Source organism: Lysobacter sp. Hz25, assembly GCF_046097045.1.
Taxonomy (GTDB): domain Bacteria; phylum Pseudomonadota; class Gammaproteobacteria; order Xanthomonadales; family Xanthomonadaceae; genus Lysobacter; species Lysobacter antibioticus_B.
The window spans coordinates 5,289,629-5,520,314 of record NZ_CP175666.1; the positions used below are offsets into that span (position 1 = coordinate 5,289,629).

A 230,686-nucleotide genomic window follows, 5' to 3' on the forward strand; every position below is an offset into this window, starting at 1 on the left:
GCGGGCCGCGCATCTTACAGCAATGTTTCAGACCGTCAACACCTGTCGAAACCGCTCTTTCTGCGCGTCCCCGCCGTGCGATGCATCTGCTCAGCGGGGCCGCGCATTATGCATACATGAACAGGGCTTGGGAAGCGATTTCGAAAAAAATGAACAGGGAATTTCGCGGCCGCGGTGGAAAGCCTTATGCGACGGGCTTAACGGGTGGTTTGCGACCTGGGTCGGCCCTCACCCCGCCCCTCTCCCGCAACTGGGAGAGGGAGAAGGACACCGCTCGAGGGATGCATTTCGCCTGTCGCGTGGCGTATCGCAGGCCGGAGGCCCATCCGGCGCTGGCATCCGCAAGCGTCGCAATGCAGCCAGCCGGCTCTCTGCTCAGGCGCCGACGGCTCAGGCAGCGACCAGGCGAACCCGGGCGAAATTGCGCTTGCCCACGGCCAGCACGCCCTCGAACCCCGGGGTGAACACCTGCTGCGGGTCTTCGATGACGTTGCCGTCGACCTTGACCGCCCGCTCCTTGAGCTTGCGGTTGCCTTCGGCATTGCTCGGCATCAGCCCGGCAGCCACCAATAAGGCGGCGATACGCAGCCCCTCGGCCGGCACACCGACGTCGGTCAATGGCAGCGAGGCGATATCGCCCTCGCCGCGCACCGCGGCATTCCAGCCCGCCATGGCCTGTTCGGCGGCCTGGGCCCCATGGAAGCGGGCAGCCAGTTCGCGCGCCAGGCGCATCTTGAGGTCGCGCGGGTTCAGCTGGCCGGCAGCGATCTCGTCTTTAAGACGAGCCGCCTCGGCGATGCCGATCTCGAAGCTCAGCAGGTCGATCCAGCGCCACATCAGCACGTCGTCGATCTTCATCGTCTTGGTGACGATGTCGATGGCCGGCTCGTTGATGCCTATGTAGTTGCCGAGCGACTTGGACATCTTGTTGACGCCGTCCAGCCCCTCCAGCAGCGGCATGGTCAGGACGATCTGGGCCGGCTGGCCGTGATGCTCCTGCAGGCCGCGCCCCATCAACAGATTGAATTTCTGGTCGGTGCCGCCGAGTTCGACGTCGCATTGCAGGGCCACCGAGTCGTAGCCCTGCACCAGCGGATACAGGAATTCGTGGATCGCGATCGGCTGCTGGGCGGCATAGCGCTTGGCGAAATCGTCGCGCTCGAGCATGCGCGCGACCGTGTGCTGGGCGGCGAGCTTGATCATGTCGGCCGAACTCATCTGGCCGAACCATTCGGAATTGAAGCGGACCTCGGTGCGCTCCTTGTCCAGCACCTTGAACACCTGGTCGGCGTAGGTCTGGGCGTTGGCGAGCACGTCTTCGCGGGTCAGCGGCTTGCGGGTGACGTTCTTGCCGGTCGGGTCGCCGATCATTCCGGTGAAGTCGCCGATCAGGAAGATCACCTGATGGCCCAGGTCCTGGAACTGCCGCATCTTGTTGAGCAGGACGGTGTGGCCGATGTGCAGGTCGGGCGCGGTCGGGTCGAAACCGGCCTTGATCCGCAGCGGGCGGCCCCCGGCCTTCATGGATGCGGTGAGGCGGGCTTCGAGCTCCTCGCGCTTGAGGATTTCGTCGGCGCCGCGGGCGATCAGGTCGAGGGCTTCTTGTACGGATGAGGACACGTGGGGACTCGCTCGGCGGCCACGCCCCGGAGTGCGAACGCGGTCACGGATTCAGGTTAATTGGGAGTTAAACGAAACTGGGCCGGCTGGAGACAAAAACCCCATTCAGCTCAAGGGTTTGACGCGTACTACTCGTGTGACTATGGTAACGCCGCTACGCGGCCTTCACACCTCACGCGAGGGATTCAACCAATGACAGTACCCGAGCAGGCTTCCAGTGTAGGCGCGCAACGCCGCGAACGACTGAAAGCACTGCGTGAAGCCGCCTTGCGCCGCCCCGTGTTGGCGCGTCATCTTTCCGATGGATTCAACGGCCGCTGGTCGGGCCGCCAGTGGGTGCAGGCCGGTCTGTTCGCGACCCTGGGCATGATGGTCGCGGCCATCGTGCCGGGCTTCAGCCAGTCGACCGCCTCGGTGCGCGTGCACGAGCCGCGCCAATCCCTGGCGCTCGCCCTGCCACCGCTGCCGATCGCCCGCGTCCGCGGCGAACACGGCGACAGCTGGCAGCTGGTGCGGATCAATCGCGGCGAGACCCTGGGTTCGGTGTTCAAGGACCTCGACATTCCAGCCTCGACGATGCACAAGATCCTCGAACAGCCCGGTGCCAAGGAAACCTTGAAGCGCATGAAACCGGGCACCGAGCTCGGTTTCGACATGCCGGTCAACGGCAGCCTGCGCACCTTCCGCTACGACCGCGACGACAGTCACCGCATCGAGCTGAGCCTCGCCGGCGACAAGATCACCCAGAAGATCATCACCCGCCCGACCGAGAGCCGCACCGTGGTCCTCAGCGGCAAGGTCGGCAAGTCGCTGTTCCGCTCGGCGCGCAAGGTCGGGCTGACGCCGGCCAACATCAATACGCTGACCGACGACATCTTCAAGTACGACATCGACTTCAACGAAGACGTAGGCGCCGAAGACCGTTTCAGCGTCGTGGTCGAGCAGACCTGGCGCGAAGGCGAACTGCTCAGCACCGGCCCGGTGCTGGCGGCGACCTTCACCAGCGAAGGCCGCCTGCATACGGGCTTCCGCTTCGAGCGCGGCGGCAAGGCCGAGTACTTCACCGGCGACGGCCGCCCGCTCAAGAAGAGCTTCATCCGTATGCCGATTCCGTATGCGCGCCTGACCTCGGGCTTCGGTTCGCGCCGCCATCCGGTGCTGGGCCGCATCCGCATGCACACCGGCGTCGACTACGGCGCGGGCACCGGCACGCCGATCATGGCCGCGGGCGATGCGCGCGTGCAGTTCGTCGGTTGGAAGGGCGGTTACGGCCGCGCGGTGATCCTCGACCACGGCCGCGGCTACACCACGCTGTACGGCCACATGTCGAACTTCGGCCGCATCCGGCCGGGCCAGCACGTCGGCCAGGGCACGGTGATCGGCTATGTCGGCAGCTCCGGCCTGGCGACCGGCCCGCACCTGCATTACGAATTCCGCATCAACGGCGTGCACCGCAACCCGCTGTCGGTGACGATGCCGCCGCCGGAGCCGCTGAGCGGCATGGCGCTGGCCCAGTTCCGCACTCAGACCGGCGTGGCCCTGGCGCGGATCCGCCAGGTCGAGAACATCATCTACGCCGATGCGGGCCCCGCGCCGGCGGCGCCGGCCAAGACGAACGCGAAGAAGAAGACGACCAAGGCCTGACCGGGCCGCGGCAAGCGAAAGGCCTCTTCGGAGGCCTTCGTGCTTTTTGGGATGGCGTCATGGATGCCATGCGGGGATAGGACGCGTTACCGTGGGGCGCTATGTCTTACAGGAAACTCGTCGTTATTGAGAATTCGGCTGTCCCGGCTGCTTCAGGCCTTGGGAGCCTCCGTCGTGATTGAGAATTCTTCGGTCCCGGCTGCCGCTCGCGTCGTCTCCCTCACAGGAACCTTCACCATGGTCCCGGCGGCCACTCGCGTCGTCTCCCTCACAGGAATCTTCACCATGGTCCCGGCTGCCGCTGGCACCGCTACGCCTGTTTCAGGCCTTTTGGAGCTTCGTCGTGGTTGAGAATTCTCCGGTCCCGGCGGCCAGTGACACCGTTACGCCTGTTTCAGGCCTTTTGGAGCCTCGTCGTGGTTGAGAACTCTTCGGTCCCGGCTGCCGCTGGCGTCGCTACGCCCCTTTCAGGCCTTTTGGAGCTTCGTCGTGGTTGAGAATTCTTCGGTCCCGCCTGCTGTTGGCACCGCTACGCCTGTTTCAGGCCTTTATCTTGGACTGATCTCCGGGACCAGCGCCGACGGCATCGACGCCGCGCTGGTGCGCTTCGCAGACGGCGCTGCGCCGACCCGCTGCGAGCTGGTGCTCGGCCGCACCTACCCCTGGCAGGAGGCGCTGCGCGAGCGCCTGGTCGCGCTCGGCCAGGGCGGCGACGCGCGCTCGCTGGAAGAACTGGGCACGCTCGACGTGCAGGTGGCCGAAGCTTTCGCCGACGCGGCGCTGAGCCTGATCGGCGAGGCGGGCGTGGCCGTATCCGAGGTCGCCGCGATCGGCTCGCACGGCCAGACCGTGCGCCATCGCCCGGCCGGCGCCGGCTACGACGGCCGCCATCCTTTCACTTGGCAGATCGGCGACGGCGCGGTCATCGCCGAACGCAGCGGCATCGCCACCGTGGCCGATTTCCGCCGCCGCGACGTCGCCGCCGGCGGCCACGGCGCGCCGCTGATGCCGGCCTTCCACGCCGCCTTGCTGCATTCCGACGCCGAGGACCGGGCCGCGCTCAATCTCGGCGGAATCGCCAACTTCACCCTGTTGCCGGCGCACGGCGACGTGCGCGGTTTCGACACCGGGCCGGCCAATTGCCTGATGGACGCCTGGGCGCTGCGCCACCTGGGCACGGCGTTCGACGCCGACGGCGCCTTCGCCGCGCGCGGCACGGTCGATGCGGACCTGCTTGCGCGCCTGCTCGACGAGCCCTGGTTCGCCTTGCCGCCGCCGAAGAGCACCGGACGCGAGCAATTCCACCTGGCCTGGGTCGAGGCCCGCCTGAGCGGCGCGGAGGCGCCACAGGACGTGCAGGCGACCTTGCTCGAACTCAGCGCGATCACCACCGCCGATGCCTTGCGCGCGCACCAGCCGGCGACGAAGCGGGTGCTGGCCTGCGGCGGCGGCGTGCGCAATCGCGCCCTGCTCGAGCGGATCGCCGCGCATCTGCCCGGGGTCGCGGTCGAGTCGACCGTGCCTTACGGCCTGGACCCGGACTTCGTCGAGGCGATGGGCTTCGCCTGGCTGGCACGGCAAACCTTGAGCGGACTGCCGGGCAACCTGCCCAGCGTCACCGGCGCGCGCGGCCCGCGCGTGCTCGGCACGGTGCATCCGGCCGCCTGACTGCGTCCGCTGGCTGTCGGCGCGATCCGGCCTCAGGCCGAGTCGGTGTTGATGCGGAACTCTTCGAGCAGTTCCAGGCTGCTGAAATCCGGACCGCTCGGCTTGGGCTCGGCCGGTTCGGCGCGGCCGATCAGGGAGAACCCCGGGTCGCTGGGGATGTGCTCCAACGCCGCGATCGCTTCCTGCAACGCCGAAGCGTCGGTATCGCTGAAACGCCCGACCATCTCGGCCTCGACCGCGAACAAGCCGCTCTCGATCAGGTGCAGTGCGGTGCGCTGCAGACTCCAGCCACGCGTCTCCGCGACCCGGCGAATGCGGTCGGCCAGGATGGCGTCCAGGTTGTGCAGGATGATGTCGGCCACAGGCGAGCAAAGTGCCATCGTTGCCGTATCGATAGCAACACGAAGTTGCTGGATTCGCGTTCAGGAACTCGACTGCACCGACGGCCGGCGCCCGCTGGCGGACGCGAGGCGCCGCGATCAAGCCGCGGTTTGTACCGCCGTCGGCGGTTTGCGCGCCACCAGCACGATGCACAACAGCAAGGCCGGGATGCCGACCAACGCGGTGCCGACGAAGAACAGCGAGTAGGCCTCGAGCAGGCTGCGATCGATCGCCAGGTGCTCTACCGCGACGCCGGACAGGCCCTTCAACACTTTGCCCAGCAAGGCGTAGAACGAGCTCAGCAGCGCGTACTGGGTGGCGGTATAGCCGACGTTGGTCAGGCTGGACATGTAGCCGACCAGGGCCACGCCGGCATAGCCGTTGCAGAAGTTGTCGATCACCATCGCCGCGGTGAACACGCCCGGGTCGTTGCCGTGCAAGGCCAGGTAGGCGAAGGCCAGGTTCGAGCCCGGGCCGAGCACCGCGCCGGCGAGCAGGGTCTGAATGAAGCCGAAGCGCACCGCGGTCAGGCCGGCCGCGGCGACCCCGGCGATGGTCGCGACCAGACCGAACGAGCCGCGCACTGCGCCGACGGTTTCCTTGGCCATGCCGAGGTCGGCGTAGAACGGATTGGCCATCGGTCCGAACAGGAAATCCGGCAACCGGTACAGACTGATGGTCAGCAGCATCAACAGCGCCCATTGGCCGTGCTGGCGGAAGAAGGCCACGAACGGGCCGACCAGGGCGTCGAACAAGCCTCGAGCGGAGAACAGCGTCGGGTGTGGGCTCGCCGCAGCGAGCACCGAAGCGGCCGGCTCGCGCGCCAACACCGTCGCCAGCACGCCGACCCCCATCAACGCCGCCATCGCGCCGTACGACAGCGACCAGCCGGCCTGCGCGGCGAGGATCAGGATCAACGAATCTGTGACCAGCAGGGCGCCGCGGTAGCCCAGGGTCGAGGTCGAGGTCAGCAACCCCTGCTGCTCGGGGCTGGATGCGCTTTCGATGCGCCAGGCGTCGATGACGATGTCCTGGGTCGCCGAGGCGAAGGCCACCACCAGCGCCAGCGCGCCGAACACCAGCAAGTGGTTCAAGGCGACCCCGCCGAGCAGCAACTGGCCCTGGCGCGGTTCTACCAGAGCCATGCCGACCAGGGCCACGCCGACGACCAGTTGCGATAGCAGCATCCAGCCGCGGCGCCGGCCGAGCCAGCGCCCCAGCACCGGCGCGTCGAGCTTGTCGACCAACGGCGCCCACAGGAATTTCAGCGAATAGGCCAGCCCGACCCAGGACAGGAAGCCGATGGTCGACAACTCGATGCCGTTCTCGCGCATCCAGAAGCCGAGGGTGTTGCCGACCAGGTAGATCGGGATGCCCGAGCTGAACCCGAGCAACAGCATGACCAGGACCTTGGGCTCGCGCAGGTTGGCGAGCACCAGCCGCCAGCCCTTGCGCGCGGGCGGCGCCGCGCGCGCGGCCGCGGCCCCGGTCTCAGAGGTCATAGTCGACGCTGAAAGGCGCGTGGTCGGAGAAGCGCGGTTCCTTCAGGATCGAGCAGCCGCGCAGACGGTCGCGCAGGCTCGGGGTGGCGAACTGGTAGTCGATGCGCCAACCGACGTCGTTGGCGCGCGCGGCGCCGCGGTTGCTCCACCAGGTGTAGTCCTGGCCCTCGGCGTTCAAGCTGCGGTAGGCGTCGACCCAGCCGCTTTCGTCCATGCACACACCATTGAGCCAGTCGCGCTCGGGCGGCAGGCAGCCGGAGTTCTTCTGGTTCGAAGTCCAGTTCTTGATGTCCAGGCGGGTGCGGACGATGTTCCAGTCGCCGCACAGGACGTAGTCGCGGCCGCTCGCCAGCCATTGGTCGAGAATGGGTTTCAGCCATTCCATGACCTCGAACTTGAAGCCCTGGCGCAGCTCGCCCGACGAACCGGACGGGATGTAGAACGAGACCACGCTGAGGTTGCCGAAGCGCGCCTCGATGTAGCGGCCCTCTTCGTCGAACGGCGCCCAGCCCAGGGCCGTGCGGACCTCGTCGGGCTCGCGCCGGCTATAGATCGCCACGCCGCTGTAGCCCTTCTTGGTGGTGGCGTCGCGGAAATAGGCGCGGTAGCCGTCGGGCAGGAAGGCCGGCCCGGCCAACTGGTGTTCCTGGGCCTTGGTCTCCTGGACGCACAGCACGTCCGCGTTCTGGGTCTTGAACCAGTCGAAGAAGCCCTTGGTCGTGGCCGAGCGCAGACCGTTGGCGTTGAAGCTGATGATGCGCATGCGCGCTCCACATCCGAAGTGCGCACGATCATAGCAACGGCCGGGCACGGGTATCATGTCGGCCATGACCGTGGCGACCTCCGTTTTCAGCGATTCCGCGGCCGCCGTGCGCGTGCTGCCGGTGAACGAGGCGCTGGCGCCCGCGGTGCGCGCGCTGCAGGTCGCCCCCGAGCAACTGCCCTTCGTCGGCGACACCGCGTTCAACCTGGCCGACACCTGGCGCGACCCGAACAGCGAGGCGATGGCGGTGCTGGCCGACGACCGCGTGGTCGGCTTCTACCGGCTCGACTTCAGCGTCCAGGCGATCGCCGGGCGCTCGCTCGGCGAGCCCGGCGTGGGCCTGCGCGCCTACATGATCGACCGCACCCAGCAAGGCCGCGGCTACGGCACGCGCGCCATCGCCGCCTGCCGCGACGACCTGCGCCTGCGCCATCCGCAGCGCCGCCTGCTCGCCCTGACCGTCAACGTGCGCAACCGCCCGGCGATCTCGGCCTATCTCAAGGCCGGCTTCGTCGACACCGGCGAGCTGTTCCACGGCGGCAACGCCGGCCCGCAGCACCTGATGCTGTTGCGCCTGATTCCCTCTTCCCCCGACCCGATCTCGCCATGACCGACCATCGCCATCGCTTCCTCCAGCTCGCCCTGAACGCCGACGCCCTGCGCTTCGGCGAGTTCACCCTCAAGTCGGGCCGGGTCAGTCCCTATTTCTTCAATGCCGGCCGTTTCGATTCGGGCGCGGCGCTGGCCGGGCTGGCGACTTGCTATGCCGATGCGATCCAGGCCGCGGGCCTGGAGTTCGACCTGTTGTTCGGCCCGGCCTACAAGGGCATTCCGCTGGCGACCGCGCTCGGCTGCGAATACGCGCGCCGCGGCCGCGACCTGCCGCTGGCCTTCAACCGCAAGGAAGCCAAGGCCCACGGCGAAGGCGGCATGCTGATCGGCGCCCCCCTGGCGGGCCGCCGCGTGCTGATCGTCGACGACGTCATCACCGCCGGCACCGCGATCCGCGAGGCGCTGGGCCTGATCGCCGAGGCCGGCGGCAGCGTCGCCGGAATCGTCATCGCGCTCGACCGCCAGGAAGCCGTGGACCCTGCACAATCCCGACGCTCGGCGGCAGAAACTGTCGCAATCGAACACGCTCTGCCGGTGGTCGCGATCGCGACCCTCGACGACCTCCTCGCCTTCACCGGCGAGAGTGCAGAGTTCGCCTCACAGCGCGAACGCCTGCTGGCTTATCGCAGCGCCTACGGCCGTAGCGCGGAAACCTGATCGCCGCACGGCGGCGCAGAAGACGGATGCGGCGTTGGACGACACCCGCTCTGTGATCGCAGGCACAAAAGAGGAGACCGACATGGCCCGACTCTTGCTTGGTTCTTTGCCGATTGGCCGACCGTTCGACGGCACGAGGGCGACATGAACCGATTCCATACCCTGCTGACCAGCGCGCTGCTGCTGGCGCTCGCTGCGCCGCTGGCCAACGCCCAAGCGGACGCGGGAAGCCCGGCCAAGAAGCTTTACTGCTGGAACGAAGGCGGCCGCAAGGTCTGCGGCGACGCCCTGCCCGCGCATGCCGTCGACAGCGCGCGCACCGAGATCAGCGCACGCAGCGGCCTGCGGACCGGCCAGGTCGATCGCGCCCTGACCCCGGAAGAACGCGTGCTCGCCGACCAGGCCGCACGCGCCGCACGCAGCGCCGCCATGGCCGAAGAGGCGCGCAAGCGCCGCGACCACGCCATGGCCGAGTCCTACGCGACCGAACAGGAGCTGCGCGACTCGTTCCAGGAGCGGATCATCCTGCTCGACGAGACCGTCAAGGCCTCGCAGCTCGGCATCGAGGGCCGTCGCCAGACCTTGCTGAGCCTGCTGCGCCGCGCCGGCGAAGCCGAGCTCGGTACCAAGCCGGTGAGCAAGACCCTGGCCGACAACATCCGTCACCAGCACGAAGAGCTGATGCACCAGCAGGACATGCTCAAGCAGCAGTTGGCCGAGCGCAGCGTGGCCGACGACGACCTCGCCGCCGCCCTGGAGCGCTACCACACGATGAAGGCGCGCCGGCCGAACCAGGGCTGAGCCCGGCCACTGCCGCCGACCGCAGCGAGCGGCTGCGGCAGACAACTCCAGCAACGAAAACGCCGCGGCTAGCCGCGGCGTTTTCGTATGCGCTGTCGGCACGATGCCGGCCGGGCCGGCATCGCCTCGATGCTTAGAACGGCAGCTTCAGGTCCGGCTTGAGCGCCAGCAACTGGGCGCGGAACGCGTCCTGGATCCGCACCAGCGCCTCGTGGGTGTCGGCGTCGAAGCGCATGACCAGGATCGGCGTGGTGTTGGATGCACGCACCAGGCCCCAGCCGTCGGCAAAGTCCACGCGCAGGCCGTCGATGGTCGACAGACGCGCGCCTTCGAACGAAGCCTCGGCGACGAAACGCTCCACGAAGCTGTGCGGGTCGCCGTTGGGCGCGTCGACCTTGATCTCGGCGGTGGCGACGCCGCTCGGCAGGGCGTTGAGGGTGTCGGTCGGGCTCTGCGGCTGCGCCGACAGGATCTCGAGCAGGCGCGCCGCCGAATAGATGCCGTCGTCGAAGCCGTACCAGCGCTCCTTGAAGAAGAAGTGGCCGCTCATCTCGCCGGCCAGTTCGGCGTCGGTCTCGCGCATCTTGGCCTTGATCAGCGAGTGACCGGTCTTCCACATCAGCGGGCTGCCGCCGTGGCGCAGGATGTGGCCCGGCAGGCGGCCGGTGCACTTGACGTCGTAGATGATCATCGCGCCCGGGTTGCGCTCGAGCACGTCGGCCGCGAACAGCATCAACAGGCGGTCCGGGAAGATGTTCTGGCCGTCGCGGGTGACCACGCCGAGGCGGTCGCCGTCGCCGTCGAAGGCGATGCCGAGATCGGCGTTGAGGCGGTCGACCATCTTGATCAGGTCGACCAGATTGTGCGGCTCGCTCGGGTCCGGGTGGTGGTTCGGGAACTCGCCGTCGATCTCGCAATACAGCGGGGTCACCTCGGCGCCGATCGCGGCGAGCACGCGCGGCCCGACGTCGCCGGCGACGCCGTTGCCGGCATCGACGACCACCTTGAGCGGACGGTCGATCTGGATGTCGGAGGCGATGCGCTGGACGTAGTCCTCGGAGATGTCGCGCTGCGCCAGCGTGCCGGGCTCGGCCGCGGTGTGCAGACGGCCGCCGACGATGCGCTGGTACAGGTCGGTGATCGCCGTGCCCGACAAGGTCTCGCCGCCGACCACGACCTTGAAGCCGTTGTAGTCCGGCGGGTTATGGCTGCCGGTGACCGAGACGCAGGAACCCGCGCGCAGGTGATAGGCGCCGAAATAGACCAGCGGGGTCGGCGCCAGGCCGATGTCGATGACGTTGCGGCCGGCCTTGCGCAGGCCGGCGATCAAGCCTTCGATCATCGCCGGGCCGGACAGGCGGCCGTCGCGGCCGACCACGATCTCGGTCAGGCCCTGGTCGTGCATCACCGAGCCGATGGCGTGGCCGATCATCTGGGCGATGCCGGGGTCCAGGGTCTGGCCGATCACGCCGCGGATGTCGTAGGCGCGGAAGATTCCGCCGTCGATGGCCACGGCCTTGGGCGCGGCGGAGTTCTGGCTTTCGGTCACGTTGGCATCGGTCGCTTCGAGTGGAGAGACCGACATGGTCTCAGCCAAAGTCTGAACCGGGCCTTCGTCCTCGACCGGCACCGTGCGGTAGGCACGTTGACGCAGGCGCATCAGCACGAACGCCAGCAGGCCGAACACCACCGCGGCAATGAAGCAGCTCAGCGCACCGAGCCCCAACGGGCCGCCGGGCACGTCCGGCACGGCCGCGGCCAGGCGCAGGTCGCTGCCCGGGATCTTGGCCGCCATCGCCTCGGCGCCGTTGCCGAGCGAGGTGTCGCCGCGTTCGATCACGCTGAAGCCGCCCTGGCGCAAGGCCAGGTAGCTGCTGCCGTCGACGTCGGCCTTTTCGATGCCGTCGCTGATGCGCTGCAAAGGCAGTTGCAGATAGGCCACGCCGACCAGTTGCTCGCCGGCGCGCGCCGGCGCCGCCAGCGCCAGCACCGGCTTGCCGCCGTCGCGCACGATCGCCGCGGTCGGTTTGCCGGCGACGATCGCCGCTTCCATCGCCGCGAGCCGGCCGTAGCCGCTTTTCGGCAGTTGCGCATAGTCGCCGGCCAGGTCGGGCGGCAACACCGCGCCGGCCTTGGCACCGGGCCAGCTCTGGGTCAGCAGGGTCGCGGCGCGCTGCAGGTCGCCGGCTTGCAGGGCGGCCTGCATTTCCGGGGCCGCCATGCGCTCGCGCAGGCGCTTATGCTCGATGCCGAGGGCGTCGTGGGCGGCGCTGATCGCCTTGTCGCGCGCACTGACCAGATCGGCCCGGCGCGAGGCGTCCCGATGTTGCTGGACGCCGCTCCAGCCGAACCACAGGGTCAGCAGCAGACAGACGAACGCCGCCGGCAGCAGCACGGGCTTGATTTGCGCCAGCGACAGCTGCGGCTTTTCCATTTTCACATCGACCATTGCCAGAACCTTTCCCCTGTCTGTGCCTTGCGCGGGCGATACCCCAGTCTGCACCGGGGCCGCGGATCATTCCGTCGACTGTGCCTCGTGGCGCGGTCGCTCCCGTGGTTGTCTAGCACGATGTGTGCCATGGCACCCGTAATTCGCTCAGCGCACCCCGGTATGGCCGAAACCGCCGCCCCCGCGCGCGCTGCTTTCGAACTCGTCGACCACCTGCAGGCTGGCCCGCACGATCGGCAGGACCACCAACTGGGCGATCCGATCCCCCGGCTGCATCGTAAAAGTCTCGCGGCCCCGGTTCCACACGCTGATCAGCAGCGGGCCCTGGTAGTCGGCGTCGATCAGGCCGGTGCCGTTGCCGAGCACGATGCCGTTCTTATGGCCCAGCCCCGACCGCGGCAGGATCACCGCGCACAAGGTCGGGTCGCCGAGATGGATGGCCAGGCCCGACGGCACCAGCGCGGTGTCGCCCGGGTGCAGGATCAGCGGCTCGTCGAGCGCCGCACGCAGGTCGAGGCCGGCGCTGGCCGGGGTCGCATAGCTCGGCAGCGGCCATTCGTGGCCATGCCGCGCGTCGAGGATCTTGAGTTCGAGCGTGTGGTTCATTGATTTGGAAGTCCGGACAGGGAGGGCGCCGCCGCGCCGCGCGCGGCTCAGGCCGGCCAGCGCGCGAGGATCAGGTCGAGCAGCTCGTCGGCGAGTTGGGTCTTCGGCGCCGGGCCGAGGGCGCGGGCACCCTCGCGCCAGTAAACGGTGAGCGCGTTGTCGTCGCTTTCGAAACCGCTGCCGGCCACGCCGACGCGATTGGCCGCGATCAGGTCGACCCGCTTCTTTTCCAGCTTGCCGCGGGCGTAGAACTCGACGTCGTGGGTCTCGGCGGCGAAGCCGACGACCAGGGTCGGACGCTGCGGATGCGCGGCGACCTCGGCCAGGATGTCGGGCGTGCGCACCAGCTCGAGGGTGAGCTGCTCGTCCTTCTTCTTGATCTTGCCGGGCGCGACCTGCGCCGGCGCATAGTCGGCCACGGCGGCGGCGCCGACGTAGGCATCGGCCGGCAACGCCCCGATCACCGCCTCGCGCATCTGCCGGGCCGAGCGCACGTCGATCCGTTCGACCCCGGCCGGGGTCGCCAGGGCGACCGGGCCGGCCACCAGCACCACCCGGGCGCCGCGACGCGCCGCGGCCTCGGCGATCGCGAAGCCCATCTTGCCGCTGCTGCGGTTGCCGATGAAGCGAACCGGGTCGATGTCTTCGAAGGTCGGGCCGGCGCTGACGACAAGGCGCCGGCCGGCGAGGCTGGCGCCGCTCATGCCGTCGCTCCGGCGAGGGCGGCGACCAGTTCCTGCGGTTCGAGCAAACGGCCCGGACCGGATTCGGGCTCGGCCATGCGGCCCTCGCCGGGGCCGAAGAACGCCACGCCGCGCCCGCGCAGGGTCGCGACATTGGCCTGGGTGGCCGGATGCCCCCACATGCGGTGATTCATCGCCGGGGCGATCGCGACCGGCGCTTCCGAAGCCAGGCACAGCGTACTGATCAGGTCGTCGGCGAAACCGTGGGCGAGCTTGGCGATCATGTCGGCGGTGGCCGGCGCGATCAGGATCCGCTGCGCCCAGCGCGCCAGTTCGATATGCCCCATCGCCAGTTCGGCCGCCTCGTCCCACAGCGAGCTGCGGACCGGATGGCCGGACAGGGCCTGGAAGGTCGCGGCACCGACGAAGCGGGTGGCGTTCTCGGTCATGGCCACGCGCACCTGGGCGCCGGCGTCTTGCAGGCGCCGCACCAGGTCGGCCGCCTTGTAGGCGGCGATGCCGCCGCAGACGCAAAGCAGGATGCGCTGGTCGTGCAGCGGCAGGGAATTGTCTTGCGCCATGGGCGGCCGGAGCTCGTTCGGTTCTCGATGCAGGTTCGGAGACGATGAGTGATGCGGCCGCGACGAACGCCGCGTCGGCGAATCCCTACACCCTCTCGGCGGTCTAGCTTACCCGATGCCCCGCACGCCCCCGATGCCGCCTCTGGCCGGCACCGCGCAGGATGCAGCCATGAGAATCCACGAATGGCCCAGCGCGGAACGCCCGCGCGAAAAATTGCTCGCCCACGGCAGCGGCTCGCTGTCGGACGCCGAGCTGCTGGCGATTTTCCTGGGCTCGGGCCTGCGCGGCCAGGACGCGGTCGGCACCGCCCGCGGGCTGCTGACCGAGCACGGCCCCCTGCGCGACCTGCTCGACCAGCCGCCGGCCAAGCTGGTGCGCATGCGCGGCATAGGCACGGCCCGCGCCTGCGCCCTCAAGGCCGCGCTGGAACTGGCCACGCGCTGCCTGCGCGCCGAGCTCGACCGCGGCACCGCCCTGACCGACCCGGAATCGGCCGGGCGCTACTTCGCCCAGCGCCTGCGCGGCCTGCAACACGAGGTGTTCGCGGTCATGTTCCTGGACGCCCGTCACCGCGTGATCGGCTTCGAAGAAATGTTCCAGGGCACCATCAACGGCGCCGAGGTGCATCCGCGCGAGGTGGTCCGGCGCGCCCTGCAGCGCAACGCCGCGGCGGTCATCGTCGGCCACAACCACCCCAGCGGCAACGCCGAGCCCAGCCAGGACGACCGCGCGGTCACCGCCCGCCTGAAGCAGGCCCTGTCCCTGGTCGAGATCCGCCTGCTCGACCATTTCGTGGTCGGCGACGGCCTGCCGATCTCGATGGCCGCGCGCGGCTGGATCTGAACCCCGTTCGGGACGATGGCCCGGGGGGCCGACCGCTCCGCCCCGCACTCACGACGCCTGGACGTGCCAGGACGGAATATCCGCGGCCCGACGAAGCCGTCGATCGCCCGCGCAAGCCCGTTCGATACGGGTAAAATGCGCGGTTCCGTAATGCCCTGCGAATCGCAAAGTCCCCTGTGAAAGCCACCCTACATGCGCTCGTCGCGCAGGCCATCGACGCATTGCGCGCAGCCGGCACCGTGCCGGCCGACCTGTCCACACCCGATTTCGTCATCGAGCGACCCAAGAGCCGCGCCCAGGGCGACTTCTCGACCAACGCCGCGATGCTGCTGGCCAAGCCGGCGCGCAGCAACCCGCGCGAGATCGCGCAGAAGCTGATCGACGCGCTGCCCGCCAGCGCCGATCTCGGCCGGGTCGAGATCGCCGGCCCGGGCTTCATCAACTTCCACGTCGACGAAGCGGCCTGGCGCCGCCAGCTCGGCGAGGCGCTCGCCCAAGGCGCGCAATACGGCCGCAACGCCAGCGGCGCCGGCCGTCGCGCCGGCGTCGAATACGTCTCGGCCAACCCGACCGGCCCGCTGCATGTCGGCCATGGCCGCGCGGCGGTGATCGGCGACTGCATCGCGCGCGTGCTCGGCGCCAACGGCTGGAACGTCGCGCGCGAGTTCTACTACAACGACGCCGGCGTGCAGATCAACAACCTGGCGATCTCGGTGCAGGCGCGCGCGCAAGGGCGCACGCCCGGCGACACCGACTGGCCCGAGGACGGCTATCGCGGCGACTACATCGCCGACGTCGCCCGCGCTTATCTCGACGGCGCCACGGTCGAAGTCGACGGCCACAGCATCACCGGTGCCGGCGACGTCGACGACCTCGACGCGATCCGCCGTTTCGCCGTGGCCTATCTGCGCCGCGAGCAGAACGCCGACCTGGCCGCCTATGGCGTCGGTTTCGACGTGTACTTCCTCGAAAGCTCGCTGTACGAGCAGGAGAAAGTCGAGGAAACCGTGCGCGAGCTGATCGCCCACGGCCACACCTACGAAGAAGGCGGCGCCTTGTGGCTGCGCTCGACCGATTTCGGCGACGACAAAGACCGCGTGATGCGCAAGTCCGACGGCACCTACACCTACTTCGTGCCGGACGTCGCCTATCACCTGAGCAAGTGGCAGCGCGGCTACGAGCGCGCGATCACCGAACTCGGCGCCGACCATCACGGCTCGCTGGCGCGCGTGCGCGCCGGCCTGCAGGCGCTCGACGTCGGCATTCCGCAAGGCTGGCCCGAGTACGTGCTGCACCAGATGGTCACGGTCATGCGCGGCGGCGAGGAAGTGAAGCTGTCCAAGCGCGCCGGCAGCTACCTGACCCTGCGCGACCTGATCGACGAAGCCGGCCGCGACGCGGTGCGCTGGTTCCTGATCGCGCGCAAACCCGATTCGCAGCTGACCTTCGACATCGACCTGGCGCGTTCGCAGTCGATGGACAACCCGGTCTATTACGTCCAGGTCTCGCATGCGCGCATGTGCGGCCTGATGCGCCAACTCGCCGAGCGCGGCCTGTCCTATGACGCGGCGCACGGCCTGGCCCAGCCGCTGGACCTGAACGACGCCGCCGCGCACGAGCTGATCGTGACCCTGCTGCGCTATCCCGACGTGGTCGCGGTCGCCGGCCGCGATCTGGAGCCGCACCAGATCGCCGGTTATCTGCTCGAATTGGCGCAGACCTTCCAGACGTATTACAACGACCACCAGTTCCTGGTCGACGACGACGCCCAGCGCCACGCCCGCCTGGTGCTGGCCGCGGCGACGCGCCAGGTGCTCGCGAACGGTCTCGGACTACTTGGGGTGAACGCCCCGGAGGTAATGTAAGTGGCAGCACGACGCGGAAAATCTCAGGCCAAGCGCAACCAGGGCAACGACAGCCTGCCGGGCTGGGCCTGGGGCGTGATCGGGCTGCTGCTGGGTGTCGTGTTGATCCTGGTCGCGCCCAAATACCTCAAGTCCGACGGCGACGGCTTCTTCCGTCCGCAGCCGAACCCCGACGCCCAGCCGGCCGCGGTCACGGCCGATGAAGAGCCGGTCGCGCCCGAGGACAGCAGCGCGGCGGCCAAGCCGGCGCGCAACGCCGATGCGGCCGACGCCAAGGCCAAGGACGACAAGACCGGCAAGGACGGCACCGACTACGACTTCTACACCCTGCTGCCGGGCAAGGAAGTCGAGATGAGCGATGCCGAACTCGCCGCGACCGAAGCCGCCGAAGAGCAGCGCCGCGCCGCCCAACAGCGCAGGAACGCGCAGACCGCCGCGGCCCAGCCGCAGCCGGTGCAGGCCGCGACCGCGGTGCAGACCGCGCCGCCGACGCGGACGCCGGCCGCTGCCTCGACCACCACCGCGACCACCGTCAGCCTGCCCAAGCCGGTCGACACCATCGCCGTCGAGCCGACCCGCACCGCCGCACCGCCGGTCCAGGTCGCCAGCGCGACCCCGCCGCCGGCCACTTCGGTCACGCCGAAGCCGCCGGCCGTCGCCGCGACCCAGGGCAACGTCGCCAAGCCCGCCGCGGCCAGCGACAACACCCGCTATCTGCTCCAGGCCGGCGCCTTCCAGGCTTCCGGACAGGCCGAGGAAATGAAGGCCAAGATCGCGATGCTCGGCCTCGGCGCGCGCGTGGAATCGGCGCAGATCAGCGGCAAGACCGTGTACCGCGTGCGCATGGGCCCCTACGGCACGGCCAGCGACCTGGCCGACGCCAAGCGCAAGCTCGCCGACGGCGGCCTGCCCGGCATGGCGATCAAGGTGCAGTAAACCCGCGCCGCTACGGCGGCGACAGGCGCAAAGGAAACAGGCGCAAAAGAAAAAGGCCGGGCCACAAGCCCGGCCTTTTTGTTGACCGCGATCCCCGCGCAAGACCGCGACCCGACACTCGCGCCGTTCGCGACCGGCAACGCTGCGTCGCTGTCCACCAACCATTCGCCTCCGAGCGCGTGCGCATCCGGCGACCGGAGATTCGCCCGGCCCGGCATTCGCCGTACCCGAGTCGCCGACTCGTCGGGCAAAAACTGCCGCGATGCGTCACCGCGCGTCGGCGCAGCGCCACCTTCCGGCAGCGCGCCCGGCCACAGCGCGACGCCGGTCACCCTGCGTCGCACGAGCGTCGAAGTAGACTGCGCCCGCTACGTAGTCGTTGGGGATCGGATGGACAAGCGCATTCTTCTGGGCTGCCTGAGTGCGGCAGGCGTGCTGTTGTTGTTCGGCATTTTCATCAAGTTCCTGGGGTTGGACGCGAGCCAGGCGATCGAGACCGGCGCCGGCGCGATTCCGCTGCTCGACGTGTTCGGGGCCCTGATCGCCATGGGCGTCGGCGGCGCGATCGCGCGCCACGCGCATTTCCGCTGGATCGCCCTGTTGCTGATGGTGGCGATGTGGGTGCTGACCCTGTGGACGATCGTTTCGATGGCCCTGCCCGACAGCCCGCTGCCGATGCGCTCGCTGGCCGGCGCGCTGCGCTACAACGCGCTCGCCATCGTCCTGACCGTCATCGCCGCCTTCGCTGGCGCCATCCTCGGCGAGCGCATCGCGCAACGGCGCAGCCGGCCGGCCACGCGCTGATTCGCATCTCCACTCAGCCCTCGCGCCGCGCCCTCCCAGGGCAGGGGCGGCGCAAGCCGCGACCGCGCACCACCAAACGCAACGGCAGCGAACCGCATCCGCCGCACAACAAAAAACCCGCACGCTGGCAGCGTGCGGGTTTTCGTTTTGTACGCTGGAACCCGGCTAGCGCTCAGGCCTCGATGCTGGCCGCAGCCCCCGGCGCCGCATCCGATTCTTCGACCACTTCCGCCGGCCGCGCGCGCTTGAGCGCGATCAGGGCCGAGGTGTCCGACTCGCCGTAACCGCGTTCGATCAGCTCGGCGTAATCCGCCACGGCCTGGTCGATGGTCTGGGTGCGGATGCCGCTGTCGCGGGCGATGCCCTGGACGATGCGCAGGTCTTTGAGCATATGCAGGCACTTGAAGCCGGGCGCGAACTCGTCGCGCAGCATGGTCGCGCCGCGCTTGTCGAGGAACCAGTTGCTGGCCGCGCCGGCCATCAAGGTCGGCAACAGGCGCTCCGGGTCCAGGCCGAGCTTCTCGCCGAGGGCCAGGCCTTCGCAGACCGCCTCGTTGATGCCGGCGACCAGGATCTGGTTGATGGCCTTGGTCGCCTGACCGGCACCGGTCGCGCCCATGTGGGTGATGCGCGCCGCATAGGTATCGATGACGTCGCGCACGCGCTCGAGCTGGGCTTCGTCGCCGCCGACCATGATCGACAGCTTGCCGTTGCGCGCGCCTTCGACGCCGCCGGACACCGGCGCGTCGAGGAAGCCGATGTCGTGCACCGCCAGCAGCGCCGCGGCGCGGCGTGCGGTCTCGACCGACACGGTCGAATGGTCGACCACGATCGCGCCAGGCTTGAGCACTTCGGCCAGGGCGGCGACGTTCTCCAGCACGTCGGCGTCGAGCGACACGCACAGCACGACCAGATCGCAATCGGCGAAGTTGGCCGCCGAGCGGGCCGCGCGCACGTCCAGCTCCGATGCCATCGCATCGGCCTTGGCCTGCGTCCGGTTGCCGACCGCGGTCAGCACGCCCTTGCTATGCACGTAACGCGCCATCGGCGCGCCCATGGCTCCCAGACCGATTACCCCTACTTTCATTTCGACCTTCTGCCCCTACGGGCGCTAAATATTTCAAAAAACCATGATGCCGCGCCGTCGGCGGACCGCCCGACCGGCTGTGGACAGTACCGCGATCCCGCCCGGCCGTCGTGCGACCGGCGTTGCCGGACGACGTCGATGCGTCCCAGTCTGGGTCTACAGGCTCCCCTGCTGCCTGAACGCGCCAAGCCGCGCGCGGTGAAGGCGGCGTCTTGCGCTGCTCGACCCGGGCTCAGCCCGGGCTCAGGCCTGCCATTCGTAAACGTCGATCCGCGACGAGCCGCTGAGATGCAGCGGGTCGCGGAACGCCATCACCCGGGCCTCGTCGAGATCCGACGCGCGCAGCACGTAGGCGCCGCCGCTCTTGTCGCCGAAGCCGCCGGCCAGTTCCAGCCGCCCCTGGCCGCGCAACTCGTCGAGGAAATCCCGATGCGGACCGATCTGCGCGGTGTCGAACTGCGGCAGGCGCATGGCCATCACCAGATACCGATTCATCGTCATCGCTCAGGCCACCGGCGAGTCGTCGAGATAGGTGTAACCGGTCAGGCCGGTTTCCAACGCCTCGTCGAGGCGGCGCGCCTCGTCGGCCGGCAGGTTGGCGGCGGCGACCTTGCTGCGATACGCCTCGCGCAAGTCGGCCAGCTTGTAGCCGACATAGTCGAGCATGACGTCGGTGGTGTCGCCGCGACGCTGCTGCGCAAGGCGGTAGCCGTCGCCGTCCACCCGCACTTCGACGGCATCGGTGTCGCCGAACAGGTTGTGGATGTCGCCGAGAATTTCCTGGTACGCGCCGACCAGGAAGAAACCCAGGCGATAGCTCTCGCCCGGCTTCAAGGCATGCAGCGGTAACGAGGTGTCCAGGCCTTCGTTCTCGACGTAAGTGTCGACCTTGCCGTCCGAGTCGCAGGTCAGGTCGGCGATCACGCCGCGCCGGTCCGGCACTTCGTTGAGGCGCTCGATCGGCGCGATCGGGAACACTTGGTCGATCGCCCACACGTCGGGCATCGACTCGAACACGCTGAAATTGACGAAATACTTGTCGACCAGGCGCTCGTTCAACTCGTCGAGCAAGTCGCGATGGCTCTTCTCGCTGCCGTCCAGGCGCGCGCGCACCGCGTGCGCGATCGCATAGAACAGATCGTCGATGCGGGCACGGTGGGTCAGGTCGATCTGGCCGAGCGCATACAACGACAGGCCTTCGCCGTGGTGATGCTGGGCCTCGTGGAACAGCTCCACCGCCGGGCGCTGGTCGAGTTCGTCGTGGATCTCGCGCAGGTGGCGGATCACCGCCGGCTCGTCGTCGTGCGCCGGCGGCACGCGGCCTTCCGGCGCCTCCTCGATCTCCGAGACGTTGGCGACCAGCACCGCGTGGTGCGCGGTCATCGCGCGGCCGCACTCGGTGACCAGGCGCGGCGGGGTCAGGCCGTATTCCTGGCAGGCCTCGGCGAGCGGCTGGACGATGTTCGAGGCGTACTGATTGACGCCGTAGTTGATCGAGCAATAGCTGCGCGAACGCGTGCCTTCGTAGTCGATGCCGAGGCCGCCGCCGACGTCCATGTAGCGCACGTTGGCGCCGAGCTTGGACAACTCGATGAAATAGCGGGTCGCCTCGCGCATGCCGTTGGCGATGTCGCGCACGTTGGAGATCTGCGAGCCCATATGGAAATGCAGCAGGCCCAGACAGTCCTGCAGGCCGCTGTCGCGCAGTTGCTTCCACAGGTCCAGCACCTGACGCGGGCTGAGGCCGAACTTGGCCTTGTCGCCGCCGCTGTTCTGCCATTTGCCGGCACCGAGCGAGGCCAGGCGCATGCGCACGCCGAGGCCAGGCTTCACGCCGAGCGCCTTGGCTTCCTCGAACACGACCTGCAGCTCGGACGGCTTCTCGACGACGATGTAGGTTTCCATACCCAGCTTGCGGCCGATCAGGGCCAGGCGGATGTACTCGCGGTCCTTGTAGCCGTTGCAGACGATCAGGCCGCCGGGCCGGCTCAGCGCCAGCACCGCCATCAGCTCGGGCTTGCTGCCCGCTTCCAGGCCGAAGCCTTCGCCGGCGTGCGAGGCCAGCGTGCCGGCCACGCCGTGGTGCTGGTTGACCTTGATCGGGTAGACCGCGGTGTAGCCGCCGGCGTAGTCCCAGTCGCGCATGGCCTGGGCGAAGGCGCTCTGCAGCTTGCCGAGGCGGTCGCCGAGGATGTCCGGGAAGCGCACCAGCATCGGCAGCTTGGCGCCGGCGGCGCGGGCGGCGTCGACCACCTCGGGCAGCGCCACGGTGGGGCCGCGCTCGCCGCGCGGGCTCACCGCGATCCGGCCGGCGGCGTCGATGTCGAAATACCCTTCGGACCAGTGGGGGATCGAGTAGGTCTTGCGGGCCTGATCGAGCGACCAGTCGGACATCGGCGTGTTACCAGACAAAGTGGGGAAGGCGCATTCTACAGGCCGCATCCCCGGTGGGGGCCCCGCCGCGGGCGTCGCGGCCGGCCGAATCGGCAAACCCGGGCCGCTCACGACCTCCGTTCATACGGCCCGTTTCATATGGGTCCGCTACAATCCGCGCCCCCGGCCTCGAAAGCGTGGCCCCGAAGCCCGCTGCCGGGCCAGGCGCGCCCGCGCCGGCCCGACCCAGCGATCACGCGGCACCGGCGCTCGACGCCGTCCCACGCAACAACGCCCAACCCGCACGGCCTTTATCAGGAAGCAACGGCATGACTACCGAACCGACGTGGCACTACGAAAACTTCGAGCCGACCGGCTCGTCCATCGGCTACCGCGTCACCCGCAAGCTCGATGAAGTCCAATCGCCGTTCCAGAAGATCGAAATCTTCGAAACGACCGACTGGGGCAACCTGATGCTGATCGACGGCGCGGTGATGCTGACCACGCGCGACAACTTCCTGTACCACGAGATGATGTCGCACCCGGCACTGTTCACCCATCGCGCGCCGAAGAACGTCGTCATCATCGGCGGCGGCGACTGCGGCACCCTGCGCGAAGTGCTCAAGCACGACGGCGTGACCGAAGCGGTGCAGTGCGACATCGACGAGCAGGTCACCCGCATGGCCGAAAAGTGGTTCCCGGAACTGTGCGACCGCAACGACGACCCGCGCGCGCAGCTGTTGTTCGACGACGGCATCGCCTACATGGCCAACCGCGCGCCGAACAGCGTCGACCTGATCATCGTCGACTCCACCGACCCGGTCGGCCCGGCCGAAGGCCTGTTCAACAAGGCCTTCTACGAAAGCTGCTTCCGCGCCCTGCGCGAGGACGGCATCCTGGTGCAGCAGTCCGAATCGCCGCTGATGCTGATCGAGCTGATCAAGGAAATGCGCACCGAGATGGGCAAGGCCGGCTTCAAGACCTTCAAGACCCTGCCCTTCCCGCAGCCGTGCTACCCGACCGGCTGGTGGAGCTGCACCCTGGCGCGCAAGAGCGGCAACTTCGAATTCCGCGAAGCCGACGCCCAGGCCAAGACCTTCGCCAGCAAGTACTACAACGCCGGCATCCACCGCGGCGCACTGTCGACCCCGGCCTTCGTGGCCGAGGCGCTGGGCGAGTAAGCCCCGCGCGGCGCGATCGATCGCGCTTGGTGTCGGTCAACAAAAAGCCCCGCTCGCGCGGGGCTTTTTGTTGCGGCAACCGCAGGAACATTGCTTCGCAGCGGTTTCGACTGAGCTGCGGAATCGCCCGTCGGTCGACGGCGATCTATCCACCCGCCGTTGCCGCTCATTTCCGATGGCGCAGGCACTAACCAACCCCGCCATCGGTCGTGCTTACTCCTGCGGCTTCACCCCGAGATAAGCGCCCGCGACATACTCGGTGATCCACGGATTGTCGTTCTCCAGCTCGAACGCCCGATCGAACATGCGTTCGGCCGTCGCGCGGTCGCCTTGCAACAGGTAATGCGCGCCGATTTCCGCATGCGCCTTGGCATCGTCGCGATTACCCGCGATGAAGCGATCGAACAAAGGCTTGGCCTTCGCCCACTCCCCGGCCTCCGCGTACACGCGCGCGATGCGATACACATCGCTGTCCTCGTGCTTGCCCGAGAGAATCGCATCGAACACCGACTGCCCTTGCGCCTTCAAGCCGCCGAGGTAATACACCCGGCCGGCGCCGATGCGCTCCCAACTGCCATTCTTGCCGGCCTGGACCAGCGCGACCTCCAACAACGCCTTGGCGGCATCTTCGGGCGCCTTCTGGTGGTACGCAGCGGCCGTGAGCTGCGGCTTCTTCGCGGCATGGCTCACGCCGATGCCAGAACCGAAAAGAACCACGGCCACGGCCGTCATTATGTGTGCCTTCATGCAACTCCCCCTGTTTGGAAACCAGATCCTAACAGGCAGGGAACCGCAGTTCGATACACGGATATATGTGCCTTTTAGGCCCCGTCAGCGCTTCGCTTGATACCGATTCGAGCTCTATGGTTCTAGCTACGCTGGTGACGATATCGAGCAGGTTACCGCCGGCATCGCACCTCGACGCAAACTCAATCCAGAAACTAGGGCGCCGGCACAGAGGACTTCGACCACTGAACTCCTTGGCGCTCCAGCTCGGTAATGATCTGGTCGACCATGTCCTTCGCCGGAAAACCGCGAACATCCAATGTCGCCGTCGTCCATCCCGCCACAACCGGATGATCAGCCGCGTCCTCCAATAGCCAATAGACCTTGAAGGAATAGGCGTTGACGCCCGTCGCCTGCGGCCCTTGCCAGGTCCAACTCATGCCGGTGTTGTGCGTCAGCAAGACCAAACGATGCGTCGCCGGTAGCGCAGCTTCTTGCGCACGATAGCTCCGCGCCAGCTCCAAGGCATTGCTCTTCGCCTGATCGCTCAAGACCTTCACCGACCCAGTCTCTATCGGGCCAATCGTGTGGCGAACGACGTTCGAAGACGGGAGCGTAGCGCCGCTCGCCAACGCATCGACCGAAGAAATTTTCAGGCCGCGCTCCTCGAAACCTTGAGCCAGCATGATGCGGAACCGCTCAGTGTCCTTGCTCAGACGTTTGTTGCCTGAAGCGGCATCCTGCAGGAGCGAATAAATCGCCAAACCTCTGACCTGTACGGGCTGCACAGGACTACCTCCCACTACACCCAATCTATGAGCTTCAGTGCGGGCGCGGGTGAAGAGACCCGCCGAAGTGGTGGAAGAAACACAGATCAGCAGCGCGGCAGATGCAATACGGGAAATTTTATTCCATTTACTCATGTTTGACGCCACCGTAAGAGCCTCAAAAGACACATCAAAAAGAGCGCCGCCCAAAATCTCCCCGCTCACCATCTAATCTAGAAAATTGAACGCAGGCAACTACCACCACGGATTCGAAATAAGAATCCACCTAAGCCTATCCTTGGCACTCTCATTGCCCAGCATATCGACCGGTCTGTTTCCATCCAGCCCTGGCACTGCTCTTTGCATCCACTCCAATGACTGGGAACGAAGACAAGCCCAGACAGCCATTGCCAAATCCTGGTCCGAAGTCATTTGTAAAAGCATTCTCGTTATCGCGTTATCCACCCACTCCGCCGCTATCGCCGCAACGAATCCATCCCAATCATGACGGTTAAACATAGCCGCATCAGGATTCACTCTAATTGCCAAGAAGGAAAAATTACAAACAAAGTCGCAGCCGGATAACGCCACAACTGTCGCTGCCAGGAACACCGTTCGCGCAATTAATCAATGCGCCATGCGGCGGCATCGAGTCGCTTTCATTCCTCGTACAAGCTACCGCCCCCTCAATTAAATCTATATGAGATAGATCCTCCGAACCAACTCAAAGTCACACTCAAAACCCCCTAAAATATCAGGCGCAACCATTGCGATGGCCGCCTCTGATTCAACGCCCTCAAAAACCACAGCCAGTTCATTGCGAACGTCCTGGTCAAATGGATCATCAACTCGAAGAACAACCCCGTGATCGTGCGCGACCTTGAATAACGCCACATAGGCGGCAACGCTCACCCAGATGGATGGATCGCGAAGCAAGCGCTCGATTTCGTCGTATGCAAACGCAAACGCCTGATCTCTGCTCATTCCTCCGTCCTCCTGAGCTGAACGAAATGCACGACCCACCGCTTCTAGCAGCGACACATACAACTGCTGTCTTTCGCTCGCAACTGGCATCTCATCAGCCATCACGCCTCGCAAATCTGTTTTTTAGCGGGATATGAGAGCAACAACCCCTGCAGCCAGATCACTCTCTAAGATAGGGATTATAGGCTTCGCCAACTCTATTTTTTATCCATATTCTGGCGCAGACAGGACATTCAATCACAGCTCTGCCAACTGCATCTATTCGGCTGAAAAATAGATCGAACTGCATGACCTTGGCACTCACCTCATTGGCCAAATCATCTAATAACCCTTCCGGCACAAGTATAAATTGCTCAGGTGCAGGAGAGCTAATCAGATTAATTACATGCTCACATTTGCAAAGAAATTTCGCCATAGCTGCCTCCTCAGCTCACCATTAATCACCATGGCACCGGCACATTGACATCCCGGCAATCTCTTGCGCTATTCAGCAATCCTTAGATCGCAATCTCATTAGCCTCTGGGCGAGGCCATCCACGATCAATTGATGAGGAATGATGGCAAAGCCATCCGAATAATCATGCCCCCAATGTGCAGCAGCCAATTTTATTCAAGAATCCAGATCGAAGCACAGGTCGACTTCATCGGAGAGCTTCGCAAGTCGCACACTCGCAGAAGCCATCGACGAAATGGAAACGCATTCACCTTTGCTCCAATTGCCCGCTCCCTCACACAATCAAGTCTTTTCCGCTCTCAGAGCCAGGCCAACTAGTAATTAAAAGAAGGGCTGATTTCGCAAGGAATAGACCCCGCCCTCAGCGCTTCGCGCACTTCAAAAACCTTGTCTGCCCGCCCTCTAAAAACAAGCGATCCTTTCGCAGCCAACAGCTTGCGCGCATCTAAAAAATTTACACCAGATACCCTCGATATGATTTTCACCTGATTATTATCCGTGAAATCGCCACCAACGACCCTAACCTCATAGATTCCAGTATCCCTGCTAATTGCGGGAATACTGGTCGTTACCATTGCCCAATCACAAACAGTGCAATATATTCCTTCCACGGAACCGTCCTTACGGGTTTCCGTCAACCCTCCGCACTTTTCACAACCATGCTTTTTTGACGTTTTCATGGATAAGTCTTCCTCGGCATAAACGTCTCGAAGGCGCCCTGCCTCGATAGATCCGGCAAGTTAAAACCAGGCGACTTAGGATCTCGTGAGAGCCTAGGCGCAATCACCATCACACCATCCGCGTACGCCCATATAATGTCTGTCGGAGCCTGTACAGGGACATTCATCTTATTGGCAAGGTTTTGAGCAAATCCAGCATCGCACGCGCCTGTTTCACAGGAGAGCAGTCGAATGGGCTGCCCACTATATCCTGGCGACTGCTGAATCAACCTGGCGGCAACGCGCTGATTTACCATCATCGGACCGCTGGCAGTCATTATTTGTATTTCCTCTGTAGCTCCGTGCGCAACCACATCGAAGTATCCAACTGGATCGATATCTGAGCGGCGAGATGCAAAACGATAGAAGTTATCAGAGCGCCCTGTAAAACTAACCGGACCAGGCGCCACTCCACCTGCAAAGTCAGGAACGCCGACCTGGCGAGCAATATCATCCGCCTTGCTCGCCGTTTGTCTCGCAAGATCATCGGCCACCGAGGCAACGGCCTCAGTCGCCTTGCGTCCAACCGCTGGACTAAGGCCCGTAGACGGTGCCGCATCGCCCATCAGGAATTCCATCCCAGCTAGGCCGAGTGCATTGCATCCGAGCAGGTTGCTCAAGCATCGTACGACCAGATTGGTGCCCATGCCCGTGGCTGCGCCAGCACCCACAGCCCCAAGCGCGGCCAGCGCACCCACGCTGCTGCTCGCCCCGATCACTGCGGTTACCTGACGGCCGCTCTTTGCGTGCACACCATCCGCCCAATCGAGCAGACTGCTGCCATAGATGTAACGCAAATCGCCTTGGCTCAGCCCTGCAGATTGGAATGTGTTGTAGAGCTGTTGATAGGCATTGACGTCGCCCGCGAGCTGGTCACGAAACACCGTGTGATCCGTGTACCTTGCCGCATCGGGCTCCTCGAATCCCTTCCCCCAATCGAACTGCGGGCGGTTCTCGGTCAGGAACGACAGGGCCGCCTCATCGACTTGATCCTCAATGGGGAGGTGCTCGTTGAGCCTTTGATTGAATGTGGCATCTACCTGAGCGGCAGCCTCCAAAATCAAACGGCGCTTGGCCTCGTCGACAGAGATGCCCCCGGATTCAAACGCGAACTGCGAAGCATGGGCGTTGATCCAGGCTATTTCGTCCGGATGCAACTGCCGGTTGTACTGATCCCCCGCCAGCGCCGCGGCGGCGCCGCTGCCGCCGCCGATCAAGCCTCCCAACGCGGCGCTGCCGAGTTCCATCAACATGTCGAAGGCGGGACTACCGTAGGGGACCTTGTGCTGATCCAGGTACTCCGCCATCGCGCCTTTGGCGCGTTCGACGCCTGCAGCGCCCAGGCCAGCGCCTAGCACGTCGCCGCCGCCCAACACGGCCGCGGCGGCGGCGGTCATGCCGTGCAGCAGGGCCTTGTTCGTACCGCCATCGCTCCAGCTATTCAGGCGCGCGGTGGCTGCGTCGATCGCCGACCGATCGCCCGCGGCTTCCGCTGCGCGCAAGTCGGTCACGGCGTCTTGCTGCATTTTGTCTGCGAGTGTTCCACTCGCCTGCATGCCGACCTGCAAGGCCGCGGCACCGGCCTCCATCTGTTCCCTGACCTGCCTCTCGTCGAAGATCGGCTTCAGCCCGGTCTGTTGCAGGCCGGTGATGCTGCGGTCGAGCTTGGCGACGGCGCTGTCGTCGCCGCCCCGGATGTCGATCGTGCCGGCGCTGATGCCGCTGCGGGTGACGCTGCTGGCGTCTTCCTTCTGCGGCATGCTGAGGTTCGGCGAACCGCCATTGGTCCCGACCGTGGCGCCGATGCTGGTGGCGCTGTACTTGGCCGAGTTCTGCAAGTCGGTGGCGATCAACGCCTGGGTGCTGAGCCGGTTCTTGGCTGCATCGGCGGTGCTGGCGATGGCCGCGCCGGTCAGGGTCGTGGCGCCGCCGACCTCGATATCGAAACCGCCCTTGCCCGCCGCGATGCCGGTCTGCCCGGTGACGCTCTTGTACTCGCTGTCGACCTTGCTCTGGTTGTAGCTGACGCTGGCGCTGCTGCCGAAGCCAACCACCACTTGACCGCTGGCCGACTGGTCCTTGCTTTCGAAACGGTCGGTGTCCTGCTGGCTGATCAGGTTCAGATCACCGCCGACGCGGGCGATGACCTGCTCGCCGCGCGCCTGTGCGCCTTGCAGGGTGGTGTTGCCACCGCTGCGCAGCACCAACATGTTGGCCGCATCCACGGTCGTCTCGGCATGGGTGACGCTGTCGCCGTCGGCCTTGCCGCGGCTGGCGTTGGCTTCGACGTAGAAGCCCATGCCGCTCTGGCCGACCAGCACCCCCACGCCACCGCCCCCGCTCTTGCTGGTCGAACGCTGACTGCTGGTTTCCTGCGCCGACTGCAAAGTCAGGTTGCGCGCCGCATCCAGCAGTACGTTGTGGCCGGCGACATGGCTGCCGGTCACGGTCAGGTCGCCCTCGGTGGCGACGATGGCAACATCGCCGCCGCTGCGGATGTTGCTGCCGCGCTGAGTCGTCTGGTCGATCACGGTCTTGCCGCTCGAACTCTGGCTGCCGATGCCGAGCTTGAGGTTGACCGCTTCGTTCTGCGGGCTGCCCTGCGGCCCGACTTCGGAGTGCGCGGCGTTCTGACCGGGATTGTTGGCGACCGCCTGATAAGCGTTGTATCCCCCACCGACCGCAGTGGCTGCGTTCAACGCCCGCGTGCGGCTGTCGCCGCTTTCGTTCCGGCTCGCGCGCTTGCCGGCTCGGTAGGCGCCCATCGCCGCGTTGACCGCGGTACCGCTCAAGCTCAGTTCCAGGCCCGACTGCCGGAACTGGGTCGTGTGGGTCTCCTGCGACTGCTGCTCGGCCGCTTCGATCGTCACGTCCTTGCCGACGATGCTGGTGCCAGTGGCCGAGATCACGTCGCTGCCGCGGATCTTGACGTTCTGGCCGGCGACCAGGGTGACCTGACCGTCGGTGCTGCCGAGCACGGTGCCGACGGCTTCGGTCGACTCGACCTTCGACGTCTGGCTCATGCTGCGGCTGCCGACCATGATGCCGACACCGCCGGTGCCCATCAGGCCGGACTTCTTTTGGGTCTGGCTGTGTTCTTCGCTATAGGTGGATTGCGCCGCATCCAGAGTCAGATTGCGACCGGCCGCGACCAGAACGTCATCGGTACCTGCGACCTGGGCGCCCTGGGTGATCACGTCGCGGCCGGCCGAAATGGCCACGGTCTCGCCACTGAGCGTCGTACCGACGGCGAGGCTCGCATGCGATTCGTCGTGGGTCGTCTTCTTGCTGCTGCTGAGGAACCCGGACTTCTTGGTCGTGCTGTCCTGCACGTAGTCGTGCTGCTCCTGCGCCGCCGTCAGATTCACATCGCGCCCGGCCGAAAGCGCGATGCCGCCGTTCTCGCTGACGGCCGACGCGGCCTGCAGGGTGATATCTCGGCCGGCCTGCATCGCGATATCGCCACCGGCCTTGATCGTCGTGCCGTGCAGCGTTTCGTCTTCGGCATGCAACGTCGTACGGGTCTTGCCGTCGCTGTAGTAACGGTCGGTGGTATCGGTCGTAGTCAGAGTGGCACTAACGATGTCGCGCCCGGCGACGACCGCGACCGACTTCCCGGCATCCAGTTGCGCAGCGGTCAGCTGCACGTCGCGGCCGCCCGAGAGCACGAGGTTGCCGCCGGCGCTTACGCTGGCCACATCCAGCGACTGCCTGGTATCGCGGTTCTTGCCGAAGCCGGTGGTCGTGGTGTCGCCAACGCGCGAGGCGATGCTGAGGTCGCGGCCGGCGCTGAGGGCGGCGTCGCCGGCGCTGCGCACTTGCGCGGCGCCGAGCACGGACAGGTCGCGGCCGGCGCTGGCGAGTAGCACGCCGTTCGGGTTGCTGACGTAGAGGCCGGCGAGGCGGTCGGGGGCGTAGTCCTTCGTGGCTTCGACGATCAGGTCGCGGCCGGCGCTGACGACCAGACGGTCTTTACCCTGGATGACGCCGCCGCGGTTGATCAGGTCTTGCTGCGCACGTACGGCGACGTTGCCGCCCTGGATCAGGCCGCCGAGGTTGCTGATGTTCTGCGCGGTGATCGCGACCGCGGTGCGGCCGGCGATGCGGCCGCCGTTGACCAAGTCGCCCTGCAGCTTGAGCTGGGTCGCGTCGCCGGCGATCAGGCTGCCGTCGCGGTGCAGGTCGTCGTTGCGCACGCGCACGTACACCTGCGGCGCCAGCACGGTGGTGCGGGTGCCGTCGGGCAAGGTCACGGTCTGCTCGACCAGCCAGACGATGTCGCTGGTCAGTTGCGCCATCTGCGCCGCGGTCAGGGCGATGCCCGGGCGCAGGCCGAACTGCTGCGCGAACAGGGCGCCGGAGTTCATCAACGCGCGGAACTGGTCTTCGTCGCTGGCGTATCCGTCGAGGAAGCGGCGGCCGGTGAGCTGGGCGATCTGGTCGCGGACCAGGCGTTGCTCGTAGTAACCGTCGCCGAGGCGTTTGTGCATGTTCGCCGGGTCGGTGCCGAGCAAGCCGAGCAGATAATCCGAGCCCAGCCAGTTGCGGTAGTTGGCGAAACGCGAATCGGTTTCGACCAGATAGCCGCCGCCGTTGAAGGTGAGGCGGAACAGGCTGCTGCTCGGCAAGCCGAAGTTCGCCGGCAGAGTGCGGATGGTCGCGGGCGAATTCGCCGCGCCGCCGGCCACCGCGCCGCCGCCGGCGCCGGACGCGTTAGGCGCCGGGTTGGCGACGACTTCGATCGCTGCGGCACCGGGTTGCAGCACGAAGCTGCTGCCGCCGCCGGCATTGCTCGCCGAGCCGGCGTTGAGATTGAGCAGCACCGACGGGTCGACCACGCCGGGGGCGTTGCGGCCGAGGTTGAGATTGCTCAGATCGCCGGTGTCGATCGTCAGGGTGCCGTTGCTGGTGATCGAGCCGCCGAGCTGGCCGATCTGCTCGGACAAGGAAGGGTTGGTCCAGGCGCGGGTGGTGCCGTTGTAGCCGTGGCTGACGTTGTTGAAGTCGTAGCTGCGATACAGGGTCTGGCCGACATTGGTGACCTGGCTGGCGCCGCCGTGGCCGGTGATGCTGAGATCGCCGCCGGCGGCGATCTGGCCATAGCGGTTTGTCAGGTCGTCGACGCGCAAGGACATCGCCCCGCCCGAACGGATCACCGCGTCGCTGCCGATGCCCGGCGCGATCGCATCCTCGGTGACGGTCTGGGTGGCGATGCGGTATTCCTCGTTGTCGCCCAGGCCGCCGCCACCGGTGCCTTGCGGCACCAGCAGGGTGTGGTCGGGGTCGTCGTAGTCGTACGAGGTCCACAGCTGCACGCAGTTGCTGGTGCAGGTGCCGTAGGCATTGGAGTAGGCCAGGTTGTCGCTCTGGTAGACGAAGCCCGGCGAACCCGGCTGCGGCTGCGACAGTTCGGCGAAGGGATCGTCGCTGCCGCCCTGGTCGGGATTGGACTGCGCGTCCTGGCGGCCGGTGTAGTAGATCGTCACCGTGCCGTCGACGCCGCCCAGGCGCGAGCGCTCGCCGAGCGCGGCGTACATGCCGCCGCGAGCGAAGTAGTAGGCGCTGGTCTGTGCCGTCAGCCGTACCACCGCCTTGCGCAGCATGACCCCGTCCGGGGTGATGTACGGCGTGTCCGACAAGATGTCGTTCGGGTCGAGGTAATACACCTCATAGGCGGTGTAGTTGCTGCTGCTGCGGATGTCGAGGGTGGCGTTGCTGCCGTTGTTGCGCCACTGCGGCTGATCCAGGCGCACCGGCGCGCGGGTCGTGGTGGATTGGGCGATCGAGACGTTCTCGCGCGCGTTGGCGATGGAGCTGGCATCGATCGACAGCGCGCCGGCAGCGTCGATGATCGCGCTGGTGTTGTTGACCGCGCTGGCGGTGCCGGCGGCCAGGCCGGACGCGTCGAGCGCACCGCCGATCGCGGCGTCGCCGCCGCTGTAGATCAGGCCTTCGCGGCGGTTGTTGAGCACACCGGCACCAATGTCGAGGCGTTCGCGCGCAGCGATGGTAGCGGCGCGGGTCGTGCCGCCGACGGTTTCCTCAAGGTTGTTGATTTCGCCGGCGCCTAGGGCGAGATGGTCGCCATAGAGACGGCCGGTGCCGAGGTTATCGATGCGCGCCGCGTCGATGCGGGTGTCGGCACTGTCGATCAGGCCGCGATTGGTCACGGTAGTGGCGACACTAATCCGCGCGCTGCCGGCGGTGGCGCTGATCTCGCCGTTGACGGTGTTGTCGAGGGCATTCGCGCTCAGCGACAGGTCGCCGCCGGCGCCGATCTTGCCGGCGTTGCGCAGGTCGCCCTGGGTCGACAGCGACAAGTCGCGATTGGCCAGGATCGTGCCCTGGTGGTCGAGACCGTCGACGAGCGCGATCGACGCATCCAGGCCAGACTGCAGGCTGCCGATGCCGTCGAGGCGCTTGAGCTGCAGGGTCAACAGTTCGCCGGCGGCGATGCTGCCGCCGCTGTTGTCGAGCGTGCGGGTATTGCCGGCATCGCGGATGTCGACCGTGCCGCCGGCGCTGATCTGGCCGCCCACGTTGGCGACCGCCCCGCCCCCTTGCAGCAGCAAAGTCTGGTCAGCGCTGAGCACACCGGCCGTATTGTCGACAGTATCGGCCGCGATGGCGACGTTGCCGCCGACCACGCCCTGACTGGCGCCGAGGGTGTTGCGATTGTCCAGGCTGCCCGCGCTCAGGCTCAGCTGCGCCGCCGAGCCGATCAGGCCCGATTGGTTGTCGATAACGCCGGCACCGGCATCGAGGCGGGTATCGCCCAGCGCCTGGATCTGGCCGCCGCGGTTGTCGATGCCGCCGGCCGTGAGCGTCAGCGTGTCGCGGCCGCCGATCTGGCCGCTGTTGACGATGCTCGTGGCCTGCAGCGTGGCGGCGCCGCCGGCATAGACGGTGCCGGCGCTGTTGCTGAGCGCGCCCGCATTGATCTGCAGCGTGCCGCCGCTGCTGATGCCCTTGTCGCTGCCGCTGTTGGCGTTGTCGAGGGCCTGGCCGCGGGTGTCGATGGCTAACGCGGCGCCGGCCTGGATCAGGCCGGCGTCGTTGCTCAAGGCGCCGCTGTCGATGCGCAGCGTCTGCGTGCCGGCGATGCGGCCGTCGTCATTGTCGAGGGCGCCGTTGCCGGCATCGATCGCGACCGTGGCGCCGGCGATGTCGCCACCGCTGTTGTCCAAGCCTTGCGAACTCAGGTTGATCGCGGTGCCCGACTGGATTCGCCCGCCGACGTTGGAGAACGCGCCGGCGATGTCCAGATCGACTGCGTCGTCGATCGAGGCCAGGACGCCGGCGTCGTTGTCCAGACTGGCCGCGGCGATGCCGAGCGCTTGTTGGGCGACGATGCTGCCGGCGCTGTTGTCGAGCGCACCGGCGACCGACAGTGCGGCCGTAGCGCCGCTCTGGATCTGGCCCTGGCGGTTGTCGAGCGCGCCGGTCGTGACCTGCATCGCGGTGGTGCTGGCGATCAGGCCGGCCTGATTGCTCAGGCTACCGGCCTGCAACTGCAGATCGCCTCCGCTGGCGATGCGGCCGGCGGCGTTGTCGAGCGTAGCTTGCACGTCGAGCCGCGCGCTTTCGCCAGCGCTGAACTTGCCGCCGGCGGTGATCAGGTCGACGGCCTGCAAGTCGACGCGTTGGCCGTAAGTGTCGCCGGCGCGCAGATCGACCGATTGCGCGGCGATGCTCAGCTGACCGTTACTGGCGATCTTGCCACCGGCGCCGTCGATGATGGTGGCTTGCAAGTCGAGTGTGCCGGTACCCGCGTGTTCGATCGCGCCGCCGCGGTTGCGCAGGGTCGCGGCCTGCACGCGGGTGTCGCCGCTTGCCGCGATGCGGCCCTGGCTGTTGTCGAGGGTGTCGCGGATGCTGAGCGTTGCGCTATCGCCGGCCTGCAACGTGCCGCCGGCGTGGTTCAGCGCGTCGGCCTGAATGCCGATCTGGCGTGCATAGGTCTGGCCGCCACTGAGATCGACCGCGCCGCCGCGCAGGTCCAATGCGCCGTTGCTGCCGATGGTGCCACCGGCACCGTTCAAGGTCGTGGCCTGGATCGTCAGCGTGCCGACGCCGGCATGTTCGATGGTGCCGGTCTGGTTATTCAGCAGGGCGGTGCTCAAGGTGGTGTCGCCGTTGCTGGCGATGCGGCCGCCGGCGTTGTCGAGTGCGCTCGGGGCGGCGATCGACAGAGCACTGGCCGATTGCAAGCTGCCACGCGCGGTGGACAAAGTGTCGACGGCGATGTCGACGCTGCGCGCGAAGGTGGTGCCTGCACTGAGGTCGGCGTTTTGGCCGCGCAGCAGCAGATGGCCGTTGCTGCCGATGGTGCCGCCCGCGCCCTGCACGGTGGTCGCTTGAATCGTCGTAACGCCGCTGCCGGCGGATTGCAGGGTGCCGCCGGCGTTGCCGAGGCTGGCGGCGCGAACGCTCAGATCGCCTTGGGTCGCGATGCGGCCGCCGTCGTTATCGAGACGGCTGTCGACCGTGAACGTACCGGCGGCGCCGGATTGGAGGGTGCCGCCGCGGTTGTCGAACTGGCTGGCGACGACATCCAAACCGTTGGCGCTCAGACTCGCGCCGCGGTGATCGACGACGCCCGCCGTGAGCTGCAGCGCGCCGGCCGTGGCGATCTGCCCGCCCGGGCCGTGCAAACCGCCCGTGTTCAAGCGCATGCCGGCGCTGCCGGCGTGCTCGATCCGGCCCTGTTCGTTGATCAGGCTGCCGGCGTCGAGCTGGAGCCGGGCGGCATTCGTCGCCACACGGCCGTAGCTGTTATCGAGCAGGCCCGCGACCTGCCAGTGCACGTCATCGCTGCCGCCGTGCAGCAATTCGCCGCCGCGGTTGCTGAAGGCCTGCGCGGCCAGGCCGAGCACGCCGCCGATGCTGACGCGGCCGGCATCGTTGGCGAACGCGCCGAGCTGCAGTTGCGCGTCGCCTTGCACCGCCAGAGTGCCGCCGCGATTGCTGAGGTCGCCGCCGGCAACGGTCAACGAGGCCAGACCCAGTTCACCGCCGTCGTTGTTCAAACCGCTGCTCGCGCTCAGGGCGATGCCGCTGGCGGCGAGGATCGCGCCGGCATCGTTGTTCAACAGCCCGGCGATGCGCAACGCGCCGTCGGCCAAGGGCAGCGACGGCGGCGGCGCCACCGTCGGCGCGTTCGGATCGCTCGGCGGCGCGGTGCCGCTGCCGTCACTGCCGCTGCCGCCCGTGCCCGTGCCCGGAACGCCACCGGAACCCGACGACCGCTCGGCCAGACCGATGCGGCCGCCGTCGCGGTTGCTCAGCGCGCCTGCTTCCAACCGCAACGCCTGCAGGCCGGTTTGCTCGATGGCGCCATCGCGGTTGACCAGGCTTTGCGCATTGAGATCGAGGCGCCGCGCATTGAGCGTGCCGCCGCTGTTGTCGAGATCTTGCGCCGTGCCGATGCGCAGTTCCTGCCCGGCGCTGATCGTGCCGGCATTGGCGACGCCGCCGCTCAGGTTCAGCGCAGCGTTGCTCTGCGCCTGGATCCGCCCGCTGTTGCCGAGCCGGCCGTCGGCACTCAGGGTGAGTTCGCCGGCCTGTGCGCCGATCGCGCCGGCGTTACGCACACCCAGGCCATGCTCGGTGCCGATCAGGGCGATCTTGCCGGCGTACATGCCGCCGAGCGCGCCCACGTCGAGGGCAAACCCAGGCGCCGCACCGCTGCCTTGGCCGGCGACGATGCTGGCGTGGTCGGCACTCACGGTGTTGGCGCCGGCGGTGAGCCTCAGTTGCTGCGCCCAGACCCCGGCGTTGACCTCCAGCGAGCGCGCGATCAGGTCGGTGTAATCGGTGGCGCTCGCATCCAGGCCGGCGCCGCCGATGCGGATCGCGCCGGCCTCGACGCGGTAGCCGTCGAGATGGCCGCTGGCGAGCATCGGTGCGCCGGTGGTCAGGGTCGCGCGGCTGGTGTTGATGAAGCCGCCGCCGTCGACCTGGATGCCGGCCGGGTTGGCGATCACCACCTCGGCACGCGGCCCGGCGACTTCGACGTAGCCGTTCAAGTGGCTGGGGTTGGCGCTGTTGACCTCGTTGAGGATGACCCGCGCGCCGCCGCCGGCCAGCCAGGGGTTGCCCTGCACCCAACCGCCGAGTTGGGTCTGCGCGTTGCTGCGCGAGTTGTTGAGGATCGCGCCTTCGCGATTCACATCGAACTGGCTATAGGTATTGCGCGACACGCCGGCCGCGCTCGGCGTCTGGATGTTGACCAGCGGCACGCCGTTCGCTGCCTGCAGCACGGTTGGCCGCTGATTACCCGGCGCATTCGGGTCGGCCACCACCTGGGCCAGGGCCGGCAAGGTCGACGCGAAGCCCAGCGCTATCCACAGCGCGCAGGTCATCGGCCGCAGGCCAGGCGCCGCGGCGCGGCCGCGGCCGGCGCTGCCGCCGCTCGGCGAGCGCACCAGTTCGGAGGCGACTTGCCAGACGCCGAGGGCGCAATTGAAGACCAGGCGGTAGATGCGGTTCATGGCGTGCTTCCTTGGCTGGGGTGCTGCGTAGATCGGGGGAAAGTCGGCCGCATTCGAAGCGCAGGCCTGCGCGACGCGGCGGCTGGGCGGTCAATACGACCAGGCGAGGTTGAAACCGGTGGCGGTGTAGGCGGTGGGGTAGCCGCGCGGGGCCGACAGCGGCGCGCCGACGAAGCCGTCCCAACTCAGGCGCCGCCAGCGCCCGCGCAGGCCGACGACGGCGCCGGCCAGGTGGTCGCCGGACTGCCACGCCGTGCTGGGGCCGCTGATGTGTCCGTAGTCGGCGCCGAGGTAGGCCTCATGAGCGCCGTCAAGCGACCAGGCGAACTCGTTGCGCAGCAGCCAGCCGCGCTCGCCGCTCAAGGCGACCTCGCCGTCGAAGCCGCGCACGGTGTAGCGCCCGCCGATCGCGAAGCGGTCCTGCGGCACCAAGGGCGTGCGGTTCCATTGCCCGCGCCAGCTGCCGGTGTAACGCAGTCGCTGTTCGCCGATTTGCCAGGGCACGCTCAGCTGCAACTCGGCGGCGATCAGCTTCATGCGCGAGGTGCCTTCGCCGAACGGCTGCTCCGGCGCGGGTAGCGCATCGAATGCACCGGTGCCGCGGCGATAGGACAGATTGGCGTCGACGATCGCCTTGCCGATGAAGCGCTTGTAGGTGAAGCCCGCTTCCCAACCGGCATTACGCCGGCGCTGCACTTCGATCTCGGTGTCGTCGATGAAGTTGTCGGACTGGCGCCACCAGCCGCGCGCGTACACGCCGAACTTGCTGTGGGCATCGCGGAACAACAGCCGCGCCACACGCAATTCGGCGTTTTGGCTGGAACCGCTGTAGCGGTAGTCCTGGCTGGCGCCGGCGATGGTCTGGCGATAATCGTAGCCGCTCGCAGTCGCCCCCAGCATCCAATAGCCGAACGGCAGGTCGTAGTGCGCGGTCCAACTGGACGTGCCCTTGCCGCTGCCGTTGAAGACGCTGCGGCCGAGGTTGACGTAGAACAAGTCGTTCCAGGCCAGGCCGTGGTCGATCGACAGGGTCGCGTTCGCCTGCAGCTTGCCGGTCGCCTCGCTGCCGGCGTCGTCCAGGCCCAGATTCGCCTGGAGCGGCGAACGCTGTTGCCAGGCGACCACCAGATCGCTCTCGCCGGGCGCGGCGTTCGCCGCGGCGCTCGGAGCGATCTGGATGTCCGCGGTCACCGTCGGGACGCGTTGGAAGTTCTCCAGGCCTTGTTCGATGTCGCGCAGATTGAGCAATTCGCCCGGCCGCGCCGGCAACGCGTTCGTCAGCCGCGCGCGCGGGCCGCTGCCGTCGGAGAAACGCAGTGCGTTCACCCGCCCCGGCACCACGGTCAAGCTCAGGATGCCGCTACTGAGGTCCTGCGGCGGCGCCAGCACGCGGGTGGTGACGTAGCCGCGGGCGATGATCGCGTTCTGTACCCGCTTCATCAGCACGTTGACGCCCTGCACGCCGAGGCAACGACCCGACCAGGGGTCCGCGTCGCCATCGGCCGCTTTCAACGCCCATCGAAAGTACGACGCGTGCTCGCCGTCGAGCCGCAACTCGCGGATCGGAAAACACGGCGATTCGTCGCCGGGCAAACGCTCGGCGACCGAGTCCGTGCGCTGATCCAGGCGCACGTCGGGCCGCGTTTCCTGCTGTTCGCGCAAAGCGCGCTCGCGCTCGCGTTGGCGCGAAAGCTCGCGCTCGGCCGGATCGGAGGTTTGCGCTCCGGCCGTAGCGACCGCGCCGCTCAAAAAACAGACGAGCCACAGGCGCGACGGCCGCTGACGGCCCAGAGATTCTTGCGGCTTCACTGCATCGCTCCCGTTGCTTCAGATAGACCTGGACCCGTTCGTCGCGCACGTGAGAACGATGCGCGGGGACCGACGCAATGGAATCGACAGAGATCGTGAGGCGTCATGACGCCGGCCGTTGCGCCGCTGCGCGTGCGCGACGGTACGCCACGAATGCGCCTGCACTGTTCGTACCGCGCCTTAGGGCTCAGCCATACGGGCCAGGGCACGATGGCACACTTCATCCATTGATCGATCCGCTCCATATCCCGCACTGCGTCACAAATTTCGTGCCAGCAGTGGAGCAGTAACGATGGACGGCCCGATCGATCTCGAATGCAAAAAGCACACTTGACGCCGCTGCCGGATAGTTGACGCGACGCGTCACCTGCTGACCCAGCTCGACTTCGAGTCAGAAAACTGAACGACGCGAACGCAACTCGGCACATATCGAGCAGCACACTTGCGATCTCGCCGGCCGCAATCCGATCGCAGCTTTCATCGTCGTTGAGATCAGGCTCGAACTCAGTCGCGGATGCGCAGCCCGACGACGCGGGCGACGACGGTAAGAGGCGATAAAGGCGGCGGAATTCATGCAGGCATGACTGCACGTGAACAACGGCGAAGCGCTCAGATCCACACTGAAGCGGGCGCTTGCATCGGCCGCATCGGAAATAGACCGATCCAGGCCGGTTTGGGTCAGGCGAATATACTCAGCCGCGACGAGCACAGCGGCGATACGCCTACGCTTGATCGAATCCTTGTATCAGTTCGATACGAGCATTAGCCGGCGGCACCGAACAGCTTCGCCACACCGACGTTCAAGCCGTAACCGCCGACGGTCAGCACGCCGAACAGCACCGCCGCGAGCAGCATCGGCTTCGGGCCGGCCTGGCGGATCGCGCCGACATGCGTACGCAAGCCCAGTGCGGCCATCGCCATCGCCAACAACACGGTGTCGATCTGCACGATCGCCGCCTTCCACGGCGCCGGCAACAGCTGCAGCGAATTGAAACCGCTGACCGCGACGAACCACAGCGCGAACCACGGCACGACGATCTTCGACTTCGCCGCGCCCGGCGCGGCGCCGATCCGCGACGACAGCAGCAACAGGAACGGCGCCAACAGCATCACCCGCAGCATTTTCTCGATCACCGCCGCCGACGCGGCCGACTCGCCGACCGCGCGGCCGGCGACGACGACCTGGGCGACTTCGTGGATGGTCGAGCCGGCATACACGCCATAGGCGTGTTCGCTGAGCCCCAGATAGGGGTACAGCATCGGGTAGACGAACATGCCGAGCGTGCCGAACACCACCACGGTGGCGACCGCGACCGACACCTTGTGCGCCTGTGCGCGCACCACCGGCTCGGCCGCCATCACCGCGGCGGCGCCGCAGATGGCGCTGCCGGCGCCGATCAACATCGAGGTCTCGCGATCGAGCTTGAGCCAACGCGTGCCCAGCCAGGTGGCCAGGCCGAACACGCCGGCCACCACGACCGCGTCGATCGCCAGGCCGGCCACGCCGACCCCGGCGATCTCCTGGAAAGTCACGCGAAAGCCGTACAACACGATGCCGAGCCGCAGCAGCGTGCCCTTGCTGAAGTCCACACCGCTGCCGGCACTGGCCGAGAACGCGGGGAAGACGCTATTGCCGACGGCGATGCCGAGCACGATCGCCAAGGTCAGCGCGCTCAGGCCCCAGGCCTGCAAGGCCGGCAGCGAGGCCAGCGCCATCGCCGCGCCCGCGATTGCCGCCGCCAGCGCCAACCCCGGCCAGAACCCCGGCGAGCGGGTCAGGCCCGATTGCGGGGACGAGGCGGACGAAGACGGGTTCAGGACGGACACGGCAGGGGACTCCAAAACGGCTGCGGATCGACGACGGCGCCAAGGTAGGCCCGCGCACTCGGGGAGTCCAATACATATAATTCAAGTATCCATGAATTGAGCTCATGCCATGAACCTGCACTTGTTGCGCGTGTTCCTGACCGTAGTCGAACAGCAGAGCTTTTCGCGCGCCGCCGAAGCTTTGTTCGTCAGTCAGTCGGCGGTGTCGAAGGCGGTGCGCGAACTCGAACACCAACTCGACCTGCCCCTGATCGAACGCAGCGGCGCCGAAGCCAAGGCGGTACGCGGCGTGCAACTGACCGATCACGGCAACGCGGTGTTCGAGCATGCGCGGGCGATCTTCGCCCTGGAACGCATCGCCAGCGAGGACGTGCGCGATCGGGTCGAACTGCGCCAAGGCAGCCTGCGCATCGGCGCCAGCACCACCGTCGCGGCGTATTGGCTGCCGCAAAGCCTCGGCCCGTTCGTGCGGCGCCATGCCGGGCTGACGGTGGAGCTGGTGGTCGGCAACACCGAGCAGATCAGCCGCGCGGTGATCGATTGCCGGGTCGACGTCGGCTTCGTCGAAGGCGCGGTCGAGGATGCGCGCATCCAGGCCAGCCTGTGGCGCAGCGAACCGTTGCGGCTGATCGCTGCCGCCGACAACGCGCTGGGCGCCAAGCGCCGCCCTTCTCTCGCCGAACTCGCCCGCCAGACCTGGCTGGTGCGCGAACAGGGCTCGGGCACGCGCCAGGTCGCGCAGTCATTGTTCGCCGCGCGCGGCATCGCGCCGGCGCGGGTGATCGAGATCGGCAGCAACGAAGCGATCGCGCACGCCGTCGCCGCCGACGCCGGCATCGCCTTGTTGCCGGAAACCGTGGTCGCCGACCTGGTGACGATGCAACGCGTGCGCACGATCAAGCTCGACGAAGACGCATCGATGACGCGCCCGCTGTATCGCCTGGAACTGGTCAATCGCCCGCGCGCGCCGGCGTTGCAGGCCTTTCTCGATCAGGACGAGGCAGCCGTCTCAGCCCCGGCGCGGGCACGCGGGCCGGGTCGCCGACGCTAAGGTCCGATCTGAACGATGGCCGCTTCGTTCACGGTCGATGGGCCGTCGCAGGCGCCCATCGCGTGGCGCCGCGCCGGCAGCGCCGGGCGGCGTTCGCTCACAGCGCGTCGCCGTCCATCTCGCCGGTGCGGATGCGCACCGCGCGTTCGAGGTCCCAGACGAAGATCTTGCCGTCGCCGATCTTGCCGGTGCCGGCCGCCTTCATGATCGCCTCGACCACGGTGTCGACCTGATCGTCGGTCACCGCCACTTCGAGCTTGATCTTGGGCAGGAAATCGACCACGTACTCGGCGCCGCGGTACAGCTCGGTATGCCCCTTCTGGCGCCCGAAGCCCTTGACCTCGGTCGCGGTGATGCCGGCCACGCCGGCCTCGGCCAGCGCCTCGCGCACGTCGTCGAGCTTGAACGGCTTGATCACCGCCATGACCATCTTCATCGTCGATCTCCTTGCAATACCGCGCAGGATAACGTGCCGCGCGGTCGCGACCTAGGTCCGACGCGGGTCACGCCGCCCGTCGGACGCCGTTCACACCGCCTCCGCGCGCTCCGTTGGACGATGAGGACAAAGCGCTTGCGGGCCTCGCAGGCGCCGTGATGTAGTGACCGCGTCATCCACTTCGGACTTTTCCGACAACCCGCCACGGCCCCGGCCGACGGCGAGGTCCCGGTCCGGCGGTCAAGCTGACCCCATTGCCGGAGGAGCTTTCCCCACATGATCGACCTGAACTACATCGACGACCTCGCCCGCCGCCTCAGCTCTCTGCTGCCCCCGGGCCTGCGCGAAGGCCGCGAGGAAATGCAACAGAACTTCAAGTCCGTACTGCAGACCGGCCTGTCCAAGCTCGAGCTGGTCACCCGCGAGGAATTCGAAGTCCAGCGCGCCGTGTTGCTGCGCACCCGCGAGAAGCTCGACGAACTCCAGCGCACCGTCGCCGAGCTCGAAGCGCAACTCGACAACGCTTCCACGCCCCAGCACTGAGCCCCGCCATGAACCTGGCACTCGTGCACAGCCGTGCGCGATCGGGCGTCCGTGCGCCTGCGGTCCGGGTCGAGGTCCATCTCGGCGGCGGCCTGCCGAGCATGTCGATCGTCGGCCTGCCCGAAGCGGCGGTGCGCGAAGCCAAGGACCGCGTCCGTGCCGCGATCCAGTGCGCGCAGTTCGAATTTCCGCAGCGGCGCATCACCGTCAACCTGGCCCCGGCCGATCTGCCCAAGGACGGCGGCCGCTACGACCTCGCCATCGCCCTGGGCATCCTCGCCGCGAGCGGACAGATCCCGCTGGAAGCGCTCAACGAGTACGAATTCCTCGGCGAACTTGGCCTGACCGGCGAGCTGCGCGCCATCGACGGCGTGCTGCCGGCCGCGCTCGCGGTCGCCGCGCTCGGGCGCCGCCTGATCGTGCCGGCCGGCAACGGCGCCGAGGCCGCACTCGCCAGCCGCGTCGAAGCGCGCACCGGCCGCACCCTGCTCGAAGTCTGCGCCATGCTCTGCGGCCGCGCCGACTTGCCGCAGGCCCAGGCGGCGCCGCTGCTGCGCGCGCCCGGCCTGGACATGCGCGATGTGCGCGGCCAGGCGCAGGCGCGGCGCGCGCTCGAAATCGCCGCCGCCGGTGGCCACCATCTGTTGCTGATCGGCCCGCCCGGCTGCGGCAAGACCCTGCTCGCCTCGCGCCTGCCCGGCCTGCTGCCCGAGGCCAGCGAAGAAGAAGCGCTGGAGACCGCGGCGATCGCCTCGGTCGCCGGCGGCGCGCACGGCCACGGCCTCGACCCGGCGCGCTGGCGCGAACGCCCGTTCCGCTCGCCGCACCACACCGCCAGCGCGGTCGCCCTGGTCGGCGGCGGCGCCGATCCGCGCCCCGGCGAGATTTCGCTCGCGCATCAGGGCGTGCTGTTTCTCGATGAACTGCCCGAGTGGGAACGGCGCGCGCTCGAAGTCCTGCGCGAGCCGCTCGAATCCGGCGTGGTCACGGTGTCGCGCGCGGCGCGCAGCGCCGAGTTTCCGGCGCGCTTCCAACTGGTCGCGGCGATGAACCCGTGCCCTTGCGGTTGGGCCGGCGACTGCAGCGGGCGCTGCCGTTGCGCCGGCGAAGCGATCCGCCGTTACCGAGCACGTATCTCCGGCCCCTTGCTCGACCGCATCGACCTGCACATCGAGGTGCCGCGCCTGCCCTCCTCGGCGCTGCGTCCCGACCAACCCAGCGGCGAAAGCAGCGCCGCCATCCGCGAGCGTGTTGTCGCCGCGCGCCAACGCCAACTGGCGCGCAGCGGCAAGACTAACGCGCAACTCAGCCAGGCCGAAACCACCGCGACCTGCAGCCTCAGCCAATCCGACCACGCCCTGCTCGAACGCGCCGTCGACGCCTTGCAACTGTCGGCGCGCTCGATGCACCGCATCCAGCGGGTCGCACGCACCATCGCCGATCTAGCCGGAAGCCCGCAGATCGCCACGGCGCACCTGACCGAGGCGATCGGGTATCGGCGCGGCGAATGTGAGGCCGCTGCCTAGAGCAAGCTTGGCAGTCACGGGGCGATCGGCGACTCAAAGAAAGCACGCCGCCGTTTTAGTGACGGAAGCTTCAAGCGTTCGATCTGAGTGGCTCGATGCGACGCGAGACCGTAAGCGCGCGGTCGCGACTCGCGTCGCTCCTACCCTCGGAGCCGACGCCTCGGCGTTCGATCTGGTCGTCCCCAATCGATGCGACTCACTCCGCTGGAGGTTTGCCGGCAAGCGTGGACTCGGCTTCGACGAGATCGGCTAGCGGCTCGAACCTTGCGATGTCGCTGCCGGCGATGTCGCTGCCGACGCCCCCGACGCATCCAGCTGCCGGAGGATCGCCTTGACCACGTCGCGGGTGGATTGCCAGTTCATGCCGGTGATGAGCCGGCCATCGATTTCCACGTGCGAGGTGTTGCGGGCACCGTAACGGAACAGGCCCTTGCGCTCCTGCAGGCGCTGCTCGAGCGAGAACGGCAAGGTCTTGTAGTACGGCGCTTGCTTGTCTTCGAAGGCATCGGGATAGCCGGTGACGCGCTTGCCGCTGACCAGCGCCGTGCCATCGGACAGGGTCAGGTTCGCAAGGCCGGCGCTGCCGTGACAAACCGCCGAGACGATGCCCTGCTGCTGTTCATAGATGCGGGCCGCCAGAGCCTTGAGGCCGGGGTGATCGACGACGCCGTACATCGCGGCGCTGCCGCCGATGTACATCAACGCGGCATAGTCGACCGCATTCATGTCCTCGGGTTTGCGCGTATTGGCCAAAGCCCACATGAAGTCGCCGTCGTAGATCCTGGCCGTGTGCTCCGGATCGCGGGTGTCGATATAGGCCAGCGGCACGGCCCCGCCTTCGGGGCTGACGAACTGCACGCCGTAGCCGGCTTCGCGGAAGGCGGTGTAGGCGTGGATCAGCTCCGCAAAGCTGTTGCCGGCGCTGAGGCGGGTGCCGGGTATCGTGCCGACATTGGACACGACCAGCAGCACCTGGCGGCCATGAGCCGGCGCCTGGTAGCGCGTCGCGGTCTTGCTGATGACCTGCCACGCGTCGCCGAGCTTCTTCAGCAGGAACAGGTCGACGTAGCGCGCCTGATCCTTGCCGACCAGGATCTCCGCCTTCGCGGTCGCGATGTTGCCGTCGACCTGCACGCTGATCAGACGGCCGGATCGCCCATTGAACTGGTCCGGGTTCTTGCTGAACCAGCCGACATACTCCTCGACCCCCACCTCCCGCATGCCGCTCGCCCCCTGGCTCAGGTACAGGCGTGCACCGGGATGGAACGCGCGTCGAAGCTGCTCGGTCCGGTTGTAGGAACTCCCCTGCAGGTAGTCCTGGATCACCGCGGCGACCTGGCGGTCATCGGCAGGCGACCCGGCATGCGCCACGCCGCCGGACAACAGCAGCACGAAGGCGCAACCCAACAGTCGGAGGAGGATTACGCGTAGCGGTACGGCACGGATGGTGGCTGGCGTGAACGGCAGGTTTGCCATGGCGGGTTCCTGTTTGGGAAGCCCGCATGCTGCCGATTTTCCTTTTGCAACAATATCTTGGATGGCGTTCGCGGAGTCCGGAAACGTGTTTCAGGACGCGGCGTTCGGCCGTGGGTGCGCCTGCCGCCCAGCGGCCGGCGTCGTGCCCTCGGTCTTTTTGAAGCTCGACCTTTTCGAAGCCCGGTGTGGAACGTGGGCACGGACAGGAACCGAAGGCCACCACCCGCGCTTGCCTCGATGGCTCGGCGCCGCGACGACGATCCGGGCCAACCCTCCTAGGACTTCTTCGACGACTTCGCCGGAGCGCCGACGTACTGCGCGAGATGCTTGCCGGTCAGCGTGGACTTGGCCTTGACCAGCTCGGCCGGGGTGCCTTCGAAGACGACGCGGCCGCCATCGTGGCCGGCGCCGGGGCCGAGGTCGATGATCCAGTCGGCGTGCGCCATCACCGCCTGGTGGTGTTCGATGACGATCACCGACTTGCCGGAGTCGACCAGGCGGTCGAGCAGGCCAAGCAGTTGTTCGACGTCGGCGAGGTGCAGGCCCGTGGTCGGTTCGTCGAGTATGTAGATACCACCCTTCTCGGCCATGTGGGTGGCGAGCTTGAGGCGCTGGCGCTCGCCGCCCGACAAGGTGGTGAGCGGCTGGCCCAGGCTGAGGTAGCCCAGGCCGACATCCAACAGCCGTTGCAGGATGGCGTGCGCGGCCGGGGTGTGCGCCTTGCCGGCGCCGAAGAAGGCTTCGGCCTCGCTGACCGGCATCGCCAACACTTCGCTGATGTCGCGGCCACCGAATTTGTACTTCAGCACCGAGGCCTCGAAGCGCTTGCCCTCGCAGTCCTCGCAAGTGGTCGCCACACCGGCCATCGTCGCCAGGTCGGTGTAGATCACGCCGGCGCCGTTGCAGGTCGGGCAGGCGCCCTCGGAGTTGGCGCTGAACAAGGCCGGCTTGACTCCGTTAGCCTTGGCGAAGGCCTTGCGGATCGGTTCGAGCAGATCGGTGTAGGTGGCCGGGTTGCTGCGGCGCGAGCCGCGGATCGCGCCCTGGTCGACCGACACCACCGTCTCGTCGGCCGGCAACGAGCCGTGCACCAGCGAGCTCTTGCCCGACCCCGCCACACCGGTGATCACGCACAGCACGCCGAGCGGAATATCGACGTCGACCTTGCGCAAGTTGTGCTTGCTGGCGCCGCGGATCTTCAGCTGGCCCTTGGCCTTGCGCACGCTCGGCTTGAGCGAGGCGCGGTCGTCGAGGTGGCGGCCGGTCAGGGTGTCGCTGGCGCGCAGGCCTTCGACGGTACCCTCGTAGCAGACCGTGCCGCCGGCCGAGCCGGCGCCGGGGCCGAGGTCGACGACGTGGTCGGCGATCGCGATCGCTTCTGGCTTGTGCTCGACCACCAGCACGGTATTGCCCTTGTCGCGCAGTTGCAGCAGCAACTCGTTCATGCGCTGGATGTCGTGCGGGTGCAGGCCGATGGTGGGTTCATCGAAGACATAGGTGACGTCGGTCAGCGACGAGCCGAGGTGGCGGATCATCTTGGTGCGTTGCGCTTCGCCGCCCGACAAGGTGCCCGACGGCCGCTCCAACGACAGATAACCCAGCCCGATCTCGACGAACGAATCCAGGGTGTGCAGCAGCTTGGCGAGCAAGGGCGCTACCGAAGGCTCCTTGAGCCCGCGCACCCAGTCGGCGAGGTCGCTGATCTGCATCGCGCAGGCGTCGGCGATGTTGATCTTGCCGATCTTCGACGAGCGCGCCGCTTCGCTGAGGCGGGTGCCGCCGCAGTCGGGACAGGCGCTGAAGGTGGTCGCGCGCTCGACGAAGGCGCGGATATGCGGCTGCAGGGCGTCGACGTCCTTGGACAGGAACGACTTCTGGATCTGCGGAATCAAGCCGGCGTAGGTCAGGTTGATGCCGTCGACCTTGATCTTGGTCGGCTCCTTGTGCAGCAAGTCGTGCAGTTCTTTCTTGGTGAATTTGCGGATCGGCTTGTCGGGGTCGAAGAAACCGCAACCGTTGTAGATGCGGCCGTACCATCCGTCCATGCTGTAGCCGGGGATGGTGATCGCGCCGTCGTTGATCGACTTGCTGTCGTCGTACAACTGAGTCAGGTCGATGTCGGAAATCCGGCCCATGCCTTCGCAACGCGGGCACATGCCGCCGGTGCGGTTGAAGGTCTGGCGCTTGGTCTCGCCCTTGACCGTGATCGCGCCGACCGCCTGCACCGAGGCGACGTTGAAGGAATACGCGTTGGGCGAACCGATGTGCGGCTTGCCGAGGCGGCTGAACAGGATGCGCAGCATCGCGTTGGCATCGGTGGCGGTGCCGACGGTGGAGCGGGCGTTGGCGCCCATGCGTTCCTGGTCGACGATGATCGCCGTGGTCAGGCCGTCGAGCACGTCGACCTCCGGCCGCGCCATCGACGGCATGAAACCCTGCACGAAGGAGCTGTAGGTCTCGTTGATCAGCCGCTGCGATTCGGCGGCGATGGTGCCGAACACCAACGAGCTCTTGCCGGACCCGGATACGCCGGTGAACACGGTCAGGCGGCGCTTCGGCAACTCGACGCTGAGGTCCTTGAGGTTGTTCACGCGCGCACCCTGCACGCGGATCAGGTCGTGGCGGTCGGCAGCGTGCGGCGCGGACGACTGCGTGTTCTTCCTCGTGGCCTTGCTCATCGTGTCTCCATCGGTGGGGCGGGACGCCTGCGCGGTCTGCGTCGGCGCGGTCTGGTTCGTGGGGTTCATCGCTGGATTCATTGCCCGCAGCATCGCCGCGGTTGCGACGGTGCTGCGGCGATGCTGCTGCGAATTGGCGCGGCCGCCGGCGGGGCCGACCACCGTACAAAGATGCGATGCGCGGCGCGCGTGCGCGGTTTACGACCCGCTTGCGCCGCCGCGTTTGCCGAACCACTTGCTCGCATACGGCAGCGCGAACAGGTACAACCCGGAAAGCAGCAACAAGGCGAGCGGCGCCAGCGGCACGTAGGATACCCAGACGATGGGCTTTTCCTGGGCCAGGGCGATGAAAGTCGCGATCACGGTCACCGTAAAGATCATCGATAGCCAACGGTGGATCTGCCGAATCCATTTGTTCCAGTTCACGAGGACCTCCTGCGAAGACCGGCCACCCGGCTCCGGCGGATTGCCGGGCGGACGCGCTCAGTCGGTGGTGGAAGCGTGTGACGGGGATCGACGGCAACGCCGGGCGATCAAGATCGATGAGCGGCCGCGGTGACTCCGTGGCGCGGGCGCGGGCGCCGGCCAAGCCGAGGCCGGCGCCGTGTCGCTACCGAGGTCCGTGGCCGCGCTGGCGACGTCGCTGCGGGTCATGGCGGCACTCGCTCGGCGGCTCAGCGCAGCTGGTTGATGCGGATCAGGTTGCCGGAAGGGTCGCGCACCGCACAGTCGCGAACGCCGTAGGGCTGTTCGATCGGCTCCTGGACGATTTCGGTGCCGGCGGATTCGAGACGCGCGAAGGTGGCATCGAGATCGGGCGTGGCCAGGGTGATGATGCCGTAGGTGCCCTTGGCCATCATTTCGGCGATGGTGCGGCGCTCATCCTCGGTGATGCCCGGGCTGGCGGCCGGCGGATGCAGCACGATCGAGGTCGCCGGCTGGCCGACCGGGCCGACGGTGATCCAGCGCATGCCGCCGTAAGCGACGTCCTTGCGCACTTCGAAGCCGAGGGTGTCGCGGTAGAAAGTCATTGCCGCGTCCGCGTCGTTGTGCGGAAGGAAGCACGCGTGAATGCTGATGTTCATGGCAGTCGTCCTGTCGGTTGGGGTACGTGCTGTCATGCTAGGTGCGGCTCGCGTTCGGCGCTTCTCGATTCCTGATCGATTGGGTCGCCCGATCGATCGGGCATGCTTCGCCAGCCACGGCGGGATTCCCCTGATCCCAGGCGCCATGCCCTGCCGATACCGCCAATAACACCGGGCGCGGCATCGGCCCCTTCGGTGCAACGACTGCTGCAGCCCCGTCTACGGCGAAGCGCCGGGACTTGCGCGAACTCCGCGCAAGCGCCGTGTTACGGCGGCCTGCCGGTCATCCGCGCGATCCTGCCACGCCGCACCGAGGGGCTCAAGCGATCGGCGATGACCGGTTCGCCTGCGGCCCCGGGACCGGCCCGCGTTCGCCATGGCGAGCATCGAATCCGGCCGGGTCGCCGCGGCGGGAGGTCAGGCGAGTGTCCGGCTGTCTGCCGCCAACGAAAAAGCCCGGCCGCATCGCGCGGCCGGGCCGGTTTCGTCACTCAACGCCGGCACGCAGCGAAATCGATCGCTACGGCCTGGCCGAGATCGGCCGTCGCTTACGGTTTGAACCAACCATGGACCGTATTGGATGCGCTGGCGGCGGTACCGACGTTCTCGGACAGCAAGTAGCCGCCGACGTCCACCGCTGCGACGATCAGCCACTGCCACCAACGCCGCTTGCCGGTCTCGGAACCGCCGCCGTTCGCGGCCGCGTACTCGGCCCAGAAGCGCGTGGTATGCCGGGCGACGCTGAGCCCGCCCAGGATGGTCTTGCCGTTGCGCGACTTCGCGTCGAGCTGGGCGATGGCCTCGGCTTCCAGCTCGGCGAACATCGCCCCGGCCTGGTCGAGATCGGCGGACTTGGCGACGATCTGATCGATACGCTCGAAGAAGGAGAACTCGTAGGCGCTGTAGCGGGCGCGCTGCGGCGCCATCTTCTGCGCCAGCGGCATGGTCGGATCGAGATCGAGGATCGGCTGGTTGGCCTTGACGTATTCCGCGGTCGACATGCCCGGGTCGAAACCGCACTTCTCGACGACATAGACCAGGGAGTCGGCGGGCGAGGCGCCGGTGTCGAGCAAGCAGCTCAGATACATGTTGTGCTGGATGCCGGCCGTGTCGACCGGGTTGCTGGCGGCGAATGCCGATGCACCGTAGGTGCTGCCCAACAGCAGGACGACTGCGGCGGCGAGAGACTTCGACTTCATTGGCGATTCCTTGCGAGGTGATGGATTCGGAGGGGCGATACGGACTGGAGTGCCGTCCTGGGACTCGACGCCTGGGGAAGCGGCACCCGTTCCCCGGCGTCTCGGCGCTGGTGTGGCGCCGAATCCAAGCTAGGCAGCGCCGCCGCCGCGGCCAAGGACGAAGCCGGGCCATGCCGGGCGCAAGGCGGGTCGAAAGCGCGGCGAGACCCGGCTGCGGCGCAGGCAGCGGCGCTTTCGCAAGGCATGGCGCCGGCCGGCGCCGAGCGCAGCGAGGGCGCGGCACCATAAGAAACAAGGCCTTAGGCGAATTGATTCCCGTTTTATACCCGCGACCGAACTGGCGTCGGCCGCGCCGCTGCACCTACTCTGGAGACACGCCCCTTCTTCTTCGGATCGCCCATGTCCCTGTCCCGCGCAGTCGTCTCCCTCGCGTTCGGCGCCCTGCTCGCATCGCCGCTCGCCGGTCGGGCCCACGAGGTCGTGCCGGCGGACTGGTGCATCAAGGAAAAGGAGGCGCCGAAGATCGTCGCCAGGTTCGAATTCGACGGCCCGCAGTTGCACGAGCTGATGAACAAGTGCGGCATCGTCGAGAAAGAAGACAACTGGGCCACGGCCACCGAGACCATCGTCAGCTACTGCAAGATCGTCGCGCCGCTGAAGGACGCCGTGCCGTTCGTGCTCGGCCCCAAGGAATACCTGGACGGCAGCCACCACGAGCGCTATCGGCTCGAGCAGGGCCTGAGCGGCGCCTGCGCGGTCTGCCCGCCTAAACCTTGAGCGCTCCCTGAGCGCCTTTCCGACTGCTACAGCCAGCGTTCCACTGACCGACGCGACAGGGAACGTCGCGTCGGTCAGACCAGGGCGTCGCGCCGGGTGTAGGCCAGCACCGCATCGACGCAGTGCTGCAGCGAAACGCGGGTTTCCGGCGCCAAGCCGTCGCAACGGCCGAGCACGAAATAGGCCGAGCGCAGCACGTCGCGCCAGCGCGGGTTGCGCGGCAACTTGGCGACGGTGAGGTAGCGTTCCAGGGCGCGCGCGCGTAACCGGCCGTCGTCGATGTTGACCCGCCAGATCCGGCTTTTCTCGGCGAACTCCAGGCGGCTGGTGCCGGTGGTGCGTTCCCAGGCCTCGATCGAGGCCAGCATCAGTTCGACCAGGCTGCGGCGGAACCCGTCGCGCACCGACGGCTCGGCGCCGGCATCGGCCGGCTCGGCTGCGATCTCGACCGGCGACGGCGACGACGCCGGCGGCGCGGCGGCTTCGCGGTCGTGCGGAGCGAGCAGGATCAAGCCGTCGCCGCCCGCCCAGGGTTCGAGTGTCGCGACCAGGGGCTCGCCCTCGCGCGCGGCGATCTGCACGCGTTGCGCGGCGCTGTCTTCCATGCGCTCCAGCGCCGCGGCCAGGGCGGCGCGACCGGCTTCGCCGACGAAGGCCGAGACCGGCTGCCCGACCAGGACCTCGTCCTCGCGCGCGCCGAGCCAAAGCCGGCCGGCGCGGTTCGCCGCCAGCACCTGGCCTTCGGCGTCGAGCAGGCACAACGGCTCGTCGCGGCTGTCGAGCAAGCCCTGCAACAGACTGCGGTCTTCGGCCAAGGCATCCGCTTCGCGCCGGTAACGGGCGAGTTCCTCTTCGTGGCGCACCCGCTGCGCCTCCTCGCGCAAACGCGCGCGCTGATGCCGGCGCTGCTGCAACAGCAAGAAGCCGAGCAACACCGCGACCGCCAGCGCCGCCGCGAAGCCCAACAGCAGGGTGCGCTGGCGGAACTGCGCGCTGCGCAGGCGGTTTTCGCTTTCGAGCGCGGCGATGGTGCGTTGCTGCTCGGCCGACTCGAAACGGACCCGCAACCAGTCCAGTTGGCGGTCGTGTTGGGCGTGCGCCAGCGCGATCGCCTTGCCGTAGGCATCGCGCAAAGTGGCGTTGGCGGCCGGCGCATCGCCGGCGCGTTCCTGCGCGGTGGCCAGTTCCTGCAGCAGCGGCACCCGCATCGGGTCGCCTTCGGGCATCGTCGCCAGGGCTTCGCGCAAGCGCGTGGTCGCCGCGGCGGTCGCACCCGACAACTGCGCGGTGCGGGCGATCTGCAACTGCAGCGCCGGCGGCAGCGGCAGCTTCCAGGTATCGGACAGGGCCAGGGCGGCGGCGCTCCAACGCTGCGCCTGGGCCAGGTCGCCCCGGGCCAGGGCCACCCGGGTCAGGCCGTCGTGCACACGCAATTCGTAAACGCGGTTGCCGCCGGCGCGGTACACGCTCAGCGCCTCCTGCAACCAAGCCGAAGCCTGCGGCGCATCGCCGCTGTCGAGCGCCAGCTCGGCCATCGTCTCCAGCACGTGCGCGGCCTCGACCGGCTCGCCCTTGGCCCGATACGAAGCCAAGGCCTCGCGGTAATAACGCATCGCGGTATCGGTCTCGCGCAGTTCGCGGTAGACGTCGGCGATGTTGTTCAAGACCGCGCCGGACACCTCGCCGCGCTTGCGCTGCAGGTCGAGGCTGGCGGTCAGGCTGCGCAAGGCGCCGCGGAAGTCGCCGAGACGGCGCAGCGCGGCGCCGACGTTGCTGAGGTCGCGTGCGGTCGCAGCCGAATCGTCGAGCGCGCTCGACAGGCTCGCCGCGCACTCGAACCGCGCCAGCGCCTGCGGGATCCACTCGCGGCGGAAGTCGAGGATGCCGCGCCGCCGCTCCAGTTCGTAGCGCAGGGCGGCATCGCCCTCGCCGCCGATGACCGCCTCGGCGCAATCGAGCGAGCGCTCGGCGTCCTCGATATGGCCGGCATCGAGTTGCGCCTTGGCCTGCGCGAACAAGGCCTTGGCCCCGCTCTCGCCCGCGGCCTGCGCTGGCGCCAGCTTCGCCCGTTGCAGGCACAGCGCCGGTTCCGGCAACGCACGCGCCGGCGTGGCGCCCGGACAACCGACCAACACGCCCTGCGCCCACGACCACTCGCACACCAGCAGCAGGGCCCACATCGCCCAAGCGCGGTGGCGCTTCGATCCGGTGCTCACTTCGGCTTCGCGGTTCAGGCGCGAGGCAGAACACGACAAACGCATCAGACCATCCTTATCCGATCCCGGCACGAGGCGAACGCCAGCGTCGGCATGCGCCGGTATCGTGCGCACGCCCGTCGCGTTCCCCTGCGGCTTCGATCAGCCCCGGGAAAAACTCAGCCCCATGCCGCTCCGCAGCGATCGGTGGCCGACGACGGAACGACCTGCGGAATTCGGCCGCCGGCATCGCAGCCCGGAAGGCCGCGACGCCTGCCGGCTTGCGCCGGACTTGACGTCGCCGTCCGGCGGTCGTGCCGAGCTTAGCAGCCGCGCCGCTCGCGCAAACAGGCGCGAGAAGCCGCATTAAGTCTCAATTCGCGACGAGCGCGGCACATCGCGCCGACGCCGGCGCTCAGCGCCGCAACCGCGCCAGGGTTTCCTCGGCGAGGGTCCGGGTCAGTTCGTAGGTCGACAGTTCGCGGCCCAGGCGCGCCGCCTGCCCCGACCACAGCGACATGAAATCGGCGGCGCCGGCCGCCTCGGCCTGCGCGCGCAGCGGCGCGAGCGCGCCGCCGGCGAGCGGGAATGCCGGCGCCAGCGCCGACATCGGCCCGACTTCGCGCATCAGGCGGTTGACGATGCTGCGCGCCGGACGCCCGGTGAACAGATTGGTCAGCGCGGTCTCGTCGTCGCGCGCTTCAGCCAAGGCCTGTCGATGCAGCGGCGACAGCTTCGCCTCCGGACAGAACAGATAGGCAGTGCCGATCTGCACCGCGGCGGCGCCGAGCGCGAACGCAGCGACGATGCCGCGCGCATCGGCGATGGCGCCGGCGGCGATCACCGGCACCCGCACCGCATCGACCACCTGCGGCAACAATGCGAACAGACCGACCTGGGTCGAGACCTCGAGGTCGTCGCCGAGAAACAGCCCGCGATGGCCGCCGGCTTCTGCGCCCTGGGCGATGATCGCGTCGCAGCCCTGCGCTTCCAGCCAACGCGCTTCACTGACCGTGGTGGCCGAGGACACGATGCGCGCACCGGCGACGCGGACACGATCGAGCAGGCGCGGCTCGGGCAGACCGAAGTGAAAACTGACGACTTCCGGTCGCACCTCTTCGACCAGTTCGCAGTAAGCCTCGTCGAAGGGCGCGCGGTTGGAGGCCGGCACCGGCATCGCCGGGTCGAGGCCCAACTCGCGGTAATACGGCGCCAGGCGCTCGCGCCAGGCCGATTCGCGCGCGGCATCGGCCGGCGCCGGGCGATGGCAGAAGAAGTTGAGATTGAGCGGCCGATCGGTCGCGGCGCGGATCAGCCGGCATTGCTCGTGCGCTTGTTCGACGCTGAGCAGGGCGCAGGGCAACGAACCCAGCGCGCCGGCCTGGGCGGCGCCGATCACCATGTCGGCGAGGGTCGGGCCGGCCATCGGCGCCTGCACGATCGGCAATTGGATGCCGAACAAGTCCTGGATACGACGGTCGGGCCACATGGCGTCGCGCCTCAATCGGGGATGCGGGCCGCCAGGATGACACCGGCCGGCTGGGACCATCGCCCCGCCGGCTGGCACGCTGCGTTGCAGCGCCTCATCGACCGGGCGATGCGCCCGCGCCCCAGACCGCGCCGGCCGGGTCGAACTCGGTATTGGCCATACGCTCGCCGCGCCAACCGAAACCGCAGATCGCCAACGGCCCTTCGGCGAGCGCGTCCAGGCCGAAGGCTTGCTCGATGTCGACTTCGTTGATCGCCGAAGTCACGAACGCGCCGAGCCCGAGTTCGGTCGCGCTGAGATACAGGGTCTGCGACAAATGGCCGCTGTCGAGCACCAGCGCGCGATAGGCCTTGGCGTGCTGGCGGTATTTCCAGAAGCTGCGTGCGTAACGCGGCGTCAGCACCGCCATCGCCGGCGCGTCGGCGAACCAGTGCTGCCCGGCCAGCGCACGCAAGGCGAACTCGCGCAGCGGCGCCTGCGGTGCCGGCAAGGGTTCGAGCGCATGATCGATCGCGTGGTAGTGATACAGCCCCGGCTCGACACCGTCGACGCGCTGCACGATCAGATAGGCCTCGGTAGGGTGCAGGCCGCCGCCGGACGGCGTGTGTTTCTTGAGGAATACGGTGTCGTCCTCGACCTTGACCAAGGCCTGCGCGGCGAACACCCGTTGCAGCATGTGCGCGAACAAGGCCCGCGATAGCGGGCGCTCGGCATCGAAGTTGCGGCAGGTGGAACGGCGCGCGAGCAAGGCATCGAACTCGTTGCCGTCGGTGCGCGGCAGAGCGATGCGCTGTTCGGGCCGGCAACGTTCGGACACCGGCGCCGGCGGCGCGCCGAGTTTGCGACGCAAGTCGGCCGCGGTATGCAACTCGTTGGCGTCCATGGCAGCGACGGCGTCCAACCCCTGCCAGCGCGCCAGACGATGCAGCATCGCCGCCGGCGCAAACCAATGGCCGCTGCGCAGGCGTTCGTCGCGTTCGCGGTAAGCGATGCGCTGTGGACTCGCCTCGGCCGCCTCGCACAACACCAAGCCGGCGTCGAGCAATTGCATCAGCACCGCGGCATCGGCCGCGCTCAAGGCACTGGCTTCGATCCAGTCGCCCGGGCTCAGGCGCCCGAGCAGTTCGCGTTGTGCGGCGTCGACTTCGGCCTCGCCGTCGAGGTGGGCGGCGAGCGCCAGCCAACGCAGTTGCCGCGACAGGCCGGCGCCGCCGGACAGCAGCGAGGACAGATCGAAAGCCACGTGCTCGCGCGGCTCGAGGAAAAGCACGGAGCAACGGCGGATGCGCATCGAGAGTCCTGGGCGGCGGCGACGGTCGCGGCGCGCGGATCGCCGCCGGCCGGTCATGCGGGCTCCGTATCATGCCCATCGCCGCACTGCCGTTCCAGCGCGCGCATCTCAGCTGAACAGGTACGGCGCTGGGGGTTCCGGACGCACCGACGGTACCGCGCGAAGGCGCGAATGGCCGGCGATTCGGCGTTTTTGCGTGCTAGGCGGGTGAGCGGATGCTGTTCGCCGCTCTTCAACAGCGATAAATTCGGCCGCAGACAGACCCGCAACGGGTCTTCACAAGGGGAAACAGATGTCTATCGATAAGAATCCACAGAACGGGCACCCGCCGCTGGCACCCGAGGTCGCCGACCGCCTGCTCGATCTGCTCAGCTCGGACGACAAGTTCCGCACTGAATTCGCCAAGGACCCCGGCGCCGCATTGCAGAACAGCCTCGGCCTCGCGCCGCAGCAGACCCAGGCGGCGCTGGCCGGCGCCAGCTGCCTGCGGGTCAACTCGCTGGCCAGCAAGGAAGAAGTGCAGGCCGCGCGCGACGAACTGCGCGGCAACCTGACCGCGGCCGGCACCCACACCGTCGTGTTCATGCTCGAAGTCGGTCAGGTGCAGGCCAGCCTCGGCGGCGGCTCGGGCGGCACTCTGGCTTGAGTGCAGGCGCGACGGGAGGCGGGGGCCTGCCGTCGCGCCGACCGATCCTGTCGGTCGCGAAACACCAGCTCGAAACACCGGTTCGAAGCAACCGTTCGGACAACGCGGTTCGCAGCGCTCGTCCGAGCACTGGACCGGGCACCGGTTCGAAACGACCGGCCTGCGCGTCTGCGCAGGTCGGCACCGCCACGCGGATCAGCCGCCCGGCTTGACCGCCGCGACGGCGACGGCGGCTTTCGCCGTGTCGCGCTGCGCCGCCGAAGCATCGGCGACGTTCATCGCCAGATACGCCTGGCCGCCGGCCGGATCGGCGTAGGCGCGGCCACGATGGGCGGAGATCCAGCGGGTTTCGGTCGCGGCCTCGTCCTTGCGCCCGGCCGCAAGCAGCGCATCGCGCAAGGCGACGTGGGCCTGGAAGGGTTCGCTGCCGTCGTTGAGGCCGCGCAATTCACGGATCGCCTCCTCGGGTTTACCGGCCAGGCGCAGTTGCTCGGCGCGCGCGACCTGCAGCAATTTGCGCGACACGCTGCTGCCGCTGGTGTTGACCGCCTTGACCACGCGCGGCAACAGGCGCTCGGCCAGGGCGCGGTCGCCCTGGCGTTGTGCCAGGCGCACCGCAGCCAGCGCATTCAAGGCCAGATCGTCGTGGTCAGCGCTATTGGGCTTGCCGGCATCGGTCAGCACCGCGTCTGCGAACAGCTCGATCTCGGCCGAGCTCGGCTGGTCCTTGCCGGACACGCTGCGCACCACCAAGTCGGTGAAACGCAACGGATGCCGGACCAGGATGCTGGCGCTGCGCGAAGCCCGCGCGGCTTCGCGCGCGATCTCGCCGGCCTTGGCGTACTGGCCCTGGTCCAGCGGTACGGCAATGCGTTCGAATTGGTCGGGCAGATGCCCGCTGACGGACCGACCCTGCTCGGTCAACGAATCCAGGATGCGGTTGGCCTCGTCGAACCGGCGCATCGCCGCCAGCGCCGAAGCATGGCGGCGGTTGGGCGGGTAATGACCGCTGAGTTCGGCCTGCTTGAAGGAATCCAGCGCCTTGGCATAGCGCTCCTGCGACAAATGGATGCGCCCGGCCAGTTCGAAGGCGACGTTGCGCAAGGGCTCCTGCGGCGCGGTCGCGGCGGTGGTCGCGGCCAGCGCGCTGTCGAAGCGGTTGGCGAGGAACTCCGACCACGCGTATTGATAGCGCCCGGCGAAGTAATCGGGATACACGCCCGCCAGCAGTTTCCATTTGCCCGGCGCATGCAGCGACGGTTGCGGGCCGAACTCGGCGGCCCAGGCGTCGAGGTACAGGGCTTCGCGCGGGGTCAGATGGTCGCGCAGCTCCTGCGCGCGCTCCAGGTAGGGCCGCGCGCTGTCGGTGTCGGCGTTGCTGACGTAGACGCGCATGATGCCCATGTGCGCCAGGGCGAATTTCTGGTCGATCTGGACCGCGCGCTGGAAGTACTGCAGGGCTTCGTCGAACTGGCGATGCGCATAGGCCTTGCTGCCGAGCGCATAGGCGCGCAGCGCATCGAGGTTGCCGGTCGCGACTTTCGGCAACGGCTCGGAATCCTTGTCGATGCTCTTGAGCGCTTCGCCGAGCTTGCCGCGCAGCGCGGTGGTGACCTCGTCGATCGAGGTCAGCGCCGAGGCCGCGCCGACGCCGTCGGCCGACTCGGCATACACCGTGGTCTGGGTGTGCGGGTCGATCACTTCGGCGCTGACACGCACCCGACCGCCGACTTCGGCCACCGTCGGCAGGATCACCGCGCGCGCGCCATCGCGCAACGCGATCTCCGAGGCGACCGCGCGGTCGAGCACGGTGTCGACCTTGCGCTGCATGCGGTCCAGGGTGTCGCGCGCCTTGAGGTCGGACAACACGTTGACGTAGCGCGATTGCTCCAGGCTGATGCGGAAGGCCTGCTCCAGCGAATCGTCGAGCACGGCTTGCCCGGTCAGGTTGCGCAGGTCGCCGACCACCACCCAGTCGCGCTGGTTGAAGGCGATCGCCGGCTGCGGCCGGGTCGCGAACCACACGCCGACGCCGATCATCGCAAGCAAGGCGACTTCGGCAGCGAGCGCGGCCGGACGCCGCCACAAGGGAATGTCGCGCCAGGCCTTGGGCCCGTTCGGCGGCGCGCGCAAGGGCGCGATGCCGGGCTCGCCGACCTCGTAGATCTCCTGCGGCTCGGGCACGCCCTTGAAGCGCCAGCGGCCATGCGATTTCCACAATAGTTGCTGGCCGCGCTCGCCGAGTTCGCGCGCGGCGCGGTGCGCCAGCGGCTCGGCGATCGCCGACAGCAGGATCTGGCCGGGACGCGCGGTCGCCATCAGCCGGCCCGCCATCGGCTTGGCCAGGCCTTCGACCTCGACCGGCTTGGCGCCGACCTGCACCGCTTCGTCGCTGTTGCGCCAGGTCAGCACTTCGCCGACGTGCAGGCCGGCGCGGGCCTGCAGGGTCAGTTTGCGCGGCGCGCCGAGTTCGCGCAGGCCGCGGGCATAGTCGAGGGCGAAGCCCAGCCCGTCGATGGGCCGCTCGAACAGCAGCAGCAGACCGTCGGAGCGGTCGATCAGGCGGCCGCGCCAACGCTGCTGCAACTGCAGCACCAGGCGGTCGTGCTCGCGGAACAGCGAGGCCGCCGGACCGTCGCCGAGACGTTCGACCAGAGTGGTCGAATCGCACAGGTCGGTCAGCAACAACGTCCGCAATTGCGGCCCGTCGGCGTTGGGTCGGTGGGCGTCGTTCATGACGGCATCCTTGTCGACGCGGCTCATGCCGACGTCAGTTCCGCGTCCTGCCAATGCACGCGGTTGCCGCCCAACCGCTTGGCCTGGTACAGCGCGCCGTCGGCGTGCGCATACCAGTCATTCCATTCGTGCTTCGCGCTGACCAGACAGGCGCCGACGCTGACCGGACAGATGGTCGGCGGCGACTGCGGAATCAGTAGCAGGCCGTGCACGGTCGAGACGATGAAGTCGGCGAAGCGCATCACGTCCTGGCGCGTCGAGGCGGCGACCAACAGACAGAATTCGTCGCCGCCGAGCCGGCAGGCGATGTCCTCGGGGCCGGCCACCGAACGCAGGATGTTGGCGACGCTCTGCAGCACGCGGTCGCCGACCAGATGACCGTGATCGTCGTTGACCTGCTTGAAGCGGTCGCAGTCGATCAGGATCAGGCCCATGGTGTCGGGCATGCCGACGGCGCGGCTTTCCTGCAGGTGCAGGGTCAGGCCGCGACGGTTGTACAGGCCGGTCAGGTCGTCGGTACGGATCAGCTCTTCGGTCTGGTTGAGCTGATGGGTCGTCGCATACAGGCTGTCGAGCGCCGCTTCGAGGTCCTGGTTGCGGCGGCGCAGGCGCCGGATCAGGCTTTGTTCGTTGAGCACCACGCGCATGATCGCGCGGCGCAGGAAATACGAAACCAGGGACGGGTCGCGGTCGACCAGCCTTTGAAATTCTTCGTGGCGCAGCTCGACCAGCAAGCCGTCGGTGGCGGCGATCGCATCGGCGCTGCGGGCGTGGTCGCCGATCAGCAGGCCGAGCTCGCCGAAGAACTCGCGCACGCCCAGGCGCTTGGTGACCAGGTCGTCGCCGAAGTCGAGGACGATCGCGCCGCGCGCGATCACGAACATGGTGGTGCCGAGCTCGCCGCGGCGGAACAGTACTTGCCCGGCTTCGACCCGGCGCGGCCGCCCGATCTCGGCGAACAGCTCGAATTCGCCAGGCGTCAGCACGGCCATAGCCACGTCCGTTGGCGCCGCGGTCGTCGTCGAGTTGTCGGTTTCGCGGCCCATCGAGGGCACCGCCATGTCGCGATTCATCCCGATCTCCCCACACCCCTCATCCTGTGGGGTTCCGCCAGCAGGATAGCATCTGGTCTGAACTGCTAACGCGGGTTTGCCGCCGAAACGGCCAGCCCGCGCCGGCATCCGGGGACCATTGGGCCGCCATTACGTTGCAATACCGTGGCCGCGACGACAAGGTGTTGCGCGAAGGAAACAGCGCAGGGGCTTGCGTTTTTCGCAGTAAGAGCCGGCCCGGGCGAAGTCGCGGCGGCCTGTTCATGGTGATGGGCCGCGTGGCCTTCGACCCGCCCGGACCGGGTGCCCGCCGGCGCTCGAGCGCATCGACGGTCCGGCGCCGAGGGCCAGCGCCCACCGTCGCACACTTGAACAGGGCTGCGGCGATCCGGATGCGGCACGCTCGTCGTGCGCGACCGCCGGACCTCCTCCCCGCCGCTATTCCCTATTCCCTATTCCCTATTCCCTATTCCCTATTCCCTATTCCCCATTCCCCATTCCCGCCCATAGCGCCCCGCACCGCAACGAAAAAGGGCCCCTTGCGGAGCCCTTCCTCGTCCCTATCCCCTTGCGACGTGCGGACGACGGTTCAGGCGGCGGCCTTGCTGTCGTCGTGGAACTGCTCTTCCTCGGTCGAGCCCTTCAGTGCCACGGTCGAGGACTGATTGCCCTGGATCGTCTGCGTCACCGCGTCGAAATAACCGGTGCCGACCTCGCGCTGGTGCTTGACCGCGGTGAAGCCCTTCTCGGCGGCGGCGAACTCGGCTTCCTGCAGCTCCACGAACGCGCTCATCTGGCGGCGCGCATAACCGTGGGCCAGATTGAACATGCCGTAGTTGAGGCTGTGGAAGCCGGCCAGGGTGATGAACTGGAACTTGTAGCCGTAACGGGCGATTTCCTTCTGGAACTTGGCGATGGTGGCGTCGTCGAGGTTCTTCTTCCAGTTGAAGCTCGGCGAGCAGTTGTAGGCCAGCAGCTTGCCCGGGAACTTGGCGTGGATGGCCTCGGCGAACTTGCGCGCGAACTCCAGGTCCGGCTTGCCGGTTTCGCACCACACCAGGTCGGCGTAGGGCGCATAGGCCAGGCCGCGGCTGATCGCCTGGTCGAGACCGTTGCGGGTCTTGTAGAAGCCCTCGACGGTGCGCTCGCCGGTGGTGAAGGGCTGGTCGTTCGGGTCGATGTCGGCGGTCAACAGGTCGGCGGCCTCGGCGTCGGTGCGCGCGACGATCAGGGTCGGCACGCCCATGACATCGGCGGCCAGGCGCGCGGCGACCAGCTTCTCGACCGCTTCGCGGGTCGGCACCAGCACCTTGCCGCCCATGTGGCCGCACTTCTTGACCGAGGCCAGCTGGTCTTCGAAGTGCACGCCGGAAGCGCCGGCCTCGATCATGCCCTTCATCAGCTCGAAGGCATTGAGCACGCCGCCGAAGCCGGCCTCGGCGTCGGCCACGATCGGCTGCAGGAAGTCGACGTCGCCGCTGCCTTCCGAGCACTGGATCTGGTCGGCGCGCAGCAGGGTGTTGTTGATGCGGCGCACGACCTGCGGCACCGAGTTGGCCGGGTACAACGACTGGTCGGGGTACATCTCGCCGGCGATGTTGGCGTCGGCGGCGACCTGCCAGCCCGACAGATAGATCGCCTTGAGCCCGGCCTTGACCTGCTGCATGGCCTGGTTGCCGGTCAGCGCGCCGAGCGCGTTGACGAAGTCTTCGGTGTGCAGCGACGTCCACAGCTTGTTGGCGCCGAGCTTGGCGATCGAATGCTCGACCGGCACGGTGCCGCGCAAGCGCACCACGTCCTCGGCGGAGTACGGACGGGTGATGCCGGCCCAACGCGGGTTGGTGGCCCAGTCGTTACGGAGTTGATCGGCGGTCGGCAGGGTGTGGCTCATGACTTCGATTCCTTACGTATGGGTCGTGTGACGTGGGGTGTGGTGTGCTTGTGGATAGGAGCAGCAGCAGCCGCGACCTCGGGTTGGCCGACGTGGTTGCGGTGCCACGGTCGCGGCTTGCGCCGCTCCTACCCCAAAGCGGGTCAGTCGATGCGTTCGTAAGCCGGCAAGGTCAGGAACTCTTCCAGCGTGTCGGCATGGGTCAGTGCATCGAGCATCGCGATGGCTTCGTCGAGCTTGCTGCCGCCCGGCAACTTCATGCGGTCGGCGAGCTTGCTCGGCAGGCCGATCAGGGCGCGTTCGAGCAGGGCGAAATCGAGCGGCGTGCCGTCGTCGAGGAACAAGCCATCGGCGTGCAGCCACTGCCACAGTTGGGTACGGGCGATTTCGGCGGTGGCGGCGTCTTCCATCAGCCAGTGGATCGGCACGCAACCGTTGCCTTCGAGCCAGGCGGCGAGATAGCGCACGCAGACTTCGACGTTGCCTTCGAAACCGCTGCGGGTGATGGTGCCGAACGAGGGCTTGATCAGGTCGTCGCGGATGATCAGCACGTCGTCGCGCAGCACGTGCTGCTGGTGCGGGGTCGGCATGCGCTCGTCGAAGATGCGCATCGCCAGCGGAATCAGCGCCGGGTGCGCGACCCAGGTGCCGTCGTGGCCGGCGGTGACTTCGCGCAGCTTGTCGGCGCGCACCTTGGCCAGCGCGGCTTCGTTGGCGGCCTCGTCGCCGCTGATCGGGATCTGCGCGGCCATGCCGCCCATCGCATGCGCGCCGCGCTTGTGGCAGGTCTGGATCAGCAGCTCCGAATAGGCGCGCAGGAACGGCTGGGTCATGGTGACCTGGCCGCGCTCGGGCAGCACCTTGTCGCGGTGCGCGCGGAAGGTCTTGAGGTAGGAGAACACGTAGTCCCAGCGGCCGCAGTTGAGGCCGGCGATGCGGCTGCGCAGGGCGTGCAGGATCTCGTCCATCTCGAACACGGCCGGCAGGGTCTCGATCAGCACCGTGACCTTGATCTGGCCGGCGGCCAGGCCCAGCGCGCGCTCGACGTGATCGAGCACGTCGTTCCACAACTGCGCTTCCTCCATCGACTGCAGCTTGGGCAGGTAGAAATACGGGCCGCGGTCCTTGGCGACCAGCGCGGCGGCGTTGTGGAAGGCGAACAGGCCCAGGTCGAACAGGCCGCCGGAGATCGGCGCGCCGTCGACGCGCAGGTGCTTCTCGTCGAGGTGCCAGCCGCGCGGGCGCACCATCAACACCGCCTGCTCCTCGAAGGGCTTGAGGGTGTAGTGCTTGGAGCCGTCCGGCGCCATCCAGTCGAGGGTGCCGGCGACCGCCTTCTTGAGCGCGCGCTGGCCGGTCAGCAGGTTCGCCCAGGTCGGCGCCGTGCTGTCCTCGAAGTCGGCCATGTAGACCTTGGCGCCCGAGTTGAGGGCGTTGATCACCATCTTCGGATCGCAGGGGCCGGTGATCTCGACGCGGCGGTCGAGCAAGGCGGTCGGCAACGGCGCGACGCGCCAGTGGCCGGCGCGGATCGCGGCGGTGTCGGTGCGGAAGTCCGGCAGGCCGCCGGCGTCGAAGAAGGCCTGGCGCTCGCGGCGAGCGGCGAGGCGGGCCTGGCGCACCGGCTCGAAACGGCGGTGCAGCCCGGCGAGGAACTCGAGGGCGGCCGGGGTCAGCAATTGCTCCTGTCCGGCCTGGCTGGCCGTGAGCTCGATGCCGTCACCCGGCTGACGTTGCTCCTGTTGCGGTTGCTGCCATTGCGCGATCACTGCCGACATCGGTGCGACTCCTGGGGGGATCATCCTTGGGGGGATTTGGCGGCTCCCGACGAGCCAGCCTCTTGCCCCAGACCATGCGCTGGCGTCTTGTATTTGACAATCAAGTTTTTTCAATGCATATCATTTGAGTAACTTATAAATAGTTCTCATGTGGCCACGACACGCAGCCTAAGTCCGCGATTTGCTTACAAAGGCGACCGGCTCAAACCGCTGCGCGCCTTCTGCCAGACCGCGCGTCTGGGCTCAGTCTCACGGGCTGCTGAGGCGCTATACCTGAGCCAGCCGGCCGTGACCCTGCAATTGCAGGCGCTGGAGCGCGAAATGGGGGTGCGCCTGCTCGAGCGCAGCGGCCGCCGCCTGGCCCTGACCCGCGAGGGCCAGGAGCTGTACGAACTGGCCCGGCCCCTGGTCGAAGGGCTGGACGCCCTCGACGGCACCTTCCGCGAACGCATCCGTGGCCTGGACGCGGGCGAACTCAACGTCGCCGCCGGCAGTTCGACCATCCTCTACCTGCTGCCGAAGATCGTCGAAGCCTTCCGCGCCGCCCATCCCGAGGTCCGCCTGACCCTGCACAACGTCACCGGCGCCGGCGGCCTGGACCTGTTGCGCTCCGATGCGGTCGACCTGGCGGTGGGTTCGATGCTCGACGTGCCCGGCGACCTCAGCTACGCCCCGGTCTACCGCTTCGAGCCGATGCTGATCACCCCGCGCGATCACCCACTGGCCAAGCTCGACACCCTGACACTGCAGGACCTCGGCCCCTACGGCCTGATCCTGCCGCCGCAGCGGCTCACCACTTACCGCATGGTCGACGTGGTGTTCCAGCAGAACCGGGTGCCGTACACGGTCGCGCTCGAAGTCGGCGGCTGGGAGGTCATCAAGCAATACGTGGCGATGGGGCTCGGCATCAGCATCGTCACCGCGATCTGCCTGACCGATGCCGACCGCGCGCGGCTGTCGGCGCGTTCGCTGGCCGAGTATTTCCCCTCGCGCAGCTACGGCGTGGTGGTGCGCAAGGGCAAGTACCTGTCGCCACAGGCGCGCGCCTTCACCGAGCTGATCCAGCCGGACCTGTTCGTGCGCGGCGATTACTACGCGACCGGCCAGTCCGACCGCTGATCGCCTATCGCTTACGACCAAAAAAAGCGGGGCGGGAGCTCGCGCTCCCGCCCCGTCGAAGTCACTCGGACCTCAGTCTTGCCCAAGCTCCCATGGTGCAAGCTCGATAATGCAAGCTCGCCAGTGCAGGCTCAGTACTGCACGCTCACGCGCACGCCGCTGAAGTCGGTAGTGCCGTACAGGCTCACGAAGACATAGCCGACCGGCGGGTTGTTGACGGTCAGCGTCTCGGTGTTGCCGCTCGCGGTCGAACGATAGTTGTGCGCCGAGCGCGTGGCCCAGCTGCCCAGCGTGTTGACGTAGAGATCGGCGTTGCCGGTGCCGCCGGAGGTGGTGATGCGCAACTGCGTGGTGCCCGCCGGCACGTTCAAGAACATGTAGACATACCCACCCGCCGACGCAGCCAGGTTGCTGCGCGAGCAGTTCTTGCCGAGTTCGCGGGTATCGGCGGCACTGCATTCCGGCAAACCGCCGCCGCTGCTCACCGTCACGCTCTTGGCGACCGTGGTGCGTGCACCGCGGTTATCGGTCACCGTCAACTGCACCGCATAGGTCCCGGCCGCGGCATAAGTCTTGACCGGATTCGTCGCGGTCGAGCTGGTGCCGTCGCCGAAGCTCCACGCGCGCGAAGCGATGCTGCCGTCGGCATCGGACGAGCCATCGGTGAAGCTCACCTTCAGGCCTTCGATACGGGTGGTGAACGCCGCCACCGGCGGAGTGTTCGAGGTGCCGCCGGTAACCGTCACCGACTTGCTCGTGGTCGCCGTCGCACCGCGGTTGTCGGTGACGGTGAGCCGCACGGTGTAGGTGCCCGCGGTGGCGTAGGTCTTGCTCGGGTGGGTGGCGGTCGAGCTGGTGCCGTCGCCGAAACTCCACTGCCGCGAGGCGATGCTGCCGTCGGGGTCGGACGAGCTGTCGCTGAAGTTCACCGTCAGACCGTTGGCGGCATGGCCGAACGCGGCCACCGGCGACTGGTTCGGCGTGCCGCCGCAACCGGGCGCGTCCGGCGTGGCGACGCAGGGCAGCCAGGCGCGGAAGGCGGCGTCGTTGTTGCTGCCGATGCCGCCCATGAAGGTGGCGTAGCCGGTGTAGTTGCCCGGCCGGAAGTAGCCCAGGATGCTGTTCACTTCGCTGCGGCGTTGCTCGAACATGAAACGCACGGCCAGATAGCCCCAGCGGTAGACCAGGTTCTGGCCGCTGTTGTAGTCGTTCTGATAGACCCGGCTGAGCGCGTAGGTACCGCGCGCGGCTTCGCTTTGCGCCGCCGTGTTGGCCAGGTTGCGGTACGAGAACGACATGTATTCGGCGAAGCCTTCGACCCACCACACGGTCTTTTGCTTCATCGCCGCGTTGAAGTCGCCGAACATGTTGAAGCGGCCGTCGAGGTAATGGATGTACTCGTGGGTCAGGTTCCAGATCTCGAAGGTCTGCGGCCGCATCCATTCGGCCTCGTAGGCGATGAAGCGCGCCTGGTTGCCGGTCGCGGCCGGGTTGCCTTCCAGGTACATGCCGCCGTTGTTGGTGTTGATGCCGTAGAGCGCGCCGGCATAAATGCCGTAATCGGTGCTGCTGTCGAACACCACCATTTCCAGCGCGGCGTTCTGGTCGTTCGCCACCGGCACGCCGCCGGTGGCCATGGTCTGGTGGAAATAAGTCTCTTCGCCGGCGACGATCGCGCAGGTGTCGGCCAATTGCGCGGCGGTCATCGACTGCGCGCGCAGGCGCAGGGTCGGACTGCAGGTGTGGCGGACCGGCAACGCCGCCGCGTCGACCCGGGCCTTGAAATCGCACAGACCGTAGTAGCCGCAGTTGGCCTTGTCGAAGTAATCGACCATCTCGCCGATGCCGACCCACAGGCGCGCGGTCGGGCCCGTCACCGAGGACCGGTCGAGCAGCGTCTTCGCCCGCGACTGGGCGATGCTCTTGACGTTGCCGGTGTATTGCAGGAAGCGGCCGATCTCGCGGCCGGCATTGGCCACCAGATAGTCGTCGGCCTGGCCCAGCATCGCGAAGTGGGTGTTGGCGAAGTTGTACAGCGTGTCGACGATCGAGGGATCGGCCTGCACCGCGGTGCGGAACGCTTCGTCCTGGTGGCCGCGGAAGGTCACGTTGTAGGCGTTGTTGACCGCCACCTTCATCCAGTAATACGCGTTGTAGCTGCTGTTGTAGCTGTCGAGCAAGCGCTTGACCACGTACAGATAGCGCGCGTTCTCGATCGAGCTGTCGATCAGGGTGACGAACTCGGCCAGGGTTTCGCCGTGCACGTCGTTGACCAGGCCGAAGTTCGCGTTGGCGGCGAAGGCGTCGAGCGCCGGGCGGATCGCATTCTTCAACGGCGCGCCGTAGCTACCCACGCTGGTGTCGTAGAACTGCACGTAGTAACCGGCGCGCAGGAACAGCACCAGTTGCAGGGTGCTGCCGGCATTGGTGCCGTTGTAGTCGCGTGCGGACGCGGTCAGGGCGTTGGCGATGGTCACCATCTGCGCTTCGCGGAAGGTGCCGTAGGCGGTGGTGCCGCTCAGGCCGAACAACTGGTTGATGCAATCGGTGTCGGCGCTTTTGACCGCGGCGACCAGGGCGGCGCCGCTGAGGCTGGCGAACTGATTGGGGTCGCAAGCCGCCTCGGCCGCCTGCAGGCTGCGCGCGCTGAACTTGGCCAACGACGGCCGCCGCAGGATGTCGCGACGCGCGTCGGCGCCGTCGTAGTCGGTGTCGGCGCGTTCGCGCAGCAACGGCTGGTAGGGAATGCGCAGCGAGGGTTCGGCGGCGCGGTCTTGCTGGTGCGCGTCGAAGATCTGCCGTTCGGTCGCCGGCGATTTACGCACCGCGGCGACGCGCGCGGCGGCCGTCTGCGCGGCCATCGCGCCATGGCCGACGGCGAGGCCGGAGGTTTGCAGCGGGGATCGAGCCGAGCCGGATTGAACCGAGGTGGATTGGATCGAACTCGATTGGATAGAGCTCGATTGCAGCGGGCTCGATTCGGCGGACGCGCCGCTCAACGCGTCCCAGGGCAAGGCATAGCTCAGAAAGCTGACGGCGGTAACGACGGCGCCAAGCATGAGGGCTTGGGTCGGCCCCGGTTTGGGTGCAAAAGACATCGCATTCTCCTTTGATTGGACGTCGGGCCCGATGCGGCGGCGACATGCGGCCTGGCGATCGGGTCCGTGGCTCCGGATTGCGGAAAGTCATCGACGGTCGAACGAGTGGATGAGGGCTGCTCTCCTTGCTCGGTGAGTTGCGGCTCGGTGGTCGGGACGCGCGCATCGCGCACGTTCGTGGGGGACGGGACGGCCGACGGCTCCAGGACGGGCGTGGCAGACGTCGCGAATCGGTCGGCGCGCGTTGATGCGGCCCCATCCGCCGGGCAGCCGGGTTCGCGGGGCTGGCCTGGCCTGCCCCTCGATCGGTCCCGAGTCTGTTCACCGGAGGACCCCCTGCCCGTCCGGTCACACGCCTGACATGTCGCCAGGCTATTTTGTATACCGTATACGGTATCTGCTAACTTGGACCGATTCCGTGACGTCAGTCTGTGGAGACGATCACCGTGCCAGGCAGACGCTCGTGCGCCGACGGACGGCGATCCGTGTCAGCGCCCTGCCCGCGGCGAAGAACGGCCCATTCGACGCCGGCCCCGGCCGCGCCTTCCGAGTCCGGATTCGAATCAGGCGACGCGCGCCAGCCTTGCTTTCCGGCTGCCCTCGCCCAGGCGCACGCAGGCGACCGCCTCGCCCGCGGGCAGGCCGCAGGCGCTGGCGGTTGGGTAGACTGAACGCATGAGCATCGTCCCCCGTTCGCTATCCGACCAAGCCTTCGAAGTGGTCCGCGAACGCATTTTGTCGACGCAGATTCCGCCGCTCGCACCGATCCGCCAGGAGCTGCTCGCCGAGGAACTCGGCATCAGCAAGATCCCGCTGCGCGAAGCGCTGGGCCGGTTGGAACAGCAGGGCTTGTTGAGCTCGCATCCCAACCGCGGCTTCTTCGTGCCGGCGATGACCGCCGGCGAGGCCGAGGAAGTGTTCGCGCTGCGCCTGAAGATCGAGCCCGACGCCGCCGCGCATGCCTGTCTGGAAGCGAGCGAGGACGAACGCAAGGCCGCGGGGGCAGCGCTGGCCGCGCTGGAAACGGCCTCGAAGGCCGACGTCCACAGCGCGGTGCGCTTCAACCGCACCTTCCACCTGTCGCTGGTGCGGCCGGGCGGCCGCCACGTCACCACCCAGTTGGTCGAACGCTTGCAGGTGCTGGCCGAACGCTATGTGCGCAAGCACCTGGAACCGGAAGGCCGCGAGGCCCGTGCGAGCAGCGAGCACCACGAGATCCTCGAGGCCTGGCTGGCGCGCGACTCCGCGCGCGTGGCCGACCTGCTGTGCGCCCACATCGTCTCGACCTTGAACGATCTGCGCCTGCAGCTCGAACAGATCGACAGCACCGGCGAGGCCGGCAAACCCGGCGGCAAACGCGCCGGGCGTCCACGCCAATTAACGCGCCGGCCCACGCCCGAATAAACGCGCAGAAACCGGCACGTGGTCGGTCCGATTAGACGTGGTCAGACCTGGTCAGGTCGTGCCGTGGTGCTTGCCCTGCCAGGGCTTGTACCAGTCGCGGATGCGGCGCATGTCGGCATCCATGTCATCGCCGAGCTGGAACGCCTCGCCGATGCCGATGATCTTGTCGGGGTAGTGGAAATACGCCGGCACCACCGGCACGTCGGCGGCCTTGGCGATCTTCCAGAACCCGGCTTTCCAGCGCTCGACGACTTTGCGCGTGCCCTCGGGCGCGAGACCGAACCAGAAATGTTCCTGGGCGCGGATCATCGCCGCGGCTTGCTCGATCACGCCGTGCGCGGCGCTGCGGTTGACCGGGATCACCCCGAGCGAACGCAGCAGACCGCCGAGCAAAGGCACGCGGAACAGCGAGTCCTTACCGAGGACCTTCACGTCCAGGCCCATCGCCGCCTTGGCCGCGAACCCCCAGACGCCGTCCCAGTTGGACGAATGCGGCGCGCCGATCAGCACCGCGCGCGGAATGTCGGGAAAGGCGCCGACCATGCGCCAGCCGCCGAGCCGCAGGATGGTGCGGCCGACCCAGCGGGTGAAACGGTTGAAACGCACTTGCGGCACGTTCGGCGGCAAGGTCAGGACGATGTCGTCGCGGGCTGGCTGCTGCATGCGTGCTCCGTCAGTCCCAATTACTTTGCGAACGGCCGCGCTTGGTCGTGCTGCGTTCGCGCTTGGCGCCGAGGCGGCGTTCCTTGGAGGCACGGCTGGGTTTGGTGGCGATGCGCGGCTTGGGCGCGCGCAGGCCGCTGTCGACGAAGGCGGCCAGGCGCACGCGGGCGTCCTCGCGGTTGCGTTCCTGGGTGCGGAAACGCTGCGCGCTGATCACCAGCACGCCCTCGGTGGTCACGCGCCGGTCGCGCTTGCTCAGCAAACGCTCGCGCACGGCGTCGGGCAACGAGGGCGATTGCGCGATATCGAAGCGCAATTCCACCGCTGTCGCGACCTTGTTTACGTTTTGCCCGCCCGGACCGGTCGAACGCACGAAGCGCTCGACCAATTCCTGTTCGGGAATCGTGATCGACAGATCCACCATGCTCTCCTCCGCCGGCGATTGTAGACCGGCGCGCGGTCGCGTCCATTACGCGGCATAGACGGGGCCCGGGCGGACCGCGGCCGAAGCCGGGCTTGACCGCGGCGGGCGGCTGTGCGGGCCGTCGTTGACGCGGCCGCGGGCGAGGCGGACCATGCCGGGACCGGTCCAAGGAGGAAGTCCGTATGCGCCAGCGCCTGCCCCGTTCGCTCGCCGCAGCCCCGCTCATGGCGGTCCGGCTCGCAACCGTCATGGTCGCCGCACTGTTCGCCGCCGCGCCGGCAGCAGCGCAGGACGCCTACCTCGACCCGGCCAACGTCGATGCCATCGCCTCGCCGCGCGCGCAGCGGCAAACCCTGCAATCGGCCCAGGCCATCGCCGAGGCGGTGGTCGGGCGGCCGGCGAATTCGACCGACCAGGAGATCCTGCGCAAGTACGCCGGCGTGCAGAGCGGCTTCATGCAGCAGTTGCAGAATGCCGCCAGCGCCGCCACGGCCAGCCAGTACGACGACGGCCGTCAGGACAACCGCTACGACGACAGCAACTACGGCCGCGACGCCTACGGCAACGTCTATGACCGCAACGGCTTCGAGCAGAGCAACGGCGGCTTCAGCGCCTCCGAGCTGCAGGCACTGACCCAGCTGTCGCGCACCCCGGAGGGCCGCCGCGTGCTGGAGCAGATGGCGCAGCAGGGCTACGGCGCCGGCGGCGGCAACGGCTACGGCTCGGGCACACCGAAGCAGGTATTGCGCGACGCCTTCCTGCAGGACCTGCTCAATGCGGCCTCCAACGCCGCCGCGCGTCCGGTCTATCGCCAGTACGAACGCCGCCCCTGATCGCCTCGGCGTTCGGGCGAACCCGGTACCCCCCGCGACGGCGGCCGCGTTGACGGCCGGCGCGCGGCCACGGACGATGCCGTCCCCCTTCAAGGAAGAACACCCATGATCAAGCTGTCCCGCGGTCTTTCCATCGCCTTGCTGAGCGCCGCGCTGTGCGCGGCGCCGGCCTTCGCCGCCCGCCCCAGCGACGCCCAGATCGACCAGCTCATGCAGTCGATGAACTACGAGCGCATGAAGGGCGAAATGCTCAAGCAGATGCGCGAATCGGCCGAGATGATGGCCGTGGCCGAAGCCGGCGACCGGCTCGACGACAAGCAACGCGAAGCGCTCACGCGCAGCCTGGCCCGGCAGATGAGCATGGTCGAGCAGATGCTGGACTGGAAGGCGGTCGCGCCGATCTACCGCAAGGTCTACGGCGAAACCTTCGATGCCGCCGAAGTGCAGGCCATCATCGATTTCTACGGCAGCCCGGCCGGGCGCAGCATCATGGAGAAGATGCCGCAGGCCATGGGCCGGACCATGCAAGAAATGCAGCCGCTGATGAAGAGCATGTTCGAGCGCATGCAGCGCGAGCTGCGCGACGAGGTCAAGGACATCGTCGATGGCGACGGCAACACCGCACCGGCACCGCCCGCACCGCCGGCGCCTCCCAGCGCGCCCCAGCCTGCGGCGGGCGGCTGAGCCGGCTTCGTCGCTAAGGCGCAGGAGCAGTCCCCCTGTCCCCTTTTCCAAAGGGGAAACTGCGCGCGGGTCAGGGCGCGTCGCCCTTAAACGGCGGGCGCCGTCTCGAACAAGGCCAGGGCCTTGGCGAACTCCGCGTCCGGCGGCGCCACCGCGACGATGCGTTCGCCGCTGAGCGGGTGCAGGAACGACAAGCGCTGTGCGTGCAGCAACATGCGATGGATGCCGAGCATGCGGAAGCTGCGGTTGTGGCGGCCGTCGCCGTGGCTGGTGTCGCCGATCAGGTGATGCGACAGGTGCTTGAGGTGGCGGCGGATCTGACGGAAACGCCCGGTCTGCGGCTGCGCCAGCAGCAGCGCATAGCGGGAGGTCTCGAAACCCGCCGACGGCAAGGCCAGCTCGGTACGACCGAGGCAACGAAAACGGGTCTGCGCCGGTTTCTTGACCGGCTTGCCGGGCCCGCCGTCGAGGTCGTGATCCACCTCGAACGCATCCTCGGCCGGCCAACCTCGGCACACTGCCAGGTAGTCCTTCTCGACTTCGCGCGACATCAGCACCTTGCCCAGGGCCGAGGCCGCTTCGCGATCGAAGGCCAGCAACAAACAGCCGCTGGTGGCGCGGTCGAGGCGGTGGACCAGGAAGATCGGCCGGCCGAACTGCGCGCGCAGGCGGTCGGCGGCGAAGTCGGTCTCGCCGCGCGCGAGCGCGCTGTCGTGAACCATCAGCCCCGCCGGCTTGTCGATGATTGCGATCGTCTCGTCGGCGTACAACACCGGCAAGCCGGCGGCGGCCACGTCCGCGCGCGGGCCGGCATCTGAATCTGGGGTCGAACTGAACGTCGGGTTCATGAGGCCGTACACAAGCGCTAGGGTGATCGACCGCTATCTTCGTTTATTACGCCAAGCGCTCACAGAGCACCCATCGGATATTTCGCGCTAGTAACGTCGCTGAACATCAAGCGCTTCTGCGCCATCGAACATTTCAGGATTCTCATGCCTCACTCCCGCACCCGTCTCGCCCCGCTCGCCGTCTCGCTCGGCCTCGCCCTCGGCCTGGCCCTGTCGTCGGCCCAAGCCGAATCGCCGAAGCCGCCGGCCGGAGTCAGCGCCGGCCCCTGCGTCGAAGGCATTTGCGAGTACCGCTTGAGCAACGGCCTGCGCGTGCTGCTGTTTCCCGATGCCAGCCAGCCCACGGTGACGGTCAACCTGATCTACGGCGTCGGCTCGCTGCAGGAGAACTACGGCGAGACCGGTATGGCCCACCTGCTCGAACACCTGCTGTTCAAGGGCACGCCGCGCCATCGCGATATTCCCGCCGAGATGAAGAAGCGCGGCATCGGCTTCAACGCCGAGACCTCGCTCGACCGCACCAACTACTTCGCTTCGTTCCCGGCCAACGACGCCACCCTGGACTGGCTGCTCGGCCTGGAAGCCGACCGCATGCTGCATTCCGACATCGCCCGCAAAGACCTCGACAGCGAAATGACCGTGGTCCGCAACGAGATGGAAAGCGGCGAGAACAGCCCGGTCGCGGCGTTGATGCAGCGCGTGCGTTCGACCGCCTACCTGTGGCACCACTACGGCAACAGCACCATCGGCGCGCGCAGCGACGTCGAAAACGTGCCGATCGAGCGTCTGCAGGCTTATTACCGCGCCTGGTACCGGCCCGATAACGCCACCCTGGTGCTGGCCGGCCGGCTCGACCCCGCCGCCACCTTGAACGCGGTCGCGCGCCACTTCGGCCCGCTCCCCAAGCCGTCCGAGCCGATGCGCAAGTTCTACACCCTCGATCCGGCCCAGGACGGCGAGCGCGACGTCACCGTGCGCCGGGTCGGCGACATCCGCCTGTTGATGGCCGCCTATCACGTGCCCGCCGGCACCCATGCCGACGCCGCCGCGCTCGGCGTGCTCGACGAGGTGCTCGGCCACGTGCCCGGCGGCCGCCTGCACAAGGCCCTGGTCGAAAGCGGCCTGGCCGCGAGCGTCGGCGGCAGCAGCGAGCAACGCCAGGACCCCGGCCTGATGAGCGCGCTCGCCGCGGTACCGAAAAACGGCGATGCGGCCAAGGCCGAACAGGTGCTGATCGCCCAGCTCGAACAGATCGAACGCCAGCCGGTCACCGCCGCCGAAGCCGAGGCCGCCAAGCAACGCCTGCGCAACGGCTTCGAGCTGGCCTATACCAACGTCTCCGGCGTCGCGATGGGCCTGTCGGACGCGGTCGTCGCCGGCGACTGGCGCTTGTACTTCCACTACCGCGACGCGCTCGAAAAAGTCAGCGCCGACGACGTCAACCGCGTCGCCCGCCGCTACCTCACCGCCAGCAACCGCACCTTCGGCCGCTTCGTCCCGACCGACACGCCGCAGCGGGTCGAGATCCCGGCCGCGCCGAGCGCCGCCACGGTGCTGCAGGGCTATACCGGCAAGAGCGCGATCGAGGCCGGCGAACATTTCGACCCGACCCCGGCCAACATCCAGGCCCGCACCGAGACCGTCACGATCGACACCGGCGTCGGCAGCGGACTCAAACTCGCCCTGCTGCCGAAAAAGACCCGCGGCGCCACCGTCACCGTCTCGGCCTCGTTCAACTTCGCCGACCTCGCCGCACTGAAAGGCCGCGAAGTCGCCGGCAGCATCGCCGGCGCCCTGCTGATGCGCGGCAGCGAAGGCTTGAGCCGCCAACAGATCGACGAGCGCTTCGAAGCGCTCAAGACCACCGTCGGCATCAGCGGCAGCATGCAGTCGGCGCGGATCAGCCTGACCACGCGCCGCGAGCACCTCGGCGAAGCGCTCGCACTGGCGGCCAAGGTGCTGCGCACGCCGACCTATCCGGACAAGGAATTCGAGCAGTACCGCCTGCAGGCGATCACCGGCCTGGAGGCCTCGCGCCAGGAGCCCGGCAGTATCGCCGGCATCGCCATGGCCCTGCATTTCGATCCGTGGCCGGCCGGGCACCCGCTGCATGCGATGAACCTGGACGAGTCGCTGGCGGCTATCAAGGCGCTCAAGGTCGACGACGTCCGCGCCTATCACCGCGATCTGTACGGCAGCGCCGAAGGCCAGATCAGCGTGGTCGGCGATTTCGACCCGGTCGCGCTGAAGCAACAACTGCGCAGCCTGTTCGCCGACTGGCGCCCCAAGCACGCGTTCGCATCGATCGACACCCGCTACACCGCGGTCGCCGCCGAACAGCGCCGCTTCGACACCCCGGACAAGCCCAACGGCGTATTGCTGGCGCGCGCCAACCTGTCGCTGAAGGACACCGATGCCGACTTCCCGGCCCTGGTCGCGGCCAACTACATCCTTGGCGGCGGCACCATCAAATCGCGCCTCGGCGACCGCATCCGTCAGAAAGACGGCCTAAGCTACGGCGTCGGCAGCGACCTCGACGCCGACAGCAGCCGCAGCGGCGTCGACGACGCCGGCAACTGGTCGATCGAAGCGATCGCCGCGCCGCAGAACCTGGACAAGGTCGAACGCGCGATGCGCGAGGAACTCGCACGCCTGATCAAGGACGGCGTAGGCGCCGACGAACTGCGCGACGCGGTGTCGGGCCTGCTGACCCAGCGCGAACAAGCCCGCGCCTCCGATCCGGCGATCGCCGCCGGCCTGGCCAGCAACCTGTTCTATGGCCGCACCATGCAGTTCTCGGCCGACCTGGACGCGAAATTCAAGGCCTTGACCGTCGACACCGTCAATGCGGCGATCCGCAAGCACCTCAAGCCCGAGCAGCTGAGCGTCTACACCGCCGGCGATTTTTCCGCCGCGAAGAAGGCGCCGGCGGGCAAGTAGGGCGAGACCAGCGGCAAGAGCAAGAGCAAATCCCACAGCGCCTGCTACGCAGGCACGGCGGGGGCGAACGGTGGGCGCTGCTGTGATCGGCAACCCCGCCTTGGACCGCGAGCGGGGCCAGATCGGCAACGGCAAGCGAGACTCCGCGGAGCCACCAGTGTTGGCCGTTGCTCGCCGTGAAGATTCTGCTGTGGCTGTGGCTGTGGCTGTGGCTGTGCGTAGCTTCGCACTAGCGAAGGCGATAGAAGACCCGGAGGGCGGCCCGCAGGGATGCGGGCCGTTTTTCATCGGGACAGGGATGTCCCGTATGAAAAATCCCGGCGTTGGCATCGAACGTGCGGGCCCTTGATTCAAAGAAAAGCATTTTTCTTTGGTTACCTTTCTTTTGTTGCTTATGACAAAAGAAAGTAACCCGCCGCTTTAGTGGCGGAAGCTCTTGGCGTTTGATCCTGATCTTGCTTGAAAGAGGCGCCGCAAGACCATTGCAGCGCGGTCGCGGCTTGCGCCGCTCCTACCCTGATAGTTGCGGCCCGTCTCAGCGCGAGATTGAGAGGCCGCGGTCGCGACTTACGTCGCTCCTACAAAGGGAACTTCTGCAATGCGAATCCCCCCTGGAGCGGCGTGAGCCGCGATCACGGGAGGCGCGGAGGTAACGAGACCGTCCGCAATCAACTCGAGTTCTTGCTCCGCGGCCACGCCGCCAGCAACGCCCACAGGCCGCCGAGCCCGGCGATCCACGACGAAGCCGGGATCGACCAGAACCGCGGGCCGCCCGATTCCATGCCGTACAGCACCGCCGCGACTACCAGCAGGCCGGTGCCGAGGATCGCCGCGACCGTGCGCCGCACCGCGTCCTTGATCGTACGATTGAGGTCGGTGATGTCCTGCGAGCGCATCTTCAATTCGTGCTGGCCCGACACCTGCTGGTTGAGCCAGCTGTGCAGCAGGCGCGGCATTTCCGGCGCGCGCGTGACCAACTCCGGCAAACGCTTGCGGAACTCGCTCGCCAGCCGCTGCGGGCTGTAGCGGTCCAGCAGGATGCGCTGCAGCACCGGCCGCGCCACCGCCCAGATGTCGAGCTTGGGATCGAGCAGACGGCCGACGCCTTCGATGTTGAGCAAGGTCTTCTGCAGCAGGATCAGCTGCGGTTGCAGGGTCAACTCGTAACGCTGCGCGGTGCGGAACAATTTCACCAGCACCTCGGCCAGCGAGATCTCGCTGAGCGGTCGGGTGAAGTAGGGCTCGCACACCGCACGCGTCGCCGCTTCGAGCTCGTCGATGCGGATGTGCGGCGGAATCCAGCCGGCCTGCACGTGCAACTCGGCGATGCGGCGGTAATCGCGGTTGAAGATCGCCATGAAGTTTTCGGCGAGGTAATACTGATCCTCGTCCGACAACTGGCCCATGATGCCGAAATCCAGGGCGATGAAACGCGGATTGCTGCGCCGCGCCGGGTCGCTGTCGACCCAGATGTTGCCGGCATGGGCATCGGCGTGGAAGAAATTGTCGCGGAACACCTGGGTGTAGAACACCCGCACGCCCTTGGAGGCGAGCGCGCGCCGATCGATGCCGGCGGCGTCGAGCGCGGCGATGTCGTCGGACGGAATGCCGTACACGCGCTCCAGAGTCAGCGCGCGCTCGCCGGTATGCGACCAGATCACTTCCGGCACGTACATGTCGTCGCTGTCGGCCCAGAAGCGGCGCAGCACGCTGGCGTTGGCGCCTTCGCGCTGCAGGTCCAGTTCGGCGGCGAGGGTGCTCTCGATCTCGGCGACGATAGCGCGCGGGCGGATCTTGTCGGCGCTGGGATGAGCGCGGTCGACCAGGGCGGCGAGCGCCTTGAGCAAGGCGATATCGCCGGCGATCTTGCCCTCGATGTCGGGACGCAACACCTTGACCACGACTTCGCGCGGCGGCCTGCCGTCCTGCGCCGGCAACCGCGCCGCGTGCACCTGAGCGATCGAGGCCGAGGCCAGCGGTTCGATGTCGAAGGATTCGAAAGCCTCGCCGATGCGGCGCTCGAGCGCGTCCTCGACGATCTTGCGCGCGGTCTCGCCGTCGAACGGCGCGACCCGGTCCTGCAGCAGGGCCAGCTCGATCGCGATGTCCGGCGGTACCAGGTCGCGCCGGGTCGAGAGGATCTGCCCGAACTTGACGAAGATCGGCCCGAGCTCCTGCAACACCAGACGCAGGCGCGCACCGCGCGACATCGCCGCGATCTCGTCGGAAGCGCGCGGCACGAACGGGCGCGCAAGCTTGAGCCAGCGTTCGACCGGGGTGCCGTCGAGCAGGTCGTCGAGGCGATAGCGCAGCAGCACGCGGCCGATACGCCAGGCACGCACCGCCGACCTCATGCGCCGCGTCCGGCGCGGTCGCGCAAGCGCGCCACGCGTGCGGCCGCGCGCTCGACGTCGTCGCGCAAGGTGTCGACGTCGTCGTGGAAGGCGTTCAGCTCGTCGCGCGGGACCACGTCGCGCGATTCCTCGGTGACGTATTCGGCGGCGTTGCCGGCCAAGGCGCCGGCGGCATCGCGGGCGTGGCGCAAGGCACCGGCAACGGTATTGGCGACCTGCACCCCGATCACATCGCCGAACACCGCGGTGAAGGGTTGCTGCCAGTCCGGATCGAAGCGTTCGGCCAGGCGCTGCAGGCGCCGCGCCAGATCGGCGTCGCCCTCGATGCGCAGCTTGCCGACCGGCGCGGCATGATCGTTGCGCGCGCCGCCGAGCAGGTTGGGCAACTGCGACAGGATCGCGCCGAGGGTGCTGCGCACCGACAGGTCGGGCTCGTCGCTGTCGCGCACCGGCCCGACTTCGAGGCGCTCGCCGGCGACCACGATGCGCAGCGCCAGCGGCGGCGACGCCAGGTGCAGGGCGACGCTGCGGCCGTCGAGCGGGCGCAGCGCTTCGCGGGTGTCGGGATCGAGCGCGAGCGCGCGGTTCAGCGCGGCTTCGAGCGCGCGGCCGGCCATCGGCTTGAGCGCGTCCAGGGGCGAGGCGGTGTCGGTCATGCGGCCATTCTAGCCGGCGCGCGCCGGCCGGCTGTTACGCGGATGTCGAGGCCGCGCCGCCGGCCTGGGCATGGTGGGCGCGCACCCGCGCCAGGCCTTCGTCGAAACCCACCTGGGGCACGTAACCGAAGTCGCGCCGGGCCGGCGCCATGTCGTACCAGTGCGTGGTCGACAACTGCTCGGCGAGGAAGCGCGTCATCGGCGGCTCGCCCTTCAGCGGCAGCACCGTCCACAGCAGCTCGCAGACCGCGCCGATGGCGTAGGCGGCGCGGAACGGCAGGGTCTTGTCGGCGGTCGGCGCGCCCACCGCGGCGAGCAGACCGTTGACCGTCTCGCGCACCGTGCGCGGCTCGCCGTTGCTGATGAAATAGGCGCGGCCGGCGCAGGGCGCGCCCGGGGCGAGATGCTCGAAGGCGTCGAAATGCGCCTGCGCGGCGTTGTCGATATAGGTCGTGTCGATGCGGTTGTGGCCGTCGCCGACGAAGCGCAGCCGGCCGCTGCGGGCGCGTTCGACCAGGCGCGGCAGCAACTGGTTGTCGCCGACGCCCCAGATCAGGCGCGGGCGCAGGGCGACGGTGGCCAGGTCCGGCCCGTTGGCGGCGAGCACGGCCTTCTCGGCGATGGTCTTGGTGGTCGCATAGGCGGCCTTGAAGCCTTCGCCGTAAGGCACGCTGTCGGCGGTGCCGCCTTCGACCGGATGGGTGGCGCGGTGGGTCACGCTCGGGGTCGAGGTGTAGACGAGTTTGCCGATGCCGTGGGCGCGGCAGGCCGCGAGCACGTTCTCGGTGCCGACCACGTTGGCCTGGTGATAGCTCTCGTAACTGCCCCAGGCGCCGGCCTTGGCGGCGTTGTGGAAGACCGCCTCGCAGCCTTGCGCGGCATCGATCACGGCCTGGCGGTCGGCCAGATCGCCGCGCAGTTGGGTCACGCCCAGCGGTTCCAGCGCCGGATACAGGCCGCGATTGAAACTGACCACCTCGTGCCCGCGCGCGACCAGGCCGCGGCACAGGGCCTGACCGAGAAAACCGCCGCCGCCGGTGACCAATATCTTCATCGTTGCTGCATCCGTGAAAGTCGTGAGGGCAGCACGCGGCTGCGGAAACCTTGCGCATCATAGGCTGCGCGCGACGGCCTACGCCGTGCGTTGGCGAGGAAAAAGCAAATCCCCCACGCCCGCTGCGCGGCCGTTCGCCCCCTTTGTCAAAGGGGGCAACAGCGAGCCGTCGCTGTGCCGTCTATCGAGCTCTTGGAACCTCGTCGCCCGTCCTATCGAGCTCCCCCTATCGAGTTCCCCCCTTTGCAAAAGGGGGGCCAGGGGGGATTTGCTCGTCGCCCCGAAACACCAAAAGCCGAGTCCCGCCGGTGCGCGCCTCGACCTGCGTCGCAGCCTGCTTCAGCCCTTGCGCGCCTGCACCGCCAGCTTCTCGCGGCCGATCTTGGCGTTATGGCGGATGTCGACCGGGAAGCCCGGATGGAAACGGATCCGCTCGATACCCGCGGTATGCGCGTGCTCCGCGCCGATCGCGCGCAGTTCTTCGGCGATGCGCTCGCACTCGGCGCGCGCGGTGCGCGGTTCGTGCAGCTCCACCCACAGCAGCGGGGTTTGCGCGCCGAAGGCGCCGGTGCCGACCAGGGCGGTGCGGCGCACCTTCGGGTGGGTGTTGAACACCGGCTCGACCTGTTCGGTGTACAGCGGGCCGCTGGGGGTTTCGACGCGATGGGTCTTGCGACCGCAGAACCATAGCCGGCCTTCGCCGTCGAGATAGCCCAGGTCGCCCATGCGGTGGACGATGCGGTCGAGCCCGCCGCGCACTTCGCGGATCTTCGCCAGATGCGTTGCCGCATCGCGACGGAAATAGCTGTCGGTCGCGGTCGGGCCGGCCACGGTGATCTCGCCGACCACGCCGTCCGGCAACACCAAGTCGTCGGACCAGTGTTCGATCGCGGCATCGTCGATGCGGATGATCCGCACCTCGTTGCGCTCGACCGCACGGCCCACGCAGGTGCCGGCGCCCTGTTCGGTCGCCGCGCGCGTGGACTGCAGTTCGCGGCCTTCGATCACCGCCACCGGCAGGCATTCGGTGGCGCCGTACGGGGTCCAGAACTGGGCGTCGCGCGGCAACAGCTCGCGCAGCGCCGCCACCGTTTCCGGCGGCACCGGCGCGCCGGCCGAGGTCACTCGCTTGACGCCCGGCAAGGCCTGGCCGTGCTTGGCCAACACCGCCATCAACGCGGGCGAACCGAACAACTGGTCGACGCCGAAACGGTGGATGGCATCGATCAGCTTGACCGGATCGGCCTGCGCCGGCCGGGTCGGGTCCATGTCGGGGATCACCGAGGTCAGGCCCAGCGCCGGATCGAACAAGGCGAACGGCGGGAACGTCGGCAGGTCGACGCCGCCCGGGGCGATGCCGAAAGCCTCGCCCATCATGTCGATCTGGGCGACGAAATGGCGATGGCGGAACACCACGCCCTTGGGCACGCCGGTCGAGCCGCTGGTGAACACGATCGCGGCGACTTCGTCGGGGCGGGTGTCGGCGAGTTGCGAGGGCGCACCGGCGCCGTCGCGCTCGACCCGCGCCAGGGTGTCGTCGGCGAGGAAGGCGCGCCGGCCGGTGGTGATGCGGATGCGCGCCGACTTCGCCCAACCGAGCACGACGCGGGCGATGTGGGCCAACGGAATGCCGATGAAGGCCTCCGGCTCGGCTTCGTCCAGGCATTGCCGCAGCGCGCGTTTGTCGATGCCCGGGTCGATCAGCACCGGCACCGCGCCGGCCTTGAACAGGGCGAACATCAACAGGAAGAACTCCGGCGACGGCCGCACCATCACCGCAGTGCGGGTGCCGCGCACGATGCCGCGCTTGGCCAGGCCGGCGGCGATCGCATCGCTGCGGCGGTCGAGTTCGCCGTAGGTCAGCTCGACGTCGTAACTCGCCAGGCCGTCGCTGCGGCGCGTGCCCGGGCAACGCATCGCCACCCGTTCGGGCGACTGCGCCGCGCAGGCCGGCAACGCCGCGGCGATGTTGCAGGTCTCGCTACGGCTCGCCGCAGCGGCGCCTGCTTCGATGACGGGTGCCGACGTCGGGTTCGTCATCGGCTCAGCTCAAAGGGTGTCGGTCGAGGAAGGCGCGGATTTCCGGCACCAGCACCTCGGCCTGATCTTCCAGCACGTAATGGCCGGCATCGTCGAAGGCGTGCACCTGCGCCTGCGGCAGCGCGTCGGTGAAGCCCTTGAGGAAGTGATGGTCGAAGACGAAATCGCGCAGACCCCAACCGATGAAGGCCGGGCGGTCGGCGTATTCGGGCAGCTTGCGGCCCATCGCCTGTACCAACGGCCAGGCCAGGTCGCCGTCGGCGAGCGGAATGTCCTGGACGAAGCGCGAGGTGGCGATGCGGTTGGCCCAGGAGTCGTACGGCGCCAGGTAGGCGCGGCGCACCTCGGCCGGCATCGGCTTGACCACGCCCATGCGCGCGGCGCCGCCGGCGAAGGCGTTGAAGCCGCGGATCAGGCCGGTGCCGATCGCCGAGTCGCGGCCCAGACGCAGGCGCTTGGGCAGGGGCTTGGCCGCCGGCAGCGGGAAGGCGCCGGTGTTGGTGATGACCAGGCGCTTGATCTGATCGGAATGCTTGAGGCCCCAGCCGAAGCCGATGCCGCCGCCCCAGTCGTGCACGGCCAGGGTCATCGGCCCGGTCACGCCGAGATGCTGCAGCAGGCGCTCGACGTCGTCGACGCGCGACTGCAGGGTGTAGGCGTAATGCGGCTGCACTGCCGGATCGTCGGAGGGCTTGTCCGACAGGCCCATGCCGACATGGTCGGGGACGATGCAGCGATAGGCCTTGCCCGAACTCGGGTCGCGCAGCGCCAGCACCAGCCTGCGCCAGTAATAGCTCCACGACGGGTTGCCGTGCAGCATCACCACGACCTCGCCATCGCGCGGGCCTTCGTCGAGATAGCTCATCTCGATCCCGGGACGGACCTGGAAACGCTGCGGCTGGAAGGGGTAGTCGGGAAAACTGCGGCTGGAGGTCATCGGCGGCTCGTTGGCGGCACGCGAACGGGCGCGGACCTGGGCGGACAGGCGCCATTATCGGCTGCATCGGCCCGATGGGGAACGCTCCCGCCGCTTCGACGCCGGATCGATGCCGCTTCGACGACGTTGCCCGGCCGAAACCGCCGATTCCAGGGCCGCGCGCCGGATCGCCGGCGGCGCGGATCGAAACAAAACCTATCGTTTGAACATGCCGGCCCTGTGCGATTGCCGCGCTCCGCTTGTCGCACACTCCAGCCCCATGACGATTCGCATCCCGCCGCGGTGATCCATGCGTAGCAAGCTGTTCGTGCCCGGGTCGCGGCCGGAATTGTTCGCCAAGGCGCTGGCCGGTCCGGCCGATGCGCTGTCGTTCGATCTCGAGGACGCGGTCGCCGAAAACGCCAAGGACGCCGCGCGCGCCGCGGTCGCGGCCTTCGTCGCCTCGGCGGCGGTGGCGGCCTCGCCCAAGGTCGTCATCGTGCGCGTCAACGACCCCGCCTCGCCGCACTTCGCCGCCGACCTCGCCGCGGTCGCGCGCGCCGGCGTAACCCTGATCAACCTGCCCAAAATCGAATCGGCGAGCGCGCTGCGTGCGGCGGTCGCGGCGATCGAACGCGCCCAGGCCGACAATGCCGCCGCGCCGCCGATCCCGGTCCTGGTCAACATCGAAACCCCGCGCGCGCTCGGCCATGCCGCCGAGATCGCCGCCGCGCATCCGCGCGTGGCCGGGCTGCAACTCGGCCTGGGCGATCTGTTCGAGGCCGAAGGCATCGACCGCCGCGACCGCGCCAACGTGCATGCGGCGATGTTCGCCGTGCGCATGGCCGCGGCCCAGGCCGGCGTGTTCGCGCTCGACGGCGCCTACGCCGACCTGCACGACGACGCCGGCTTCAGCGCCGAGGCGCAAGCCGCGCACCGGCTCGGTTATCTCGGCAAGACCTGCGTGCATCCGCGCCAGATCGCGCTGGCCCACGCCGCCTTCGCGATCAGCGCCAGCGAGCTGGCGGCGGCGCGACGGGTGCTGGCCGCGGCCGAGGCGATGCCGGCCGACGGCCGTGGCGTCTTCGTCGTCGACGGCCGCATGATCGACCTGCCCTTTCTCAAGCGCGCCCAGGCCCTGGTCGCGGCCGCGGAGCGCACATGAGTCCGCCGCGTATCGATCACCCGACCGCCCCCACCGCTCCCTCGCCCCGGGGGCTCGCCACGCTCGCGCAGCGCATCGCGCGGCGCCTGCTCGTCGCCTGCGCCGTGCTGACGATCGTGGCCGCGCCCGTGCAGGCCGAACCGCTGACGCCCTTGCGCAGTGCCAGCCTGCCTGCGCTCGACACGCCCTCGCCGCTGCTCGGCGTGGCCACCGTCGACGGCCGCACTGTCGCCATCGCCCGCGACGGCGCCTGGAGCCTGGCACCCGGCGATGCCGCCTGGACCGCCTTGCGCACCGGCGATACCGCCGCCGATACGGCCACGGTCGCTGCGCTGATCGGCGACGGCACCCGCGCCTATGCCGTCTCCGACGCCAGCGCCGATGCCACCGCGGTCGCGCAGTTGTCGCTCGACGAGCGCGGCCTGCGCCTCGCCCCGCTGCCGCCGTTGCCGGCCGCCTTGTCGCAGGTGCGTGGCGCCTTGTCCGCCGAGACCTTGTTCGTGGCCGGACGCGATGCCGGCGGCGCACTGCATTTGTTCCAACGCGGCCTCGCCGATGCGAGCCTCGCCTGGAGCGCCGTCGCGATCTGGCCGGGCGCCGGCGCGCCGCGCTCGTTGGTGGTGCAGACCCGCTCCCTGTTCGTCGCCGTCGCCGATCCCCACGGCGGCGCCGACCGCCTGCTGCGCTGGTCGGCCGAACACGGTTGGCGCCAGGCCGGCGCGGTACCCGGGCAGGTGCTGCCCGGTGCCGGCCGCGCCCTCGGCCAGGCCCACGTGCTGTATCCGGTGATCGCGCCGGGGGCGACGACGGCGACGCCGATGACCTACCAGACCATCACCAGCGCCTGGGCGCCGCTGCCGGGCGCGCAACTGGCCGGTGCGCAGCTCACCGCCGCCTGGCCCGACGGCCTGTTGTGGACGCAGCCCTCGGCCGACGGCCGCCGCACCGCCTTCGCGACCGCGCAAGTGCAGGCCAACAAGCTGTTGCTGCACTGGCTGGACTGGTTGGTGATCGTGGTCTACCTGGCCGGCATGATCGGCATCGGCCTGTACTTCTATCTGCGCGAGAAACGCAACTCGACCGCCAATTTCTTCGTCGGCGGCCGCAGCATTCCGTTCTGGGCCGCCGGCGTCAGCCTGTACGCCGCCAACACCAGCTCGATCAGCTTCATCGCCATTCCCGCCAAGGCCTTCGAGAGCAACTGGCAGTACCTCACCAACAACCTCATCGCGGTGCTCGGGCTGATCTTCGTGGCGATCTGGATCGTGCCGCTGCTGCGCCGGCTCGACCTGATGTCGGTGTTCTCCTACCTGGAGACGCGCTTCCATCCGGCGATCCGCATGCTCGCCAGCGCGCTGTGCATCCTGACCCAGATCGGCAGCCGCATGAGCGTGATCCTGTTCCTGCCGGCGCTGGCGATCGCCACCATCACCGGCATCAGCGTGTTCTGGAGCGTGCTGCTGATGGGCGGCTTCACCATCGTCTACACCGCGATGGGCGGCATGAAGGCGGTGATCTGGACCGATTTCGTCCAGGTCATCGTCAAGATGGGCGGCGCGGTGTTCGCCATCGGCTTCATCGTCTGGCAGTTGCACGGCGGCTTCGGCGAATTCCTCGCCATCGCCCGCGCCGAAGACAAGATGCACCTGTTCGACTTCAGCTTCGACATGACCAAGGCCACGGTCTGGGGCTTCGTGTTCCTGGTGCTGTTCGACGTGGTGCTGACCTTCCCGAAGGACCAGGTGCTGATGCAGCGCACCCTGTCGACCAAGTCCGACCGCGAGGCCGGGCGTTCGATCTGGGCCTTCGCCGCGATCATGATCCCCGGCGGCTTCGTGTTCTACATGATCGGCACCGCGCTGTTCGTCTATTACAAATCGCACCCGGAGCGGATGAACCCGCTGCTGCCGATCGACGCCACCTTCCCCTTGTTCATCGCCGCCGAACTGCCGGTCGGGGTGACCGGGCTGATCATCGCCGGCATCTTCGCCGCGGCGATGGCGACCTTGTCGGGCATCATGAACAGCGTGGCCACGCTGATCTCGGTGGATTTTTACGAGAAGCTGGCCAAGCGCGGCACCGCCAAGAAAAGCGTGTTCGTCGCCGAACTCACCACGGTCGCGGTCGGCCTGGTCGGCATCGGCGCGGCGCTGTTGCTGTCGCGCTTCGACATCCATTCGCTGTTCGACGTGTCGATCGAACTGGCCGGCCTGCTCGGCGGCGGTTTCGCCGGCGCCTACACCCTGGGCATGTTCACCCGCCGCGCCAATTCGCCCGGGGTGGCCATCGGCATCGGCATCAGCATCGTGCTGACCCTGGTGATCTGGTCGTTCCGCCTGGTGCATCCGTACTTCTATCTGGCGATCTCGATCCTGCTGTGCATCGTGTTCGGTTACCTCGCCAGCCTGTTGTTCCCGGCGCCGGCGCGCTCGCTCGACGGATTGACGATCTACCGCGACAAGGACGCGGCGGTCGCCGCCGCGCCGGCCTCCCCCTGATGGCATACGCGGGCCTGGCGACCCTCGTGTAGCCTCGGCTGGCCGCGATTCGCGCGACCGTCACGACGCCAGCGAGAGGCCATGGAAACCCAATTTCTCAACACCTTCGTGACCATCGTCGACCAGGGTTCGATGGCCGCGGCGGCGCGCGTGCTCGGCATCACCCCGGCCGCCGTGGCGCAGCAGATCCGCACCCTGGAACGCGAGATCGGCGCGCCGTTGATCGCCCGGGTCGGCCGCACCGTCAGCGTCACCGAGGAAGGCGCGCGGATCCTGCCGCGCAGCCGCGAGCTGTTGCGCAGCGTCGCCGACCTGCGCAGCGTGGCCAACGAAAGCGAAATCTCCGGCGAGCTGCGCCTGGGCGCCTGCCCGACCGCGCTCGCCGGCATGCTGCCCGACGTGCTCGCGCGCATGGTCGAGACCTTTCCGCAGATCAACGTCTTCATCAAGCCCGGCTATTCGGCCGATCTGTACCACGCGGTGGAACAGGGCGACCTGGATGCGGCGATCGTGCTGCAGGCACCGTTCCCGCTGCCTAAGACCTGCGAATGGCAGCTGCTGCGCGAAGAACCGCTGATCGTGCTGGCGCCAGCGTCGATGGCCGAGCGCGATCCGCACGACCTGCTCGCCAACGAACCGCTGATCCGCTACGACCGCCACCAATGGGGCGGCCGCCAGGCCGACGAATACCTGCGCGCGGCCAACATCGTTCCGCGCGAGCGCTTCGAGCTCAACGCCCTCAACGCGATCGCGGTGATGGTCGACCGCGGCCTCGGCGTGTCGCTGGTACCGGACTGGGCCAGGCCCTGGCCGGAAGGCCTGAACATCGCCCGCATCGCGCTGCCCGATGCGTCCGCCAAGCGCTGCATCGGCATCGTCTGGTCGCGTTCGAGCGTGCGCGTGCGCCTGGTGACCGTGCTGCTGCAGGAAAGCCGCAAGGCGATGCAGGCCAAAACCTGAGCGGGCACGCGGCGCGAACGGCGGGCGCGAAGGGGCGACGCGGGGGCGATGCGCGCGAACGCCGCCCACGCCTGCGTTCGCTCGCCGCGCATGCTGCACCGCCGCAAGAAAACCCTGATTCTCAAGCAACAAATCCTAGTCTCTGAACATAGTCCGCGACGGTTCTATGCGCGCAGTCGAACGCATAGGCTCGCACTCACTCCGGGGACATGCGATGTCGGGGACGTCGCCACAAGGACGCGGCCACGCCGCCGTCGCTCGACGCCGGGGTTCATGCGTACGCCGTTGCGGCGCGCGCCGCCAACCGCAGCCTGGACGGGACACGACATGCTCAAGCCACTCACCGCCGCGATCAGCAGCATCCTGCTGCTTTCCGCCATCGCCGGTTCCGCCAGCGCCGCTCCCGCCAGCGCGCAGGAGGCCGCGGCGAGCGCCGACGACAAGGATGCTGCGACCGACCAGGCCGCGGTCGATCTCGACAACGTGGTGGTGACCGGCACGCGCAGCCCGAAAGCGGTCGACCGCATTCCCGGCGCGATCACCCTGGTCTCGAAGGAAGAAGTGCAGCGCAACCTGGTGCTGACCGAAGACGCGACCGCGGTGTTGGCGCGCTCGGTGCCGGGCTACGCCGAATCCTCGCAGGCGATGAGCAACACCGGCGAGAACCTGCGCGGCCGCGTCGCCCTGCGCCTGTTCGACGGCGTGCCGCAGGGTTCGCCGCTGCGCGAAGGCACGCGCAACGGCACCTTCACCGACATGGGCATCGTCGGCCGCATCGAAGTCATCAACGGCCCTTCCGCGTCCGAAGGCATCGGCGCCGCCGGCGGCATCATCAACTACCTCTCGGCCGCCCCGACCAAAGAAGGCAACGAGTTCACCGTCGTCTCGCGCTACACCACCCAGTTCGAGGACGACAGCGAGGGCTGGAAGCTCGGCTTCAACTTCGCCCGCAAGGCCGGCAACTTCGACCTGCTTGCCAGCGCTTCCTTCCTCGACCGCGGCATCACCTACGACGGCAGCGGCCGCCGCATCGGCATGAACACCAGCGGCTCGCTGGCCGACACCGAATCGCGCAACCTGTTCCTCAAGGCCGGCTACGCCTTCGGCGAGGACGGCGTGCAGCGCATCGAAGGTTCGGTCAGCCACTTCAACATCGAAGGCAAGGCCAACTACGTGCAGGTGCTGGGCTGTCGCCCGGACGAGGCCGCGCTGTGCGGCGCCACCCGCACCAACACCTCCGAGCGCGGCAGCATCTTCGGCTCCAAGGCCGCGATCAACGATTTCAAGCAGTACCAACTCACCTATATCCATTCCGACTTCTTCGGCGGCACCCTGACCCTCAACGGCTACCAGGCCGACCAGGAGATGCGCTACCTGCCCGAGAACACCATCGACAAGCAGGATCCGCTGATCGGGCCGTCGGGCTCGATCTACGACCAATCGGAAATCGTCACCAACAAGAAGGGCCTGCGCACGTCCTGGGCGCGGCCCTCGCTGTTCTCGGTCAGCGGCCTGGAACTGCGGCTCGGCTTCGACCTGGTCGAAGACACCGCCGAGCAGCGCCTGGCGCTGACCGACCGGCTGTGGGTGCCGCCGATGGAGTACAAGAGCCGCGCACCCTGGGCGCAGCTGTCCTGGGACATCGGCCCGGTCACGCTCAGCGGCGGCATCCGCCGCGAGGACGGCGAGCTGCACGTCGACGGCTACACCACCACCTGGTACCGCGACCGCCGCCATGTCGACGGCGGCACCCTGGACTATCAGGAGAACCTGACCAACTTCGGCGCGGTCTGGCGCATCACCGACGGCTGGTCGGTGTTCGGCTCCTACGGCGAAGGCTTCACCCTGGCCAACGTCGGTATTCCGTTGCGCAACATCCAGTGCTCCAACGACCCGGGCGACACCCAGCCCGACGGCTGCCCGAACGATCCGCGCATCGGCGTCGCCGACTTGCTCGACCTCAACGCCATCGTGGTCGAAAACACCGAGTTCGGCTTCAACTGGCGCGGCGAACGCGGCGCGTTGAGCGCTTCGCACTACGACTCCAAGTCCGACTACGGTCAGTCGCTGGCGATCGATCCGGCGACCAACGATTTCGTGTTGCTGCGCGCGCCGGTGCGGATCAAGGGCTACGAATTGTCCGGCGACTGGCGCTTCAACGAGGCCTGGCGCGTCAGCGCGGTGTATTCGCACACCCGCGGCAAGACCTCGTTCTGGGCCGCCGACGCCGCCGGCCGCTTCGGTGCGGGCGGCACGAACAAGCCGATGGGCGTGCTCGACATCAACCCCGACAAGTTCGCCTGGACCCTGACCTGGAAGTTCCACCCGCGCGGCGACGTCAGCCTGGGCGCCACCACCTTGTTCTCGCGCAACCTCTCCGCCAGCGATGTGCGCGGCTTCGACGGCGCGCGCTTCAACTTCAGGGAAAGTACCCGTGGCTACACCTTGTTCGACCTGGGCATGAACTTCGATACCGAACGCTACGGCAAGTTCTCGCTCGGCATCGAGAACCTGCTCGACAAGCAGTACATCCTGAGCTGGTCGCAGCCGCCCGGCGGCTTCCAGAACTACTGGGCCGGTCGCGGCCGCACCTTCTCGCTCACCCATACCTTCAAGTTCTGAACCGTCTGCCGCCCTCGCCGCGTTTCCCTCGGACCGCCCCCGGACCGACGCCCCCGCCGTCGTGTCCGCGGCGGTGGCTTTTTGCCGGCGTTGGCGGGCGACGCCTGCGCTTCGCGGGGATCGCAGCAGTGGCGCTGGCCGGCGCCTGCATCGGGTCGGCGACGGCGGCCGACGGCCATGCCGCCCCATCGCCCCCGAGCGCAGACGTGTCCGAACTGCACGGGTTCATGCGCTCGGTCACCGGCGAGGACGGCTATCTCGGTGCGGTCACCCTGATCGCGCGCGACGGACGCATCGTCGACTGGCAGGCCTATGGCTACCGCGACCTGGCCCGCCGCGCACCGATGCGGTGCGATGCGATCTTCCGCCTGTACTCGATGACCAAGACCATCACCTCGGCCGCGCTGATGCTGCTGGTCGAGCAAGGGCGGATCGGGCTCGACGACCCGGTGTCGGCGTATCTGCCCGAACTGGCACGGCCGCAGGTCGTCGTCGGCGGCAGCGTCGATGCGCCACGGCTGCGCGATGCCGCAGGCGAGATCAGTATCCGCGAATTGCTCACCCACACCGCCGGGTTCCCGGCCGGCTTTGAGGGCGACCAGTTGGCGACGGCGATCGCGCGGCGCCACGACCCGCATGCGGCCGCCGACCTGCAAGGCTTCGTCGAACGCCTGAGCCGCGCCCCGCTCGCCGCCGATCCGGGCACCCGCTTCGGCTACGACGGCGCCGCGCTGGAGGTGCTGGCACGGGTGATCGAAGTGGTCGCCGAGCAGCCCTTCGATGCCTTCCTGCACGAGCGCATCTTCGTGCCGCTGGACATGCGCGACAGCGGATTCGAGGTGTCGCCTTCGCAGCGCGAACGCGTGGTCGAGCTGACCCGCATGGGCGACGACGGCCGGCTGCGGATCGCCGACGGCCCGAGCGCGCGCGAGCCCGGTGCACGTTTGAACGCCTACCCGAGCGGCGCTGGCGGACTGTACTCGACCGCGCGCGACTACGCCCGCTTCGCCCAGATGCTGCTCGACGGCGGCTTGATCGCCGCGCCGTCGGCTGCGCTGCCCGATGCCGCGGCCGACGCGCTGGTGGTGTCAGCTTCGCGCGATGCCGACCCACCCGGCCCTGCGGCGTCGAGCCCGGGCCCGAACGCCCGGCCGCGACCGCGCTTGCTGCGCGCCGACACCGTCGCTGCGATGCTGCGCAACCAACTGGGCATGCTCGATCCGCCGGTGAACCAATACAGCGCCGGCGAGGGCTTCGGTTTCGGCGGTTATGTCGCGATCGACCCGGCCAAGCGCGAGCGCCCCGGGTCGCGCGGGCAGTTCGGTTGGTCGGGCGCGGCCTCGACGACCTACGCGATCGACCCGCAACACCGATTGATCGCCATCGCCTTGTTGCAGCATCTGCCGCACGGCGAGGCGCGCCGGGATCTGCCGCGCATCGGCAACGAGTTCTATCGACAGGTCTATCGGGCCTTGCGGATCCCAGCCCGCGCCGAATCGGAGACGACGGAATGAGCGCTGCGCTGCCCTCCTGCGTACTTGTCGCCGGCTCGGCCAACCTCGACTTCGTGGTCCGCGCCAGCCACGTGCCGGCGCCCGGCGAGACCGTGCTCGGCCGCGAGCTAGCCCTGTTCCCGGGCGGCAAGGGCGCCAACCAGGCGGTCGCCTGCGCCCGCGCCGGCGGCGCGCCGACGCGCATGCTGCTCGCCCTCGGCGACGACGCCCACGCCGCGCCGATCGAGCGTTCGCTGCGCGAGGCCGGGGTCGAGCCGTACATCGTGCGCGTCGCCGACCGGGCCACCGGCACCGCCTTCGTGTGCGTGTCCGACGACGCCGAGAACGCGATCACCGTCGCGCCCGGCGCCAACGAGGCCCTGCGCGGCGAGGATCTGCCCGACCTCCACGGCGTCGGTCATCTGTTGCTGCAGCTCGAATCGCCTCTGGCCGCGGTCGAAGCCTGGGCGCAGCGCGCGCGCGCCGCCGGTGTCCGCGTGGTGCTGAACGCAGCGCCGGCACGGCCGCTGCCGAGTTCGTTGCTGGATGCCATCGATCTGCTGATCGTCAACGAAGGCGAACTCGCCGTCCTCAGCGGCATCGCCGGCGACCTCGACGCCGCGCTGGCGCGCATTCCGACGCGCGGCGTGGTGGTGACCCTGGGCGCACGCGGCTGCCGCGCGCGCCTCGACGCCGAGCACCTGCACCAGCCCGCCTTCGCCATCAGCGCAGTCGATACCACCGCCGCCGGCGACACATTCTGCGGCACACTGGTCGCGGCGCTCGCGCGTGGCCTGAGCTTCGCCGCCGCACTGCGCCGCGCCTGCGCCGCCTCGGCGCTGGCCTGCACGCGTGCCGGCGCGCAGGCCAGCGTGCCGAGCCACGACGAGGTCGAGCGCTGGCTCGCCGAAGGAGCTGATTCGATGCCGGCCGCCGTCACGTCTTTCCCGCTCCAGGCTTAGCGACGTCCCCATGACCCAAGCGCCCCGCCCTCCCGATTACCACGCCGCCGACGCCGCCAGCGAAGACGAGCGCCCGCTCGTGCGCACCGAGTACAAGTTCTCGCACGTCACCACCCAGCGCTATCTGCCGTTGCCGGGCAAGGCGCCGGGCTGGCCGTTCGCCGAGATCGGCCATTGGAAGGTCGATGTCGACGCCACCCTCGACGACTGGATCACCGAGCTCAGCGACTGGCGCCGCGAACACCTGATCCGCATCGGCTACGACGACGCGCACTATCGCCGCCCGGAACTGCAATGGGCGCAGCGCAATTTCGTCCACGCCCAAATGATGGCCGAGGACCGCTATTTCTACGATCCGGTCGCCGGCCGCTACACCGTCAATCGTTATCTCGACGATCTCGAACGCCGCTACGGCGGCATCGACAGCGTGCTGATCTGGCACGTGTATCCGAACATCGGTGTCGACGACCGCAATCAGTTCGACCTCGCCGCCGACCTGCCCGGCGGGCTCGACGGTCTGCGCGGCGCGATCGCCGACTTCCATCGCCGCGGCGTGCGCGTGTTCCTGCCGACCATGCCCTGGGACCAGGGCACCCGCGACAGCGGCCGCAAGGACTGGGAGTCGGTGGCCCAACTGGTGCAAGCGGTCGGCGCCGACGGCGTCAACGGCGATACCTACAACGGCGTGCCGCGCGCGTTCTTCGACGCCTGCGACGCGCTCGGCCACCCGGTGGTGCTGCAACCCGAATCGACCATCAGCGCCGAGGAGGCGCTAATCTGGAACGTGCAGAGTTGGGGCAAGAAGGCGCCCAACGAAGCGATTCCGCCGGTGGCCAAGTTCAAGTGGCTGGAACCGCGCCACATGATCAACTACGAAAACCGTTGGGGCCGCGACCGCAACCACGACCTGCAGTACATCTTCTTCAACGGCATCGGCTACAACGCCTGGGAAAACGTCTGGGGCCTGTGGAACCAGCTCGGCGAACGCGACGCCGAAACCCTGCGCCGCATCGCCACGATCGAGCGAACATTTCCGGCCCACTTCGTCAGCGCCGACTGGCGCCCGTACGCGCACACCCTGCAGGCCGGCGTGTTCGCCAGCCGCTTCCCGCACGCGGGCAGCACGCTATGGACACTAGTCAACCGCAACGAATATGAAATTGCCGGCGAGCAGATCGCGGTCGACCACGTCGACGGTGCGCGTTATTTCGACGCCTGGAACGGCGTGGCCTTGCAGCCGCGGCTCGACGGCGGCCGCGCGGCGTTCGATTTCGTGCTCGAAGGCCGCGGTTTCGGCGCCGTGCTCGCGCTGGCGCCCGGCGCCGAGATCGACGGCCTCGACGCCTTCCTCGCCCGCATGAACGAATTGGCGGCGACGCCGCTGCATCGCTACTCGAACCAGTGGCGCGCCTTGCCGCAACGGCTGGTGCCGATCGAGCCGGTCGCGGCCGCCGCTACGGCGCCGCCGGGTATGATCGAGATCCCGGCCGGCGAGTTCGATTTCGTCGTCGGCGGCATCGAGATCGAAGGCCAGACCTGGGAAGGCGTCGACGTCCAATACCCCTGGGAAGACAGCGCGCGCCGCAACCATCGCAAGCGCATGCGCCTGCCGCGTTTCTTCATCGATCGCACCCCGGTGACCAACGCCGAGTATCAAAGGTTCGTTGCCGACAGCGGCTATGTCCCGCGCGATGCCCACAACTATCTGCGCGACTGGGTCGACGGTGCGCCGCGCCCGGGCTGGGAACGCAAGCCGGTGACCTGGGTGGCGCTGGAGGATGCACGGGCCTATGCGCAGTGGGCCGGCAAGCGCCTGCCGCGCGAGTGGGAGTGGCAGTATGCCGCGCAAGGCCACGACGGCCGCCGCTATCCCTGGGGCGAGGACTGGCGCGACGACGCCGTGCCCGCGCCCAACCGCGGCCGGCGCCTGCGCGCGCCCGACGACGTCGACGCGCATCCGGCCGGCGCCAGTCCGTTCGGCGTACTCGACCTGGTCGGCAACGTCTGGCAATGGAGCGACGAGTATCTCGACGAACACACCCGCGCGGCGATCCTGCGCGGCGGCAGCGCCTACCGGCCGCAGACCTCGCACTGGTATTTCCCGCAGGCCTATCGGCTCGACCAGCACGGCAAGTACCTGCTGATGGCGCCGAGCAAGGACCGCTCGGGCTGCATCGGCTTCCGCTGCGTGGTCGATGCCACATGAGCACCGACACGCATCGCGGCGCGCCCGCGCTCCAGACCGTCGGGGTCCGCCTCGGCGGCCTGCTCGGCGAGGCCCTCGATGCCAACCGCCGCGGCCGGCTCTCGCATTTCATCGTCGACGAGCACAGTCCGGCGATCGCGATCTTCGCTCCGCAACACAGACAACAAAACCTCGAAGGCGACTGGTACGGCGAGCACGCCGGCAAGTGGCTGATCGCGGCGGCCAAGGCTGCCGCGCGCAGCGGCGATGCAGCGTTGCGCGCGCGCCTGTTCGCGGTCGCCGACTTCCTGGTCTCGACCCAGGAAGACGACGGCTATCTCGGCACCTACGCGCCGGAACGCCGCTTCATGCGCAAGCAGCCGCCCAAGCCGGGCACTTGGGACGGTGCGCCGAGCGTGCGCACCTGGGACATCTGGACCCACGCCTATCTGATTCTCGGCCTGCTCGAAGTGCATCGCCACTTCCCCGCACCGCGCTATCTCGACGCGGCCCGGCGCATCGGCGATCTGTGCCGGCGCACCCTGGCCGACGGCGCCATCGACATTAACGAACTCGGCAACCACCACGGTCTGTCGGCGACGGTGTTGATGGACCCGGCGGTCGAGCTGTACTTCGCCACCGGCGAGCAGGCCTATCTCGAACTCGCACTGACCGTGCTCGAGCAGGCCGAACGCAATCCGGACCTGCGCCTGTTGTCGCAAGCGCTGGACGGCACCGACGCCGCGCAGATCGCCACCGGCAAGGCCTATCAGCTGGCCTGGAACCTGGTCGGCCTGGCCAAGCTGCATCGCGCCACCGGCGAGCCGCGCTACCGCCGCGCCGTCGAGAACCTGTGGCGCAGCATCCTCGAACATCACCTCAGCCTCGGCGGCGGCCCCTGGGGCGGCGTCGCCCAGCGTTCGCGCGAGGTGTTCAATCCGGCCGGTGTGTTCGATCCGCACGGTTACGTCGAAACCTGCTCGACCCTGGCCTGGATGCAGTTGAACCGCGAATTGCTCGCGATCACCGGCGAGGCGCGCTACGCCGAGGAGATCGAACGCTCGGCCTATAACGACCTGCTCGGCGCACAGGCGCCCGACGGCGAGAACTGGTGCTACTACGTGTTCCCGAACGGGCGCCGCGTGCACACCACGTACTGGCGCTGCTGCAAATCCAGCGGCGCGATGGCGGTCGAGGAGATTCCCGGCGTCGCTTATGCGCAGGTCGGCGAGGACGCCATCGCGGTGAATCTGTACGGACCGGGCTCGGCGCGGATCGAGCTGCAGAGCGCCGGCCGGGTCGACATCGAACAGGACACCGCCTATCCCTTCGACGGCGCGATCCGCCTGCGCATCGCCCCCGAACGCAATGCGCGTTTCCGCATCAAGTTGCGCATTCCTTCCTGGGCCGCGGCGGCGCAGGTGTCGGTCGACGGCGTCGCCGCCGACGCGGCGATCGTCGCCGGCGACTACCTCGTCATCGACCGCGAGTGGGGCGCGGGCGACGAAGTGCTCGCGCAGTTCCCGATGGCCCCGCGCACCCACACCGCGATCCATCGCAACGTGCAGGAGTCGCGCGCGCCCGACGGCAGCGCGGTGGCGCAGGAAGTGCTGCGCTACGAATATCTGGCCGTCGCCTGCGGGCCGCTGGTCTATGCGACCGGCCTGATCGACGGCTTCAAGACCGAGGAAACCCTGCGCCTACCATCGGCGCCGCAAAGCGATTGGCTGCGCTGGAGCGGTCCCGACGCGATCGAAGCGGTGCCGCGCATCGAACTGGATCCGGGCTACCGCGCGCCGCTGGTGTTGCGTCCGTATTACTGCGCCGGCGGCCGCGTCGACGGCGCCTGGCGCCTGACCTGGATGTCGCTCGCGCCCATGCCCCTGCGCTCATCGCCGCCCGTCCCGTGACTGCACGCACAGTCCACACCGGCCAAGCAAGAATTTGTGCTGCCAGAACATATGCCGCGTGGCTGTTTCGACCGCGGCGACAGGCGCACAGTGAACCCGGCATCAGGCTCTAGGCTTTCGGACGCGCACCGCATGGACTCCATTCCCCCCGACCCGACGTCCGAGCGCACGGCCCCGGCCGGCCCGCTCGGCGGCATCCGCGTGCTCGACCTCAGCGCCTACATCGCCGGCCCCTACGGCTGCGCCCTGCTCGCCGACCAGGGCGCCGACGTGATCAAGATCGAGCCGCCCGACGGCGACAACCTGCGCCAATACCCCTCGACCCTGGCCAGCGAAAGCCGCGCCTTCCTCGGCGTCAACCGCAGCAAGCGCGGCATCGTCCTGGATCTGAAGCGCCCGCCCGACCATGCCGTGCTGTTGCGCCTGGTACGCGAGGCCGATGTACTGGTGCACAACTTCCGCCCGAGCGTGCCCAAGCGCCTGGGCATCGATTTCGAGCGCCTGCAACTGATCAACCCGCGCCTGATCTATTGCGCGGTCAGCGGCTACGGCGAGAGCGGGCCGATGAAGGACAAGGCCGGTTACGACCAGGTGCTGCAGACCATGACCGGCATGTGCGCTCTGCAAGGGCGACGCGGCGGACCGCCGGAGATCATCTACGGCTCGGTGGTCGACTACTACGCCGCCGCCCTGCTCGCCGCCGGCGTGTCTTCGGCCTTGTACGAACGCGAGCGCAGCGGCCTGGGCCAGTTCGTCGGCGTGTCCTTGCTGCGCAGCGCGCTGACCATGCAGTCGGCGCGGATGATCTGGGCCGACGGCGAAGGCCTCGACATCGGCCGCGATATGCGCTCCGGCGGCGTCACCGGTATCCACCCGACCCGCGACGGTCACATCTACATTTCGGCCAACACCGCGCGCTTCTGGAAATCGCTGTGCGAGAAGACCGGCCTGGACGAACTCGCCGACGACCCGCGCTACGACAGCGTGCGCAAGCGCGCGCAGGCGGTGGCCGAGATCGTGCCGCGCCTGCACGAAGCCTTGGCGCGGCGCAGCGCGATGGAGTGGGAAACGCTGTTCGGCGACGAGGTGCCCTGCGCCGCGGCGCGCCGCATCGAGGACATGTTCGACCACCCGCAAGTGCTCGCCGAAGGTATCGTCGGCCCGATCGAGCACCCGCAGGTCGGGCGCTACCGCGGCGTCGCCCAATCGATCAAGTTCGGCCGCACCCCCGGCCCGACCCCGTTCGCCGCGCCGATGCTCGACCAGGACACCCAGGCGATCAGGGACGAGCTGGCCGACCGCGGCGCGGTGGCCTTGGGGCGCCGCGGTACCGCCCAGGGTTGAAAGGTCCGCGTTGACGCCGCAATGCCGGGCGAGAACGAGCTAGAAACGCCGGCAATCCGGCGCTGGCCTCGATCCGCGTTCAGTAGCGCGCCGCATCCGCGCCCGGCACGAACTTCTCCCACAACTCCTCGAACTGCCCGGCGAAGCAGCGCACCAGATTGGCGTCGTCGGTCACCACCAGGTTCTCTTCGTTGCTGGTGGTCGCGCTGCGGGTCCAGTTGAAGCTGCCGTTGGCCAGCACCCGGCCGTCGAACAACGAGAACTTGTGGTGCATGTGGAAGGGGCTGTCGTCGATCCGCACCGGCACCCCGGCCTCGCGCAGGCGCAGCACGTCGCTGCCTTCGTCGAACTTCTTGTCGTTATCGCTGATCAGGCGCACGGCGATGCCGCGCCGGTGGCAAGCGAGGATCTCTTCGCTGAGACGATCGTCGGAGATCGTGTACACGCAGATGTCGACGCTGCGCTTGGCTCCGCGGCACAACTCGCGCAGTTTGCGCAGGCAGGCGTCGCCGGGGGCGAAATAGGCGCTCGACGCCACCGTGGGCGCGGCGACCACGTCGAGGGTCTTGATCACCTGCTCCAGCCAGCGCAGCCCGTCGAGGGCATGCACCGGCTCGCCGAGCATCAGCTCGCGGGTCATGTCGAAGGCGCGGTTGCGCAGATAGCGCACGCGTTCGCTGCCGAGTCCGGCGCCGAGTTCGCGCAGCTCGAACTTCTCCTCGTTGTCGAGGGTGCGATCGGCGATGCTGTCGCGCAAGGTCTGATCGAGTCGGCCGAAATCCATGTCCCTGCCTATTCCTTAGCGTTGGATGCGACCGTTGAGGCGGTCGGCGAATTCGTTGAGCGCACGCTGCAATTCGCGCTGCTGCTCGGTCATCTCGGCGCGCGTCGGCGCGTCGTCGACGTCGCGCTGGCCGAGCCGCTTGAAGATTTCGACCAGAGCTTCGTTGAGGCGGGTCTGGCGTTCGCTGCTGTCCTGCAGGTGGTTGACCAACGGGTCGAAGGCCGACTGCAGCGACGGCACCAGCGAGGTCTGCAGCGACGAGCCGAGACCGCTCAGCACTTTGCCCAGATCCGGCGCCGGGGCGGCCGGGGTCGCCGGCGGTTGCGCCTGCGCTTGCGCCACGCGCTCCAGCGCCGCGAGGATTTCCTGCCACGGCGCCGATGGCGCCGGCTCGGCACGGCTCGCGGCCTGGGTGGCCGACTGATCGAGCGAGCGCACGCTCTCGACCAGGTCGTTGAGCTGCGCCACGACCCGGGTGCCGACGTCGGCGTCGCCCGCGCCCATCGCCTTGTTGCGCTGGAAGTCGCGTTTGATCTGGGCCCAGCGCGCGGCCTGGGCCTCGTCGAGGGTGCCGCGCATCTCGCCGAGCTTGAGCAGGTTCTCCTCGGCGCCGCTGGTCAGCAACTGCGCCTCGCCGAGGTAGTGGTCGCCGATCAGCTGCTGCAGCTCGGCCTCGTTCATCACCGGCGAGATCTTCTCGGCGAGCTTGTTCATGTTGCGGTAGCTGCCCTGCAGCTTGAACGGCGGCTCGGTGCGGTAGCTCTCGGCCTGGGCGGCGCTGGCGATGTATTGCTGATTGACCCGGTAGACCACGTCGCGCACCTTCACCAACCGCTCCAGGGTGGCGACGATCTCGTTGATCTCGGCGCCGCTGTAGGCGTGGCTGAGTTCGTTGGCGGAGAACGGCTTGCCCTGGGCCTTGTCGACGAAGCGATACAGGTCGGCCATCTCGCGCGTCGCCAGCGGCGCCAGCACCGGGTTCGAGGTCAGGCTGTTCTCGATGTAGCTGAGCACGAACGAGGCTTCCATGCCGCCGAGCACGTCGCCGAGGTTGTAGATGTCGGCGCGGTTGGCGAGCATGTCCGGGATCTTGAAGACCTCGCCGGACTCGGTGTACGGGTTGCCGGCCATGACCACGCAGAACTTCTTGCCGCGCATGTCGTAGGTGCGGGTGCGGCCCTTCCACACGCCTTCGATGCGGCGGGTGCCGTCGCACAGGGAAATGAATTTCTGCAGGAACTCGGGATGGGTGTGCTGGATGTCGTCGACATACAGCATCACGTTGTTGCCCATCTCCAGCGCCAGGTTGAGCTTGTCGAGTTCCTGGCGCGAGGTCGCATCGGGCGCCTGCTCGGGGTCGAGCGAGCGCACCTCGTGGCCCAGCGCCGGCCCGTTGATCTTCATGAAGATCAGGCCCAGCCGATGCGCCACGTACTCCATCAAGGTGGTTTTGCCGTAGCCCGGCGGCGAGATCATCATCAGCAGGCCCATCAGGTCGCTGCGCTTGCTCTCGCCGACCGTACCCATCTGCTTGGCGAGGTTGTCGCCGATCACCGACAGGTAGACGTCGTTGATGAGTTTGTTGCGTACGAACGAGGTCAACGGGCGCGGCTTGAACTCGTCCAGGCGCAGGGCGTGGCGCTCGCGGCCGACGATTTCCTGGCGCAAGGCCTGGTAGCGCTGGAAACCGGGGACGAAGGTTTCGCGGTGGTGGCGCAGGCGCGCCGACCAGTCGTCGATCGCCAGGTTCATGCGCCCTTCGACGATGCGCGGATGCTCGCCGAGCAGGCCCTGCACCGGCGCGCTCAGGTCGACCTCGGTGATCTTCTTCGGGAAGCGTTCGTCGAGCAGCAACAAGGTCGCCGCTTCGGCGGCATAGGCCGCGACCGGAGCGAGTTCGGGCGAACGCGCCAGCGCCTCGACCCAGTTCATCGCCAACGCCCAACGTGCGGCGACGCGGTCGCCGAGGCCGTCCAGGGCCTGGACGAAGCCGTCCCACATCCGCGCCGCGGTGAGCTTCTCGCGTAACGCCTGCAGCAGTTGCTGGGCGTACTTGCTGAACACGAACTGCGGGTGTTCGGCCGACAGCTCCAGCACCAGGTATTCGGCGGCGCGCGGCGTCAGCGCCGGGTCGATCGCCAGGGTCTGCTGCTGGGCATAGCCGGTCATCGCCGCGGCGATCTCGGCGCGCAGCGATTCCAGGCCCGCGGCGCTGGCGAACAACTGCTGGATGTCGCGCGCGGTGCGCGCACGTTCCGGCCATTGCCGGGCATCGGTTTGTTCGCCGACCTGCGACCAGAACAGCGCCGCCCAGGCGCGCGCGGCCGGCTCGAAGCCGAGGCTGCCGGCGCTGTCGCGCAAGGGCAGCAAGGCCTGCAGGATCAGGCTGGCGTCGTGGTCGTGGATGCCCTTTTCGTAGCCTTCGCGATAGCGCGGCGCGGCGAAGTCGCGCACGCTGCGCGCCAGCAGCTCCGGCTGCGCCAGTTGCTGACGCAACAGGTCCAGGCTGAGGCCGTCGCGGTTGGCGCTGGCCGCCTCGATCACCAGGCCGGCCAGGTACTCGCCGCGATACAGCTGCGGCGATTCCGAATCCATCGACACGCCCCAGTAATCGCGTGCGGCATCGAGTTCGGGGTTGCGCAGCGGCTCGAAGAAGTCGGTGCCGGTCAGGTGCAGGTTGAGCACGTCGCCGCGCGGCAGCAGGGTCAGGTCGAGTTCCTGGGTGTTGACGCTGAAGCGGTGGCGCGGCCCCAGCTTGATGACGTTGCCGCCTTCCTCGAACAACTCGCTGCGGTCGCGCAGCGCGCGCACCGCCTGGTCGCGCGCGCCCTTCAGGCGCGCCTCGACGTCGTCGGCCTTGACGCTGTCCTTGAGCGTACGCAGGCGCTCGGCCAGTTCGCGCAGCTTGAGGATCAGCGGGTCGCTGGCGAAGAAGGCGTTGAGCTCGTCGCTGCCGGCGAAGCGCGCGGTGCGCCGGCCGAGGCCGTCGAGGATGCGGGTGGCCGCATCCATCACCGCCTGGGCCTTGCGCTGGCGGTCGTCGAGCAGGGTCTGCTTGTGCGCTTCGAAAGTTTCGAGCAGTTCCTCGCGCTTGGACAGGATGTCGCCGAGGAAGGCCTCGTGCTCGCCGAACTGACTTTCCAGCTCCTCCAGCTGCACCATCAGCCGCGACAATTGCTCGTCGGCGCGCTCGGGGTCCTGGGCCAGCGACAGGGCGCTGGCGATGCTCTGCCCGAACAGGGTGAACTGGGCGCCGAACTGGGCCACCGACTCGCTCGAACCCAGGCTCTTGCGCCGCTGCTCGGCGCGCGCCTTGGCCTGGTTGAGCTTGGCGTAGATCTCCGAGATCGATTCGACGATGCGGGTGCGCTGGGTGGCGTCGTCGACCTTGAGCGTCGCCATCAGCGCCGACAGCATGTCGAGGTCGCCCGACATCGCCTGCATCTGTCCGATCGGTTCGAGCAATTGCGCCACACTGACGGCCTGCTGGGCCTGCGTTTCCAACGCGTGCAAACGCTCGGCCAACGGCAGCAGGGCTTTGTCGCCGGCGAGGAAGGCGCCGGTCGCCGCGGCGGTGCGCTCGTGCGCGGCGATCAGCGCCTGCTCCATCGCATCGATGCCGGCGACGTCGATGTAGCGGTAGTCACGGATCGTCAGCAGATGGCCGCGCTGCGCGGTCAGGCCGTTGAGGGCGTCGACGAACTCCTGCACCCGCTCCCAGTTTTCCGGCTGCAGGGCCTCAAGCAAGGCCTTCTGGCGCGTGCGCGCCTCGGTCATCGCGCGCTCGGACTGGCTGCGGATGCCTTCGACTTTCTCGTACTCGTCGAGCACCGACTCGGCGGTCGCGGCGATCTCGCGCAGCAGCGGCGCGGTGCCGGCGCAGGCGGGGTCGGACAACCAATGGTGGGCGTCGAACAAACGGCGGGTGTTCTGCGCCAGCAGGCCGTAACGCTGCGCCGAGACTTCGGTAGCCTCGATCTCGCGCGACAGGCTCATCAGCTCCGACACGCCGCGCACCAGCTCGGCGTTGCCGATCTTGCCCATGAAGCTGTTGCCGGCCGGCTGCTTCGCCGCGAACTCGTCGCTGTAGTACGGCGTCTGCCAGACCTGCATCGGGTGCACCCGGGTCGGCTCGTCGCTTTCGGTGGCGAAGATCACCATGCGCCCGTCTTCCAGGCGCGCGTAGCCATGGCCGAAGATCGGCGTCTGCAGGCGCCGCTCGATCATGTTGTAGGTGAACATCGCGGTGCGGCCCTGCTCGGGCTCGTAGAACAGATACAGCACGTCTTCGCCGTTCGGCGAGCGGATGGTGCGCTTGAAGCGCATGCCGTCCATCGCCTGGTCGAAGCGCTTGTGCTCGCCGTTCTGCAGGTAATAGCCGCCCGGGAAGATGATGCCGTGGTCTTCGGGCAACTGGATGCAGGCCAGGCCGATCTCGTCCAGGCGCACGACCTTGCGGGTCAGGGTGTTGAAGACCAGGTAGCGCCACTGCTCTTCGCGATACGGCAGGATCTTGAGCAGGATCAGGCTGCCGACGCGGGCGTAATCGACTTGAGCATCGTCGAGCGATTGGGTCTTGTCGGCGACCGGCTCGCGGTAGATGCCCTGGCCGTCCTCGGTGTTGTTCTCGATCTTGACCGTGAGGTCGCCGTTGACGGTCTCGACGAACACGCTGTCGAGAATGTTCAGATGCGGGTGGCGGCCGTTGACCACCATCTCGCGGGTCGCGCGGGTCCACTCGAAATCGAACGGCGCCGGCAGCGCGATGTCGCGCTCGCCGCGGTTGTCGATGTAGCTCACCTCGCCGCCCGGCGCGATCGCCCAGCGGAACACGCGCAGGTCGGTGATGCGCTCGCCGATCTGGAACGCGGCCAGCAGCTTGCCGTCGCGCACGATCAGCTGAATCAGGCGGGTGTTCTTGTAGTACGCGTACAGCTCGCGGAAATCCTGGGCGAAGCTGTCGATGCCGAGGAAGCTGCCCTTGAGCTCGACCGGGGTGACGTCGTAGCCCTCCGGCCCCTGCACCAGCTTGTACAGCGCGAACACGTCCTCGACCCGGGTCTCTTTCTTGAGCCCGAGGAAGACGTTGTAGCCGAACACCAGGCAGTCGCCGACCTGGACGATGTCGCGCGCGACGCAGTTGTTCTCGGTGCGCAGGCGGAAACGCCCGACCACCTCCATCTGGCTGCTGCCGAACTCGTCGAGACGCTGTTGGTTCAGACCCTGGGCGATGTCGCGCAGGCGCTGGCCCTGTTCGGCCAGGCGCTTGCTCAATACCTCATAAGCGCCGCCCTGGGCGACCGCCTGGTCGACGGCTTGATTCGCCGCTGCGCTGCCGCCGTCGTTCGCGTTCTCGCCCGTCGCCGTGCCCGGCTTGGTGTCCGCCATGTGTCCGTCCTAACGATCCTGCCGGCCGCGCGCTGAGCCGCGCCGCCGGCGTGCTGCCATGCGCCGCCGATGGCGGCGGCGCGTTCCTGGGTCCGTGCTGCTGGGTTCCGGCCGCGAGCGGTCAGGAGTCCAGCACGGTCTCGCTGGAAGCCTTGCCTTCGCCCTTGCCGTCGGACTTGCCGTCCGACTTGGCCAGCAAACGCTGCAGCACGTCCTGCACGATCGGGCTCTTGCCGGCCACGCCCTCGATCGCCTTGCCGACCGACAGCGCCTTGGCGAAGGAATTGAAGAACTCGCCTTCGCCGCCGACGATGTCGATGTTGGCCTTGCTGAGCGCCGCGGCCAGCACATCGGCCTGCTCCTTGGCGACTTCCTTGTTGGCTTCGATCGAAGCGATCGCCTGCTCGAAGTTCTTCTCCAGCTGCATGCGGAACTCCTCGTGCGAGCGGGCCTGGTCGCTCAGCGAATCCAGCGCGCCGAACTTCTGCGACAGGCCTTCGGCCTCGGACTTGAACTTCTGCAGCAGCACTTCGGCTTCCGACAGACCCAGGTCCTTGGTCGCCTTGGCCTTGGCCGCACCCAGTTGCTCGTCGCCGCGCGCCTGCGCGAACAGGTTCTCTTCCAGCACCTTGGCGTCGGACAGGCCCTGCTTCTGCTTGGCGTCGGCCTGCGCTTCGATCACGCGCGCCTGCGCCAGGCCCTTCTCCTGCTCGCCGCGCGCTTCCGCGGCCAGGGTCTCGGCGATCACGCGCGCCTTGGCCATGCCTTCCTTCTCGCTCGCCGCGGCGGTGACTTCGCGCACCCGCGCATCGGCCAGGCCGGGCGCGGCGCGCTCGGCCTCGATGCCTTCGGCCAGCTTCTTCTTGGCTTCGGACTGCTTGCCGGCCGCTTCCAGCTCGGCCTGCGCCAGCACCGTCATCTCGCCGGCGCGGTGCTTGGATGCGGTCTCGTTGGCCTCGGCCTGCTTGACCTGGCGCACCAGCTCTTCCTCGGCCGCGGCCTGCGCGTTCAGCACCGTCACCTGCTTGGCGCGATCGGCCTCGGACACCGCACGCACTTCCTTGATGCGCTCTTCTTCCTGGGCCACGGTCTTCTCGACCGCGATGCGCTCGCGGATGACGTTGGCGATTTCCTTACGCTGTTCTTCCAGCGCCTTTTCCTTTTCGATCCGGTTCAGTTCGACCTCGCGTTCGCGCGAGACGACTTCCAGATCCTTGGCGCGGGTAACCTTTTCGACCTCGATCACCACCGCGCGCTGGCGGTTCTGCTGGGCCACTTCGACTTCGCGCTGGCGGTTCTGCTCGCGGATGTCGAGCTGCTCCTGCACCGAGATGCGCGCCTGCTCGGACTTGAGCCGCTCTTCTTCCTGCACCTTGGCGGTTTCGGCCTGCTCGCGCGCCTGGATGGTCTGGATTTCGCGCTTCTGCCGCGCCTCGGCGTCGGCCTGCTGGCGTTCCAGGGCGAGCATCGCTTCGCGGGTTTCGACGTTCTTCTTGGTGATCGCCAACTGCTCGTTGCGCTCGAGCTCGTTGGTGATGACGTTCTGCGCCGCGGTCAGCTCGGTGATCTTGCGGATGCCCTCGGCGTCGAGGATGTTGGTCGGGTCGAGCGAGGACTTCGGGGTCTGCTCCAGGTAGTCGATGGCGACGTCTTCGAGCACATAGCCGTTGAGGTCGTTGCCGATCACCTCGACGATGCGGTCGCGGAATTCCTGGCGGTTCTCGAACAGCTTGACGAAGTCGATCTGCTTGCCGACCGTCTTCAGCGCCTCGGAGAACTTGGCGTTGAACAGCTCATTGACCGCGGTGCGGTCGGAGGCGCGGTCCACGCCGATCGACTTGGCGACCTTCAACACGTCCTGCTGGGTCTCGTTGACGCGCAGGTAGAACGCCACGGTGATGTCGGCGCGCATGTTGTCCTTGCAGATCAAGCCGTCCTTGGCGCGGCGGTCGACCTCCAGGGTGATCAGGGAGATCTTCATGAACTCCTTCTTGTAGATCACCGGATACACCAGCGCGCCGGTGAAATGCACCTTCGGCATGGAGGACATGTCGTTGACGATCAGCGCCGTGCCCTGCGGGACCTTGATGTAGAAGGCCTTGAACATCATCAGCAGGACGAACACGACCAGAATGCCCAGACCCACCAGGGTCAGGACCATGAAAATACCCGACGGAAAATTCATTCTTGCATCTCCCTATGACTCGACTTCGATACGGATGGCGGCGACCGACGAGGGTCAGGCGCCGCGGAATTCGTCTTCGCTGACCACGCGGTAGGCGTTCTGGTCGGCGAGATACTCGATCAACACCACGCGGTCCCCGCGCTTGAAACGTTCGCCGCCTTCGTCGCGGATCTGCAGGATCAGGCCGGCGCCGCCGTCCTCGATGGCCGCGGTGCCGGTGACCCGGGACACGCCCGGGCTGCGAATCACCGCGGTCTGGCCGAGCAGCGGCCGCGGCGGCTCGGGCTGCATCTTGCGCAGCAAGCGCCGCACCGGACGCAGCGCGAACGCGGCGACCGGAATCGCCAACACGAAGGCGACCACCAGCGCGACGATGTCGGCGACGAAACGCAGGCCGCCATCGGGCAGCAGGCGCAGCAGATACAGGTCGGCGAGGTAGGTCAGCGCCCAGGCCGTGGCGACCAGCACGCTGAGCACGACAGTCACCGGAATGCCGCCGAGCCCCAGGCGCATCAGCGGATCGAACACGCTTTGATGGTGATGGGCGCCGTCGGCCAGCGATTGGTCGCCGAGCGTATGCCCGTGCGCCGGGCCGTGGACATGACCGTCGCCGCCGAAGTGGCCGTGGCCATGGCCGAACAGGCCGTCGGCCACATCCATGCCGACCAGGCCGAGCGCCGACAACAGCCAATAACCGACGACCACGCCCAGCAGGACGGAATAGAACGCCGTTGGAAACGAAAACACGATCTGCAGAAACTCGATCATCACCCCTCCCTCCCCGCGTGCCGCGCTCCCTGCGGCGCCTCCATGAAACCGGTCAGCCCGGCAGTTTCTGTCGCAGCCGCAGTAACACCGCTTCGGCGCCGGCGTCGTCGGCGATGATGCCGGCCTCGCGCAGCTTGCGTTCCAACGCGTCGGAGCCGTCGTGGCGCGCCAATTCGGTCGCCGCCTCCATGCGCGCGCCGCGCTCGGCCTGCTTCTGCTTGATCCGCGCCAACGAATCGACCGCGGTCTGCAAGCGGTTCTGCGGCCCGGCATAGCGATGCGCGACCGCGGCCTGCGCGCGCTGCATGCTCTCGGTGGCCTTGACCGTGTCGAGTTGCTGCTTGAGACGGCGGATATTGCCCTCGGCCATGGCGATGGCCTTGCGCAGCTCGGTGGCGCTGAGCGCAAGTTGCTGCACGTGGCGCTCGTCGTCGCCGCGGCCGGCTTCGAGCAGCACGATCTTGTCGGCGACTTCGCGCGCCAGCGATTCGTCGCCGGATTCCAGCGCCTTGATCGCATAGGTTTCGTATTCGGCGACCTTGTCGCTGGAGTCGCTCAAGCGCCGCTGTGCCAGCGAATGGCGGGCGATCAATTCGGCCAGCGACTCGCGCGAGCGGCGCAGTTCCAGATCGCAATCGCGGATTTCCTGGTCGAGGATGCGCAGCGCCTGGCTGTCGACCCAGGCCTCGCCGAGCTCGCGCGCACCGCCGCGGATCGAGGTCAGCAGCTTGCTCCAGATATTGGCGGGCGGATCGGACGTCGACATCAGGCCACCTCCAGCAACTGCGTTTCGTAGGCTTCGGTCGCCTTGATGACGTTGTCGGCGAGCGTCTCGATTTCGTAGAGCACGTTCGACAGCGACGAGGCCGCGCTGAGCGCGCCGAACATCATGTACACCGCTTCGCCGTCGGCGAGGGTCTCGATGCCGATCGTCGACAGCGGGAACACTTTATGGGTGCGCAGCACTTCTTCGTTGAACGCCGAGGCGTCGCGCACGTGCGCGACCGGCCACAGCAGCGCCTCGACCACGATCTGCTCGCCGACCACGGCCACGAACAACGGCAGGTCGCCGTATTCGGCCATGACCAAGTGCAGGCTGGGTTCGGCGCCGTCGATCAACTCGATCTGCGAATCGCCGTAGATGAATTCTTCGTCCTGCGACAGCGCGTCGTACAAACCCGCGGCCGTCCAGACCTTGCCATCGCTCATCGCGCCCTCCGCGCGTCCTCGCCCCGACACCGCACCGCGCGGCTGCCGCATCCGTCGCTCCACCGCCATGAGCTCCTCGGAAAATTCCGGCAGCACCCACAGCTCCTTCTTGACCAGCCCCTTCTCGCGCAATCGTTCGCGATGTTTGCGCTGGTAGTAGGCGGAGGATCGACGTTCCATGTCATTCACGATAAATCATCACATGTGACACTGGCAAGCATGACATGTGATATGCCGACGAACGGCGGGGAGTGGCCACGCCGGCCAAACATAGCTTTTATTTCAGTCACTTATGTGGCGACCGGGGTGACGAACGCTTCGACGCCAGCTAGGCCGAGCTGCCTCACGACCTGAGGTGATCGGGTACCGATAGCGACGCCGCGATCAGGGAGTCCGCGGTCGCGGCTTGCGCCGCTCCTACCCGGAAGCCGCTCTAGGGTAGGAGCGGCGCAAGCCGCGACCACGCCAAGACGACTACGGCGCAACCATCTCGACTGCAGATGACCGACGCGAATCCCGAATCCCGAACCAAAGGATGCCGACAGACACGATCGACCCGCACGCCATCGCCACGACCCGGCCGTTGCCAACCGGATCGCGACGCGGATCGTCTCAGGCGGAAATACCGTGCTGCTTGCGGGCTTCGTCGATGCGGCGCTTCACGTCGGCATCGAGTGTGCCGAGTTCGGCCTGCTTGAAGATGTTGTCGAGCACGCGCTTTTCGTCGTCGTCGACGATCCGGTCGCGCAGCGCCAGATCGAGCAGCTTCTGCAGTTCGGCGACGTCGAGCGTGCCGTCGTTGGTGAATACCGGGATCGAGGCGAGAGCGATCTCGAGGTGGCTCTTGGGCTCGGCCATGGCGGCAACTCCGTTGCGGTGGGTGAAGTCCTGGACGCGACGGCGGTCTAGGCGGGCGCGTGATGGGGTCGACTATAGCAAGCCGGACCTGCGCGGTAACGATCGTCGAGGACTGGGCCGCACCGTCGCCTTATTGCCGTTGCCGTTGCCGTTGCCGTTGCCGTTGCCGTTGCCGAGATTTTGATCTGCATTGCCGCTTTGCCGCTTTGCCGGTCAACAGTAGACCCGGAGGGCGGCGCACAGGACGTGCGCCGTTTTCCGATAAGACAGGGACGTCTTATCGGAAAATCCCGGCGACAGCATCGCACTCGTGGCCTGTGCCCTTGCAAGGAGAGCCCTTTTCTTTGGTTAGCTTTGACCGAAGGGAATCCAGACGGACTTTTGGGCTTAGCAAAAGAAAGTAACCCGGCCGCGTAGCGGACGGAAGCTTTGCACTTGCTTATGGCTTTCATACCAGCAAGATCAAACGCTAAAAGCTTCCGCCACTAAAGCGGCGGGTAACTTTCTTTTGTCTAAAGCAACAAAAGAAAGTCACCAAAGAAAAATGCTTTTGTTTTGAATCACAGGCCCGCACGAGCGACGCCGACGCGGGGATTTTTCATACGGGACATCCCTGTCCCGATGAAAAACGGCCCGCTTCCATGCGGGCCGCCCTCCGGGTCTTCCGTTGCCTTCGCGAGTGCTAATCGGCGCACAGCATGGGGCAACGGCAACGGCAACGGCAACGACAGCGACAGCGACAGCGACAAGCAACATCGCGCACGCCAAAGGCTCACTCGACGCGACACTGGCACCGAACCCCAAAAAGCAAAAAGCCCGGCGCTTTCGCGCCGGGCTTTTCGTATTCGACTGCACCGCCGGCTCGCGCCGCACGGCTCAGGCAGGCATTACCAGACCACTTCGGCCATCGAGCAGTTCAGACCCGAACCGATGCCGAGCAGCGCAACGCGGCTGCCCTTCTTCAGGCGACCCATCTCGCGCAGCTTGCTCAACACGATCGGCACCGAGGCCGGACCGATGTTGCCGTGCTCGCCGAAGATGGTCATGACCTTCTTCGGGTCGATGCCGAAGGCTTTGAGGAAGGCCTGGGTGTGGGCGCGGCTGACCTGGTGGATGACGAATTCGTCGAGCTCTTCGACCGCCCAACCCAACGCGGCCTTGGCCGCGGCGAAGGTCTTGTGGCCGAGCTTGAGGCCTTCGATCATCAGCATGCGGCCGTCGGCCACCATGCGGTCGTGATGCAGGTCGCCCAGGCACAGCTGGTTCCATTCGGTCGCCGAACGGGTCACGCCGCCGCGGTAACGCGGGGCGCCCGGGGCGAGTTCGGCGCGCGCGAGCACCATCGCGGCGGCGCCGCTGCCGAGCGTCAGGGTCGCCATCTCGTCGCGCAGCTGCGACTCGGTGACGTCGGCCTTGCTCAGGCGCTCGATGGTCTTCTCGTAGGCGAGGTTGGCGGTTTCGCCGTCGACGACCAGGGCGTAGTCGATCTCGCCGCGCTCGATCATGCGGCCGGCGATGTCCATGCCGTTGAGGAAGGCGAGACAGGCGTTGGCGACGTCGAAGTTCTGGCAGTTCTCGCCCAGGCGCAGATTGCCGGCGACGATGCTGGCCGTGGACGGCTCCAGGTAATCGCGACTCACCGAGGTGTTGACGAGCAGGCCGATGCGATCGGTATCGACCGCGGCATCGGCGAGCGCCTTGACGGCAGCCAGGGTGGCGGCATCGGATGCGCGCATTTCGCCATCCCACAGACGACGCTCGTGCACGCCGGCGACATCCTGCAGCACGTTGACCTTGATGCCGAGGCGATCGAGGGTGGGCTTGAGGCGGGCGTTGATTTCGTCGGAGGTCAGCCTGCGCGGAGCATCGACATGAGCGAGCCCGGCAATAGCGACGTGTTGGAACAGCATGGGCGCAAACCCTTCGCGGACAAAGTGCGACAGATTAGCGCCTTCACGACCCCTATGCATTAGCCATGGTTGGCGTGCGGCCGGTACCCGACGCTCACCCCTCGCCACAAACCCCTTTAAAAACAGTGGATTAGGACGGCGCGAGAGGCCTTAACAGGCCGTACGCGAGGGTTTGGAAATGCGCTCAGCCGCCCACCGGATAGGTCTGGGCGGCCGCAGAAGGCGCCGATTGCGCAGCCGGGGCCGCGCCGGGGCCGCAGCGGTAGGCGGCAAAACGCTGCTGGCCGTCGGCCGGCGCCGCGACCGGCTGGATGGTGTCGGCCTGCAGACCGGGGGCTTCGTTGCGCGCCAGGGTTTCGAGTTCTTCGCGCACGCGCAGGGCGTTGCGTTCGTAGAAGGCGACGTTGTGCTTGACCGCGACGACGACTTCGCCGCGCTTCTCGCAACCCGACGGCGCCGGGCCGCCGGAGAGCACGCGCACCGCTTGTGCGCCGGGCGCCATCTGCACCCAGGTGCAGGCCGAGCCCATCAGGGCCAGGGTCGAAGCCAGGGAGACGATTGCCAACGCGCGCATGGAAACCTCGTTAGGGATGCGATCGCGCGCATTGTCACCGGAATCGGCTGAGCGCGGTAGGAATGGGGCGCTGGTCGGAGAGAACGAAGGCGGAAGCAAATCCCCCCCTGCCCCCCTTTTGCAAAGGGGGGAATCCGTCTCGGGGAAACGAAGTGATGGATGCGGCGCGGCTCCGCTCTGACTATCGACGACAACAGGCAAGCGAGGCGCCAAAACGACGTGGCCTTTGCCCCCTTTGAGAAGGGGGCGGCGACCGCGAAGCGGACGCGGGGGATTTGCTTTTGCTTTTGCTTTTTCCGCAGCGACCGCTGCGGCCACTGCGACTGCCCCACAAACGCCAACGGGTCGCCTCCGAAGAGGCGGCCCGTCGCTTTGCATGACAGCAACCGATCGGCTCAGCGCACCGGCTTGCCGTCCTGGTCGATCACTTCGACTTCGCCGAGCTTGAGCGCGCGGATCGGCTGTTCGATCTTCGACAAGTCGCCGACCACCACCCAGGTCAATGCAGCCGGGTCGAGCGTCTTCGCCGCGGCCTGCGCCAGCGCCGGGGTCATCGCTTCGTTGCGCGCCTTGTACTCGAGGATGTAGTCCGCGGGGCGGCCGTAGCGCTGGTCGGCGCTGACCTGGGCCATCAAGGCGTCGGTAGTCTCGTACGCGCCCGGCAGGCTCAAGGTGTTCGAGGCGCGGATCTTGGCGACCTCGGCGGCGCTGATCGGCGCGCTGCCGCTGGCGAAGGACTCGATCTCGCGCTTGAGTTCGGCCAACGATTCGACGGTCTTGTCCGACTGCACCGCGGCCTGGGCGATCCACGGCCGCTGGCCCTTGGCATTGCCCGAGCCGCTGTAGGAACCGTAGGCCCAGTGCTTGTCCTCGCGCAGGTTCATGTTGAGGCGCGAGCTGAATTCGCCGCCGAGCACGCCGTTGGCGAAATCGAAGTCGATGGTGCCGGCATCGCCGGTCGGTGCGATCAGTTCGCCGACGTAGAGGTTGGACTGGATCGCGCCGGGCTGGTCGACCAGGAACACGCGCGGCGCCTTCGGGCGCGCCACCGTGGCCAGTGCCGGCAGGGCCGGTGCGTTGGCGCCGGCTTTCCAGTCGCCGAAACGGCGCTCCAACTGCGGCACGATTTGCGCCAGGGTGGTGTCGCCGACCACGAACACGCGGGCACGGTCGGGCTGCAGCCAATCGCGATGGAAGGCGACCAGGTCGTCGCGGCTCAACGACGCGATCGAGGCCTCGGTGCCGGTGCCGGTGAACGGAATCGCATAAGCGTGGCCGGCGCCGTACAGCAGCGGCGGCAACACGCGCAGCGCCGCGGTCTGCGGACGCGCCTTCTCCTGCTTGATCCCGGCCAGCCACTGCGCGCGCACGCGTTCGATCTCGGCGGCCTCGAACCGCGGGCGGCGGACCACATCGGCGAACAGGTCCAGCGACGGCTCAAGCTTGTCGGTCAGCGCCGACATGGCCACGTTGGCACTGTCGAGGCTGGCATTGGACGACAGCTCGACGCCGAGCGCTTCCTTGCGCGCCGACAGTTGCAGCGCGCCGTAGTCGCCGGCGCCTTCGTCGAGCATCGCCATGCCGAAACTGGCGGTGCCGACCTTCTTGCCGAGGTCGGCGCTGAAACCGCCGGGGAACTCCATCGCCAGTTGCACCACCGGGGTTTCGTGGCGCTCGATCAGCACCACTTCCATGCCGTTGCCCAGGCGTGCGCGCTGCGGGGTCGGGAAGTTGAGATCGGGGAAGCGCTGGGTCACCGGCACGCCGGTGCTGCGGTCGACCGGGGAGGCCACGGTCTTGAAGCGCGGGTCGGCGGCTGGAATCGCCGCCGGCTGGGTCGCGGGCGCGGCGCGCACGGTTTCCGGCAGCGACGAGGCCGGCTTGTCGCCGGGCTGCACGATCAGGGTATGCGAGCCGACGCCGAGCCACTTCCGACCCGCGGCCTGCACGCTGGCCGGGGTCGCCGCGGCGAGTTCCTTGAGTTCGTCGCGATAGCAGTCGGGCTTGCCGAGCAGCACCGCGCAACGCGCGAGCACGTCGGACTTGCCGCCGAAACCGCCGATGCGTTCGACCCCGCGGACGAAGTCGGCGCGGCTCGCGGTCTTGGCCTGTTCGAGCTCCTGCGCGGTCGGGCCTTGTTCGATCAGGCGCTTGATCTCTTCGTCGATGGCGGCGCGCACCTTGGCCGGGTCGACGCCCTGCTTGACGTTGGCCACCACCACCAGGGTGCCGCTGATCTCGGCGTCGTTGATCGACACGCTGGCGCTGTCGGCGATGCGGTCGGCGTGGACCAGACGCGCGTCCAGGCGCGAGGCCGCGCTGCCGCCGAGGACCTGCGCGAACAGGCCGAGCTCGGTGCCGTCGGGGCTGCCGAACTCGGCGACCGGCCAGGCGCGGTAAACGCGCGCCTGCGGCACGCGGTCGGGCACGGTTTCCTCGGTGTCGCGCTCGCGCTTGGGCACGCGCGCGGCCATGTCGGGCAGGGTCGCGCTGGCCGGGATGTCGCCGAAGTAGCGCAGCGCCTTGTCCTTGGCGGTCGCCACGTCGATGTCGCCGGCGAGCACCAGCACCGCGTTGTTGGGGCCGTACCAGCTGCGGAACCAGGTCTTGACGTCGTCGAGCGAAGCCGCATCTAGGTCGGCCATCGAGCCGATGGTCTGCCAGCTGTAGGGGTGGTCGGCCGGATACAGCGCCTCGTAGAGCTTGGCGCTGATGCGGCGACCATAGGGCTGGTTTTCGCCCTGGCGCTTTTCGTTCTGGACCACGCCGCGTTGTTCGTCGAGGGTTTTCTGGTCGATCGCGCCGAGCAGATGGCCCATGCGGTCCGATTCCATCCACAGCGCCATGTCGAGCGCGGTGGTCGGCACGTTCTGGAAGTAGTTGGTACGGTCCTGGTTGGTGGTGCCGTTCTGGTCGGTCACGCCGACCAGCTCGAACGGCGCGAAGAACTCGCCCTTGTGGTTCTCCGAGCCCTGGAACATCAGGTGCTCGAACAGATGGGCGAAACCGGTGCGCCCGGCCTGCTCGTTCTTGCTGCCGACGTGGTACCACACGTTGACCGCGACGATCGGCGCCTTGCGATCGGTATGGACGATCACCCGCAAGCCGTTGGGCAGGGTGAACTCTTCATACGGGATCGAGACCTCGGCCTTCGAGTTCGCGTTGGCACCGGCAGCCGGAGCCGCCAACGCCGGCGCGCAGACCGTGCCGGCCAGGGCGGTCGCCAGCGCGAGGGCCAGCGCGGCGGCGCGCGGGCGGGCGGCGCGGAGCGCGTTCGGGGACAAGGGGGACTTCGGCGACATGGGCACTCCTGGCTGGGGTCGTCCGCGCGCGGACGAAAGCACCATCCTAGGCGGGTCGAGGCGCCCAGGCACTAGGCCGGCGGTCATAGGGGGTGGCCGGTCGCATTTACGTTGCCGCTGCGGCCGAGCGGCCTCGCCGCGCATAATGCGCGGATGTTCGACGTCATCCTTTACCAGCCCGAGATTCCGCCCAACACCGGCAACGTGATCCGCCTGTGCGCGAACACCGGCGCGCGCCTGCACCTGGTGGCGCCGCTGGGGTTCACCCTGGAGGACAAGCAATTGCGCCGCGCCGGGCTCGACTATCACGAGTACGCCGCGGTGCGCGTGCACGACAGCCTGGCCGCCGCGCTGGACGCGATCGCGCCGCCGCGGCTGTTCGCGCTGAGCACGCGCGGCCGGGTCCGCCACGACCAGCCCCGCTACGCCGCCGGCGACGCCTTCGTGTTCGGCCCGGAAACCCGCGGCCTGCCCGAGGACGTGCTCGACCGGATCCCGGCCGAACACCGCCTGCGCCTGCCGATGCGCCCGGACAACCGCAGCCTGAACCTGTCCAACGCGGTCGCGGTGGTGGTGTTCGAGGCCTGGCGCCAGCACGACTTCGTCGGCGGCGCCTGAACCGCCGAAAAAAGGCTCCCCCTTCCCCTCGGGTGCGGAAGAGGGAGCAAATCTCCTAGGCCTTGGCCGAACCTGATTACCGCTACTGGCGCCTCATGCGGCCGGCAGCGCCTGCCCGCGCGGCGCGCGCAGCAGCATCGACAACCCCAGCGCGTTGAGCAGGCCGATGGCGCAGAACACCGTCCACGGCAACCACGGCCAGTGCCGCGCCGTCGCCACATCGACCAGCCAACCGCCGGCGACGTTGCCCAGGCCGCCGCCGATGGCCAGGCTGAGCGAACTCACGCCGAGAAAGGTGCCGAGCGCGCGCGGATCGGCCATGCCGGCGATCAAGGTCTGTTGGGTCGGGCGGGTCATCACCGCACCCACCGCGAAGCCGCCGATGCACAGCAGGAAACCGGCGAAGCCGTCGGTGAAGCCGATCGCGCCGACCGCCAGCGACATCAGCACGACGCCGAGCACCAGCACCTGGGCGGTGCTGAGACGTTGTTCGAGCCAGCGCACCAGGCCGTATTGCAGCAACACCGTCAGGCCGGCGCTGACCGCGAACATCACCCCGACGCTGTCGACCTCGCCGGTCAGGCGCTGCGCCAACAGGGGCAGGCTGATGTTGATCTGCACCGCGAGAAACCAGTACAGCATCATCAGCACGACCAGGCTCAGGAAGGCGCGGTCGCGGCGCACCAGGTCGAGGCCGTGGCGCAGCGGCGGTGGCCGCTCCGGCATCGCCACCGACGGCAGCAGGCGCAGGGCGATGACGAAGTTGAGGGCGAAACAGGCCGCGGCGACCAGGCAGACCACGCGGAAGTCGAAACGCAGCAAGGCGACGCCGAGCAAGGGCCCGAGCGTGGTCGCCACCCCGCTGACCCAGTTGCTGATCGCGTAGTAGCGCGGCCGCGTGCGCTCATCGGTGAGCGCGGCGATGGAGGCCTGGTACGGCGCCTCGAACATCGCCCCGCCGAGCGCCGACACCGCCATCGCGAACAACAGCAGCGGCAGATCGTCGGCGAAGGCGAGGCTGGCGAAGCCGGCCGCGCGCAGCAACACGCCGAAGCAGATCATGCGGCGCGCGCCGAAACGGTCCGAGAGCACGCCGCCGACCAGAGCCAGGCCTTGCTGGGTCAGCTGCCGCACCGCCAAGGCCAGGCCGACCGCCGCCGCGGCCAGGCCGACGTCGTTGACGAAGTGCACCGCAACCAGCGGCATCAACATGGCGAAGCCGGTCACCATGAAGAAGGTGTAGACCAGCAAACCGTTGAGGCCGCGCCGGCGCGCGTCGGCGCCGAGCGGAACGGGTGCGTGCAGCGGCGGGCTCGCGCTCATGGCCTGGGCTCAGGCCGCCGCGCGCGCATCGCCGGCAGCGGCCGCGCGATACAGATGGATCGGCGTCGGATCGGCGCTGAACTGCGAAAACGGAAACGGCTCGGCCGACACCGCGGCGACACCGTGTCCGAGAAAACGCGGCACGATCGCGCTGCCGGTCTGGGCGTAGACGATCAACGGAATGCCGCGTGCGCGCACGCTGGCGAGGATCTCGTCGAAGGAACCGTTGCTCAGGGTCATGCCGGTGGCGATCACCAGGTCCGCCTGCACCAGCACCGGCCGCATATCGCGCACCACCTCGGTGCCGTCCTGGGTGCGTTGCAGATTGAAATCGCAAGGCAGGCAAATGCCGCCCTGGGCCTGGATCGCCGCCACCAGCGGATTGACCACGCCGATCAGGCCCACGCGCATGCCCGGCTCGATCTTGAGCAGACCGGCGATGGCCTCGTCGCGCGCCCGCGCCCGCTCCAGCGGCGTACCGTGCGGCAGCATGAACACCTGCGCCTCGGCCGCCTCGCGATGCGGCCGCACCAGCGACAGATAAGCATCGAGCGCGGCGACCCGCACCGGCGTGCGTTGATCGCGCAGCAACTCGGCGACGCTGCGCCCGGACAATTCCTCGGCGATCACCGAGTCGAGCTGATCGCGCTCGACACAACAACCGCCGAAGCCCGACTCCACCCGCAGCACCAGATAGTAGTTGCGGTATTTGGTCTCGGTGCCCGGGAACTGGGTGCTCTGGCGCACCCAGAACGCGCCGACCGCGTGCAACGACGCCGGGTCTGGGCCGTAGTCGCCGCGGAGCACCGCTTCGGTCAGAGCGGCGACGTCGACGGGCGGCGGGCGGCCGGTGGAAGGTGCGGCCGCGATGGCCGTCGGTGCGGAAAGCGTCATGTCGTCGGTCTCGGAGAAGTGGTGCGGGGGAAGCGCGTCGGATTGCGGTCGATGGAGCGGTTGCGGTTGCGATTTTTGCTGTTGCAGTTGTTGCTTCTAATGCCGTTGCCCCCTTTAAAAAAGGGGGCCGCGACCGCGCAGCGGACGCTGGGGGATTTGCTGTTGCTTTTGCGTGGTCGCGAGCGAACAGCGAAAGCCCCCCCTACTCAAAGGGGGGAACGGCAGCGACATCGTGGGAACGAGCTCATGCCGGCACGCTCACGCCGCGGTCGACGCCAGTTCTGCTGCAGCGCGAGTGCGGGCCTCCTCCCTGTCATCCGCTTGCGCATCCGGGCTCGCGCCCGTGTCCGCATAACGCAGCGTGACCTCGGCCAGCGCCCGCTCGGCATAGGTCCGCGCCTGCCCGCCAACCCGATCGACCGCGATCACGTGGCCGAGGTAACAGGCGTTGTCGATCGGCGCCGCGACCTCGCTGCCGGCCACCGCACTCAGGTTCCAGCGCTCGATGTTCGGATCGGCTTCCAGGCTCGCGGCGCCGTCCATCGCCAGCACATAACCACCGCGCGGCGGCACCAGGAACTTGATCGCCGCACTGGCGATACCGGTATCGACGCGCCCCAGGTCCGGCTCGCGTCCCAGGGCGAGTTCGATCTGCGCATCGAGCAGGTCGATGCCGGTCACGCGCTGGATCAATTCGGCGATGTAGTTGCCGCCCGGGCGCGGATTGATCTCGACGACGCGCGGCCCATCCGCGGTCAGCTTGACCTCGGTGTGGCTGATGCCGTGATCATGTCCGACCGCTTCGAGCGCACCGAGCACCAAGGCCTCGATGGCCGCGGCGTCGGCCGGATCGAGCCGGGCCGGGAACATATGCCCGTCCTCGATGAAGTACGGAAACCCGGTCAGGCTCTTGTCGGTGATGCCGATGACCGTGGTACAGCCGCGATAGGTGCAGGCCTCGACGCTGAACTCCTCGCCGCGCAGGTACTCCTCCAGCAACAGCAAGGGCACGCGCGCCTGTTCGCGGAAATTATGCGGAAACTGTTCGAGCGCATCGAAAGCCGCGCACAGCTCTTCCTCGTCGTGGATCAGACGCACGAACGCGCTCGATGCCAGGTCGGTCGGCTTGACGATCAAGGGATAGCCGATCCGCTGCGCCTCGCTGCGGGTCTCGTCCCAGGAGCGGGTCACCGCGAACTTCGGGTTCGGCAGGCCGGCGCGTTCGATCGCCTCGCGCACCCGGTCCTTGCGCCGCTCCATCACCACATTGGCCGAGAACGCCTGCGGCAGCCCCAGCGCCTGCGCGACCTGGGCCACGGTGTCGATGTAGTAATCGCAGATCGTGACCACACCGTCGAACTTGAGGATCGCGTGCTGGGCGCGCAGGAATTCGATCAGCGCCGGCACGTCGTTAGTCTCGGCGGTCAGCACGTGATCGGCATGGTCGATTACCGGGTGAATCTCCTGCGAACGCGCGTCGCGATAATGACCGCGGTTGCGGGTGACGAAGGTATAGCGGTGGCCGAGCCGGCCGATCGCGGGCGGGAAGATGCGGCCGGTGCCGCCGACCCAGCTTTCGATCATCAACAGATGCGCCATGAGGAGTTGCTCCAGGGAGGGATTCAGTGCGCGGCGACGAGCGCCGCATCGCGTTGCGGCGGCGCTGCGACGTCGTCGCGATCGGTGGCGAAGTCGGCGCGCGCCCAAGCCATCGCCGACCACGGCAGGGCCAGCTCATCGAGCGAGGCGATCGGCTTGGGCTCCAGGCCGCGCGGGTCCAAGGCCTGCTCGTAATGGGCGAACACACCCTCGACGTAGCGGTGGCCGGTGTCGGCGGCGAGAAAGACGATGTTGCGTTCGGGCCGGCGCGCGGCTTCGCGCGCGGCGACCAGATAGCAGCAGCCGGTCGACAAACCGGCGAACACCGCGTGTTCGCGCAGCAGGGCCACCGAACCCGACAGACCGTAGTCGAACGAGACCCAGTGAATCTGATCGTACAAGCGATGCTGCACGTTGCGGAACGGAATCGAGCTGCCGATGCCGGCGATGATGATGCCGGGGTCTTCGATGTGCTGGCAGCCGAAGGTCATGCTGCCGAACGGCTGCACGCCGATCAGTTCGACCGCGGCATCGTGCGCGCGCAAGGCCCTCGCCAGACCGCCGGTCGAACAACCCGAACCGACCCCGCCGACCACGCTGAGCGCGCTGTCGCCAAGGACATCGGCGAACAAAGCCGCGACCGGCTCGTAGCCGTCGTAATGGATGTCGTCGTGGTACTGCTGCATCCAGTGCACGTCGGGGCGGCTGTCGAGCAGTTCGCGGATACGCGCCACGCGCAGGCTCTGGTCCATCTTCAAGGTCGCCTGCGGCTCGACCTGCTCGATGGTTGCACCGAGGATGCGCAGCTGCAGCATCAGGGTGCGGTCGACGGTCTTGGAGCCGACGATGTGGCAATGCAGGTCGTACTTGTGACAGGCCAGGGCCAGTGCGTAGGCGTAGATGCCGCTGGAGCTGTCCATGAGGGTCGCGCCCGGGCGGATGCGGCCGCTGGCGAGCAGGCGCTCGACCGCGACCAGGGTCGAATAGACCTTCATGGTCTCGAAGCGCGCGACATAAAGATTGGCGCCCAGCCGGACCAGGTCGGGCGCCTTGATCGCGTCGGCGATATGCGTGTGCATGCTCATCAGAACCCCGTTTCGGCGAAACGGCACTGGTGGCCCAGGCCGCGAAAGAAGGCCGACAGCTCGCCCATGCGCGCCGCGTCGGGTCGCGCGACGAACAGGTAGCCGAGCAGGCTGCCGGTGTGGGCGACGACGATGCCGTCGGCGGCGAAATCGCTGCGCCGTTCCAGCAAGGCATCGAGGTGGCGCTTGGCGATCACCCCCTGCGCCAACTGCGCGCTCTGGGTCGCGCAGGCGCAAATGGCCGCGAGGTCGTGCGCGGCGAAGGCCTGCAGCGCACGCTCGAGATTGTCCTGATAAGCATCGAGATGGCGCTGGTAGTGGGCCAGCAGGGGATGCGCGCACTTCTCGGTCTCGACCGTGCCGCCTTCGTCGATGTAGCAGGCATGCAGGCGCAGCGGCGTATCGAAGGCCTGCACGATCTGCTGGCGTCCGCTCAGGTACAACGCGTGGGTGTCGAGGAACACGCTGTCGGAACGCTCGATGCCGCGCAGCAGGTCGGCGATCGCCGCCGGCGCCGAGGCCAGGCCGAAGATCCGGTCCAGGCAACGAATGGTGGCGACGATGTCGGCGGTCGAACTGGCCATGCCCTTGCCGAGCGGCAGTTCCGAGTCGTGGCTCCAGCGCCCGCTCGGCAGGCGCTTGCCGTGCGCTTGCAGGTACAGCGCGATCGCCTGCCGGCATTTGTCCTTGCCGGCCAGGTCGACGGCGATGTCGCCATCGTCGCCCGGGGCGAAATGGATCCAGCTGTATTTGCGCACCGGCAAGGAGATCAGGCCGATGTGCAACTCGCCGTCCTGCGCATACGGCCCCTGCAACAGCTCGCCCAGCGTGCCGTGGCAGACGCCGCTGTAGATCTTCGAAGTCCGCTCGCACGACGCCCGCACCTGCGCGCGGGCCCCACCCCGCGCGTGGTCGTTATCGCGATACCGCTCCTGCCTCAGCATGGCCGCACGCTCCCCAAAACCGCCGAATTAACCGTCGAAATCGACCGCGAGCTGGGCCACGTAGCGCCGCCCGTCGGTGAGTCCGAAACTGTTGTTGCCGTAGATGTTCCAGGTGTAGGTGTCGCCGACGTTGGCGACCAGCAGGCGCAAGGTCGCCGGCGCCGAACCGAGCCGGAACCGATAGCGCGCGCCGACATCGACCAAGGTGTAGTCGGGTACGCGGTTGCGTCCGTCGCGCGAGGCGATGCGTTCGCCGTAGTGACTCATCGACAGATCGAACGAAAGCCCCGCCCACGACGGCGGGCGGTATTCGAGATCGGCGCGCAGCACGCGCTCGGTCTGGCCGATCGGGCGATCGCCGACCCGGCCCAGGCGCACCGCTTCGCCGCTGACCCGCGGCCGCATCAACACCGCGCCGGCGACCAGGCTCAGGGCGTCCATCGGCCGACCGCTCAGGCTCAACTCGACGCCGCGGTGGCGCACTTCGCCGATCGCGCCGTAAACGTTGCGCTCGTCGGTGGTGAAATAGGGTTTACGCACGTCGAAGGCACCGGCCACCAGCTTCATGCCGTCGGCGAAGGCCCAACGCAGGCCGGCATCGCTCTGCCGCGTGCGGATCGCCGGCAGGGCTTCGTTGCGATTGGCCGCGTCGTCGGGCGCGATGCCGCTTTCCTCCAGGCCGCGGGTGTGGCCGGCGTATAAGGCCAGGCGCTTGCCGAGATAGACCGACACATTGGCGTTCGGCAGCCAGGGCTGATCGCGCGTGGCGGTACGCGGCAGGCCCGGTTGGTCGACGCTTTTTTCATAGCGGCTGCGCTGGATGCCGAGGCTGAGTTCGCCGACCTCGCGCCAGCGCCCTTCGTAGGCCAGGCCGCCGGTCCATTGGCGGACCTGGTCGTGGGTGCGCGGGCCGAACGCGAACGCTGCGGGTTCGGGCATCGGCAAGGGTTCGCCGAGCGGCCGCACGCCGAAATCCAGGGCCGGCGCCGAACCGCCGTACTCGCTGTCGAGACGACGGCCGCGCGCGGCGAGGTGCAGCACGTGCAGGCGCGGGCCTTCGCGGAAACTGCGGCTCAAGCGCAGCTCGCCGCTGGTCGAGGCCGAGCGCTGGCGCGGATCGGCGATGACTTTCTCGCGCGCCAGGCCATCGCGGGTGGTGTCGACGAACAACTCGGCGAAACCGCTCGGCATGTGGTTGATCGAGCGGAACACGCCGCCGGTCAGGGCCCAGTCGTCGCCGAAGCGCGCCTTGCCGAGCACGCCGTAGTTGCGGCTGTCGTACTCGTTGTCCGACCAGGTCTGGCCGAAATGACGGCGGCGTTTGATCTTCGGCGGCAGGTGATTGCCGGCAGTAATAATCGTCGGCGCGACTTCCTCGTCGCGGCCGCGCGAGATGCTCCAGAACGGCAGGATCTCGATGTTTTCGGTCGGGCGCCAGCGCGGCACGACACCGGCGCGCAGATAGCGCGCGTCGGCGCCGTCGTAATACTCCTCGCGCGCATACGAGATGCCGGCGGCGATCCCGAGCCGGCCCGGGATCACCGGCAGCTTGGCGTCGAGTTCCAAGGCCGGCGCGCCGTAGGCGTTGAGCGCACCGACCACGCTGATCACGCGCTCGTCGCCGGCCTTCTGCAGGCGATAGTCGACGATGCCGGTCGGCGCCGGGAACGGATAACTCAACGCCGACAGGCCGACGCGAATGGTCGAGCCCTCGACCAGGCGCGGCGGCAGCGTGCCCTGGCGATCGAAATAGACTCCGTCCATGCGCACGTTGCCGGCGTCGACCGGCGAGAAGCCGCGTACCTGCTTGGTGCTGTACAGGCCGATGGTTTCGTTGCCGAGGGTGGCGCCGAACGCGTCCTCGGCCGCGGTGACGGCGTTGTCGTCGGTGCGTTGCGCCTGCACCGCGCCCGCCGCGGCCGCGGCGATCAGGCCCAAAGTCCAGGCCAATGCGTCTCGTCTCATCGCTCAGAGCTCCGTCGGCCAGCGACGCAGGCGCCGCCAGGCGAGTGCGGTCAGCAGACCCGCCAGCAGGCACAGCCAACCGATCATCGGCAGCACCGCGGCGACCCGCGCGCGCGCCGGCGCCTCGGTGCCGAGATACGCGGGAATGCCGTCGTAATCGGCGAAGTTCATCCGCCCGTAGCTGTTGGCCACCGCGCGCGGCGTGGGTGCGGCGATCTGGCCCTGGATGCGCGGATAGAACCAATCGCGCAGGCGCAGTTGGTACGCGCGGGTCTGCTGTTCGAAGCGTTCATGGCGCGCGGCATCGGTGCCGGCAAGCACCGCCAAAGCTTCTTCCAGTCCCAACGGCGGCGCGAGATAGCCGGCCCAGTCCGAGACCCGGCCGCGCCATTCGCGTGCGGCCTGTTGGCGCTCGCGCAAGGGCAGCAGGCGCCGTTCGAGCTCCGGGGTCAGGAAGGTCATGCGCGTGGCGTAGTCGATCTTGGCCACGCGCTCGGTCGCCGCGGCGAGTACGGAAGATCGACGGAAGGCGGCGGCGACGATGGCGTCGCGCTGTTCGGCGATGGCGTCGTTGGCGCGCCGTTGCGCATCGACATAGGCCACCGGCGGCGGCGCGTCGCCGAGCCGGGTCGCGAGCGCGCTGCCGAGCAGGGGCAGGCCGATCGCGAGCAGCGCCCACACCGCGCTCATCAGGCTGATCGCGCCGGCGGCGCTGGGCCAAGCCGAGACCACGACGAATCCCAGCGCGGCCCAGAACGACAGGTAAGCCACCACCAGTACCGCCGACGCGATCAGTTCGGGCCAGGCCGCGGCGAGATCGGCGCCGGCGACCAGGAGTGAGACAGTCGCCAACACCAGCGTCGCCGGCGCGAGCCAGGCGACGATGGCGGCGACGCGCGCGCCGAGCCAGGTCCGCGGACCGACCCGTTGCGCGGCGATCAAACGCAGCATGCCGTGGTCGCGCTCGAAGGTGGCGAGCAAGCCGATCAACAGCACCACCGCGATCGGCAGCAGATACACCAGCACGAAGCCGAGGTCGAAACGTCCCAGCCCGAGCCCGCGCGGGTTCTCGAAGTCGTACACCGGTTCGACCCCGAACGGTGTTTCCAGCTTGACCGGCAAGCGCCCGGGCATCAGGTCGCTGACCCCGACCGCGAGCGGCGACAACGGCAGGTTCGGTTTGTAGGTGTGCGCGCGCAGGAAATAGCGGCTGAAGCCGGCGGCGTCGGTCGGGTCCTGCCAGTACGGCACCTCGCTCTCGGCCGGCTCGGCGTAGCGGCGCGCGCGTTCGCGGATCTGCGCGGTCCAGGCGGCATCGCTGGCGCGGCTGCGTTCGATCGCCGCATCCTGGCTGCGATGCAGGGCGGCGCCGCTGAGCGCGCCCCACAGCATCGCCGCGCCGAGCAGGCCGATCACCATCCACAGCAAGCGATTACGTCCGACGTGGCGCAGCTCCCAGCGCCACAATGCGACGAAACCGATGTCGACCGTCGCGCTCATGGCCGCATCCTGCGCGCCGCCAGCGCCAACGCCGCCCAGGCCGCCGCGCACCAGCCCAGCAAGGCCAGCAAGGCCGGTGTGCTCACGCCCCATGCCGTCGCCAACGACGGCACGCGGTGGCGGAACTCGGGAATCTGCGCCCACAGCGAAGCATCGTTGGTATGCCGCGGCCCCTCGCCGTTGAGCGGATGCGCCATCACGTCCCGGTTCATGCGATTGACCAGCTCGCGCCGGTAGCGCTCGGCGCCGTCGACGAAGCGTCGGTGATGGACGAAGTCGCTGCCGGCCAGAGCCGGCGACAGGCTCTGCATCGCCGCCATCGGCGACAGCAGGCCCAGCACGGCATAGCTGCGGTCCTGGGCTTCGACGCGGTCGTAGAAACCGCCGAGCACGCGGTCGAACACCGCATGCGAATGGCGCTCGCTCAGATCGAGTTCGGCGCCGCGCAGGTCGACGCGCAGCTCGTCCTTGCTGGCCGCGCCGTACTGCGCCAACAGTTTGGCCTGATTGGCCTTGGCGTCCTCGGCGGTCCAGAACGCCGGCGCCTCGTCGAGCAAACGCTGCTTGACCGCCTGGGTCGACGGCAAGGGCTGCGCGCGGTCGACCGCGCTATTGGCCCAGCGCGGCAAAGCCAGGCCGAACACGATCCATAGACCGAACAGCAACGCCAAGGCCGCGCGCACGCTGCCGGCGAGCATCGACACCGCGATGCCGACCGCGGTCAGCAAGGCCAGGTACAGCGCCATCGCCAGCACCCACAAAGCCAGACGCGCGGCGGTGTCGAGGTCGAATACGCCCAACACGACGCTCGATGCGGCGGTCGCGGCCGTCACCGGCAGCAGCAACACCAACACCAGTGCAGACCAGATCGCCAAGGCCTTGCTGATCACGATCGCGCGCGGCCGGATCGCCGCGCCTAGCGCCAGGCGCAAGGTGCCGCGTTCGCGGTCCATCGCCACCGCGGTGAAGGCGAGCAGGAAGGCGACCAAGGGCGCGAAGCCGATCAGCAGCCCGGCCGGACTGACCAGGCCGGCGCGCTGCAGCATCGAGGCCTCGCCTTGCGGCCGATACAGCATGTCGTTCTGCACGTGCGCTTCCAGCCAGACCGCCTGGCCGACGAAGGGCTCCACGCCGGGATCCAGCGCGGCCAGCACCGGCGTCGGCTTGAACGCGTAGATGCTGTAGTGCGCGGCCGAATGCGGGTCTTTCTCGCCCTGGCCGAGCCAGCGCGCGCGCTCGGCGCGGCCGATCTCGCTCTTGGCCGCATTGGCCGTGGCGATCGTATCCAGATTGACCGCGAACGCCAGCAGCACCAAGGCGCCGAGGCAGAGCAAGGCCCACCAGGCGCGACGGTCGCGGCGCAGCAGCGTCCATTCGTAACCGGTCAGCGACGCGCTCATGCGGCGAGCTGCTCCAGGTACAAGGCTTCGATCTCGGCCGCCGACAGTTCGTCGGTGTGGCGTTCGACCAGCAGACGGCCGGCGCGCAGGATGCCGAGCCGATGCGCCACATCCTTGACCCGATACAGATCGTGGGTCGCCATCAGCACCGCGATGCCGCGCTTGGCCGCCGCGCGCACGCCCTGCGAGAGGTCGTTGGCGGCGCTGGCGTCGAGCCCCGAGGTGGGTTCGTCGAGCAGCAACAGCTGCGCATTCTTGGCCAGGGCGATCGCCAGGCCGACCTTCTGGCGCATGCCTTTCGAAAACCCGGCGGCACGACGGCTGTGCGCCTCGTCCTGCAGGCCGGCTTCGCTCAACAACGCACGCGCTTGCGCGTCGTCGACGCGGCGCCCGCCGAGCAGGGCGAAATAGCTCAGGTTCTCGATCGCGTCGAGGGTGGGATGCAGCATCACCGTTTCCGGCAGGTAGGCGATCTTGGCCCGTGCCGCGAGCGGGTCGCGGTCGACGCGGGTGCCGGCGACGTCGATATGACCCGCCTCCGGCGTCAGGAAGCCGAGGATCAGGTTCAAGGTGGTGGTCTTGCCGGCGCCGTTCGGGCCGAGCAATGCGTAAACCTCGCCCGGCGCAATCGCCAGCGACAAGGCTTCGAGCGCATGGCGCGCACCGAAGTCCTTGCGCACCTCGTGCAGGCGCAGCGCGTCGCTGCGGGTTTCCAGCAGGCTCATAAGTTCACCCGGAAGGTCAGTTCGACGCTGCGCGGCGGCGCGATCACCAGTTGGTCGGCCGCGCCGCCGGACCAGTCGGCATAGAAGGCATCGCCGAGGTTGCGCCCGTGCAGGGCGATCTCGCCGAACGGCAGGCGGTAGGCGACGGAGGCGTCCCAGACGTCGTGGCCATCGACGCGGATGCTGTTGGCGTTGTTGGTGTAGAAGGCGCCGACATGGCGCACGCCGCCGCCGAGGGTCAGCGGGATCGCCTCGAAGCGATAGCTCGCGTACAGGTTGGCGACGCGCTCGGGCACGTTCGGCGGCACGTTGCCGGCGCGGTCGACGCCGCCGGCTTCGCGCAGTTCGTCGAAGCGCGCATCGAGCGCGGCGAAGCTCGCATCCAGGCGCAGGCCGCGGGTCAGCGCCGCCGATGCCGACAGTTCGATGCCGCGCGAGGACTGGCGCCCGCCCTGCACCGACAGATTCGCATTGAGCGGGTCGCGGGTGACGATGTCGTCCTGTTCGATCCAGTAGCCGCCCAGGCTGAGGTCGATGCGGTCCTGCCAGAAGCTGCTCTTGATGCCGGCGTCGACGGCGCGGCCGTGGGTCAGCTCGAAGCGCGAATTGGCCAAGGACAGCAGCGGCAGGCTGCCGACCGGCGCGACCGCCTCGCTGTACTGGGCGAACAACTGGGTCTTCGGGCTGAGGTCGAATACCGTGCCGAGCCGCCACGACAAGGGTTCGTAACGCCGCTCGAACCGGGTCAGCGCCGCGGTATTGAGGTCGCGGATGCTGCGTTCGAGTTCGATGCGGTCGTAACGCAGCCCCGCCAGCAGCAACCAGCGCGGGCTCAGATTGAGCGCGTCCTCGGCGAATATCGAAGCGACCCGCGTCGTCGAGTCGAAATCGACGCGGTTGCCGGCGCCGGGAAAGTTACGCGCGTCGTCGTCGAAGGACACCCGGCCGCGGACCGGCGCGAACGGGTCGACCGCCGTGGTCGTGCCGAAACGGCGCATGACGAAGAAGTCGCCGTCGCTGAACTCGACCCCGACCGAAGCGCGGTTGCGACGCCCGGCCAGGCGGTGTTCCGAGAACAGGGTCGCGCGTTCCACCCAGAAGCGATGTTCGTGTTCGATCCGGGTGGTGCCGCGATCGAGCAGGCCGCTGCGGCGGTTATAGGTATAAGTCTCGGAGTTCAGCCAGCGCCGCTTGGCGTCGTAATAGCTGAACTCGTTGCTGAAACGCAGGCCATCGCCTATCTGCCAGTTCACCCGCGAGCGCAGCCAGTCGCTGCGCGCGTCCTGGACCGCGTTGTCGACGTTGTAGTTGCGCTTGCGCAGAGAACGGTCGAGCACGTAGTCATTGCCGCTGCGCACCAGCCCGCTCGGCTCGCGGGCGATGGCACGCGGCAGCAGCGGCGTGCCCCAGTAGGCGGTGTCGTAGTCGTCTTCGTAATGATCCAGGGCCAGATCGATGTCGAGCGCGTCGCTCGGACGCCAGCGCGCGGCCAGCGTCGCCGAGGTCGCCTCACTGGCGGTGTCGTCGACATAACCGTCGCTGCGACGATGGCTGGCCACCGCGCGCAAGGCGAAGCGGTCGCTGAGCGGAATGTTCGCGTCGAGCGCATAACGCTGGCCGCCGAAGCTGCCCCAGCCGGCCATGCCTTCGAAGGCGCGGGCATCCACAGCACTGTCGCCGAGCTGCGGCCGCTTCGGCACCAGGTTGATCGCGCCGGCCAGCGCGCCCTCGCCGTACAGCACCGAGGCCGGGCCCTTGAGTACTTCGATGCGCTCGAAGCTCCAACTGTCGAAGTCGCGCGTGACCAAGGGCGCCGCGGTCTGGCGCACGCCGTCGTAGAGCAAGGCGATGGCGCCGCCGGTGAACCCGCGCATCGAGGTCATGCCCGGCGACGAGGGCAACTGCCCGGCCAGTACGCCGGGCGCGGCGTTGAGCGCGTCGACGCTGCCGCGCAGGCCGCGGGCCTGGATCGCGTCCTGGCTCAGCACTTCGACCATCGCCGGGGTCTCGCGCGCGGTCAGGCCGAGGCGCGAGCCGGTGGCGTTGGCGGTGTCGAGCGGCGCGGTCGCGGCGCGCCGGCCTTCGACGGTGACCGTGTCGAGCAGGGTTGCCGCCGCGCCGCCGGCGGCCTCCTGTGCCGCCGCCGGCGACGCCAACGTCACCGATGCCAAAGCCGATGCGAGCGTCATCCGCCCGAAGTACGCCGCACCTGCCCGGCTGCCCTGCTTGCCTGCGCTCACTGTGATCCTCGCCCCATGTCGTTTGTGAAATGAAACGATATATCATTTCATTTACGAGGCAATGTAAGTCGAGGTGAAGGGCGCGTCAATACGCCCCGCCAACATTTCGTCTGGCAGGGACAACGAAAACGGAACCAGGACGCTCCGCCCGTTCGGCGGGCGGAACGCGGGAGGACGGCGCGGCGGCGGGCAACGCCTCGCCTAGGCCAGGCGGATGAAATCGTTGGCGGCGGTGCGGCGGGTGCGGCGCGCGACTTCGAAGCCGTTCGCAGAACCCTTGTGGTCGGTGTTGCCTTCGATGCTGAGGAAGCTTTCCTCGCCGCCATCGAAGGCGAAGCCGGTGTGGATCCAGTCGCTGGAGGTCTTGCGCACCAGGAAAATGCCGCAGGCGCCGAGCGCGCCGAAGCCGCCGTTGTGGGCGACGCTCTTGCCGGCGACGAAACGCCCCGCCGCCTTCGCCTGGCGCGCGAGTTCGTCGCAGCCGAAGCTGCCGGCGATCGGCGCGGCGCGGCCGGCCTTCTCGGCGGCCTGCTGCATGACGAAGCTGACGAAGCCGGCGCACCACAGCATGGCCTCGCCCTCGCTGCCCTTCATGTACATGCGCACCCACGGCCCGCGGTTGGCGCCGCCGAGTTCGACCGGATGCTCGGCCAGATGCTGCTCGGCGAACCAACGCACCAGTTGCGGATACGACTTGTTCGGCGCTTTCGCCGGCAAGCCGACCACGCGCGCCATCGGCTCGGTCAGCGCCGCCCAGACGTCCCGATTCAAGGTACCGGCGTAGCTCAACTGCTTACGTGCGGCGAAGGCCTCGATGGCGCGGTTGGTGGCCGGACCGAACTTGCCGTCGATCGGCGTGCCGTTGCCGTGAAACCCCAGCCATTCCTGGACCCGTCGCGCGCCCGCCCCGCTCGCGCCATTGCTCAAAGGGCCCGGAAACTCCAGTTCGCGACGGATATACGCTTGTTCGTGCAATGCCATGACTTGACTCCCTGACGGCGACCACGTCCATGGACGCGCGAAGCCTTCGGCGTCGGCGCGTGCCGCAAGGCGCGCACCGCGATCGGCCATCGTCGCGTCGTCGCGGCGCATGGGCCGCGACTCCATAGCCAACGCCGCGGCCGTGCGAACACGGTCACGTTCGAGTCGTTCATGCATGAAACACCGCCGCTCGCCGCCGCAACTTGGCGTCGCCGTCGACGGCGCCAGCGCTGGCCGTGCCCGGCACGCCTCGACGTTTTCGCCGCGACCTTGGCTCAGTTCGCGTCGTGGAAGATCACGCCCAGGGTATGCCGCTGTCCCGAATGCAGGCGGCTGACGCCGTGACGCATCGCCACGCGATAATGGCCGCGCGCGCCGCGTACCGGCCGTTGGTTGACCGCGAACACCACCGCGTCGCCCTGCCGCAGCGGCACCACCTCGACCCGCGACTGCATGCGCGGGCGCTGCTCGGTCAACACGAACTCGCCGCCTTCGAAATCGCGCCCCGGCTGCGACAGCAGGATCGCCGCCTGCAAGGGGAACACGTGCTCGCCATACAGATCCTGGTGCAGGCAGTTGTAGTCGCCGCTCGCGTAACGCAGCAGCAGCGGTGTCGGCCGGGTCTGGCCCGCGGCATGGCAGCGCGCGAGAAAGTCTTGCAGCCGCGGCGGGTAGCTCACGGCGATGCCCATGGCCTGGTTCCTCCGCTCGGCGATCGGCGCGAGCCGCGGATACAGGGCGCCGCGCAAACCTTGCACGAGATCGGGCAAGGGATAGCGGAAATAACGGTATTCGCCGCGCCCGAAACCATGCCGGGCCATGACCACGCGACTGCGGTAACGGGCCTCGTCGTGGTAACCGCCGGCGACGGCGTCGCACTCCTCGCGCGTCAGCAGCTGCCGCATCAGCGCATGGCCGCCGCCATCCAACGCGGCGGCGATGGCGCCCCAGTCCTGCGCCCCGATGCGTTCGTCAAGCGCCAGGAATTCGCCGGACGGCATGGGGTGTAAGGGGTGATCGATGACAAACGTCATGAGTCGGCGCTCGCGGAACAGACAAGGTCCGCGCATCTTCGGGCCGCGATTAGCTCAGGCGATATCCGTTCCTTGCATTCCGCGCCGGTCGATCGCGCGGCTTTGCCGAATACGGCGAAACGAAACATTCAGCCGCGAGCAAGATTGCATCGCCATTCGCTGAATCGATCGAGAAAAACCATGACTTAAGGCCTAGGTAAATGTCCAAGTACCGTAAGCAGAACGTTTAGTTCCTGTAAAAAGGCACATAAAATTCAGGTTCGATTGAAGCGCGATGCCGATACTGCGCACACCGAATCCACACGGACGCCTTACTCCGAGGCGCGAGGATTCGGAATAAAACCAATAAAGAGGCTTAGACCTTATGAAGCGTGCATTGCTTGCCCTCACCCTCGCCGCCGCCCTGCCGTTCGCAGCTTCCGCGGCCGAAGGCGTGTCCTACAACTACGCACAGGCCGGTTACGCCAAGACCGACGGCGAAACCAAGTACACCGACTCCGACGGCTGGGCCATCGGCGGTTCGTACGCGTTCCACCCGAACTTCCACGTCTTCGGCAACTACAGCCAGCAGAAGACCGATTCGTACAACTTCGGCACCTTCCGCGTTCCCGGCTACGACGTCGATCATCTGCGCGTGGGCGTGGGCTACAACCACGAACTGAGCAAGCGCGTCGACCTGGTGACCCGCCTGGCTTATGAGCACAACAAGGCCGACTTCGACTCGTTCGGCGACTACAAGCTCAAGGGCGGCAGCGTCGAAGTGGGCGTCAACGGCACCCTGACGCCGAACTGGGAAGGCTATGCCTTCGCCGGCTACCAGGACTACGACAAGTCCTACGACGGCAAGTTCTACGGCCGTGTCGGCACCCTGGTGAAGTTCAACCAGAACTGGGGCATCACCGCCGACGCCAAGTTCCTCGACGGCGGCGAAAAGGAATTCTTCATCGGCCCGCGCTTCAGCTTCTGATAGAAAGCGCTACCGATAAGTATTCCGCAACACCGCGATCCGTTCTCTCTCTCCCCCGAAACGTCGCGATCGAGCCCGGCCGAAAGGCCGGGCTCTTTTTTTGTTCGCGATTCGGATCGGCGAAGTCGCTGAGCTGGACTCGCTTCGTAGCGGCGGTGCTTTTACTTCGTTGCGGCGCCAGGGCCTGCCGATATACGAGCGTCGGCAGACCGGGGCTCGCGCTCAGCGCTCGCCTTTCGACGCGTCCTGCGACTCGCCGTCTTTCGCGCCTTCCTGCAGCAGCTTCTGCAGCTCCTGCGCCATCTCGCGCTCCAGGCGCTTCTCTTCGACCTGCTGCGGGCTGGCCAGTTGCAGTTCTTCGCAAGCCACCGAGTCGGGCGTGTCCGCGCAAACCTTGCGGATGCCGGCGAGCAGCTTGTCGTCGCCGGTGTTGTGGTAGGCGGCGACGAGATTGCCGCAGCCTTCGCGCACGTGCATCGCGCAGACCTTGTCGTAGGAACGCGCGGCCGCGGACCAGTTGTTGTTGAGCGCGGCCATGTGGCCCTCGCCCATGCAGGCCGACATCGAACCCCTCGCGCAACAGGCCGCCGCGCCGCCCGGATCGGTCAAGGCACAGTGGTCGACCTTGTACGGCGTTTCCCTGAGGCGCTTGCCGGCCACCGGCATGGCGATGGCCTGGCACTGCGCGGGCTCGGTGCGCCGATACGCCTTGTAGCGGGTCCACTCGTCCATGCCGACCAGGGTGTCGGCATCGAACCAGCGCAGCACGAAATCGTCGCCCTTGTCGTGGCGCACCAGCACTTCGTCTTCGCGCAGGCGATAGCGCATGTCGGCTTCGCCTTCTTCCGACAGGCTCGCGCCCTGCCCGTCGGTGAAACGGAACATGCCGAACAGGCTCGTTTCGGAATCGGGAAGGACGTAGCTGCCGCACGGCTGACGCGGCGGCTGGCGCGGCGCATCGTTGCGCAGGTTCAGCCCACTCAGCTCTTGGATGCGCTTGCAGGCGTCCTTGGACAGCTTGCCGTCGCAGGCGAAGGCGAAGCTGTCGCGCGCATCGGCATAGCGCCCGGCCAGCCATTGCTGGTCGGCCAGCGAGGCGCAGGCCTTGCCGTCGCCGATGTCGCGGCAAGACACCCGCAACGCGGCCAGGCCGGCCTCGGACACGCGCTCGGTGCGGAACATGTATATCGGCGCACCCGCTTCCTCGGCGCTCAGCGTCTTGACCCATTGCTTGCAGGCATAGGGGCTGCGGTCGCGGCGGCAGTAGGTTTCCAGTTTCGCCGCGCTTTGCGCCGGCGCGAGGGTTTGGTCGAAGTCGATCACCGCGACGCAGGACTGGACGTCGCCGAGCGCGCAATCGCGCTGGTCGTCGCGGTGTTGCTTGCCCTCGAGCGGCGCGACCGCCACGACCTGGACGCTGGCCGGCTGGCACTGCCCCTTGGCGACCTGCCGGTAGACCTCGCCGCCGTTGTCGAAGCGGTCGGCCTGCTGGATCAGGCGGCCGTCGCTTTCGATCTTGTAGGTCTTGAGCAGGCTGCTGTCGGCGGAGCGCAGCCACAAGGTGTCGCCTTCGACACGGTAGGCGTAGGGCGAGAACTCCGAGAGGAAACCTTCCTCGTCGCGCAGCTCGACGCGGCTGCCGTCGAAGATCAGGCGATCGGGGGAGTCGTCGGTCGCATAGCTGCCGCAGGGCGGCGGCGCGGCCAAGGCCGGCAACGACAACAGGGAGAGCACGAGCGGCCAGACGGCCCGCGTACGACGCATAGGAGTTCCTTTCCCGAGGGTTTCGAGGGGGTGGGTGGCCGCAATAGTCGCGGCGGACGCGGCGACGCCGGCAGCAGCGCCGGCGTTGCGACTTAACCGAACAGGTCGGTCGGGTATTCGGGTTTCTGTTCGCGCGAGAGCAGCTTGCGCAGACCGTCGGCCGGGGTGATCTCGCCGTGCAGCACGGCGCGCACCGCGCTGGAGATCGGCAGTTCGACGCCGTGCCGCTCGGCCTGGCGCATCACTTCGTCGGCGGTCTGCACCGATTCGACGACCTGGCCGATCTCGCGCACCGCGTCCTCGATCGACTGGCCGCGGCCGAGGGCCAGGCCCAGGCGGCGGTTGCGCGACAGATCGCCGGTGCAGGTCAGCACCAGGTCGCCGAGGCCGGCCAGGCCCATCAGGGTCTCGGGCTGGCCGCCGATGGCCTGGTTGAGGCGCAGCATTTCGTTGAGGCCGCGGGTGATCAGGCCGGCGCGCGCGTTGAGGCCGAGCTGCATGCCGTCGGCGACGCCGGTGGCGACCGCGAGCACGTTCTTCATCGCCCCGCCGAGTTCGGCGCCGAGCATGTCGTCGCCGGTGTAGGCGCGGAACGCCGGCCCATGCAGGGCGTCGGCCACGCTCTGGGCGAAGGCGGCATCGTCGGAGTGCACGGTCAGCGCGGTCGGCAGGCCTTGTGCGACTTCCTTCGCGAACGAAGGCCCGGTCACCACCGCCAACGGCACGTCGTCGCCGAGCACTTCGCCGGCGACTTCGTGCAGGAAGCGGCCGCTGCCGGGCTCGAAGCCCTTGGTCGCCCAGGCCACGCCCGCATGCGCGGGACGATGCGGGGCGAGCTGACGCAGGGTTTCGGCGAAGGCGTGCGAGGGCACCACCACCAGGACCAGGTCGGCGTCGCGCAGGGCGAGGGCCAGGTCGGTGGTCGCGCGCAGGGAGTCCGGCAAGGCGATGCCGGGCAGGTAGCGCGGGTTTTCATGCCGCGTATCGATGGCCGCGGCGCCGTCGGCGTCGCGGCCCCACAGCACGGTCGGATGACCGTGCCGGGCGATCAGCGCGGCGAGCGCGGTGCCCCAGGAGCCGGCACCGAGCACCGCCACGCGCGGTTTCGGCGCAGCGGCCGGCGACGGATCGTGGGTCATGCGCGAGGCGAGCCGTGGCTCAGGCGTTGCCAGCGGTTTCCGCGTCGGCCAGGCCGCCTTCGGACTGGGCGCCGCGCTGACGCACGCCTTCGGCGTACAGGGCATCGAAGTTGATCGGCTGCAGGAAGAACGGCGGGAAACCGCCGGCCTGGATCAGGTCGCTGACCAGCTGGCGCGCGTACGGGTAGAGCACGTTCGGGCAGTGGGTGCCGAGCATCGCGTCGAGGGTCGCCGCGTCGAAGCCGATCAGGCCGAACACGCCGGCCTGCTTCACTTCGGCCAAGTACATCGGCTTGTCGTTGGCGGTGCAGGTCAGGGTGATGCCGAGGACGACTTCGAAGGCGTTCTCGCCGACGCGCTGCACGTTCTGCGACAGGTTCAGCTGCAGCTGCGGCTGCGCGGCTTCGGCGAACACGGCCGGAGCGCCGGGCACCTCGAAGGAGACGTCCTTTACGTAGATCTTCTCGACGGTGAACGCGGGGCCGGTTGCGGCTTCGGCCGGCGCGGTGGCGCCGTTGACGTTTTCTTCGGACATTCGGGTGACTCCCCAGCGGAATTCAGAAAAGAGGTCGATTATGCCCGCTCGCGCGGACCGGGACCAAACACCCGGACCGGGATCACGCACGGCGGCTATCGAGGGTGGACGGGGCGCAGTCTAGGCGGCGCCCGTGGCGGTGGCGCGACAGCGTCGCGGCCCCGCTGCAGGGCTCAGCCGCGACCCTTGATCAAGGGCAGTTCGGCCTGTTGCCAGGCCTGGATGCCGCCGTCGAGCCAATAGACCTGCTCGAAGCCGGCCTTCTTCAGGCGCTTGGCGGCGTCGGCCGAGGCCTGGCCGGTGCGGCACACCGCCACGACCGGCAGCGCCTTGGCGTTGGCGAGCAGCTTGCTCTCCGGGTCGAACTGGCTCGGCTGGACCGAACGGCTGCCCGGGATGTGGCCTTTCTCGAACTCGGTGCTGGCCGACAGGTCGATGACCAGGGCGTTGTCGCGGTTGATCAGCGCGGTGAGCTCGGCCGGGCGCAGGGCCTTGTAGCCGCGGAACAGGCGCGCGATCTCCGTGTAGACGATGGCCACGGTCAGGCCGGCGAAGCCCAGCGACAGGTACAGGTGGCGGCCGGCGAACGCCAGCAGTTCTTCAAGACTCACAGGGTCATGCTCACAGGGTCGGGCTCACGAAGTCGGACTCGCAGAGGCCCGAACGGGCGGCGATTGTCGCCCAGCGCGCGCGGCGGCGCAAAAGCGCGCTCGGAGCGGGCGCTCTGGGCGGGGCGGTCCGACGGGGCGGTCCGATCAGGGCCGGCCAAGCCGGGCGGCCCGGACCGGGTTACTGGCCGGCCCAGAAGTCCGGCAGACCGCTGACCAGCCACCAGGTCTTGGCTTCCGGGTCCCAGGTCCAGGCCTCGGTGTAGCGCACGGTGCGCTCGGCCAGGGTGTGGCGGTTGATCACGCCGATGTCGACCAGGCGCACCGCCGTGCCCTTCTCCTTGTCCATCTCGCTGCCGACGTCGCGGTAGGAGGAGACCTGGATCTGCTTGTAGCGCTCCAGTTGCATCGCCGTCGGCGCCTGCTGCTTGCGCAGCTTGGGCTCGATCAGATTGACCGCGCCCTCGAAGTCGCCCCAGCGGATCGCCGCCGAGTAGGCGTACTGGGTCTCGCTGATCTTGTTGTTCTGGGTGCCGGTGGTCTGGCAGCCGCCGAGCGCGAGCACGCACGACAACATCAGGGCGAGCTGCAACAAGCGCATCAGGAGCGAGCTGTTCGAAAGCGGGCGCATCGCGGACTCCGGCGGAAAGGACGTTCGGCGTGCATCCTACCGTTCGCGTCAGGGCTTAGCGATGGCCACGTAGCGCGCCGTGAACTCGGTCGCGACTCCGCCTTCGGGCAGCAGCGCGCGCGCGATCAGCGAGGTGCGGGCGCGGCGGCGCTCGCGCAGGGTGGTCAGGAAGCTGGCCCAATCGGCACCCGGGGCGAGCTCGGCGTGCACGTCCAGGTCGGCGAACAGCGGGGCGAGGTAGCGGGTCTGGCTGTCGGCGACGAACACCTCGGCCTTGAGGCCGGCCTGTTCGATGCCCAGCGACATCACGCCCCAGGAAGCCAGGGTCATCATCGAGGCCAGACTGCCGCCGAAGGCGCAGCCCTTGTCGTTGACGTGCTGCGACAGCGGCGCGTGCAGGCGCAGGCGCGAGCCGTCGTAACCGGCGATGTTGACCTGCATGGCCGCGACCGGCGGCATCGATTGGTAGTGCTGATGAAGGCGTTGCAGAGCGGCGTCGGAAGTCATCGAAGGCATTGCAGTTCGGGGGAGTATTGAGTGTCGCGTCGGAGACGGCGGCCACCGGCGAGTGCCGCGATCGGCAGTGCTGTGCGAAGCTGTTCGCATGAGCCGCGAGCCGCGACAACCGCCGGGATGGTACGTGATCTCGCTGCGTCCGAGCGGCGATCACGAAGAACTTCGTCGTATCGCCGCACAGTACGGCGGCGGATTGATCGAGCTTTCGCCGTGGTCGGTGCGCACGCAGGACGATTCGGCATCCCGGCGTGCGTTATCGGATGCGTTGGCGGCGCCGCACGTACTCGTCACCAGTCCCGCCGCAGCGCGCGCGTTGCGCGATCTGCAACCGTCGTTGAGCACGCGCGCCGGCCAGCGTTGGTACGCCGTCGGCGCGGGCACCGCCGCGCTGTTGCACGAAATCGGCATCGCCGAAGTGCTGTGGCCGCGTCGCATGGACAGCGAAGGTCTGCTCGCGTTAGCGGAACTGCAACATTTCGATAACGAAGCATTCGGTTTGCTGACTGCGGCGGGCGGGCGCGGCGTGCTCTCGCCGGCCTTGCAGGCGCGCGGCGCGCGCGTGCTGCGCGCCGACATCTACGTGCGCGAACCGGCCGCGCCGTCGCGGTTCGAAATCGCGCGACTGCTCGGCTTCGACGGCCCGCTGTGGTTGGCGCTGTCGAGCGGCGAAGCGCTCGAACGCGTGCTCGCGCAATTGCCCGAAGCCGCCGGCGCGCGTCTGCGCCGGGCACGCGTCAGCGCCGCCAGCGCGCGCCTGGTCGAACTCGCGCGCAGCCTCGGCTTCGACGAGGTCGAGGTGGCCGCGGGACCGCGCGCGCAGGACCTGTTGGCCGGCTGCGCCGCGCTCGCCGGCGGCGATACCCCCGAGCGGACGCCGCCGGCCTCCTGATCGCGTCAAGGCAGTCTTGATGCACCGATCCGGTAGCATGGCCGGGCCATGAACACCCCCCTCGATACCGTGTCCACGACTCCCGCATCCCCCGCTCCCGCATCGCCGACGCCGCGTCGCGGTTCCAACGGCTGGCTCTGGCTGCTCATCGTGCTGCTGATCGCCGGCGGCGGCGCCTGGTACGGCTGGCAGCAATGGCAGAACCGGCAGGCGCAAGACCGCGCCGCCGAAGCCGATGCCGGCCAGCGCCTGGAAGCGCTCGGCGAGCGCCTGGACACGATCCGCACCAACCAGGAAGCGCAGAACCGCCGCATCGCCCAGGCCGACACCACCAACCGGGTGTTGCGCGACGAGCTGCACGGCATCGGCCAGCGCGCCGCCCTGATCGAGGACAGCGTCTCCAAGCTCGCCGATCCCGACCGCCACGGCGCCCAGGCCATGCGCCTGGACGAGACCGAACTGCTGCTGACCCTGGGCCAGCAGCGCCTGCAGATCGCCGGCGACCTGGAAGGCGCACGCCGCGCCTATGCGCTGGCCGGCGGCGTCCTCGACGGCGTCGACGACCCGGCCTATCTCAGCCTGCGCCAGACCCTGCTGCAGGAAACCGCCGCGCTCAAGGAACTCGGGATCGAACCGCGCGTGCAGGCGATGGCCAAGCTGGATGCGTTGGCGCAGAACCTGAGCCTGCCGCCGGAGCGCCCGAGCGCGACCGCGCCGACGCTGGCGCCGTGGTGGCGCCGCGCCTTCGGCACCCTGATCGAGACCCGCCCGGTCGACCGCACCGTCGCCACCCACCCCAGCGACCGCGCCGCCGCGCTCGCCGGCCTGCAGCTGGAAATCTCGCTGGCGCGCGCCGCCGCCGAACGGCGCGACGCCGACGGCTATCGCACCGCGCTCAAGCGCGCCGAAAGCTGGGTACGGCGCCTGTCGGCGCCTTCGCCGGCCCAGGACCGCCAACTCGCGCAGTTGCGCGAACTGGCCGCGCTGCCGCTTTCACTGTCGGTTCCTACCCTGGGCACGACACTGCAGCAGTTGCGTCAGTTGCGCACGGCCCAATGAACCGGCCGGGCCGCCGAGACCCGATCCGGAAGCTGGCGCGATAAGGAGGTGCCGCACATGAATCTGTTCCGCAATCTGTTGTTCTGGATCGTCCTGGCCCTGGTCGGCGCGCTCGTCGCGCAGTTGCTGGTGCAGGACCCCGGTCACGTCGTGGTCACTTACGGCGGCGTCGACTACGTCACCAACCTGCCGAAGGCCTTGCTGATCCTGATCGGCGGCCTGCTCGCGCTGTGGCTGGTATGGAAAGTGATCAGCCTGCCGTTCGTGGCGATGCGCCGGCATCGCAAGAAGCAGGCGCGCGCCCGCCTCATCGATGGCCTCGAAGCGCTGCACCAGGGCCACTGGGCCCGCGCCGAGAAATCGCTCGGCCAGGCCGCGCGCAGCCGCGACGTGGCCGCGATCGCCGAAGTCGCCGCCGCACGCTCGGCCAGCGCGCGCGGCGATGCCGCCGCCGCGGGCCGCCATCTCGATGCGCTCGCCGTCGATTACCCGGTCGCGCGCGCACTCGCCGTCGCCGACCTCGCCCTAGCCGAAGACCGCGCCGGCGATGCGCTCGCCGCGCTCGACGCCGCCAACGTGCAACCGCTGCCGCCGCGCGGCCTGGCTTTGCGCGCGCAGGCCCTGGCCGCACTCGGCCGCGCCGGCGAGGCCTACGGTCTGCTCGGCGCCCTGCGTCAGCACAGCGTGTGGCCGGCCGAACGCCTGGCCCAGCTCGAAGCCGCCTGGGCCGAAGCGGCGCTGCGCGAAGCCGCCGATGCCAACGTCCTGGCCGACCATTGGGAAACCCTGCCGAAGCCGCTGAAGAGCGAGCCGGCCGCGGTCGCCGCTTATGCCGAACGCGCGGCCGCGCTGCGTTGGGAAGAAGCCGCGGCCAAGAGCCTGGAACAGGCGCTCGACACGCGTTGGGACGAATCGCTGGCGGCCTTGTACGGCCGCCTGCCGATCGGCCGCCTCGAGGCGCGCCGCGCCAATGCCGAGCGTTGGCTGCAGGCGCATTCGGGCAGCCCGGGCCTGTTGGTCAGCCTCGCCCGGATCAGCCGCGCCCAAGGTCAGTGGCCGCAGGCCGAAGGCTATCTGCACCGTGCGCTCGCCCAGGGCGCGAACAGCGAAGCCTGGGAAGAGCTCGGCCACGGCTACGCCCAGGCCGGCGACGAGAACCGCGCCCGCCTGAGTTACGTCAACGCCCTGCGCGCAGCGCGCGGCGAAGCCGCCACCGAGTTGCCCGGCCGCGACCTGCGCCAGAAGATCTTCGACGAGGCGGTGATCGAAGAGCGCGACGAACACGGCATGCCGCGTTTGCGCGGTTGAAGGCGAAGCGTTGAGACACCTTCGGGTGGCCGTCGCCCTCGATTGTTGTTAGGCGCGAGCTATCCGGAGCACACGGTCAGCGCTCGTACCGCGGTAGGCCATTTAGAAATGCCGGATCGCAGCCGCGAAACCGCGCGAAATGCTCGCTCACCGCAACCGGCACCAACGGCCGCACGAACCAGTGTCCGAATGCGAGCGCAAGCAAAAGTAGGACTAACGCGTACAGCATCCAGATCGCCGATGGCGCGACGAAGAACATGACCACCGCAGCGCCGATACCGAGCCAACGTATCGCGTTTAGCGACGCTCGCCTGCGTTCGTGGCGATCGCACAGGCCGAGGGTGACCTCGACCTGTTTGCGCACAAGCGCGACTGCAATCACATAGGCGATCAGATTGATCGGAGCAAGCACGTATAGCGGCCATGGATGCCAGACGAAGCGCCGCCGCTGCATCGGTATTCCCGCCGGTGCATTGCATTTCACGCAGCATGGAGGCAGCCGCGAATGATTCCCTACCACCAGCAGCCTGTCCTCGCGCCACGGCCCTAAGCGACGCTGCGGATTTTCGCCGAGCAGGAAGTCGATTTCGGTTTCCGGATCGAAAGTAGGCATGTCGTCGTCTCCGTTGCGCTCAGTGGTCGCGACCGGAGAATCGCGGCAAGGTCTCGAGGAACGCAGGACCGCAACCGCGGAAGCGCGCATAGCGCTCGCCGATGCGCCTGGGGTACACCAACCGCGCGCTCAGGCCTGCCGCAATCGAGACCGGCAACGCGAGTATGGCGAAGAGAAACAACTCCGGCTTGGAGCCTTCAGCCAGTGCGACCACGAACGCACTAAACGAGGCGAGGAACAGAACGATCGCCGCGCTCATCCCCAGCACCCGGCGACGGCCGTGGCGTTCGCATAGGCCGGAGCTGAGATGGGTGTTCTTGCGCACCAGCATCGCGACGATCACATAGACGAGCACGCTAAGCAGAATCAACAGGTAATAGGCGCCACTGTGCCAGTAATAACGCCGGCGCTTGATTGCACTCGCCGGCGCATTGCACTTGATACAGCGTGGCGGCAGCCGGGCATCGGGGCGCACGACGAGATCGGTTCCGTCGCGCCAGGGACCGGTGAGGTCATCTTGATCGGTAACGCCGAAAGCGCTCTGCGGCGCTTCGTAAGGGTTGAGCGTGGGCATCGCGAACAGTCCTGAGTACGCTCCGCACCGGTCCCGAGCCCCCTGCCCGGCACAGCGGCAACGGCTGCGCGGAGACGCAGCCATCGCCTTGCGGTCCTTGCACCGACCGCAAGGGCATGCGCTGTTTTCCGCAGCCATCGTATCGACGGGGCGGATTTCTGCAATGTGTGTCACGGAACGACGGCGTCCAAAGACGCCGCCGCGTTTGCATCAGCCGAAACTCAGCGTAACGGCACGGTCAGGGTCGACGGATTCGACGCCGGCGAGCTGAAGCTGACCGAGCCGCCGATGCGCGTCGCCGCGGTGTAGCGCGGGTCCTCGGTGTCGACCACCAGCACCAGTTTGCGGCCGGCGGGAATGTCCCAACTGGTCGCTTCCATGCGCAGGTCGATCGTCTTCGCCACGCCCGGCGTCGCCCCGCGCAGCGAATACGGTTTGTGGCTCAACAGCGTGCCGTTACCGAGCAGGTCGACGCTGTACAGATAGGCGAACAAGCTGACGTCGGCCTGGGTCGGCGTGACCGTGACATGCAACTGCGGCATGCCGCTGAGCTGCTTGCCGGTCCAGTAGGTCGGCGACGACCACACCCCGGCGCCGGCACGCGCCACCAGCGGGATCGAGGCCTGCGGCGCGATCTGCAGCGACTGCAGGAAACCGCTGAGCATGGCCACGCCGGAGTCGGCGACGGTCGGCAGGCCGGTCAGGATCGAGTGGTTCCATCCCGTGCTCGGCGAACCCGACAACTCGCCGGTCGGCGCCAACAGGCCGGTCGGCCGGCTCAGCGCATACACGGTCGCGCCGCGTTGCACCGCGTTCCAGTCGGTGTAACCGCGCCAGTCGCCGTCCTGCGATTTCAGGCGCACCGGCGATTCGCTGTCGACGCCGTTGGCCAGGCCTTTGAGGTGACGATCGAACCAACGGCCGACCGCGTCGTAGATCTCGTTCGGCAGGCCGAGCGCGCCGGGCGCTTCGACCGTGGCGTGGTCGCCATGACTGAACAGCAATTGCTTCGGCCCGCTCAGGCCGTTGTAGAAATCGATGTACTGGCCCGGGGTGAACAGGCTGTCGTTGAAGGCGTTGGCGAGCAGCACCGCGGTGCCGTTGCGGTTCAGGGCCGCCGCCTCGGTGACCGGGCTGCGTTGCGGAATCACCGGCAGCAGGCCGTTGACGGCGCCGTCGAAGTCGCCGAACGCCATGCGCGCGGTGGCCTGGGCCAACTCCGGGCCGGGCCGGCCGGTGAGGCTGCCGGCCACCACCAACAAGGCCGCGCCTTGCTGGCTGACGGTGCGGTTGGCGTACAGCGAGGCTTCCAGGTCGGCCCAGCCGCTCAGCGCCGCGACCGCCTTGATGCGCGGATCGCGCTCGGCCGCAAGCAGGCTGATGCCGGCGCCGTAGGAAATGCCGCTGGCGCCGATCCGCGCCGGATTCGACGGCGTGTGCGCGAGCGCCCAATCAATGACCGAGCTGACGTCCTCGACCGTGCCGGGCCCGGCGATGTCGATCTGCCCGGCCGAATCCCAGAACCCGCGCGAGGTGTAGCTGACGACCACATAGCCCTGGCTGGCGAGGATGCCGCCGCGGCCGACGTACTCCAGGTTCGGCACGGCCCAACTGGCCGGCATCACCACGAGCGGAAACGGACCCGGTCCCTGGTCCTTGGGCACCATCACGAAGGCGCCCATCTCGGCCCCATCCCAGCCCGGAATGCGCTGGTAACTCCCTGTGAATCCGCCCGCCGCGACCGGCAGGGCGACGACGAACAGGGCCAAACACGACACGAACCACGACCAGATTCTGCGCATGAGTTCATCCCCTCCCAAGGATTGACCAACACGATTGGATACGTTTGCGTATGGTTTGTTGCGCAACGACCGTACCATCGCGCATGGAGGCCGGGCTAGCGCCCGCAAACCGACTTTCGTGAACCCAGGCGACGGCGGTCACGGAACCGTCGGATCGCTGCGGTTCCCGGCCGCCCATCGAGCCGCAACCGGGCGTCGAGCGCCGCCATGGCGTGACCACGATCACGGCTTGGCATCGCGCCGCGGCGTGCGCCGGCCTGAGCGCGGGGCATCGCGCGTTTGAGCTTGCACTTCACGGAGCGACCGTCATGGCCCTGAGCGATCTGTTCTCGAACGGCAACAAACCGAATCTGATCCTGATCGTCACCGACCAGGAGCGCAGCCTGCTGCAGTGGCCGGCGACCTATCAGCCGACGCTCGCAGCGAAGATGCCGGCGATGCGTCAGCTCGCCGCCAACGGCATCGAGTTCGCCAACGCCTTCACCGGCGCCTGCATGTGCTCGCCGAGCCGCGCGACCTTTCTGACCAGCCAGTACCCGGCGCGCACCGGCTGCACCACCACCGGCGGGCAGGCCCTGCCGCAGCCCGACGTGCCGCTGCCGCCGTACTTCCCTAACGGCGTACCGAACCTGGCCACCGTGCTGAAGGCCGCCGGCTACGACTGCTACTGGATCGGCAAATGGCATCTGCTCGGCGGCGAAGAACCCGGCTCGCTGAGCACCGATCTGCAGCCCTGGGGTTTCCAGAGCTGGGACCCGAACGACGCCGGACTCAACCTCGGCACCACCTTCCTCGGCGGCGGCACCCTGATCCCTTTGCAGCCGCTGCAACCCCCGGGCCAGCCGGTGCAGCCGAACCAGAACGATCAACGCTACGTCGCCGACGCCTGCGCCTTCCTGCAAGCGCCGCCGGCGAGTCCGTTCTGCCTGGTGGTGTCGCTGGTCAATCCGCACGACGCCCACCTGGGCTATTTGAACGAGGCCTCGGCCTTTTACGACCAGGCGACTTACAGCCTCAGCGACGCGCCAATCCCTACCAACGCCGACGAAGACTTGTCGACCAAGCCGCGAGCGCAGTCGAGCTTCACCTGGGGCCAGATGAGCGAAGGCCAGGCCAGCCAGCAGGATTTCGTCGACTTCTATGCGTATCTGGTCGAATACGTCGATTCGCAGATCCAGCAGGTGCTCGACGCCATAAGCAGCGAACTGATCCAGCAGAGCCTGATCGTGCGCTTCGCCGACCACGGCGAACTCGGCCTTTCGCACGGCATGGTCGAAAAATTCGTCAACGCCTACGACGAAGCGATCCACGTACCGCTGCTGTTCTCCAACCCGGTCGCCTGGCCGCAGGCGCAGACCACCCAGGCCCTGGCGAGCTCGGTCGACCTGTTGCCGACCCTGGCCAGCCTGCTCGGGGTGAGCGGGCAATTCGCCGACCTGGTCGGCACCGACCTCAGCACGGTGCTCGACGGCAGCAGCAGTTCGGTGCAGGACTACGTGCACTACACCTACGACGACATCGCCGGCGACGGCCCGAGCCTGATCCGCGCGATCCGCTCGACGCAGTGGACGTATGCGGTGTATGGATCGGCATCCGACCCGGGCCAGGGCGGCGATTGGGAGATGTACGACCTCCTCGCCGACCCGCAACAGAACGACAACCTCGCCGGCAACCCGGCCTTCGCGATGCAGCAACTCGTACTCGATGCCGAACTGCAGGCGCAGATGCGGGCCAAGGGCACCACCCCGCCGAGCTCGGTGTGGCCGCCGCAATACATCGCCGGCACCAGCCGCGGTGCGCCGCCGGCCTGATGGTCGCAGACGCTTACCGTTGCCGTTGCCGTTGCCGTTGCCGTTGCCGTTGCCGTTGCCGTTGCTGAGATTTTGATCTGCTTTGCCGCTTTACCGGTCAAGTGGAGACCCGGAGGGCGGCGCACAGGACGTGCGCCCAGCCTTTAAAAAGGAATGACTCGATAAGACAGGGACGTCTTATCGAAAAATCCCGGCGCCGGCATCGCACTCGTGGCCTGTGCCCTTGCAAGGAGAGCCCTTTTCTTTGGTTACTTTTCTTTTGGGCTTAGCAAAAGAAAGTAACCCGGCCGCGTAGCGGGCGGAAGCTCTGCACTTGCTTGAAGGGATTCGCCAGAACGCCTGACGTGGTCGCGACTTACGTCGCTCCTACAGTGGTGTGACCTTTCCACTTGCTTGTGGCTTCTTGCGAAGCAAGATCAAACGCCTAAAGCTTCCGCCACTAAAGCGGCGGGTTACTTTCTTTTGTCATAAGCAACAAAAGTCCGTCTGGATTCCCTTCGGTCAAAGGTAACCAAAGAAGTTGCTTTTCTTTGAATCACCTGCCCGCACGATCGGTGCATACGCGGGGCTCTACATACGGGACATCCTTGTCCCGATGAAAAACGGCCCGCATCCATGCGGGCCGCCCTTCGGGTCTACGGTTGACCGGCAAAGCGACAAAGCAAAAAGCGGCAGAGCGGCAGAGCGGCAGAGCGGCAGAGCGGCAGAGCGGCAGAGCGGCAAAGAAAATCACAGCCCCTCTGCCGACGACAGAAGGGCATGCAAAGTCGGGAAGGATTAGGGCGAGGGCCGCAGGCAGCAGCCCCACCCCATCAACGCTCCAGAATCGCCACCACGCCCATCCCACCGGCGGTGCAGATCGAAATAAGGCAGCGGCCGCCGCCTCGCTGTTTGAGCTCCTTGGCGGCCGTGGCGACCACGCGCGCGCCGGTCGCGGCGAACGGGTGACCCGCCGCCAGCGAGGAGCCGTTGGGGTTGATCTTGGCCGGGTCGATGCGCCCCAGCGGCGCGTCCAGGCCGAGGCGGGTCTTGCAGTAGTCCTCGCTCTCCCAGGCGCGCAGGGTGCACAGCACCTGGGCGGCAAAGGCTTCGTGGATCTCGTAGAAGTCGAAATCCTGCAGGCTCAGGCCGTTGCGCTTGAGCATCTCGGGCACGGCCACGGTCGGCGCCATCAGCAGGCCCTCGCCATGGACGAAATCGACCGCGGCGACCTGCGCGTCGCGCAGGTAGCACAGCACTTCGTGGTTATGCGCCTGCGCCCATTCTTCCGACGCCAGCAGACAGGCCGCCGCACCGTCGGTCAGCGGGGTGGAATTGGCCGCGGTCAGAGTGCCGCGGCCGGAGGTCTTGTCGAACGCCGGCTTCAGGGTCGCGAGCTTTTCCAGGCTGCTGTCGGCGCGCAGGTTGTTGTCGCGCGACACGCCGCGGAAGCTCACCACCAGGTCTTCGAAGAAGCCGCGCTCGTAGGCGGCGGCGAGCTTCTGGTGCGAGGACAGCGCCCACTCGTCCTGCGAATCGCGCGAGATGTTCCACTGCTTGGCCATGTCCTCGCAGTGCTCGCCCATGCTCTTGCCGGTGCGCGGCTCGGCCACGCCGGGGAACTCGGGCTTGAGCTCGCGCAGGCTGAAACCCTTGAACGCGGCCAGCTTTTCCTTGGTGCTGCGCGCGCGCGCGGCTTCCAGCAGACGCCGGCGCAGGCTCTTGCCATAGACGATCGGCACATCCGAGGTGGTGTCGGAACCGCCGCCGATGCCGACGTCGATCTGCCCCAGGGCGATCTTGTTGGCGACGGTGATGATCGAGTCCAGCGAGGTGCCGCAGGCGCGCTGCAGGGTGATGCCGGGGGTCAGCGGCGACAGCCCCGACGACAGCGCCGCCTCGCGACCGAGGTTCCAGTCGCTGCTGTGCTTGATGACCGCGCCCATCGCCACTTCGCCGAGCTGTTGCCCGTGCAAGCCGAACTTTTCGACCAACGCGCCGAGGGTGCGCACCGACATGCCGAGGTTGCCGACATCCGCATAGGCGGTGTTCTGGCGGCAGAACGGAATACGCACGCCACCGAGCACGGCGACGGGACGGTTTTGACGCATCGGTACACCTCACAGGGAGTTTCGAACCGACCCGCCGCAGCGGAGCGGGCATAATGGCGCCCAGTGTAGCGCTGCACACGCGCTCTACCAAACGCCAGCGTATCCTCGGTGATCATGACTTCAGCCAGCTCTCCCGCCAGCGCTCCGTCCGCGCCCCTGCACGTCCTCGGCGCGCTCGCGCTGGAGCTCAAAGGCGACGCCGCGGTCGACCGCAACGCCCTGCCGCTCCAGGATGCGGGGGCGCTGTCGGAGAAGATCGCGCGCGACCTGGCCACTTTCGCCGCCGAAGCCGGCGGCCTGGACCTGATCACCGTCGGCGCGCACTACGACCCGGTCGAACTGCTGCGCCCGGGCTGGCCCTTGCACCGCGAACTCGACCAGTTGGCCGCCAACGCGCCGCGCGACCGCGCCGCCGCCTCGGCCGCGCGGGTGATCGCCTTCGGCGCCCACGACGAACGCCTGCCCGGCGCCCTGGCGCCCTCGCCCGACTTCGCCGGCGGTCCGCTGCGGCTGGTGCCGTTCGTCCTCAGCGGCGAGGCCGACGTCGTCGCCCGCGTCGGCGAGATCCTCGAATCCAGCCTGCTCGAGCGCGGCATGGCCGGCGCCGGCACCGCGTTGGCCGCGCAGGCCGCGTTCGGCCTGCAGGTCGAGCACGCCCGCTACCTGACCGTGCACGACCTGGCCGCGATGATGGCCATGCAATACGAACACGCCGGCCTCGGCCCGCTGTGGCCCTTGCTCGAAACCGCCCTGCTGCAGCCCGACGGCGAGGAATGGCTGGACGCCCGTCCGGAACCGCTGATCCACTACAGCGAAGGCGAGGCCCGCATCGCCCTGTTCTCGCCGGCCGCCTGGCATGCGCGCTATGCGCCCGAAGCGCCGTGCAACACCGACGAATGCCGCGACAAGCTCAATCGCCGCTATCAGCATTTCGAAGCCCGGCTGCGGCAGATCTCGGCCGTACTGGGCGCCCACGCGGTGCCGGTGACGTTCGTGCATTGCGACGGCGAGAGCGAAGCCAACCAGCTTTGAACCACGGATAGCCGCTTTCGCTGCTGCCCCCTTTGCGAAGGGGGCGAACGGCCGCGTAGCGGACGTGGGGGATTTGCTCTTGCTCCAGGACCGAAGCGAAAAGTCGCCAGCACGGGCGCAACGCCTCGATGCGGCACGAAAAGCAAATCCCCCCTGCCCCCCCTTTTTCAAAAGGGGGAAACAAATCGGCGGGCTCTCCTCGATCAGCGGCGCAGCCCAGCGACACTCATCGCCGCATCAGGTGTGCTGTTCGTAGATGTCGTAGCCCGCATCGACCATGCCCATCGCCGCATAGGTCTGCTGTGCATTGGCATTCGCGCGCTCGACGTACAGCCGCAGGCCGACCACGCCCGGGGTCGCCTGGGCGAGTGCGGCGACGTGGCTGTGCAAAGCGTTGTAGACGCCCTGGCGGCGATGCTCCTGGGCCACGTAGACGCTCTGGATCCACCACCAGTCGCCGTTGCGCCAGTCGCTCCACTCGTGGGTCAGCATCAGGGTGCCGGCCGGCACCGCGATGGTTTCGTGGCCGCCGACATCGGCTTCGCGCATGGCGATGAAGTAGCGCGCCTTGGCCGCGTCGGCCAGGCCGTTGGCGACCCCGGCGTGCACGGTATCCGGATCGAGGCGCTTGTGCTCGGTCTCCCAGGCCATCGCGATCATCCACTCGGCGATCAGGTCGCGGTCGGTCGGAACGGCATCGCGGATACGCAGGCGGGTCATGATGGAGCTTCGCAGGGTCGGAACGCACAGCATAAGGCGACGGCGCCCACCTGGGGCGCCATGCTTCGCCTTCGCGGCGCCCATCGCGCCCGTGATCAGCGCAGGATCTTGATCACGCCGCAGGCCAGGCGCGCACCGGCATTGCCGGCCGGCTGGCTGCGGTAGTCGTCGGCCGAGGCGTGCACGATCACCGCGCGGCCGCCGACATCGTTCATGGCGCCGCCGCCGAGGGTCACGCCGCTGGCATGCACGTCGACCTTGGCCACGCCTTCGGCGTCGGCGACGATGTTGTTCATGTCGCCGGCATGGTGGGGGCCGTGATCGACCTGCCCGTGCGGCTGGCCGACCGGATTGAAGTGGCCGCCGGCGCTGCTGGCGTCGGCCGCGCTGCAGTCGCCTTTCTCGTGGACGTGGATCGCATGCGAGCTGTTCGGCGCGAGGCCGCCGATCTCGCCGGTGAAATGCACGCCGTCGCCCATCGGCCGCAACGCCAGCTTGCCGCTGACCAGACTGCCCGATGCCGAAGCGAGGATGACCTGCCCCGCCTGGGCCGTGGACACCGGCTTGGGACCCACGGGCTTGGGCGGCGGCGTCGGCCGCGTCGTCTGCCCGCCGCAGGCGGCGAGCGCGAGCACGGCGGTGGCGAGGGATACGCTGCGAAGGATCGGGTTCATGCGGGACTCCTGTCGTCGGCGCCGGCGACGGCGCACGGTAGAAGGTGATTCGACGCTAGCCCGGCGCAGGTTCAGCGCGAGTGAAACGCGCCGCCGCACCGCCGGCATCGCAAGGGCAATGAGCGATTATGGGCACGAATGCCGGGGCCGCGCGGTGCGCGATCGCATTCCGCCAACCACGGCATGTTCGTGCGCGCGCAACTGCGACGCATCGTCGTCCTGCAGGCCCGACACCGTCTGGAACGGAAGCGAAAACCCGGTCACTCAACCGCCGCGACGCCCGGGCCCCAGTTTGCGCGTCAAGGTATTGCGCCCCAGGCCGAGCCGCGTCGCCGCTTCGGTGCGGCGCCCGCCGGTGTGTTCCAGCGCGGCTTCCAACAGTGCGCGGTCGAAACGCTCGCGCGCATCGGCGTGCAGGTTCGCGCGGCCTTCGGCGAGCTGCGCACGCGCCCAACTCGACAGCTGCGCCTCCCATTCGGTGGCGCTGGCGGCCGTCTGCGCCGATACCCCAAGCACGTCGTCCATGTCCTGCCGGGTGATGGTTTCGCCGGGCGCCAAGGCCGCCAAGCGCCAGCACACGTTCTCGAGCTCGCGCACGTTGCCGGGCCAATCGTGCGCCATCAAGCGCTCCAACGCCGGCTTGGACAGCCGCTTGGCCGGCGCGGCGAAACGTACCGCCGCCGAGGCCAGGAAACGTTCGGCCAGTTGCGGCACGTCGGCGCGACGCTCGCGCAAGGGCGGCAAGCGCAGCCGCACCACGTCGAGGCGGTGCAACAGGTCGGCGCGGAAGCGCCCCTGTGCGACCAAGGTCTCCAGGTCCTGATGCGTCGCCGCGATCACCCGCACGTCGACACGGATCAGCTCGCGCCCGCCGACGCGGAAGAATTCGCCCTCGGCCAACACGCGCAGCAAGCGCGTCTGCAAGGGCAAGGGCATGTCGCCGATTTCGTCGAGAAACAGACTGCCGCCATGGGCCTGCTCGAAGCGCCCGACATGGCGGCGCTGCGCACCGGTGAAGGCGCCTGCCTCGTGGCCGAACAACTCGCTTTCGAGCAACTCGGCCGGGATCGCCGCGGTGTTGAGCGCGACGAACGGCCGCGCCGCGCGCGGCGACTCGCGATGCAGCGCGCGCGCGACCAGCTCCTTGCCGGTGCCGGTCTCGCCGGTGATCAGCACCGACAACGGCGCCTGGGCCAGGCGGCCGATCGCACGGAACAAGGTCAGCATCGCCGGCGTGTCGCCGATCAGGCTGTCGCCGGCGGTGCCGTCGCTGACGACGCTCGCTTCGTCCTGCGGCTCGCTCGCCGCCAAGGTGCGCGCGGCCAGGGCCACCGCATCGTCGAGGTCGAAGGGCTTGGACAGGAATTCCTGGGCGCCGCCGCGAAACGCACCGGCGGTGCTGGCGACATCGGTGTAGGCGCTCATCACCACCACCGGCAACGACGGTGCGCGCGCCTTGAGCTTCTCCAGCAGCACCAGGCCGCCGTCGCCGGGCATGCGCACATCGGTGAACAGCAGATCGGGCACGCCGCGTTGTTCCAATGCATCGAGCGCATCGCCGGCGTTCTCGAACCCGTCCACGTCGTAGCCGGCCTGGCGCAAGGCCGTCGACAGGACGAAACGGACCGAACGATCGTCGTCGACGACCCAGATGCGTGCAGCGCTCATGTCGCCTCCTCTTCGGCTTCGATCTGCATCGGCAACAGCAGCGTGAATACGGTATGGCCCGGGCGCGAACGGTAGGCCAGCGAACCACGGTGCTCGCGCGAGACTTGCTGGGCCAGCGCCAGACCCAGGCCGCTGCCTTCGGCGCGGCCCGACACCAGCGGCAGGAACAGCTGCTCGGCCAGTTCGTCGGGCACGCCGTGGCCGTCGTCGATGATTTCCAGGCGCAGCGCGATCGGATGCACGGTGTCGGCGATGCGCACGCCGCGTTCGATGCGCGTGCGCAGATTGACGTGGGTCGCCTTGGCCTCGATCGCGTTGCGCACCAGGTTCCACACCGCCTGCATCAGGCGGTCGGCATCGCCGGCGAACTCGGGCAGGCTGGGGTCGTAGTCGCGCACCAGCCGCACGGCCCAGCCGGCATCGGCCTCGGCCAGGCGCAGCACGCGTTCGAGCACGGCATGGATGTTGAGCAAGGCATGCGGCCGCGGCGGCGCCGGGGTCAGCAGGCGGTCGACCAGTTCGGTCAGGCGTTCGACTTCGCTGTCGATCAGCTCGATCAGCTCGCGCGATTCGCTGTCTTCGGCCCGGCGCGCCAGCAACTGCGAAGCGCCCTTAAGCCCGGCCAGAGGATTGCGCAGCTCGTGCGCCAGCCCCTTCAACGAGGCCGACAGCGCCGACGGCAGCAGCAGCGCCGGGTCGTCGCCGGGAAACTCGTCGACCGGGTGCGCCTCCAGCAGCCAGCCGCCATCGTCGCGGCGGCTCAGCCACAGGTCGGCGAAGCGATCCTCGCCGTCGGCATAACGCAGGCGCATGCGCCGCATCCGCAGCGGCGCCTCGTCGCCGCCCTGACGGGTCAGGGCCAGGGCCAAGCGGCCGTCGCCGGCATCCAGCCCGGCCAGGGTCCAGCCCAGCAGGCGCCGCGCCCCGATCCCGAACCAGCGCGAGAACGCCGTATTGCAGCCGACGATCGCCCCGGCCGAGTCGCTCCAGGCCATCGGCGTGGTCAGGCTGTCGAGGCTGAGGTCCGGCGTGGGCAGGGGATCGGAGGGCATTGCACCATACTAGTGCAAAGCGGCGGCGGCGTTGGCAAGAGCCGCGATAGGCGTAGCGAGGCAGGTCTATTCCGGTGCAGCCGCGCTCGGAGCATGGCCCGATTGGCCGCTTGCTCCGGCCCGCCCCGTTAACCCGCACGAAGCCGTGCTGCCTGCCTGTTGGAAACGTTGGGGAGCGTTTATCCGGGCAATGAAGGCCGGGCTACCGCGCGAGGACGCCTCTGATGCGCGCGGCGACAAGGTTCAGATCCGACTCCGTCAGCCGCAGCGCTCGCGCGCAACGCGTCGAGCGCTTCGCCTCGCCCTGCCATCACCCAGAAGGACACGACCATGAGCTATCCGGATTGCCAGTACTCGCACGTCACCTGGGTCCGAAAGGACAGCGCGGCCTTCAAGGCGCTGAGCGAGGGCTTGAAGAATCCGCACACCGCGCCCGGCGCGGTGACGACCTTCCTCACCAACATGACCGCAGCGCACCAGGCGTTCAAGAAAGGACTGCATCCGCACGCGGACTTGATGGCCCTGCTGCGGGCTTACCAGGACGCGACCGGCATCATCTCGACCCGGGAATTCACCCTGCCCGATATCCCCAGCAACCCCAACGACCCGGGCAACAGTTTCGCCACCGACCTGATCGAAGGCATCGCCGGCGCGGCGTCGACCGAGATCGGCATCGGCATCAGCCTCTACAACCTGGTGCTGGACCTGATCGAGCTGTTCGACATCACGCTGCACCTGCAGGGCCTGCTGTTCAACACCGCCTCCACCGACCTGGAAAACATCGACTTCCATTTCGGCCCGAACGGCATAGCCAACCTGCTGCCACTGTCGGCCAAGATCCCGGCGGCCAAGTCGATCATGAACCCGGTCGACAAGAAGAACTACGACTGCGTCGGTTTCACCGTGTTCGGCGGCGTGGGCTACAAATCGATGGAAGGCTTCTACATCGCCGTGACCACGCAGCGCAAGAACGATGATCCGCCGCCCATGTACTGCCAGTACTACGCCCAAAGCAGGGGTATTGCGTCCGGTTTCGACGACCGCAACCACGCACCGCTGCGCGAAGTGTTCTACGAAGCGAAGGTCACCGGGGTGATGGTGGAACAGGTCTCCAATCCGAACGGGATCGTGGCGATCGTTTATGGCTGAAGGCGCGATCGGTGGCGCGGCCACTCGGAGGCCGCTGCAATCCAGCGGCGGCTGATGGCCGGCTTCGCGGCGGAACTGGCACACTCCGATCCGCCTCCGCTGCGCTGGACCGAGCCATGGCCGACCACCCCGATGTCTCCGCCGATATCGTCGCCCGACTCTCTTCGATCTGCCTCGGCCTGCCCGAGGCCCATGAAGAGCGGGCCTGGGTCGGCACGCGCTGGATGATCGGTAAGAAGAACTTCGCCCACGTGCTGACGATCGCCGCAGCTTGGCCGCCGGCCTATGTGCAGGCCGCGGGCACGCAAGGGCCGGCGACGCTGCTGACCTTCCGTCTGCCGTTGCCGCGCGCCGATGCGCCGCGCTTCAAACGTGCGCCGTTCTTCCGGCCGGTGTGGTTTCCCAACATCGTCGGCATGACCCTCGACGGCGCGACCGACTGGGACGAAGTCGCCGATCTGTTGACCGAGAGTTATTGCGTGCTGGCGCCGAAGAAGCTGGCGGCGCTGGTCGACCGATCGACGGATTGAAGCTTGCGCAAGCGATGGCGACGGCCGTAACGAAGAACGGGCGAGGCTCTCGCCCCGCCCGTCGCTTCGATGTCGCACCCAGGTGCCGCGCTTATGGCGCCGCCGCGTCCCAGTCCATCACGTACCACCACCAGTTGTTCAGCACGTTGAGGTGGCGGCCTGCGAAGTTCGGCACCTTGCCGAGCCAGTACAGATGCCAGCCTCGGTCGGCGGTGCGGTAGCCGTCCGGGAAGGTGCAGCGCGGCCCGCCCCATTTGGTGCAGTTGTCGAGCGTGGTCGCGCCGGGGCTCAGGTTCGGATAGTTCTCCCAGTCGTCGCAGGTGTTGTACTCGTAATGGCCGTTGGTGAAGTCGTAGCCCCAACGGTTGCCCGGATCGTATTGCGGGGTGTTGAGGCTACCGTGGATGTTGCCGCAGGCCGCGGTGGTGGCATCGAAGCCGCGCGCGGTGAAGCGTTCGAGCAGGTTGGCGTCGGGCGGGAACATCGTCGGCGGCGGCGCCGGCGGACTGTTCGCCCAACGGCCGAAGCGATGCCTCATGGTGCCTTCGACGCGATGCCCCATGTCCTCCAACATCCGTTCCGGCTCGCGCTCGTAGTTGAAGCCCATGATGTTGAGCTTGACCTGACAGGTGGTGAGTTCGACCGGAATCGGATCGCCGTTGGTCGGAAACGCGCCGGGCCCGGCCATATTGGCTTCGAAGTAGCCGAAGTACGGCCCGCCCCACAGCCACAGCTCGTCGATCTCGCCGGCGTTGGCTTTCTCGCACACGCCGTACTGGCGCAGCACGCTGACGTAGTCGAAGTCGTTCTGCAGCGGGCAGGTGTCGGGCTCGTCGGCGAGACACTTCAGATAGGTCGCCTCGGTATAGATCGGGTTCTGCGTGCGCGGCGTGAACGCATCGACGAACACGTGCTCGGCGATGGAGTACTGCACCACCTGGCTGCTGGCCTGTTCGAGAAACTGGATGTACTGCTGCTCCAGCACTCGCGGGTCGTACCAACCTTTCGCCCGGCTCAGGCGCTGGTTGTTCATGCTGCGGATGGTGGGATTGAACTCGATCACCATCACCCGCTTGTGGATCGGCTCGTCGACGCGCGGGTCGCTGGAGCGGCCGACCCCGTCGAACAGGAACGAGATATCTTCCCAAGTGTTCCAGTTCGGCTCGGTGCGGCGATAGACCTGGTCGCCGCGGGTCAGGAACTGGCGCAGCTTGCCGTCGCTATAGAGTGCGACGTGAAAAGCGGTGATGGTCGACTCGGAACTGCCCGCGCCCGAGAACACCGAGGTGATGTCTTCCCACGCCGGCCAGCCGCCGCTCGCGGTCTGGGTGCGGCGGAACACCTGCCCGCCGCGCACCACGAACTGGCGCTGCAGGCCATCGGCGTACACCGCCACCGAGAACGAGCTGATCGGCTCGCTGCCCGTACCCGGGAACGCCGCATCGATGTTTTCCCAGGCGCCCCACTGGTCGATGCCGGTCTGGATGCGCCGATAGACATGGCCGCCGCGAGTCAGGAACTGCCGGTGCAAGCCGTCGCGGTACAGCTCGACGTCGAATGCGGTGATCTCGCCGATGCCCTCCTGGACGGTGTTGAAGGCCGCGGTGATGTTTTCCCAGGTGTTCCAGTTGGGTTCGGTGCGCTTGTAGACGCGGCCGTTCTTGACCAGGTACTGGCGCTGCAGGCCGTCGGAATAGACGGTCGGGCTGAACGAGGCGAGCGTGTTGGTGCGGCCTTGCACGACCGACGCCGGCCCGGCCGCGGTCGCTGCCGTAGCGGGTAATGCGGTCGCGGCGAAAGCGAGCGACAGCGCGCCGAGCGCGGTCGACAGCAGCGGCAGGCGCCGCCGGGGTTTGCGATGGAAGATGAGTTGCATGGTGAAACTCCTGATGGAAGGCAGCGGTGTTCGATGCGAATGCGTTGCCGTTGCGTCGTCGCAGTCCGTTACGACCCGATACCTGAGCGAGGGATGCCACGTGGGTGGCATACAGGGGTACGAGAGGAGGCTGCGGAACCTGACATGGCGGCTGTCGCCCGACCCATCGCCGCATCGGGACGGCGCGGTCTCGCCCGCCGCACTTCCACCGGGCGCGGTCCGGCCCAGACCTGCGCCGGATGGGAATGGCGCAAGGGACAGACCCGGCAGGCCTACGCCTGCAGCGCGGTCAGCGGCGCATCAGGACGACGATGCCGAATCGATCGCCCGGTGCGTCCGGGCGCCCCGCCCTCACACGCCGCAGCGCCGGCCCCAGTCTCGGCTGATGCGGGTACGCCATGGGCGCATGGTGCCGGCGGCGGCACGCGCCACCACGAAGGCCTCGCGGTTGCCGCTCGACGCATCGAGCCGGCATTGCGCATAGGCCAGTGCCAGAGCGTGGAAACGGCCACTGGCGCGCTCGTTGAGCGAACCCGAGCGCAGCGCGCTGCCGTCGGCCTGGACGATCGGTCGCAGCGCCTTGACCGCACCGCGCAGCGCGGCATCCGTTGCGCTTTTGTCGGCGGCGACATGATCGGCCTGCGCGATCAGCGAGAGCGCCCCCAGCCCGGTGCGGGAATAACGCATCGGGCTGGCAGGCGGCAGCATCGCATCGTCGATACGCGCGACCTCGGCCAGCAGCTTCTGCGCCGCCGCCGGCCGCTGCTCGATCACCTCGAGCAAGGCCTGCACGAACAAGGCGTGGGCGAGGAACGAATCGGTCGCGCCGAAATGCGCACGCGACTCTTCGAGCGCGGTAGCCATCAGGATTCGCGCTTCGCCCAACCGCGCCTGATCGATCAAGGCGACGGCGAGGACGCGGCGCAGTATGAGACCGTCGGCTTGGTCGCGGATGCCGCAGGGGCCGATCATGGCCAGCGCGCGGCGCAGACGCCGTTCGGCATCGGCCGGACGACCCTCGTCGATATCGAGCATGGCCAGGTTGCCTAGCCCGGCGTAGTGCGAACGACAGGCCAAGCTGCGCTGCAGCGAATGCTCGGTCAGGCGCAGCACCTGCTCGTAGGCGTCGCGTATCGTCGCGGCGTCTTCGCGCTCACCGGCCAGGTTGGCGCGCCACAGTTGCAGGCTGGTACGCAGGTCGGGATCGCGCGGCGCGATCCGCGCGGCCAGCGCAATGGCCTGATCCAGCTCGCGCTGCGCTTCTTCGGGCCGTTGCAGATGGTGCAGATACCCGGCCCTGAGCAACCGGGTCTTGGCCAGGGTTTCCTTATCCGCACCCGGATGCGCCTGCCACAAGGCGATGGCCGCCGCCGCGGCCCGGTCGGCGTCCCGATCGCGGCCCAGATAAGCCGACGCGCGCGCACTCGCGGCCAGCAACGAGGCTCGCACCAGCGGGTCGCGCTTTCGATCGGCCAGCAACTCGTCGAGGCTGGCCGCCATCAAAGCCCGCGCCGAGACTTCGCCACTGGTGGTCTCGCGCGGCCGCGCCTGTTTGAACAGATCCACGAAGTACTCGGCGGTCGCCTCGGCCTGGCCGCGCTGCGTCTCGGCCTTGGCCTGCGCCGCGGTGGCCTCGTCGCGGGCGACGCGGGTGCGTTGCAGTTCGTCGCCGAGCCGGGCGAAGTGATAGAAGGCCATGCCGCTGGCCAGGGCCAGCGCTGCCGCCGCGGTGGTCAAGGCCGGCCAGTGCCGCTGCGCCGCGCGCCGCCAGCGATAGGCGCGGTCGTCGCCGCGCGCGTGCACCGGCCGTTTCTCCAGCCAGCGTTGCAGGTCGTCGGCCAGGGCCGCGGCACTGCGATAGCGCTGCGGCGGCGCCTGCGCCGTCGCTTGGGCGACGATGCAGTCGAGATCGCCGCGCAAACTCGCCAGCAACCGTTCCGGCGTGGTCGCCCGCTCGTGCGCGATCCGCTGCGCCGCCGAGGCATCGCGCCTGCATAGCGCCTCGTAGGCAGCCGCGAGCCGCGTCGGCGCCTGCCCGACCGCCGGCAGATCGTCGGACAGCAGCACCCGCAGCAACATGCCCAATTGATAGACATCGGTCGCGGTGGTGACCGCACGGCCCTCGCGCTGCTCCGGCGCGGCCCAGGCCGGCGTCATCGCCAGGGTCTGGGTCTGGGCTGGGTCCTGGTTGGGATCGGCCTCGTCGAGCCATTTGGCGATACCGAAGTCGAGCAGCTTGGCCTGGCCGGCCTCGTCGACCAGCACGTTCGCCGGCTTGAGGTCGCGATGCACGATCAAGGCACGGTGGGCGAAGTCGACCGCCGCGCAAACCTGCTGCATGAGTTCGACCCGCTGCTCGATCGTTGCCGCGCGCGCCGCGCACCAGCGCGTGATCGGTTCGCCGCGAACGAGCTCCATCGCGAACCACGGCTGGCCGGCCTCGGTGACGCCGCCGTCGTACAACTGGGCGATGCCGGTGTGCTGCAGCCGCGCCAGCGCCTGGCGTTCGCGCAGGAAACGCTCGGTCGACGACGCCGCCCCCAGCGGCGCAAAACCGCTCCAGATGCGTTTCAGCGCGACCTCGCGCTCGTACGCGCCGTCGCAGCGCGCGGCGCGGAACACCTCGCCCATGCCGCCACGGCCGATCCGCTCGAGCAAGCGGTAGGGCCCGATCTGCAATCCCCTCGCGTCGCCTTGCGACGAAGCCGCACCCGGATCGAAACCGGTCTGCGACTCCTCGACCTGCGCCAGCAGCGCCCGCACCCGCGCCTGCAGCGCCTCGTCGCCCGCGCAGGCCTGCCCGAGCAAGCGCTCGCGTTCCGCGGGAGAAGCGTCGAGCACCCCACGGAACAACTGCAGGGCGCGGCGTTCGAACGACGATTCGCTGGAGGTCATGCTGAAGCTCTGGCTTGGGTCGCAGAAGACAACGCAAAGCGCCGCCTCAAACTGCCATCACTCGGACAGACGGTCGCGCAGCCAGGCGCGGGCCGCAGCCCAGTCGCGATAGACCGTGCGCTCCTCGACCTCGAGCAAACGTGCGACTTCGGCCACGCTGAGCCCGGTGAAGTAGCGCAGTTCGACGACCTTGGCCATGCGCTCGTCCAGCCTGGCCAACTCGTCCAAGGCCGCATCGAGCTCCGGCAGCAAAGTGCGCTCCGGGATCGGCAGATCGAGCGCGCAGGCGAAATCGTCGCGCTTCCAGGCGCCGCCGTGCTTGTCGCACGCCGCACGCCGCGCGCGGTCGACCAACAACTGCCGCATGATCCGCGCCGCGGTATTGAACAGGTGAGCGCGGCTGGCCAGACACTGCGGCCGATCGCTGCCGAGCAGACGCACGAACACATCGTTGACCAACGCCGTCGGCTGCAACGTGTCGTGACCGCGATGGCCATACAGCTCGCGCCGCGCGATCCCGCGCAGATCGGCATAGACCAAGGGCAGCAAGGCATCGAGCGCCGTGGCATCGCCCGCACCCCAGCGCTGCAATAGCGCCGTTACTTCGGCGCCGGCCGCTTCCGATACGAGCACCGGTCCGCCAAGCGCCGATCCGTCATCGGCCGATGGCTGCTGTAACACCGCCGCATCGGCCAAAGGCCCGCTCACCGCCGCAGCCCGCGGCGATTCCAATAGCTCCAAACCCGCCATATCCGAGGTACATCTCCAGTACTGCCCCCTTCGATTAACGCAGTCCGCGGCCAGATGCGGACGCCGGTGCGAGGGCGCACTCGGTCCTGCCGGCCGTGCGGTGCCGGCGCATGGCATCAACCAAGCCGCGCCGGCTCCAGCAGCAAACTCATGCACACCGCCGAGGCCGGGCACAGCGAGCGGAACTCCGCGCTGCGCTGGATGCCGGCCGGGGCGGCGGCCCGCTCGATGACGGTGTAGCCGCGGCGGGCGAAGAAGGCTTCGGCGGTCTGGGTCAGCAGCACCAGTTGGCGCAGGCCGCGCGCACGCGCATCGGCTTCCAGCGACGAGGCCAGGGCGTGGCCGATGCCGCGATGGCGGGCTTGCGGGTCGACCGCCAGGGAGCGCAGCAGGCCGGCCTCATCAAAGACCTCGATGCCGACCACGCCGAGCATCGCCTGGTTTTCGTCGACCGCGACGCGGAACTCGATCGCGGCGCTGGCCAGATCGTCGACCGGCAGGCCGCTGTCGAGCAACAAGGTGCGCACGGCGGCGGCTTCGTCAGGGGCGATGCGGCGTATGGCCAGCGTCATCGTAGGCTCCGGGTGGCTAAAGATATCGTGCGTATTGGAATCGTATGTATCTTCGCCGATCGCTCGGCCCGACTCACGACACCCGGCGCCCATCGGCGTCGATCACGACTTCGCCGTCTTCCTTGCTGAAAGGCCGGGTGATCGGCGGCAGCAGGTCGAGCACGAGTTCGGACGGACGGCACAGGCGCACGCCGAGCGGGCTGACCACGAAGGGACGATTGATCAGGATCGGATCGCGCAGCATCGCTTCGATCAGGGCCTCGTCCGACAACGTCGTATCGTCGAGGCCGCGCTCGACATAAGGCGCGACGTTCTGGCGCACGGCCTCGCGGACACTGAGGCCGGCCGCGGCGATCAGCTCGACCAGGGCCGCTCGCGACGGCGGATCCTGCAGGTATTCGATCACGGTCGGCTCGATCCCGGCGTGGCGGATCAAGGCCAGGGTATTGCGCGAGGTACCGCAGGCGGGGTTGTGGTAGATGGTGATGTCCATGGCTCAGCTCTCGTTGGAGGCGCAGGCACTGCCGCAGCACGCCGACGGCGTGCGCGCAGCGGCGCTGGGGTGGATTGCGGTGTTCGGATCGGCTTCGGCTTCGGCTTCGTTCGCAGCGGCGTTCGCAGCCTCGTTCGCAGCCTCAGTCGCGGCAACGTTCGCGGCGCTGTCCGCAGCGGCGTTTACGGGCAGGGCCACCGCGCCGGAGGCCACCGCCAGCGCCTGCACGGCGAGGTCGCCCTTGCGCTCGCTGTAGCGGCTGCCGAGGTAGTCGCTGCGGTCGCGCACCAGCAGGGTGAACTTGAACAGTTCTTCCATCACGTCGACGATGCGATCGTAATAAGGCGAGGCTTTCATGCGCCCGTGCTCGTCGAACTCCTGCCAGGCTTTCGGCACCGAGGACTGGTTCGGAATGGTGATCATGCGCATCCAGCGGCCGAGCACACGCAGCGCGTTGACGACGTTGAACGATTGCGAGCCGCCGCAGACCTGCATGACCGCGAGGGTGCGGCCCTGGGTCGGGCGCACGCTGCCCTGCTCCAGCGGCAGCCAGTCGATCTGGTTCTTGAACACCGCGGTCGGGCTGCCGTGGCGCTCCGGGCTGACCCAGACCTGGCCCTCGGACCACAGCGACCATTCGCGCAGTTGCCGCACTTTCGGGTGATCGGCATCGACGCTGTCGAGGATCGGCAGCTCGTGCGGATCGAACACCCGGGTCTCGGCGCCGAAGTGGCGCAGGATGCGCTCGGCTTCCAGCGCGACCTTGCGGCTGAACGATTGCGGGCGCAGCGAGCCGTACAGGATCAGGATCCGCGGCGGGTGGGTCGCGCCGCTTAGCGCGAGTTTGCCGAGGTCGGGCAGGTCCAGAGCGGCACTGACGAGGTTGGGCAGGTGGGTCATGGCGGCTCGCTTGAGGTCGATAATCGTTTCTACTATTCTGGAATTATGGAAATCAATCAAGCCACTACCGCCCTGGCTGCCCTGGGCCAGCCCACCCGCCTGGCGATCTTCCGCCTGCTGGTCGAGGCCGGCCCGGGCGGCCGCATGGCCGGCGAGATCGCCGAGGCCCTGGCGCTGCCGGGCGCGACCCTGTCCTTCCACCTCAAGGAACTCAGCGCCGCCGGCCTGGTCCAGGGCGAGTCGCAGGGCCGCTACATCTGCTACCGCGCCGACTTCGGCGCCATGAACGGCCTGATCGAGTTCCTGACCCGCAACTGCTGCGGCGGCCAGCCGCAACAATGCGCGCCCGCCGCCTGCGGTCCACAGGACGGCAGCTGCGCCAGCCCCTAAAAGGCGCAGGCATGAGCGCGGCCACGCAAGCCGCCGCGCCGGCGCCTATTGTCCAAGCGCATGGGCGCGTTCGAGCGCCACCTGACCTGGTGGGTGCGCCCGCATCGTCGCCGGCACCGCGCTCGGCTACGCCCTGCCAGGGCTGTTCGCGACGCTCGGCGAGGCCGAGGTCGCCAAGGTCAACCTGCCGGTGGCGGCGCTGATCTGGCTGATGATCGTGCCGATGCTGTTGAAGATCGACTTCGCGGCGATGGCGCAGCTGCGACGGCAGTGGCGCGGCATGGGCATGACCCTGTGGTGAACTGGGCGGCCGAACCGTTCTCGATGGCGCGGCTGGCGTGGTGCGGATCGTCAATGCCAGCAAGAGCCGGTACCAAGCGTGCGTCTGAGCGCAAAAGTAGCGAGTAAAGAATCGGCGCGCCCGGGCCGACGGCCGCGGGCGCGCATCGCCGGGTTCAGGCGGCGCGACGCCGGGCGAGCTCGGATTCGAACGCGGCGCGGGCCGCGCCGGAAATCATCCGCGCACGCGTCCACGCCGCTTCCGCCGCACAGGCGGCCTGCGACCACGACAGCGTCGATCCAGAACAGATTTGCTGATAACGCGCTTCCAGCTCGGGCACCACGTCGTCGAAGACCAGGCCCGGATTCTCGATCTGCGCGGTGATGCCGAGATAGATCGCCGGTGCGTAATCCTCGAACCGGGTGCCATCGCGATAGAACGCCGCATGACGATAGTTCAACGCCCAGTAACTCAAGGGCAGCGTCGTAGCGTCCGCGGAAAGTTTCGTACTCATGGTGCAAGGCTCCGGTCAGGACGAAGCCCCCTGTGCGCGGCACCATAATCGATGCGGCGGCGAAGTTTATGACCGTTCGTTCATAGACTTGCCGAAGGCCCTAGTCGCTCACGCTCGGCTTGTGATCGCCCACACGATTCAACATCGCGTTAACGCCGGCGATGGAATGCTGAGCGTGAACTGCAACGCCGAGCTACCCACCGCGCAGGCCGATCGCAGCGCCGCGCATGCACGAAGGCGGACCACCCAAAACGAACAAGCAAGACCAGCAAGACAGACCGACCATCGGTTCGCGGAGCTCGCCATGTGGGACCCCGACAAATACCTCGACTTCGCCGATCTGCGCGGCCGGCCGTTCTTCGACCTGATCGAACGCGTGCGCGCCGAGCACCCTCGCCGCGTGGTCGACTTGGGCTGCGGCCCGGGCAATCTGACCCGTGCTTTGGCCGCACGCTGGCCCAAGGCCACGCTCGAAGCCAGCGACAACTCGCCGGAGATGGTGCAGGCGGCGCAAGCCGCCGGCGTCGCCGCCGAATTGCGCGACGTGCGCGACTGGGTGCCGCGCCCCGACACCGACGTGGTGGTTTCGAACGCGGTGCTGCAATGGGTGCCCGAGCATCGCGAGTTGCTGCGACGCTGGGCGCGTCAGTTGCCGGGCGGCGCGTGGTTGGCGATCCAGGTGCCGGGCAACTTCGATGCGCCCTCGCACGCTTTGGTGCGCGAGCTGGCGGCCAGCGCGTCGTGGGCGCCGCTGCTGGGCTCGGTGGAACTGCGCGAAGGGGGCGCGGTCGATGCGCCGCGCGCCTACGCCGAATTGCTGGCGACGCAGGACTGCGAAGTCGATGCCTGGGAAACCACCTACGTGCAGCGTTTGTCCGGCCCGGATGCAGTGCTGGAATGGATCAGCGGCACGGCCTTGCGACCGATCCAGGCCGCGCTCGATGGCGCCGATTGGCAACGCTTCCGCGCCGAACTCGCGCCGCGGCTCGACCGCGCCTATCCGCCGCGCAGCGACGGCACCACCTGGTTCGAGTTCCGCCGCATCTTCGTCGTCGCGCGCACGGCGCAGCGCTGAATCGCGAGAATGCGGCCAGCGATGGAAAATCGCCCCGCGGCCATCCTTGCCGCGGGACGCGGGGTTGGCCTATAACGCTCGGCCGCCAAATTTGTGGGTGTACTGCAGAAAGACCTGGCGGCCGACGGCATCGAACCAGGACACGTCGTAATACGGATAGCTGCTGTAGGTCGCATCCTTCGGCGGCAGCTTGTCGAACAGATTGGTCACCGCCAGCGACAGTTGGGCGTGGTCGCTGAAGCGGTAGCGCAGCGAAGCGTTGTAGCGATAAGTCGCGCCGATCCAGGCGCTGGTGTCGCCGCCGGGCTCGTAGACCTCGTTGTAGGAATCCCCGCTCGGCAACCGGCCCAGGCGTTCGCCGTGCACGGTCGCCGACCAGCGCTCCTTTTCCCAGCTCACGCTGGCGCTGGTCTTGGTGCGCGGGATGTCGAAGCCGCTGTTGACCGCGAACTGGTTTTCGACGCGGTCGCCGACGTACTGCTGGCTTTCGTGCTCGCGCACCCAGGTGTAGCTGGCGCCGAGGCGAAAGGTGCCCAGGCCGGTGTCGAGGCGGTAATGGGTGCTGAAATCGACGCCGCTGGTGCGTTCGCTGGCGATGTTGATCGGGTTGACGTAGACGCCGTAGAGCTTGCCTTCGTCGGAGCGCCGGATCCGTGCCAAAGCATCGGCGCAGGTCGGCGAGCCGGCATCGACCGTGCTGCCGTCGGCGCGCGTGCCGAGGCGGCAGCCGGCTTCGTCGCGCAGCACGTCGTCGATACGCAGGTCCTGGACCTGGTCGCGCAGATCGATCTCGAAGTAGTCGGCGGAGAAGTCCAGATTCGGGCGCGGCGACCAGACCACGCCGGCGGTCCACGAGGTGCTGGTTTCCGGTTCCAGCTTGCGGTTGCCGCTGCGGGTGACGACCAGGCCTTCGTCGCCGTACGAGCAATCGTTGAGATCGCTGTCGGGCTCTTCGCTGCGGCAACGGTAATAGTCGATCCCACTCGATTCCTGGTTGCCTTCGCCGGCGAACACGTAATGCAGGTCCGGCGCGCGGAACGCGGTGCCGTAGGAGCCGCGCAGCAGCAGGGAGTCGAGCGGCCGCCATTCCAGGCCGGCGCTGTAGGTGAACTTGTCGATGTCGTGTCCGCCGTAGCGGTATTGGTCGTAACGGCCGGCGACGCTGAGGTTCAAGCTGTCGAGCACGGGCAAGCGTAACTCGCCCGCCGCGGCCCAGCGGTCGCGGCTGCCGCGGCCGTCCGAATCGCGCCAGCTGTAGTAGTGATAGCCGGTGGCGAGCGGGTCGGGGCGCAGGTCGTAGCTTTGGTTGCCGAGTTCGAGCGTGCCGGCGAAGCCGACCGCACCGGCCGGCAGGGCGAACAGCTCGGTATTGGTCAGGGTCAGCGACAGCGCGTCGGTGCGCGACTTCGGCCGATAGGTCGAACGCGCGCCGATCGCGTCGTACTCCTGCCGGCTCAGCGGCCGGTACAGGCGCTCGGGGTCGGCATCGAAGATCGCGAAGCCGTCGTCGTCGACGCCGAGCTGCGGCCCAAGGAACAGATCGTTGGCCCGGGACGCGACGATCTGCGGCCAACCGATCGTCGATTGGTACTGCGAATGGCTCAGCGCGGCTTCCCAATCCCAGGCCTCGCCGAAGCGGCCCTTGAAGCCGGTGGCCAAGCTGAAAGTGCGCTGCCGGTTGCGGATCATGCCGCGGTACAGGCCGCCCATTTCCTCGGGCGAGAACTGCCGCTGCCAATACTCGACCTGGTCGGTGGCGCGGTTGTGGAAATAACCGGCTTCGTTGCCGTCCGGGGCTTGGTAGCTCCATTCGGTGACGTCGCGGTACATCGATAACTCGTGGTAGCCCAGTTGCACATCGGCGAACCATTCGCTGGTGTCGCCGAAGGCGTAGCTCAACGAGGCGTAGGCATTGAGGCCTTCGCGCTTGTTGATCATGGTGCCGTAGCCGATCGACTCGTCGCTGCCGCAGTAGTAGCCGGCCTCGCCGTCCGGCCCCCAGCCGGGACGCGAAGCGCGGTAGGTGTTGCCGCCGTTGAGCGAGGCCAAGGCGCCGCAGGCGGCGCCGGGGTCGAGGTATTCGTCGTACCAGTTGGTGCGCAGGAAGGCGCGTCGCGCGGCGCGCGTGCTCGCGGTCGGCGCATCCCGGGTCGAGTCCTGGATCGAGCGCTCGTAGGCCCATAGCGGGTTCTGCACCTGCAGCTCGAAACCGTAGACCGCGTTGAAGCGATCGCGGCCGTAGCCACTGGAGACGCTGAGGTTGAACGACTCGCCGCCGCCGCGCGTAGTGTCGCCGAGGCGGAAGTCGACGGTGGTGCCGTCGGCGCGCTTTTTGAGGATGAAGTTGACCACGCCGGAGATCGCATCCGAGCCGTAGATCGCCGAGGCGCTGCCGGTCAGGATCTCGATCCGGTCGACCATGCCGAGCGGAATATTCGAGATGTCGGTGAAGTTGCTGCGGCCCTTGAACGGCATCGGAAAGTCGGCGATGCGGCGGCCGTTGACCAGCACCAGGGTGTGGTTTGGGCCGAGCCCGCGCAGGTCGACCTGCTGCGCGCCCGGCGAGAAGTCGGCGGCGCTGGCCGACTGCTGGCTTTGGGTCTCGCCGCCGTTCTGGGTCATCGCCCGCAGCACGTCGGGCACGGTGGTGAAGCCGTTGGCCTTGATCTCCTGCGCGGTCATCACCGTGATCGGCGCCGGGCCTTCGATCTGGCTGCGCGGAATGCGTGAGCCGGTGACCTGCACGCCCTCCAGCTCGGTCGTCGACGGCGGCGATGCTTCGACGATGTCGGCGCCGCTCCCCATCGGCGCCAGTGAGGTCTTCTTGCGCGGCTTCGGCGGCGTCGGATCCTTGACGATCACCATCGCCCCCGACGCATCACGCCGCGCCACATGACCGCTACCGAGCAGCAGGCGGTCGAGCGCGGCCTCGGCCGACATCGCGCCCCGCACCCCGCGTGTGCGCAGCCCCTGCAAACGGTCGGCGCGGTAGACGAACTGCACCCCCGACTGCCTCGCCAACACGTCCAGCGCCGACACCAGCTCCCCCGCCGGAATATCGATCGCCTCCCGCTTCGCCGCGACTTGCGCCTGGGCGGACAACGCGGCCGAACAGGCCAGACTCAACCACCACACACGCGCACTTCGCGACATCGGGTTCCCCTCCCCATCGGCGCCTTGCAGCGCCCATCGGGATATCAGGACGAACGAAGCCGGCAAATCCCGCACGCGCTGCGGCCTGCCGGCGCGGAGCCGGCTAGCGGCTGTGCAGGACGATCCGGTCCGGGCGGTGCTCGACGCGGACCGGCGTGACCTGTTCGAGCAGGCGCACGAACACTTCGGTGTTGGACCAGCGGAAGTTGCCGCCGACCCGCAGCTCGCCCGCGGCGGCATCGCCGATGACGATCTTGCGGGCGTTGTAGCGGTTGAACTCGGCCGCGGCCACGCTCAACGGCGTGTCGCGGAACACCAGATAGCCGCGACGCCAATCTACCTGGCGCTCGGCGTCCTCGACCGAACCGATGCGCACCAACACGCCGCTGCGGCTGGCGAAGGCGGTGCTGCCGGCCGGCAACACGCTGGTCGGCTGGCGACGGCCGCCGACCGGCTCGGATTCGAGCCGCACCGTGCCTTCGGTGACGACCACGCGCAAGTCAGCGCCCTCGCGGCGCACCGAGAAGCGGGTGCCGACCGCGATCACCCGGCGGCCGCCGGCTGCCACCGCGAACGGCCGCCGCGCGTCCTTGGCGACATCGAAGAAGGCCTCGCCCTGCTGCAGCTCGACATGGCGCTCGCTACGCGACAAGGCCACCTCGATGCGGCTGTCGCTGCTCAGCGTCGCCTGCGAGCCGTCGGCCAGGGCGACGTCGCTGAGGTCGCCCATCGCGGTGCGGTACGAAACCTGTTCGACCACGGCCTGACGCTGCCAACCCCAGAACGAGGCGACGCTCAACAAGGCCAGCATCGCGACGCCCGCATAACGCAGGCCACGGCCGCCGCGCGCGGCCGAGCGGCGCGGCGCGAACACCAGCGCGGCGGCGTCGTGACCGGTCGCGGCCGGCGTCGGCGGTTCCGGCATCGACTCGGCGCGCGGCGCCTGCAGATCGAAGCTCGAATGCATCCATTGCCCACGCGCCGGCACGCCGTCCGAAGCGGTGCCGGCGCCGAGCGCCTTGAGCCGGTCGCTCTGCGCCCAAGCCGCGTCCAGACGCAGGAACGCGACCCGGTGCGCGGTCGAGGCCGCAAGCCAGGCGTCGAGCTCGGCCTGTTCCAGCGCCGACCAATCGCCGCCCTCGCGCCTGGCTAACCACTGCGCCGCGTCGCGCTCAATCTGTCTGCTGCTTGCCATGTTCCGTTTCCTTGTCGGCCTGCGGCTTGCGCGGCAAATCCGCACGCGGAGGTTCGCCGCCGTAGAAATACTCGGCAATCAGGCGCACCCCCTTGGCCATCTGTTTCTCCACGGTCTTCTCGCTGATGCCCAGACGCTCGGCCACTTCCTTCTGCGACAACTCGTCGACCCGGCGCAGCCACACCACCTCGCGGCAGCGATCGGGCAGACGGTCGAAGGCTTCGGCGAGACGCTTGAGGATCTGCCGCGCGCCGAGCCGGCGCTCCGGACAGACCTCGTCTATCAAGACGTTCAAAGCCTCGAAATCACCCACCGGCTCGATCGACACCACCTTGCCGCGGCGCAGGCGGTCGGTCATGAGGTGCCGCGCAGTCGCGAACAGGAACGACTTGGGCTGGGTCGGCAAGGCCTTGCCGGCAGCCTCGTACACGCGGACGTAGACCTCCTGGCGCAGATCGTGGAGGTCGTCGCGATGCGGCCAATAACGCCGCAGCACATGCACCAGCGCCTCTTCGTGCACGAGGATCTCGCGGGCGAACCAGGCGTCGAGGGCGGCGTTCATGCGCCGACCTTAGCCGATTCCGACGTCCATTCCGTAGTGGCCGCAGCAGCCGATCGGCGGATTGCGCGCGCGGGCGCGAATTTGCGAACGGACATGGGGGAAAGTCGGGGTTGGTTCGTCTTGGCCCTTCATACCCAGCCGGAGTCGAACGATGCGCCTGTGGTCCCACCGGTCCGTGTTGGTTGGAACGCTGTGCCGAGGCGTGCTCGGCGCTGTCCTGGCCGTTTGCTGCACCAGCGCCTTCGCCGCGGACACCACCGACTCGCGCCGCAACGGCTATCGCTATTACGCGATCGGCGACCTCGCCGCGCCGCGGCCGGCGCCGACCCGCGCCGGGGCGATGCTGGTCGGGGGCGGCGATTGGCCCTACCCGGCGTTCCGCTGGATGATCGAACGCGCCGGCCACGGCCGCATCGTGATCCTGCGCGCCTCCGGCAGCACTGAGGCGCAGGAGGAGTTCTTCCGGGACATCGGCGGCATCACCGCCGCGCAGACCCTGGTGTTCGAGGATCGCCGCGCCGCCAGCGACCCGCAGGTGCTGGAGATCGTGCGCCAGGCCGACGGTATCTTCCTGGCCGGCGGCGATCAGTCCAACTACGTGCGCTATTGGAAAGGCACGCCGCTCAGTCGCGCGCTGGATGCGCACGTGCGCGCCGGCAAGCCGATCGGCGGCACCAGCGCGGGGCTGGCGATCCTCGGCGCGCACGCCTACGGCGCCATGGACGGCGGCAGCCTGACCTCAAAGGACGCCTTGCGCGACCCGAGCGGACCGGCGCTGACCTTGGTCGATGATTTCCTGCACCTGCCCTATCTCGAACGCGTGCTCACCGACAGCCATTTCGGCAAGCGCGAGCGGCTCGGCCGCCTGATCGCGATGCTGGCGCGGCTGGCGCAGAAACAAGGCCGCGACGACCTGGTCGGCATCGGCGTCGACGAGTACACCGCGCTGTGCATCGACGGCGACGGCATCGGCCGCGTCTTCAGCGGCAACGGCGGCCACGCCTGGCTGGTGGGTCCGCAGCCGGCGGCCGAGGTCTATGCCGCGGGCAAGCCGCTCAGTGTGCGCGCGGTGCCGGTGCTCGGCGTCGGCGGCGACAGCGTGCTGCACCTGGCGGATTTCCGCGTGGAGCGCCCGGCCTTCTCCGCGCTTTATGATGTCGAAGCGGGGCGTCTGGTCCGGCGCGATGCGAACGCAGCGCCCCCGCCGCCGCCCTGAGCACTCTCGCCCCTCGCCGGGGCTATCCGGAGCCGAACATGCCAACTGCCCTGCGTCATCATTGTTTCGCCTGGCTGCTGCTCGGCTCGGCAACTCTCGCCCACGCCGCCGACGCACCGCCGGCGAACAAAAAGGCGACGAAACCGGTGCTGGTGATCCACGGCGGCGCCGGCGTCGAACGCGCCGGCCTGACCCCGGCCGACGAAACCGCCGCGCGCGCCGCGCTCGAACAAGCCCTGCGCGCCGGCCATGCGCAGCTGAAGGCCGGCAAGCCCGCGCTGGACGCCGTCACCGCCGCGATCACCGTGCTCGAGGACGCGCCGATGTTCAACGCCGGCCGCGGCGCGGTGTTCAATCACGACGGCCAGAACGAACTCGACTCGGCGGTGATGGACGGCGCCAGCCTGCGCGCCGGTGCGATCGCCGGCGTGCACCGGGTCAAGAACCCGATCCTGCTCGCGCGCACGGTGATGGAGAAATCCAAGCACGTGATGATGGTCGGCGACGGCGCCGAAGCCTTCGCCCGCGAACAGGGCGTGACGCTGGTCGATCCGTCTTATTTCCGCACCGAGAAGCGCTGGCAGCAGTTGCAGAAGGCGCTCAAGGAAGAGGCCTCGGGCAAGGCCCACGCCGATGTCGAAACCGCCAAGCACTTCGGCACGGTCGGCGCGGTCGCGCTCGATGCCGACGGCCGCCTCGCCGCGGGCACCTCGACCGGCGGCATGACCAACAAGCGCTACGGCCGCGTCGGCGATTCGCCGATCATCGGCGCCGGCACCTATGCGAACGCGCGCTGTGCGGTGTCCGGCACCGGCTGGGGCGAGTACTACATCCGCGCGGTCGCCGCCTACGACATCTGCGCGCGCGTGCAGTACGCCGGGCAGAGCATCGGCGAGGCCGCCAAGGCGGTGATCAACGAGGCGATCCCGAAGGCCGGCGGCGACGGCGGCGCGATCGCGCTCGGCGCCGACGGCCGTTTCGCCCTGCCCTTCAACACCGAAGGCATGTACCGCGGCTGGATCGGCGCCGACGGCGTGCCGCACGTGGCGATCTACCAGGACGAGGCCCTGGCGGAGCCTTCCGACACGCCCTGATCGCAGCAGTACGGTTCGACCGGCCGCGACGGCCGCAACGGCCGTCGCGATTCGCTCGCAGGCGTCAGCGCGCGGCGATGCGCAAGCGGTTGACCATGGCCTGCAGCTGATCCGGCGGCATGTCGTTGATCGCCTTGATGGTCTCTTCCGGCGTCATCGGCTTGCCGGTGCCCAGGCCGTCGCGCTTGCCGTATTCCATCATTAGCGGCACCACCGGGATCGACTGGTAGTGCTCGTCTTCGCCGAGATCGCCCATGATCCGCGCCGCATCGGCGTCGAAGCCGGCGTTCTGCAGGAACTCCTGCGAGCCCTTGATCTTGGCGTCCTTGTCGCGGGTGTCGGCGAGGGCCGACTGGCCGAACACCGACACGCCGATCATCACCGCGCCGACGATGGCGCCGACCGGGCCGCTGGTCAGCGTCATCACCACCGTGCCGGTCGCGCCCAATCCGTACAACGCCGCTTCGGCTTCCTTGTACGGACGGTCGGACAATAGGGCGTCGGCCATCTTGGCGATGTCGCCGGTCGCCGACAGCAGGCCCAGCGCGCGGTTCCAGTTCTCGAAGCGCACGCCGGCGCGGGCGTGGCTGTCGGCCAGCGCCGAATCGGCGTCGATCGGGATGCTGCCCGGGCGATGCATCATATCGCGCACGTCCTTGGCCAAGCCCGCGGCATCGGCGAAGGCGCCGACCGCGTTGGCCCAGCCCGGGTCGCTGATCAGGTCGCTGCTCGATTTGGCGAAGGCCAGCCCAGCCGCGGCCACGCCGAGCGAACGGAAGGTCACGCCGGCGGGCTGATTGGCGTTGAAGCCGTCGATACCGCTCAATGCCTGGTTGAACTGCTTGAGCTGGGCCTCCATCGCCGCGGTGTCGCCCGCCGGCACGCTGGTCAGGCCTTCGAGCGCGCGGATCGCCTCGCGGTATTGCTCGGAGTCCTTGCCGAGCAGGCTGGCGTAACGCGTGCTCAGCGATTCGAGCTGGGTCTTGGCGTTGGCGATGCTGGTCGGGTCGGAGGAATCGAGGTCGGAGAAGACCTTCAACGCCGCCTGCTGGATGCCGTCGTTGGCCAGGCGCTTGAGGTACTCGGCGCCTTCCTTGGACACCTTGGTGACGTCGAACAGCTTGGTCGCCGCATCGGCCTCGGCGCCGATCAGGAAATCGCGATCGCGCGCGGCAGCCAGGCCGAAGGCCTGCAGCACCGAGTCGTTGTTGGCGACCGCCTGCATTTCCTTGCCGAGGTCCGGATAAGTCGCCTTGAGGTCCTCGGGCAAAGCGTTCAAGCCGCCCAGGGTGTCCTTGAGCACGTTCGCGTTCGTGGTCAGGCGGTCTTCGAGGCCGTGGAATTTCTCCAGCCAACCCGGATCGCTCTTGCCCTTGTCGGCCAGGTACTTGTCGACCGCCTGCGAGATCGCTTCCGGCGGCAGGCCTTCGGAGTACTTCAACAGGCGGCCGAGCTCGCCCATCATCGACTGGTATTCCTTCAGGTCGGCGTCGATCTTGCCTTGCAGCAACTCGGCGCCGTGGCTGATGCCGCGCAGGAACACGCCGGCCTGTTCGTTCAAGCCCTGATTCTTGAGTTGCTGAGCCATCTCCAGCGCGAGCGCCGGGCTGGCGCCGTCGCGGATCGCATTGGAGATGTTCTCCGAGAACGGCACCCACTGCCCGCGCAGCGCTTCCGGGTTGGCCAGGTACATGCTGGCGATGTCTGCGCGCATGCGCTTGCCGTCCTCGCCGTTGCCGAGCGCGCCGACCACGCGCGCCATGTCGGCATAGGAACTGCCGCCGAACTTCTCGCCGGCGTACATGGGCTTGACCTGGACGATGCGCATCACCGTGTCGAGGTTCTGCGTCACCACCGCATTGGCGAGTTCGGGCGGCAGGCCGTCGACCAGTTCGGCCAGACGCTTGGCCGCCTCGTTGGCCGGCCCGCGCTGCTCGCGCGGGTCGTCGCTGCTGAAGTTCGCATACGGCGCCGCCACGTAGGGCTCGACCTTGTCGTTGAGCAAGCGGCCCAGCTCGGGGCTGGTCGCCAGGCGCGCCTGCGCCTCCGGCGACATCGACGCCCATTGCGACTTGAGGATCGACATGACCGACTTGGCATCGCCGCCGCCGGACACCGTCAGCGCGAATTCGACTTCGTGGTCGATGCTGATGTCCTTGACCGTGGCCTTGATGCTCGCCTGCGCCGCCGGGTCGTCGGCGTGGCGCGCGGCGATGCTGTCGCCATAGGACGCGATCGCCTTGGTGTCGTAGGTCGCGCCGGTCGGGCGCGCGTCGAACTCGACCTGGAAACGCGCCTTCATCTCGGCCTGGATCGCCGACTTCAACTCGGCCTGGGTCTGCGGCGTGGACTGCTGGGCGTCGGCCTTGAGCGCGGCGTCGACGCGCTGCGCTTCCGGCGACAGCGCCGGCTTGTCGGCCTGGGCCGGCGCGGCGGCATGGACCACCGGATCGGCCTCGCCGTCGTGCGCGGGCGGCAGTTGCAGCGGCGTGTCCGGGTACAGCGCCTCCCAGTTCAAGACCTGCGGGTTGGCGTCCTTGAGGCTCTGTTCGTAGACCGCCTGCGGCACCGTGCCGCGGTGTTGCGCGGCGATGTCGGGCAAGGTCTCGTGGCGCTGGACCACGTGCACCGGCGCGGCCGGTTGGGTCGCGAGCTGCTGCACCGCGCGCGAAACGGAATCGACGAAATTGATGAAGCTCATGGCGTGGTCCGCTCGGGTTCCGGCGAAAGTCGTTTGGCGGGGACCGTAGCACCGGCGCGGCGGCGGCGAACGCTAGGGCGGTCCCTAGGCCGCGGTATGGCGGCCATGCCGCTGGCACCGGCACGGCGCGGCGGCGTCCGGGCAGAGCGATGCGATGACATGCGATGGGGGTGCGATGATTGGCGCCATGCCCGCCGCCCCGGACCATCGCTGCCGCGTCACCGCCTCGCCCTGGGCCGGCTTGTACGGCACCCAGATCGACAGCGCGCGCGAGTTCGGCCGTCATTGGCATGCAACCTACGGCCTCGGCCTGCTCGAACGCGGCGCGCAGAGTTCGGCGAGCGGACGCGGCCAGGTCGACGCCCGCGCCGGCGACCTGATCACGACCAACCCCGGCGAAGTGCACGACGGCCGCCCGCTCGGCGGCGCACGGCGCTGGCGCATGCTTTACCTCGACCCGCAGCTGATGCATTCGATGAGCGCGCCCTGCGTTGCGCCGTCGCTGGCGTCGGCGGGCTCGCTGGAGCTGGTCCGCCCGGTCATCCGCGACGCCCGATTGCAGGGCTTGCTGTTGCGCTTGTTCGCCCGTCTCGACCGCTGGAACCAGGGCCAGGCCCACGACGACGCCACCCTGGCCTGCGAAGAAGCCCTGGTGCAGGTCTGCGCGCAATTGCTCGAACGCCACAGCACCCAGGCGCCGGCAGCGGCGGTGTCGGCCGACCTCGCCCGGGTGCGCGAACGGCTCGCCGACGACCCGCAGCGGGCGCCGAGCCTGGACGAGCTGGCGGCCCCCTTCGGGCTGACCAAGTACCAACTGCTGCGCCGCTTCCAGCGCGCCTACGGCCTGCCGCCGCACGCCTGGCTGGTCCAGCAGCGGGTCGAGCGCGCCCGCGACCTGATCCGGCGCGGCCGCAGCCTGACCGATGCCGCGGCCGACAGCGGCTTCGCCGATCAGAGCCATATGACGCGTGCGTTCGCGCGCCAGTTCGGTTTCACCCCGGGCGCCTGGCAGCGGGCGGCAGCGCCTCGCCGGCCGCGCAACGACGGCGTCGCACCGCCGCAATAAGCTTCAAGACGCGCGGTCGAGGCCGCACGAGACTGCCGTCTCCGTCCTCGATACCGCCGCCATGACTTCCAACTACGTCCACGGTTATCACCCGCGCGAACACGCACGCCTTCAGGATCAGGCCGGCACCCTCGCCGACCTGCTGCACGCCGACACCGTCTATCCGCCCGGCAGCCGCGTGCTCGAAGTCGGCTGCGGCGTCGGCGCCCAGACCCTGACCCTGGCCCGACGCAGCCCGAGAACGCAGTTCACCTCGATCGACCGTTCCGCCGAGTCGGTCGATGAAGCGCGCCGGCGCGCCGACGCGGCCGGCCTCGACAACGTCGAGTTCCTGCAGGCCGATCTGTTCGAACTGCCGTTCGCGGACGGCAGCTTCGATCACGTGTTCGTCTGCTTCGTGCTCGAACACCTGGCGCGTCCGCTCGCGGCCCTGGCCTTGCTCGACCGCGTGCTCAAGCCCGGCGGCACGATCACGGTGATCGAAGGCGACCACGGCACGATCTGCTTCCACCCCGACAGCGCCGCCGCACGCGCGACGATCGATTGCCAGGTCGAACTGCAACGCCGCGCCGGCGGCAACGCCCTGATCGGTCGCAGCCTGTATCCGCTGCTGGTCGCAGTCGGCTTCGACCGGGTCGCGGTGTCGCCGCGCATGGTCTATGCCGATGCCGGCCGCCCCGCGCTCGTCGACGGGTTCACCGACAAGACCTTCTGCGCGATGGTCGAAGGCGTGCGCGATGCCGCGATCGCCGCCGGGCTGAGCACGCCGGCCGAGTTCGACGCCGGCCTCGCCGACCTGCGCCGCACCACCCGCGCCGACGGCACTTTCTGCTACACCTTCTTCAAGGGCGTGGCGGAAAAATGGCGGCGCAGTTGAGCCTCGCGGCCCGGCCAGCGCCTACTTGTTCTTGCGCGGTGCCTTCGCCACCGCCTTTCGTGCCGGCGCGCGCGCGGCCTTGGCCGCGACGCGGGCGATCACCGCCGCGCTGCTGAGTTCGCGCAGCGCATCCTTGCCGACCCAGCGCGGCGCCGCCTCTTCGGAAGCAGCCAGGCGTTTCGCCACGACGAGCGCCGCGGCATGCAAGACGGCATTGCGCTTGCCGATCGAGCGCAGGGCCCAGTTGACGGCCTTCTTGACGAAGTTGCGTTCGTCGCCGGCACCGGCTTCGACGAGTTCCAAGCCGTGCAGGAAGGCTTGGTCCGGCGCGGCCTTTTCGTGCACGGTCTTGCTGGCCAGCAGTGCGAACGCCGCGCGCTTGAGGTATTCGTCGCGGCGCCCGGCCCATTGCTCGATCTTGCGCCAGGCGTGCGGACTGCGATCGAACAAGGCGAAGCAGACGGTGTCGCACACCGCCCAGTTGTCGAACTGGCGGCCCCAGCGATCCATCTGCGCGGCACTGACTTCAGCCGGGTCGTCGAGGTAGGACGCGAGCAAGCGCGCCTCGTACCAGCCGCTGCCCCACAAGGCCTCGGCGAGTTCGCGGTCGCGGCCGAGGCGTTTGGCGATGGCCTGGATCGAGGCCATCGGCACGCCGAACGCGCGCTCGGTGGGGATCGCATAGCGCGCCAAGCCATCGCGATGGCTCGCGCTGGCGGCGGCGCGCAGTTGCGCCAACGCATCGGCCAGGCGTTCGGCGAGCGGCGGTGACGATGCGGGTGCGGCCGGAGCTTCCCGCTTGGAAGCCGCCCGCTTGGAAGCCGCCCGCTTGCTCGCGGGCGGCGTGCGGGTCGCCTTGGCGGCGGCCTGAGTGGCGGCGGTGCGGGCCATGTCCTTACCCACGTGAAGACGGCGACGCCAATGTACTCATCGGCGCCGCCGTCCGCCATGTCCCGACGCTTGCGATCAGACCCGCCGCATCAGACCTCGGTCGAGCCGGTCTTGGTCTCGCTCTTGGCCGGCGCCGGACGCAGCAGGCTCAGGGCGATGGCAGCGCCGATGATCGCGGCGACGCCGAGCAGCGAGACCAGGATCGGCACCTTGTACACGTCGATCAACAGCATCTTGGCGCCGATGAACACCAGCACCAGGGCCAGGCCGTAGGGCAGCAGATGGAAGCGGTCGGCCATGCCCTGCAGCAGGAAGAACATCGCGCGCAGGCCGAGGACGGCGAACACGTTCGAGGTCAGCACGATGAAGGGGTCTTCGGTAATCGCGAAGATCGCCGGGATCGAGTCGACGGCGAAGATCACGTCGGTGACGCCGATCAATACGATCACCACGAACAGCGGCGTGTACCAGCGCTGGCCGTCGCGCTGGATCGAGATCGCCGCGCCATGGTAGCCGTCGGTCAGGCGCAGATGGCTGCGCATCCATTTCAGCAAGGGGTTGCTGTCGAGGTCGGGCGCCTTGCCGGCGGCCAACAGCATCTTGATGCCGGTCACCACCAGGAACACGCCGAACACGTACAGGATCCAGTGGAACTTCGCCAACAACAGGGCGCCGGCGAAGATCAGGATCGCGCGCAACGCAATCGCGCCGAGCACGCCGATCACCAGCACGCGCTGGCGCTGCTCCTCGGGCATGGCGAAATAGGAGAACAGCATCAGGAACACGAAGATGTTGTCGACCGCGAGCGATTTCTCGACCAGGTAGCCGGTCAGGAACTCCAGGCCGATGCGGTTGCCGATCTCGGCGCCGGACTGCTGGGTCACCCACCACCACAGGCCGGCGTTGAACGCCAGCGCCAGGCCGATCCAGCCGACGCTCCACCAGGCGGCCTCCTTGAAGGTCACCTTGTGCGGCCCGCCGTGGCGCATCAGCACCAGATCGACGAGCAAGGCGACGACGACGAAGGCGACGAACGCCCCCCAGAGCATCGGACTTCCGATGGTTTGCATGTGGTTCTCCCGGAGATGAAAAGCTGACGGCGGACTGCGCGACCGCAGCCGCGAGGCGTCATTCATCCGGAAGGAATCGGGGAGGATGGGCGCTTCGCCGCTGGCGGCGAAGGTCTTGCCCGCGTACGGCCGGATCGATCGATCCAAGGTCCGGACGCCTGTCGCACCGGGGCGGTAAGCCCGTAATGACGATACGACAGCGGGAGCTACTCCCCTTCTGGCGCGCACCTTAGCACGGGTGCGGCTGAATTTCAGTTCAGTTTGCGGAACTGCGGCGTCCTTTGGGGTAGGAGCGGCGCGAGCCGCGACCAACCGGAGCAGCCGAATACCACGCCAGTGTCCAAAGCCGCGGACACTTGGGCAGGTACAGGGCTTTGGAGCATCTCCGCTTCTGTCAGCACGCTTGCATACATCGCTTTGGTTTTTCGCGGCTCGTACCACTCCTACCCTGCAAGCACAGGCATCGCGCTCAATCAGCAATCAACCCGGGCTGCGATACACGGCGACGCTCGCCAGACGCGGCGTGTCGTAAGCGTGTTCGATGCTTACGCGCAGGCGTCGCGTGCGCACCGGGTCGAACCGTTCCAGGCGCTTGTAGCCGATCGTGGTGCCCCAGGAAAACGGCTGCCAGGCACCGTCGCGCCAACGTTCGACGCGGTGGTTGGCGATGTGCTGGCCGTGAGCGATCGCCTCCTGCAGGCACAGCAGGTCGAATTCGATCTCGCGTTCGAGTTCGAACTCGATCCAGCCGCTGCGCGCATCGCTGGACGGCGCCCAATATGAGTCCGCCTCGCCGTCGAGCACGCGCGCGGGCGCATGGCCATCGGCGCTCGCGCTCGCGCGCAGCCGCGCCCCAACGAGCAGATTGCCGCCGGCGAACAGGGCCTGGCGCCGCTGTCCGAACGCAGCCAAATTAGCGACATCGGTGGCATGGAAGCGGCCTTCGCGGGTCGGCGGCACATTGAGCAGCAACTTGCTGTTACGCCCGACCGAGCTGAAATACAGGTCGATCAGCTGCTGCGGGTTGCGTACCTTCGCGTCCTCGGCCGCATGCCAGAACCAACCCGGGCGGATCGAAACGTCGGTTTCGCCGGGGCGCCAGACCGAACCGTAAGGGTCACCCTGCTGCAGGGCTTCACCGACCCAGGGGCGGTCGAAGCCGGCATAGGGCACGCGCGCCGGGTCGACCGAGGCCCAGCAGGTGCTGCCGGCGACGCCGCGTTCGTTGCCGATCCAACGCACGTCGGGGCCGGCATCGGAAAACACGATCGCATCGGCTTGCAACTCGCGCACGGTGCGATGGATGCGCGGCCAGTCGTAGGCCTGGCGTTTGCCGTTCGGGCCTTCGCCGTTGGCGCCGTCGAACCAGACCTCGACCACCGGGCCGTAGTTACTCAACAGCTCGGTCAGCTGTGCGATGTAGAAATCGTCGTAGGCCTGGCCGCTGCCGTAGCGCGGTTCGTGCCGGTCCCAGGGCGACAGATAGAACCCCACGCCGAGGCCTTCGGCGCGGCAGGCATCGACGAACTCGCGGACCACGTCGCCGCGGCCGTCGCGCCAGGGACTGCTGCGCACGCTGTGCGCGGTGGTCGCGGTCGGCCACAGGCAGAAGCCATCGTGGTGCTTGGCGGTCAGGATCAGGCTGCGGAAACCGCCGGCCTTGGCCGCACGCGCCCACTGCCCGGCGTCGAGCTGGGTCGGCGCGAACACCTGCGGGTCCTCATCGCCCTCGCCCCATTCGCGATCGGTGAAGGTATTGACGGTGAAATGTACGAACAGCGCCAGCTCTTCGCGTTGCCAGGCCAGTTGCTGCGGCGTCGGACGCGGCCGCAACTTTACCGTGGGTTTCACATCTTGCGGTTCGAGCTGCGCCAGGGCGGAGGGCGCGGCGCTCAAGGCCACGGCGCCGGCACCGCCGGCGATCAGGAAACGACGTCGATCCATGGAACTCCTCGCGTAGCGGCCGCGACCGATGCGGTCCGCGGCGGTGTTCGATAATCCGAGTCTAGTCGCAGTCGCGCGTCGCTCACAGGCGTGCGTGGATGAATCCGCATGCGTATTCGAATCCACACGCACGCTTATGCAATGCCTGACACGCATTGGAATTTTTTGGAGATTCGCAACTGCGTCAAAAGCCCTATCGCTTTCGCGATGGCGGTGGCCGATCGACGATGCGCAACGGTTGACCGCATCGGCATCGGTCTGTTCCGATGCCAGCGGTTCGTCACCGCCGGAGCAATAGCATGTCGTTTACGCGTCGTCCCCTGCATCGTTCGACCCATCGAGCGTCCCTCACCGCCGCGTTGCTTGGCGCCCTGTGGGCGACGGCCGGCAGCGCAATAGCTGCGACGCCGGCCGCCGACGCGCCCGCACCGGTGGTGGCGGCGCCGAGCGAGAGCCAGGCCGCGTTCGATGCGCGCATGCGCTGGTGGCGCGAGGCGCGCTTCGGCATGTTCGTGCATTGGGGCCTGTATTCGGGCGCGGCCGGGCGCTGGAACGGCGAAGCGATCAAGGGCTCGGCCGAGTGGATCCAGCGCAATGCGCACGTGCCGACCGACGAATACGCGCGGCAGATGCTGCCGCTGTTCAAGCCCAAGCCCGGCTTCGCCCGCGAATGGGCGAAGCTGGCCAAGGACGCCGGCGCGAAGTATTTGGTGTTCACCAGCAAGCACCACGAAGGCTTCGCCCTGCACGACAGCGCAGTCACGCGCTTCGATGCGAAAGACGCGGTCGACCGCGACCTGGTCCGCGAGATCGTCGACGCCGCGCGCGCCGAAGGCCTCAAGGTGGGTCTGTATCACTCGGTGATCGACTGGCATCACCCGGCCTACCCGTATCGCGATTTCGCCCGCCTCGAACACCCTCTGCCGCATCCGCTCGAGAAAGCCACCGACCGGGACGATCCCGACTACGCCCAGCGCGCGAACCTCAAGGCCTATCAGGATTTCCTGCAGGCGCAGGTGCGCGAGCTGGTCGAACGCTACGGCCCGATCGACGTGCTGTGGTGGGACTATTCCAACCCCGGCGCCGAAGGCGAGACCTGGCGCGCGAGCGAGCTGATGACGATGGTGCGCGCCGCGCAACCGGGCATCGTCATGAACAACCGCCTGTACCGTTCGCTCGGCTACGACGACCCGCAAGGCAGCCTGCGCTGGTTCGATCGCGCGCACGGCGACTTCACCACGCCCGAGCAGGCGATTCCCGCACAAGGCATGGCCGGCGTCGACTGGGAAGCCTGCATGACCATGAACGGCACCTGGGGCTATAGCGCGCTCGACGACCAGTGGAAATCGACGCGCGAGTTGGTCCGCAACCTCGTCGACACCGCCAGCAAGGGCGGCAACTTCCTGCTCAACATCGGGCCGGAGGTCGACGGCAGCGTGCCCAAGGCCAGCGCGACCCGGCTCGAACAGATCGGCGCCTGGCTGCGCCGCAACGGCGAATCGGTCTACGCCACCCAGGCCAGCCCGCTCGACGCGGTCGCCTGGGGGCGTATCACCGCGAAAACCGACCGCATGTATCTGCACGTGTTCGAACGCCCTGCCGACGGCCGCTTGCGCCTGGACGTCGACGGTGCCCGTCGCGCACGTCTGCTCGACGGCGGCGCGGCATTGACGACGCGGCGCGAAGGCCGGCAGTTGATCGTCGAGTTGCCCAAGCAGTTGCCCGACGCGATCGACACCGTGATCGAGCTGGTTCCGACAGAGTCCTGACGCCGTCGATTGCGACGAAGTTGTGCCGTTTTGTGCGCGCGGCCCGGCCTGCCTGACGCTGTGGGCCAACGCGGATGCCGCTGTTGGCGTGCATCTGCCGTAGTGGGTCAGATTGTTGATGGCCGCACATCGGCAGTCACAGATTCGACGAGACGCGCATCAATAAATCGCCTTGATATTCAAATCCTTATGTGTTTTTTCCATCACGCGGCGTTGACGTAAGCCCCTCGTAAATAGCAAGGACGTCAGGGGGCGTCATCAATGAAAAATATCGAAGTTTTCAGCATTGCCACTGCGCGCATCTGTGCAGCGGCGCTCGAACAGCATCCCGTCGTAGCCCGCTTCAACGCCGAGGAATCGGCGCGACATATCCCAGGCCTGGACCCGGCCAATCGCGAAGACATGGCCGCCGCGGTATTGGCTTGCGGCGCCACGTTCGAATGGTTGCTCGACGAAGGCTATCTGCGCAGCAGCGCCTGCGTGAAAGAGTCCTTGAACGGCGTGGCCTTCGTCCACATGGCCCTGCGCTATCGCCTGACCGAGAAAGGTTTCGCGGTGCTCGGCGCGCAGGCGCATTCCACCGACGAGAGCAAAACCATCGGCGAGCGTCTGGTCGCCGCGGTCAAACTCGGCGGCGCGGACCGGATCAAGGAATCGGTCAAGCTCATGATCGGCGCCGGCGTCGGATCGCGCACGCTGTTGCAGGCGATGAGCTGACCCGCAACACCCATCGATCGGTATTCGATCTGCCGCAACGCGAATCGCCATTGCCGTCGCCGGCAACGGCATCGTCCGGTGTCCAGCGCCCGCAGGCTTGCTGCGGCGCTGGAGGCTGGTTCGTCGCGACGACATCGTGCGACACCCATCGCAGCGGCCGACGGTGCGATCGTCGGCCGCTCAAACGCCGCTTCGGAGCGCCGGTTCAGGGCGTCGTGTAGCTCAACAACAACTGCGGCGCATTCGCACCTTCGCGCGAGGACCAGTCGACGCCGTCGGTGACGCCCGAGGCCGGCACCAGGATCATGCCGTTATTGGCAACCGTGCCGGCGGCCCAGTTCTTCACCAATTGCAGGCCGGCGGCATTGAGACTGACGTACTGGGCGCCGGTCGCGCTCGGGGTGACCGAACCGAGCTTGGTGCCGAGGGTGGCGCCACTGTAGGTCGCGTTGCTTTCGCTCCAGCTGGTCGTCACCTGGTACAAGTCGTAAACGCCGGTCGAACGGTCGCTGACCTGCAGCTTCACCTGCGCCGAGGTCAGGTTGAGGCCGGCCGCGCCGCTGACGTTCCAGCCCATCAGGCCGCGCAATTGCTGGCCGCCGTCGCTGCCGTCGGCATACAGCACCGTCGAGTTGACCCGGGTGCCGCCGGATTTGACGGTGACGTCGCGCACTGCGTTGAGGGTCAGCGACTGCGAGGGATTGCCGCCCTTGTTGCAGGTGCCGCTGAAGTGATCGGTGTAGGTACTGCCGGCTCGCGGCACGAAGTCGCCGGTGTAGCCGGTCGCGGTCAGGGTCAGCTTGAGCACGCCGTGGGTGTTGTCGTTGCTCGCCTCGAGCGAGGCATGGCTGCCGTCGATATCGTAGAAGGCGCGTCCGCCGGTGCCGATCAGGATCTGGCGGATGCCGTCGCTGGCCGCGGCCTGGCTCGGATTCATCTTGCCGTAGCGCTGGTAGTTGTGGTCGTGGCCGACCAGGACCAGATCGGCCTTGGCCGCATACAGCGCATCCCAGAACGGCTTGACCTGGCTGTAGCCTCTGTAGCTGCCGCGGCTCACCAGCGGGTGATGGAAATACGCCGCGGTGCAGGGCTTGGTGTTGGCGGCGAGATCGTTCTTGAGCCAGGTGATCTGGGTCGAGGACACCGTGCCGCCGGTCATCGTGTTCAAGGCGATGAAGTGCCAATCGCCCACGTCCCAGCTGTAATAGCCCTTGCTGCGATTACCGGCCGGGCCGTCGGCGTTGCCGACACCATTGAAGTAATCGAAGTAACCGCTGGCGCCACTGGTGTAGTACTCGTGGTTGCCCGGCGAGGGGCTGGTCAACGCCTTGAAGCGGCCCCAGGTCGGCGCGTAGCGGTTGTTGAATTCGCTCAGCGTGCCGCTGTCGTAGGCATTGTCGCCCGCAGTGAAGACCGCGGTCGGGTTGATCGAGACAATGAGGTCGGACGTGCCCTTGCACGCGGTGCCGCTGGTGTCGCAGATGTCGCCGGCGCCGGCCACGACCACGCTCGCCAGTTCCAGCGCCGTCGTGCTGTATTCGTAGCGGTCGAGCTGGAAGGCGCTGTCGGGCTGGCTGAAATACGGCTTGATGTCGACGCAATCGCCGCGCAGGGCGCGGGTATGGAAGCTGCGGTCGTTCCAGTGCTTGCCTTCGAACACCACGCGGTCGCCGCCGCTGCTGGTCAGCACCAGCGAGTCGTAGCCGCTCAGGTTGAGTTGCTTGAACCCCAGGCGCATCCACTTGGCGCCGCTTTCGCAGACGCGGTCGAGCGCGGCGGCCTTGGCCAACGGCGTCGCCTTGGGCGCCGGCACCGGCTTGCTGAGGGTGTCGTCCTCGGACAGCTGCAGCGTGCGCTGGCTGGCCGATGCGGGCGCGAGAACGGCGGCGATCAACAACGAGGCGATCGCGCCCTGGGCGGGCAGGCCCTTGAGCATGGGGTTCACTGGCTGTCTCCGTAACGGTGATGGCGGGCGGGTGCGGGTCCGGGCGGACCGCGAACGTTGCGGAGTGTGGCCGCTAAACGACTACACGATTGCGACGAATTCCGCGCCTGTTAAGGCGGCGCATGCGGTTGCCGTCACAGATCGATGACTGGCCGACGAGCGGTCGCCGAAACCGACGAAAACAATGTGCTTTCTGGGGGCTTCGATGTGTGCCGCTGGCTGTGCCGCTGGCACGGGGCATCGGCCGCCGCGAGCTCTGCAACTGCTCCGCAGGACCCTGCGAATCCTTCCCCTGTAGGAGCGACGTGAGTCGCGACCAAGGGATGAGTAGAGGCCATGGCGCAAATGACGCCCATCGAAGCGGCGCACTTTCGCGGGGTAGGAGCGGCGCAAGCCGCGACTGCGGTCGCTCCGCGATTTACGTCAGCTGCGACGTTGAAGTGCCGTTGCCGTTGCCGTTGCCGTTGCCGAGATTTTTGATCTGCTTTGCTGCTTTGCCGGTCAACCGTAGACCCGTAGGGCGGCGCACAGGACGTGCGCCGTTTTCCGATAAGACAGGGACGTCTTATCGGAAAATCCCGGCGACAGCATCGCACTCGTGGCCTGTGCCCTTGCAAGGAGAGCCCTTTTCTTTGGTTAGCTTTCTTTTGGGCTTAGCAAAAGAAAGTAACCCGGCCGCGTGAGCGGACGGAAGCTCTGCACTTGCTTGTAGCTTTTTAGAAGCGAAGCAAGATCAAACGCCAAAAGCTTCCGCCACTAAAGCGGCGGGTTACTTTCTTTTGTCATAAGCAACAAAAGAAAGGTAACCAAAGAAAAATGCTTTCTTTTGAATCACCGGCCCGCACGATCGATGCATCCGCAGGGATTTTTCATACGGGACATCCCTGTCCCGATGAAAAACGGCCCGCATCCATGCGGGCCGCCCTCTGGGTCTTCTATTCACACGAAAAGCGGAAAGCGGCAAACAGAATCGAAGCAAATGCGGCAAGTCTCTTTACGCTTGGCGCCGCGACCTACATGATCAAAGAACAAACCCGGCCTCGACCGCAGCCCTCATTCCCCCTGCGTCGGCGCCCCCTGCCCTGCGATCTCCAACAATTCGATCTCGAACACGAGCGTCGCATTGGGTTCGATCTGCCCAGGCAGTCCCGGCTCACCGTAAGCGAGCTTGGCCGGAATCCAGAAGCGGTACTGACTGCCCGGCGTCATCAGCTGCACGGCTTCGGTCCAGCCCGGCATGACCTGGGCGAGGACGAATTCGGCCGGATGATCGGTGTCGTAGGTGCTCTCGAATTTGCTGCCGTCGAGCAAGCGGCCGACGTAGTTGACGCGCACGGTGTCGCTGGCTTTCGGGTGCGCGCCCTTGCCCGCCCGCAGCATCTGGTATTGCAGACCGGAAGCGGTGCTGACCACGCCGTCGACTTTCGCGTTCTTCTTCAGGAAGGCGTCGCCGGCTTCGAGGTTGCGCGCCGCGAGCTGTTTGAGCTCACCGTCGCGCTTGTTGCGCAGATGCTCGCTGAAGCCTTCGCGGATCTTCTTGCTCTGCGCCTCGTCGTACAACATCGGCGCACCGGCCTGGGCGTCGCGGATCGCGCGCAACACGATGCGCTGGTCCAGTTCGCCGCGGATCGGTTCGATGCTGCGGGCAAAATCGCGGCCGACGATGTAGCTGATGCGGGCCTTCTCGCTGTCGAGCTCCGCCGCGGTCAGTGCGGTGCCGGCGGTATCGCTGGCGGCATCGCCCTGGGCTGGGCCGCCCGCAGGCGGCGTGCATGCAGCCAGGCCCAGGACGGTGGCGAGCAGGGTCGGACGCAGGAAATCGTGGCGCATGGCAACTCCGTAGTGCAGGGGCATCGATCGGGACGGCGAAATCAGTCGGTCACCGCGAAGGTCAGCATCATGCCCATGTCCTCGTGTTCGAGGTTGTGGCAATGGAGCATGTAGCGATGGGTGCCGCTGAGCGGTTGGGCGAAGTCGATGGCCAGGCGCACGATCTCGCCGGGCCAGACCACGACGGTGTCGTTCCAGCCCAGGTCCTGCGCGGTCAGCCCGCCGGGCGCGACCTGGCGGCCGCGGATATCCGGCGGGCTGATGCTGCGCGAGAGCACGCGGAACTGGAAACCGTGCAGATGGATCGGGTGCGGCATGCTGGTCATGCTGTTGCGGATTTCCCAGACCTCGCGGCTGCCGCGGCGCACCGAGAACGACGGCTCGTGGCCGCTGTCGTGGAAATTCCAGTCGTTGATGAACCAGCGCCCGGCCTCGTCCATGCGCAGCCGCAAGGCGCGCACCGGCCAGTCGGCGGTGTCGGGCAATGGGTCGATCTTCGACAAGGCACTCAGGTCGGGCAGCCGCGTCGGCGGCCGGCGTTCGGTCGCGCATTCGATCAAACGCAGTTCCATCAGGTCCAACGCGGCGCCCATCGGCGTGGCGCCGGGATGATCGGCCATCGGATCGGGCAGGAAGGCACCGGATTCGTCCTCGTTCTCCATCGCCACGTAGTCGAGGCTGCGCAGCATCACCCGCTGGCCGGGCGTGAGCGCGCCGAAGTCGACCAGCACGTCGATGCGCTGCGCCGGCCCGAGAAACACATCGTCGACCGGCCAGGCCTGGGCGAGCAGGCCGCCGTCGGTGCCGATCAACTGCATCGGCAGCACCTGATCGCCCTGCACGAAGGCCACCCGCAGCATGCGCGCATTGGCGACATTGGCCAGACGGAAGCGATACCAGGCCGGAATCACGTCGAGGTAAGGCTCGGGCGTCCAGTTGACCAGGACGCGGTTGCCGATCCAGTCGTCGGCGCCGTCCTTGTAGACGATGGCGTTGTCGGCGCCGACCTGCTTGTCGGCGATCATCAAGGGCAGATCGCGCTCGCCCCAGCGCATGCCGAGGCGCTGGCGCAACGCGCGCTCTTCCTCGTCTTCGACCAACAGCAAACCGGCCAGGCCGCGCTGCAACTGTACGCCGGTGCGGCCGTGCGGATGAGCGTGATACCAGTACAGGCCGGCGCGGTTGTCGACGCGATAGCGATAACTGCGGCGGGCGCCGGGTGCGACCGGATGCAGGCCGCTGCCGTCGTTGGCCTCGTCGATGCTGAGGCCGTGCCAATGGATCGTGGTCGCCTCGGCCAGGCGATTGTCGAGTTCGACTTCGACCGTGTCGCCACGGCGCGCATGCAGCAACGGATTGCCGACCTCGCGCGCACCGACACGGCCGGTGTAAGCCCATAGCGAAGTCGCCGGGCCCGGGAACAGCCCCACCGAAAGCGTCTGCGCCAGCAAGCGCAGCGGCTGCTTCAGATCGACCTCGGCGAGCAGGCCGTCGGCACCGGGCAAGCGCAGCGGCTGCACGAAGCGAGCATCCGGCGCCAACTCCGCCAACTTCGGCGCCGGGCCCGAACCGAGGCTATGCCCGTGACCGCCGGTCCAGCGCCACAGCGCCAGCGGCCCGGCGACGGTCGCCGCACCGCCCACGGTGAGCCCGACCAGGAAGCGGCGGCGTTGCGGGTCGGTCATCGGTAGGGCATCCCCGGAAGCGTCAGGCGACCCGCCATCATCCACAGCCCATGTTGCAAATGTTGCAGACGCGCGTCGCTTCTGTGACGCCGATCAACTCGGTGATCATTCCGGCCGGGGCCCGAGCCGCGATCTCAACAAGATGCAGCGATCTGGATCAGCCCGCAGCGCCCACCCGCACGACCATGACGCCGCGAGGTTAAAACCACGAGGTCGCGGCTTACGCCGCTCCTACAGGCTGCAGTCGATAACGCCGCGAAACCGAAACACCGCGGTCGCGACTTGCGTCGCCCCTACCCCAAGCGCAAGCCCCTGGCCCGCCGTTGCCGTTGCCGTTGCCGTTGCCGTTGCCGTGAAAGCTTGGCGCAGCGCGGAACTCGCGATGCGATCGTAGACCCGGAGGGCGGCGCACAGGACGTGCGCCGTTTTTCGATAGGACATGGATGTCCTATCGAAAAATCCCGGCGCGAGCTATGTATTCGCAGGGGAGCTTCGTCAAGGAAAGCCCTTTTCTTTGGTTACTTTTCTTTTGGGCTTAGCAAAAGAAAGTAACCCGGCCGCGTCAGCGGACGGAAGCTTTAGATCTTGATGTTGCTTTACCGCAATGCGGTAAGCAGCGCCGCAGCAGGACACAGCGCGGTCGCGGCTTACGCCGCTCCTACAGGGCTGCAGTCGGCCACGCCGCAAGACCGAAGCAACGCGGTCGCGACTCGCGTCGCTCCTACCCGAAAGCAATCGCGTCAGCGGAAGCCCGCGCCGCCGCCCCCCCGCGCCACCCATGTCCGCAACGCCACGTAAAACACCGGCGTCAGGAACAAACCGAACAAGGTCACCCCCAGCATGCCGGCGAATACGGTGATGCCGGTGGCGGCGCGCACTTCGCTGCCGGCGCCCTGGCCGATCAGCAGGGGCACGGTGCCGGCGATGAAGGCGATCGAGGTCATCACGATCGGGCGCAGACGCAGACGGCAGGCTTCCAGCGCCGCCTCGACGATGCCGTGGCCCTGCAGTTCCAGTTCGCGGGCGAATTCGACGATCAGGATCGCGTTCTTGCACGCCAGACCCATCAGCACCACCAGGCCGACCTGTACGAACACGTTGTTGTCGCCGCCGCTCAACCACACGCCGAACAAGGCCGACAGCAAGGTCATCGGCACGATCAGGATCACCGCCAAAGGCAGGGTCCAGCTTTCGTACAAGGCTGCGAGCGCGAGGAAAGCCAGCAACACCGCGAGCGGGAACACGATCAGCGCGGCGTTGCCCTGGGTCGCCTGCTGATAGCTCAGGTCGGTCCACTCGATGACCATGCCGTTCGGCAAGTGCTTGGCGGCCAGTTCGCGCAGGGACTGCATCGCTTCGCTCGAGGACAACAGTCGCGGGTCGGATTCGCCGATCAGGTCGGCGGCGGGATAGCCGTTGTAGCGGATCACCGGGTCGGGGCCGTAGGTTTCGCCGAGGCTCACCATCGAGCCGAGCGGCACCATCGCGCCGTCGACGTTGCGCACGCGCAGGTTGGCGATGTCCTCGATGCTGTCGCGGTGGGCGCCGTCGGCCTGGGCGATGACCTGGTAGGTGCGGCCGAAACGGTTGAAGTCGTTGACGTAGGCCGAGCCCAGATAGGTCTGCAAGGTATCGAACAGTTCGTCGAGCGGCACGCCCTGGGCCTTGGCCTTGGCGCGGTCGACGCGCGCGTCGAGCTGCGGCACGTTGGCCTGGTAGGTGCTGATCGGATAGCCCATGCCCGGGGTCTGCGCGACCGCGCCGCTCAAACTGTTGAGCGCGTTCTGCAGCTCGCCGTAGCCCTGGCCGCTGCGGTCCTGGATGTACAGCGCATAGCCCGAACCGGCGCCGAGGCCAAGGATCGGCGGCGGCATGAACGAGAACGCCGCGCCTTCCTGCAGAGCCGCGAACTTCTCGTTGAGCTCGGCGTTGATCGCCTCGGCGCTGCGCTCGCGCTCGCCGAAACCGTCGAGTTCGAAGAACAGGGTGCCGGTATTGGGCGTGTTGGTGAACTGAAGCGGGTTCAGGCCGGGATAGCCTTCCGACGCCGACACGCCTTCGGTCGACATCGCGATCGCGCTCATCTTGCGGATCACCGCATCGGTGCGCGCGAGCGAGGCGCCTTCGGGCAGTTTCACCCCGCCGATCAGGTACAGCTTGTCCTGGATCGGGATGAAGCCGCCCGGCACGGCCTTGAACATCAGGCCGCTGCCGACCAGCAGCAACGCATAGACGACGAACACCGCGCCGCGCTTGCCCAGCGCGCGCGAAACCGCGCCCTGGTACTTCTGCGAGCTCGACGCGAAGAAGCGGTTGAACGGGCGGAACAGCCAGCCGAACAGGCGCTCGATCAGGCGCGTCGGCGCGTCTTTCGGTGCACCGTGCGGCTGGAGCAGTTTCGCGGCCAGGGCCGGCGACAAAGTCAGCGAGTTGATCGCCGAGATCACCGTCGAGATGGCGATGGTCACCGCGAACTGCTTGTAGAACTGACCGGTCACCCCCGACAGGAAGGCCATCGGCACGAACACCGCGCACAGCACCACGGCGATCGCGACGATCGGGCCGGACACTTCCTTCATCGCCTGGTGCGCCGCGGCCAGCGGGGTCAGGCCTTCTTCGATATTGCGTTCGACGTTTTCCACCACCACGATCGCGTCGTCGACGACGATGCCGATCGCCAACACCAGGCCGAACAGGCTCAGGGTGTTGATCGAGAAACCGAGCAGATACAGCGCGGCGAAGGTGCCGACCACCGACACCGGCACGGCCAGCAGCGGGATGATCGAAGCGCGCCAGGTCTGCAGGAACAGGATCACCACCAGCACCACCAGGGCGACGGCTTCCAGCAGCGTCGTGACCACCGCCTTGATCGAGTCGCGCACGAACACGGTCGGGTCGTAGACGATGCGGTACTCCAGCCCCGGCGGGAAGGTCCGTGCGAGCTCGCTCATGCGCGCGCGCACCGCGTTCGACAGGCCGATCGAATTGGCGCCGGGCGCCTCGAACAGACCGATCGCGACCGCGTCCTGGTTGTCGAGCTGGGCGCGCAGGCTGTAGTCGCCGGCATCGAGTTCGATGCGGGCCACGTCGGACAGCCGCACCAACTCGCCGCCGGCGCCACTCTTGATGACGATGCCGCCGAACTCGGCTTCGCTATGCAAGCGGCCCTGGGCGTTGATCGGGATCAGGAACTCGCTGCGGTTCGCCATCGGCTCGGCGCCGAGCTGGCCGGCCGAAACCTGCACGTTCTGTTCGCGGATCGCCCGCACTACGTCGCCCGCGCTCAGGCCGCGCGCGGCGATGCGGTTGGGGTCGAGCCAGATCCGCATCGCGTAGTCGCCGCTGCCGAACATCTGGATCTGGCCGACGCCGGGCAGCCGCGCGAGGTCGTCCTTGAGCTTCAAGGTCGCGTAGTTGCGCAGGTACAACGAGTCGTACTTGCCGTCCGGCGAGATCAGGTGCACCAGCATGGTCAGGGTCGGCGACTGCTTCTGGGTGGTCACGCCCTGGCGCCGCACATCCTCGGGCAGACGCGCCAACGCCTGGCTGACCCGGTTCTGCACCTGCACCTGGGCCTGGTCGGCGTCGGTGCCGGGCTTGAAGGTCACGGTGACGACGAGCACGCCGTCGGAACCGGCCACCGACTTCATGTACATCATCCGTTCCACGCCGTTGATCGCTTCTTCCAGCGGTGTGGCCACGGTTTCTGCGATGACCTTGGCGTTGGCGCCCGGGTAAACCGCGCGCACCACCACGGTCGGCGGCACCACATCCGGGTATTCGCTGACCGGCAACAGCGGGATCGCGATCAGGCCGGCGGCGAAGATCAGGATCGACAGCACCGCCGCGAAGATCGGACGGTCGATAAAGAAGCGCGAGAAATCCATGACAGAGTCCTGGGTGCGGCACGGGGCCGCAAGCGGTCGCAACCGACGTCGCCAGGACGTCGGCCGGGATTGGCGTGGTGTGCGGTCGGCCGTCGCTGCGTGACGAGCAGCGACGGCGAGGGGTCGTCAGGCGGCGGCGCGGATCTCGACGACCGGCCGTTGCGCCACCTGCACGCCGAAGGCCTGCAACTGCGCCAGTTGATAGGCCGGGTCGATCAACAGGTCCGGCGTGTACAGGCCCGGCGCGACCGCTTCGCCACCGGCGAGGCCGAGCAGGCGTTCGACGCCGAGCGCGATGCCGAGTGCGGTCATCGGCGCCTGGCCTTGCGGATGCACCAGTTCGTGGCGGGTGCGCGCATGCGTGCCGTCGTGGCGCTCGCCTTCGAGCTCGATCACGATCTCGGTCGAGAAGGCTTCGCCGCGGCGCCGGCTGGCGCTTTCGCCCAAGGCCATGTCGAGGCGGATCGAGTGCGCGTCGGTCGCCGCGGCCAGGCTGACCACGTCCATCGGCGAGTACGCCGCGGCCTCCACCACGGTGCCGTCGACGCTGGCGAAGGTGGTTGCGGCCTCCTCGCCGCGCACCCAACGCCAACGCCCCTGGTCGAGGATCTGCGCGGCGGCGGCGGTGGTCAGGCGTTCGTAGTCGGCGGCCGCGGCCGGGCCGCCCATGTCCTGCTCGTCGAGCAGGGCCGAGATCACGATGCGGTCGAGCCGGCGGAAGTCGCGGGCGAAATGCAGCGCCGGCAAGGTTGCGGTGCCGGCCAGCCAGTGGCTGGCGAGCAGGATCGGCGAACGCCCGGGATGGCGCAGATGGCGCGCCACTTCCGGGGCGATCTCGAACGAGCCGCTGGAGGTGCTGACGTAAGGCAGGCCATGGCGCTGGGCGTACTTGAGCGTGTTGAGGCTGTCGTCCTTGACGAACACGACGACGGCGCCATAACGCGCTTCGTCGCCCAGCCCGAGGTCGGCACGCGCCAGATCGACTCGCACCGCCTCGGCGTTGCCGACCTCGGCCGCGACCGCGATCGCCTTGGCCAGGTCGCGGCCGGCGATGGCGATCGGCAGGTCGGGCTGTAGGCGGCGCAGGGCGTGCGCGCCCTGGCCGCCGACGACGCCGGAACCGCCGATGATGAGGACGGGTTTGTTGGCGATTGCGTTCATGGTCCAAGCTCCTTGATGAGGCAGCGTGCGCGGCGCCCGGCGGGCATCGGCATAAGCTACGATTGGTAAGTTACCAATAGTAAGATACACTCCCGCCCAGGCTGTCAAGCGCTTTTTTCTCCGCTGCACCACCACCCGCCCCGCCAGAGATCGCTCCATGACCGACACCCCCGCCAAACGCCTGCCCAAGGCCGAACGTCGCGAGCAGTTGCTCGAAACGGCGATGGGCATCGTCCGCGAGCAAGGCACCGATGCCCTGACCTTGGGCTACCTCGCCGAACGCGCCGGGGTCAGCAAGCCGATCGCCTACGAACATTTCGGCACTCGCTCGGGCCTGTTGATCGCGCTGTACAAACAGATCGACGACCGCCAGAACGCGGTGGTGCGACGCGATTTCGAGCGCACCCCGCATCGCCTGCACGACGTCGCGCGCCTGCTCGGCGAGAGCTACATGAGTTGCTTCCGCACCGCCGGGCCGGAATGCCACGCGATCAACGCCGCGTTGGCCGGCGACGAGGAAATGGAAAAGTTCCAGCAGGAACTGGTCGAAGGCTACGTCAACTTCTACCGGGATCTGCTCGCGCCCTTCGCCGCCTCGTTGCCGAGCGACGAACTGCTGCGCCGCTGCGTCGCCATCATCGGCGCAGGCGACGCCTTGTCGCGCGAGATGACGCGCGGGCGCATGGAGGAAGCCGACGCCGCGGCGACGCTGGCCCGGTTGATCGTCGGTGCGATGGCCGACGACGGCGTTTGAGCAGCGCGACTCAGTCGCCCCCGCCTCCGCCTCCGCCACCATCGCCACCTCCGCAGTCGCCACCGCCGTCGTTGCCACAAGGGCCGCCCCAGCCGTGGTCGCCGCAGTCTTGACCGGTTGTGCTGCCGAAGAACACCGCCTGCGGAAATCCGAAATCGTTGGCCGCACCGCCGCGGGACCCGTAGCGCCTAGCCCCTGCGCGGCGCATCCCGCTGGCAATGACCTGGCCACTCGCATGCATCGCCAGACACAGCGTCGCGCCTAGCACCGGCAGCAGCCAGATCAGTCCCAGTTGCCGGCGCCGCGTCTGCGTTTGCGGCTCCTCGTTGCGCACCACCACGACGGTGGCCCAGACATTCAGTGCGACGACAATGGCTATGCCGATAGCTAGGTTGCTCATCGTGTTTCCCTCCACGCGGCCCGAGTTGCGCGCATCCTGGTCGAGGCCGTCGGCGGGCGTGTAAAAAACCGGTAAATTTCCGCGGTTTTCGCACGTTCGAATGTTGTGAATTCCATGCCTGGGACGACGATGTCGGCGCTGCCGTCCCTCGCGACATATACGGCGAATGCCGCCATGGCGCCGCGGTGCGAACCCGGGTTCGCCCACGCTCCGGTCGCGCTGGCCTTCAGACGCTTTCGGCGGCGCGAGCGAGCAGCAGTTCGCGCTCGCGCACGTTGCGGGTCATCGAGGCGGCGCGTTGGAACTCGGCGCGCGCTTCGTCGCGGCGGCCGAGCTTGAACAGCAGGTCGCCGCGCACCGTCGGCAGCAAGTGGTAGTGCTTGAGCGAGGGCTCGTCGATCAGCGTGTCGACCAGTTCCAGGCCGGCGGCCGGGCCGAACGCCATCGACAAGGCCACGGCGCGATTGAGTTCGATCACCGGCGACGGCGTCAGCACCGCGAGTTGCTGGTACAGCGCGGCGATGCGCGGCCACGGCGTGTCCTGCGCGGTCGGCGCGCTGGCATGGCAGGCGGCGATCCCGGCCTGCAAGGCATACGGCCGCTGCGCGCCGCCGAGGCGGATGGCGCGCTCCAGGGCTTGGAGCCCGCGCTGGATCTGGATCCGGTCCCAGCGCGCGCGGTCCTGCTCGAGCAGCAGGATCGGGGTGCCGTCGGGCGCGGTGCGCGCGCCGGCACGCGAGGCCTGGATTTCCATCAGCGCGACCAGGCCGTGCACTTCCGATTCGTTGGGCATCAGCCCAGCGAGGATGCGGCCCAGGCGCAGCGCGTCCTCGCACAGGCCCGGACGCATCCAGTCGTCGCCGGCGGTGGCCGAATAGCCTTCGTTGAAGATCAGGTAGATGACTTCGAGCACCGAGGCCAGTCGCTGCGCGAGCTCTTCGCCGCGCGGCACCTCGAACGGCACCTGCGCCTCGGCCAGGGTGCGCTTGGCGCGGACGATGCGCTGGGCGATGGTCGGTTCGGCGGCGAGGAAGGCGCGCGCGATTTCGTCGGTGGTGAGGCCGCCGAGCAGGCGCAAAGTCAGAGCCAGACGCGCTTCGGTCGACAACACCGGATGGCAGGAGATGAATACGAGCCGCAGCAGGTCGTCGCCGATGTCGTCGTCGAGCTTGTCGAAGAACGCGTCCTCGACCTCTTCCTGGCTGGCCTCGATCTCGCGCCCGATTTCCTCGTGCTTGCGGTCGAGCAACTTCTTGCGGCGCAGCCGGTCGATCGCGCGATTCTTCGCGGTCTGCATGAGCCAGGCGCCCGGATTGTCGGGCACCCCGGTCTCGGGCCAGCGCTCGAGCGCGACCACCAGCGCATCCTGGGCGAGTTCTTCGGCCAGACCGACATCGCGCACCATGCGCGTCAGTCCGGCGATGAGTTTGGCCGATTCGATGCGCCAGACGGCGTCGATGGCACGGTGGGTATCGATGGCCGTCACGGCCAAGGATCAGACCACCTCGCGCACGCCGATGCAAGGGCATTTAGGACGAGGCCCGCACGACCGCTTCAGGGTAAGAGCGGCGCGCCATCGACCGCGACCGCATCGCCGCCTTGGGTAGGAGCGGCGCGAGCCGCGACCGCGGCCCAGCGAACTCCGGCGAAAGTTACGACGCCCGATGAAATCGTCCCGGGCCGTAACGGTCGGCACCGCGGCCTTCGCCGGTGAATGCGATGGCGCGGTCGCGGTTGGTCACCGAAAAAATCCCTGTGGGACGCCGCTCCTACTCTTGAACGGGGTCAGCCGGCCTGTTCGCAGTTGATCATCCACGGCACGCCGAAGCGGTCGCTGACGATGCCGTAGGCCAGCGCCCAGAAAGTTTCCTGCAGCGGCATTTCGATCTTGCCGCCGTCGGCGAGCGCGTCGTAGATGCGCTTGGCCTCGGCCGGGTCGTTCAAGGACACGACGACGTGCGCGCCGGCGATGCCCTTGTAGGGATACAGGTGGGTGGCGTCGGTGCCCATCAACGCGAAGCCGTCGAGCTCGTAGCGGGCGTGCATGATCTTGTCGCGTTCCTGCTCGGTCAGGCCTTCGCAGCCGGGGTGGTCGCCGAAGATCATCATGTCGGTGATCTTGCCGCCCAGGGTCGCATGGTAGAACTCGAAGGCCTGGCGGCAATCGCCGTTGAAAGACAGATACGTGGTCAGTTGCATGGCGTAGTCGTCCTGGTTGGGGTGGTGGCGTTTGAACCGGGTAAGACGGTTGCTGTGGGTGGGCATGGCCGTCGCGATGCTGGCGGCCATGGCGGCCGGTGTCGTACGAACGACGAACCCGCGCGGGCGGAATCGACAAGCAACGCATTGATCGCTGTCGAATCAGTTCGACCAGGTTGCGACGCGGTCGCGCAGGCGCTCTTCGGCCGCGCGCAGTTCCGGGCTCAGGGCTTCGCCGAAGTCGGCCAGGTCGTAGACCTGGCGGATCTCGATCTGCGCCGGCACGCCCGGCGGGTGCGGCACCCGCTTGACCCATTCGACCGCTTCGGCGAGCGAACGCGCCTGGATCAACCAGAACCCGGCGACCAGTTCCTCGGTCGAGGCGAAAGGACCTTCGACGATCCGGCGCGTGGCGCCGTCGAACTGCACCCGCACGCCTTTGGCGCTCGGGTGCAGGCCTTCGGCGGCGAGCAGCACCCCGGCCCGGACCAGTTCCTCGTTATAGGCGCCCATAGCGCGCAGCAGGGCCGGATCGGGCAACACCCCGGCCTCGCTGTCGCGGTCGGCTTTGACTATCAGCATGAATTTCATCGTCGGTTCCTCGCGGGCGAGCGGCCCGGTGGCGGCTCTCATGAGGACGACGAACGGCCTGCGGCCAAATCGACAAAGACGCGGTCGACCAGCACGCCAATACCGTGGCGACGCAGGCCGACGGCAAAAGCCACGGTCCGCCAGTCCAGGGGGCTGACGGACCGCGAAACGACGCGCCGGCACGGGATCGGCGCGTAAAGCCCGGTTAGCGGATCGCACGCACGGGAGGCGCCCCTGGGCGGTACGGACTGCGGTCGATCGCTACCCCGCAACGGTGGCAGGACGCGGTCGCCGAGGCTTGATCGATCGCATCGCTGCGATGCGCCGAAGTCGTGCGCTCGTCGTTGCGCGCGGGCAAACGAGCGATCACTGCGAGGACGGCGCTCGCGTGGTTTCGCCGCGCCCGCAGCAGCTGTCATCGGATCGGGTCTTGCCCGCCCTCGCCGTCTTCGCCGTCTTCGCCGAAGGGTGGCGGCGGTGCGGCGGACGCGGCACCGTCGGCCGGCATGCGCACGGTGCTGCGGATGGCGCTCGCCAAAGGGCTCGGCAAACCACAACACGGCCTGCCCGACACCGGCAAGGCCTCGGCGGCGCCGTCGCGCTTGCGCCCGGACGCGCCGGTGTCAGCCATGGCGGCGCAGGCTCCGCCCGCAGCCTGCTCGGCGCAAGCCACTTCTGCCGCTAGTCGGGATCGTGCTCATCGCGTTGGTCCCCGCGTTGCGGTGGGTCGTCGCGTTCTGCCTGCGCCGCCTGCAACTGCACGAGGTAGTCGTCGAGGCGGTCGAGGCGTTGTTCCCAGATCTGCCGGTAGCGATCGAGCCAGCCGGAGACTTCCTGCAGCCGCTCGGTCTCGAGCCGGCACGGCCGCCATTGCGCTTCGCGGCCGCGCGCGATCAGGCCGGCGCGCTCGAGCACCTTGATGTGCTTGGAGATCGCCGGAAGGCTCATGGCGAAGGGCTCGGCCAGTTCGGTCACGCCGGCCTCGCCGTGGGCGAGCCGGGCCAGGATCGCGCGCCGGGTCGGATCGGCCAGGGCGGCGAAGGTCGCATTGAGCGAATCGACGGACATATCTATGAACCGGAAGGTTAAATAACTGATCCGTTGATAAAGCCGGAGGCCCAGGCTGTCAAGCCGCATGGCCGCTGTGCCGCGAAAGCGCGTTTAGCTGAACGGGGAAGCGCTGTTTTCGTTCATCGTTTTCATGAACGATTCAATCGATCGGGCTAACGATAACGACTTGCATCACATAATAAGTGTGATGTTTATTGCATTAATTTGGCACTAAGTGGGAAGGGTCGATCCGGCTGCAATCCCGTTAGTGGTCTGACCCAGGGCCTTGCGGGATCCGATGAAGCCTTCGTTCTCCAACGCGATCGTAGCCTGCGCGCGCGCGACGGCCGATGCCGTCGCCATGATCTTGCCGTGGCTGCCGTCGGCATCGGCCGAACCCACGCCGGCCCCGGCACCGAGGCGGACGCCATGCGCATAGGCCTGGATTACCGCGCCGCCACTGCCGCCCCGACGACCTCCGCCGGACGCCAGGTGCTGGCCCTGGAGCGCGCCTTGCGCGGCCGCAGCGGCATCGACACCGTGCTGTTCACCGCCGCGCCGGCCGATCATCCGCATCGCGCCATCGCGGTCAGCGACGATGCGCCGTTGCCGCTCGACCACGACCCCGGCCTGCGCGACCGTTGGCACTACGAAGCCGGCTTCCTGCCGGCCGCGCTGCGCCGCGAGAAGATCGATATCTACATCGCTACCGCCGACGGCGGCTTGCCGGTGTGGCGCAAGCCGGCCGACGTGCGCCAGGTATTGCTGCTGCACGACCTGTTCCGGCTGACCCTGCGTCGCCCGCGCACCTCGCCGTGGCGCGCCTTGGCCACGCGGCTGATCGACCAGACCCGGATCGGCCATGCCATCGCCAACGCCGACGCGATCTGGACACCATCGCGCTACACCACCGCCGAATGCGGACGCTTGTATCCGGCGCACGCGCACAAGCTCTACGTGCTGCCCGACGCGGTCGCACCGCTGCCGCCGCCGGCCGACCGCAGCAAACTGCCACTCGCCTTGCCGCCGCGTTACTGGTTGCTGGTCGGCACCGACGAGCCGCGCAAGAACGCCGACTTGTTCCTGCGCGCCTGGCTCGACGCGCGCCGCCAGCATTACGACACGCCAGACCTCGCCGTGGTCGGCTCGCCCGCCGACGTCGGGCCGGAACTGCGCCGGCTCAACGGCGTGCATTGGTTCGACGCGATCGACGACGAAGGCCTGGCGCGTTTGTACGTCGATGCCGAGCGCCTGTGGCAGCCCTCGTATGCGGAAGGCTTCGGCTTGCCGGTACTCGAAGCGCTCGCCGCCGGCACGCCGGTCGCGGTGGCCGAAGGCAGCGCCCTGGAGGAAGTCGCGCCCGGCGACATGCCGCGTTTCGATCCGTACGACCGGCCGATGCTGACCCAGTTGATGATCCAGCTCGGCCGCGAGTCGGTCGACGGCAACGCCGAACAACGCCGCGCCTTCGCTCAGCGCTTCGCGCCGAACGCTTATGCCGCGCGCGTCGCGGCCTTGCTCGATGAATTGATCTCGATGAATTGATCAGATAAGCGCAGGCGCCGGCGCGCGCGCGACGCGCGCCGGCCTCATTCGTAGGGCGCGTGCTGCAAGCCCTGCGAGGCCAGCATCCGATTGATGTTGGAGACCACGTGGCCGCGCTCGGGGCGCGGCGTCACCGTCAACAGACGTTCGACGAGACTGTCGACGCGCGGCCAGAACACGGCATCGTCGCGCCACTGTCGCCGCCACATCGGCAAGGCGGCACGCAGCTGGCACAGATCGCCATCGAGTTCGGCACGAGTTCGATGCATCGTTCACACCCCTCTGGCAACGACGGGCAAGGCCCGCTTCGAGCACATCGGCCACGGACGGACCGGGCCACTGGACTGTAGGCGCCCACGCCGGGGGATGCATGGACGGACCGGCCCCGATTCGCCGCCAGCGATCTGCATCGCCGGGCGACGATTCCGGAACCCACCTTATCCCGAACGCGGTCCGGCGCGCTTTCCCCACCTTAGGCCATAGCCCGGATGCTCGAAACATGACAGAAGTCACACCTCAGGCATCGTCCACCGATGAACAGGAGTGGGGAGGCGCCATCCGACGAACCCGCCCGCCGCCTCAGCCCTGGGCCGCCGGCAGCACGGCACCCGATCCGACCTCGCCTTTGGCGTCGCGCCGCTGCACGATGCGATCGCGCAGGCGCAGGAATGGCCGCTCTACCGCGTAATACAGGACCGCACCGCCGAGCAGGGCCGCGGCGGCATAGGCGGCGAAAGCGAGCAGACCCTGGCCGTCGAGTTGCGCGCCGTAGTGGCGCGAGACCAGGCCGAACATCTGCTTGTGGGTCAGATAGAGACTGAACGAAGCCGCCGCCAACCAGGCCGCGCCCGGCACGCGCAAGCGCCCGGTCCAACGTTGTTCCGAAGCTGCGGCGGCGACCAGCAGGGCCAGCCCGAACGAGACCACCGGGAAACCGAACACCGAGGCCTGCAAACCCAGGCGATTCTGCGACAGCCAGATCGCCGCGGCGACGCCGGCCAGGCCGAGCGCGAGCAACACACCGGAGCGCTGCATCATCGCCGACCACCATTGCGGACGATAGGCGCGGATCGCCGCCAGCATGACGCCGGCGAGCAAGCCGTCCAGACGCATCCAGGTCGGGTAATAGACGCGCTCGACCCAGGCCACGCTGCCGTCGGGCAGGCTCAAATGCCAGACCCAGGCGCGCAAAGCCATGCCGCCGGCCACCAGCAACACGCCGAGGGCGAGGGTTTTCCACAACGCCGGGCGCCGCGTCAGCCACCATGCGAGCAACGGAAACACCAGATAGAAATGCTCTTCCACGCACAGCGACCAGGCATGCGAAAACGCCTTGTTGTGTTCGTAGTCGATCAACAGGTTCACGGTGAACGTCAGGAACTGCCAAGCCGGCTGCATGCCGGGTCGCTCGCGGAACTCGGGCACCAGCAGGTACAGCGCGATCACCACCCAGAACGCCGGCAACACGCGCAGGGCGCGGCGCAGATAGAAATCGCCCCAGCGCAGCGGTTCGCCGCGGCTTAACGGCTTGAGCACCTGCCAGCCGATCAGATAGCCGCTGAGGGCGAAGAACAGGTCCACCCCCATCCAGCCGAATTCCGACATCGGGCCGTAAGGCGAGCCGAGTCCGGCACCGGCGGCATGAAAAAACATCACCCATACGATCGCGATCGCGCGCAGCAGATCGAGGCCGGGCAGTCGGCTCATTGAAGTTCCTGGTTGGGGTTTACGGCAGAGGGATGGTGCTGCGATCGCATCGCGGCGTTGCGCCGCGACGTAGAGTTTGCGCGACTAGTCTCGCCGAGAGCTTCGACGGCAACAAGAGGATGTGCAAGCGAAAGACGCCTGCATTGCCACGTTTGTGCGGCGATCGCATGCCGGCGTGTAAGGCGGGCGATGAATGGCGACGCTTCCTCGACGCAAACGCGCTGCGTGTCGTCGGATTCGGGTGGTCGATGGACGCGATGGGCGAGCGTGTGGTCGATCGAATGCGAGCGACGTTGATGATTGCGGCATCGACGCACGCGACCCGGCGACTGCGGCATCGCGTTCGTCGCGCTAACCCAGTCCGGCAGGCACGACGCCCCGCCGCAACGCCGGCACAGGCGCGCCTCACCTAGGGTCGGCCCGAGGATGCTCCCGGCCGCGCAGCGGATTAATTTCCCAAAGCGCGCTATCGATCCGGTGCGAGGTTTCTGCTGGGAGAACGCCCATGTCGGGTTTTCCGAATTTCCCCGGATTTCCGGGCGGCAACCGCCCGTCCTTCCCGGGCCTGGGCGGTGGCCATGGCCACGATCCGCTCGGCCTGGGCCTGCCCGGTCTCGGCGGCGACGATCACCACGGTCCCGGCTCGCCGCCGGGTCTGAACGGCGACGGCCCGCCGGGCCTGGAAAAACCGCACGGCGGCGGCGATACCCACACCGGCGGCAATGGTGTCGATAACAATCACGGCGGCGACACCAGCCCGGTCACGCCGCCATCCGGCACCACGCCCAGCGCGACCGAGCACGACCGCCCGCACAACACCCCGAACGTGGTCAGTTCCGGTTCGGCGATGGACGATCAGATCGCCGCCTATCCGAGCCGTTTGTTGCCCGGCCAGTCGATGCAGTCGAGCGGCAACACCCAGACCGCATTCAATCAGATCACCCAATACCCGCCGCCGACCTTGTCCGAGCGCGCGCTCGGCAACAGCGCCGGGCTGCAGCCGGCCTTGAACCGCCCGGTCTCGGCCGATGCAGTGCCCGGCAGCGCGATGACCATGCAGCCTTCCGGCGTGCAGACCGCGCTGCTCGGCAACCCGAGCGTGGCCGCGGCGAGCAACGCCGGCCTGCCGGCGCAGGTCGCCTATGCGGCGGCGCCGGCGCTCGCGGTGCCCGTGGCGACGCCGAACGCGGTGCTGGCCGCGCCGATGACGAGCGCGTTGTACAGCGAGTCCCTGCTCGCGCAGCAGAACCTGCTCAATCAGTTGTCGATGATGCAGCGCCTGAGCACGCCGCCGAACGTGGTGCCGGCCAACGTCGCCGCGCCGGCGAGCGAGGCCATGGTGGCGCCGACGGTGGTGCCGCTGATGGTCAACGCCGCGCCGAACGACCCGCGCAACCTGCCGCTGGCCAACGACCGCCTCAACCTGATGCGCAACGACGGCCCGCTCAACAATGCCGTGTATGCCGACAGCCCCTACCGGCGCCCGCTGCGCCGCGGCGCCAAGGTCGACAACGCCTCGCTGACCTATTGGCTGTGGGCGCTCGGCCGCGGCGGCACCCATCGCACCAGCCACAAAAACGAACCCAGCCGCGAAGTGCTGCGTGCGCTGCAGTGGCTGTTCTGGGTGCTGACCGTGGTCGCCTATGCCTGTTTGGCGATGGCGGTGATCATCCTGCTGCCGGGCGGCGAGTTCGTCAGCGAACGCGCCACCCCGGGTGTCAGCGGCCTCGCCCTGTTCCTCGGGGTGACGGTCGCGGCCGGCGCCTGGTGGTTGGGGCGGCGTCTGAACCGTCGCGGCTGAGGCGGCGCGGTCCGGGCTGGATCGCGACAGCCGTGTCGCGGACGTAAGCGCGCCAACGCCGCGCGGGTGTGGGCGGACGCGCAGACAGCGCAACGCCGATGCCCTCCATCGAAGCGGCATGCTTTCGCGAAGGCTAGGAGCGACGTCCTACTGGACTTCCCTCGGTCACAAGTCGCGACCAAGGAACGCGCATAGACGGCATCACCCATGCCGCCCATCGAAGCGATGCGTCGGCGCGAGCCGCGATCACCGGATGTGCAGAAAACTCGTTGCCGTTGCGGCGATATAGATCTGCTTTGCTTTACCGCTTTGCTTTGTCGCTTTGCTTTGTCGCTTTACCGGTCAACAGTAGACCCGGAGGGCGGCGCACAGGACGTGCGCCGTTTTTCGATAAGACAGGGACGTCTTATCGAAAAATCCCGGCGACAGCTGCGAACTCGCAGGGGAGCTTCGTCAAGGAAGGCCTTTTCTTTGGTTAGCTTTCTTTTGGGCCAGCAAAAGAAAGTAACCCGGCCGCGTCAGCGGACGGAAGCTCTGCTCTTGCCTGTGGCTTCTGAAGAAACAAGATCAAACGCCAAAAGCTTCCGCCACTAAAGCGGCGGGTTACTTTCTTTTGTCTAAAGCAACAAAAGAAAGGTAACCAAAGAAGTTGCTTTTCTTTTGAATCACAGGCCCGCACGAGCGATGCCTCCGCAGGGATTTTTCATACGGGACATCCCTGTCCCGATGAAAAACGGCCCGCATCCATGCGGGCCGCCCTCCGGGTCTTCGTTTGCCTTCGCTAGTGCGCAGCTACGCACAGCAACGGCTAGGGCTAGGGCTAGGGCCAAGGCGGCGGCATCGAAACGGGCCGCGCCCGCTTGGAGCCCGGCGGTCGCGGCTCGCGCCGCTCCTACCCCGCGAGAGCATTCCGCTTCGCCGGGCGACGTCAACGTGGTCATCTCTGCGCGTCCCTGGGTCGCGGCTGACGCCGCTCCTGCAGGGGAAGGCGCGACGCCCCCTTCTTCAAACAAGAGCGAGGCTTCCGACCGCTACCGCCGCCTGGAACGCGCAACCGACCGCAGCGCCTCGTAAGCGCACAAACGAAAACGCCAGGCCCGGAGGCCTGGCGTTCGTACGACCGGGGTCGTTGTGTAGCTTAGTTGCGCTTGGCCATCGCGCCCTGCGCTTCGCCCATGGTCTTCAACGCGGTGCTGACGGCGTTGATGAACATCGAGTACATCTGGCTCTGCACGGTCAGCTCGGTGGAGTCGGCCGCGGTCGGCTTGTCGCCGATCGCTTCGGCCTTGTCCATCAGAGCGTTGCCGGCCTTCTCGATGAGCGTGCCCATCGCGGTGGCGAACGCCACCAGCCAACCGCCGCCGCCGGCACCGGAACGGCCGCCGCGCTTGCTGTTACCCGACTCGTCGACGCCTGCGCTGTCGACCATGTTCTGCTGCGACAACTGGGCGTACTGAACGTTGATATCCGACATGACGCTCTCCCTGGTTTTTTGGTAGGTCAGCCGCCCCGGTCAGATCGTCTGCGGTAGCGGGATTGGTAAACCTGTAGATGAATTATCGGGATCGCCGCAAGGCTGTATAGCTGGGGCGTTCCCTAGGGCAAAACCATTGCAGCGGGGCGTTTTCGCAAGATTTGTGAACGGCCTCACCCCGCGTCGCCGACCGCGCCGATTCAGCGGTAGGTCTTGACCGGCTTCTTGATGCCCAGCGACGACGGCAAGCCGGTCGGCGGCGGTGCCGGCGTGGAGCCGCCGCCGCTGGTCGAAGCCTCGCCCTCGAGGTCGGGCTGGGTTTCCAGCCACTGCCGCGCCTTCTCTTCGCCGTCGCGCTGGCTGCGCTGGCTGAACTCGAGCGCGCGCTGCACCTTAGGATCCTTGAGCGGCGCCTCGAAGGCCTTGGTCAGGCTGTCGCGCTCGCCCGGCTGGATGATGCGGTTTTCCTGCAACAGGTCCAGGGTCTGGCTGAGGTTGGCCATCAGCGCCTGCGGATCGGCGGCATCGCTGGGCTTGGCCTCGTCGAGCGCGCGGGCGAAGTGGTGCAGCAGCGCGTCGCGGTCGGCCGCGTCGATGCCGGACTGTTCGTTCAACAGGGCCTCGAAGTCGGCGAACATCTGCTCGCGCTGTTCCTGGGTCGGGGTGAAGGGCTGGGACATCGGACTCTCCTGTCGCAACGATGGCGGTGATGGCGATAACGAATCAGTAGACACTGCGCGCGCGACGCTCAGGAAGCGGCAGCGCGTCGATCTTTGACGGGCATCTCCCGGCGGTCGCCGTCGCGACGCACGGCGAGCGACCGGAGGCGATCGGACCGGGGGAGATCGAGTATCGGCGATGCCCGCGAACGCGAAAGCCTGGGAACATCCCCAGGGTGTGGCATGCAGTGCGGCATGCGGCGCGGCGCGCGGCAGTGAGCGTGGAACCCGGACATGAGCGGATCGCTGCGGCTCAACGCCGCGGCGCGAACCCCCGCTCGGTCAGGGCGACGCGGCGGAAATCGATGCCGATGCCGCGACCGATGGCGTTGACGCCGTCGCGCAGGCTGGCGCGCTCGGCCGGACTGGCGGCGTTCTGCCAGGCCGCCGCGGCCAGGGTCGCGACCAGACCGTAGAGCTCGGCCGCCTCCTGCATGTCGGCGCGATCCATCGTGGTCATCTTTTCGCCGCGCGCGAGGCTGTCGGCGAGGCGTTGGCGCAGGGCCGCGAAGGCGGCGCCGTGATCGCTGCGCGCACCGTCGTTGACCAGGGTCCAGCCGTAGATCATGAAGGCATTGACGACGTCGCCGAGATTGCGCGTCGAATAGCCGTGCCCGGCGAGGCGCCGCTGGAACTGGGCCTGCAGGCGCCCGGACTGCAGGGCGAGCAGGACCTGCTCGCGATCGCCGCCGAGCTGGCGCGCCAGCAACTCGCGAAAACGCGGATTGCGCACGAACTCGGCATCGATGCCGCGCAAGGTGGCGTGATCGAGGGTCGGCCGGCGCCCGGTCAGGCTGTCGGCGAAGGCGGCATTGAGCGTCTTCGATACGGCCGGCACCGGCGCGAACGTCAGGCTGTCGAAGCCCAGGGCCGCGCGCTTGCCGGCGCGCTGGTTCGGCGCCGGCTTGTCGCCTGGCTTATTGGTCGGCGTGGCGGCCTCGTCGCCGCGGTGACGCATGATTTGCGAATGGGTGTAGGCGCCGACGCCGTCGATCAAGGGCGCCGTGTCCTGTGCGCGCACAGCGCCCGGCGAGGCGGCGAGCAGCAATGCGAGCGCGGCGACGCCGACGGTCGTAGTCGTAGCGATGCGACGGTCCATGAGCGGGATCTCCCTGCCCGTTCCGTACCCGGCGCGGCTCGCGCCCGCTCGAACACGGGCGGGCCGGACGCAGGCGGGCCAGGCACGAACGGGCATCGGCTCAGTCGTGGAAATGCGGATCGATGCTGAGCTGGCCGAGGTTGCGCGAAGCGAAGCGGCGCATCAGCTCGGGGCTGGCGTCGCGGATCGCATCGAAGCTGGACCGCGAGCGCACGTCGGCGCGCAGTTGCCAGCCTTCGGCGGTCTTGGTCAGCAGCAGATCGGTGCCGGGCAAGGTGCTGTCGGCGAGCCGCAGCAAGACCTGGCCTTCTTCGCCGCCGGCGGCGCCCTCGCCGACCGCGAGCTGGCGCACGTGGCGCTCGATCAGGTCGGCGAACGCGGCGGCATTCGAGTTCGGCAGGCTCGGCTGGGTCTGGGTGGCGGCGTCGCGCATCGCCAGTTGCGCCTGCCACATCGCCGAGGCCTCGGCCGGCGGCAGGCTGGCGAGCTCCTGCCGGCCCTGCTCCTGGCCGCTGCCGGCGTTGCGTTCTTCCAGACGGCCGTGTTGGCGCGAATGCTCGGCGACGGTGCGGGCATGGGCCTCGCCGGCGTGGGCGGCGCGGCGCGCATCGGCCTTGGCGTTGCCAGGGCCGCCTTCCTGGGCCTGCTTCTTCAGCATCGCCGCGGCTTCTTCCTCGCGCGCCAGGCCTTCCTGGCCGGGCAACTGGCCGAGCTTGCCTTCGCGTTGCTGCATCAGGCTGCGGAAGCGGTCGATCGTGCCCTCGGCCGGCGGCTCGCGCCGGGCCTCGCGGGGCTTGTCGGTCTGGCGCGTGGATTCGCTGCGCTGGGCCGAATCGGAATCGGACGTCGAGGAGCTGCGGGTGATGCTCATGGCGACCTCGTTCAGAAGGGGCCGTTCGTGTTCTGGCGCGTGGCCAGCATCAGATCGGCGTTCATGGCTTCCTCGCGGCGCGCGGTCAGGGTGTTCTGTTCCTTGCGCCACAGGTCCTTGCGTTTTTCCAGCGCGTCCAGCCGTGCCTTGGCGCGGAAGAACGCCTTGCGGGCCTCGTCGAGCGAGGCTTCGGCTTCGCGCAGCTTGCCTTGCGCGTCGAGCAGCCGTTGTTGCGCGGCGACCGCGAGTTCGCCGAGATGATCGATGTGGGCCTCGCGCTGGGTCATCGCCATCGGCCACGGCATCCCGGGCGGCGGCGGGTCCATCAGGCGCAGGCGCTGGCCGGCGCGTTCGTCGTTGAGCGCGGTGATCTCGCCTTGGATCTGGGTGCAGGCGTCGCGGCGCTCCTGCACCTGGCGCTGGCGTTCCAGCACCAACATGCGCGCGGTCTCGACCCGGTGCGAGCGCAGTTGCAGCAGGGTATGCAGCGGATAGCGCTTCATCCGAACACCTTGCGCAAGGCCTCCACCGATTGACGATAGTCGGCGAGGTCGTGGGACGACTGTTTGAGCAGCTTGCGGATCGGCTCGATCTTCTCGATGGCGATGTCGGCCTCGGCGTCGCTGCCGCGCTTGTACTCGCCGAGCTGCAGCAGCAGTTCGATGTCCTGGTGCTTGGCCAGGTATTTGCGCAACTGGCCGGCGGCGCGCTGATGGGCTTCGTCGGCGACCCGCGGCATGGTGCGGCTGAGGCTGGTCAGCACGTCGATGGCCGGGTAGTGATACGCCGCGGCGAGCTTGCGCGACAGCACGATGTGCCCGTCGAGGATCGAGCGCACTTCCTCGGCGATCGGGTCGTCGCCGTCCTCGCCTTCCATCAGCACGGTGTAGAAGGCGGTGATGCTGCCGCGGTCGTTGTTGCCGGCGCGCTCGAACAAACGCGGCAGGGCGCTGAACACCGACGGCGGGAAACCGCGCCGCGCCGGCGGCTCGCCGATCGCCAGGCCCACGTCGCGCAATGCCCGCGCGAAGCGGGTGACCGAGTCGACCAGCAGCATCACCCGCTTGCCGCGGTCGCGGAAATACTCGGAAATGGCGGTCGCGACCCAGGCCGCGCGGCTGCGTTCGAGCGCGGGGCGGTCGGAGGTGGCGACCACGATGATCGACTTCTTGAGCCCGGCTTCGCCGAGGTTGTCGTGGACGAATTCGTTGACCTCGCGGCCGCGTTCGCCGACCAGGGCGATCACGTTGACGTCGGCGTCGCCGCCGCGCGCGAGCATGCCGAGCAAGGTGCTCTTGCCGCCGCCGGCGACGGCGAAGATGCCGAGGCGCTGGCCGACGCCGGCGGTCATCACCGTGTCGATGGCGCGCACGCCGGTCGCGAACGGCCGCTCGATGAGCTGGCGCGACAGCGGGTTCGGCGAAGCGGCGTAGATCGGGATCTGCACGGTCGGGCCGAAGCCGCCGAGGCCGTCGATGGGCTCGCCGTTGGCGTCGAGGATGCGCCCGAGCAGGCCGTCGCCGGCGCGCACCGAGGCCTGGCGGCCGGTGGCGACGACCTCGGTGTCGTGGGCGACGCCGTCGAGCGCGCCGAGCGGGGTCAGCAAGGTGTATTGGCGCGACACGCCGACCACTTCGGCGGCGAGGCGGAAATTGCGGTCGCGCGGGCTGCGCAGTTCGCACAGCTCGCCGATCATCGCCTTGAGCCCGGTGGCGCGGATCATGGTGCCGTAGGCTTCGGCGACCTTGCCCACGCGCACCACCGGCTGCACCCGCGACAGCGCGGCGATCAGCGGGTCCTGCTGGGCAGGCGCCGGCACGGCTTGCAGGATGGTGCGCGGCAGGCTGCTCATCGCGCAGTCTCCACCCGCGCGCACGGCCCGGGCATCGCGACGACGGCCAGGCGGCGTTTCATTCGGTGTGCTCCGCGCCGTACTCGGCGCCGGACAGGGCGATGCGGATCGCCTCGATCTGCTGGGCCACGCCGGCACGCACTTCGCCGGCTTCGGACACGACCACGCAGCTGAGCTTGTCCAGACTTTCGTCGTCGACCAGCTCGATCACCCCGACCACCGGGTGCGCCTGGCGCACCAGGCCGAGGCCCTTGGCGACGTCTTCGCGCACGCTCGGGTGGACGCGGATCAACAGGAACTGTTCGGCCTGCGCGGCCTCGACCGCGTGCATGACCAGCGGCGGCACCACGCTGCGCGCGTCGAACTCCGGCGAGATGCGCGCGACGATGGCGCAGGCCAGTTCGGTGACGCGGCTGCCGGCGTCGGCCAGCACGCGCGCGCGGCGTTCGTTGAGGTCGGCCAGTTGCTGCGCCATCTGTTGCTGGGCGCGGGCGAGGCCTTCGGCGAAGCCGGCGGCGTAGCCGGCCTCCCGGGCCTGTTTGATCTCGTCGCCGGCCTCGGCGTACAGCGCGTTGACGCGGGCCAGGGTCTGGTCGAGTTCGGCGATCGCGTTCCATTGCTTGGCCGGCACCACCGTGCCGGCGACCGCGCGCTCGAACTGCTTGCGCTCGAACACCGAGATCGTCGCGCTGGGACGGTTCGGCTCGATCCTGCGCGCGCCGCCGTCCGTCATGCCCGTGGCCGCGGCGGAAGCGGCGGACGACGGGGAAGCGGACTGGAGCGGATCTGCGTGCATGGGAATTCCGTGGTTGGATGCGCGGCGCGACGGCTCAGGCCGACAGCGGACGCGCGCCGTGGTGGGCGTACAAACGCTCGACCGCTTCCGGCGGCAGATGCGTGCCGAGCGAGGCCGACGCCTCGTGGGTGGTGCGCGGCAGCAGCAGGCGCGACCAGTCGGCCAGGCCGGGGTCGCGGCGTTCGGCCCACACCCGCAGTTCGGTGCGGCCGCGGCCGTCGAGCAGGTCGAACAGCAATTGGTCGGCTTCCGACGCGCGCAACGCGGCATCGAGTTCGGCGCTCAGCTGCGCGCCGAGTTGGGCCTGCACCTTGCCGTCCCAAACCAGGCTGTCGAGCGCGAGCAGATAACTGTTGTCGAGCGCCTGCTTGAGCCGGCGCACCGGTTCGCGCCGCACTTCCGAGCGGATCGCCGGCGCATAGGCCAGCGCGCCGAGGTCGCGCACCAAGCGCGTCATGCGCACCCGCGGCCAGCGCCGCGCGGCGGCGCCGAAGCCCTCGCCGGGCTGCGGTGCGAGCAGGGCCGGCGCATCGGCGGCGAGCCAACGCGCGAGCAGACGGCGTCCCAGCGGACTCTGGCGCGCCGACACGAGCAGTTCGGGATCGATCGTGTCGGTCCCGGCACCGTGCCAGCTCGGATCGACCTCGGTGAGGATCGTCCGCAGCGCCATCGACGCGCTCATCCGTTCCAGACCCCGCTACGTGCGTTGGAGGCCGGCGCGGCGGCCGCAGCCGGAGCGAAGCGCGAGCGCAGGCGGCCGAAGAAGAACGCCACGATCGCCAACAGCACCAACACGCCGGCGCCGATGATGACCACGGTCAGGTCGATCGAACCCAACACCGCCGCGAACGGCCCACCGGCCTGATGCGCCTTCGGCGGCGCGGTGACGGTGAAGAACTTGACCGTGACCTTGTTGACGTCGTCCAGGCCTTCGACGCTGTCCTTGACGAAGACCTTGATGTCGGTTTCGCGGTCGCGCAGGCTTTGGCCCGGACGCTCGAACACCAGCACCGAGGCCGAGGAGTCCTGCACGTTGCCGCCGAGCGGATCGCGGTCGGGCAAGGCGATGTGCACGCGCGCCTCGACCACGCCGTCGATGCGCGACAAGGTGCGCGAGAGCTCCTGCGACAAGCCGTACAGATAACGCGCCTTTTCTTCCAGCGCCGAAGACGCGAAGCCTTCCTTCTTGAACACCTCGCCGAGCGAGCGGTACTGCGCGCGCGGCAAGCCGCGCGAGCTCAGTACCTGCATCGCGTACGGGATGTCGCCGCGGTTGACCATCACTTCCCAACCGGTCTTGCTCGGCGACGGGTCCTTTTCCGCCGGAATACCGGCATCCAACAGAGCCGCCATCAGTTCGTTGGCCTGTTGCTCGTCGAGCTGGCTGTACAGCGTGGTGCGTGTGCAGCCGACGATCAGCAGGCAAGCCAGCAGGGCCGCCATGACTCGTACCGCGTTGAAGCCTGACGCCCTACCCATGCATTCCCCCGATTTGGAATTACGACTGCTGACGGAACAACTGCTGGACGCCGTCCGAAGTGCGGTTGGCGACGTTCGAGGTCAATTGCGAGGTGAACATGAACTCGTGACAGCGCATGGTCATCTGGATCATCTCGCCCGGCGTCAGGTCGGCGGAATTGGCCGACATGGTCTTGGACGCCGCGTCGATCTTGTCGGCGCCGCCGTTGAGATTGTCGAGCGCGGCCAGCACCGCGCGCGTGCCCTGCGAGGGTTCGCTGGACGCGGTCGCGCCGGCCTGGGCGGTGCCGCTGCCCTGGGACGTCGGCGCGGCGCCGCGGTCGAACGCCGCCGCGAACTCGCGGACGTCGAAGGCTGAGGCCTGCGGCGATTGCGCCGGCGATGCGGCTGCCGGCTGCGCGGCTTCGGCCGCGACTGAGATGGCTTCGATCATTGCCCTTTCTCCCGAAAGGTGAAGTCCGTTTTAAGAAACTACTTTAAGAAACTACTCGAGAAGCTACTGGCGAGGCTGCGCCGAGAAACCGCCCGGCGATGCCGGAGTCCGCTCGCGCCCGCTCGTCCCGGACCCGGCCGTCCGGACCTTGCGATCCGGACGACACGACGGCTCGGAACGGCGGCGGACGTCGCGCCGCCGTCGCGATTACTTCCTGGCCAGCGCGTTCAGCGCTTCGCCGACGCTGTTCTGCGAGGTCGCGGCGCTGTTGGAGACGAACTGCATGCGCAGGCTCTCGGCGGTCAGCGCGACCATGTTCGAGGGCTGGTCGCCGCCGCCGCCGATCGAACCGGACAGCTCGGTGATGCGCGAGGCCTGGGCGTCGAGGGTCTGGCCCCAGGCGCGCGACAGGGCTTCGTACCAGCTGCCGCCGCTGCCGCCGCCGCCGCCACCGCTGGCTGCGGTCGCGCCGCCGCCGCCGTTGCGGGCCGTGCCGTTGTTGTTGTTGTTGGCCGCAGCGATGAAGGTGGTCACCAGGCCACCGGCGTCGGCGCCGGGATTGATCGTATTGCTCATTGACGTCTCTCCTGCAGGAAGCGGCTCAAGCCGCTGATTAGCGTGGAACTACGGATGGCACTGAAAACTGAATGCGGGAACTGCGATCGGCCGGACTCAGGGTGCATGTAGCCGATCTTGGATTTAATCGATGATCCGAATGTGAAACCAGCTAGTGCTAACCCGGGGGTGGTCGTCCTTACTGGCGGTTGCCGGCCGGGCGCGCGGGCGCCTCGGCCACGGCTGAACGGGGTGCCGCCGGCTTGCCGGCCGAGGTCGACGCCGGCGGGGTGGCTTGCGCGGGCAGGGTCTTGGCCGGCGCCGGCTTGGCCGCGGTCGGTGCCGCAGTAGTCGGTGCCGCAGTGGTCGGAGCAGCGGTGGTTGGTGCCGCAGTCGCCGCAGTCGCCGGAGCGGTCGCAGCCGTGCCGGTCGGCGCCGTCGCGTCCGGCGCCGGCGCGACACCCGCCGCAGCGGCGGCGATCGCGGCCTGCTCGGCCGCGGTCACCGGCTGCGCCTTGATCTCCTCGGCCTGACCGCTGAGCTTGTTCATCGCCCAGGCCCTGTCGCCGATGGCGATCAACGAACGGCCGTCGGGCAGCGCGTCGCCGACTGCGTAGCGAGCGCCGTCGACGTCGATCACGTGCGGGTTGGTGCCGCGCACGATCTGCACGATCCGGGTCGGCGCGGTGCTGACCGGCTTCTTGGGTTCGGTATCGGCCGCGGCGACGGCGGGGCCGGCCGCGGGCTGAGCGCTTTCGTCGAGGTCGCGCCGGATCACCCGACGCACGCCGTTGACGTCCTGCATCGCGCGCGAGGCGATCGCGCGCTTGAACTTGTCCGGGTCGGCGAAACGCCCGGCGACTTCGACATCGCCGTTGCCGAGGTAACGGGTCTGCACCGCCAGGCCCTGGCTGCGCAGCACTTCGCGCACGTCGGCGGCGATGTCGTCGCCGGTGCGCAGGTCGAGCCGTGCCTGCACGTTGCCGGTGACCAGGCGCTTGCGGATCATCTCGCGCGTCGCCGCGTCCTTGATCGTGCCCGACAGCACCAGGCTGCCGTCTTCGTTCTCTACCGCGCGGCCGCCGACGATCGAAAACTCCTTGATCAGCGGCGTCACCACTTCCATCGCGGTGGGTTCTTTCTCGAAGCCCGGCATCACCGCCGCGGCGATCGCCACCGACACCAGCGACAGCGCCGCCAGGCCGGCGATCAAGGGCAGATGGCGCATCGACGAACGCGGCGGCTTGGCCATCTCGCCTAGGTTCGGCAGGATCGTCGCCCAGGCCGGGTCTTCGCTGGCGCCGACCGCGAGCGAGGCGCTGCCCAGGTCGACGCGCTGCATCGCCGACAGCTCGGCCGGATCGCCCGGGTTCAAGGTCTGGCCGTCGATCTGCAAGGGCGCATCGACCGCGCGCAGCGAAACCGTGCCGCCCATACGGGTGATGAAGGCGTGGTGCGGAGCGACCCCGGCGTCGGACAGCACGATGTCGCAATCGCCGCCGCTGCCGATCAACAGGGTTTCCTGCGCCGACAGCGGGCGGCTGGCGCCGGCGTGCAGGCCGGAGACGATGCGCAGCACGCTGACCGCGGGCGACGCGGCAGCGACACGAGGTTCGGCGGGTTCGGTATGGATGTCGGGGGAAGACATGACGGACTCCTGTCTAGACGCGTCCGCGTGCGGCGGCGCGTACGGCCGGGCCGCGCGAAACGCGCGCACCCACCGGCCGATGATGGATTGGGGAAATTACCTGGCGATGGAGGCTGGGACGTTGCATCGTCTTGGCGCTCATCTAGGCGTTGACCTGGCCGGCCTGCACGATCCGCAGGTCGGGTGCGAGTTCCTGGTAGGACAGCACCGGCAGTTCGAAGAAATCGATCTCCAGCAGCTTGCGTAGGTGTCGGCGAACGTCCAGTGAACACAACAGCACCGGACGTACGCCCTCGGCCTGGCGGCCCAGGTGCGAACGCACCTCGGCGCCGAGCCGTCCCGCCAGTTCCGGCGAGATCGCCAACTGGGTGGCACCGCCGGCGACGCGTACCGACTGACGCAGACGATCCTCCAATTCAGGATGAATCAATAGCACCTGCATTGTGCGTTCGCTGTCGGCATAGCGATCTGCGATCTCGCGCTTGAGCGCGACCCGCACGTATTCGGTCAACAGCACCACGTCTTTCTCGCGGCCACCGACATCGGTGATGGCCTCGAACGCATCGCGCAGGTTACGGATCGGCACGCCCTCCTCGACCAGGCGGCGCAGCACGTCGGCGACGCGTTGCGGCGCGACCACGCGCAGCATTTCCTTGACCAGGTCCGGATAGTCGCGCTGCATCTTGCCAAACAGGTTCGAGGTTTCTTGAATGCCGATGAAGCTGCCCATGCGGCGTTCGAGCGCGGCGCGGCAATGCTCGATCACCGTGGCCAGCGCGTCGCGGGTCTCGCCACCGGTCTGGCCGGTCCACTCGCCCGCCAGCGGCGGGAAGAAGCCGGCGAGCTTGGGCGCGCTGGCATCGCCGGCGCGGGCCGGGCGGAACTGCGCGTTCGCCGACAGCCGGCCGAAGGCGATGCGCGCGCCGTAGGCGGTCAGGCGATAGCCGCCGAGGCCGTCGCCGTTGTCGAGCGCCGGCACCACCTTGACCACCGGCACCGGCAGCGGCACGCCGTATTCCTCGCGCAGGCGGCGGGCGACATCGACGATGCGCTGGCGCACCGTGGCCTCGCCGAGCGCCGCCGCCAACACCGGCGACAGGTCCAGCTGCAGCGGCGCGGGCGGAGCGATCTCGTCTTCGTTGACGACCACATCGTCGGTGCCGCGCTCGCCTTCCGGCACCCGGAATGCGCGCCGCAGCACCACCGAGCCGTGGCGGTAGCGCCAGGCGGCGAAGCCGAGCAGCGCCGCCGAGAGCAGGAAGAACACCGGCTTCGGAAAGCCCGGCACGAAGATCATCAGGAAGGCGAGGCAGCCGGTGATCAGCAGCACGCGCGGCTGGCCGGTGACCTGGCGGGTGATCGATTCGCCGAGGTGGCGATCGTCTTCGTCGCCGGCGGTGCGGGTGACCACCAGGCCGGCCGCAATCGTGGCGAGGATCGCCGGGATCTGCGAGACCAGGCCGTCGCCGATGGTCAGGATGCTGTAGGTGTGGGTGGCGTCGCCGAGGGTCATGCCCCTCTGCAGCACGCCGATGGCCAGGCCGCCGAGCAGGTTGATGATGATGATGACGATGCCGGCGATGGCGTCGCCCTTGACGAACTTCATGGCGCCGTCGAGGCTGCCGTGCAGCTGGCTTTCGACTTCGAGCAGGCGACGCTTGCGCTTGGCCTCGTCCTTGTCGGTCAGGCCGGCGCGCAGGTCCGAGTCGATCGACAGCTGCTTGCCGGGCATGGCGTCCAGGGTGAAGCGCGCGGCGACCTCGGCCACGCGCTCGGCGCCCTTGGCGATGACGATGAACTGCACCACGGTGATGATCAGGAACACCACGAAGCCGACCACCAGGTTGCCGCCGGCGACCATGCTGCCGAATGTTTCGACGATGTGACCGCCGTTGGCTTCGAGCAGGATCGAGCGGGTGATCGCGATCGACAAGGCCAGCCGGAACAGCGTGGTCAGCAGCAGCACGCTGGGGAAACTGGAGAACGCGACCGGGGTCGGGATGTACAGGGCGATCAGCAGCAGGCCGAAGCCGATGGCGATGTTGACCGCGACCAGGGTGTCGATGATGGCCAACGGCAACGGCAGGATCATCACGCCGATGATGGTGACCGCTGCGATGGCCAGCACGATATCGCTGTAGCCGGCCCGACGCCGGGGCGTCGCGCCGGGAGCGGCGGCCATCAGGGAGCTCAACAATGCGCGCATTCGGTCAGTCCCGGTTCCTGAGAATCGACGAGCCGACCACGTTCGGGCGCGCAGCAGCGATGGCGCGGCCCCGCGGCGGCTGGCCACGGGTCGCGCTCGAAAGAAGTTCGGCCCTGCATCGAACGGTGAAAGCAGTCACTGCTCTACCACATACCCCTGAGCACCCAGCCATGGCGCTGTCCTTACACGATCCCGGTTCGGACGCCCGATACTAAGTGCTGATTGTCATCATTTGTGTGAACGAGGTAGTTCTTGTGCGGGATATGCACAATCACGCCCCCTCGATCTCGGGCGGCTACATTCGCGCGCATTCATCATTGTTTTTGTGAACGCGTGCGCAATTGCGCAATTGCGTTCGACTAACGTAGCCGAAGACTCGTCACGATTCGGCTTCGGTCGCGACGGCGGTCGATTCCGGTATCGTCGTCGCAGTCGCAAGCGGGGCGATGTCGGCGGAATCGAGTTCGGCGATCAGGCTCATCGATTGTCCTCCGACCCCGACCGCCAAGGCGCGCCCGCTGCGCGTGCGCAGCACCACGATGCGCTCGCGCGGGCCGACCGGAAGCACCTGCAGGACCGACAGCGGGTTGTCGCGCGCGGTCAGTCCATGGCGCTTGCGCAGGTAATACAAGACCGCGACCAGGCCGACCAGGACCACCGCGACTGGCAGCATGATCGATAGCAGTTCGAGGAAGAACGAAGGCGGTTCGGGAACGTTCGCCGGAGCGGCGGGGCGCGCGGCAGCCGGCGCGAACGCCAGCGCGGTCGCCGGCGACAGCAGCGCAGCCAGGGCCAGCGACGGGGAACGATTAAGCAGCAGGCGCAGTGGGAGCAGTATCGGCATGGTGGGTCAGTGCGGAACCGGTAACGAGGCGAGAGGAGCGGCGAGGCCGCGCCGACATACCGTAGCAGCCCGGCCGCCCCGCAACGGCGGCGGACCGTCGCTTCACGCCGACGAGCCGTCGCGCATGGCATTGATGTGAGCATGGTCACAGCGAAACGTCGTAGCAAACCCAGCGATGAATCGGGCGCGGCCAGCGCCCCGGACCGCGACGCCGGCCTGTTGGGCGCGGTCCCTTTCGCTTGCGCGATGTTCGCCGGGGACGGCGCCCTGGTCGCCGGTAACGCGCGCTATCGCGAAGAATTCGGCGAACTGGCTGAACATGGTGAACGCGAGGCCCTCCTCGCCCGCCTGCAAGGCGAGGCCGGCGACGGCGAGCGCCCGCGCGAAGTGCTGGCCCCGCACAGCGGCCGCTGGTACGCGCTGCACTGGGGGCGCGCCGAGCACGCCGGCGACCACGTCGACGTGCTGACCGCCATCGACATCAGCGAACGCATCGAGACCCTGGACTCGCACAAGACCCGCCAGGAGAAATTGCTGTTCACCTCGCGCCTGATGTCGGTCGGCGAGATGGCCGCGACCCTGGCCCACGAACTCAATCAGCCGCTCGCGGCGATCATGAATTACCTCAACGGCAGCCTGCGCCTGGTCGAACAGGCCGGCGGCCCGGTCCAGGTCGAACGCGCCCTGCAGGCCGCGCGCACCCAGGCCGAGCACGCCAGCGCGGTGATCTCGCGGGTGCGCGAATTCGTGCGCGCGCGCGAACCGCGCCGCGACGCCCACGACCTCAGCCAGATCGCCGCGACCGTGCTGGAGCTGCTGCGCCTGGAGGCCGAGCGCCTGCAACTGCGCATCGACCTCGGCCTGCCGGCGCGGCTGGCGCCGGTGTTCGCCGACCGGGTCATGATCGAGCAGGTGCTGTTGAACCTGGTCAAGAACGCCATCGAGGCCATGCGCGAGATCCCGACCGCGCGCCGCGAACTGCGCATCGACGCGCGCATGAACCTGGACGACCAGATCGAAGTGCGCGTGTCCGACCGCGGCGCCGGCCTGAGCCCGGCCGAACAGGACCAATTGTTCTCGCCGTTCTTCACCACCAAGACCGACGGCCTCGGCATCGGCCTGGCGATCTGCCGGTCGATCATCGAGTACCACGAAGGCCGTTTGTTCTTCGAGCCGCGCGACGGCGGCGGCAGCGTGTTCGGCTTCACCCTGCCGCGCTTCGAGGCCAGGACCTGAGCACGATGCCCGAACGCTTCCGCGCAGCGGCCCGCACCGCGCCCACCGACCGCCCCTCGCCCGTCGCCCCCGGGAACGACTGCCCATGAGCGAAGCACGCATCTATCTGGTCGACGACAACGACGGTTTCCGCGACTCGACCGCCTGGCTGCTCGAAACCGCCGGCTTCGAGGTCCAGGCCCATGCCTCCGGGCCGGCGTTCCTGGAGGCCTATGCCGGCGAACGCCACGGCGGCGGCGCGCACTGCATCGTCTCGGACATCCGCATGCCGCTGATGAGCGGCCTGCAACTGCAGGAAGAACTGCGCCGGCGCGGCATCGGCCTGCCGCTGGTGTTCGTCACCGCCCACGGCGACGTGCCGCTCGCGGTCGAGGCGATGCGCAAGGGCGCGTCCAATTTCCTCGAAAAACCCTTCAGCGACGACGCCCTGATCGATGCGATCCGGGCCGCCATCGCCAATGCGCGCAACCATGCCGTCGAGGCCGGCGACGACCGCCTGGCCCGGCTCAGCCCGCGCGAACGTCAAGTCATGGACTTGGTGGTGGCGAGCAAACCGAACAAGATCATCGCCGACGTGCTCGGCATCAGCGTCAAGACCGTGGAACTGCATCGATCGAACATGATGAACAAACTCGGGGTACGCTCGCTGCCCGAACTGATGAAGGTGGCGCTGGGCCATGGGTGAGACGAGCGCAACGATGACGCCGACGTATTCGGCCGACGCCGCCGGCCTCGCCGCTTCGCCGCGCGGCCGTCTGCCCTCCCTGCATCCCTGGCAGGCCGAGGCCCTGCGCGACGTATTCGCGCTGCGCCAGCGTTGGCCCACCCGTGACGGCGGCTGGCTCAGCTTCGTGCCGACCGAGCCGGTGCACGGCGAGCTGGTCACGCTGGAAGGCGACGGCGCGCGGGTCAAACTGCGCTTCGACAGCAGCCTGGCCAACGCCAGCGACACCGGCCTGCACTGGAGCGACTACCAGGGCCGCTCGCGCCTGCTCGCCTGGAGCCTGGCCCACGAAACCCAATTGGTGCGCCTGAGCCAGGGCATCGACGTCGCCCTGATCCCGATCGTCGACGACGGCGCCAGCGACCCGATCCGCGCCGCGCACGCCGAGGCCGAAGCCGAACTCGACGGCCTGTGGCTGTCGTTCGTGATCACCGACGGCAGCGGCGCGCAGGTGCTGAGCCGTGGCACCTTGCGCATGCCGGTCAACTGGGTCGGTCAGTTGCTCGCGCGCGCCGAAACCCCCGAACCCGCCTACGGCGACGACCCGAGCGCACGCTGGGCCGATCTGCCGGTACCGATCGCGATCCGCTGGGCCGGCCCGCAGTTGCGCCATGCGCAATGGCGCCAGCTGCGCCCCGGCGACGTCCTCGTCATCGGCAACCACCAGCGCCCGCCGCCGATGCAGGCGCACGTGCCCGGCTTCGCCTGGCCGCTGGCGCCGGCCGCCGACGGCTGGCGCATCGACGGCGCGCCCTTGACCCTTTCCACGCATCAGGAGACCTCCGCGATGAGCGACACCGAGTCCGCTGCCCCCGAGTCCGCGGAACCCACCGCACCGGACGTTCCGGTCCGCCTGGAGTTCGACTTGGGCCGGCTCGAATGCCGATACGACGAACTGTCCGGCTTCCAGCCCGGCTACGTGTTCGCCCTGCCCTCGCGCCTGGAAGGCGCGAACGTGGTGATCCGCGCCAACGGCCGCGACGCCGGGCGCGGCGAGATCGTCGCCGTCGGCGACACCCTCGGTGTGCGCCTGATCGCCTGGAGCTGAACCATGGATTTCAGTTCGTTCTCGCCGGCCCTGGTGCTGATCACGGTGGTCAGCCTCGCGTTGGCGCCGTTCGTCGCGGTCATGGTGACCTCGTTCACCAAGATCGTCGTGGTGCTGAGCCTGTTGCGTAATGCATTGGGCCTGCAGCAGGTGCCGCCGAACGTCGTCATCAACGGCCTGGCGATCGTGCTGTCGATCTACGTGATGTATCCGGTGATCCTGGAAACGCACGACGCGATCAACGCACGCGTCGGCGGCGGTACCGCCGCGACCGCGACCCAGGGCCAGCCGCCCGGGACCGCGGCGCCTGCGGCTGCGGCCGCAGCGGGAACGACCCCGGCGACCACGGCCGCGCCTGCCGCCGGCACCGCACCGGCGGCGGCCACGCCGGCCGCTACCGCGGCGGCGACCGCAGCTACCGCGGCGCCGGCCACTGCGGCACCTGCAACCGCTGCACCTGCGACCGCTGCAGCCGCGGCGGCCGCACCGGCCGCGACCGCAGCCGCGGGCACGGCGAAGAAACCGGCGACGCCCTTGCTCGGCGGCGGCGGCAAGATGGACACCGCGCGCCTGCTGGCGATGATGGATGCCGGCAAGGAGCCCTTGCGCGGCTTCCTGATCAAGCATTCCAGCGACGCCGAGCGCGCGTTCTTTTTACGCAGCGCGCAGCGCCTGCTGCCGCCGGCCTCGCGCGGCGACATCTCGGTCAACGACTTCATCGTGGTGATTCCGGCCTTCACCGTCAGCGAACTCACCGCCGCCTTCCAGATCGGCTTCCTGATCTTCCTGCCGTTCCTGATCATCGACCTGGTCGTGTCCAACATCCTGTTGTCGCTCGGCATGATGATGCTGTCGCCGACCACGGTGTCGCTGCCGTTCAAGCTGCTGCTGTTCGTGCTGATCGGCGGCTGGGCCAAGCTGGTGCATGGGTTGGTGTTGACCTACGGCGGCTAGCGCCGGGAGGCGGGAATCGGGAATGGAGAATCGGGAATCGAAACAGCGGCCCTGCCGCGTGCCCGGATCGCCTTCCCGCTCTGACGCCTTCGCTTATCCGATTCCCTATTCCCCATTCCCGATTCCCCCTTCCTGAATCCCTAAAGCGAATCCCGACTCATGGGCGACATGCTCGAACTGACCAAACAGGCGCTGTGGCTGACGCTGCTGCTGTCGGGTCCGCCGGTGGTCGCCGCGGCCGTGGTCGGCCTGGTCGTGGCCTTCATCCAGGCCGCCACCCAATTGCAGGAACAGACCTTCGCCTACGCGATCAAGTTCACCGTGATCGTGGTGACCTTGTTCGTCACCGCTTCGATGATCGGCGGCACCCTGTACACCTTCGCCGACCGCATCTTCATCGACTTCCCGGGCATGGTCCGGCATTGATGCGCGCCGGTGAGCCCCGCGCGACCGGCGCATGATCAGCTTCGATTCCGTCACCGACCTGATGCTCGCGCTGGGCCTGGTGCTGCCGCGGGTGATCGGCGCGTTCATGATGCTGCCGCTGCTGACCTCGGAGAACATGCCGCCGCTGGTGCGCAACAGCTTCATGGTCAGCCTGGGCATCATCGCGATCCCGGTGGCGGTGAACGGCGTGTCCCTGCACGCGCTCGGCGCGGTCGACTGGGCGCCGATCATCGTCAAAGAGCTGTTCATCGGCATCTCGATCGGCTTCTGCTTCGGCATGGTGTTCTGGGCGATCAGCGCCGCCGGCAACATCATCGACACCCAGGTCGGCATGACCCTGGCGCAGGTGTTCGACCCGATCCAGGGCCACCAGGCCTCGCTGCACGGCAGCTTCCTGTCGCAGTTCGCGGCCTGGCTGTTCATGGCCAGCGGCGCGTTCCTGGTGTTCCTGGATCTGCTGTTGTCGAGCTATGCGATGTGGCCGGTGACGTCGTACTTCCCGACCCTGCACGCGGTCGGCATGGAACTGTTCGTCGGACAGTTCAGTTACCTGATGACCGCGCTGTTGGTATTGGCGGCGCCGGCGATGGTGGTGCTGCTGCTGATCGACCTGACCTTCGGCCTGGTCAACCGCTTCGCCCCGCAGCTCAACGTGTTCACCATCACCATGCCGATCAAGGCCTGGCTGGCGACCTGGATCATCCTGCTGATGCTCGGCGTGTACGTGGAAATCGTGCTCGACCGGCTCAACGACAACCGCGGCCTGCTCGAGGCCTTGAACCGGGTGTTTACGGCCTAGGGCGAACAGTCGTCGCTTGGTTTGCCGTCGAGTTGGCTCGCTGCTCGGGACGAGGACGAAATCAAAAAGCCCCCCCTGCCCCCCTTTCTCAAAGGGGGGAACAGCACGGTTTTTGGGGAACAGCGCAGGCTTCGGGGAATAGTGCAGGTTTCGGGTAATACGCTTGCCCCCTTTGGAAAAGGGGGCGAACGGCCGCGCAGCGGACGTGGGGGATTTGCTCTTGCTCTGCCTTCGCGCCTTCGCGCCTTCGCGCCTTCGCGCCTTCGCAACGACAGCATGAGCATGCAGGCCGACGAACAAAGCGAACCATGCCCGCCGGCTCCGAGGCGGCCATGACTCACCGGCTCAATGCGGTTGCCCTCTGTCGAGGAGGCGAACGACCGCTCAGCGGACGTGAGGGAACGCTTACGGCCTCAGCGCGGCTCGTCGAGCGGCGGCGGCAGTTCCATCTCGCTGTCGTCGCCGTCGCGCAGGCGGCGCACGCTCTCGGCCCAGTGCAGCACTTCGGCCACGGCCTCGAAGAACTCGTTGCCGATGTAATCGTCCAGCGCCACGTGTTCGTGCAGGCCGCGCGCCAGCTCGACGTTCTGCAGGATCGGCACGCCGGCCTCGGCCGCGGTGCGCTTGATCTGCTCGGCCATGTAGCCCTCGCCCTTGGCCACCACCACCGGCAGGTCGGTGACGCCGTGTTCGTACTGCAGGGCGATAGCGATGTGGGTGGGGTTGGTCACGACGACATTCGATTGGCGGACGGCATTGAGCATGTTCTGCTGCGACCACTCCTGATGCAACTGCCTCCGCCGGCTCTTCACGTGCGGGTCGCCCTCGTTCTCCTTGACCTCCTGCTGGATGTCGCGGCGGCTCATGCGCAGTTGCTTGGTGTAGGCGAACTTCTGGTACCACACGTCGATGGCGGAGACGAAGAAGAACACGAAGATGGTCCAGATGCCGATCCGGATCAGGCCGTGCCAGATGCCCGCGCCCATCGCCGCGGGCGGCGCGTACGGCAGCAGCATCAGCTGGGCCAGCATCTTGTAGAGCACGAACATGCCGATGCCGATCAGCGCCGCGCTCTTGATCACCGACTTGACCAGCTCGACGAGGTTGTCCATCGAGAACATTTTTTTGACGCCGTCGGCCGGATTCAGCTTCTCCAGGTTGGGCTTGAGCTTGTCCAGGGTCAGGATCGGGCCGATCTGCAGGAACTCGATGATCACGCCCAGGAACACCGCCGTCGCCAGCAGCGGCAGCGACAGCCACAACAGGGTGTCGAAGGCGGTCGAGCCGACCTCGCGCAAGGCGTCGCCGAAGGGCTGGTTGATCGCCTTCAAGCTGGTCTCGAACAAACGGATCAGCTTCATCCGCATGAAGTCGAGCATCATCCAGCCGCACACCACCCAGCCGAGCACCAGCACGGTGCTGGTGAGCTCCTTGCTTTTGGCGACGTTGCCCTGCTTGCGGGCGTCCCGGATCCGTTTTTGGGTAGGCGGTTCGGTCTTGTCGGCGCCCTGGTCCTTCCCCATGCGCGGCCCTTCCAGCGAGAGGGGGTCGAGGCTAGCACGGGCCTGCGAAAACGGTCGTGCCGGCACACGCCAAATGCGAACTCGATACATGCCGCAGCGCGGCGCCCGCTGCGTTGCCGGTTCCGCTCTGTATGCCCTCAGCCAGGCCTGGCGCCGCCTCCCGGCAGACCCGGAGCGGGCCGCCGCGGGCGCGGGATGAACGGCCCGACCACCACCTAGGGTCATCCCGAGTTGGCCACTTCGGCCCCCGGCGCTACATTTCGCCCATCCCCCCGACTTCACCCGTAACCTGCCCCGCATGAGCACGATCGGCAACGACCCGCGTATCGACCGCAGCAGCCTCGACGGGCAAGCTGCGCTCGAAAACCTGCGCGGACGCGAGCCGACCCCGCAAGAGCAGATCCAACACGCCCCCCAGGTCGCCGAGACCGTCCCCGCCTACGCGCCGCCCGCGGTCGACCAGGGCGAGGACGTGCTCAACGCCGACGCCTGGAGCGACGTCCCGGCCGGCGATCGCCTGCTCGCTGGCGACCCCGGCTTCGAGCACCGGCTCGGCCAGATGGACCTGTCCTCGGCCGCCGACCACGGCGCCGACGCCGTGCTCGATTCCCTCAGCTGAGCATCGCCGGCGGCGCTCGACGCCGCAGCGCATCGGCCTAGGCTAGGCTAGTCCCCCCTCCTGTCCGATCGCCGCGCTTGCCGCGGCACGCCGTGACCGACGCCTTGCCGTGACCGACGCCACCCCCACTCCCGAAGCCCTGCGCGCCGGCGCCGACCGCCTGGTTTCCGCGCTCGCCGCGCACAGCGACCCCGAGTACCGCCTGACCGTGCTCAAGCGCGTCGTGCGCCGCCTCGGCGAAGACCGCTATCCCTTGTTCATCCGTTTGCTCGGGGTCATCGCCGAAAGCGACGATGCGCGCGCGCAGCGCCTGATCGCCGACACCTTCGGCACCGCTTTGCGGCGCATGGACCTGCCCGGCGGCGCGCTGAGTTCCTGGGGCGCCACCCGCCTGCCCGATTCGACCGGGCCGGTCGCGGTCAGCTCGCTGTCCGGGCATTTCTTCGGCGCGACGCCGCGGCGCCTGCTCGGCCCGGTCGAGTACCTGACCGTCTGGCATCTGCAACGCACCCAGCGCACCGCGCTCGGCGCGGCCACCTTCCGCACGGCGCTGTCGCGCCTGATCGCCCTGCTCAACCGCAGCGAAGACGCACGCACGCTGTATCCGCAGAAACTCGCCGCCGACGCCCAGAACGAACTCGAAGGCGCCTATACGCGCGCCACCCGCGACCGCCTCGCCGCGATCGCCTCGGCCTGGCGCGCCGGTCAATCGCCCGATGCCGTGGCCCAGGCCGCGCTCGCCGCCGACGAGACCTCGCACCCGAGCGGTTGGGTCGTGCGCGACCTGTAGCCGCGCGAGGTTCGTTCGGCCCGTCGCACGACGGTGACGACGGTGACGACGGTGACGACGGCACATAGGTTGTCGCAGCGCTGCGACACTCGACCACGTCCGCCCGCACCGCGGCGGTGCTGCAATGTCCGCCTTCGGTTTCGACGAGGTGGATCGTGTACGAACGCCAGTTGGCATCAACCTCCGCGCTGGCGCATTCGCCCGAGCGCCGTCGCCTGCTCGCCGGCCTCGCTTGCGCAGGCGTGCTTTCAGCCTGCGGCGGCATGCTTTCGGCCTGCGGCGGCCCTAGGCCCCTGTCCGTCCACGGCATCAACCTGAGCGGACGCGATTTCGCCAAGGACTTCCATCTGCTCGACCCGCAAGGCCGCGAACGCTCGCTCGCCGACTTCCGCGGCAAGCTGGCGATGGTGTTCTTCGGTTTCACCCAGTGCCCGGACGTCTGCCCGACCGCGCTGACCCGTGCGGTGCAGATCCGCAAATTGCTCGGAAGCGATGCCGACCGCCTGCAGGTGATCTTCATCACCGTCGACCCCGAGCGCGACACACCGAAGGTGCTGCAGGCCTATACCCAGGCCTTCGACCCGAGCTTCCTGGGCCTGTACGGCGACCCCGAGCGCACCGCGCAGACCGCCAAGGCCTTCCGCGTGGTCTATGCCAAGGTACCGACCGGCGCGTCCTACACCATCGACCATTCCGCGCTGAGCTATGTCTTCGACGCCGGCGGCGCGATCCGCCTGGCCCTGCGCCACGAACAGAGCGCGCAGGACTGCGTGCACGACCTCCGCCAGATTCTCTGAGAGCGCCATGACTTCGATCCGTTTCCTTACCGTGCTCGCGGCGGGCCTGCTGCTGAGCGCGAACGCGGTGGCGCAACCGCCTCAGGTCGCGATCGAATCGCCCTGGGTGCGCGCGAGCGTGCCGCAACAGCAGGCAACCGGCACCTTCATGCGCCTGACCGCGCGTACCGACTTGCGCCTGGTCGCCGCGCGTTCGGACGTCGCCGCGGCCACCGAGGTGCACGAGATGACGATGCAGGGGCAGATGATGCGCATGCGTCAGGTACCGTCGGTGGCGTTGCCGCGCGGGCGTACCGTCGCGCTTGCGCCGGGCGGTTACCACATCATGCTGATCGGTTTGAAACGCCCGCTCGGCGCGGGCGAGCAGGTGCCGCTGACCTTGGTGTTCGAGGACGCGGCAGGGCGGCGCAGCGAGGTTGGCGTGCAGGCGCCGGTGCGAGCCTTGGGCGCGGGTGCGCCGTGATTTGCGGTGTCCAAGAGTAGGAGCGTCGCGAGCCGCGACCGCGCTGTTTCAATCTCGCGCCGCACCCGGTCGTAACCCCTGTAGGAGCGGCGTGAGCCGCGACCACGGAACGCGCAGAGGCGACAATGCCGATACCACCCATCGAAGCGGCGCGCTGTCGCCGGGGTAGGAGCGGCGCGAGCCGCGACCGCGATGCTTGTCGTTGCCGCATTTCTTACCGCGGAGCGGTGAAGCAACATCAACATCAATAGCAAGGCTTCCGTCCGCTAACGCGGCCGGGTTACTTTCTTTTGCTAAGCCCAAAAGAAAGGTAACCAAAGAAAAGGGCTTTCCTTGCAAGGGCACAGGCCACGAGTGCGATGCGCGCGCCGGGATTTTCCGATAAGACGTCCCTGTCTTATCGGAAAACGCCGCACGTCCTGTGCGGCGCCCTCCGGGTCTACGGCTGCATCGAAAATTTGGAACTGCGCCAAGCTATTCACAGCAACAGCAACGGCATCGTGATTGAGACAGATACTCATCCCGGCCGGCGATGGCGGCTGAACGCACGCGGTCGCGGCTTGCGCCGCTCCTACCCTGGTAGCGCCGCTGTCTTGCTCTTGCTCTTGCTCTTGCTCTTGCTGTGGCTGTGCGTCGCTCAGCACTCGCGAAGGAAATCGAAGACCCGGAGGGCGGCGCGCATGGATGCGCGCCGTTTTTCATCGGGACACGGATGTCCCGTATGAAAAAGCCCCGCGGATGCATCGCTCGTGCGGGCCCTTGATTCAAAGAAAAGCATTTTTCTTTGGTTACCTTTCTTTTGTTGCTTATGACAAAAGAAAGTAACCCGCCGCTTTAGTGGCGGAAGCTTTTGGCGTTTGATCTTAATCCTGTGTTAGCGATACGCCGCGAGGCCGACACGGCGCGGTCGCGGCTCGCGCCGCCCCTACCCCTTGCGACGCAGGCCGCCCCAGCCTCAAAACCCGATCAAACCGCGCTCCGGCCCCGGACGTTTACCCAGCTTGCGTTGCAGGGAGCGGCGGTGCATCCCAAGCAGACGCGCGGTCGCCGATATGTTGCCGCCGGTGTCGGTGAGCGCCTGCTGGATGTGCTCCCACTCCATTCGCCGCAACGGCATCATCGTTTCCGGCGCAGGCAGCACCGGGGGCGTGTCGTACGACTCCAGGCCGAGCACGGCGAGGATATTCGAGATGCTCGCCGGTTTGGGCAGATAGTCGTCGGCACCGCGCTTGATCGCGTCGACCGCGGTGGCGACGCTGGCGTAGCCGGTCACCAGCACGATGCGCATGTCGGCGCGCAGCTCGCGCAAGGGGCGGATCAGTTGCAGGCCGGATTCGTGGCCCAGCTTGAGGTCGATCAGGGCGAAGGCCGGCACTTGGCGCAGGGCCAGTTCCAGGGTCTCGGCGATGCTCGCCGCGGTGCGGGTTTCGACGCCGCGGCGGCCCAGGCTGCGCTGCAGGGTCGCGGCATAGGCCATGTCGTCGTCGACGATCAGGCCGCTGAGGAGCGGACGTGCACTGCTCGATGCGTTCATGCGCGGCATCCTAGTCGATGCCCGCGCGGCGGGCCTGCGGCAAACTGCCACAGGACAAACTGTCCAGGGTGTGGTGCGCCCTCACCCCAACCCCTCTCCCGTGAACGGGAGAGGGGCTAAAGCGATGACGCGGGCGCCCACGATCGCGACGAGGCGGCTTACTGGCGCTTGCAGTCCGCGACCCGGTCGGCGTCGGTGCCGTAGGCCACTTCGTGCAGGGTGATCGTCGTCCCGGCCGAGGACTGCAGGCCGAACGGCACCTCGAGCTTGGCCATGTCGGCGCCGCCGGCGCGCACGCATTTCAGGGGCACGCCGATGCGCAGCCACTGGCCGCGCGGCAGGCCGCGCAAGGTGTCGCCGAACGGTACCTTAGACTCGCATTTCGGCCCGCAGGCGGCGATCAGGTTGGTCTCGCCCGCGCCGACCGCATCGACTTTAAGCTCGATCAGCAACTGCACGTCGCCGTTGGTCTCGCGCACCAGTTCGACCGGCGTGTCGGCCATCCACTCCACCTTCGCATCGCCGTTCCATTGTAGGCGCCATGCGTCCTCCTGCGCCTTGTAGTCGACCGCGGCAATCGCCAACGCGCGATCCGCGGTGGCCAGCGGCGGCTTGATCGCTTCGCTGTGCTTGCCTTGCGAGTCGACGCGCAAGCGCCAGGCCCGCGGCAAGGCGCCGCGGCCGAGGAACTGCATCGAGCGTTGGTCGAGATCGGCCGTGCCCGGGTCCTCCGACAAGGCCGCGACCTCGCCGCCGCGGGCATAGCTCAGGCCATAGCCGAAGGCGAACTGAGGCGCATAGTCCTTGTCGCCGACATTCGCCACCTGCACCGCGGTCTTCGGCCACGAATACGGCAACCTGCCCTTGAAGTCGTGGGCGATGCCGCCCTGGCCGTCGCGCAACAACACGTCGGCGATGCCGCCGCCTTCCGAACCCGGCAACCACGCGGCGACGAAGGCATCGGAAGCGTTGATCTCGCGATTGACCCACAGCGGTCGGCCCGACAGCAGCACACTGACCACGGCGATGCCCTGGGACTTCAGACGCTTGATCAGTTCGAGTTCGGGATTGCGGGTCGGCCGGAACGCGAGCGTGCGCAGGTCGCCCTGGAACTCGGCGTACGGGTCCTCGCCGTAGACAACGATGGCGACGTCGGGCTTGCTTTTGTACTGGCCGTCGACGGCGAGTTCGGCCTGGCCGCCCGCGGCCTGGATGCGCTCGCGCAGGCCCGACCAGATCGATTGCGCATTCGGGAAGTCGCCTGGTTTCAGGCCGGTGCCCTGCCAGTTCAAGGTCCAGCCGCCGGACTGCTTGGCGATGTTGTCGGCGCCATCGCCGGCGACCAGGATGCGTTGCTGCGGCCGCAACGGCAGCAGCCCGCCCTGGTTTTTCAGCAACACCAGCGACTCGCGCACCGCCTGGCGCGCGACCGCGCGATGCTCGGGGCTGCCGAGCACCTCGAACTTGCCGCCGAGCGGGCGCTTGGACGGTGCGCCGGCTTCGAACAGGCCCAGACGCAGCTTGACCCGCAGGATGCGCGCCACCGCATCGTCGAGCCGCGCCATCGCGATTTCGCCGCTGCGCACTTGCTTGAGCGCGTTTTCGTAATAGCCGCGCCAACTGTCGGGCGCCATCAGCATGTCGACGCCGGCATTGAACGCCGCCGCACAGTTCTCGTTGCTGCAACCGGTCAGCTGCCCGTGCGCGTTCCAGTCGCCGACCACGAAGCCGTCGAAGCCCATGCGCCGCTTCAACACCTGGGTCAGCAACTCGCGGTTGCCGTGCATCTTCTGGCCCTGCCAACTCGAGAACGAGGCCATCACCGTCTGCGCGCCGGCATCCAACGCGGGCGGATAACCGGCGCCGTGCACCTCGCGCAGTTCGGCCTCGCCGATGCGCGCATCGCCCTGGTCGCGGCCCTCGAAAGTCCCGCCGTCGGCGAGGAAA

Annotated in this window: 178 protein-coding genes and 4 pseudogenes (1 of these 182 only partly in view); 60 read left to right on the forward strand and 122 right to left on the reverse strand. The window is 68.0% G+C overall.

Going from position 1 to position 230,686, the window contains the following annotated elements; translation table 11 throughout:
* Positions 1–390: 390 nt before the first annotated feature.
* Positions 391–1,620, reverse strand: a complete 1,230-nt coding sequence (tyrS, locus tag ACKN61_RS21865; RefSeq protein WP_031371319.1) for a tyrosine--tRNA ligase — start codon at positions 1,618–1,620, stop codon at positions 391–393.
* A gap of 192 nt (positions 1,621–1,812) precedes the next feature.
* On the opposite strand from tyrS, the gene ACKN61_RS21870 reads away from it, so the two are divergent.
* Complete coding sequence (locus ACKN61_RS21870; protein ID WP_408951214.1) at positions 1,813–3,264, forward strand: M23 family metallopeptidase; 1,452 nt, start codon at positions 1,813–1,815, stop codon at positions 3,262–3,264.
* A 489-nt stretch (positions 3,265–3,753) separates the two neighbouring features.
* Positions 3,754–4,932, forward strand: a complete 1,179-nt coding sequence (locus ACKN61_RS21875) for an anhydro-N-acetylmuramic acid kinase (protein ID WP_408951215.1) — start codon at positions 3,754–3,756, stop codon at positions 4,930–4,932.
* A gap of 32 nt (positions 4,933–4,964) precedes the next feature.
* Here ACKN61_RS21875 and ACKN61_RS21880 read toward each other — a convergent pair whose 3' ends face one another.
* The 3 genes from ACKN61_RS21880 to ACKN61_RS21890 all read right to left on the reverse strand — a co-directional run bounded on the left by ACKN61_RS21880 (position 4,965) and on the right by ACKN61_RS21890 (position 7,578).
* Positions 4,965–5,312, reverse strand: a complete 348-nt coding sequence (locus tag ACKN61_RS21880; RefSeq protein ID WP_408951216.1) for a hypothetical protein — start codon at positions 5,310–5,312, stop codon at positions 4,965–4,967.
* Between the two features lie 99 nt (positions 5,313–5,411).
* Positions 5,412–6,815, reverse strand: a complete 1,404-nt coding sequence (locus ACKN61_RS21885) for an AmpG family muropeptide MFS transporter (protein ID WP_408951217.1) — start codon at positions 6,813–6,815, stop codon at positions 5,412–5,414.
* On the reverse strand, positions 6,805–7,578 hold the full coding sequence (locus ACKN61_RS21890) for an exodeoxyribonuclease III (RefSeq protein WP_031371324.1): 774 nt from the start codon (positions 7,576–7,578) through the stop codon (positions 6,805–6,807). The genes ACKN61_RS21885 and ACKN61_RS21890 overlap by 11 nt, the downstream gene beginning before the upstream one ends.
* Before the next feature lie 55 nt (positions 7,579–7,633).
* Here ACKN61_RS21890 and ACKN61_RS21895 point away from each other — a divergent pair, with 55 nt between their 5' ends.
* The 3 genes from ACKN61_RS21895 (at position 7,634) to ACKN61_RS21905 (ending at position 9,648) form a co-directional block, all read left to right on the forward strand.
* Entirely contained in the window at positions 7,634–8,188 is a 555-nt protein-coding gene (locus ACKN61_RS21895) for a GNAT family N-acetyltransferase (RefSeq protein WP_408951218.1), read from the forward strand.
* The gene (pyrE, locus tag ACKN61_RS21900; RefSeq protein WP_408951219.1) at positions 8,185–8,847 is read left to right on the forward strand and encodes an orotate phosphoribosyltransferase; all 663 of its coding nucleotides are present in this window, start codon (positions 8,185–8,187) and stop codon (positions 8,845–8,847) included. The genes ACKN61_RS21895 and pyrE overlap by 4 nt, the downstream gene beginning before the upstream one ends.
* A 144-nt stretch (positions 8,848–8,991) precedes the next feature.
* Entirely contained in the window at positions 8,992–9,648 is a 657-nt protein-coding gene (locus tag ACKN61_RS21905) for a hypothetical protein (RefSeq protein ID WP_408951220.1), read from the forward strand.
* A gap of 133 nt (positions 9,649–9,781) precedes the next feature.
* Here the strand turns inward: ACKN61_RS21905 and ACKN61_RS21910 are convergent, their stop codons facing one another.
* The 3 genes and pseudogenes from ACKN61_RS21910 to coaBC all read right to left on the reverse strand — a co-directional run bounded on the left by ACKN61_RS21910 (position 9,782) and on the right by coaBC (position 13,967).
* Positions 9,782–12,097, reverse strand: coding sequence for a phosphomannomutase/phosphoglucomutase (locus ACKN61_RS21910; RefSeq protein WP_408951221.1), 2,316 nt, complete (start codon positions 12,095–12,097; stop codon positions 9,782–9,784).
* Positions 12,098–12,244: 147 nt separating this feature from the next.
* Entirely contained in the window at positions 12,245–12,703 is a 459-nt protein-coding gene (gene dut / locus ACKN61_RS21915) for a dUTP diphosphatase (protein WP_408951222.1), read from the reverse strand.
* 47 nt (positions 12,704–12,750) lie between these two features.
* Positions 12,751–13,967: pseudogene (gene coaBC, locus ACKN61_RS21920) on the reverse strand (bifunctional phosphopantothenoylcysteine decarboxylase/phosphopantothenate--cysteine ligase CoaBC).
* A gap of 169 nt (positions 13,968–14,136) precedes the next feature.
* On the opposite strand from coaBC, the gene radC reads away from it, so the two are divergent.
* The 4 genes from radC (at position 14,137) to ACKN61_RS21940 (ending at position 18,416) form a co-directional block, all read left to right on the forward strand.
* Complete coding sequence (gene radC, locus ACKN61_RS21925; RefSeq protein ID WP_408951223.1) at positions 14,137–14,811, forward strand: DNA repair protein RadC; 675 nt, start codon at positions 14,137–14,139, stop codon at positions 14,809–14,811.
* Between the two features lie 176 nt (positions 14,812–14,987).
* Positions 14,988–16,676 (forward strand): arginine--tRNA ligase, encoded by a 1,689-nt coding sequence (argS, locus tag ACKN61_RS21930; RefSeq protein ID WP_408951224.1) that lies wholly within the window; start codon positions 14,988–14,990, stop codon positions 16,674–16,676.
* Complete coding sequence (locus tag ACKN61_RS21935) at positions 16,677–17,612, forward strand: SPOR domain-containing protein (RefSeq protein WP_408951225.1); 936 nt, start codon at positions 16,677–16,679, stop codon at positions 17,610–17,612.
* Positions 17,613–18,002: 390 nt separating this feature from the next.
* The gene (locus tag ACKN61_RS21940; protein ID WP_408951226.1) at positions 18,003–18,416 is read left to right on the forward strand and encodes a hypothetical protein; all 414 of its coding nucleotides are present in this window, start codon (positions 18,003–18,005) and stop codon (positions 18,414–18,416) included.
* Between the two features lie 172 nt (positions 18,417–18,588).
* On the opposite strand, the gene ACKN61_RS21945 is transcribed toward ACKN61_RS21940, so the two are convergent.
* The 3 genes from ACKN61_RS21945 to speA form a co-directional block, all read right to left on the reverse strand.
* Complete coding sequence (locus tag ACKN61_RS21945; protein ID WP_408951227.1) at positions 18,589–19,503, reverse strand: NAD(P)-dependent oxidoreductase; 915 nt, start codon at positions 19,501–19,503, stop codon at positions 18,589–18,591.
* 243 nt (positions 19,504–19,746) lie between these two features.
* Positions 19,747–19,998 (reverse strand): YciI family protein, encoded by a 252-nt coding sequence (locus ACKN61_RS21950; protein ID WP_408951228.1) that lies wholly within the window; start codon positions 19,996–19,998, stop codon positions 19,747–19,749.
* Between the two features lie 9 nt (positions 19,999–20,007).
* Positions 20,008–21,897: an arginine decarboxylase gene (speA, locus tag ACKN61_RS21955; protein ID WP_408951229.1), complete on the reverse strand. Its 1,890-nt coding sequence runs from the start codon at positions 21,895–21,897 to the stop codon at positions 20,008–20,010.
* Between the two features lie 308 nt (positions 21,898–22,205).
* Here speA and speE point away from each other — a divergent pair, with 308 nt between their 5' ends.
* Positions 22,206–23,057 carry a polyamine aminopropyltransferase gene (gene speE / locus ACKN61_RS21960; protein WP_223621513.1) on the forward strand — a complete coding sequence of 284 codons (852 nt, stop codon included), beginning with the start codon at positions 22,206–22,208 and terminating at the stop codon, positions 23,055–23,057.
* Positions 23,058–23,270: 213 nt separating this feature from the next.
* On the opposite strand, the gene ACKN61_RS21965 is transcribed toward speE, so the two are convergent.
* The 8 genes from ACKN61_RS21965 to ACKN61_RS22000 form a co-directional block, all read right to left on the reverse strand.
* Positions 23,271–23,804: a tetratricopeptide repeat protein gene (locus ACKN61_RS21965; RefSeq protein ID WP_408951230.1), complete on the reverse strand. Its 534-nt coding sequence runs from the start codon at positions 23,802–23,804 to the stop codon at positions 23,271–23,273.
* Between the two features lie 194 nt (positions 23,805–23,998).
* Entirely contained in the window at positions 23,999–24,706 is a 708-nt protein-coding gene (locus ACKN61_RS21970; RefSeq protein WP_408951231.1) for a hypothetical protein, read from the reverse strand.
* A gap of 540 nt (positions 24,707–25,246) precedes the next feature.
* The gene (locus ACKN61_RS21975; RefSeq protein ID WP_408951232.1) at positions 25,247–25,636 is read right to left on the reverse strand and encodes a hypothetical protein; all 390 of its coding nucleotides are present in this window, start codon (positions 25,634–25,636) and stop codon (positions 25,247–25,249) included.
* 58 nt (positions 25,637–25,694) lie between these two features.
* The gene (locus ACKN61_RS21980) at positions 25,695–25,949 is read right to left on the reverse strand and encodes a hypothetical protein (RefSeq protein ID WP_408951233.1); all 255 of its coding nucleotides are present in this window, start codon (positions 25,947–25,949) and stop codon (positions 25,695–25,697) included.
* A gap of 353 nt (positions 25,950–26,302) precedes the next feature.
* Positions 26,303–26,668, reverse strand: a complete 366-nt coding sequence (locus ACKN61_RS21985) for a hypothetical protein (protein ID WP_408951234.1) — start codon at positions 26,666–26,668, stop codon at positions 26,303–26,305.
* Complete coding sequence (locus ACKN61_RS21990) at positions 26,665–37,200, reverse strand: hemagglutinin repeat-containing protein (protein WP_408951235.1); 10,536 nt, start codon at positions 37,198–37,200, stop codon at positions 26,665–26,667. The genes ACKN61_RS21985 and ACKN61_RS21990 overlap by 4 nt, the downstream gene beginning before the upstream one ends.
* 90 nt (positions 37,201–37,290) lie before the next feature.
* Positions 37,291–39,009: a ShlB/FhaC/HecB family hemolysin secretion/activation protein gene (locus tag ACKN61_RS21995; RefSeq protein WP_408951236.1), complete on the reverse strand. Its 1,719-nt coding sequence runs from the start codon at positions 39,007–39,009 to the stop codon at positions 37,291–37,293.
* A gap of 762 nt (positions 39,010–39,771) precedes the next feature.
* Complete coding sequence (locus tag ACKN61_RS22000; RefSeq protein ID WP_408953890.1) at positions 39,772–40,725, reverse strand: YeiH family protein; 954 nt, start codon at positions 40,723–40,725, stop codon at positions 39,772–39,774.
* A gap of 220 nt (positions 40,726–40,945) precedes the next feature.
* On the opposite strand from ACKN61_RS22000, the gene ACKN61_RS22005 reads away from it, so the two are divergent.
* Positions 40,946–41,887 carry a LysR substrate-binding domain-containing protein gene (locus ACKN61_RS22005; protein ID WP_408951237.1) on the forward strand — a complete coding sequence of 314 codons (942 nt, stop codon included), beginning with the start codon at positions 40,946–40,948 and terminating at the stop codon, positions 41,885–41,887.
* A gap of 97 nt (positions 41,888–41,984) precedes the next feature.
* On the opposite strand, the gene ACKN61_RS22010 is transcribed toward ACKN61_RS22005, so the two are convergent.
* A complete protein-coding gene (locus tag ACKN61_RS22010; RefSeq protein WP_031371341.1) occupies positions 41,985–42,323 on the reverse strand; it encodes a P-II family nitrogen regulator in 339 nt (112 codons plus the stop codon).
* 276 nt (positions 42,324–42,599) lie between these two features.
* On the opposite strand from ACKN61_RS22010, the gene ubiK reads away from it, so the two are divergent.
* Together ubiK and ACKN61_RS22020 are read left to right on the forward strand one after the other, a co-directional pair.
* Positions 42,600–42,866, forward strand: a complete 267-nt coding sequence (gene ubiK / locus ACKN61_RS22015) for a ubiquinone biosynthesis accessory factor UbiK (RefSeq protein WP_031371342.1) — start codon at positions 42,600–42,602, stop codon at positions 42,864–42,866.
* Positions 42,867–42,874: 8 nt separating this feature from the next.
* A complete protein-coding gene (locus ACKN61_RS22020; RefSeq protein ID WP_408951238.1) occupies positions 42,875–44,392 on the forward strand; it encodes a YifB family Mg chelatase-like AAA ATPase in 1,518 nt (505 codons plus the stop codon).
* Positions 44,393–44,641: 249 nt separating this feature from the next.
* Here ACKN61_RS22020 and ACKN61_RS22025 read toward each other — a convergent pair whose 3' ends face one another.
* From ACKN61_RS22025 to ACKN61_RS22045, 5 genes are all read right to left on the reverse strand, one after another.
* Positions 44,642–45,868: a nuclear transport factor 2 family protein gene (locus ACKN61_RS22025; protein ID WP_408951239.1), complete on the reverse strand. Its 1,227-nt coding sequence runs from the start codon at positions 45,866–45,868 to the stop codon at positions 44,642–44,644.
* 275 nt (positions 45,869–46,143) lie between these two features.
* Entirely contained in the window at positions 46,144–47,091 is a 948-nt protein-coding gene (locus tag ACKN61_RS22030; RefSeq protein ID WP_408953891.1) for an ATP-binding cassette domain-containing protein, read from the reverse strand.
* A 1,653-nt stretch (positions 47,092–48,744) separates the two neighbouring features.
* A complete protein-coding gene (locus ACKN61_RS22035; protein WP_408951240.1) occupies positions 48,745–48,972 on the reverse strand; it encodes a hypothetical protein in 228 nt (75 codons plus the stop codon).
* A gap of 248 nt (positions 48,973–49,220) precedes the next feature.
* The gene (locus ACKN61_RS22040; protein ID WP_408951241.1) at positions 49,221–49,577 is read right to left on the reverse strand and encodes a VOC family protein; all 357 of its coding nucleotides are present in this window, start codon (positions 49,575–49,577) and stop codon (positions 49,221–49,223) included.
* Between the two features lie 602 nt (positions 49,578–50,179).
* Entirely contained in the window at positions 50,180–50,830 is a 651-nt protein-coding gene (locus ACKN61_RS22045) for a hypothetical protein (protein ID WP_408951242.1), read from the reverse strand.
* Between the two features lie 399 nt (positions 50,831–51,229).
* On the opposite strand from ACKN61_RS22045, the gene ACKN61_RS22050 reads away from it, so the two are divergent.
* Positions 51,230–51,607: a hypothetical protein gene (locus ACKN61_RS22050; RefSeq protein ID WP_408951243.1), complete on the forward strand. Its 378-nt coding sequence runs from the start codon at positions 51,230–51,232 to the stop codon at positions 51,605–51,607.
* Positions 51,608–51,681: 74 nt separating this feature from the next.
* Here the strand turns inward: ACKN61_RS22050 and ACKN61_RS22055 are convergent, their stop codons facing one another.
* From ACKN61_RS22055 to ACKN61_RS22065, 3 genes are all read right to left on the reverse strand, one after another.
* Positions 51,682–53,868, reverse strand: a complete 2,187-nt coding sequence (locus tag ACKN61_RS22055; RefSeq protein WP_408951244.1) for a PAS domain-containing protein — start codon at positions 53,866–53,868, stop codon at positions 51,682–51,684.
* Positions 53,869–54,217: 349 nt separating this feature from the next.
* Positions 54,218–55,291, reverse strand: coding sequence for an NAD(P)H-dependent flavin oxidoreductase (locus tag ACKN61_RS22060; RefSeq protein ID WP_408951245.1), 1,074 nt, complete (start codon positions 55,289–55,291; stop codon positions 54,218–54,220).
* Positions 55,292–55,385: 94 nt separating this feature from the next.
* Positions 55,386–56,582, reverse strand: a complete 1,197-nt coding sequence (locus ACKN61_RS22065; RefSeq protein WP_408951246.1) for a putative peptide maturation dehydrogenase — start codon at positions 56,580–56,582, stop codon at positions 55,386–55,388.
* A gap of 292 nt (positions 56,583–56,874) precedes the next feature.
* Here ACKN61_RS22065 and ACKN61_RS22070 point away from each other — a divergent pair, with 292 nt between their 5' ends.
* The gene (locus ACKN61_RS22070) at positions 56,875–57,228 is read left to right on the forward strand and encodes an NHLP-related RiPP peptide (protein WP_408951247.1); all 354 of its coding nucleotides are present in this window, start codon (positions 56,875–56,877) and stop codon (positions 57,226–57,228) included.
* A gap of 195 nt (positions 57,229–57,423) precedes the next feature.
* Here the strand turns inward: ACKN61_RS22070 and ACKN61_RS22075 are convergent, their stop codons facing one another.
* The 4 genes from ACKN61_RS22075 to aceB form a co-directional block, all read right to left on the reverse strand.
* Entirely contained in the window at positions 57,424–59,964 is a 2,541-nt protein-coding gene (locus tag ACKN61_RS22075) for a putative peptide modification system cyclase (protein WP_408951248.1), read from the reverse strand.
* A gap of 23 nt (positions 59,965–59,987) precedes the next feature.
* Positions 59,988–61,010, reverse strand: a complete 1,023-nt coding sequence (locus ACKN61_RS22080; RefSeq protein WP_408953892.1) for a diguanylate cyclase domain-containing protein — start codon at positions 61,008–61,010, stop codon at positions 59,988–59,990.
* 595 nt (positions 61,011–61,605) lie between these two features.
* Positions 61,606–62,907 carry an isocitrate lyase gene (gene aceA, locus ACKN61_RS22085; RefSeq protein ID WP_223621526.1) on the reverse strand — a complete coding sequence of 434 codons (1,302 nt, stop codon included), beginning with the start codon at positions 62,905–62,907 and terminating at the stop codon, positions 61,606–61,608.
* A gap of 143 nt (positions 62,908–63,050) precedes the next feature.
* Positions 63,051–64,685, reverse strand: a complete 1,635-nt coding sequence (gene aceB, locus ACKN61_RS22090) for a malate synthase A (protein ID WP_408951249.1) — start codon at positions 64,683–64,685, stop codon at positions 63,051–63,053.
* A gap of 150 nt (positions 64,686–64,835) precedes the next feature.
* Here aceB and ACKN61_RS22095 point away from each other — a divergent pair, with 150 nt between their 5' ends.
* Positions 64,836–65,804: a LysR family transcriptional regulator gene (locus tag ACKN61_RS22095; RefSeq protein WP_031371358.1), complete on the forward strand. Its 969-nt coding sequence runs from the start codon at positions 64,836–64,838 to the stop codon at positions 65,802–65,804.
* Between the two features lie 131 nt (positions 65,805–65,935).
* Here ACKN61_RS22095 and ACKN61_RS22100 read toward each other — a convergent pair whose 3' ends face one another.
* A complete protein-coding gene (locus ACKN61_RS22100; protein WP_408951250.1) occupies positions 65,936–68,902 on the reverse strand; it encodes a collagenase in 2,967 nt (988 codons plus the stop codon).
* A 675-nt stretch (positions 68,903–69,577) separates the two neighbouring features.
* Here ACKN61_RS22100 and ACKN61_RS22105 point away from each other — a divergent pair.
* Entirely contained in the window at positions 69,578–70,306 is a 729-nt protein-coding gene (locus ACKN61_RS22105; RefSeq protein WP_408951251.1) for a GntR family transcriptional regulator, read from the forward strand.
* A 51-nt stretch (positions 70,307–70,357) separates the two neighbouring features.
* Here ACKN61_RS22105 and ACKN61_RS22110 read toward each other — a convergent pair whose 3' ends face one another.
* Together ACKN61_RS22110 and arfB are read right to left on the reverse strand one after the other, a co-directional pair.
* Positions 70,358–70,969 carry a 1-acyl-sn-glycerol-3-phosphate acyltransferase gene (locus ACKN61_RS22110; RefSeq protein ID WP_031371361.1) on the reverse strand — a complete coding sequence of 204 codons (612 nt, stop codon included), beginning with the start codon at positions 70,967–70,969 and terminating at the stop codon, positions 70,358–70,360.
* Between the two features lie 10 nt (positions 70,970–70,979).
* Entirely contained in the window at positions 70,980–71,393 is a 414-nt protein-coding gene (gene arfB, locus ACKN61_RS22115; RefSeq protein WP_031371362.1) for an alternative ribosome rescue aminoacyl-tRNA hydrolase ArfB, read from the reverse strand.
* A 182-nt stretch (positions 71,394–71,575) separates the two neighbouring features.
* Between arfB and ACKN61_RS22120 the strand changes: the two genes are divergently transcribed.
* Positions 71,576–72,226, forward strand: a complete 651-nt coding sequence (locus tag ACKN61_RS22120) for a hypothetical protein (RefSeq protein ID WP_408951252.1) — start codon at positions 71,576–71,578, stop codon at positions 72,224–72,226.
* 105 nt (positions 72,227–72,331) lie between these two features.
* Entirely contained in the window at positions 72,332–72,910 is a 579-nt protein-coding gene (locus ACKN61_RS22125; protein ID WP_408951253.1) for a DUF2059 domain-containing protein, read from the forward strand.
* A gap of 86 nt (positions 72,911–72,996) precedes the next feature.
* Here ACKN61_RS22125 and ACKN61_RS22130 read toward each other — a convergent pair whose 3' ends face one another.
* Entirely contained in the window at positions 72,997–73,758 is a 762-nt protein-coding gene (locus ACKN61_RS22130) for a pseudouridine synthase (protein WP_408951254.1), read from the reverse strand.
* A gap of 144 nt (positions 73,759–73,902) precedes the next feature.
* On the opposite strand from ACKN61_RS22130, the gene ACKN61_RS22135 reads away from it, so the two are divergent.
* Positions 73,903–76,698 carry a M16 family metallopeptidase gene (locus ACKN61_RS22135; protein ID WP_408951255.1) on the forward strand — a complete coding sequence of 932 codons (2,796 nt, stop codon included), beginning with the start codon at positions 73,903–73,905 and terminating at the stop codon, positions 76,696–76,698.
* Between the two features lie 668 nt (positions 76,699–77,366).
* Here the strand turns inward: ACKN61_RS22135 and ubiB are convergent.
* From ubiB to ACKN61_RS22160, 5 genes are all read right to left on the reverse strand, one after another.
* Positions 77,367–79,052 carry a ubiquinone biosynthesis regulatory protein kinase UbiB gene (gene ubiB / locus ACKN61_RS22140; RefSeq protein WP_408951256.1) on the reverse strand — a complete coding sequence of 562 codons (1,686 nt, stop codon included), beginning with the start codon at positions 79,050–79,052 and terminating at the stop codon, positions 77,367–77,369.
* Entirely contained in the window at positions 79,049–79,708 is a 660-nt protein-coding gene (locus ACKN61_RS22145) for an SCP2 domain-containing protein (RefSeq protein ID WP_408951257.1), read from the reverse strand. The genes ubiB and ACKN61_RS22145 overlap by 4 nt, the downstream gene beginning before the upstream one ends.
* A gap of 34 nt (positions 79,709–79,742) precedes the next feature.
* On the reverse strand, positions 79,743–80,762 hold the full coding sequence (gene oleD / locus ACKN61_RS22150; protein WP_408951258.1) for a 2-alkyl-3-oxoalkanoate reductase: 1,020 nt from the start codon (positions 80,760–80,762) through the stop codon (positions 79,743–79,745).
* A gap of 339 nt (positions 80,763–81,101) precedes the next feature.
* Positions 81,102–82,802 carry an olefin beta-lactone synthetase gene (oleC, locus tag ACKN61_RS22155; RefSeq protein WP_408951259.1) on the reverse strand — a complete coding sequence of 567 codons (1,701 nt, stop codon included), beginning with the start codon at positions 82,800–82,802 and terminating at the stop codon, positions 81,102–81,104.
* Between the two features lie 4 nt (positions 82,803–82,806).
* Positions 82,807–83,739 (reverse strand): alpha/beta fold hydrolase, encoded by a 933-nt coding sequence (locus ACKN61_RS22160; RefSeq protein ID WP_408951260.1) that lies wholly within the window; start codon positions 83,737–83,739, stop codon positions 82,807–82,809.
* 289 nt (positions 83,740–84,028) lie between these two features.
* Here ACKN61_RS22160 and ACKN61_RS22165 point away from each other — a divergent pair, with 289 nt between their 5' ends.
* The 9 genes from ACKN61_RS22165 to ACKN61_RS22205 all read left to right on the forward strand — a co-directional run bounded on the left by ACKN61_RS22165 (position 84,029) and on the right by ACKN61_RS22205 (position 98,857).
* Complete coding sequence (locus tag ACKN61_RS22165) at positions 84,029–84,883, forward strand: HpcH/HpaI aldolase/citrate lyase family protein (RefSeq protein ID WP_408951261.1); 855 nt, start codon at positions 84,029–84,031, stop codon at positions 84,881–84,883.
* On the forward strand, positions 84,880–87,381 hold the full coding sequence (locus ACKN61_RS22170) for a sodium:solute symporter family transporter (RefSeq protein WP_408951262.1): 2,502 nt from the start codon (positions 84,880–84,882) through the stop codon (positions 87,379–87,381). The genes ACKN61_RS22165 and ACKN61_RS22170 overlap by 4 nt, the downstream gene beginning before the upstream one ends.
* An 81-nt stretch (positions 87,382–87,462) precedes the next feature.
* Complete coding sequence (locus tag ACKN61_RS22175) at positions 87,463–88,341, forward strand: LysR family transcriptional regulator (protein WP_031372808.1); 879 nt, start codon at positions 87,463–87,465, stop codon at positions 88,339–88,341.
* A gap of 327 nt (positions 88,342–88,668) precedes the next feature.
* Positions 88,669–90,963 carry a TonB-dependent receptor gene (locus ACKN61_RS22180; protein WP_408951263.1) on the forward strand — a complete coding sequence of 765 codons (2,295 nt, stop codon included), beginning with the start codon at positions 88,669–88,671 and terminating at the stop codon, positions 90,961–90,963.
* A 206-nt stretch (positions 90,964–91,169) separates the two neighbouring features.
* Positions 91,170–92,477: a serine hydrolase domain-containing protein gene (locus ACKN61_RS22185; protein WP_408951264.1), complete on the forward strand. Its 1,308-nt coding sequence runs from the start codon at positions 91,170–91,172 to the stop codon at positions 92,475–92,477.
* A complete protein-coding gene (locus ACKN61_RS22190; RefSeq protein WP_408951265.1) occupies positions 92,474–93,418 on the forward strand; it encodes a ribokinase in 945 nt (314 codons plus the stop codon). The genes ACKN61_RS22185 and ACKN61_RS22190 overlap by 4 nt, the downstream gene beginning before the upstream one ends.
* Positions 93,419–93,428: 10 nt before the next feature.
* Positions 93,429–95,624, forward strand: coding sequence for a formylglycine-generating enzyme family protein (locus ACKN61_RS22195; RefSeq protein WP_408951266.1), 2,196 nt, complete (start codon positions 93,429–93,431; stop codon positions 95,622–95,624).
* On the forward strand, positions 95,621–97,513 hold the full coding sequence (locus ACKN61_RS22200; RefSeq protein ID WP_408951267.1) for a glycoside hydrolase family 127 protein: 1,893 nt from the start codon (positions 95,621–95,623) through the stop codon (positions 97,511–97,513). The genes ACKN61_RS22195 and ACKN61_RS22200 overlap by 4 nt, the downstream gene beginning before the upstream one ends.
* 132 nt (positions 97,514–97,645) lie before the next feature.
* Complete coding sequence (locus ACKN61_RS22205; protein ID WP_408951268.1) at positions 97,646–98,857, forward strand: CaiB/BaiF CoA transferase family protein; 1,212 nt, start codon at positions 97,646–97,648, stop codon at positions 98,855–98,857.
* 79 nt (positions 98,858–98,936) lie between these two features.
* Here the strand turns inward: ACKN61_RS22205 and ACKN61_RS22210 are convergent, their stop codons facing one another.
* From ACKN61_RS22210 to ACKN61_RS22255, 10 genes and pseudogenes are all read right to left on the reverse strand, one after another.
* A complete protein-coding gene (locus tag ACKN61_RS22210) occupies positions 98,937–99,641 on the reverse strand; it encodes a phospholipase D-like domain-containing protein (RefSeq protein ID WP_408951269.1) in 705 nt (234 codons plus the stop codon).
* A gap of 15 nt (positions 99,642–99,656) precedes the next feature.
* A complete protein-coding gene (locus ACKN61_RS22215; RefSeq protein ID WP_408951270.1) occupies positions 99,657–105,029 on the reverse strand; it encodes a DNA repair ATPase in 5,373 nt (1,790 codons plus the stop codon).
* Positions 105,030–105,150: 121 nt separating this feature from the next.
* Positions 105,151–107,214 carry a flotillin family protein gene (locus ACKN61_RS22220; protein WP_031372817.1) on the reverse strand — a complete coding sequence of 688 codons (2,064 nt, stop codon included), beginning with the start codon at positions 107,212–107,214 and terminating at the stop codon, positions 105,151–105,153.
* Positions 107,215–107,268: 54 nt separating this feature from the next.
* Positions 107,269–107,982 carry a hypothetical protein gene (locus tag ACKN61_RS22225; RefSeq protein WP_031372818.1) on the reverse strand — a complete coding sequence of 238 codons (714 nt, stop codon included), beginning with the start codon at positions 107,980–107,982 and terminating at the stop codon, positions 107,269–107,271.
* A 52-nt stretch (positions 107,983–108,034) separates the two neighbouring features.
* Positions 108,035–108,748, reverse strand: a complete 714-nt coding sequence (locus ACKN61_RS22230) for a PspA/IM30 family protein (protein ID WP_031372819.1) — start codon at positions 108,746–108,748, stop codon at positions 108,035–108,037.
* On the reverse strand, positions 108,748–109,371 hold the full coding sequence (locus ACKN61_RS22235) for a DUF2170 family protein (protein WP_031372820.1): 624 nt from the start codon (positions 109,369–109,371) through the stop codon (positions 108,748–108,750). The genes ACKN61_RS22230 and ACKN61_RS22235 overlap by 1 nt, the downstream gene beginning before the upstream one ends.
* Before the next feature lie 432 nt (positions 109,372–109,803).
* Positions 109,804–110,049: a hypothetical protein gene (locus ACKN61_RS22240; protein ID WP_408951271.1), complete on the reverse strand. Its 246-nt coding sequence runs from the start codon at positions 110,047–110,049 to the stop codon at positions 109,804–109,806.
* 887 nt (positions 110,050–110,936) lie between these two features.
* Positions 110,937–111,959, reverse strand: coding sequence for a 3-oxoacyl-ACP synthase III (locus ACKN61_RS22245; protein ID WP_408951272.1), 1,023 nt, complete (start codon positions 111,957–111,959; stop codon positions 110,937–110,939).
* Between the two features lie 250 nt (positions 111,960–112,209).
* Positions 112,210–112,524, reverse strand: a pseudogene (locus ACKN61_RS22250) (DUF4156 domain-containing protein); the annotation flags it as partial.
* A gap of 404 nt (positions 112,525–112,928) precedes the next feature.
* Positions 112,929–115,835, reverse strand: coding sequence for a M16 family metallopeptidase (locus ACKN61_RS22255; protein ID WP_408951273.1), 2,907 nt, complete (start codon positions 115,833–115,835; stop codon positions 112,929–112,931).
* Between the two features lie 153 nt (positions 115,836–115,988).
* Here ACKN61_RS22255 and trmL point away from each other — a divergent pair, with 153 nt between their 5' ends.
* Positions 115,989–116,453 (forward strand): tRNA (uridine(34)/cytosine(34)/5-carboxymethylaminomethyluridine(34)-2'-O)-methyltransferase TrmL, encoded by a 465-nt coding sequence (gene trmL, locus ACKN61_RS22260; protein WP_408951274.1) that lies wholly within the window; start codon positions 115,989–115,991, stop codon positions 116,451–116,453.
* Positions 116,454–116,546: 93 nt separating this feature from the next.
* On the opposite strand, the gene ACKN61_RS22265 is transcribed toward trmL, so the two are convergent.
* The 12 genes from ACKN61_RS22265 to ACKN61_RS22320 form a co-directional block, all read right to left on the reverse strand.
* Positions 116,547–117,776 carry an MFS transporter gene (locus ACKN61_RS22265; RefSeq protein WP_408951275.1) on the reverse strand — a complete coding sequence of 410 codons (1,230 nt, stop codon included), beginning with the start codon at positions 117,774–117,776 and terminating at the stop codon, positions 116,547–116,549.
* 9 nt (positions 117,777–117,785) lie between these two features.
* Positions 117,786–118,670: a Rossmann-like domain-containing protein gene (locus ACKN61_RS22270; protein ID WP_408951276.1), complete on the reverse strand. Its 885-nt coding sequence runs from the start codon at positions 118,668–118,670 to the stop codon at positions 117,786–117,788.
* Positions 118,671–118,928: 258 nt separating this feature from the next.
* Positions 118,929–120,269 carry an ATP-grasp domain-containing protein gene (locus ACKN61_RS22275; RefSeq protein ID WP_408951277.1) on the reverse strand — a complete coding sequence of 447 codons (1,341 nt, stop codon included), beginning with the start codon at positions 120,267–120,269 and terminating at the stop codon, positions 118,929–118,931.
* 23 nt (positions 120,270–120,292) lie between these two features.
* Positions 120,293–121,354 (reverse strand): pyridoxal-phosphate dependent enzyme, encoded by a 1,062-nt coding sequence (locus tag ACKN61_RS22280; protein ID WP_408951278.1) that lies wholly within the window; start codon positions 121,352–121,354, stop codon positions 120,293–120,295.
* On the reverse strand, positions 121,354–122,298 hold the full coding sequence (locus tag ACKN61_RS22285) for a hypothetical protein (protein WP_408951279.1): 945 nt from the start codon (positions 122,296–122,298) through the stop codon (positions 121,354–121,356). The genes ACKN61_RS22280 and ACKN61_RS22285 overlap by 1 nt, the downstream gene beginning before the upstream one ends.
* Positions 122,299–122,325: 27 nt before the next feature.
* Entirely contained in the window at positions 122,326–124,263 is a 1,938-nt protein-coding gene (locus tag ACKN61_RS22290) for a TonB-dependent siderophore receptor (RefSeq protein WP_408951280.1), read from the reverse strand.
* A gap of 3 nt (positions 124,264–124,266) precedes the next feature.
* Entirely contained in the window at positions 124,267–125,763 is a 1,497-nt protein-coding gene (locus ACKN61_RS22295; RefSeq protein ID WP_408951281.1) for a DUF3526 domain-containing protein, read from the reverse strand.
* Entirely contained in the window at positions 125,760–127,163 is a 1,404-nt protein-coding gene (locus ACKN61_RS22300) for a DUF3526 domain-containing protein (protein WP_408951282.1), read from the reverse strand. Before ACKN61_RS22300 ends, ACKN61_RS22295 begins: the two co-directional genes overlap by 4 nt.
* The gene (locus ACKN61_RS22305; protein ID WP_408951283.1) at positions 127,160–127,888 is read right to left on the reverse strand and encodes an ABC transporter ATP-binding protein; all 729 of its coding nucleotides are present in this window, start codon (positions 127,886–127,888) and stop codon (positions 127,160–127,162) included. The genes ACKN61_RS22300 and ACKN61_RS22305 overlap by 4 nt, the downstream gene beginning before the upstream one ends.
* A complete protein-coding gene (locus tag ACKN61_RS22310; RefSeq protein ID WP_408951284.1) occupies positions 127,885–130,128 on the reverse strand; it encodes a TonB-dependent receptor in 2,244 nt (747 codons plus the stop codon). Before ACKN61_RS22310 ends, ACKN61_RS22305 begins: the two co-directional genes overlap by 4 nt.
* Before the next feature lie 201 nt (positions 130,129–130,329).
* Positions 130,330–131,109 (reverse strand): peptidoglycan-binding domain-containing protein, encoded by a 780-nt coding sequence (locus ACKN61_RS22315; protein WP_408951285.1) that lies wholly within the window; start codon positions 131,107–131,109, stop codon positions 130,330–130,332.
* A gap of 275 nt (positions 131,110–131,384) precedes the next feature.
* Entirely contained in the window at positions 131,385–132,143 is a 759-nt protein-coding gene (locus ACKN61_RS22320) for a 2OG-Fe(II) oxygenase (RefSeq protein ID WP_408951286.1), read from the reverse strand.
* 364 nt (positions 132,144–132,507) lie between these two features.
* Between ACKN61_RS22320 and ACKN61_RS22325 the strand changes: the two genes are divergently transcribed.
* Positions 132,508–133,110, forward strand: coding sequence for a diffusible signal factor-reguated Ax21 faimly protein (locus ACKN61_RS22325; protein WP_408951287.1), 603 nt, complete (start codon positions 132,508–132,510; stop codon positions 133,108–133,110).
* 222 nt (positions 133,111–133,332) lie between these two features.
* Here the strand turns inward: ACKN61_RS22325 and ACKN61_RS22330 are convergent, their stop codons facing one another.
* The 6 genes from ACKN61_RS22330 to ACKN61_RS22355 all read right to left on the reverse strand — a co-directional run bounded on the left by ACKN61_RS22330 (position 133,333) and on the right by ACKN61_RS22355 (position 138,294).
* Positions 133,333–134,874: a hypothetical protein gene (locus ACKN61_RS22330; RefSeq protein ID WP_408951288.1), complete on the reverse strand. Its 1,542-nt coding sequence runs from the start codon at positions 134,872–134,874 to the stop codon at positions 133,333–133,335.
* Positions 134,875–134,966: 92 nt separating this feature from the next.
* Entirely contained in the window at positions 134,967–136,013 is a 1,047-nt protein-coding gene (locus ACKN61_RS22335) for an NAD(P)H-dependent glycerol-3-phosphate dehydrogenase (RefSeq protein WP_408951289.1), read from the reverse strand.
* Between the two features lie 19 nt (positions 136,014–136,032).
* A complete protein-coding gene (secB, locus tag ACKN61_RS22340) occupies positions 136,033–136,548 on the reverse strand; it encodes a protein-export chaperone SecB (RefSeq protein WP_031372765.1) in 516 nt (171 codons plus the stop codon).
* Positions 136,549–136,721: 173 nt separating this feature from the next.
* Entirely contained in the window at positions 136,722–137,159 is a 438-nt protein-coding gene (locus ACKN61_RS22345) for a rhodanese-like domain-containing protein (RefSeq protein ID WP_057919437.1), read from the reverse strand.
* 178 nt (positions 137,160–137,337) lie between these two features.
* Positions 137,338–137,787 (reverse strand): hypothetical protein, encoded by a 450-nt coding sequence (locus tag ACKN61_RS22350; RefSeq protein ID WP_408951290.1) that lies wholly within the window; start codon positions 137,785–137,787, stop codon positions 137,338–137,340.
* Positions 137,788–137,835: 48 nt separating this feature from the next.
* Positions 137,836–138,294 carry a YiiD C-terminal domain-containing protein gene (locus ACKN61_RS22355; protein ID WP_408951291.1) on the reverse strand — a complete coding sequence of 153 codons (459 nt, stop codon included), beginning with the start codon at positions 138,292–138,294 and terminating at the stop codon, positions 137,836–137,838.
* Positions 138,295–138,427: 133 nt separating this feature from the next.
* Here ACKN61_RS22355 and ACKN61_RS22360 point away from each other — a divergent pair, with 133 nt between their 5' ends.
* The 3 genes from ACKN61_RS22360 to ACKN61_RS22370 are packed head-to-tail and all read left to right on the forward strand — an operon-like array spanning position 138,428 to position 141,559.
* Positions 138,428–139,192 carry a uroporphyrinogen-III synthase gene (locus tag ACKN61_RS22360; protein ID WP_408951292.1) on the forward strand — a complete coding sequence of 255 codons (765 nt, stop codon included), beginning with the start codon at positions 138,428–138,430 and terminating at the stop codon, positions 139,190–139,192.
* A gap of 48 nt (positions 139,193–139,240) precedes the next feature.
* Positions 139,241–140,251, forward strand: coding sequence for a uroporphyrinogen-III C-methyltransferase (locus ACKN61_RS22365; RefSeq protein WP_408951293.1), 1,011 nt, complete (start codon positions 139,241–139,243; stop codon positions 140,249–140,251).
* 57 nt (positions 140,252–140,308) lie between these two features.
* Positions 140,309–141,559 (forward strand): heme biosynthesis HemY N-terminal domain-containing protein, encoded by a 1,251-nt coding sequence (locus ACKN61_RS22370; protein WP_408951294.1) that lies wholly within the window; start codon positions 140,309–140,311, stop codon positions 141,557–141,559.
* 76 nt (positions 141,560–141,635) lie between these two features.
* Here the strand turns inward: ACKN61_RS22370 and ACKN61_RS22375 are convergent, their stop codons facing one another.
* From ACKN61_RS22375 to ACKN61_RS22385, 3 genes are all read right to left on the reverse strand, one after another.
* Positions 141,636–142,172, reverse strand: a complete 537-nt coding sequence (locus ACKN61_RS22375; RefSeq protein ID WP_408951295.1) for a hypothetical protein — start codon at positions 142,170–142,172, stop codon at positions 141,636–141,638.
* 19 nt (positions 142,173–142,191) lie between these two features.
* A complete protein-coding gene (locus ACKN61_RS22380) occupies positions 142,192–142,746 on the reverse strand; it encodes a hypothetical protein (RefSeq protein WP_408951296.1) in 555 nt (184 codons plus the stop codon).
* A 221-nt stretch (positions 142,747–142,967) separates the two neighbouring features.
* Positions 142,968–144,548: a CocE/NonD family hydrolase gene (locus ACKN61_RS22385; protein WP_408951297.1), complete on the reverse strand. Its 1,581-nt coding sequence runs from the start codon at positions 144,546–144,548 to the stop codon at positions 142,968–142,970.
* 308 nt (positions 144,549–144,856) lie between these two features.
* Here ACKN61_RS22385 and ACKN61_RS22390 point away from each other — a divergent pair, with 308 nt between their 5' ends.
* Positions 144,857–146,359 (forward strand): sulfatase-like hydrolase/transferase, encoded by a 1,503-nt coding sequence (locus tag ACKN61_RS22390; protein WP_408951298.1) that lies wholly within the window; start codon positions 144,857–144,859, stop codon positions 146,357–146,359.
* An 812-nt stretch (positions 146,360–147,171) separates the two neighbouring features.
* Here the strand turns inward: ACKN61_RS22390 and ACKN61_RS22395 are convergent.
* The gene (locus tag ACKN61_RS22395; protein WP_223621566.1) at positions 147,172–148,449 is read right to left on the reverse strand and encodes an acetyl-CoA C-acetyltransferase; all 1,278 of its coding nucleotides are present in this window, start codon (positions 148,447–148,449) and stop codon (positions 147,172–147,174) included.
* 114 nt (positions 148,450–148,563) lie between these two features.
* Between ACKN61_RS22395 and ACKN61_RS22400 the strand changes: the two genes are divergently transcribed.
* Positions 148,564–149,481, forward strand: coding sequence for a hypothetical protein (locus ACKN61_RS22400; protein ID WP_223621567.1), 918 nt, complete (start codon positions 148,564–148,566; stop codon positions 149,479–149,481).
* A 237-nt stretch (positions 149,482–149,718) separates the two neighbouring features.
* Here ACKN61_RS22400 and ACKN61_RS22405 read toward each other — a convergent pair whose 3' ends face one another.
* From ACKN61_RS22405 to ACKN61_RS22420, 4 genes are all read right to left on the reverse strand, one after another.
* A complete protein-coding gene (locus ACKN61_RS22405; protein WP_031372110.1) occupies positions 149,719–150,201 on the reverse strand; it encodes a GNAT family N-acetyltransferase in 483 nt (160 codons plus the stop codon).
* 95 nt (positions 150,202–150,296) lie between these two features.
* Complete coding sequence (locus ACKN61_RS22410; RefSeq protein WP_408951299.1) at positions 150,297–150,875, reverse strand: superoxide dismutase family protein; 579 nt, start codon at positions 150,873–150,875, stop codon at positions 150,297–150,299.
* A gap of 264 nt (positions 150,876–151,139) precedes the next feature.
* On the reverse strand, positions 151,140–152,543 hold the full coding sequence (gene ntrC, locus ACKN61_RS22415; RefSeq protein WP_408951300.1) for a nitrogen regulation protein NR(I): 1,404 nt from the start codon (positions 152,541–152,543) through the stop codon (positions 151,140–151,142).
* On the reverse strand, positions 152,540–153,595 hold the full coding sequence (locus tag ACKN61_RS22420) for a two-component system sensor histidine kinase NtrB (protein WP_408951301.1): 1,056 nt from the start codon (positions 153,593–153,595) through the stop codon (positions 152,540–152,542). Before ACKN61_RS22420 ends, ntrC begins: the two co-directional genes overlap by 4 nt.
* A gap of 330 nt (positions 153,596–153,925) precedes the next feature.
* On the opposite strand from ACKN61_RS22420, the gene ACKN61_RS22425 reads away from it, so the two are divergent.
* Entirely contained in the window at positions 153,926–154,744 is an 819-nt protein-coding gene (locus ACKN61_RS22425; RefSeq protein WP_408951302.1) for a hypothetical protein, read from the forward strand.
* Between the two features lie 116 nt (positions 154,745–154,860).
* The gene (locus ACKN61_RS22430; RefSeq protein WP_408951303.1) at positions 154,861–155,274 is read left to right on the forward strand and encodes a hypothetical protein; all 414 of its coding nucleotides are present in this window, start codon (positions 154,861–154,863) and stop codon (positions 155,272–155,274) included.
* A gap of 91 nt (positions 155,275–155,365) precedes the next feature.
* On the opposite strand, the gene ACKN61_RS22435 is transcribed toward ACKN61_RS22430, so the two are convergent.
* The 6 genes and pseudogenes from ACKN61_RS22435 to arsH form a co-directional block, all read right to left on the reverse strand.
* Positions 155,366–157,150: a hypothetical protein gene (locus ACKN61_RS22435; protein WP_408951304.1), complete on the reverse strand. Its 1,785-nt coding sequence runs from the start codon at positions 157,148–157,150 to the stop codon at positions 155,366–155,368.
* A 351-nt stretch (positions 157,151–157,501) separates the two neighbouring features.
* Positions 157,502–160,045, reverse strand: a complete 2,544-nt coding sequence (locus tag ACKN61_RS22440; protein ID WP_408951305.1) for a protein kinase domain-containing protein — start codon at positions 160,043–160,045, stop codon at positions 157,502–157,504.
* Positions 160,046–160,102: 57 nt separating this feature from the next.
* On the reverse strand, positions 160,103–160,678 hold the full coding sequence (locus ACKN61_RS22445) for an ECF-type sigma factor (protein WP_408951306.1): 576 nt from the start codon (positions 160,676–160,678) through the stop codon (positions 160,103–160,105).
* 233 nt (positions 160,679–160,911) lie between these two features.
* On the reverse strand, positions 160,912–161,367 hold the full coding sequence (arsN2, locus tag ACKN61_RS22450) for an arsenic resistance N-acetyltransferase ArsN2 (RefSeq protein ID WP_408951307.1): 456 nt from the start codon (positions 161,365–161,367) through the stop codon (positions 160,912–160,914).
* 73 nt (positions 161,368–161,440) lie between these two features.
* Positions 161,441–161,860: an arsenate reductase (glutaredoxin) gene (gene arsC / locus ACKN61_RS22455; protein WP_408951308.1), complete on the reverse strand. Its 420-nt coding sequence runs from the start codon at positions 161,858–161,860 to the stop codon at positions 161,441–161,443.
* A 195-nt stretch (positions 161,861–162,055) separates the two neighbouring features.
* Positions 162,056–162,760 (reverse strand): annotated as a pseudogene (gene arsH, locus ACKN61_RS22460) (arsenical resistance protein ArsH); the annotation flags it as partial.
* 45 nt (positions 162,761–162,805) lie between these two features.
* Between arsH and ACKN61_RS22465 the strand changes: the two are divergent.
* Both ACKN61_RS22465 and ACKN61_RS22470 read left to right on the forward strand, forming a co-directional pair.
* Entirely contained in the window at positions 162,806–163,150 is a 345-nt protein-coding gene (locus ACKN61_RS22465; RefSeq protein WP_408951309.1) for an ArsR/SmtB family transcription factor, read from the forward strand.
* A gap of 60 nt (positions 163,151–163,210) precedes the next feature.
* Positions 163,211–163,492, forward strand: a pseudogene (locus ACKN61_RS22470) (arsenic resistance protein); the annotation flags it as partial.
* 113 nt (positions 163,493–163,605) lie between these two features.
* Here ACKN61_RS22470 and ACKN61_RS22475 read toward each other — a convergent pair.
* Positions 163,606–163,944: a hypothetical protein gene (locus ACKN61_RS22475; protein WP_152566224.1), complete on the reverse strand. Its 339-nt coding sequence runs from the start codon at positions 163,942–163,944 to the stop codon at positions 163,606–163,608.
* Positions 163,945–164,248: 304 nt separating this feature from the next.
* Here ACKN61_RS22475 and ACKN61_RS22480 point away from each other — a divergent pair, with 304 nt between their 5' ends.
* Entirely contained in the window at positions 164,249–165,019 is a 771-nt protein-coding gene (locus ACKN61_RS22480; RefSeq protein ID WP_408951310.1) for a trans-aconitate 2-methyltransferase, read from the forward strand.
* 69 nt (positions 165,020–165,088) lie between these two features.
* On the opposite strand, the gene ACKN61_RS22485 is transcribed toward ACKN61_RS22480, so the two are convergent.
* The 3 genes from ACKN61_RS22485 to ACKN61_RS22495 all read right to left on the reverse strand — a co-directional run bounded on the left by ACKN61_RS22485 (position 165,089) and on the right by ACKN61_RS22495 (position 169,929).
* The gene (locus ACKN61_RS22485) at positions 165,089–167,884 is read right to left on the reverse strand and encodes a TonB-dependent receptor plug domain-containing protein (RefSeq protein ID WP_408953893.1); all 2,796 of its coding nucleotides are present in this window, start codon (positions 167,882–167,884) and stop codon (positions 165,089–165,091) included.
* A 391-nt stretch (positions 167,885–168,275) separates the two neighbouring features.
* Positions 168,276–169,367, reverse strand: coding sequence for a FecR family protein (locus tag ACKN61_RS22490; protein ID WP_408951311.1), 1,092 nt, complete (start codon positions 169,365–169,367; stop codon positions 168,276–168,278).
* Complete coding sequence (locus ACKN61_RS22495; RefSeq protein WP_408951312.1) at positions 169,345–169,929, reverse strand: RNA polymerase sigma factor; 585 nt, start codon at positions 169,927–169,929, stop codon at positions 169,345–169,347. The genes ACKN61_RS22490 and ACKN61_RS22495 overlap by 23 nt, the downstream gene beginning before the upstream one ends.
* A 151-nt stretch (positions 169,930–170,080) precedes the next feature.
* On the opposite strand from ACKN61_RS22495, the gene ACKN61_RS22500 reads away from it, so the two are divergent.
* Together ACKN61_RS22500 and ACKN61_RS22505 are read left to right on the forward strand one after the other, a co-directional pair.
* A complete protein-coding gene (locus ACKN61_RS22500) occupies positions 170,081–171,145 on the forward strand; it encodes a cyanophycinase (protein WP_408951313.1) in 1,065 nt (354 codons plus the stop codon).
* A gap of 38 nt (positions 171,146–171,183) precedes the next feature.
* Entirely contained in the window at positions 171,184–172,239 is a 1,056-nt protein-coding gene (locus ACKN61_RS22505; protein WP_408951314.1) for an isoaspartyl peptidase/L-asparaginase family protein, read from the forward strand.
* A 64-nt stretch (positions 172,240–172,303) separates the two neighbouring features.
* Here ACKN61_RS22505 and ACKN61_RS22510 read toward each other — a convergent pair whose 3' ends face one another.
* On the reverse strand, positions 172,304–174,940 hold the full coding sequence (locus ACKN61_RS22510) for a LysM peptidoglycan-binding domain-containing protein (protein WP_408951315.1): 2,637 nt from the start codon (positions 174,938–174,940) through the stop codon (positions 172,304–172,306).
* A gap of 187 nt (positions 174,941–175,127) precedes the next feature.
* Here ACKN61_RS22510 and ACKN61_RS22515 point away from each other — a divergent pair, with 187 nt between their 5' ends.
* On the forward strand, positions 175,128–176,006 hold the full coding sequence (locus ACKN61_RS22515) for a helix-turn-helix domain-containing protein (protein WP_408951316.1): 879 nt from the start codon (positions 175,128–175,130) through the stop codon (positions 176,004–176,006).
* A gap of 61 nt (positions 176,007–176,067) precedes the next feature.
* Positions 176,068–176,883, forward strand: a complete 816-nt coding sequence (locus tag ACKN61_RS22520) for a methyltransferase domain-containing protein (RefSeq protein ID WP_408951317.1) — start codon at positions 176,068–176,070, stop codon at positions 176,881–176,883.
* A gap of 21 nt (positions 176,884–176,904) precedes the next feature.
* On the opposite strand, the gene ACKN61_RS22525 is transcribed toward ACKN61_RS22520, so the two are convergent.
* From ACKN61_RS22525 to ACKN61_RS22535, 3 genes are all read right to left on the reverse strand, one after another.
* Positions 176,905–177,774: a DNA alkylation repair protein gene (locus ACKN61_RS22525; protein WP_408951318.1), complete on the reverse strand. Its 870-nt coding sequence runs from the start codon at positions 177,772–177,774 to the stop codon at positions 176,905–176,907.
* An 89-nt stretch (positions 177,775–177,863) separates the two neighbouring features.
* Entirely contained in the window at positions 177,864–178,844 is a 981-nt protein-coding gene (locus ACKN61_RS22530; RefSeq protein WP_408951319.1) for a TerC family protein, read from the reverse strand.
* Between the two features lie 480 nt (positions 178,845–179,324).
* A complete protein-coding gene (locus ACKN61_RS22535) occupies positions 179,325–180,788 on the reverse strand; it encodes an alpha-L-fucosidase (protein WP_408951320.1) in 1,464 nt (487 codons plus the stop codon).
* Positions 180,789–181,087: 299 nt separating this feature from the next.
* Between ACKN61_RS22535 and ACKN61_RS22540 the strand changes: the two genes are divergently transcribed.
* Together ACKN61_RS22540 and ACKN61_RS22545 are read left to right on the forward strand one after the other, a co-directional pair.
* Positions 181,088–182,557, forward strand: coding sequence for an alpha-L-fucosidase (locus ACKN61_RS22540; protein ID WP_408951321.1), 1,470 nt, complete (start codon positions 181,088–181,090; stop codon positions 182,555–182,557).
* A gap of 261 nt (positions 182,558–182,818) precedes the next feature.
* Positions 182,819–183,274, forward strand: coding sequence for a hypothetical protein (locus tag ACKN61_RS22545; RefSeq protein ID WP_408951322.1), 456 nt, complete (start codon positions 182,819–182,821; stop codon positions 183,272–183,274).
* A 205-nt stretch (positions 183,275–183,479) separates the two neighbouring features.
* Here the strand turns inward: ACKN61_RS22545 and ACKN61_RS22550 are convergent, their stop codons facing one another.
* From ACKN61_RS22550 to ACKN61_RS22575, 6 genes are all read right to left on the reverse strand, one after another.
* Complete coding sequence (locus tag ACKN61_RS22550; protein ID WP_408953894.1) at positions 183,480–185,210, reverse strand: DNRLRE domain-containing protein; 1,731 nt, start codon at positions 185,208–185,210, stop codon at positions 183,480–183,482.
* Positions 185,211–186,272: 1,062 nt separating this feature from the next.
* Positions 186,273–187,049, reverse strand: coding sequence for an FKBP-type peptidyl-prolyl cis-trans isomerase (locus tag ACKN61_RS22555; RefSeq protein ID WP_408951323.1), 777 nt, complete (start codon positions 187,047–187,049; stop codon positions 186,273–186,275).
* A 41-nt stretch (positions 187,050–187,090) separates the two neighbouring features.
* Positions 187,091–188,734 carry a multicopper oxidase family protein gene (locus ACKN61_RS22560; protein WP_408951324.1) on the reverse strand — a complete coding sequence of 548 codons (1,644 nt, stop codon included), beginning with the start codon at positions 188,732–188,734 and terminating at the stop codon, positions 187,091–187,093.
* 231 nt (positions 188,735–188,965) lie between these two features.
* On the reverse strand, positions 188,966–189,175 hold the full coding sequence (locus ACKN61_RS22565; RefSeq protein ID WP_408951325.1) for a hypothetical protein: 210 nt from the start codon (positions 189,173–189,175) through the stop codon (positions 188,966–188,968).
* 299 nt (positions 189,176–189,474) lie between these two features.
* Positions 189,475–192,621: an efflux RND transporter permease subunit gene (locus ACKN61_RS22570; RefSeq protein WP_408951326.1), complete on the reverse strand. Its 3,147-nt coding sequence runs from the start codon at positions 192,619–192,621 to the stop codon at positions 189,475–189,477.
* Positions 192,622–192,747: 126 nt separating this feature from the next.
* Positions 192,748–193,782, reverse strand: a complete 1,035-nt coding sequence (locus ACKN61_RS22575; RefSeq protein ID WP_408951327.1) for a hypothetical protein — start codon at positions 193,780–193,782, stop codon at positions 192,748–192,750.
* 157 nt (positions 193,783–193,939) lie between these two features.
* Here ACKN61_RS22575 and ACKN61_RS22580 point away from each other — a divergent pair, with 157 nt between their 5' ends.
* The gene (locus ACKN61_RS22580; RefSeq protein ID WP_408951328.1) at positions 193,940–194,536 is read left to right on the forward strand and encodes a TetR/AcrR family transcriptional regulator; all 597 of its coding nucleotides are present in this window, start codon (positions 193,940–193,942) and stop codon (positions 194,534–194,536) included.
* A gap of 10 nt (positions 194,537–194,546) precedes the next feature.
* Here the strand turns inward: ACKN61_RS22580 and ACKN61_RS22585 are convergent, their stop codons facing one another.
* From ACKN61_RS22585 to ACKN61_RS22615, 7 genes are all read right to left on the reverse strand, one after another.
* On the reverse strand, positions 194,547–194,936 hold the full coding sequence (locus ACKN61_RS22585) for a hypothetical protein (protein ID WP_408951329.1): 390 nt from the start codon (positions 194,934–194,936) through the stop codon (positions 194,547–194,549).
* 226 nt (positions 194,937–195,162) lie between these two features.
* Positions 195,163–196,422: an RNA polymerase sigma factor gene (locus tag ACKN61_RS22590; protein ID WP_408951330.1), complete on the reverse strand. Its 1,260-nt coding sequence runs from the start codon at positions 196,420–196,422 to the stop codon at positions 195,163–195,165.
* Positions 196,423–196,721: 299 nt separating this feature from the next.
* Entirely contained in the window at positions 196,722–197,225 is a 504-nt protein-coding gene (locus tag ACKN61_RS22595) for a VOC family protein (RefSeq protein WP_408951331.1), read from the reverse strand.
* 72 nt (positions 197,226–197,297) lie between these two features.
* Entirely contained in the window at positions 197,298–197,726 is a 429-nt protein-coding gene (locus tag ACKN61_RS22600) for a YciI family protein (RefSeq protein WP_408951332.1), read from the reverse strand.
* Positions 197,727–198,141: 415 nt separating this feature from the next.
* On the reverse strand, positions 198,142–198,357 hold the full coding sequence (locus ACKN61_RS22605) for a hypothetical protein (protein ID WP_408951333.1): 216 nt from the start codon (positions 198,355–198,357) through the stop codon (positions 198,142–198,144).
* A 50-nt stretch (positions 198,358–198,407) separates the two neighbouring features.
* Positions 198,408–198,794: an ArsR/SmtB family transcription factor gene (locus ACKN61_RS22610; protein ID WP_408951334.1), complete on the reverse strand. Its 387-nt coding sequence runs from the start codon at positions 198,792–198,794 to the stop codon at positions 198,408–198,410.
* Between the two features lie 213 nt (positions 198,795–199,007).
* On the reverse strand, positions 199,008–199,178 hold the full coding sequence (locus ACKN61_RS22615) for a hypothetical protein (protein ID WP_408951335.1): 171 nt from the start codon (positions 199,176–199,178) through the stop codon (positions 199,008–199,010).
* A gap of 27 nt (positions 199,179–199,205) precedes the next feature.
* Between ACKN61_RS22615 and ACKN61_RS22620 the strand changes: the two genes are divergently transcribed.
* The gene (locus ACKN61_RS22620; protein ID WP_408951336.1) at positions 199,206–200,321 is read left to right on the forward strand and encodes a glycosyltransferase family 4 protein; all 1,116 of its coding nucleotides are present in this window, start codon (positions 199,206–199,208) and stop codon (positions 200,319–200,321) included.
* A gap of 44 nt (positions 200,322–200,365) precedes the next feature.
* Here the strand turns inward: ACKN61_RS22620 and ACKN61_RS22625 are convergent, their stop codons facing one another.
* Both ACKN61_RS22625 and ACKN61_RS22630 read right to left on the reverse strand, forming a co-directional pair.
* Positions 200,366–200,590: a hypothetical protein gene (locus ACKN61_RS22625; RefSeq protein ID WP_031373937.1), complete on the reverse strand. Its 225-nt coding sequence runs from the start codon at positions 200,588–200,590 to the stop codon at positions 200,366–200,368.
* 310 nt (positions 200,591–200,900) lie between these two features.
* Positions 200,901–202,028 (reverse strand): acyltransferase family protein, encoded by a 1,128-nt coding sequence (locus ACKN61_RS22630; RefSeq protein WP_408951337.1) that lies wholly within the window; start codon positions 202,026–202,028, stop codon positions 200,901–200,903.
* Between the two features lie 505 nt (positions 202,029–202,533).
* Between ACKN61_RS22630 and ACKN61_RS22635 the strand changes: the two genes are divergently transcribed.
* A complete protein-coding gene (locus tag ACKN61_RS22635) occupies positions 202,534–203,829 on the forward strand; it encodes a hypothetical protein (protein ID WP_408951338.1) in 1,296 nt (431 codons plus the stop codon).
* A gap of 1,138 nt (positions 203,830–204,967) precedes the next feature.
* On the opposite strand, the gene ACKN61_RS22640 is transcribed toward ACKN61_RS22635, so the two are convergent.
* From ACKN61_RS22640 to ACKN61_RS22705, 14 genes are all read right to left on the reverse strand, one after another.
* Positions 204,968–205,303 carry a hypothetical protein gene (locus tag ACKN61_RS22640; protein ID WP_031373486.1) on the reverse strand — a complete coding sequence of 112 codons (336 nt, stop codon included), beginning with the start codon at positions 205,301–205,303 and terminating at the stop codon, positions 204,968–204,970.
* A 200-nt stretch (positions 205,304–205,503) separates the two neighbouring features.
* Entirely contained in the window at positions 205,504–205,983 is a 480-nt protein-coding gene (locus tag ACKN61_RS22645; protein WP_408951339.1) for a hypothetical protein, read from the reverse strand.
* A 292-nt stretch (positions 205,984–206,275) separates the two neighbouring features.
* Positions 206,276–207,121, reverse strand: a complete 846-nt coding sequence (locus tag ACKN61_RS22650) for a hypothetical protein (RefSeq protein WP_408951340.1) — start codon at positions 207,119–207,121, stop codon at positions 206,276–206,278.
* A 100-nt stretch (positions 207,122–207,221) separates the two neighbouring features.
* Positions 207,222–207,992, reverse strand: coding sequence for a hypothetical protein (locus tag ACKN61_RS22655; protein WP_408951341.1), 771 nt, complete (start codon positions 207,990–207,992; stop codon positions 207,222–207,224).
* A gap of 11 nt (positions 207,993–208,003) precedes the next feature.
* On the reverse strand, positions 208,004–208,495 hold the full coding sequence (locus ACKN61_RS22660; RefSeq protein ID WP_031373482.1) for a hypothetical protein: 492 nt from the start codon (positions 208,493–208,495) through the stop codon (positions 208,004–208,006).
* Entirely contained in the window at positions 208,492–209,844 is a 1,353-nt protein-coding gene (locus tag ACKN61_RS22665) for a FliI/YscN family ATPase (RefSeq protein WP_408951342.1), read from the reverse strand. The genes ACKN61_RS22660 and ACKN61_RS22665 overlap by 4 nt, the downstream gene beginning before the upstream one ends.
* Positions 209,845–209,902: 58 nt before the next feature.
* Entirely contained in the window at positions 209,903–210,640 is a 738-nt protein-coding gene (locus ACKN61_RS22670; protein WP_057919487.1) for a FliH/SctL family protein, read from the reverse strand.
* Positions 210,641–210,674: 34 nt separating this feature from the next.
* Positions 210,675–211,310, reverse strand: a complete 636-nt coding sequence (locus ACKN61_RS22675; protein WP_408951343.1) for a hypothetical protein — start codon at positions 211,308–211,310, stop codon at positions 210,675–210,677.
* Between the two features lie 8 nt (positions 211,311–211,318).
* Positions 211,319–212,083 carry a type III secretion system inner membrane ring lipoprotein SctJ gene (gene sctJ / locus ACKN61_RS22680; RefSeq protein WP_408951344.1) on the reverse strand — a complete coding sequence of 255 codons (765 nt, stop codon included), beginning with the start codon at positions 212,081–212,083 and terminating at the stop codon, positions 211,319–211,321.
* A 55-nt stretch (positions 212,084–212,138) separates the two neighbouring features.
* Positions 212,139–212,552 (reverse strand): hypothetical protein, encoded by a 414-nt coding sequence (locus ACKN61_RS22685; RefSeq protein ID WP_408951345.1) that lies wholly within the window; start codon positions 212,550–212,552, stop codon positions 212,139–212,141.
* A 207-nt stretch (positions 212,553–212,759) separates the two neighbouring features.
* A complete protein-coding gene (locus ACKN61_RS22690; RefSeq protein WP_408951346.1) occupies positions 212,760–213,128 on the reverse strand; it encodes a hypothetical protein in 369 nt (122 codons plus the stop codon).
* A 178-nt stretch (positions 213,129–213,306) separates the two neighbouring features.
* Positions 213,307–214,755, reverse strand: coding sequence for an FHA domain-containing protein (locus ACKN61_RS22695; protein WP_408951347.1), 1,449 nt, complete (start codon positions 214,753–214,755; stop codon positions 213,307–213,309).
* A gap of 142 nt (positions 214,756–214,897) precedes the next feature.
* Entirely contained in the window at positions 214,898–216,961 is a 2,064-nt protein-coding gene (gene sctV, locus ACKN61_RS22700; RefSeq protein ID WP_408951348.1) for a type III secretion system export apparatus subunit SctV, read from the reverse strand.
* Positions 216,962–217,340: 379 nt separating this feature from the next.
* A complete protein-coding gene (locus ACKN61_RS22705) occupies positions 217,341–217,805 on the reverse strand; it encodes a flagellar biosynthetic protein FliO (RefSeq protein WP_408951349.1) in 465 nt (154 codons plus the stop codon).
* 141 nt (positions 217,806–217,946) lie between these two features.
* On the opposite strand from ACKN61_RS22705, the gene ACKN61_RS22710 reads away from it, so the two are divergent.
* The 6 genes from ACKN61_RS22710 to sctT all read left to right on the forward strand — a co-directional run bounded on the left by ACKN61_RS22710 (position 217,947) and on the right by sctT (position 223,013).
* On the forward strand, positions 217,947–219,041 hold the full coding sequence (locus ACKN61_RS22710; protein WP_051885284.1) for a sensor histidine kinase: 1,095 nt from the start codon (positions 217,947–217,949) through the stop codon (positions 219,039–219,041).
* 85 nt (positions 219,042–219,126) lie between these two features.
* A complete protein-coding gene (locus ACKN61_RS22715; protein WP_031373471.1) occupies positions 219,127–219,726 on the forward strand; it encodes a response regulator transcription factor in 600 nt (199 codons plus the stop codon).
* 13 nt (positions 219,727–219,739) lie between these two features.
* Positions 219,740–220,813 carry a type III secretion system cytoplasmic ring protein SctQ gene (sctQ, locus tag ACKN61_RS22720; RefSeq protein ID WP_031373470.1) on the forward strand — a complete coding sequence of 358 codons (1,074 nt, stop codon included), beginning with the start codon at positions 219,740–219,742 and terminating at the stop codon, positions 220,811–220,813.
* Between the two features lie 3 nt (positions 220,814–220,816).
* Positions 220,817–221,767, forward strand: a complete 951-nt coding sequence (locus ACKN61_RS22725) for a hypothetical protein (RefSeq protein WP_408951350.1) — start codon at positions 220,817–220,819, stop codon at positions 221,765–221,767.
* Positions 221,768–221,926: 159 nt separating this feature from the next.
* Positions 221,927–222,193, forward strand: coding sequence for a type III secretion system export apparatus subunit SctS (gene sctS, locus ACKN61_RS22730; protein ID WP_031373468.1), 267 nt, complete (start codon positions 221,927–221,929; stop codon positions 222,191–222,193).
* A gap of 31 nt (positions 222,194–222,224) precedes the next feature.
* The gene (gene sctT / locus ACKN61_RS22735) at positions 222,225–223,013 is read left to right on the forward strand and encodes a type III secretion system export apparatus subunit SctT (protein ID WP_408951351.1); all 789 of its coding nucleotides are present in this window, start codon (positions 222,225–222,227) and stop codon (positions 223,011–223,013) included.
* 413 nt (positions 223,014–223,426) lie between these two features.
* Here the strand turns inward: sctT and sctU are convergent, their stop codons facing one another.
* Positions 223,427–224,536, reverse strand: coding sequence for a type III secretion system export apparatus subunit SctU (gene sctU, locus ACKN61_RS22740; protein WP_051885283.1), 1,110 nt, complete (start codon positions 224,534–224,536; stop codon positions 223,427–223,429).
* 298 nt (positions 224,537–224,834) lie between these two features.
* Here sctU and ACKN61_RS22745 point away from each other — a divergent pair, with 298 nt between their 5' ends.
* The 4 genes from ACKN61_RS22745 to ACKN61_RS22760 all read left to right on the forward strand — a co-directional run bounded on the left by ACKN61_RS22745 (position 224,835) and on the right by ACKN61_RS22760 (position 227,205).
* Positions 224,835–225,155: a hypothetical protein gene (locus ACKN61_RS22745; RefSeq protein ID WP_408951352.1), complete on the forward strand. Its 321-nt coding sequence runs from the start codon at positions 224,835–224,837 to the stop codon at positions 225,153–225,155.
* A 109-nt stretch (positions 225,156–225,264) separates the two neighbouring features.
* Positions 225,265–225,945, forward strand: coding sequence for a hypothetical protein (locus tag ACKN61_RS22750; protein ID WP_057919497.1), 681 nt, complete (start codon positions 225,265–225,267; stop codon positions 225,943–225,945).
* A gap of 170 nt (positions 225,946–226,115) precedes the next feature.
* On the forward strand, positions 226,116–226,742 hold the full coding sequence (locus ACKN61_RS22755) for an SCO family protein (RefSeq protein WP_408951353.1): 627 nt from the start codon (positions 226,116–226,118) through the stop codon (positions 226,740–226,742).
* A gap of 7 nt (positions 226,743–226,749) precedes the next feature.
* Positions 226,750–227,205 (forward strand): copper chaperone PCu(A)C, encoded by a 456-nt coding sequence (locus ACKN61_RS22760; RefSeq protein ID WP_408951354.1) that lies wholly within the window; start codon positions 226,750–226,752, stop codon positions 227,203–227,205.
* A gap of 955 nt (positions 227,206–228,160) precedes the next feature.
* Here ACKN61_RS22760 and ACKN61_RS22765 read toward each other — a convergent pair.
* Together ACKN61_RS22765 and ACKN61_RS22770 are read right to left on the reverse strand one after the other, a co-directional pair.
* Positions 228,161–228,739 (reverse strand): response regulator transcription factor, encoded by a 579-nt coding sequence (locus tag ACKN61_RS22765; protein ID WP_408951355.1) that lies wholly within the window; start codon positions 228,737–228,739, stop codon positions 228,161–228,163.
* Positions 228,740–228,897: 158 nt separating this feature from the next.
* A protein-coding gene (locus ACKN61_RS22770) for a glycoside hydrolase family 3 N-terminal domain-containing protein (protein WP_408951356.1) crosses the window boundary here: on the reverse strand, positions 228,898–230,686 show its 3' portion. It continues 800 nt past the right edge of the window; 1,789 of the gene's 2,589 nt are visible here — the last part of the coding sequence; its start codon lies beyond the right edge, outside the window; its stop codon occupies positions 228,898–228,900.

What these genes read in the sequence shown, in the direction of transcription:
- ACKN61_RS21870 (WP_408951214.1), top strand. Translation starts at nt 1,813, where the DNA reads ATGACAGTACCCGAGCAGGCTTCCAGTGTAGGCGCGCAACGCCGCGAA.
- ACKN61_RS21880 (WP_408951216.1), bottom strand. Translation starts at nt 5,312, where the DNA reads ATGGCACTTTGCTCGCCTGTGGCCGACATCATCCTGCACAACCTGGAC.
- ACKN61_RS21885 (WP_408951217.1), bottom strand. Translation starts at nt 6,815, where the DNA reads ATGACCTCTGAGACCGGGGCCGCGGCCGCGCGCGCGGCGCCGCCCGCG.
- ACKN61_RS21890 (WP_031371324.1), bottom strand. Translation starts at nt 7,578, where the DNA reads ATGCGCATCATCAGCTTCAACGCCAACGGTCTGCGCTCGGCCACGACC.
- ACKN61_RS21895 (WP_408951218.1), top strand. Translation starts at nt 7,634, where the DNA reads ATGTCGGCCATGACCGTGGCGACCTCCGTTTTCAGCGATTCCGCGGCC.
- pyrE (WP_408951219.1), top strand. Translation starts at nt 8,185, where the DNA reads ATGACCGACCATCGCCATCGCTTCCTCCAGCTCGCCCTGAACGCCGAC.
- ACKN61_RS21905 (WP_408951220.1), top strand. Translation starts at nt 8,992, where the DNA reads ATGAACCGATTCCATACCCTGCTGACCAGCGCGCTGCTGCTGGCGCTC.
- ACKN61_RS21910 (WP_408951221.1), bottom strand. Translation starts at nt 12,097, where the DNA reads ATGGTCGATGTGAAAATGGAAAAGCCGCAGCTGTCGCTGGCGCAAATC.
- dut (WP_408951222.1), bottom strand. Translation starts at nt 12,703, where the DNA reads ATGAACCACACGCTCGAACTCAAGATCCTCGACGCGCGGCATGGCCAC.
- radC (WP_408951223.1), top strand. Translation starts at nt 14,137, where the DNA reads ATGAGAATCCACGAATGGCCCAGCGCGGAACGCCCGCGCGAAAAATTG.
- ACKN61_RS21940 (WP_408951226.1), top strand. Translation starts at nt 18,003, where the DNA reads ATGGACAAGCGCATTCTTCTGGGCTGCCTGAGTGCGGCAGGCGTGCTG.
- ACKN61_RS21945 (WP_408951227.1), bottom strand. Translation starts at nt 19,503, where the DNA reads ATGAAAGTAGGGGTAATCGGTCTGGGAGCCATGGGCGCGCCGATGGCG.
- ACKN61_RS21950 (WP_408951228.1), bottom strand. Translation starts at nt 19,998, where the DNA reads ATGAATCGGTATCTGGTGATGGCCATGCGCCTGCCGCAGTTCGACACC.
- speA (WP_408951229.1), bottom strand. Translation starts at nt 21,897, where the DNA reads ATGTCCGACTGGTCGCTCGATCAGGCCCGCAAGACCTACTCGATCCCC.
- speE (WP_223621513.1), top strand. Translation starts at nt 22,206, where the DNA reads ATGACTACCGAACCGACGTGGCACTACGAAAACTTCGAGCCGACCGGC.
- ACKN61_RS21965 (WP_408951230.1), bottom strand. Translation starts at nt 23,804, where the DNA reads ATGAAGGCACACATAATGACGGCCGTGGCCGTGGTTCTTTTCGGTTCT.
- ACKN61_RS21970 (WP_408951231.1), bottom strand. Translation starts at nt 24,706, where the DNA reads ATGAGTAAATGGAATAAAATTTCCCGTATTGCATCTGCCGCGCTGCTG.
- ACKN61_RS21975 (WP_408951232.1), bottom strand. Translation starts at nt 25,636, where the DNA reads ATGGCTGATGAGATGCCAGTTGCGAGCGAAAGACAGCAGTTGTATGTG.
- ACKN61_RS21980 (WP_408951233.1), bottom strand. Translation starts at nt 25,949, where the DNA reads ATGGCGAAATTTCTTTGCAAATGTGAGCATGTAATTAATCTGATTAGC.
- ACKN61_RS21985 (WP_408951234.1), bottom strand. Translation starts at nt 26,668, where the DNA reads ATGAAAACGTCAAAAAAGCATGGTTGTGAAAAGTGCGGAGGGTTGACG.
- ACKN61_RS21990 (WP_408951235.1), bottom strand. Translation starts at nt 37,200, where the DNA reads ATGAACCGCATCTACCGCCTGGTCTTCAATTGCGCCCTCGGCGTCTGG.
- ACKN61_RS22000 (WP_408953890.1), bottom strand. Translation starts at nt 40,725, where the DNA reads ATGGCGCTGGCCTCGCTGCCGGCCTTGCAGGCCTGGGGCCTGAGCGCG.
- ACKN61_RS22005 (WP_408951237.1), top strand. Translation starts at nt 40,946, where the DNA reads ATGAACCTGCACTTGTTGCGCGTGTTCCTGACCGTAGTCGAACAGCAG.
- ACKN61_RS22010 (WP_031371341.1), bottom strand. Translation starts at nt 42,323, where the DNA reads ATGAAGATGGTCATGGCGGTGATCAAGCCGTTCAAGCTCGACGACGTG.
- ubiK (WP_031371342.1), top strand. Translation starts at nt 42,600, where the DNA reads ATGATCGACCTGAACTACATCGACGACCTCGCCCGCCGCCTCAGCTCT.
- ACKN61_RS22020 (WP_408951238.1), top strand. Translation starts at nt 42,875, where the DNA reads ATGAACCTGGCACTCGTGCACAGCCGTGCGCGATCGGGCGTCCGTGCG.
- ACKN61_RS22025 (WP_408951239.1), bottom strand. Translation starts at nt 45,868, where the DNA reads ATGGCAAACCTGCCGTTCACGCCAGCCACCATCCGTGCCGTACCGCTA.
- ACKN61_RS22040 (WP_408951241.1), bottom strand. Translation starts at nt 49,577, where the DNA reads ATGACTTTCTACCGCGACACCCTCGGCTTCGAAGTGCGCAAGGACGTC.
- ACKN61_RS22045 (WP_408951242.1), bottom strand. Translation starts at nt 50,830, where the DNA reads ATGAAGTCGAAGTCTCTCGCCGCCGCAGTCGTCCTGCTGTTGGGCAGC.
- ACKN61_RS22050 (WP_408951243.1), top strand. Translation starts at nt 51,230, where the DNA reads ATGTCCCTGTCCCGCGCAGTCGTCTCCCTCGCGTTCGGCGCCCTGCTC.
- ACKN61_RS22055 (WP_408951244.1), bottom strand. Translation starts at nt 53,868, where the DNA reads ATGCGTTTGTCGTGTTCTGCCTCGCGCCTGAACCGCGAAGCCGAAGTG.
- ACKN61_RS22060 (WP_408951245.1), bottom strand. Translation starts at nt 55,291, where the DNA reads ATGTGGCCCGACCGTCGTATCCAGGACTTGTTCGGCATCCAATTGCCG.
- ACKN61_RS22065 (WP_408951246.1), bottom strand. Translation starts at nt 56,582, where the DNA reads ATGCGCATCCGCCGTTGCTCCGTGCTTTTCCTCGAGCCGCGCGAGCAC.
- ACKN61_RS22070 (WP_408951247.1), top strand. Translation starts at nt 56,875, where the DNA reads ATGTCTATCGATAAGAATCCACAGAACGGGCACCCGCCGCTGGCACCC.
- ACKN61_RS22075 (WP_408951248.1), bottom strand. Translation starts at nt 59,964, where the DNA reads ATGAACGACGCCCACCGACCCAACGCCGACGGGCCGCAATTGCGGACG.
- ACKN61_RS22080 (WP_408953892.1), bottom strand. Translation starts at nt 61,010, where the DNA reads ATGGGCCGCGAAACCGACAACTCGACGACGACCGCGGCGCCAACGGAC.
- aceA (WP_223621526.1), bottom strand. Translation starts at nt 62,907, where the DNA reads ATGAGCCACACCCTGCCGACCGCCGATCAACTCCGTAACGACTGGGCC.
- aceB (WP_408951249.1), bottom strand. Translation starts at nt 64,685, where the DNA reads ATGTCGGCAGTGATCGCGCAATGGCAGCAACCGCAACAGGAGCAACGT.
- ACKN61_RS22100 (WP_408951250.1), bottom strand. Translation starts at nt 68,902, where the DNA reads ATGTCTTTTGCACCCAAACCGGGGCCGACCCAAGCCCTCATGCTTGGC.
- ACKN61_RS22105 (WP_408951251.1), top strand. Translation starts at nt 69,578, where the DNA reads ATGAGCATCGTCCCCCGTTCGCTATCCGACCAAGCCTTCGAAGTGGTC.
- ACKN61_RS22110 (WP_031371361.1), bottom strand. Translation starts at nt 70,969, where the DNA reads ATGCAGCAGCCAGCCCGCGACGACATCGTCCTGACCTTGCCGCCGAAC.
- arfB (WP_031371362.1), bottom strand. Translation starts at nt 71,393, where the DNA reads ATGGTGGATCTGTCGATCACGATTCCCGAACAGGAATTGGTCGAGCGC.
- ACKN61_RS22120 (WP_408951252.1), top strand. Translation starts at nt 71,576, where the DNA reads ATGCGCCAGCGCCTGCCCCGTTCGCTCGCCGCAGCCCCGCTCATGGCG.
- ACKN61_RS22125 (WP_408951253.1), top strand. Translation starts at nt 72,332, where the DNA reads ATGATCAAGCTGTCCCGCGGTCTTTCCATCGCCTTGCTGAGCGCCGCG.
- ACKN61_RS22130 (WP_408951254.1), bottom strand. Translation starts at nt 73,758, where the DNA reads ATGAACCCGACGTTCAGTTCGACCCCAGATTCAGATGCCGGCCCGCGC.
- ACKN61_RS22135 (WP_408951255.1), top strand. Translation starts at nt 73,903, where the DNA reads ATGCCTCACTCCCGCACCCGTCTCGCCCCGCTCGCCGTCTCGCTCGGC.
- ubiB (WP_408951256.1), bottom strand. Translation starts at nt 79,052, where the DNA reads ATGAGGTCGGCGGTGCGTGCCTGGCGTATCGGCCGCGTGCTGCTGCGC.
- ACKN61_RS22145 (WP_408951257.1), bottom strand. Translation starts at nt 79,708, where the DNA reads ATGACCGACACCGCCTCGCCCCTGGACGCGCTCAAGCCGATGGCCGGC.
- oleD (WP_408951258.1), bottom strand. Translation starts at nt 80,762, where the DNA reads ATGAAGATATTGGTCACCGGCGGCGGCGGTTTTCTCGGTCAGGCCCTG.
- oleC (WP_408951259.1), bottom strand. Translation starts at nt 82,802, where the DNA reads ATGACGAACCCGACGTCGGCACCCGTCATCGAAGCAGGCGCCGCTGCG.
- ACKN61_RS22160 (WP_408951260.1), bottom strand. Translation starts at nt 83,739, where the DNA reads ATGACCTCCAGCCGCAGTTTTCCCGACTACCCCTTCCAGCCGCAGCGT.
- ACKN61_RS22165 (WP_408951261.1), top strand. Translation starts at nt 84,029, where the DNA reads ATGCGTAGCAAGCTGTTCGTGCCCGGGTCGCGGCCGGAATTGTTCGCC.
- ACKN61_RS22170 (WP_408951262.1), top strand. Translation starts at nt 84,880, where the DNA reads ATGAGTCCGCCGCGTATCGATCACCCGACCGCCCCCACCGCTCCCTCG.
- ACKN61_RS22175 (WP_031372808.1), top strand. Translation starts at nt 87,463, where the DNA reads ATGGAAACCCAATTTCTCAACACCTTCGTGACCATCGTCGACCAGGGT.
- ACKN61_RS22180 (WP_408951263.1), top strand. Translation starts at nt 88,669, where the DNA reads ATGCTCAAGCCACTCACCGCCGCGATCAGCAGCATCCTGCTGCTTTCC.
- ACKN61_RS22190 (WP_408951265.1), top strand. Translation starts at nt 92,474, where the DNA reads ATGAGCGCTGCGCTGCCCTCCTGCGTACTTGTCGCCGGCTCGGCCAAC.
- ACKN61_RS22195 (WP_408951266.1), top strand. Translation starts at nt 93,429, where the DNA reads ATGACCCAAGCGCCCCGCCCTCCCGATTACCACGCCGCCGACGCCGCC.
- ACKN61_RS22200 (WP_408951267.1), top strand. Translation starts at nt 95,621, where the DNA reads ATGAGCACCGACACGCATCGCGGCGCGCCCGCGCTCCAGACCGTCGGG.
- ACKN61_RS22205 (WP_408951268.1), top strand. Translation starts at nt 97,646, where the DNA reads ATGGACTCCATTCCCCCCGACCCGACGTCCGAGCGCACGGCCCCGGCC.
- ACKN61_RS22210 (WP_408951269.1), bottom strand. Translation starts at nt 99,641, where the DNA reads ATGGATTTCGGCCGACTCGATCAGACCTTGCGCGACAGCATCGCCGAT.
- ACKN61_RS22215 (WP_408951270.1), bottom strand. Translation starts at nt 105,029, where the DNA reads ATGGCGGACACCAAGCCGGGCACGGCGACGGGCGAGAACGCGAACGAC.
- ACKN61_RS22220 (WP_031372817.1), bottom strand. Translation starts at nt 107,214, where the DNA reads ATGAATTTTCCGTCGGGTATTTTCATGGTCCTGACCCTGGTGGGTCTG.
- ACKN61_RS22225 (WP_031372818.1), bottom strand. Translation starts at nt 107,982, where the DNA reads ATGATCGAGTTTCTGCAGATCGTGTTTTCGTTTCCAACGGCGTTCTAT.
- ACKN61_RS22230 (WP_031372819.1), bottom strand. Translation starts at nt 108,748, where the DNA reads ATGTCGACGTCCGATCCGCCCGCCAATATCTGGAGCAAGCTGCTGACC.
- ACKN61_RS22235 (WP_031372820.1), bottom strand. Translation starts at nt 109,371, where the DNA reads ATGGAACGTCGATCCTCCGCCTACTACCAGCGCAAACATCGCGAACGA.
- ACKN61_RS22240 (WP_408951271.1), bottom strand. Translation starts at nt 110,049, where the DNA reads ATGGCCGAGCCCAAGAGCCACCTCGAGATCGCTCTCGCCTCGATCCCG.
- ACKN61_RS22245 (WP_408951272.1), bottom strand. Translation starts at nt 111,959, where the DNA reads ATGCTGTTCCAACACGTCGCTATTGCCGGGCTCGCTCATGTCGATGCT.
- ACKN61_RS22255 (WP_408951273.1), bottom strand. Translation starts at nt 115,835, where the DNA reads ATGTCGCCGAAGTCCCCCTTGTCCCCGAACGCGCTCCGCGCCGCCCGC.
- trmL (WP_408951274.1), top strand. Translation starts at nt 115,989, where the DNA reads ATGTTCGACGTCATCCTTTACCAGCCCGAGATTCCGCCCAACACCGGC.
- ACKN61_RS22265 (WP_408951275.1), bottom strand. Translation starts at nt 117,776, where the DNA reads ATGAGCGCGAGCCCGCCGCTGCACGCACCCGTTCCGCTCGGCGCCGAC.
- ACKN61_RS22270 (WP_408951276.1), bottom strand. Translation starts at nt 118,670, where the DNA reads ATGACGCTTTCCGCACCGACGGCCATCGCGGCCGCACCTTCCACCGGC.
- ACKN61_RS22275 (WP_408951277.1), bottom strand. Translation starts at nt 120,269, where the DNA reads ATGGCGCATCTGTTGATGATCGAAAGCTGGGTCGGCGGCACCGGCCGC.
- ACKN61_RS22280 (WP_408951278.1), bottom strand. Translation starts at nt 121,354, where the DNA reads ATGAGCATGCACACGCATATCGCCGACGCGATCAAGGCGCCCGACCTG.
- ACKN61_RS22285 (WP_408951279.1), bottom strand. Translation starts at nt 122,298, where the DNA reads ATGCTGAGGCAGGAGCGGTATCGCGATAACGACCACGCGCGGGGTGGG.
- ACKN61_RS22290 (WP_408951280.1), bottom strand. Translation starts at nt 124,263, where the DNA reads ATGAGACGAGACGCATTGGCCTGGACTTTGGGCCTGATCGCCGCGGCC.
- ACKN61_RS22295 (WP_408951281.1), bottom strand. Translation starts at nt 125,763, where the DNA reads ATGAGCGCGACGGTCGACATCGGTTTCGTCGCATTGTGGCGCTGGGAG.
- ACKN61_RS22300 (WP_408951282.1), bottom strand. Translation starts at nt 127,163, where the DNA reads ATGAGCGCGTCGCTGACCGGTTACGAATGGACGCTGCTGCGCCGCGAC.
- ACKN61_RS22305 (WP_408951283.1), bottom strand. Translation starts at nt 127,888, where the DNA reads ATGAGCCTGCTGGAAACCCGCAGCGACGCGCTGCGCCTGCACGAGGTG.
- ACKN61_RS22315 (WP_408951285.1), bottom strand. Translation starts at nt 131,109, where the DNA reads ATGGCATTGCACGAACAAGCGTATATCCGTCGCGAACTGGAGTTTCCG.
- ACKN61_RS22320 (WP_408951286.1), bottom strand. Translation starts at nt 132,143, where the DNA reads ATGACGTTTGTCATCGATCACCCCTTACACCCCATGCCGTCCGGCGAA.
- ACKN61_RS22325 (WP_408951287.1), top strand. Translation starts at nt 132,508, where the DNA reads ATGAAGCGTGCATTGCTTGCCCTCACCCTCGCCGCCGCCCTGCCGTTC.
- ACKN61_RS22330 (WP_408951288.1), bottom strand. Translation starts at nt 134,874, where the DNA reads ATGCGTCGTACGCGGGCCGTCTGGCCGCTCGTGCTCTCCCTGTTGTCG.
- ACKN61_RS22335 (WP_408951289.1), bottom strand. Translation starts at nt 136,013, where the DNA reads ATGACCCACGATCCGTCGCCGGCCGCTGCGCCGAAACCGCGCGTGGCG.
- secB (WP_031372765.1), bottom strand. Translation starts at nt 136,548, where the DNA reads ATGTCCGAAGAAAACGTCAACGGCGCCACCGCGCCGGCCGAAGCCGCA.
- ACKN61_RS22350 (WP_408951290.1), bottom strand. Translation starts at nt 137,787, where the DNA reads ATGCGCCCGCTTTCGAACAGCTCGCTCCTGATGCGCTTGTTGCAGCTC.
- ACKN61_RS22355 (WP_408951291.1), bottom strand. Translation starts at nt 138,294, where the DNA reads ATGACTTCCGACGCCGCTCTGCAACGCCTTCATCAGCACTACCAATCG.
- ACKN61_RS22365 (WP_408951293.1), top strand. Translation starts at nt 139,241, where the DNA reads ATGAACACCCCCCTCGATACCGTGTCCACGACTCCCGCATCCCCCGCT.
- ACKN61_RS22370 (WP_408951294.1), top strand. Translation starts at nt 140,309, where the DNA reads ATGAATCTGTTCCGCAATCTGTTGTTCTGGATCGTCCTGGCCCTGGTC.
- ACKN61_RS22375 (WP_408951295.1), bottom strand. Translation starts at nt 142,172, where the DNA reads ATGCCTACTTTCGATCCGGAAACCGAAATCGACTTCCTGCTCGGCGAA.
- ACKN61_RS22380 (WP_408951296.1), bottom strand. Translation starts at nt 142,746, where the DNA reads ATGCCCACGCTCAACCCTTACGAAGCGCCGCAGAGCGCTTTCGGCGTT.
- ACKN61_RS22385 (WP_408951297.1), bottom strand. Translation starts at nt 144,548, where the DNA reads ATGCGCAGAATCTGGTCGTGGTTCGTGTCGTGTTTGGCCCTGTTCGTC.
- ACKN61_RS22390 (WP_408951298.1), top strand. Translation starts at nt 144,857, where the DNA reads ATGGCCCTGAGCGATCTGTTCTCGAACGGCAACAAACCGAATCTGATC.
- ACKN61_RS22395 (WP_223621566.1), bottom strand. Translation starts at nt 148,449, where the DNA reads ATGCGTCAAAACCGTCCCGTCGCCGTGCTCGGTGGCGTGCGTATTCCG.
- ACKN61_RS22400 (WP_223621567.1), top strand. Translation starts at nt 148,564, where the DNA reads ATGACTTCAGCCAGCTCTCCCGCCAGCGCTCCGTCCGCGCCCCTGCAC.
- ACKN61_RS22405 (WP_031372110.1), bottom strand. Translation starts at nt 150,201, where the DNA reads ATGACCCGCCTGCGTATCCGCGATGCCGTTCCGACCGACCGCGACCTG.
- ACKN61_RS22410 (WP_408951299.1), bottom strand. Translation starts at nt 150,875, where the DNA reads ATGAACCCGATCCTTCGCAGCGTATCCCTCGCCACCGCCGTGCTCGCG.
- ntrC (WP_408951300.1), bottom strand. Translation starts at nt 152,543, where the DNA reads ATGAGCGCTGCACGCATCTGGGTCGTCGACGACGATCGTTCGGTCCGT.
- ACKN61_RS22420 (WP_408951301.1), bottom strand. Translation starts at nt 153,595, where the DNA reads ATGCCCTCCGATCCCCTGCCCACGCCGGACCTCAGCCTCGACAGCCTG.
- ACKN61_RS22425 (WP_408951302.1), top strand. Translation starts at nt 153,926, where the DNA reads ATGAGCTATCCGGATTGCCAGTACTCGCACGTCACCTGGGTCCGAAAG.
- ACKN61_RS22430 (WP_408951303.1), top strand. Translation starts at nt 154,861, where the DNA reads ATGGCCGACCACCCCGATGTCTCCGCCGATATCGTCGCCCGACTCTCT.
- ACKN61_RS22435 (WP_408951304.1), bottom strand. Translation starts at nt 157,150, where the DNA reads ATGCAACTCATCTTCCATCGCAAACCCCGGCGGCGCCTGCCGCTGCTG.
- ACKN61_RS22440 (WP_408951305.1), bottom strand. Translation starts at nt 160,045, where the DNA reads ATGACCTCCAGCGAATCGTCGTTCGAACGCCGCGCCCTGCAGTTGTTC.
- arsN2 (WP_408951307.1), bottom strand. Translation starts at nt 161,367, where the DNA reads ATGACGCTGGCCATACGCCGCATCGCCCCTGACGAAGCCGCCGCCGTG.
- arsC (WP_408951308.1), bottom strand. Translation starts at nt 161,860, where the DNA reads ATGGACATCACCATCTACCACAACCCCGCCTGCGGTACCTCGCGCAAT.
- ACKN61_RS22465 (WP_408951309.1), top strand. Translation starts at nt 162,806, where the DNA reads ATGGAAATCAATCAAGCCACTACCGCCCTGGCTGCCCTGGGCCAGCCC.
- ACKN61_RS22475 (WP_152566224.1), bottom strand. Translation starts at nt 163,944, where the DNA reads ATGAGTACGAAACTTTCCGCGGACGCTACGACGCTGCCCTTGAGTTAC.
- ACKN61_RS22480 (WP_408951310.1), top strand. Translation starts at nt 164,249, where the DNA reads ATGTGGGACCCCGACAAATACCTCGACTTCGCCGATCTGCGCGGCCGG.
- ACKN61_RS22485 (WP_408953893.1), bottom strand. Translation starts at nt 167,884, where the DNA reads ATGGTGATCGTCAAGGATCCGACGCCGCCGAAGCCGCGCAAGAAGACC.
- ACKN61_RS22490 (WP_408951311.1), bottom strand. Translation starts at nt 169,367, where the DNA reads ATGGCAAGCAGCAGACAGATTGAGCGCGACGCGGCGCAGTGGTTAGCC.
- ACKN61_RS22495 (WP_408951312.1), bottom strand. Translation starts at nt 169,929, where the DNA reads ATGAACGCCGCCCTCGACGCCTGGTTCGCCCGCGAGATCCTCGTGCAC.
- ACKN61_RS22500 (WP_408951313.1), top strand. Translation starts at nt 170,081, where the DNA reads ATGCGCCTGTGGTCCCACCGGTCCGTGTTGGTTGGAACGCTGTGCCGA.
- ACKN61_RS22505 (WP_408951314.1), top strand. Translation starts at nt 171,184, where the DNA reads ATGCCAACTGCCCTGCGTCATCATTGTTTCGCCTGGCTGCTGCTCGGC.
- ACKN61_RS22510 (WP_408951315.1), bottom strand. Translation starts at nt 174,940, where the DNA reads ATGAGCTTCATCAATTTCGTCGATTCCGTTTCGCGCGCGGTGCAGCAG.
- ACKN61_RS22515 (WP_408951316.1), top strand. Translation starts at nt 175,128, where the DNA reads ATGCCCGCCGCCCCGGACCATCGCTGCCGCGTCACCGCCTCGCCCTGG.
- ACKN61_RS22520 (WP_408951317.1), top strand. Translation starts at nt 176,068, where the DNA reads ATGACTTCCAACTACGTCCACGGTTATCACCCGCGCGAACACGCACGC.
- ACKN61_RS22525 (WP_408951318.1), bottom strand. Translation starts at nt 177,774, where the DNA reads ATGGCCCGCACCGCCGCCACTCAGGCCGCCGCCAAGGCGACCCGCACG.
- ACKN61_RS22530 (WP_408951319.1), bottom strand. Translation starts at nt 178,844, where the DNA reads ATGCAAACCATCGGAAGTCCGATGCTCTGGGGGGCGTTCGTCGCCTTC.
- ACKN61_RS22535 (WP_408951320.1), bottom strand. Translation starts at nt 180,788, where the DNA reads ATGGATCGACGTCGTTTCCTGATCGCCGGCGGTGCCGGCGCCGTGGCC.
- ACKN61_RS22540 (WP_408951321.1), top strand. Translation starts at nt 181,088, where the DNA reads ATGTCGTTTACGCGTCGTCCCCTGCATCGTTCGACCCATCGAGCGTCC.
- ACKN61_RS22545 (WP_408951322.1), top strand. Translation starts at nt 182,819, where the DNA reads ATGAAAAATATCGAAGTTTTCAGCATTGCCACTGCGCGCATCTGTGCA.
- ACKN61_RS22550 (WP_408953894.1), bottom strand. Translation starts at nt 185,210, where the DNA reads ATGCTCAAGGGCCTGCCCGCCCAGGGCGCGATCGCCTCGTTGTTGATC.
- ACKN61_RS22555 (WP_408951323.1), bottom strand. Translation starts at nt 187,049, where the DNA reads ATGCGCCACGATTTCCTGCGTCCGACCCTGCTCGCCACCGTCCTGGGC.
- ACKN61_RS22560 (WP_408951324.1), bottom strand. Translation starts at nt 188,734, where the DNA reads ATGACCGACCCGCAACGCCGCCGCTTCCTGGTCGGGCTCACCGTGGGC.
- ACKN61_RS22565 (WP_408951325.1), bottom strand. Translation starts at nt 189,175, where the DNA reads ATGTCCTATCGAAAAACGGCGCACGTCCTGTGCGCCGCCCTCCGGGTC.
- ACKN61_RS22570 (WP_408951326.1), bottom strand. Translation starts at nt 192,621, where the DNA reads ATGGATTTCTCGCGCTTCTTTATCGACCGTCCGATCTTCGCGGCGGTG.
- ACKN61_RS22575 (WP_408951327.1), bottom strand. Translation starts at nt 193,782, where the DNA reads ATGAACGCAATCGCCAACAAACCCGTCCTCATCATCGGCGGTTCCGGC.
- ACKN61_RS22580 (WP_408951328.1), top strand. Translation starts at nt 193,940, where the DNA reads ATGACCGACACCCCCGCCAAACGCCTGCCCAAGGCCGAACGTCGCGAG.
- ACKN61_RS22585 (WP_408951329.1), bottom strand. Translation starts at nt 194,936, where the DNA reads ATGAGCAACCTAGCTATCGGCATAGCCATTGTCGTCGCACTGAATGTC.
- ACKN61_RS22595 (WP_408951331.1), bottom strand. Translation starts at nt 197,225, where the DNA reads ATGGCCGCCAGCATCGCGACGGCCATGCCCACCCACAGCAACCGTCTT.
- ACKN61_RS22600 (WP_408951332.1), bottom strand. Translation starts at nt 197,726, where the DNA reads ATGAAATTCATGCTGATAGTCAAAGCCGACCGCGACAGCGAGGCCGGG.
- ACKN61_RS22605 (WP_408951333.1), bottom strand. Translation starts at nt 198,357, where the DNA reads ATGGCTGACACCGGCGCGTCCGGGCGCAAGCGCGACGGCGCCGCCGAG.
- ACKN61_RS22610 (WP_408951334.1), bottom strand. Translation starts at nt 198,794, where the DNA reads ATGTCCGTCGATTCGCTCAATGCGACCTTCGCCGCCCTGGCCGATCCG.
- ACKN61_RS22620 (WP_408951336.1), top strand. Translation starts at nt 199,206, where the DNA reads ATGCGCATAGGCCTGGATTACCGCGCCGCCACTGCCGCCCCGACGACC.
- ACKN61_RS22625 (WP_031373937.1), bottom strand. Translation starts at nt 200,590, where the DNA reads ATGCATCGAACTCGTGCCGAACTCGATGGCGATCTGTGCCAGCTGCGT.
- ACKN61_RS22630 (WP_408951337.1), bottom strand. Translation starts at nt 202,028, where the DNA reads ATGAGCCGACTGCCCGGCCTCGATCTGCTGCGCGCGATCGCGATCGTA.
- ACKN61_RS22635 (WP_408951338.1), top strand. Translation starts at nt 202,534, where the DNA reads ATGTCGGGTTTTCCGAATTTCCCCGGATTTCCGGGCGGCAACCGCCCG.
- ACKN61_RS22640 (WP_031373486.1), bottom strand. Translation starts at nt 205,303, where the DNA reads ATGTCGGATATCAACGTTCAGTACGCCCAGTTGTCGCAGCAGAACATG.
- ACKN61_RS22645 (WP_408951339.1), bottom strand. Translation starts at nt 205,983, where the DNA reads ATGTCCCAGCCCTTCACCCCGACCCAGGAACAGCGCGAGCAGATGTTC.
- ACKN61_RS22650 (WP_408951340.1), bottom strand. Translation starts at nt 207,121, where the DNA reads ATGGACCGTCGCATCGCTACGACTACGACCGTCGGCGTCGCCGCGCTC.
- ACKN61_RS22655 (WP_408951341.1), bottom strand. Translation starts at nt 207,992, where the DNA reads ATGAGCATCACCCGCAGCTCCTCGACGTCCGATTCCGATTCGGCCCAG.
- ACKN61_RS22660 (WP_031373482.1), bottom strand. Translation starts at nt 208,495, where the DNA reads ATGAAGCGCTATCCGCTGCATACCCTGCTGCAACTGCGCTCGCACCGG.
- ACKN61_RS22665 (WP_408951342.1), bottom strand. Translation starts at nt 209,844, where the DNA reads ATGAGCAGCCTGCCGCGCACCATCCTGCAAGCCGTGCCGGCGCCTGCC.
- ACKN61_RS22670 (WP_057919487.1), bottom strand. Translation starts at nt 210,640, where the DNA reads ATGCACGCAGATCCGCTCCAGTCCGCTTCCCCGTCGTCCGCCGCTTCC.
- ACKN61_RS22675 (WP_408951343.1), bottom strand. Translation starts at nt 211,310, where the DNA reads ATGGCGCTGCGGACGATCCTCACCGAGGTCGATCCGAGCTGGCACGGT.
- sctJ (WP_408951344.1), bottom strand. Translation starts at nt 212,083, where the DNA reads ATGGCGGCCCTGCTGGCTTGCCTGCTGATCGTCGGCTGCACACGCACC.
- ACKN61_RS22685 (WP_408951345.1), bottom strand. Translation starts at nt 212,552, where the DNA reads ATGATCGAAGCCATCTCAGTCGCGGCCGAAGCCGCGCAGCCGGCAGCC.
- ACKN61_RS22690 (WP_408951346.1), bottom strand. Translation starts at nt 213,128, where the DNA reads ATGAGCAATACGATCAATCCCGGCGCCGACGCCGGTGGCCTGGTGACC.
- ACKN61_RS22695 (WP_408951347.1), bottom strand. Translation starts at nt 214,755, where the DNA reads ATGTCTTCCCCCGACATCCATACCGAACCCGCCGAACCTCGTGTCGCT.
- sctV (WP_408951348.1), bottom strand. Translation starts at nt 216,961, where the DNA reads ATGCGCGCATTGTTGAGCTCCCTGATGGCCGCCGCTCCCGGCGCGACG.
- ACKN61_RS22705 (WP_408951349.1), bottom strand. Translation starts at nt 217,805, where the DNA reads ATGCCGATACTGCTCCCACTGCGCCTGCTGCTTAATCGTTCCCCGTCG.
- ACKN61_RS22710 (WP_051885284.1), top strand. Translation starts at nt 217,947, where the DNA reads ATGGTCACAGCGAAACGTCGTAGCAAACCCAGCGATGAATCGGGCGCG.
- ACKN61_RS22715 (WP_031373471.1), top strand. Translation starts at nt 219,127, where the DNA reads ATGAGCGAAGCACGCATCTATCTGGTCGACGACAACGACGGTTTCCGC.
- sctQ (WP_031373470.1), top strand. Translation starts at nt 219,740, where the DNA reads ATGACGCCGACGTATTCGGCCGACGCCGCCGGCCTCGCCGCTTCGCCG.
- ACKN61_RS22725 (WP_408951350.1), top strand. Translation starts at nt 220,817, where the DNA reads ATGGATTTCAGTTCGTTCTCGCCGGCCCTGGTGCTGATCACGGTGGTC.
- sctS (WP_031373468.1), top strand. Translation starts at nt 221,927, where the DNA reads ATGGGCGACATGCTCGAACTGACCAAACAGGCGCTGTGGCTGACGCTG.
- sctT (WP_408951351.1), top strand. Translation starts at nt 222,225, where the DNA reads ATGATCAGCTTCGATTCCGTCACCGACCTGATGCTCGCGCTGGGCCTG.
- sctU (WP_051885283.1), bottom strand. Translation starts at nt 224,536, where the DNA reads ATGGGGAAGGACCAGGGCGCCGACAAGACCGAACCGCCTACCCAAAAA.
- ACKN61_RS22745 (WP_408951352.1), top strand. Translation starts at nt 224,835, where the DNA reads ATGAGCACGATCGGCAACGACCCGCGTATCGACCGCAGCAGCCTCGAC.
- ACKN61_RS22760 (WP_408951354.1), top strand. Translation starts at nt 226,750, where the DNA reads ATGACTTCGATCCGTTTCCTTACCGTGCTCGCGGCGGGCCTGCTGCTG.
- ACKN61_RS22765 (WP_408951355.1), bottom strand. Translation starts at nt 228,739, where the DNA reads ATGAACGCATCGAGCAGTGCACGTCCGCTCCTCAGCGGCCTGATCGTC.